Origin of the sequence: Streptomyces sp. NBC_01264, assembly GCF_026340675.1 — a bacterium.
In the GTDB taxonomy this organism is placed as follows: Bacteria; Actinomycetota; Actinomycetes; order Streptomycetales; family Streptomycetaceae; genus Streptomyces.
In genome coordinates, this window is sequence record NZ_JAPEOX010000001.1 from 345,470 (window position 1) to 575,376 (window position 229,907).

The 229,907-nt window shown below is 72.6% G+C and carries 195 protein-coding genes and 8 pseudogenes (1 of these 203 cut by a window edge); 106 read left to right on the forward strand and 97 right to left on the reverse strand.

Annotated features, from left to right (window positions below):
• The 9 genes from OG435_RS01620 to OG435_RS01660 all read left to right on the forward strand — a co-directional run.
• Positions 1-4,680: the 3' portion of a non-ribosomal peptide synthetase gene (locus OG435_RS01620; protein WP_266874881.1), read on the forward strand. Its footprint begins 2,448 nt before the window's first position; 4,680 of the gene's 7,128 nt are visible here — the last part of the coding sequence; its start codon lies off the left edge, out of view; it ends in the stop codon at positions 4,678-4,680.
• Entirely contained in the window at positions 4,677-4,883 is a 207-nt protein-coding gene (locus tag OG435_RS01625; protein ID WP_266874882.1) for an MbtH family protein, read from the forward strand. The genes OG435_RS01620 and OG435_RS01625 overlap by 4 nt, the downstream gene beginning before the upstream one ends.
• A gap of 167 nt (positions 4,884-5,050) precedes the next feature.
• Entirely contained in the window at positions 5,051-5,476 is a 426-nt protein-coding gene (locus OG435_RS01630; protein ID WP_266874883.1) for a cobalamin B12-binding domain-containing protein, read from the forward strand.
• Positions 5,473-6,915: a methylaspartate mutase gene (locus OG435_RS01635; protein WP_266874884.1), complete on the forward strand. Its 1,443-nt coding sequence runs from the start codon at positions 5,473-5,475 to the stop codon at positions 6,913-6,915. The genes OG435_RS01630 and OG435_RS01635 overlap by 4 nt, the downstream gene beginning before the upstream one ends.
• A gap of 97 nt (positions 6,916-7,012) precedes the next feature.
• The gene (locus OG435_RS01640; RefSeq protein WP_266874885.1) at positions 7,013-7,996 is read left to right on the forward strand and encodes an asparagine synthetase A; all 984 of its coding nucleotides are present in this window, start codon (positions 7,013-7,015) and stop codon (positions 7,994-7,996) included.
• Positions 7,993-9,294: a glutamate synthase-related protein gene (locus OG435_RS01645; RefSeq protein ID WP_266874886.1), complete on the forward strand. Its 1,302-nt coding sequence runs from the start codon at positions 7,993-7,995 to the stop codon at positions 9,292-9,294. Before OG435_RS01640 ends, OG435_RS01645 begins: the two co-directional genes overlap by 4 nt.
• A 179-nt stretch (positions 9,295-9,473) precedes the next feature.
• On the forward strand, positions 9,474-9,764 hold the full coding sequence (locus OG435_RS01650) for a hypothetical protein (RefSeq protein WP_266874887.1): 291 nt from the start codon (positions 9,474-9,476) through the stop codon (positions 9,762-9,764).
• 35 nt (positions 9,765-9,799) lie between these two features.
• Positions 9,800-11,068 (forward strand): MFS transporter, encoded by a 1,269-nt coding sequence (locus tag OG435_RS01655; protein ID WP_266874888.1) that lies wholly within the window; start codon positions 9,800-9,802, stop codon positions 11,066-11,068.
• 11 nt (positions 11,069-11,079) lie between these two features.
• Positions 11,080-11,790: a 4'-phosphopantetheinyl transferase family protein gene (locus OG435_RS01660; protein WP_266874889.1), complete on the forward strand. Its 711-nt coding sequence runs from the start codon at positions 11,080-11,082 to the stop codon at positions 11,788-11,790.
• A 27-nt stretch (positions 11,791-11,817) separates the two neighbouring features.
• Here the strand turns inward: OG435_RS01660 and OG435_RS01665 are convergent, their stop codons facing one another.
• A complete protein-coding gene (locus OG435_RS01665) occupies positions 11,818-13,341 on the reverse strand; it encodes an MFS transporter (RefSeq protein ID WP_266874890.1) in 1,524 nt (507 codons plus the stop codon).
• Positions 13,342-13,454: 113 nt separating this feature from the next.
• The gene (locus OG435_RS01670; protein WP_266874891.1) at positions 13,455-15,014 is read right to left on the reverse strand and encodes an MFS transporter; all 1,560 of its coding nucleotides are present in this window, start codon (positions 15,012-15,014) and stop codon (positions 13,455-13,457) included.
• A gap of 136 nt (positions 15,015-15,150) precedes the next feature.
• Between OG435_RS01670 and OG435_RS01675 the strand changes: the two genes are divergently transcribed.
• Both OG435_RS01675 and OG435_RS01680 read left to right on the forward strand, forming a co-directional pair.
• Entirely contained in the window at positions 15,151-16,164 is a 1,014-nt protein-coding gene (locus OG435_RS01675; protein ID WP_266874892.1) for an SPFH domain-containing protein, read from the forward strand.
• Positions 16,161-17,060, forward strand: coding sequence for a hypothetical protein (locus tag OG435_RS01680; protein ID WP_266874893.1), 900 nt, complete (start codon positions 16,161-16,163; stop codon positions 17,058-17,060). Before OG435_RS01675 ends, OG435_RS01680 begins: the two co-directional genes overlap by 4 nt.
• A 148-nt stretch (positions 17,061-17,208) precedes the next feature.
• On the opposite strand, the gene OG435_RS01685 is transcribed toward OG435_RS01680, so the two are convergent.
• A complete protein-coding gene (locus OG435_RS01685; protein WP_266874894.1) occupies positions 17,209-17,871 on the reverse strand; it encodes a response regulator in 663 nt (220 codons plus the stop codon).
• Entirely contained in the window at positions 17,846-19,018 is a 1,173-nt protein-coding gene (locus OG435_RS01690) for a sensor histidine kinase (RefSeq protein ID WP_266874895.1), read from the reverse strand. The genes OG435_RS01685 and OG435_RS01690 overlap by 26 nt, the downstream gene beginning before the upstream one ends.
• 175 nt (positions 19,019-19,193) lie before the next feature.
• Between OG435_RS01690 and OG435_RS01695 the strand changes: the two genes are divergently transcribed.
• The gene (locus OG435_RS01695) at positions 19,194-21,437 is read left to right on the forward strand and encodes an MMPL family transporter (protein ID WP_266874896.1); all 2,244 of its coding nucleotides are present in this window, start codon (positions 19,194-19,196) and stop codon (positions 21,435-21,437) included.
• 471 nt (positions 21,438-21,908) lie between these two features.
• Here OG435_RS01695 and OG435_RS01700 read toward each other — a convergent pair whose 3' ends face one another.
• On the reverse strand, positions 21,909-22,667 hold the full coding sequence (locus tag OG435_RS01700; RefSeq protein WP_266874897.1) for a dienelactone hydrolase family protein: 759 nt from the start codon (positions 22,665-22,667) through the stop codon (positions 21,909-21,911).
• A gap of 214 nt (positions 22,668-22,881) precedes the next feature.
• On the opposite strand from OG435_RS01700, the gene OG435_RS01705 reads away from it, so the two are divergent.
• Positions 22,882-24,492, forward strand: coding sequence for an alpha/beta hydrolase (locus OG435_RS01705; protein ID WP_266874898.1), 1,611 nt, complete (start codon positions 22,882-22,884; stop codon positions 24,490-24,492).
• 23 nt (positions 24,493-24,515) lie between these two features.
• Here OG435_RS01705 and OG435_RS01710 read toward each other — a convergent pair whose 3' ends face one another.
• The 10 genes from OG435_RS01710 to OG435_RS01755 all read right to left on the reverse strand — a co-directional run bounded on the left by OG435_RS01710 (position 24,516) and on the right by OG435_RS01755 (position 36,367).
• Positions 24,516-25,178: a response regulator transcription factor gene (locus OG435_RS01710; RefSeq protein WP_266874899.1), complete on the reverse strand. Its 663-nt coding sequence runs from the start codon at positions 25,176-25,178 to the stop codon at positions 24,516-24,518.
• On the reverse strand, positions 25,175-26,443 hold the full coding sequence (locus OG435_RS01715) for a sensor histidine kinase (protein ID WP_430625739.1): 1,269 nt from the start codon (positions 26,441-26,443) through the stop codon (positions 25,175-25,177). Before OG435_RS01715 ends, OG435_RS01710 begins: the two co-directional genes overlap by 4 nt.
• Positions 26,444-26,462: 19 nt before the next feature.
• Positions 26,463-28,532: an MMPL family transporter gene (locus OG435_RS01720; protein WP_266874900.1), complete on the reverse strand. Its 2,070-nt coding sequence runs from the start codon at positions 28,530-28,532 to the stop codon at positions 26,463-26,465.
• A 239-nt stretch (positions 28,533-28,771) separates the two neighbouring features.
• Positions 28,772-30,589: an FUSC family protein gene (locus tag OG435_RS01725; protein ID WP_266874901.1), complete on the reverse strand. Its 1,818-nt coding sequence runs from the start codon at positions 30,587-30,589 to the stop codon at positions 28,772-28,774.
• Positions 30,589-31,671: a tryptophan--tRNA ligase gene (gene trpS, locus OG435_RS01730; protein ID WP_266874902.1), complete on the reverse strand. Its 1,083-nt coding sequence runs from the start codon at positions 31,669-31,671 to the stop codon at positions 30,589-30,591. The genes OG435_RS01725 and trpS overlap by 1 nt, the downstream gene beginning before the upstream one ends.
• Before the next feature lie 255 nt (positions 31,672-31,926).
• On the reverse strand, positions 31,927-33,174 hold the full coding sequence (locus tag OG435_RS01735; protein WP_266874903.1) for an MFS transporter: 1,248 nt from the start codon (positions 33,172-33,174) through the stop codon (positions 31,927-31,929).
• Between the two features lie 302 nt (positions 33,175-33,476).
• The gene (trpM, locus tag OG435_RS01740) at positions 33,477-33,641 is read right to left on the reverse strand and encodes a tryptophan biosynthesis modulator TrpM (RefSeq protein WP_266874904.1); all 165 of its coding nucleotides are present in this window, start codon (positions 33,639-33,641) and stop codon (positions 33,477-33,479) included.
• A gap of 103 nt (positions 33,642-33,744) precedes the next feature.
• Complete coding sequence (locus OG435_RS01745) at positions 33,745-34,155, reverse strand: GNAT family N-acetyltransferase (RefSeq protein WP_266874905.1); 411 nt, start codon at positions 34,153-34,155, stop codon at positions 33,745-33,747.
• The gene (gene purB / locus OG435_RS01750; RefSeq protein ID WP_266874906.1) at positions 34,142-35,449 is read right to left on the reverse strand and encodes an adenylosuccinate lyase; all 1,308 of its coding nucleotides are present in this window, start codon (positions 35,447-35,449) and stop codon (positions 34,142-34,144) included. The genes OG435_RS01745 and purB overlap by 14 nt, the downstream gene beginning before the upstream one ends.
• A gap of 240 nt (positions 35,450-35,689) precedes the next feature.
• Positions 35,690-36,367: a pyridoxamine 5'-phosphate oxidase family protein gene (locus OG435_RS01755; protein WP_266874907.1), complete on the reverse strand. Its 678-nt coding sequence runs from the start codon at positions 36,365-36,367 to the stop codon at positions 35,690-35,692.
• 785 nt (positions 36,368-37,152) lie between these two features.
• Between OG435_RS01755 and OG435_RS01760 the strand changes: the two genes are divergently transcribed.
• From OG435_RS01760 to OG435_RS50325, 6 genes and pseudogenes are all read left to right on the forward strand, one after another.
• Positions 37,153-38,637, forward strand: coding sequence for an aldehyde dehydrogenase family protein (locus OG435_RS01760; RefSeq protein WP_266874908.1), 1,485 nt, complete (start codon positions 37,153-37,155; stop codon positions 38,635-38,637).
• 14 nt (positions 38,638-38,651) lie between these two features.
• On the forward strand, positions 38,652-40,253 hold the full coding sequence (locus OG435_RS01765) for a GMC family oxidoreductase (RefSeq protein WP_266874909.1): 1,602 nt from the start codon (positions 38,652-38,654) through the stop codon (positions 40,251-40,253).
• On the forward strand, positions 40,250-41,323 hold the full coding sequence (locus OG435_RS01770; RefSeq protein ID WP_266874910.1) for a quaternary amine ABC transporter ATP-binding protein: 1,074 nt from the start codon (positions 40,250-40,252) through the stop codon (positions 41,321-41,323). Before OG435_RS01765 ends, OG435_RS01770 begins: the two co-directional genes overlap by 4 nt.
• A gap of 52 nt (positions 41,324-41,375) precedes the next feature.
• Positions 41,376-43,445, forward strand: a complete 2,070-nt coding sequence (locus OG435_RS01775) for an ABC transporter permease subunit (RefSeq protein WP_266874911.1) — start codon at positions 41,376-41,378, stop codon at positions 43,443-43,445.
• A gap of 1 nt (position 43,446) precedes the next feature.
• Positions 43,447-44,436: an ABC transporter substrate-binding protein gene (locus OG435_RS01780; RefSeq protein ID WP_430625558.1), complete on the forward strand. Its 990-nt coding sequence runs from the start codon at positions 43,447-43,449 to the stop codon at positions 44,434-44,436.
• Positions 44,437-45,242: 806 nt separating this feature from the next.
• A pseudogene (locus tag OG435_RS50325) lies at positions 45,243-45,662 on the forward strand (barstar family protein); the annotation flags it as partial.
• A gap of 12 nt (positions 45,663-45,674) precedes the next feature.
• Here the strand turns inward: OG435_RS50325 and OG435_RS01785 are convergent.
• Positions 45,675-46,304 carry a response regulator gene (locus OG435_RS01785; RefSeq protein WP_430625740.1) on the reverse strand — a complete coding sequence of 210 codons (630 nt, stop codon included), beginning with the start codon at positions 46,302-46,304 and terminating at the stop codon, positions 45,675-45,677.
• A gap of 50 nt (positions 46,305-46,354) precedes the next feature.
• Complete coding sequence (locus OG435_RS01790; RefSeq protein WP_266874913.1) at positions 46,355-47,563, reverse strand: sensor histidine kinase; 1,209 nt, start codon at positions 47,561-47,563, stop codon at positions 46,355-46,357.
• Between OG435_RS01790 and OG435_RS50330 the strand changes: the two genes are divergently transcribed.
• Both OG435_RS50330 and OG435_RS50660 read left to right on the forward strand, forming a co-directional pair.
• Positions 47,460-47,786 (forward strand): AarF/UbiB family protein, encoded by a 327-nt coding sequence (locus tag OG435_RS50330; protein ID WP_353962769.1) that lies wholly within the window; start codon positions 47,460-47,462, stop codon positions 47,784-47,786. The two genes, OG435_RS01790 and OG435_RS50330, sit on opposite strands and share 104 nt — an antisense overlap.
• A 2-nt stretch (positions 47,787-47,788) precedes the next feature.
• A pseudogene (locus OG435_RS50660) lies at positions 47,789-48,106 on the forward strand (AarF/UbiB family protein); the annotation flags it as partial.
• 366 nt (positions 48,107-48,472) lie between these two features.
• Here the strand turns inward: OG435_RS50660 and OG435_RS50665 are convergent.
• The 6 genes from OG435_RS50665 to OG435_RS01820 all read right to left on the reverse strand — a co-directional run bounded on the left by OG435_RS50665 (position 48,473) and on the right by OG435_RS01820 (position 56,948).
• Positions 48,473-51,793: a hypothetical protein gene (locus tag OG435_RS50665; RefSeq protein WP_430625559.1), complete on the reverse strand. Its 3,321-nt coding sequence runs from the start codon at positions 51,791-51,793 to the stop codon at positions 48,473-48,475.
• Complete coding sequence (locus OG435_RS01800; RefSeq protein ID WP_266874915.1) at positions 51,794-53,644, reverse strand: HSP90 family protein; 1,851 nt, start codon at positions 53,642-53,644, stop codon at positions 51,794-51,796. It abuts the gene before it with no gap.
• Between the two features lie 280 nt (positions 53,645-53,924).
• Positions 53,925-54,902 carry a hypothetical protein gene (locus OG435_RS01805; protein ID WP_266874916.1) on the reverse strand — a complete coding sequence of 326 codons (978 nt, stop codon included), beginning with the start codon at positions 54,900-54,902 and terminating at the stop codon, positions 53,925-53,927.
• A gap of 127 nt (positions 54,903-55,029) precedes the next feature.
• Positions 55,030-56,139 carry a hypothetical protein gene (locus tag OG435_RS01810; RefSeq protein WP_266874917.1) on the reverse strand — a complete coding sequence of 370 codons (1,110 nt, stop codon included), beginning with the start codon at positions 56,137-56,139 and terminating at the stop codon, positions 55,030-55,032.
• Positions 56,140-56,442: 303 nt separating this feature from the next.
• Positions 56,443-56,712: a hypothetical protein gene (locus OG435_RS01815; RefSeq protein ID WP_266874918.1), complete on the reverse strand. Its 270-nt coding sequence runs from the start codon at positions 56,710-56,712 to the stop codon at positions 56,443-56,445.
• The gene (locus OG435_RS01820) at positions 56,712-56,948 is read right to left on the reverse strand and encodes a hypothetical protein (RefSeq protein ID WP_266874919.1); all 237 of its coding nucleotides are present in this window, start codon (positions 56,946-56,948) and stop codon (positions 56,712-56,714) included. The genes OG435_RS01815 and OG435_RS01820 overlap by 1 nt, the downstream gene beginning before the upstream one ends.
• Before the next feature lie 133 nt (positions 56,949-57,081).
• Here OG435_RS01820 and OG435_RS01825 point away from each other — a divergent pair, with 133 nt between their 5' ends.
• Positions 57,082-57,474 carry a DUF4232 domain-containing protein gene (locus tag OG435_RS01825; protein WP_266874920.1) on the forward strand — a complete coding sequence of 131 codons (393 nt, stop codon included), beginning with the start codon at positions 57,082-57,084 and terminating at the stop codon, positions 57,472-57,474.
• Between the two features lie 33 nt (positions 57,475-57,507).
• Here the strand turns inward: OG435_RS01825 and OG435_RS01830 are convergent, their stop codons facing one another.
• A complete protein-coding gene (locus OG435_RS01830) occupies positions 57,508-58,341 on the reverse strand; it encodes a DUF1206 domain-containing protein (protein WP_266874921.1) in 834 nt (277 codons plus the stop codon).
• 80 nt (positions 58,342-58,421) lie between these two features.
• Here OG435_RS01830 and OG435_RS01835 point away from each other — a divergent pair, with 80 nt between their 5' ends.
• Both OG435_RS01835 and OG435_RS01840 read left to right on the forward strand, forming a co-directional pair.
• Positions 58,422-59,525, forward strand: a complete 1,104-nt coding sequence (locus tag OG435_RS01835) for an AI-2E family transporter (RefSeq protein ID WP_266874922.1) — start codon at positions 58,422-58,424, stop codon at positions 59,523-59,525.
• 102 nt (positions 59,526-59,627) lie between these two features.
• Positions 59,628-61,142 (forward strand): annotated as a pseudogene (locus tag OG435_RS01840) (BCCT family transporter).
• On the opposite strand, the gene OG435_RS01845 reads toward OG435_RS01840, so the two are convergent.
• From OG435_RS01845 to OG435_RS01860, 4 genes are all read right to left on the reverse strand, one after another.
• On the reverse strand, positions 61,107-62,318 hold the full coding sequence (locus OG435_RS01845; RefSeq protein WP_266874923.1) for a PucR family transcriptional regulator: 1,212 nt from the start codon (positions 62,316-62,318) through the stop codon (positions 61,107-61,109). The pseudogene OG435_RS01840 and the gene OG435_RS01845 sit on opposite strands and share 36 nt — an antisense overlap.
• A 214-nt stretch (positions 62,319-62,532) precedes the next feature.
• On the reverse strand, positions 62,533-63,477 hold the full coding sequence (locus OG435_RS01850; RefSeq protein WP_266874924.1) for a hypothetical protein: 945 nt from the start codon (positions 63,475-63,477) through the stop codon (positions 62,533-62,535).
• Positions 63,478-63,551: 74 nt separating this feature from the next.
• Positions 63,552-65,183: a DUF6801 domain-containing protein gene (locus OG435_RS01855; RefSeq protein WP_266874925.1), complete on the reverse strand. Its 1,632-nt coding sequence runs from the start codon at positions 65,181-65,183 to the stop codon at positions 63,552-63,554.
• A gap of 202 nt (positions 65,184-65,385) precedes the next feature.
• Positions 65,386-66,021: a hypothetical protein gene (locus OG435_RS01860; RefSeq protein WP_266874926.1), complete on the reverse strand. Its 636-nt coding sequence runs from the start codon at positions 66,019-66,021 to the stop codon at positions 65,386-65,388.
• Positions 66,022-66,550: 529 nt separating this feature from the next.
• Here OG435_RS01860 and OG435_RS01865 point away from each other — a divergent pair.
• From OG435_RS01865 to OG435_RS01940, 16 genes are all read left to right on the forward strand, one after another.
• The gene (locus OG435_RS01865) at positions 66,551-67,561 is read left to right on the forward strand and encodes an ABC transporter ATP-binding protein (RefSeq protein WP_266874927.1); all 1,011 of its coding nucleotides are present in this window, start codon (positions 66,551-66,553) and stop codon (positions 67,559-67,561) included.
• Positions 67,558-68,322 carry an MlaE family ABC transporter permease gene (locus OG435_RS01870; protein WP_266874928.1) on the forward strand — a complete coding sequence of 255 codons (765 nt, stop codon included), beginning with the start codon at positions 67,558-67,560 and terminating at the stop codon, positions 68,320-68,322. The genes OG435_RS01865 and OG435_RS01870 overlap by 4 nt, the downstream gene beginning before the upstream one ends.
• Before the next feature lie 5 nt (positions 68,323-68,327).
• Positions 68,328-69,134, forward strand: coding sequence for an MlaE family ABC transporter permease (locus OG435_RS01875; protein ID WP_266874929.1), 807 nt, complete (start codon positions 68,328-68,330; stop codon positions 69,132-69,134).
• A 1-nt stretch (position 69,135) separates the two neighbouring features.
• Positions 69,136-70,389, forward strand: a complete 1,254-nt coding sequence (locus OG435_RS01880) for an MCE family protein (protein ID WP_266874930.1) — start codon at positions 69,136-69,138, stop codon at positions 70,387-70,389.
• Positions 70,386-71,441, forward strand: coding sequence for an MCE family protein (locus OG435_RS01885; protein WP_266874931.1), 1,056 nt, complete (start codon positions 70,386-70,388; stop codon positions 71,439-71,441). Before OG435_RS01880 ends, OG435_RS01885 begins: the two co-directional genes overlap by 4 nt.
• On the forward strand, positions 71,438-72,484 hold the full coding sequence (locus OG435_RS01890) for an MCE family protein (RefSeq protein WP_266874932.1): 1,047 nt from the start codon (positions 71,438-71,440) through the stop codon (positions 72,482-72,484). Before OG435_RS01885 ends, OG435_RS01890 begins: the two co-directional genes overlap by 4 nt.
• Positions 72,484-73,509 carry an MCE family protein gene (locus OG435_RS01895; protein WP_266881497.1) on the forward strand — a complete coding sequence of 342 codons (1,026 nt, stop codon included), beginning with the start codon at positions 72,484-72,486 and terminating at the stop codon, positions 73,507-73,509. The genes OG435_RS01890 and OG435_RS01895 overlap by 1 nt, the downstream gene beginning before the upstream one ends.
• Entirely contained in the window at positions 73,506-74,765 is a 1,260-nt protein-coding gene (locus OG435_RS01900) for an MCE family protein (RefSeq protein ID WP_266874933.1), read from the forward strand. The genes OG435_RS01895 and OG435_RS01900 overlap by 4 nt, the downstream gene beginning before the upstream one ends.
• The gene (locus tag OG435_RS01905; protein WP_266874934.1) at positions 74,762-76,036 is read left to right on the forward strand and encodes an MCE family protein; all 1,275 of its coding nucleotides are present in this window, start codon (positions 74,762-74,764) and stop codon (positions 76,034-76,036) included. Before OG435_RS01900 ends, OG435_RS01905 begins: the two co-directional genes overlap by 4 nt.
• On the forward strand, positions 76,033-76,581 hold the full coding sequence (locus OG435_RS01910) for a hypothetical protein (RefSeq protein ID WP_266874935.1): 549 nt from the start codon (positions 76,033-76,035) through the stop codon (positions 76,579-76,581). The genes OG435_RS01905 and OG435_RS01910 overlap by 4 nt, the downstream gene beginning before the upstream one ends.
• On the forward strand, positions 76,578-77,360 hold the full coding sequence (locus OG435_RS01915) for a hypothetical protein (protein ID WP_266874936.1): 783 nt from the start codon (positions 76,578-76,580) through the stop codon (positions 77,358-77,360). Before OG435_RS01910 ends, OG435_RS01915 begins: the two co-directional genes overlap by 4 nt.
• Before the next feature lie 27 nt (positions 77,361-77,387).
• Complete coding sequence (locus OG435_RS01920; RefSeq protein ID WP_266874937.1) at positions 77,388-77,930, forward strand: hypothetical protein; 543 nt, start codon at positions 77,388-77,390, stop codon at positions 77,928-77,930.
• Positions 77,931-77,980: 50 nt separating this feature from the next.
• A complete protein-coding gene (locus OG435_RS01925; protein ID WP_266874938.1) occupies positions 77,981-78,640 on the forward strand; it encodes a hypothetical protein in 660 nt (219 codons plus the stop codon).
• A 93-nt stretch (positions 78,641-78,733) separates the two neighbouring features.
• The gene (locus tag OG435_RS01930) at positions 78,734-80,011 is read left to right on the forward strand and encodes an Nramp family divalent metal transporter (protein ID WP_266874939.1); all 1,278 of its coding nucleotides are present in this window, start codon (positions 78,734-78,736) and stop codon (positions 80,009-80,011) included.
• Positions 80,012-80,207: 196 nt separating this feature from the next.
• The gene (locus tag OG435_RS01935; protein ID WP_266874940.1) at positions 80,208-81,050 is read left to right on the forward strand and encodes an alpha/beta hydrolase family protein; all 843 of its coding nucleotides are present in this window, start codon (positions 80,208-80,210) and stop codon (positions 81,048-81,050) included.
• Positions 81,047-82,450 carry a carboxylesterase/lipase family protein gene (locus tag OG435_RS01940; protein WP_266874942.1) on the forward strand — a complete coding sequence of 468 codons (1,404 nt, stop codon included), beginning with the start codon at positions 81,047-81,049 and terminating at the stop codon, positions 82,448-82,450. The genes OG435_RS01935 and OG435_RS01940 overlap by 4 nt, the downstream gene beginning before the upstream one ends.
• A 13-nt stretch (positions 82,451-82,463) precedes the next feature.
• Here the strand turns inward: OG435_RS01940 and OG435_RS01945 are convergent, their stop codons facing one another.
• Positions 82,464-83,612 (reverse strand): PucR family transcriptional regulator, encoded by a 1,149-nt coding sequence (locus OG435_RS01945; protein ID WP_266874943.1) that lies wholly within the window; start codon positions 83,610-83,612, stop codon positions 82,464-82,466.
• A gap of 36 nt (positions 83,613-83,648) precedes the next feature.
• Positions 83,649-84,505: pseudogene (locus OG435_RS01950) on the reverse strand (class I adenylate-forming enzyme family protein).
• 229 nt (positions 84,506-84,734) lie between these two features.
• Between OG435_RS01950 and OG435_RS01955 the strand changes: the two are divergent.
• Positions 84,735-85,913, forward strand: coding sequence for a PucR family transcriptional regulator (locus OG435_RS01955; protein ID WP_266874944.1), 1,179 nt, complete (start codon positions 84,735-84,737; stop codon positions 85,911-85,913).
• A gap of 31 nt (positions 85,914-85,944) precedes the next feature.
• On the opposite strand, the gene OG435_RS01960 is transcribed toward OG435_RS01955, so the two are convergent.
• The 5 genes from OG435_RS01960 to OG435_RS01980 form a co-directional block, all read right to left on the reverse strand.
• The gene (locus OG435_RS01960; protein WP_266874945.1) at positions 85,945-86,445 is read right to left on the reverse strand and encodes an SRPBCC family protein; all 501 of its coding nucleotides are present in this window, start codon (positions 86,443-86,445) and stop codon (positions 85,945-85,947) included.
• A gap of 150 nt (positions 86,446-86,595) precedes the next feature.
• Positions 86,596-87,666 (reverse strand): 2,3-diaminopropionate biosynthesis protein SbnB, encoded by a 1,071-nt coding sequence (gene sbnB / locus OG435_RS01965; RefSeq protein ID WP_266881498.1) that lies wholly within the window; start codon positions 87,664-87,666, stop codon positions 86,596-86,598.
• Positions 87,667-87,698: 32 nt separating this feature from the next.
• Positions 87,699-88,730, reverse strand: a complete 1,032-nt coding sequence (locus OG435_RS01970; protein ID WP_266881499.1) for a TauD/TfdA family dioxygenase — start codon at positions 88,728-88,730, stop codon at positions 87,699-87,701.
• A 65-nt stretch (positions 88,731-88,795) separates the two neighbouring features.
• The gene (locus tag OG435_RS01975) at positions 88,796-91,354 is read right to left on the reverse strand and encodes a non-ribosomal peptide synthetase (protein WP_266874946.1); all 2,559 of its coding nucleotides are present in this window, start codon (positions 91,352-91,354) and stop codon (positions 88,796-88,798) included.
• Positions 91,329-94,061, reverse strand: coding sequence for a Pls/PosA family non-ribosomal peptide synthetase (locus tag OG435_RS01980; RefSeq protein WP_266874947.1), 2,733 nt, complete (start codon positions 94,059-94,061; stop codon positions 91,329-91,331). The genes OG435_RS01975 and OG435_RS01980 overlap by 26 nt, the downstream gene beginning before the upstream one ends.
• 429 nt (positions 94,062-94,490) lie before the next feature.
• Here OG435_RS01980 and sbnA point away from each other — a divergent pair, with 429 nt between their 5' ends.
• The 3 genes from sbnA (at position 94,491) to OG435_RS01995 (ending at position 97,196) form a co-directional block, all read left to right on the forward strand.
• Entirely contained in the window at positions 94,491-95,474 is a 984-nt protein-coding gene (sbnA, locus tag OG435_RS01985) for a 2,3-diaminopropionate biosynthesis protein SbnA (RefSeq protein WP_266874948.1), read from the forward strand.
• A 599-nt stretch (positions 95,475-96,073) separates the two neighbouring features.
• The gene (locus tag OG435_RS01990; RefSeq protein WP_266874949.1) at positions 96,074-96,610 is read left to right on the forward strand and encodes an NUDIX hydrolase family protein; all 537 of its coding nucleotides are present in this window, start codon (positions 96,074-96,076) and stop codon (positions 96,608-96,610) included.
• A gap of 211 nt (positions 96,611-96,821) precedes the next feature.
• A complete protein-coding gene (locus OG435_RS01995; protein WP_266874950.1) occupies positions 96,822-97,196 on the forward strand; it encodes an STAS domain-containing protein in 375 nt (124 codons plus the stop codon).
• A gap of 9 nt (positions 97,197-97,205) precedes the next feature.
• On the opposite strand, the gene OG435_RS02000 is transcribed toward OG435_RS01995, so the two are convergent.
• Positions 97,206-97,430 carry a hypothetical protein gene (locus tag OG435_RS02000; protein ID WP_266874951.1) on the reverse strand — a complete coding sequence of 75 codons (225 nt, stop codon included), beginning with the start codon at positions 97,428-97,430 and terminating at the stop codon, positions 97,206-97,208.
• 188 nt (positions 97,431-97,618) lie between these two features.
• On the opposite strand from OG435_RS02000, the gene OG435_RS02005 reads away from it, so the two are divergent.
• Positions 97,619-100,636, forward strand: a complete 3,018-nt coding sequence (locus OG435_RS02005) for a hypothetical protein (protein ID WP_266874952.1) — start codon at positions 97,619-97,621, stop codon at positions 100,634-100,636.
• 81 nt (positions 100,637-100,717) lie between these two features.
• Positions 100,718-100,909, forward strand: coding sequence for a hypothetical protein (locus OG435_RS02010; protein ID WP_266874953.1), 192 nt, complete (start codon positions 100,718-100,720; stop codon positions 100,907-100,909).
• A 60-nt stretch (positions 100,910-100,969) separates the two neighbouring features.
• Here OG435_RS02010 and OG435_RS02015 read toward each other — a convergent pair whose 3' ends face one another.
• Entirely contained in the window at positions 100,970-101,665 is a 696-nt protein-coding gene (locus OG435_RS02015; protein ID WP_266874954.1) for a hypothetical protein, read from the reverse strand.
• Positions 101,666-101,874: 209 nt separating this feature from the next.
• Between OG435_RS02015 and OG435_RS02020 the strand changes: the two genes are divergently transcribed.
• Together OG435_RS02020 and OG435_RS02025 are read left to right on the forward strand one after the other, a co-directional pair.
• Complete coding sequence (locus tag OG435_RS02020) at positions 101,875-102,048, forward strand: hypothetical protein (protein ID WP_266874955.1); 174 nt, start codon at positions 101,875-101,877, stop codon at positions 102,046-102,048.
• Positions 102,049-102,237: 189 nt separating this feature from the next.
• The gene (locus OG435_RS02025; protein WP_266874956.1) at positions 102,238-105,606 is read left to right on the forward strand and encodes a S8 family peptidase; all 3,369 of its coding nucleotides are present in this window, start codon (positions 102,238-102,240) and stop codon (positions 105,604-105,606) included.
• Between the two features lie 99 nt (positions 105,607-105,705).
• Here OG435_RS02025 and OG435_RS02030 read toward each other — a convergent pair whose 3' ends face one another.
• Entirely contained in the window at positions 105,706-110,322 is a 4,617-nt protein-coding gene (locus OG435_RS02030) for a hypothetical protein (protein ID WP_266874957.1), read from the reverse strand.
• A gap of 86 nt (positions 110,323-110,408) precedes the next feature.
• On the opposite strand from OG435_RS02030, the gene OG435_RS02035 reads away from it, so the two are divergent.
• Positions 110,409-111,026 carry a nucleoside/nucleotide kinase family protein gene (locus tag OG435_RS02035; protein ID WP_266874958.1) on the forward strand — a complete coding sequence of 206 codons (618 nt, stop codon included), beginning with the start codon at positions 110,409-110,411 and terminating at the stop codon, positions 111,024-111,026.
• A gap of 13 nt (positions 111,027-111,039) precedes the next feature.
• Here OG435_RS02035 and OG435_RS02040 read toward each other — a convergent pair.
• A pseudogene (locus tag OG435_RS02040) lies at positions 111,040-112,068 on the reverse strand (EamA family transporter).
• Positions 112,069-112,148: 80 nt separating this feature from the next.
• Here OG435_RS02040 and OG435_RS02045 point away from each other — a divergent pair.
• Complete coding sequence (locus tag OG435_RS02045) at positions 112,149-113,015, forward strand: LysR family transcriptional regulator (RefSeq protein ID WP_266874959.1); 867 nt, start codon at positions 112,149-112,151, stop codon at positions 113,013-113,015.
• A 66-nt stretch (positions 113,016-113,081) separates the two neighbouring features.
• Here OG435_RS02045 and OG435_RS02050 read toward each other — a convergent pair whose 3' ends face one another.
• Complete coding sequence (locus OG435_RS02050; protein WP_266874960.1) at positions 113,082-113,843, reverse strand: isocitrate lyase/PEP mutase family protein; 762 nt, start codon at positions 113,841-113,843, stop codon at positions 113,082-113,084.
• A 207-nt stretch (positions 113,844-114,050) separates the two neighbouring features.
• Between OG435_RS02050 and OG435_RS02055 the strand changes: the two genes are divergently transcribed.
• Positions 114,051-116,036: a discoidin domain-containing protein gene (locus tag OG435_RS02055; protein ID WP_266874961.1), complete on the forward strand. Its 1,986-nt coding sequence runs from the start codon at positions 114,051-114,053 to the stop codon at positions 116,034-116,036.
• A gap of 107 nt (positions 116,037-116,143) precedes the next feature.
• The gene (locus OG435_RS02060) at positions 116,144-116,773 is read left to right on the forward strand and encodes a class I SAM-dependent methyltransferase (RefSeq protein ID WP_266874962.1); all 630 of its coding nucleotides are present in this window, start codon (positions 116,144-116,146) and stop codon (positions 116,771-116,773) included.
• Between the two features lie 116 nt (positions 116,774-116,889).
• Here OG435_RS02060 and OG435_RS02065 read toward each other — a convergent pair whose 3' ends face one another.
• Positions 116,890-119,367: an MFS transporter gene (locus OG435_RS02065; RefSeq protein WP_266874963.1), complete on the reverse strand. Its 2,478-nt coding sequence runs from the start codon at positions 119,365-119,367 to the stop codon at positions 116,890-116,892.
• Between the two features lie 403 nt (positions 119,368-119,770).
• Here OG435_RS02065 and OG435_RS02070 point away from each other — a divergent pair, with 403 nt between their 5' ends.
• The gene (locus tag OG435_RS02070) at positions 119,771-120,556 is read left to right on the forward strand and encodes an isocitrate lyase/PEP mutase family protein (protein ID WP_266874964.1); all 786 of its coding nucleotides are present in this window, start codon (positions 119,771-119,773) and stop codon (positions 120,554-120,556) included.
• Between the two features lie 65 nt (positions 120,557-120,621).
• On the opposite strand, the gene OG435_RS02075 is transcribed toward OG435_RS02070, so the two are convergent.
• The 3 genes from OG435_RS02075 to OG435_RS02085 all read right to left on the reverse strand — a co-directional run bounded on the left by OG435_RS02075 (position 120,622) and on the right by OG435_RS02085 (position 122,844).
• Positions 120,622-121,233, reverse strand: coding sequence for a hypothetical protein (locus OG435_RS02075; protein WP_266874965.1), 612 nt, complete (start codon positions 121,231-121,233; stop codon positions 120,622-120,624).
• A gap of 267 nt (positions 121,234-121,500) precedes the next feature.
• Positions 121,501-121,782 carry a hypothetical protein gene (locus tag OG435_RS02080; protein ID WP_266881500.1) on the reverse strand — a complete coding sequence of 94 codons (282 nt, stop codon included), beginning with the start codon at positions 121,780-121,782 and terminating at the stop codon, positions 121,501-121,503.
• Between the two features lie 159 nt (positions 121,783-121,941).
• Positions 121,942-122,844, reverse strand: coding sequence for a hypothetical protein (locus tag OG435_RS02085; RefSeq protein ID WP_266874966.1), 903 nt, complete (start codon positions 122,842-122,844; stop codon positions 121,942-121,944).
• A gap of 117 nt (positions 122,845-122,961) precedes the next feature.
• Between OG435_RS02085 and OG435_RS02090 the strand changes: the two genes are divergently transcribed.
• Positions 122,962-123,417, forward strand: a complete 456-nt coding sequence (locus OG435_RS02090) for an RpiB/LacA/LacB family sugar-phosphate isomerase (protein WP_266874967.1) — start codon at positions 122,962-122,964, stop codon at positions 123,415-123,417.
• 18 nt (positions 123,418-123,435) lie between these two features.
• Here the strand turns inward: OG435_RS02090 and OG435_RS02095 are convergent, their stop codons facing one another.
• On the reverse strand, positions 123,436-123,786 hold the full coding sequence (locus tag OG435_RS02095; RefSeq protein ID WP_266874968.1) for a zinc-binding dehydrogenase: 351 nt from the start codon (positions 123,784-123,786) through the stop codon (positions 123,436-123,438).
• Between the two features lie 11 nt (positions 123,787-123,797).
• Entirely contained in the window at positions 123,798-124,253 is a 456-nt protein-coding gene (locus tag OG435_RS02100) for an NADP-dependent oxidoreductase (protein ID WP_266874969.1), read from the reverse strand.
• Positions 124,254-124,525: 272 nt separating this feature from the next.
• Here OG435_RS02100 and OG435_RS02105 point away from each other — a divergent pair, with 272 nt between their 5' ends.
• Together OG435_RS02105 and OG435_RS02110 are read left to right on the forward strand one after the other, a co-directional pair.
• Entirely contained in the window at positions 124,526-126,133 is a 1,608-nt protein-coding gene (locus tag OG435_RS02105) for a phospholipase D-like domain-containing protein (RefSeq protein ID WP_266874970.1), read from the forward strand.
• A 152-nt stretch (positions 126,134-126,285) separates the two neighbouring features.
• Complete coding sequence (locus OG435_RS02110) at positions 126,286-126,831, forward strand: hypothetical protein (protein WP_266874971.1); 546 nt, start codon at positions 126,286-126,288, stop codon at positions 126,829-126,831.
• 5 nt (positions 126,832-126,836) lie between these two features.
• Here the strand turns inward: OG435_RS02110 and OG435_RS02115 are convergent, their stop codons facing one another.
• The gene (locus tag OG435_RS02115) at positions 126,837-127,991 is read right to left on the reverse strand and encodes a N(5)-(carboxyethyl)ornithine synthase (RefSeq protein WP_266874972.1); all 1,155 of its coding nucleotides are present in this window, start codon (positions 127,989-127,991) and stop codon (positions 126,837-126,839) included.
• 134 nt (positions 127,992-128,125) lie between these two features.
• On the opposite strand from OG435_RS02115, the gene OG435_RS02120 reads away from it, so the two are divergent.
• From OG435_RS02120 to OG435_RS02135, 4 genes are read left to right on the forward strand one after another with little or no spacing between them, the layout of a single operon-like run.
• Positions 128,126-129,091, forward strand: coding sequence for an ABC transporter ATP-binding protein (locus OG435_RS02120; RefSeq protein ID WP_266874973.1), 966 nt, complete (start codon positions 128,126-128,128; stop codon positions 129,089-129,091).
• 2 nt (positions 129,092-129,093) lie between these two features.
• Positions 129,094-129,810: an ABC transporter permease gene (locus OG435_RS02125; protein ID WP_266881501.1), complete on the forward strand. Its 717-nt coding sequence runs from the start codon at positions 129,094-129,096 to the stop codon at positions 129,808-129,810.
• Between the two features lie 51 nt (positions 129,811-129,861).
• On the forward strand, positions 129,862-131,079 hold the full coding sequence (locus tag OG435_RS02130) for a sensor histidine kinase (RefSeq protein WP_266874974.1): 1,218 nt from the start codon (positions 129,862-129,864) through the stop codon (positions 131,077-131,079).
• A complete protein-coding gene (locus OG435_RS02135) occupies positions 131,076-131,681 on the forward strand; it encodes a response regulator transcription factor (RefSeq protein ID WP_266874975.1) in 606 nt (201 codons plus the stop codon). The genes OG435_RS02130 and OG435_RS02135 overlap by 4 nt, the downstream gene beginning before the upstream one ends.
• Positions 131,682-131,713: 32 nt before the next feature.
• Here the strand turns inward: OG435_RS02135 and OG435_RS02140 are convergent, their stop codons facing one another.
• From OG435_RS02140 to OG435_RS02155, 4 genes are all read right to left on the reverse strand, one after another.
• A complete protein-coding gene (locus OG435_RS02140) occupies positions 131,714-133,150 on the reverse strand; it encodes a carotenoid oxygenase family protein (protein WP_266874976.1) in 1,437 nt (478 codons plus the stop codon).
• A 222-nt stretch (positions 133,151-133,372) separates the two neighbouring features.
• Positions 133,373-133,522 (reverse strand): hypothetical protein, encoded by a 150-nt coding sequence (locus tag OG435_RS02145; RefSeq protein WP_266874977.1) that lies wholly within the window; start codon positions 133,520-133,522, stop codon positions 133,373-133,375.
• A gap of 108 nt (positions 133,523-133,630) precedes the next feature.
• Positions 133,631-134,959, reverse strand: a complete 1,329-nt coding sequence (locus OG435_RS02150; RefSeq protein WP_266874978.1) for a ubiquinol-cytochrome c reductase iron-sulfur subunit — start codon at positions 134,957-134,959, stop codon at positions 133,631-133,633.
• 148 nt (positions 134,960-135,107) lie between these two features.
• Positions 135,108-135,710 carry a hypothetical protein gene (locus tag OG435_RS02155; protein ID WP_266874979.1) on the reverse strand — a complete coding sequence of 201 codons (603 nt, stop codon included), beginning with the start codon at positions 135,708-135,710 and terminating at the stop codon, positions 135,108-135,110.
• Positions 135,711-135,917: 207 nt separating this feature from the next.
• On the opposite strand from OG435_RS02155, the gene OG435_RS02160 reads away from it, so the two are divergent.
• From OG435_RS02160 to OG435_RS02170, 3 genes are read left to right on the forward strand one after another with little or no spacing between them, the layout of a single operon-like run.
• Positions 135,918-136,442: a hypothetical protein gene (locus OG435_RS02160; protein ID WP_266874980.1), complete on the forward strand. Its 525-nt coding sequence runs from the start codon at positions 135,918-135,920 to the stop codon at positions 136,440-136,442.
• Between the two features lie 20 nt (positions 136,443-136,462).
• A complete protein-coding gene (locus OG435_RS02165; RefSeq protein ID WP_266874981.1) occupies positions 136,463-137,653 on the forward strand; it encodes a sensor histidine kinase in 1,191 nt (396 codons plus the stop codon).
• Complete coding sequence (locus OG435_RS02170) at positions 137,650-138,327, forward strand: response regulator transcription factor (protein WP_266874982.1); 678 nt, start codon at positions 137,650-137,652, stop codon at positions 138,325-138,327. The genes OG435_RS02165 and OG435_RS02170 overlap by 4 nt, the downstream gene beginning before the upstream one ends.
• 65 nt (positions 138,328-138,392) lie before the next feature.
• On the opposite strand, the gene OG435_RS02175 is transcribed toward OG435_RS02170, so the two are convergent.
• The gene (locus OG435_RS02175; protein ID WP_323187770.1) at positions 138,393-138,728 is read right to left on the reverse strand and encodes a hypothetical protein; all 336 of its coding nucleotides are present in this window, start codon (positions 138,726-138,728) and stop codon (positions 138,393-138,395) included.
• 146 nt (positions 138,729-138,874) lie between these two features.
• Complete coding sequence (locus OG435_RS02180; RefSeq protein WP_266874983.1) at positions 138,875-139,708, reverse strand: polysaccharide deacetylase family protein; 834 nt, start codon at positions 139,706-139,708, stop codon at positions 138,875-138,877.
• Between the two features lie 373 nt (positions 139,709-140,081).
• Here OG435_RS02180 and OG435_RS02185 point away from each other — a divergent pair, with 373 nt between their 5' ends.
• The gene (locus tag OG435_RS02185; RefSeq protein ID WP_266874984.1) at positions 140,082-141,713 is read left to right on the forward strand and encodes a phosphodiester glycosidase family protein; all 1,632 of its coding nucleotides are present in this window, start codon (positions 140,082-140,084) and stop codon (positions 141,711-141,713) included.
• A gap of 74 nt (positions 141,714-141,787) precedes the next feature.
• On the opposite strand, the gene OG435_RS02190 is transcribed toward OG435_RS02185, so the two are convergent.
• The gene (locus tag OG435_RS02190; RefSeq protein ID WP_266874985.1) at positions 141,788-142,228 is read right to left on the reverse strand and encodes a VOC family protein; all 441 of its coding nucleotides are present in this window, start codon (positions 142,226-142,228) and stop codon (positions 141,788-141,790) included.
• 231 nt (positions 142,229-142,459) lie between these two features.
• Here OG435_RS02190 and OG435_RS02195 point away from each other — a divergent pair, with 231 nt between their 5' ends.
• Positions 142,460-143,128, forward strand: a complete 669-nt coding sequence (locus tag OG435_RS02195) for a helix-turn-helix transcriptional regulator (RefSeq protein WP_266874986.1) — start codon at positions 142,460-142,462, stop codon at positions 143,126-143,128.
• A gap of 57 nt (positions 143,129-143,185) precedes the next feature.
• A complete protein-coding gene (locus OG435_RS02200; RefSeq protein WP_266874987.1) occupies positions 143,186-143,536 on the forward strand; it encodes a GNAT family N-acetyltransferase in 351 nt (116 codons plus the stop codon).
• A 56-nt stretch (positions 143,537-143,592) separates the two neighbouring features.
• Here OG435_RS02200 and OG435_RS02205 read toward each other — a convergent pair whose 3' ends face one another.
• Genes OG435_RS02205 through OG435_RS02215 form a run of 3 tightly spaced genes read right to left on the reverse strand, consistent with a single transcriptional unit; the run spans position 143,593 to position 147,028 of the window.
• Entirely contained in the window at positions 143,593-144,306 is a 714-nt protein-coding gene (locus OG435_RS02205; protein WP_266874988.1) for an ABC transporter ATP-binding protein, read from the reverse strand.
• A 5-nt stretch (positions 144,307-144,311) separates the two neighbouring features.
• Positions 144,312-145,691 (reverse strand): ABC transporter permease, encoded by a 1,380-nt coding sequence (locus OG435_RS02210; RefSeq protein ID WP_266874989.1) that lies wholly within the window; start codon positions 145,689-145,691, stop codon positions 144,312-144,314.
• Positions 145,692-145,750: 59 nt separating this feature from the next.
• Positions 145,751-147,028, reverse strand: a complete 1,278-nt coding sequence (locus tag OG435_RS02215; RefSeq protein ID WP_266874990.1) for an ABC transporter permease — start codon at positions 147,026-147,028, stop codon at positions 145,751-145,753.
• A 134-nt stretch (positions 147,029-147,162) separates the two neighbouring features.
• On the opposite strand from OG435_RS02215, the gene OG435_RS02220 reads away from it, so the two are divergent.
• Positions 147,163-147,825, forward strand: a complete 663-nt coding sequence (locus OG435_RS02220; protein ID WP_266874991.1) for a response regulator transcription factor — start codon at positions 147,163-147,165, stop codon at positions 147,823-147,825.
• A complete protein-coding gene (locus OG435_RS02225; protein WP_266874992.1) occupies positions 147,816-149,174 on the forward strand; it encodes a sensor histidine kinase in 1,359 nt (452 codons plus the stop codon). Before OG435_RS02220 ends, OG435_RS02225 begins: the two co-directional genes overlap by 10 nt.
• Before the next feature lie 476 nt (positions 149,175-149,650).
• Here the strand turns inward: OG435_RS02225 and OG435_RS02230 are convergent, their stop codons facing one another.
• From OG435_RS02230 to OG435_RS02240, 3 genes and pseudogenes are all read right to left on the reverse strand, one after another.
• Positions 149,651-150,019, reverse strand: coding sequence for a protein kinase domain-containing protein (locus OG435_RS02230; RefSeq protein ID WP_266874993.1), 369 nt, complete (start codon positions 150,017-150,019; stop codon positions 149,651-149,653).
• A 92-nt stretch (positions 150,020-150,111) separates the two neighbouring features.
• Positions 150,112-150,269, reverse strand: a pseudogene (locus OG435_RS02235) (IS5/IS1182 family transposase); the annotation flags it as partial.
• Between the two features lie 129 nt (positions 150,270-150,398).
• On the reverse strand, positions 150,399-151,103 hold the full coding sequence (locus tag OG435_RS02240) for an NAD(P)-dependent oxidoreductase (protein ID WP_266874994.1): 705 nt from the start codon (positions 151,101-151,103) through the stop codon (positions 150,399-150,401).
• Positions 151,104-151,225: 122 nt separating this feature from the next.
• Here OG435_RS02240 and OG435_RS02245 point away from each other — a divergent pair, with 122 nt between their 5' ends.
• Positions 151,226-151,489, forward strand: coding sequence for a hypothetical protein (locus OG435_RS02245; RefSeq protein WP_266874995.1), 264 nt, complete (start codon positions 151,226-151,228; stop codon positions 151,487-151,489).
• Positions 151,490-151,574: 85 nt separating this feature from the next.
• Here the strand turns inward: OG435_RS02245 and OG435_RS02250 are convergent, their stop codons facing one another.
• Entirely contained in the window at positions 151,575-152,006 is a 432-nt protein-coding gene (locus OG435_RS02250; protein WP_266874996.1) for an OsmC family protein, read from the reverse strand.
• A 102-nt stretch (positions 152,007-152,108) separates the two neighbouring features.
• Between OG435_RS02250 and OG435_RS02255 the strand changes: the two genes are divergently transcribed.
• Positions 152,109-152,528 carry a hypothetical protein gene (locus tag OG435_RS02255; RefSeq protein ID WP_266874997.1) on the forward strand — a complete coding sequence of 140 codons (420 nt, stop codon included), beginning with the start codon at positions 152,109-152,111 and terminating at the stop codon, positions 152,526-152,528.
• A 129-nt stretch (positions 152,529-152,657) separates the two neighbouring features.
• Here OG435_RS02255 and OG435_RS02260 read toward each other — a convergent pair whose 3' ends face one another.
• Positions 152,658-153,062 (reverse strand): transglycosylase SLT domain-containing protein, encoded by a 405-nt coding sequence (locus OG435_RS02260; protein WP_266874998.1) that lies wholly within the window; start codon positions 153,060-153,062, stop codon positions 152,658-152,660.
• A gap of 545 nt (positions 153,063-153,607) precedes the next feature.
• On the opposite strand from OG435_RS02260, the gene bla reads away from it, so the two are divergent.
• Entirely contained in the window at positions 153,608-154,546 is a 939-nt protein-coding gene (gene bla / locus OG435_RS02265; RefSeq protein WP_266874999.1) for a class A beta-lactamase, read from the forward strand.
• 39 nt (positions 154,547-154,585) lie between these two features.
• Here the strand turns inward: bla and OG435_RS02270 are convergent, their stop codons facing one another.
• Together OG435_RS02270 and OG435_RS02275 are read right to left on the reverse strand one after the other, a co-directional pair.
• The gene (locus OG435_RS02270) at positions 154,586-155,491 is read right to left on the reverse strand and encodes a D-hexose-6-phosphate mutarotase (RefSeq protein WP_266875000.1); all 906 of its coding nucleotides are present in this window, start codon (positions 155,489-155,491) and stop codon (positions 154,586-154,588) included.
• A gap of 115 nt (positions 155,492-155,606) precedes the next feature.
• Entirely contained in the window at positions 155,607-156,074 is a 468-nt protein-coding gene (locus tag OG435_RS02275; RefSeq protein ID WP_266875001.1) for a hypothetical protein, read from the reverse strand.
• A gap of 110 nt (positions 156,075-156,184) precedes the next feature.
• Between OG435_RS02275 and OG435_RS02280 the strand changes: the two genes are divergently transcribed.
• From OG435_RS02280 to OG435_RS02290, 3 genes are all read left to right on the forward strand, one after another.
• Positions 156,185-159,439: a hypothetical protein gene (locus OG435_RS02280; protein ID WP_266875002.1), complete on the forward strand. Its 3,255-nt coding sequence runs from the start codon at positions 156,185-156,187 to the stop codon at positions 159,437-159,439.
• Positions 159,440-159,770: 331 nt separating this feature from the next.
• Positions 159,771-160,700 carry a hypothetical protein gene (locus tag OG435_RS02285; RefSeq protein ID WP_266875003.1) on the forward strand — a complete coding sequence of 310 codons (930 nt, stop codon included), beginning with the start codon at positions 159,771-159,773 and terminating at the stop codon, positions 160,698-160,700.
• Between the two features lie 54 nt (positions 160,701-160,754).
• Positions 160,755-161,441 carry a DUF4230 domain-containing protein gene (locus tag OG435_RS02290; RefSeq protein ID WP_266875004.1) on the forward strand — a complete coding sequence of 229 codons (687 nt, stop codon included), beginning with the start codon at positions 160,755-160,757 and terminating at the stop codon, positions 161,439-161,441.
• Between the two features lie 20 nt (positions 161,442-161,461).
• On the opposite strand, the gene OG435_RS02295 is transcribed toward OG435_RS02290, so the two are convergent.
• On the reverse strand, positions 161,462-162,199 hold the full coding sequence (locus tag OG435_RS02295) for an SAM-dependent methyltransferase (RefSeq protein WP_266875005.1): 738 nt from the start codon (positions 162,197-162,199) through the stop codon (positions 161,462-161,464).
• Positions 162,200-162,382: 183 nt separating this feature from the next.
• Here OG435_RS02295 and OG435_RS02300 point away from each other — a divergent pair, with 183 nt between their 5' ends.
• Positions 162,383-163,678: a 2-isopropylmalate synthase gene (locus tag OG435_RS02300; protein WP_266875006.1), complete on the forward strand. Its 1,296-nt coding sequence runs from the start codon at positions 162,383-162,385 to the stop codon at positions 163,676-163,678.
• Positions 163,679-163,691: 13 nt separating this feature from the next.
• The gene (locus tag OG435_RS02305) at positions 163,692-164,360 is read left to right on the forward strand and encodes a hypothetical protein (protein WP_266875007.1); all 669 of its coding nucleotides are present in this window, start codon (positions 163,692-163,694) and stop codon (positions 164,358-164,360) included.
• 40 nt (positions 164,361-164,400) lie between these two features.
• Here OG435_RS02305 and OG435_RS02310 read toward each other — a convergent pair.
• The 4 genes and pseudogenes from OG435_RS02310 to OG435_RS02325 all read right to left on the reverse strand — a co-directional run bounded on the left by OG435_RS02310 (position 164,401) and on the right by OG435_RS02325 (position 168,760).
• Positions 164,401-165,487, reverse strand: a pseudogene (locus OG435_RS02310) (WD40/YVTN/BNR-like repeat-containing protein).
• Between the two features lie 149 nt (positions 165,488-165,636).
• Positions 165,637-166,335, reverse strand: coding sequence for a beta-glucanase (locus OG435_RS02315; RefSeq protein WP_266875008.1), 699 nt, complete (start codon positions 166,333-166,335; stop codon positions 165,637-165,639).
• A 67-nt stretch (positions 166,336-166,402) separates the two neighbouring features.
• On the reverse strand, positions 166,403-168,013 hold the full coding sequence (locus OG435_RS02320; protein ID WP_266875009.1) for an MFS transporter: 1,611 nt from the start codon (positions 168,011-168,013) through the stop codon (positions 166,403-166,405).
• A gap of 111 nt (positions 168,014-168,124) precedes the next feature.
• The gene (locus OG435_RS02325) at positions 168,125-168,760 is read right to left on the reverse strand and encodes a TetR/AcrR family transcriptional regulator (protein WP_266875010.1); all 636 of its coding nucleotides are present in this window, start codon (positions 168,758-168,760) and stop codon (positions 168,125-168,127) included.
• A gap of 162 nt (positions 168,761-168,922) precedes the next feature.
• Between OG435_RS02325 and OG435_RS02330 the strand changes: the two genes are divergently transcribed.
• Positions 168,923-169,576 carry a GNAT family N-acetyltransferase gene (locus OG435_RS02330; RefSeq protein WP_266875011.1) on the forward strand — a complete coding sequence of 218 codons (654 nt, stop codon included), beginning with the start codon at positions 168,923-168,925 and terminating at the stop codon, positions 169,574-169,576.
• A gap of 31 nt (positions 169,577-169,607) precedes the next feature.
• Here OG435_RS02330 and OG435_RS02335 read toward each other — a convergent pair whose 3' ends face one another.
• From OG435_RS02335 to OG435_RS02350, 4 genes are all read right to left on the reverse strand, one after another.
• The gene (locus OG435_RS02335) at positions 169,608-170,312 is read right to left on the reverse strand and encodes an intradiol ring-cleavage dioxygenase (RefSeq protein ID WP_266875012.1); all 705 of its coding nucleotides are present in this window, start codon (positions 170,310-170,312) and stop codon (positions 169,608-169,610) included.
• 159 nt (positions 170,313-170,471) lie between these two features.
• On the reverse strand, positions 170,472-171,269 hold the full coding sequence (locus tag OG435_RS02340; RefSeq protein WP_266875013.1) for an N-formylglutamate amidohydrolase: 798 nt from the start codon (positions 171,267-171,269) through the stop codon (positions 170,472-170,474).
• Between the two features lie 93 nt (positions 171,270-171,362).
• The gene (locus OG435_RS02345; protein WP_266875014.1) at positions 171,363-173,891 is read right to left on the reverse strand and encodes a SpoIIE family protein phosphatase; all 2,529 of its coding nucleotides are present in this window, start codon (positions 173,889-173,891) and stop codon (positions 171,363-171,365) included.
• Complete coding sequence (locus OG435_RS02350) at positions 173,888-177,913, reverse strand: HAMP domain-containing protein (protein ID WP_266875015.1); 4,026 nt, start codon at positions 177,911-177,913, stop codon at positions 173,888-173,890. Before OG435_RS02350 ends, OG435_RS02345 begins: the two co-directional genes overlap by 4 nt.
• A 341-nt stretch (positions 177,914-178,254) precedes the next feature.
• Here OG435_RS02350 and OG435_RS02355 point away from each other — a divergent pair, with 341 nt between their 5' ends.
• Positions 178,255-178,755, forward strand: a complete 501-nt coding sequence (locus OG435_RS02355) for an ATP-binding protein (protein ID WP_266881503.1) — start codon at positions 178,255-178,257, stop codon at positions 178,753-178,755.
• Positions 178,756-178,785: 30 nt separating this feature from the next.
• On the opposite strand, the gene OG435_RS02360 is transcribed toward OG435_RS02355, so the two are convergent.
• Positions 178,786-179,130 carry an STAS domain-containing protein gene (locus tag OG435_RS02360; protein ID WP_266875016.1) on the reverse strand — a complete coding sequence of 115 codons (345 nt, stop codon included), beginning with the start codon at positions 179,128-179,130 and terminating at the stop codon, positions 178,786-178,788.
• 243 nt (positions 179,131-179,373) lie between these two features.
• On the opposite strand from OG435_RS02360, the gene OG435_RS02365 reads away from it, so the two are divergent.
• The 5 genes from OG435_RS02365 (at position 179,374) to OG435_RS02385 (ending at position 182,451) form a co-directional block, all read left to right on the forward strand.
• The gene (locus OG435_RS02365; protein WP_266875017.1) at positions 179,374-180,270 is read left to right on the forward strand and encodes a SigB/SigF/SigG family RNA polymerase sigma factor; all 897 of its coding nucleotides are present in this window, start codon (positions 179,374-179,376) and stop codon (positions 180,268-180,270) included.
• A gap of 9 nt (positions 180,271-180,279) precedes the next feature.
• Positions 180,280-180,678, forward strand: coding sequence for an STAS domain-containing protein (locus OG435_RS02370; RefSeq protein ID WP_266875018.1), 399 nt, complete (start codon positions 180,280-180,282; stop codon positions 180,676-180,678).
• Positions 180,675-181,631: a sensor histidine kinase gene (locus OG435_RS02375; RefSeq protein ID WP_266875019.1), complete on the forward strand. Its 957-nt coding sequence runs from the start codon at positions 180,675-180,677 to the stop codon at positions 181,629-181,631. Before OG435_RS02370 ends, OG435_RS02375 begins: the two co-directional genes overlap by 4 nt.
• 185 nt (positions 181,632-181,816) lie before the next feature.
• Entirely contained in the window at positions 181,817-182,248 is a 432-nt protein-coding gene (locus tag OG435_RS02380) for an ATP-binding protein (RefSeq protein WP_266875020.1), read from the forward strand.
• Between the two features lie 80 nt (positions 182,249-182,328).
• The gene (locus tag OG435_RS02385; protein ID WP_266875021.1) at positions 182,329-182,451 is read left to right on the forward strand and encodes a hypothetical protein; all 123 of its coding nucleotides are present in this window, start codon (positions 182,329-182,331) and stop codon (positions 182,449-182,451) included.
• 62 nt (positions 182,452-182,513) lie between these two features.
• Here OG435_RS02385 and OG435_RS02390 read toward each other — a convergent pair whose 3' ends face one another.
• Together OG435_RS02390 and OG435_RS02395 are read right to left on the reverse strand one after the other, a co-directional pair.
• Positions 182,514-183,581 (reverse strand): mechanosensitive ion channel family protein, encoded by a 1,068-nt coding sequence (locus tag OG435_RS02390; protein WP_266875022.1) that lies wholly within the window; start codon positions 183,579-183,581, stop codon positions 182,514-182,516.
• A 105-nt stretch (positions 183,582-183,686) separates the two neighbouring features.
• Positions 183,687-184,445, reverse strand: coding sequence for a VanZ family protein (locus OG435_RS02395; RefSeq protein ID WP_430625560.1), 759 nt, complete (start codon positions 184,443-184,445; stop codon positions 183,687-183,689).
• 221 nt (positions 184,446-184,666) lie between these two features.
• Here OG435_RS02395 and OG435_RS02400 point away from each other — a divergent pair, with 221 nt between their 5' ends.
• The gene (locus OG435_RS02400; protein WP_266875023.1) at positions 184,667-185,032 is read left to right on the forward strand and encodes a PRC-barrel domain-containing protein; all 366 of its coding nucleotides are present in this window, start codon (positions 184,667-184,669) and stop codon (positions 185,030-185,032) included.
• A 125-nt stretch (positions 185,033-185,157) separates the two neighbouring features.
• Here the strand turns inward: OG435_RS02400 and OG435_RS02405 are convergent, their stop codons facing one another.
• Complete coding sequence (locus OG435_RS02405) at positions 185,158-185,661, reverse strand: hemerythrin domain-containing protein (RefSeq protein WP_266875024.1); 504 nt, start codon at positions 185,659-185,661, stop codon at positions 185,158-185,160.
• Positions 185,662-185,918: 257 nt separating this feature from the next.
• Between OG435_RS02405 and OG435_RS02410 the strand changes: the two genes are divergently transcribed.
• Positions 185,919-186,251, forward strand: a complete 333-nt coding sequence (locus OG435_RS02410) for an SH3 domain-containing protein (RefSeq protein WP_266875025.1) — start codon at positions 185,919-185,921, stop codon at positions 186,249-186,251.
• Positions 186,252-186,330: 79 nt separating this feature from the next.
• Here OG435_RS02410 and OG435_RS02415 read toward each other — a convergent pair whose 3' ends face one another.
• The 4 genes from OG435_RS02415 to OG435_RS02430 all read right to left on the reverse strand — a co-directional run bounded on the left by OG435_RS02415 (position 186,331) and on the right by OG435_RS02430 (position 188,153).
• Positions 186,331-186,627 (reverse strand): WhiB family transcriptional regulator, encoded by a 297-nt coding sequence (locus OG435_RS02415; protein ID WP_323187775.1) that lies wholly within the window; start codon positions 186,625-186,627, stop codon positions 186,331-186,333.
• 113 nt (positions 186,628-186,740) lie between these two features.
• Positions 186,741-187,100: a hypothetical protein gene (locus tag OG435_RS02420; RefSeq protein ID WP_266875027.1), complete on the reverse strand. Its 360-nt coding sequence runs from the start codon at positions 187,098-187,100 to the stop codon at positions 186,741-186,743.
• A gap of 203 nt (positions 187,101-187,303) precedes the next feature.
• The gene (locus tag OG435_RS02425) at positions 187,304-187,459 is read right to left on the reverse strand and encodes a DUF6131 family protein (protein WP_266875028.1); all 156 of its coding nucleotides are present in this window, start codon (positions 187,457-187,459) and stop codon (positions 187,304-187,306) included.
• Between the two features lie 151 nt (positions 187,460-187,610).
• The gene (locus OG435_RS02430; protein ID WP_266875029.1) at positions 187,611-188,153 is read right to left on the reverse strand and encodes a GNAT family N-acetyltransferase; all 543 of its coding nucleotides are present in this window, start codon (positions 188,151-188,153) and stop codon (positions 187,611-187,613) included.
• A 95-nt stretch (positions 188,154-188,248) separates the two neighbouring features.
• Here OG435_RS02430 and OG435_RS02435 point away from each other — a divergent pair, with 95 nt between their 5' ends.
• On the forward strand, positions 188,249-189,388 hold the full coding sequence (locus OG435_RS02435) for an SRPBCC domain-containing protein (protein WP_266875030.1): 1,140 nt from the start codon (positions 188,249-188,251) through the stop codon (positions 189,386-189,388).
• 9 nt (positions 189,389-189,397) lie between these two features.
• Here OG435_RS02435 and OG435_RS02440 read toward each other — a convergent pair whose 3' ends face one another.
• Complete coding sequence (locus OG435_RS02440) at positions 189,398-190,861, reverse strand: MFS transporter (protein ID WP_266875031.1); 1,464 nt, start codon at positions 190,859-190,861, stop codon at positions 189,398-189,400.
• A gap of 116 nt (positions 190,862-190,977) precedes the next feature.
• Here OG435_RS02440 and OG435_RS02445 point away from each other — a divergent pair, with 116 nt between their 5' ends.
• On the forward strand, positions 190,978-191,595 hold the full coding sequence (locus OG435_RS02445; RefSeq protein WP_266875032.1) for a TetR/AcrR family transcriptional regulator: 618 nt from the start codon (positions 190,978-190,980) through the stop codon (positions 191,593-191,595).
• 19 nt (positions 191,596-191,614) lie between these two features.
• On the opposite strand, the gene OG435_RS02450 is transcribed toward OG435_RS02445, so the two are convergent.
• Both OG435_RS02450 and OG435_RS02455 read right to left on the reverse strand, forming a co-directional pair.
• On the reverse strand, positions 191,615-192,529 hold the full coding sequence (locus OG435_RS02450) for a class I SAM-dependent methyltransferase (protein WP_266875033.1): 915 nt from the start codon (positions 192,527-192,529) through the stop codon (positions 191,615-191,617).
• Between the two features lie 127 nt (positions 192,530-192,656).
• The gene (locus tag OG435_RS02455; protein ID WP_430625561.1) at positions 192,657-193,280 is read right to left on the reverse strand and encodes a helix-turn-helix domain-containing protein; all 624 of its coding nucleotides are present in this window, start codon (positions 193,278-193,280) and stop codon (positions 192,657-192,659) included.
• Between the two features lie 99 nt (positions 193,281-193,379).
• On the opposite strand from OG435_RS02455, the gene OG435_RS02460 reads away from it, so the two are divergent.
• From OG435_RS02460 to OG435_RS02480, 5 genes are all read left to right on the forward strand, one after another.
• The gene (locus OG435_RS02460; RefSeq protein WP_266875035.1) at positions 193,380-194,405 is read left to right on the forward strand and encodes an NAD(P)/FAD-dependent oxidoreductase; all 1,026 of its coding nucleotides are present in this window, start codon (positions 193,380-193,382) and stop codon (positions 194,403-194,405) included.
• Positions 194,406-194,514: 109 nt separating this feature from the next.
• Positions 194,515-196,140: an MFS transporter gene (locus OG435_RS02465; RefSeq protein ID WP_266875036.1), complete on the forward strand. Its 1,626-nt coding sequence runs from the start codon at positions 194,515-194,517 to the stop codon at positions 196,138-196,140.
• Between the two features lie 153 nt (positions 196,141-196,293).
• Positions 196,294-196,713 carry a GNAT family N-acetyltransferase gene (locus tag OG435_RS02470; protein WP_266875038.1) on the forward strand — a complete coding sequence of 140 codons (420 nt, stop codon included), beginning with the start codon at positions 196,294-196,296 and terminating at the stop codon, positions 196,711-196,713.
• A 190-nt stretch (positions 196,714-196,903) separates the two neighbouring features.
• The gene (locus OG435_RS02475) at positions 196,904-197,740 is read left to right on the forward strand and encodes an SDR family oxidoreductase (protein ID WP_266875039.1); all 837 of its coding nucleotides are present in this window, start codon (positions 196,904-196,906) and stop codon (positions 197,738-197,740) included.
• Between the two features lie 186 nt (positions 197,741-197,926).
• A complete protein-coding gene (locus OG435_RS02480; protein WP_266875040.1) occupies positions 197,927-199,066 on the forward strand; it encodes a glycosyltransferase in 1,140 nt (379 codons plus the stop codon).
• Between the two features lie 63 nt (positions 199,067-199,129).
• Here the strand turns inward: OG435_RS02480 and OG435_RS02485 are convergent, their stop codons facing one another.
• Positions 199,130-200,005, reverse strand: coding sequence for an NAD(P)H-binding protein (locus tag OG435_RS02485; RefSeq protein ID WP_266875041.1), 876 nt, complete (start codon positions 200,003-200,005; stop codon positions 199,130-199,132).
• A 98-nt stretch (positions 200,006-200,103) separates the two neighbouring features.
• On the opposite strand from OG435_RS02485, the gene OG435_RS02490 reads away from it, so the two are divergent.
• Positions 200,104-200,820, forward strand: a complete 717-nt coding sequence (locus tag OG435_RS02490) for a TetR/AcrR family transcriptional regulator (RefSeq protein WP_266875042.1) — start codon at positions 200,104-200,106, stop codon at positions 200,818-200,820.
• Positions 200,821-200,826: 6 nt separating this feature from the next.
• On the opposite strand, the gene OG435_RS02495 is transcribed toward OG435_RS02490, so the two are convergent.
• On the reverse strand, positions 200,827-202,572 hold the full coding sequence (locus tag OG435_RS02495; protein ID WP_266875043.1) for an acyl-CoA dehydrogenase family protein: 1,746 nt from the start codon (positions 202,570-202,572) through the stop codon (positions 200,827-200,829).
• 83 nt (positions 202,573-202,655) lie between these two features.
• Positions 202,656-203,216: a PadR family transcriptional regulator gene (locus OG435_RS02500; protein WP_266875044.1), complete on the reverse strand. Its 561-nt coding sequence runs from the start codon at positions 203,214-203,216 to the stop codon at positions 202,656-202,658.
• A gap of 138 nt (positions 203,217-203,354) precedes the next feature.
• On the opposite strand from OG435_RS02500, the gene nadE reads away from it, so the two are divergent.
• The 3 genes from nadE (at position 203,355) to OG435_RS02515 (ending at position 206,183) form a co-directional block, all read left to right on the forward strand.
• The gene (nadE, locus tag OG435_RS02505) at positions 203,355-204,185 is read left to right on the forward strand and encodes an ammonia-dependent NAD(+) synthetase (protein WP_266875045.1); all 831 of its coding nucleotides are present in this window, start codon (positions 203,355-203,357) and stop codon (positions 204,183-204,185) included.
• A 119-nt stretch (positions 204,186-204,304) separates the two neighbouring features.
• Positions 204,305-204,583, forward strand: coding sequence for a hypothetical protein (locus OG435_RS02510; protein WP_266875046.1), 279 nt, complete (start codon positions 204,305-204,307; stop codon positions 204,581-204,583).
• A gap of 61 nt (positions 204,584-204,644) precedes the next feature.
• The gene (locus OG435_RS02515; RefSeq protein ID WP_266881504.1) at positions 204,645-206,183 is read left to right on the forward strand and encodes an MFS transporter; all 1,539 of its coding nucleotides are present in this window, start codon (positions 204,645-204,647) and stop codon (positions 206,181-206,183) included.
• 16 nt (positions 206,184-206,199) lie between these two features.
• On the opposite strand, the gene OG435_RS02520 is transcribed toward OG435_RS02515, so the two are convergent.
• Positions 206,200-206,877: a TetR/AcrR family transcriptional regulator C-terminal domain-containing protein gene (locus OG435_RS02520; protein WP_266875047.1), complete on the reverse strand. Its 678-nt coding sequence runs from the start codon at positions 206,875-206,877 to the stop codon at positions 206,200-206,202.
• Positions 206,878-206,915: 38 nt separating this feature from the next.
• On the opposite strand from OG435_RS02520, the gene OG435_RS02525 reads away from it, so the two are divergent.
• Positions 206,916-208,355, forward strand: coding sequence for an FAD-dependent monooxygenase (locus OG435_RS02525; protein ID WP_266875048.1), 1,440 nt, complete (start codon positions 206,916-206,918; stop codon positions 208,353-208,355).
• Positions 208,356-208,369: 14 nt separating this feature from the next.
• Here the strand turns inward: OG435_RS02525 and OG435_RS02530 are convergent, their stop codons facing one another.
• Both OG435_RS02530 and OG435_RS02535 read right to left on the reverse strand, forming a co-directional pair.
• The gene (locus tag OG435_RS02530) at positions 208,370-209,983 is read right to left on the reverse strand and encodes an alpha/beta hydrolase (protein ID WP_266875049.1); all 1,614 of its coding nucleotides are present in this window, start codon (positions 209,981-209,983) and stop codon (positions 208,370-208,372) included.
• A 540-nt stretch (positions 209,984-210,523) separates the two neighbouring features.
• A pseudogene (locus tag OG435_RS02535) lies at positions 210,524-211,745 on the reverse strand (glycosyltransferase).
• Positions 211,746-212,237: 492 nt separating this feature from the next.
• Here OG435_RS02535 and OG435_RS02540 point away from each other — a divergent pair.
• Together OG435_RS02540 and OG435_RS02545 are read left to right on the forward strand one after the other, a co-directional pair.
• On the forward strand, positions 212,238-214,364 hold the full coding sequence (locus OG435_RS02540) for a PIG-L family deacetylase (RefSeq protein WP_266875050.1): 2,127 nt from the start codon (positions 212,238-212,240) through the stop codon (positions 214,362-214,364).
• Positions 214,365-214,574: 210 nt separating this feature from the next.
• Positions 214,575-215,009: a hypothetical protein gene (locus OG435_RS02545; RefSeq protein WP_266875051.1), complete on the forward strand. Its 435-nt coding sequence runs from the start codon at positions 214,575-214,577 to the stop codon at positions 215,007-215,009.
• Between the two features lie 173 nt (positions 215,010-215,182).
• Here OG435_RS02545 and OG435_RS02550 read toward each other — a convergent pair whose 3' ends face one another.
• Entirely contained in the window at positions 215,183-216,694 is a 1,512-nt protein-coding gene (locus OG435_RS02550; protein WP_266875052.1) for a hypothetical protein, read from the reverse strand.
• A gap of 267 nt (positions 216,695-216,961) precedes the next feature.
• Here OG435_RS02550 and OG435_RS02555 point away from each other — a divergent pair, with 267 nt between their 5' ends.
• Genes OG435_RS02555 through OG435_RS02565 form a run of 3 tightly spaced genes read left to right on the forward strand, consistent with a single transcriptional unit; the run spans position 216,962 to position 219,533 of the window.
• Entirely contained in the window at positions 216,962-218,554 is a 1,593-nt protein-coding gene (locus tag OG435_RS02555; protein WP_266875053.1) for a DUF6056 family protein, read from the forward strand.
• Positions 218,555-218,560: 6 nt separating this feature from the next.
• Positions 218,561-218,833 carry a hypothetical protein gene (locus OG435_RS02560; protein ID WP_266875054.1) on the forward strand — a complete coding sequence of 91 codons (273 nt, stop codon included), beginning with the start codon at positions 218,561-218,563 and terminating at the stop codon, positions 218,831-218,833.
• Positions 218,834-218,840: 7 nt separating this feature from the next.
• Positions 218,841-219,533: an aspartate/glutamate racemase family protein gene (locus tag OG435_RS02565; RefSeq protein WP_266875055.1), complete on the forward strand. Its 693-nt coding sequence runs from the start codon at positions 218,841-218,843 to the stop codon at positions 219,531-219,533.
• A gap of 34 nt (positions 219,534-219,567) precedes the next feature.
• On the opposite strand, the gene OG435_RS02570 is transcribed toward OG435_RS02565, so the two are convergent.
• The 3 genes from OG435_RS02570 to OG435_RS02580 form a co-directional block, all read right to left on the reverse strand.
• Complete coding sequence (locus tag OG435_RS02570) at positions 219,568-219,960, reverse strand: hypothetical protein (RefSeq protein WP_266875056.1); 393 nt, start codon at positions 219,958-219,960, stop codon at positions 219,568-219,570.
• Positions 219,961-220,051: 91 nt separating this feature from the next.
• Complete coding sequence (locus OG435_RS02575; protein WP_266875057.1) at positions 220,052-220,723, reverse strand: response regulator transcription factor; 672 nt, start codon at positions 220,721-220,723, stop codon at positions 220,052-220,054.
• Entirely contained in the window at positions 220,720-221,880 is a 1,161-nt protein-coding gene (locus OG435_RS02580) for a sensor histidine kinase (RefSeq protein WP_266875058.1), read from the reverse strand. Before OG435_RS02580 ends, OG435_RS02575 begins: the two co-directional genes overlap by 4 nt.
• A gap of 153 nt (positions 221,881-222,033) precedes the next feature.
• Between OG435_RS02580 and OG435_RS02585 the strand changes: the two genes are divergently transcribed.
• A complete protein-coding gene (locus OG435_RS02585) occupies positions 222,034-223,605 on the forward strand; it encodes a hypothetical protein (protein ID WP_266875059.1) in 1,572 nt (523 codons plus the stop codon).
• Positions 223,606-223,689: 84 nt separating this feature from the next.
• Here OG435_RS02585 and OG435_RS02590 read toward each other — a convergent pair whose 3' ends face one another.
• Positions 223,690-225,051, reverse strand: a complete 1,362-nt coding sequence (locus OG435_RS02590) for a M64 family metallopeptidase (protein WP_266875060.1) — start codon at positions 225,049-225,051, stop codon at positions 223,690-223,692.
• A 139-nt stretch (positions 225,052-225,190) separates the two neighbouring features.
• Between OG435_RS02590 and OG435_RS02595 the strand changes: the two genes are divergently transcribed.
• Positions 225,191-226,582 (forward strand): helix-turn-helix transcriptional regulator, encoded by a 1,392-nt coding sequence (locus tag OG435_RS02595; RefSeq protein WP_266875061.1) that lies wholly within the window; start codon positions 225,191-225,193, stop codon positions 226,580-226,582.
• A 12-nt stretch (positions 226,583-226,594) separates the two neighbouring features.
• Here the strand turns inward: OG435_RS02595 and OG435_RS02600 are convergent, their stop codons facing one another.
• Entirely contained in the window at positions 226,595-227,119 is a 525-nt protein-coding gene (locus OG435_RS02600) for a GNAT family N-acetyltransferase (RefSeq protein ID WP_266875062.1), read from the reverse strand.
• A gap of 128 nt (positions 227,120-227,247) precedes the next feature.
• On the opposite strand from OG435_RS02600, the gene OG435_RS02605 reads away from it, so the two are divergent.
• Positions 227,248-227,898: a helix-turn-helix transcriptional regulator gene (locus tag OG435_RS02605; protein WP_266875063.1), complete on the forward strand. Its 651-nt coding sequence runs from the start codon at positions 227,248-227,250 to the stop codon at positions 227,896-227,898.
• Between the two features lie 53 nt (positions 227,899-227,951).
• Here the strand turns inward: OG435_RS02605 and OG435_RS02610 are convergent, their stop codons facing one another.
• Positions 227,952-228,704, reverse strand: coding sequence for an SDR family NAD(P)-dependent oxidoreductase (locus OG435_RS02610; RefSeq protein WP_266875064.1), 753 nt, complete (start codon positions 228,702-228,704; stop codon positions 227,952-227,954).
• A 119-nt stretch (positions 228,705-228,823) separates the two neighbouring features.
• Here OG435_RS02610 and OG435_RS02615 point away from each other — a divergent pair, with 119 nt between their 5' ends.
• Positions 228,824-229,732, forward strand: a complete 909-nt coding sequence (locus tag OG435_RS02615) for a LysR family transcriptional regulator (protein ID WP_266875065.1) — start codon at positions 228,824-228,826, stop codon at positions 229,730-229,732.
• The last annotated feature ends 175 nt before the right edge of the window (positions 229,733-229,907 follow it).

The following is a 229,907-nucleotide window of genomic DNA, read 5'->3' on the forward strand; positions in this document are numbered from 1 at the left end:
CTACCCTTCGACCTGCTGGTGGAACACCTCGCCCCGGACCGCGCGCTCGCCGTCAACCCGTTCTTCCAGGTGATGCTGACGGCCCAGCAGCAGGGCGCCCAGGAGGCGCGGACCCAGGAGCCGGCCGGCGCGCTCACCGGCCGGTTCGTGGAACCGGGCCTGACGGCGGCCAAGTTCGACCTCAGCGCCGCCTGCGTCACCGCGCCGGACGGCACGCTGGAGGTGTGGTGGCAGTACGCGGCGGACCTCTTCGACGAGGAGACGGCCCGGCTGCTGCTGGACGTGTTCGTACGGGCCCTGGCCCGGGCCGCGGCCGACCCGTACGGGCCGCCCTCCGCGAACCCGCTGCTCGACGAGGCGGAGCTGCGCGGCCTCGCCGAGCGCCGGGCCCGCGTCGCCCTCGCCCGGGCCGCCGAGGCCGAGGCCGAGGCCCGGGCGATGCGTGCCGCGCAGGACCGGCCCGCCGGGGACTCCGCCCCGGAAGGGGTGCTCTGCGCACTGTTCGCCGAGGTCATAGGCATCGACCGGGTGGCCCCGGACGACAACTTCTTCTCGGTCGGCGGCCATTCCATGATGGGCGTACGGCTGGTGAACCGGATCCGTGCCGTACTCGGCCTGGAAGCCCGCATCCGCGACCTGTTCCTCGCTCCGACGCCGGCCGGGCTGGCGCTGCGCCTCACCCGGGACGGCGGCGCGGGCACCGGCCGGGCGCCCCTGGTCCCGGTGGCGGACGCCGACCGGCCGGAGCGGGTACCGCTCTCGTACGCCCAGCGCCGGCTGTGGTTCGTCGATCAGCTGGAGGGACCGAGCCGCTCCTACACCATCCCCTTCGCCCTGCTCCTGGACCGGCCGCTCGACGCGGCCGTGCTGGCCGAGGCCCTCGCCGACGTGGCCGGGCGGCACGAGGTACTGCGCACGGTGTACCCGGCGGTGGACGGGCAGCCGTACCAGCGGGTGCTGGACTCGGCGCGACCGGTGCTGGAGCAGGTCTCGGCTCCCCCCGGTGGTCTGGACGCGGCCGTCGACACGGCGGCCGGGCACGTCTTCGACCTGTCGGCCGACCTTCCCTTCCGGGCGACGCTGATCGACCCCGCGGACACGGACGAAGGCAGGGAGCCGGGCGGGAGCGGGCAGGTGCTGGTGCTGCTCGTCCACCACATCGCCGCCGACGGCTGGTCCACCGGCCCGCTGCTGGCCGATCTGGCCGCCGCGTACGCGGCCCGGCAGGACGGGCGGGCTCCCGGCTGGTCGCCGCTCCCCGTGCAGTACACGGACTACACCCTGTGGGAGCGGGCCGCCCTCGACGGCGAGGGCGCCGCCGGGCACATCGCGCACTGGAAGGAGGCCCTGGCCGGGGCTCCCCCGGTCCTCGAACTGACGGCGGCGACCACGCGGCCCGCGGAGGCCACCCACCGGGGCGCGGCGACCCCGCTCGCCCTGGACCGCACCACGCACGCCCTGCTGGAGCGCCTCGCCCTGGAGCACGGCGCCTCCGTGTTCATGGTGGTCCAGGCGGCCCTGGCGGCCACGCTGACCCGGCACGGCGCGGGCACCGATCTGCCGCTGGGCACGGTCGTGGCGGGACGCGACGACGAGGCGCTGAACGATCTGGTCGGCTTCTTCGTCAACACGCTGGTGCTGCGCTGCGACACCTCCGGCGACCCCCGGTTCGCGGACCTGCTGGAGCGGGTCAAGGAGACCGACCTCGCCGCGTACGCCCACCAGGACCTCCCCTTCGACCTGGTGGTGGAGCAGCTCAACCCGGCGCGCTCCACCGCCCACCACCCCCTGGTGCAGGTCATGGTGCAGGTCCATCCCGCGGAGGCGCCGGCTCCGGCGGACGCGGCCCTGGCCGGGACCCCGCTGGGGACGGCCTCCGGCTTCACGAAGTTCGACCTGACCGTGTCGCTGCGCGAGACCCGCGCGGAGGACGGGGCACCGGACGGGCTGGAGGGCGTACTGGAGTACGCGACGGACCTCTACGACGAGGGGACGGCGGCCCAGTTGGCGGCGCACCTGGCCCGCACGCTGCGGGCCGTCGCCGAGGACCCCCGGCAGCGCATCGGGGACATCCCCCTGCTCTCGGCCGAGGAGGAGTTCCGCCTGGTCACCGAGTACAACGACACGGCGACCCCGCGGGAGGCCTGCGGGCTGGTGCACGAGCGGTTCGCCGCCCAGGCCCGCCGCACCCCGGACCGGATCGCGGTCTCGTACGAGGAGGAGACCCTGACCTACGCGGCCCTCGACGCCCGCGCCAACGCCCTCGCGCACCGGATGCTGGCGGCCGGCGTGGGCCGGGACGGGGCGGTCGGCGTCCTGATGGACCGCACCCCGGACCTGCTGGTGGCGGCGCTCGCCGTGCTCAAGTGCGGGGCCGCCTACGTGCCGCTGGACCCGCGGCTGCCCGACGCACGGGTGCGCATGGTCATGGAGGACGTGGCGGGGCGGGTGATCCTGACGCAGGGATCGCACCTGGAGCGGCCCGCCGTGGTCCAGGAGGCGGCGGCCGGGGTCACGGTGCTGGCCGCGGACCTCGCAGCGGACCGTGACGGCGACGGATCCGATCCGGGGATCACCGTCGGCGAGGACGCGCTGATGTACGTGATGTTCACCTCGGGGTCCACCGGTCGTCCCAAGGGTGTCGGCGTCACCCACCGCAACGTGGTGGAACTGGTCACCGACCGCTGCTGGAACCGTGCCAACCACCGCCGGATGCTGGTCCATTCGGCGATCGGCTTCGACGCCTCCACCTACGAGCTGTGGGTGCCGCTGCTGAACGGCGGCCAGTTGGTCATCGCCCCCGGCGACGGCACCGACGTGGCGGAGCTCGACCACACGGTCCGTACCTACGGCGTCAGCGCGGCCTACTTCACCATGGGCCTCTTCCACATCATGGCCGACGAGGGCCTGGACACCCTCAAGCTCCTCGACGAGGTCTGGACCGGCGGTGACGTGGCCTCCCCGAGCGCCCTCCAGCGGGTCCTGGACCACTGCCCGGACACCGTGCTCGTCCACTCGTACGGCCCGACCGAGACGACCTTCGCCTCGCACCAGCAGCGGATCCCGGCGGGACGGCGCACGTTCCCCGGCGTGTTCCTGGGCGCGGCCCTGGACAACACCCGGGTCCACGTCCTCGACGAGCGGCTCCGCCCGGTCCCGATCGGGGTGGCCGGCGAGATGTACATCGCCGGAACCCAGGTGGCCCGCGGGTACCTCGGGCGGCCGGGGCTGACGGCCGAGCGGTTCGTCGCCGACCCGTTCGCCGCCGACGGCGGCCGGATGTACCGCACGGGCGACCTCGTGCACTGGACGCCCGAGGGCGAACTGCGGTTCGTGGGGCGGGCCGACGGCCAGATCAAACTGCGCGGCTTCCGCATCGAGCCCGGGGAGATCGAGGCGACGCTGGCCCGGCACCCCGGCGTCGGGCAGGTCGCGGTGGTCGTCTTCGAGGACGGCCCCGGCGGCAAGCGGCTCGTCGCGTACGCCGTGCCCCGCGCGGGCCACGGCCTGACGGACGAGGCGCTGCTGCGCTGGGCGGCGGACGAGCTCCCCGAGCACATGGTCCCTTCGGCGGCGGTGCTGCTCGACTCCATTCCGCTCACCGTCAACGGCAAGCCGGACCGCAAGGCCCTGCCGGCACCCGCCCTCGCCGCGCGCCCCGCCGGGCGGCCCCCGCGCAATCCGCGCGAGGAGGTGCTGTGCGCCCTGTTCGCCGAGGTGCTGGGCGTGGAGGGGGTCGGCATCGACGACAACTTCTTCGGCCTGGGCGGGCATTCACTGCTCGGGGTCCGGCTGGTGAGCCGGATGCGCACCGTGCTCGGGCTGGAGCGCGGGGTCCGGGACCTGTTCCGCACCCCCACCGTCGCGGGACTGCTGGGCGACGAGCCCAGCGGCTTCGACCCGATGGGCGTGGTGCTTCCGCTGAGCACCCGCGGGACGCGGCCGCCGCTGTTCTGCATCCACCCGGGAACCGGGGTCGGCTGGCCGTACGCCGGCCTCGCCCAGCACCTCGGGCCGGACCAGCCGCTGTACGCGATCCAGGCACGGGCGCTGAGCGAGCTGGGCCACTCCCCCGCCTCCGTGGAGGAGATGGTGGCGGACTACCTCCCGCTGATCCGGGAGGTCCAGCCGCAGGGCCCGTACCGCTTCCTGGGGTGGTCCTTCGGCGGCACGGTGGCCCACGCCCTCGCCGTACGCCTGGCCGAACTCGGGGAGCGCACCGAGCTGCTGGCGATGATGGACGTCCACCTGCTGCCCACCGAACCGGTGCGGCGCGCGATGACCCCGGCGCAGAAGCGGGACATGCTGGTCGGTGACGCCTCGGACGAGCCGGCCGACGCGCCGTTCGACGTGGACGCCCTGATCGGCCTCGTACGGCTCAAGGACCCGGTGCTCGGGGCCTTCTCGGACGGGGAGATCCGCTCCGTGATCGGAGCCTCCATCAACCACGCCGAAATCATGAACCTGTACGCCCCGCGCCCGGTCGCCACCGACATGCTGTTCCTGGCGGCCATCGAGGACGGGGAAACGGAAAACACTCTCGCGCAGCACTGGATTCCCTATGTGGAGGGCAGCGTCGAGAATCACATCATCGGGGTCCCGCACACCAGAATGGGTGAACCCGAACCGCTCGCCCTGATCGGCCGTATTCTTTCCGAGAAATTGAGGAGCCTGTCATGACCAATCCTTTCGACGACACCGAGGGCACGTTCCACGTCGTGGTCAACACCGAGGGGCAGCACGCCCTGTGGCCCGTCTTCGCCGACGTTCCCGCAGGCTGGGACGTGGTCTGGGGCGCCGGCACGCGAGCGGACGCCCTCGACTACGTGGAGCGTAACTGGACGGACATCCGCCCCAGGAGCCTGGTCGCGCAGTACGCCTGACCCCTGTGCGGGCGGCACCGTAAAACAGTTCCAGGAAAACCGTGTCCCGCATCGCGGGGCGCGGTTTTCCGCTTTTCCCGAACGCATCCCGAGCGATGCTTTCGATGCCGCTGAACTGCCGGTCCAACTTCCCCTCGGCAGGCCTGCAGCTTTCTATATTCATCCGTATGCGACGACGGAATGTGAACACCCTTCTCACGGGTACGGCCTCGGATTCCCACACGTGGAACCTGGTCTATCTGCAGCTGCTCCTGGAGGAGCTCGGGCACCCGGTCCGCAATCTGGGTCCCTGTGTGACGGACGAGCTGCTGACGGCGGCCTGCGCCGCCGAGGAGCCCGGCCTCGTGGTCATCAGCAGCGTCAACGGGCACGGATACCGGGACGGACTGAGCGCGGTACGTGCGCTCCGCCGGAGCGGCCTGACCCTTCCCGTCGTCATCGGCGGCAAGCTCGGCGTGGCCGGCACGGCCGACCCCGAGCAGCGTGCACGGCTCCTCGACGCGGGCTTCGACGCCGTCTTCGACGACGGCGACGTCGAAGCCCTGAAGTCCTTCCTCGCCTCCCTCGGGGCCACCTCGCTGGCCGTCGCATGACCGCCGCCACGCTCGCCGCACCGGACGTGGCCGCCACCGACCCGGTCGCACCGGACGCGACCGCCCCGGACACGCACCTCCCGTCCGCCTCTGCGGCCTCCGCGGCCTCCGCGGCCTCCTTCGGCGCGTTCGTCGCGGGAGCCGCCGCCTCCGGACAACTGGTCGTCCAGCCCCGGATGGGGTTCGGCGACCCGCGGCGCATGCGGGCCGGCCTGGAACGCACCAAAGCCGCCGTGGCCACCACCGTCGGCACCCTCACCATCGACAGCTACACCCGGGTCGGCGACCACGCCGCGGCGCGCGACGCCCTCGCGGAGGGCATCCCGCTCAACGGCTACCCGATCGCCACCCACTCCACCGAGCTCACCCGCGGACTCCTCGCCGGCGTGCTCGACGCCGGGTTCCCCGTCCAGGTACGGCACGGCTCATCGCGGCCGGAGGCGATCGTCCGGTCGCTGGCCGCCGCCGGGCTGGACGCCACCGAGGGAGGACCGGTCTCGTACTGCCTGCCCTACGGGCGGACCCCGCTCGCCGAGTCCGTGGAGAACTGGGCGCACTGCTGCGAACTGCTCGCCTCGCTCGTCCGGGCGCCGCGGGTGGCCCACGTCGAGAGTTTCGGCGGCTGCATGCTCGGCCAGCTCTGCCCGCCCGGGCTGCTGGTCGCCATCAGCCTGCTGGAGGCACTGTTCTTCACCCGGCACGGCATCCGCAGCGTGTCCCTCAGCTACGCGCAGCAGACCGACCCCGTGCAGGACGCGGAGGCGGTGCGGGCCCTGCACCGGCTCGCCGCGGAGTTCCTGCCCGCGGGGGTGGACCGGCACGTCGTCCTCTACACCTACATGGGCGTCTTCCCGCACACCGAGCGCGGTGCCACCCGACTGCTGGAGGCCTCGGCACGGCTGGCCGTGACCTCGGGGGCGCAGCGGCTGATCGTCAAGACGGCCGCCGAGGCGCACCGGATCCCCAGCGTGCTGGAGAACGTCCGCGCCCTGGAGACGGCCGCGGCGACGGCGGCGCTGACCGGGCCCCCGCGCGAGGCGGCCCGGCCGGCGGACAGCGAGGTCTACCGGGAGGCCCTGGCCTTCGTGGAGGCCGTCCTCGAACTGGGCGAAGACCTGGGGAGGGCCCTGCGGGCCGCCTTCGCGCGGGGGGTCCTGGACGTCCCGTACTGCCTCCACCCGGACAACGCCGGGCGCTCGCGCAGCTTCGTCGACGCGGGAGGGCGGCTGCGCTGGTCCGAGACGGGCGCGATGCCGGTCACCCCCCATCGCATGACGGGTGGTCATGTGCGGTCCTCCGTAACGTCGATGACCTCGGACGGACTGCTGGCGGCGCTGGGCCGGGTGGCCTCCCAGTACGACGGCCTGTCGGCGCCCATCGGCTCCGGGGGCGGTGGCGGAGCCCGGGCGGGTACCCGGGCGGCCCGGGCCCCCGCGTGAGCCGCTCCGGCCGGGGAACGCCCGGAGCCCTGCATCCGCACCCCGTTCACCACGAACAAGAACACGACCACGACCACGAACAGGAGCAGGACCCGACATGAGCCTCTCGACCCCTCCCCCGCTGGGTGAGCACCTGCGCTCGCCGCAGCTCCGCTCCGCGATGATCGTCCAGCAGGAAGCCCTGTACGCGGCGCGGCAGTTCCTGCGCGGCGAGGGCTTCGTGGAACTACTGCCGCCCCTGGTGGGCCCGGTCACCGACCCGGGCGGACGCGGCGCGAAGGCGCTGGACGTCGACTACTACGGGCAGCCGTACAAGCTGATGACGAGCGCGATCCTCTACAAGCAGGCCTCCCTGAAGGGTTTTCCGCGTCTCTTCTACATCGCCCCGAACGTCCGGGTGGAGCCCCCCGAGACCGCGGGCACGGGCCGCCACCTGGTGGAGTTCCACCAGATCGACGTGGAGATGGCCGGTGGCAGCCGGGCCGACGCCCAGGAGATCGCGGCCGGCCTGCTGACCAGCGTGGTCGATCACGTGTGGACGGCCGTCCCCGAGGTTCTGCGCGAACTGGGCCGGGAGGAGCTGGACTTCGCCGAACTGCGGTCGGGGAAGTTCGACTCCTGCACGCACGAGGAGGCGGTGGCCCGGCTGATCGGCCGGGGTCACCCGCAGAGCCCGGACGCGGAGATCGACTGGGAGGGCGAGAAGGTGCTCTCCCTGGAGGCCGACCGGCCGTTCTTCATCGACGACTACCCGAAGGGCTCGCGCGGCTTCTACGACCGTGAGGACCCCGAACGCCCGGGTGTGCTCCGCAACTTCGACCTCATCGCGCACGGCGGATTCGGCGAGCTGGTCAGCGGCAGCGAGCGGGAATCGCGCTACGCGGCGATCGTGACCCGGATGCGGGAGAGCGGCGAGAACCCGGCCAAGTACGCCTGGTACCTGGAACTGGCCCGTGAGGGCATCGAGCCCAGCGCCGGCTTCGGCATGGGGCTGCAGCGCCTCGTGCGGTTCCTGACCGGACTCGACGCCCTGTGGCAGGTCAGCGCCTACCCGAAGCTGCCGGGGGTGATCGCGCCGTGAGCTCCCTGGGTGCGCCGGGATTCCCGGAGCGGGCGGTCCGGGCCAGGGCCCGTACGGGCAGGGCCGAGGTCTTCCCGGCGGCGGACGGCTACGGGGCCGAGCTCTTCGGGGCCGCGTCCCCGGAGGGCGTCCCCGACGCGTTGGACGCGCTGCGGATCGTGCCGCCGGTGTTCATGCCGCGGCGGCTGGAGAAGCTGATCGACCTGGGCCGCGAGCCCTCGTACGAGGACGTGGACCTGGCCACCCCGATCGGCGGCTTCACCGCCCGACTGCCGCTGTACCTCTCGGCGTTCGGCTCCACCCGCGCCGGCAGCGGCGACCTCGGGGTGGCGGCCGGCCGGCAGGCGGCGCGGCTCGGGATCCCCATGGTGATCGGCGAGAACATGGTGCCGGTGCACGGCTACGCCCGCGGCGGTGGCGAGGGCGGCGCCACCCGCTCCGCCCTGCTGGAACGGATCGCCGCCTATGCCGAGTCCCTCCCGGACGGGGTCGGCGGGGTCGTCGTGCAGCAGTCCACCGAGGACGCCGACTCCGAGGTCTGGAACCTGCTCTACAGCGACCCGGGAACCCGGGTGCTGCGCGACTCGGGCCGGCTCGGCTTCGAACTCAAGGTGGGTCAGGGCGCCAAGCCCGGGCTCGGCGGAATGACCGTGGTGGGCGCGGCGGAAGCCGAGCGGCTGGCCGGGCGGTTCACCGTACGGGACCTCCTGGGCCAAGCCGATGGGGCCGACGGCAGGCGGCTGAGGTGTGCGACGCCCGGCACCTTCACCGAGGAGATCGTCCGCCAGCAACTGCGGTTCATGCGGAACAACTTCCCGCTGGCACGTACCTGGGTGAAGTTCCACCCGGGCCGGGACATCGCGGCGGCCACCGCCACCGCCTGGGCCGCGGGCGCCGACGCGGTGACGGTGGACGGCGCCGAGGGCGGCACCGGCTGGGCCCCGCGGGTCTTCCTCGACCAGGTGGGGCTGCCGCTCGGGGAGTGCCTGCGCCGGATCGGCCGGCCGGCCGGGGACCTGCTGGCCACGGGCCGGATCTGGGAGGGCGGCCGGGCGACACGGGCCCTGGCCCTGGGCGCCACCGCGGTGGGCCTGGGCCGGGCGGCGCTGCTGGCGGTGGACGAGGACCCGGAGGCAGGGCTGGTCCGGCTGGCCGAGGCCTTGGCGCTGGAGCTGCGGCTGCTGGTCAGCGCCCTCGGGAAGTACCGCGTCGCCGATCTGGACCCGACCGACCTGTGGTCCCCCGAAGCCCCGGTGACGGGGACCGTGGCGGCCGTCGCGCTCGGGAGCCTGTCATGAGGCCGGTCGGTCCGGTCCGGGCAGCCCTTCCCACCGTCGCCGGTCCGGCTTCCGGTCCGGCTTCCGGTCGGGGATCCGGTCGGGGATCCGGTCGGGGATCCGGTCCCGCATCCCGTCGGGCCGCCCTGCGGCCCGTCCCGGGCGGCCCGCTCACGGGGCCGTCCGGGCGGCGTCGGCGGGTGGCGTGCGTCCGGGCCCGTCTGTGGCTCTCGGAGGTACCAGGGGTCAGCGCGGCCGCGGTCCCCCCGGCGGGACCGGCCGCCACCGCCACCGCGGCCACGGCCGCGTACCGGGCGCTCGGAGCGGCCGGCCTCGGCCACCTCGGGGGCCGCCTGGAACTGCGTACGTACGGCGGCGTCCCCCGCGGCTTCGACCTGGCGAACGCCGCACGGCGCGCCGTGGCCGTCGCCCTGGCCGGGCAGCACCACCACGGCGATCAGCACCGAGATCAGTACGGCGAATACCGATGAACCACCCCACCCCTCCCACAGAGAACAGGTGCACCATGGACACCCCCGTAGAGCAGGCTCCCCGGCCCGGCCAACCGGTCCAGTGGGGCCGGGTCGGCTCCCTCGTCGGCGGCCAGGCTTCCGTGCAGCTCGGCAGCTTCGCCCTGCTCATCGCCATGAACTGGACCGCCGTCGAGCTGGGCGGGACCCGCGCGGTCACCTTGCTGATGCTCGCCGCCACCGTGCCCCGCGCCCTGATGCTGATCTTCGGCGGGGCGGTGGCCGACACCCTCGGGCCGCGCTTCATCCTGCTGCGCACCACGGCCGCCCGCGTCGTGCTGCTGGCCGCGGGCGCCGCCGTCACCGCGACGGCGCACCAGCTGTGGCCGCTGGTGCTGATCGCGCTGATCGAGGGGATCCTCCTGGGCCTCGCCGGGCCGGCGTCCGGCGTCCTGCTCCCGATGTTCGCCCGCGGCGACCAGCTGGCCCGCGCGAACTCCCTCTACTCGATGGTGCTGCGCGTCGCGCCCATCCTCGGATCGCCGGCCGGAGCGCTCCTGATCAGCGTCGGGGAGCTGTGGCTGGCGATGCTGGTCGGCGCCGTCACCGGGGCGATCTGGCTCGGCTGCCTGCTCCACGTCACCCACGGCTTCGTCCGCCCGAAGCCGGAGCCCGGCGTCTCCCTGGTCAAGCGCTCCGGTGACGGCTTCCGGCTGCTCGCCGCCCACCCCCGGCTGCGCTGGATGTTCGTCGCCGCCCTCTGCCTCGACCTGGCCTTCAGCTGGCCGGCGGAGGTGGCGCTGCCGCTGCTCGTCTCCGAACGCGGCTGGGGCGTGAGCGCGGTCGGCGTGGTCCTGGCCGCCTTCAGTGTGGGCGCCCTCGGCTCCAGCGCGGTGGGCGCCGCGATGGCGCACCGGATTCCGATGTTCGTACGCCTCGTCGTCACCGGCGCCGGGCTCGCCGCCGGAATCCTCGTGATGGCCCTGATGCCGTCCGTGGTCTCGCTCACCGCCGTCGCGGCCGGGGTGGGTCTGCTGTCCGGCCTCAACGGCCCCGCGATCGTCACCCTGTACCAGCAGTCGGCCCCCGAGGACCGGATGGGCGCGGCGATGTCCACCCTCGCCCTGGCCGGAATCGGCACCGCCCCCATCTCCATCGCCGTCTTCAGCTCGCTCTCCCTCGTCCTCGGCATCCAGACCACGTGGCTGCTGTGCGGTGCGATCGCCTTCGTCTCCCCGGTGGCGGCGGTACTGGCCCTGCGCCACCCCGCACGGGCCGAGGAGCCGGCGCCGGTGGAGCAGCTTCCCGTCCCCGCGGCCGCCTGAGGAGGTTCCCCATGTCCGTACTGACCCGGCAGCTCCTGCTCCCGGAAAGGCTGTCGGACCCCGGCCCGGCGCAGGCCGTCCTGGTGGCCGCGAGCCCGCAGCTGTGGCTCGTGGACACGACGGACTACCGCGTGCACGCCGCCCGGCACGCCCCCGGCACCCTGGACGCCCAGGAACTGGCCCGCGCGGCCGAGTTCGTCCAGGCCGCCGACCGCGACGCGTACGTCTGCGCGCACGTCGCGCTGCGGCGGCTGCTCGGTGCGTATCTGGGCATCGTCCCGCGCGAGGTCGTCGTCGAGCGCGCTCCGTGCGCGCACTGCGAAGAGCCGCACGGACGCCCCGTACTCCCGGGCGGGGCCCTGCACTTCTCGCTCTCCCACTGCACCGGCATCAGTCTGCTCGCGTTCGCGACGGCCCCGGTCGGAGTGGACGTCGAGGAGCTGGTGGCGCCCCGCACCATCCCGGAGCTGGCCGACGTCCTGCACCCGCGGGAGGCCGCCGAACTGGCGGCCCTCTCCCCCGGTGACCGCTCGGCGGCCTTCACCCGGGTCTGGACCCGCAAGGAGGCCTACCTCAAGGGCCTGGGGGTCGGCCTCTCGGAGAATCCGGCCGCGGACTACGTCGGTTCGGGCCCCGAACCGGCCCGTCTGCCGGGGTGGACTCTGAGCGACGTCCTGGTCCCGGCCGGCCACTGCGCGGCCCTCGCCCTGCGCACGCCGTGAACAGCCGCGCCGGCCCTCCCGGGGAGCTCACACGTGGACGACCGGGGTCGCACCCTCGTCGACGGGGTGGGGTCGGGGCGCGCCCCGCCGGTACAGGACGAAGGTGACGAGCAGGCCCACGGCGAAGAACCCGGCGGACCACCAGTAGGCGGTGGAGTAGCTGTGCAGTTGGGCCTGTGCCAGGGCGTCGGGGGTCGGCCTCCTGCCGGTCAGGTAGTGGGTCGCGGAGCTGGTGGCGAGGGTGTTGAGCAAGGCCGTTCCGATCGAGCCGCCGACCTGCTGGCTGGTGTTGACCATCGCGGACGCGACGCCCGCGTCCTGCGCCGCGACTCCGGAGGTGGCCAGGCTCATGCCCGGTGCGAAGATCAGGCCCAGGCCCAGGCCCATGACGAGCAGCGGGAACAGGACGTGCGGTACGTAGGAGCTGGTGAGGTCGAGCTGGGTCATCCAGACCATGCCGGCCGCCGCAAGTCCCATGCCGGTGGGCACGATGGGCTTGGCGCCGAACCGCGGCACCAGGATGTTGGTGGTGATCACCGAGGTGACGACCATCACCGCGACCATCGGGAGGAAGGCCAAGCCGGTCCTGACCGGCGTGTAGTGGAGGGACTGCTGGAGGTAGTAGGTCAGGAACAGGAAGACGCCGAACATGCCCGCGCCGGAGATGAACATCGCGAGGAACGAGGCTCCCCGGTCGCGGTCGAGGATCACGCGCAGGGGCAGCAAGGGGTGTTCGGCCCGGGGCTGCCACCAGGCGAACGCGGCGAGCAGGATCGCGCCGACGGCCAGGAAGCCCCAGGTCTGCACCGAACTCCAGCTGTGCGTTTCCGCGTTGGAGAATCCGTACACGACGCAGAACAGGCCCGCGGAGACCAGGACCGTGCCGGGGACGTCGAGTTTGGGCCGGTCGGCCGGTGCGCCGGGCTGGAGCAGCCGGACAGCGCCCGCGAAGGCGACGACGGCGATGATGAGGTTGACGTAGAGACACCAGCGCCAGTCCAGGTACTCGGTGAGCAGCCCGCCCAGGAGCAGACCCACCGCACCGCCCGCGCCGGCGATCGCACCGTAGATGCCGAAGGCCTTCGCCCGCTCCTTGGGGTCGGTGAAGGTGGTGGTCAGAAGCGACAGCGCGGCGGGCGCGAGCAGCGCGCCAAAGACGCCCTGCAGGGCGCGGGCCGCCACCAGCATGCCGAAGCTGGTGGCGGCGCCACCGAGCGCGGAGGCCAGGGCGAAGCCGACCAGGCCGATGAGGAAGACGCGCTTGCGCCCGACGAGGTCGGCGACGCGGCCCCCAAGGAGCAGGAGGGAGCCGAACGCCAGCGCGTAGGCGGTGACGATCCACTGCCGGTTGCCGTCGCTGAAACCGAGGTCGGCCTGGGCGGAGGGCAGCGCGATGTTCACGATCGTCGCGTCGAGGACCACCATGAGCTGCGCCAGCCCTATGACGCCCAGTACCCACCATCGGTGCGACGGATGATCGACGGACTCAGCACGCCGGCGGCGGGCGCCCGGCTCGTCGGTCTGTGCGGCGGGCTCACCGGTGACAGCCATGCAGGATCTCCTCGCATCGGCACGCTACCCCCGCATTACGCTAAACGGAGGATGTGACTCCTGCCATGCGGGGCGATCACGACTCGCCCGGACCGGCCGGCTGCCCGCCGCGTTCACATGAGGGGGCGTCCGGTTGACGGGTCCAGGAAGCGGTCGACGAGGAGGCGGCGAGGGCCGGCGCCGAGGTCGCCCAGGCGGTCGGTGGGGTTGGCGGCGGCGCACCGGTCCAGGGACAGGCAGCCGCAGCCGGTGCAGTCGTCGAGGAGTTCACGCAGGCGGGTGAGCTGCTCGATGCGGGCGGCGAGGGTGTAGCGCGCCGAGCGGAGCATGGAGGGGAAGCCCAGGTTGATCAGGGCGCCGGCAAGGGCCGAGCCGAAGGCGAACGCGAACTGGCCGATCGTGTTCAGGGCGGCGGACGCCTTCGTCGCCTCCTCGGGGTCGTCCACGGCGCCGAGGACGGAGGTCGACAGATGGAGCATGGCCATGCCGACCCCGGCGCCGGCCACGAGGTAGGCCGCGGCCCATACCAGGACCGTCCAGGTGCCCCCGTGCTCCCGCCGCGCGATCGCCGCCACGACCAGCCCACCGGTCAGCGCGAACGGGCCGACGCGGCAGAGGCGGGCCAGGGTCGAGGGCCGGGCTCCGGAGACGGCGACCTGAGTGCCGCACCAGCCCAGCGACAGCGTCGTCCCCAGGAAGCCGGCCGCCAGCGGGGACAGGCCGCCCAGCCGCTCGCCGAACAGGGAGATGAACGCCTCCAGAGCGGCTGCCGCGGTCATCAGGGCCCGGAGCAGGTACAGGCGCCGCAGCGGCGCTCCCGGCCGGTGCACGGCGGCCGGCAGCACCCGCGGCCCCCGGCCGCGCTTCTCCACCCGCAGGAAGACCACCACCAGGCCCAGGGCCACGACGATGGCCCCAGCGGTGACACGCGCATCGGAGAACACACCCGCCACACTGATCAGCGCAGCCGCGCCCGTCATCAAGGCCAGCGACACCACCGGCAGCGTTCCCGCACTCCCTCCGCCGCCCGCGCCGGTGCCGGTGCCGGTCGGCAGCGAGCGGGCGACCAGTACCACGAACGGCAGCGTCAGCACCGTGACCAGCAGGAACGCCGAGCGCCAGGCACCGAACTGGGCGAAGACCCCTCCGATGGCCGGACCGAGGAAGAACCCGACAGCCATCGCCGCCGAGACCAGGCTCGTACCCCGCGCCCACAAGTGCCGCGGCAAGGCCGTCCGTACCGTGACGAAGGCCAGTCCGTAGAGGAGACCGACACCGAAGCCCTGGACGAGCCGTCCGGCCAGCAGCACCTCCATCAACGGAGCCGCCGCCGCTGTCAGCATGCCCACAACGAACGCCCCGAGCCCCACCCAGTAGGCCCCGCGCCCGCCCCGCCGGGCCGAGACCGGCCCCACGAGCATCGCTCCCGCCACCGAAGCGACCATGAACACGGTCGTCGCCCACGCATAGAACCGCCGCCCACCGATGTCCTCCACCACGGTCGACAGGAGGCTGGTGGTCACCCACATGCTGGTGCCGTCCAGCAGCATCACACCTGCCACCAGCAGGGATGCCGCCCGATGCCGCCGCCCGAAGAGCTCACGCCAGGTACCCGTACCGGGCAGGTCATCGACAGCAACAGCGGGTTCCACGGAGTCGTCATGTATGTCCACCGGGCAACGGAACAACTTCAACCGCACATGAAGTCAAACGAGGCCACGAAAGTTCCTCGGCACTCCCCTTTTCGTCTTCTTGACGATATGATCGTCTCTCGTTATCGTCGTATTGACGAAATGAAGGGGGTTCTCCATGGCCGACATCACCCGGCGCTTCGGCTGGCGTCATCTGCGCTCCGCGCCCACCACTCACATCCGCCACCACAAGCGCGGCCGACTCGTCCACGACGGGCTGGGACTCAGTTTCTGGTACCGGTCGCTCTCGGCGGCGCTGTCCGAAGTCCCGGTCGACGACCGGGAGCTGGCCATGGCGTTCCACGCCCGTACGTCCGACTTCCAGGACGTCGCCGTGCAGGCCACCGTCACCTACCGGATCAGCGACCCGGCCGAAGCCGCGGCCCGACTCGACTTCTCCGTCGACCCGGACACCGGGAGCTGGCGCGGAGCCCCCTTGGAACAGATCGCCACGCTCCTCACCGAAACCGCGCAGCAGCACACGCTGGACGTACTGGCCCGGACTCCGCTGGCCGTCGCCCTGGTGGACGGCGTCGCCTCCGTACGGGCGAGCGTCACCGACGGTCTCGCCGCCGAGCCCAGACTCCCGGCCACCGGCATCGACGTAGTGGCCGTACGGGTCGTGGCGATCCGCCCCGAGGCCGAGGTGGAGCGCGCACTGCGCACCCCGGCCCGCGAGCAGATCCAGCAGGAGGCCGACCGGGCCACCTACGAAAGGCGGGCTGTCGCCGTCGAGCGCGAGCGGGCCATCGCCGAGAACGAGTTGGCCAGTCAGATCGAACTGGCCCGGCGCGAAGAACAGTTGATCGACCAGCGCGGCACCAATGCCCGCCGCGAGGCCGAGGAGAAGGCGGCGTCGGACGGCATCCGGACCGAGACCGAGGCGTCCCGCAAGGTCTGCCTGGCCCGTGCGGACGCCGAGGCGGCGCGCGAGACGGGCGCGGCGCACGCCGAGGTTCAGGCAGCCTGGCTGCGCGTGCACGACGAGGCCGGTCCGGGCACGCTGCACGCCCTGGCGGCGACCCGCCTGGCGGAGAACCTGCCGCGGATCGAGAGCATCACGCTCTCGCCCGACGTCCTCACCGGGCTCCTCGCCAAGCTCGGCCGGCCGGAAGGCGGCGCGGGCGCGTGAGCCTGGCCCCGAGGGCGGTGCTCGTGCACCGCAGAACCGAGTACGAGGAACTGCTCGCCCGGCACGGAACGCACGGGCAGGCCGCCTTCTTCCTTTCCAGCCGGGGCCGGTCGATCGACGAGGTGGTCCGCCGCCACGAACGCACGCGGCAGGCCCTGCGGGAGGTCGCGGCGGCGGTGCCTCTCACCTGGCGCAGCTCCCGGGTGGAGCGGGCGGACCTGGACCGCTTCCTGTTCGCCCCGGAGGACGTGGTGGTCGTGGTCGGCCAGGACGGCCTGGTCGCCAATACCGCCAAGTACCTGCGCGGACAGCCGGTGGTGGGCATCGACACCGACCCGGGGCGAAACCCGGGAGTCCTGGTCCGTCACCGCTGCGCCGACACGGCCGCGCTGCTGCGGGCGGCGATCGCCGGCGGAGGCCGGGCAGAGGAGCTGACCATGGTCGAGGCCGTCGCCGACGACACCCAGCGCCTTCTCGCCCTGAACGAGATCTACCTCGGCTCACACGGTCACCAGACGGCCCGCTACCGCCTGGGCTCCGAAGGTGACGACGGTCCGGGTGAGGCCCAGGCGTCCTCCGGCGTGCTGGTGGGTACGGGCACGGGCGCCACCGGCTGGCTGCGTTCCCTGTGGCTGGAGCGCGGCAGCTCGGCCGGGCTGCCCGCACCCTGCGAGCGGCGGCTCCTGTGGTTCGTGCGGGAGGCCTGGCCCTCTCCCGCAACCGGTACGACGAGGGTCGCCGGCGAGCTGGGGCGGGGTCAGGGATTGCGGCTGACCGTGGAGTCGGACCGGATCGTGGTGTTCGGCGACGGCATGGAGAGCGATGCGCTGGAGCTGACCTGGGGCCAGAGCGTACGGCTGGGCATCGCTGGAACATCGCTGCACCTGGTGACGTGAGCGCCCTGCCCTACGACCGACTGTGGCCACCGCCCGCTCGGCTTCGCACTCCGAAGAAGATCCGGACGCAGGCACACAGAACAGCAGCCACTTCGGAGCCGGCCTCGTAAGTCGTCAGGCTCTCATGGGACATCGCCCGGCAGCCGGCTCAGGTTCCGGGGAGGATGCGGCGCGTTTCGTAGGCCCACATCGCGATCTCGACCCGGTTTCGGGCCCCGAGTTTGGCCATCAGGCTGGCCAGATGGGTCTTCACCGTGCTGAGGCTGATGTGCAGCGCATCGGCGATCTCGGTGTTGGTCAGCCCGCGCGCGACGGTCAGGAGCACCTGCTCCTCGCGGGCGGTGACGGGAGAGAGCGGCTGGGCCAGGGGCCGGCCGGCGGGCAGGTCGGCGAAGGTCTGGAGCAGACGGACGGTGACGCTGGGGGCAATGAGCGCCTCACCGTCGGACGCCGACCGTACGGCCTGCGCCAGAAGGTCCGGTCCCGTGTCTTTGAGGAGGAATCCGCGGGCGCCCGCACGCAGCGCGCCGTAGACGTACTCGTCGAGGTCGAAGGTGGTGATGACCACCACGGCCAGCGGGTCGGCGACGCCCGGGCCGGCGACCAGCCGGGTGGCCTCGAGCCCGTCGATCACGGGCATGCGGATGTCGAACAGGCAGACGTCGGGGCGCAGTTCGCGGGCCAGGCGTACCGATTCCTGTCCGTCGGCGGCCTCGCCGATGACCTCGATGCCGGGCTGGGCGTTCAGCATGATCCGCAGCCCGGTGCGGATGATGGTCTGGTCGTCAGCGACGAGGACGCGTATGGGCACCGCTCTCGGTCCTCCCTCTCGGCAGTTCGGCTTCGACATGCCAGCCCTGGTCGGCGCCGGGACCGGCTCGTAGTTCGCCGCCGAGCAGGGTAGCGCGCTCGCGCAGTCCGGCAAGTCCGTATCCGGCACGGCCTCGGCCGGTGCATTGGCCGTTGTCGCGCACGCTCACCCGTACCGTGTGCCGTTCCGCGGCGACCCGGACGACGACCTCGGTCGCCTCGACCGCGTGGCGCATCGCGTTGGTCACCGACTCCTGCACGATCCGGTAGACGGCCGCGTCCACGGCCGGGGGCAGCGCGTCCAGTTCACCGTCGAGCCCCAGGACCACCCTGAGACGGCCGCCCGGGGCCCGCACCAGGCGCTCCAGATCCGCGACGCCGCCAGGCGGCGCCAGCTCGGCGCCGGCGCCGCGGTCCCGCAGGGTGGCGACCATGGCGCGCATCTCCTCCAGCGTGCGCGCCCCTTCCTCCTCGACCCCCTCCAGCGCCGCGACCGCGGCGGACGGGTCCGTGCCCGCGAGCACCCGGCCCGCCTGGGCCATGATCACCATGGCCGACACGTGGTGGGCCACCGTGTCGTGCAGTTCCCGGGCAAGCTGCTCGCGCTCGCGGGAGCGCACCTGGTCCAACTGCCTTTCGCGAGCGGTCACCCGGAACCGCACGGCGGCCCCGACCACGCCGTTGAGCAGCAAAAAGGCCAGGCCCGCGACCTTTTCGACGACCCGGGTGTCGTCCGTGACGGTCACCAGGGTGCAGGCCGCGAGGATCACCGCGCCGCCGAGCACGATCTCCCGTCCCGATCCCCACCGCGGCAGCGCGTACACGAGCACGAGCACGACCACGCCGGTGTCCAGGCCGACCGGCTCGCGCGGTGCGGCGACGAACGAGGCCACCTGAAGCAGGATCACCGAGCCGAACGCCAGCCTGACCATCGCCAGGGGGCGGGTCCGGCGCCACAAGAGCAGCAGGCACAGCCATACGGCGAACACCACCGCCACCGGCCGCCACACCACGTTCTCGCGCAGGGTGGCCTCCAGCACCACACCGCCCAGGCCCACGGCGAGCAACGCCCAGTCCCGCCACACCCGGGCGGGCGCGTCGGGCGGCCGGGGTTCGGTCCACAGGGTTCGCAGGTCGTCTCGTAGCACGGTCCTCAGCCTAGGTACCGCGGCGTGCCGCGCATCGGCCGAAAGGACGGGGCGTCACTCCGCCCCTGGGCCGATGGATCCGCGGCCCGCGGGCCGATGCCGCGGAGGGCCGTGCCGACGAGCCTTTGCATCGGCGGCCTTACACGGACGGCCGCCGAGGTGGTTGGAGGACCCGATGCTCTCGAAAACCCTGTTGCGCCTGGGCACAAGCGCCGCCCGCCGTCCCTGGCGGGTGATCGCGGCATGGCTGATCGCCGCCACGCTCGCCGTCCTCGCCGCGATCGCCTTCGGCGGGCGGACCGCGGACTCGATGACCGCTCCGGGGCTGGACTCCCAACGGGCCGCGGAACTGATCGAGCGGGCCGGCACCGGCCAGGAGGGGATGACCGCCCAAGTGGTCGTCACCCCCCTCGACGGCGGTGCGACGTTCTTCGACCACGGCGGCGCGCGCACCGCTCTCACGCGGCTGCAGTCCGAGGTCGAGCGGCTGCCGCACGTGCTCGGTACGAGCGACCCGGCGGGGGCACTCGACGCACGCGGGGACACCGCCGTGCGCGGCGGACTCGTCTCGGCCGACGGGCGGATCGCGGTCGTCCGCGTGCAGTATCCCGACCAGAGCCGGCTGTCGGCCAAGGACCTCGACGCCCTCGTCGCTCTCGGCGACCGGTTGCGCGCCGAGCTGCCCCTGCGCATCGAGATGGGCGGCAACCTCTTCTACGCCTTCTCCGACCCCGACGGCGGCGCGAGCGAGCTGATCGGCCTCCTCGCCGCGGCCGCGATCCTGTTCCTGGCGTTCGGTTCGCTCGTCGCCGCCGCGCTGCCGATCGGCATGGCGGTCTTCGGTCTGACCATCGGGGTCGCCACGATGACGGTACTGGCGGGGGTGACGGACGTCCCGACCTTCGCCCCCGTCCTGGGCAGCATGGTCGGGCTCGGAGTGGGCATCGACTACGCGCTGTTCGTGCTCGCCAGGCACCGGGAGTACCTCGCGCGCGGGCTCGATCCCCACGAGGCGGCGGGGCGAGCGGTGGCCACGGCGGGGAGGCCCGTGGTCTTCGCCGGCGGAGTCGTCGTCGTATCGATCCTCGGTCTGGCGGTCGCGAACGTGCCGTTCATGACGGTGGGCGGGCTCGCCGTCTCGATCGTCGTTCTGACCATGGTGGTCGCGTCGGTGACGCTTCTGCCGGCCTTCCTCGGCGCCGCCGGCCCACGCCTGGCCCGGGCCGGCCGGATCGGCCGGGCTCTGCGGACCTGGAAGCCGGGCCGACGCGCACGGCGGCGGGCCCCGGTGGCGGGCGCCGCTCCCGCCACCGGTTGGCGGCGCTGGATCGGCCACGTCAGGCGGCACCCGGTGCTGTACGCGATCGGTGCGGCGGGGCTGCTGCTGACCGCGACGCTGCCCGTGCTCGGCCTGCGCGTCGGCCTGCCCGACGACGGCTCACAACCCCACAGCCGCACTGAGCGTCGCGCCTACGACCTCGTCGCCAAGGGGTTCGGCCCGGGCACCAACGGTCCCCTCGTCATCGCCGCGGACCCCGCCGGTGATCCGGGAGTGCTGGGCCGGCTCGTCGGGGCGGTCGCGGCGGATCCGGGCATCGCCTCCGTCGCGCCGACGCACATCGATCGGGCCACTGGCATCGCGACCCTCGTGGTGTTCCCGACCACCAGCCCTCAGGACAAGGCCACGGCCGACACCATCGCCCGGCTGCGCACCGGCGTGTTGCCCACGGCCATCGGGCAGGGCCCGGCCAGGGCCCACGTCGGCGGCGCCACCGCGAGCCTGTCCGATGTGGGCCGACGCACCAGCCAACGCCTGCCGGTGCTCGTCGCCGCCGTGCTGGCGATGTCGTTCCTGCTGCTGATGCTGGTCTTCCGCTCGGTCGTCGTACCGCTCAAGGCGGTACTGCTGAACCTGCTGAGCATCGGCGCGGGCTACGGGGTCATGGTCGCGGTCTTCCAGTGGGGCTGGGGCGGTGCGCTCATCGGGCTGGAAGCGACGGTTCCGATCGTGTCGTTCATCCCGATGTTCCTCTTCGCCATCCTGTTCGGCCTGTCGATGGACTACGAGGTGTTCCTCCTCTCCCGCGTACGCGAGGAGTACCTGCGCACCGGCGACAACGCCACGGCGATCGTCGAGGGCATCTCGGGCACCGCCCGGATCATCACCTCGGCCGCCCTCATCATGGTGGCGGTCTTCCTGTCCTTCGCCGTCGCCGAGGACCCTTCCACCAAGATGTTCGGGCTCGGCCTGGCCACCGCGATCTTCATCGACGCCACTGTCGTACGCATGGTGCTGGTTCCGGCGACCATGACACTCCTCGGCCGGACCAACTGGTGGCTGCCGAGGTGGCTGGACCGGATGCTTCCCCGCGGCCCGGTCGGCACCGACGCGGAGGCGGACGCGGCATCCACTGGGTGAGACCCCTCATCCACGGCTGGTTGCCGAGGCAAGGCCCCCTCCACCTCCGGTGTTCAGCGAGACGCGCTACGGCGAGCGCTGGACCACGGGACAGGTCACCACGCCCGTGGCCGAATGCGGGGCCGGCCCCGAGGGGGCGGCGTGGTGGCGCGGACACGGTCTCCGACCAGCGGTTTTCGGCTACCGAAATGGTTCCGCCAGCAGGTGGTGCGCGGGGGGCCGGACGGAGGATTTCGGTCCGCCGTCCAGCGGTCAGTGCTGACCTGGCGCCAACGGCCAGTGGTGCGACGGCAACACCCGGGTCACGGGCACCGTCCACGACACCGACGCGGACGGCCGGTGAACCTCTACGCCCCCTGGGGTCTGACCATCACCTCGGTGTCGATGAGGTACATCACCTGCTGAGCCGAGCACAGGCCGGCACGCGTGCCCTCCCACCGCCTGCGGGCGGTGGGAGGGCAGGCCCCCGGGTCATGTCCCCGGATCCTCCGTCGGGGGCAGGCACTCGGCGAGCAGGTCGAGGACGTCGCGCCAGGCTCGTCGCGCGTGCTGGGGGTGGTAGCCGACGCCGGGGACCGTGGGGTGGTCGACCGGCGGGTGGTGGAAGGCGTGCAAGGCGCCGCCGTAGACCGTGAGGCGCCAGTCGACGCCTGCGGCCTGCATCTCGGCGGTGAACGCGTCCCGTTGCGCGGGCGGCATGATCGGGTCTTCCGACCCGACGCCGGCCCACACCGGGCAGCTGATGCGCGCCGCCTCGCCCGGTCGGCCCGTGGTGGTCGCGTTGACCGTCCCGATCGCGCGCAGGTTGACGCCGTCGCGCCCGAGTTCCAGCCCGACGGCGCCCCCGGTGCCGTAGCCGATGGCGGCGACCCGGTCGGGGTCGGCCCGCGGCTCGGTGCGCAGCACGTCGAGCGCCGCATGGCCGATGTCCCGCATCCGGTCGGGATCGGAGAGCAGCGGTAGGCAACGGGCCAGCATCTCCTCGGGGTCGCCCAGATAGCGCCCGCCGTGAAGGTCGAAGGCGAACGCCACGTATCCCAGCTCGGCGAGAGCATCGGCCCGGCGGCGCTCGACGACGCTGAGCCCCATGCCCTCCGGTCCGAGCAGCACCGCGGGCCGGCGGTCCGTACCGGCCGGGAGCGCGAGATGCCCGATCATCGTCAAACCGTCGGCCGGGTACTCGACCGTGCGCGTCGTGATCGTCGTAGTCGTAGTCGTAGTCGTAGTCATGAGACTGGACGGTAGTGAGCGTCCAGCCCAGTCCTGCCGGTGTTCTGCCGGCGGCGGAACACCGCGTGTCCTCGGCGCAGCCCCGTCGGCCGTCTCCTCCCGAAGGAGGAGGCCGGACCGGGCCGCAGGTCCCGGACCAGGGGTGGACACGGGACCGGGGTCCTCGTGCCCTTGGGCGATGTGCCGTACGGGGGCTGGTTCCTAGCCTCGGGGCATGCGATCACACGAAGCGGACGATGCTCGACGAGACCCCGCGACCACTGTCAGCCCCGCCGCACGACGCGCCTTGACCGTGGGGCTCGCCCTCGCCGCCTGCCTCACGTCCTCCCCCGTCCTGGCCACGGCCGCCGGGACCCCCGCCCGCGACAGCTCCGGGGCCGGACTGGACCGGTACTACCGCCAGCAGCTCGGCTGGGGCAGTTGCGTCAAGGGTCCCGACGACACCACGGGCCGCGATCTGGACCGGGCAGGTGTGCAGTGCGCGGACGTGACCGTGCCCCTGGACTACGCCGACCCCCGGGGCCGCACGATCACCGTGGCGGTCTCCCGGCTCAAGGCCACCGACACCCGCCACCGCATCGGCGCGATCCTCCTCAACAACGGCGGTCCGGGCGGTCCCGCTCTCCAGTCCCCGCCGCAGGCCCGCGCGTCGATGAAGGAGGTCGGCGCGCGCTACGACGTCGTCGGATTCGACCCGCGCTTCATCGGGCGCAGCACCCCGCTGGACTGCGGTTTGCCCGTCGGCATGACCTGGCTGTCCGCCGGCGCCGGCCGGGCGGGCTTCGACCGCCAGGTCGCCCTGCAGAAGAGCCTGGCCGACAAGTGCCGGGCCACCGACGCCGCGGTGCTCCCCCACATCACCACCCGCAACACGGCCCGCGACATGGACGTCATCCGGGGCGCGCTCGGCGAGCGGAAGATCTCCTTCCTGGGCTACTCGTACGGCACCTACCTGGGCACGGTCTACACGCAGATGTTTCCCGGCCGCCACGACCGGATGGTGCTGGACGGGGCGATCAACCCGAGCGACTACCGCCCCCGGCTGCTGCAGGGCACCGAGCGCGAGAACGAGAAGGCGCTCTCCGACTGGGCCGCCTGGGCCGCGGAGCACCACGGCACCTACGGCCTCGGCCGCAGCCGCGCCGAGGTACTCGCCGCCGTCGACCGCATCGTCGCGGCGGCCGCGCGCGGTCCGCTGACCATCGGCGCAGGCGCCGATGCCTTCCGGATCGACGACAGCCAGGTGCCGCTCCTCCTCTTCTCGGGCATCGCGGACGACACCGACCCGGCGCGGGCGTCGTTCGGCGAGCTGGTTTCCGTACTGGCCGAAGCCGCTGAGGGCCGGCCGACGAGGGTGCCGCCGATGCTCGTACCGGAGCTCCGGTACGTGCTGCGCGGCGAGGGCGAGCCCACCGGCGCGCAGTCCGCGGTCATCTGCGGGGACGTGGCCGCCCCGCGCGATCCCGAGCTCTACTGGCGGGACATCGAGCGCAACCGCACCGCGCACCCGCTGTTCGGCGCTCTGACCAACAACATCAACCCGTGCGCCTTCTGGGACTCGCCGCGCGAAGAGCCCACCCGGGTGCGGCGCGATGCCGCCGCACTGATCGTCGCCGCCACCGGTGACCCGCGTACGACGTACAAGGGAAGCGTCGAGCTGCACAGGCAACTGCCGAGCTCCAGGATGGTCACCCTCGAGGGCGCCAACCGGCACGCCCTCTTCGGGCGCTACGGGAACGCGTGCGTGGACGACCAGGTCAACCGGTACCTGGCCACCGGCAAGTTGCCGTCGCGGGACCGGATCTGCGTCAAGCAGGCGGGGTAGCGGCCCGCGGTTCACGCGCCGATTCACACCCCCGGACTCACCAGCCCCGACTCGTAGGCCACGATGACCAGTTGCGCCCGGTCCCGTGCCCCCAGCTTGCCCATGATGCGGCTGACGTGGGTCTTGGCGGTCAGTGGGCTGAGGCCGAGGGCCTCGCCGATCTCGGTGTTGTTGAGGCCGCACGCGACGAGGGTGAGGACCTCGCGCTCGCGGTCGGAGAGGCATTCGGGGCCGGTCCCGGGCGGCGCCGTCCTGGGGCTGCGCAGGAAGCGGGCGATGAGCCGGGAGGTCGGTCCGGGCGAGAGAAGGGCCTCGCCGCCGGCCACCGTGCGGATCGCCTCCAGGAGTTCGGCCGGACGCGTGTCCTTGACCAGAAAGCCGGAGGCCCCGGCGCGCAGCGCCTCGACGATGTTCTCGTCCGTGTCGTAGGTGGTGAGCACGAGCACCTTCACCCCGGCCAGATCCTCGTCCGCGGCGATCAGCCGGGTGGCCTCGATGCCGTCGAGGTCGGGCATGCGGATGTCCATCACCACCAGGTCGGCGCGTTCCTTGCGGGCCAGTTCGACGGCCTCCCGGCCGGTGCCGGCCTGGCCGACGACCGTCATGTCCGGGGACGAATCAAGGAGCATCGCGAACGCGGCCCGTACGAGCGCCTGGTCGTCGGCGAGCAGAACGCGGATGGTCACGGGTTGCCTCCCAGCGGCAGTACGGCACTGACCTCGAAACCCTTGCCGGGAAGTGGCCCGGCGTCCAGCGTTCCGCCCACACTGCGCGCCCGCTCGCGCATGCCGACGAGCCCGAACCCGGGCGTGCCCGCACCCGTACCGGTCCCGTCGTCGGTGACGGTGACCCACAGGGCGCCTTCTCCGGCGCGCACGCCCACCCGGATGCCGAGGTCCTGACGGCCGCCGTGCCGTACGGCGTTGGTGAGGGCCTCCTGCACGATCCGGTAGGCGGCCGCGCCGACGGCGGCGGGCGGCGCCTCGTCGGTGGCGACCTTCAGGTCCACCTCGGCACCGGAGACCCGGGCGGCCGCCACGAGGCCTGCCAGCCCGTGCAGGTCGGGCAGGGGGTCGCGGGCGTCGCCGCTGCCGTGCTCGCGCAACACCTCCAGGGTGGTGCGCAGTTCGCCGCGGGCGGCGCGGCAGGTGTCGGCTATGTCGTCGAGGGACTTGGCGACGGCCTGGCGGTCCAGGCGCTCGGGGTCCGCGTTCAGGACGTGCGCGGCGATGGAGGTCTGCACACCGATCAGGGTGATGCTGTGCGCGAGCAGGTCGTGCAGGTCCCGGGCGATGCGCAGCCGTTCCTCGGCGACCCGGCGGCGTACTTCCTGCTCACGTGTGCGTTCGGCGCGTTCGGCGCGCTCGACGACCGCGGCGACGTACTGCCGGTAGACGCGCAGGGCGATGCCGATGAAGACCACGGCGAGCACCCAGCCGGAGATCCGCAGCGCCTCGGCGGCCTGTTTCCTGTTGACGAACATCATGACGCTGAGGGCCAGGGCCATGGCCGTGCTGGTGGTGAGCAGGGTGTACAGGGGCCGGCAGGTGACGGCGAGGCTGTACAACACGACGACCGAGACCGGGAGCGGGGCGGTGTGGTTGTGGTCGAGGGCGTGGTACGGCAGGAGCAGGACGGCCTCGGCGGCCAGCGCGGGCAGCGGGTGGCGCCGCCGGCACAGGACCGGCAGCTGTGCCGCGAGCAGCAGGAGCCAGCCCAGCGCGTCCGGTCGCCGGGCCGGGTCGGTGACGAGGGCGAGGACCACTGCTAGGGCCGTGACGGCGAGCGCGAGCAGGACGTCCTTGCGGATGGCGTGCGGGGCGGTGCGCGGGTCGCGGTTGATCACCGCCATGATCCGCTCGCCGAGTTGGGGTCTGCGTTCTGGTTCGGGCACGGGCTCATCCTCCGTCACATGGGCGCCCCTCCCGCAAGGAGGGGCGCCCATGGGCATCACACGGGTGGGGAAGGTGTCAGACGCGCTCCGGCTCCCGGAGCGGGGCTTCGGGCTCGGGTGCCTTCGACATGCGGCCGGGCCACCACACCTTCCGGCCGAGGGCGACGCTGGCGCTGGTGACGAGGTAGGTGCGGACGAGGAAGGTGTCCAGGAGCACACCGATCGCGATGACGAAGCCGAGCTGGACCAGCGAGACGAGGCCCATGTTCATCAGCACCGCGAAGGTCGCGGCGAGGACGAGGCCCGCAGAGGCGATGACGCCGCCGGTGGTGCGCAGGGCGGTGAGCGCGGCCTCGGCGGGTTCGGCGCCGCCCAGGGATTCCTCCCGCATGCGGTGCATCAGGAAGATGCCGTAGTCGACGCCTAGGGCCACCAGGAACACGAAGGACAGGAGGCCGAGGGCCGGGTCGGTGCCCTGGAAGCCGAACAGCGGCTCGAACACGAGCCCGCCGATGCCGAGGGAGGCCCCCCAGACCGCGACCACGGCGGCGACCAGCATCAGCGGGGCGGTCAGGGAGCGCAGCAGTGCGATCAGGATGAGCAGGACGGCGAGGAGGACGATCGGTACGACGACCTTCTGGTCGCGGGCGTTGGTCTTCTCCAGGTCGATCTGCTGGGCGCTGGGTCCGCCGACGAGCGAGCCGTCCAGCTTGTCGCGCAGGCTCTCGATCGTGCGGGTCTCGGCGTCCGTCTGGGGCAGTGCGGAGGCGGTCACGGACACCTCGGTCCAGCCCTCTCCCGTCCGGCCGATACGGGCGGAGGCGACGCCCTCGGTGGAGGTGGCCGCCTCGACGGTGGCTTCGGCGCGGCCGGCCGGAGTCATGACGGTGATGGGCTGGCTGGAGCTGTCCGGGTAGGCGTCGGCCAGGGGCAGCATGGCGGAGACGGACTCCGGCCGGTCGACGAAGGCGTCCTCCAGTTTGAGGTCGCCGGGCAGGTTCAGGGCGCCGAGGGAGAGCGCCCCCAGCGCGAGGGCGCCGGTGACGAGGACGGTTACCGGGCGGCGTCCGGCGGAGCTGCCCATCGCGGAGAACAGCGAGCGGCGCTCCTTGGGGGCGCTGCCGAAGGCCGGAATGAGCGGCCAGAACACGCGGCGGCCGAGCAGGACCAGGATGGCGGGCAGCAGGCTGAGCATGGCGATCAGCGCGCACAGCACGCCGACGGTGCCGAGGGGGCCCATGGCGCGGTTGGAGTTGAGGTCTGCCGCGAGCAGACACAGCAGGCCGACGGCGACGGTGCCGGAGGAGGCGATCACGGCGGGCCCGCAGCCGCGCAGGGCGGCCTTCATGGCCTCGTACGGACGCTCGATGCGGCGCAGTTCCTCACGGTAGCGGGAGACGATGAGCAGGGCGTAGTCGGTGCCGGCGCCGAAGGCCAGGATGGTCATGATGCTGGTGCCCGCGCCCGAGATGGAGGTCCCGAAGGCCTGGTTGAGGCCGTAGGCGACGCCCATGGCCAGGTAGTCGGAGATGCCGGCGGCGATCAGCGGGATCAGCCAGAGCACGGGGCTGCGGTAGATGAGGATCAGCAGGAGGGCGACGACGGCGACGGTGGTATACAGCAGGGGGCCGGCGAGGGAGTCGTACACCTTCTTGGAGTCGCGGGTGACCGCGCCGGGGCCTCCGACCTCGACGGTGAGGCCGTTGGCGGAGCGGGCGGTCTCGCGGATGTCGTCGACGAACGCGTTGCGCCGTTCGTCGTCGTCACCGGGTTCGTTGCTGCTGAGCGGGTACATGAGCGTCGTGCCGTCCTGGGAGGGCACGCCCTGCGGGGTGTCGGTCAGCTCGTGTTCGTCGGCGATCTGCCCGATCTGCCGCTCGGCGGTCGCGCGGTCGGCGGGGGTGAGAGCCCCGTCGCGCTGGTAGACGAGGACGAGTTGGGTGCTCTCGCCGCCGGGCAGCCGCTCCTGGAGCTTGGCCACCTGGGTGGAGTCGGCGTTCGCGGGCAGGTAGTCGGTGACGCCGTCGCGCGTGACGTCGGCGAGTTTCCCGGCGAACGGCGCGGCGACCGCGAGCACGGCGACCCACAGCGCGAGCACCAGCCATGGCAGTGCTCGTCGCCGTCCCTGTGTAAGTCCGGCCCCCATGTTCGGGCCTCCCTCCGGTCCGGATGTCCTGGTGTCGTTCCAAGACTCCTGGCAGGCGAAGGCCGGATCGTCGCGCCTGAGACCGAGTTCGCGGGTACTGCCGGGGGTGGCCCGGGCGGGCTGATTACTCCCCCGGGAGTAACGGCCGGTGCGGCACCGCGGCGCCGGCCCCAGTAGCCCGCGCGGCCGTCCATCCCCCCTGACGGCGCCGCGCGGCGGTGGTGTCCTTGGGCGGGTCTTCAGCCGCCTGTCCTGCCGGGCCGGTGCTCACGCAGGTGCGCGGCCCGTCGGCGCAGGTGGGCGCCTAGGTTGACCGCTCCGTCCTGGGACGGTCCGCCCGGAGTTTCGCTGTGGCCGGTGATCGATGTGGTGGTGAGGCCGGCCATGACCCGTTCGGCGTGGGCGAGGTCGATCCGCCAGGTTTCCAGTGCGTCGTGGTGGCGCGGATCGGTGCGCAGGCGCGTCAGCTCGGTGTGTACGGCGGCCAGGTCGCCGTGGATGCGACGGCGCAGGGTGTGCAGGGCCCCGGCGTCGCCGGAGGCGGTGAGGGCGTGGTCGGCGTACTCGGCAATGGCCTCGTAGGCGCGGGCCAGTCGGTCGGGGACTCTGGCCCGGATGTCTTCCGGCCAGATCAGGTAGCCGCAGACGAGGGCGATGCCGCAGCCGGCCAGGGTGTCGAGCAGGCGGGCTGCGGGTACCGCTGAGCCCGCCAGGCCCAAGGGGTCGGCGAGCAGCAGCATGACCGGGGTCAGGAAGAGGGTCTGCAGGGCGTAGTTGCGGAGGGCGTAGGCCTGGAGCAGGGCGGTCAGGACGACCACGGCGGCGATGCGCCACCAGCCGGTGGGCAGGACCGTGACGGCGGCGAGTCCGATCAGGACCCCGGCCGTGGTGCCGATGGCGCGGGTCACCAGCCGGTCGGGCACGGTGCCGAGGCCGGGCCGTACGACGAGGGCGACGGTGAGTACCAGCCAGCCGGAGCGCGGCAGGCCGCTGAAGGAGGCGACCGCCTGGGCGACCGTCAGGCACAGGGCGAGGCGCAGGGCGTAGCGGCGGGCCGCCGGGTCGCGCGATCGGCCGGCGACGGCTCGGGAGAGACGGCGCGGGGGCGTGGGACGCGCCGGGAGCAGGCGGGGCCGGCCGGCCGCGGGCTCTTCGCCGGGGGTGGCGAGTGCGGCGACGGCGGCGCGCAGTGCGCGGCCGGCCCGGTCCTGCGGGGCGGGTGGCAGGGCGATCGGCCCGGGGGTCCGGGTCTCGACGGCGTCGGCCACGCGGCGTACCGCGTCGGAGTACTCCGCGGCGGACTCGCGGGCCGGGGCGGTGCGGACGGCGGGGGCCGAGGCGATCACTTCGATCAGCCGGTCGAGGTGGGCGGCCAGTTGGGCGGCGGTGCTGCTCGGGCGGGGTGGGGAAAGCCTGCGGATGACGACGGTGTCGTAGGCGGCGTCCATGGCTCCGGTCACCCGGTGGCGGCGCTCGGTCCAGGTGTTCTCGTCGGCGTCGAGGAGGTCGGCAACGGCGCGCAGGGCCCCTGCGACGGCCTGTCGTTCGGCCCGTCCGGGGTGGCGCAGTGCATCGGTCAGGGACAGCAGCATCAGGGGGACGCCGCCGAGGAGGAACAGCAGGGGGACGTGCCACCAGGGTTGGGCGGTGGGCAGTCCGAGGCCCATGGTGGTGGCGAGCAGCAGGACCAGGGCGGCCATGTCGCTGATCCGGCCGATGGTCGACAGCAGCCCGGAGACCAGGGCGACGGCGGCGACCAGCAGGATCTGTGCCCAGGCCTGGCCGCCGGTGAGCCGGCCCAGGGCGAGTCCGATCGCGCCGCCGAATTGCGGGAGGAGCAGGGTGAGGGCGCGGGTGCGCCAGGGCGCGGCGGTGTCGTCGACGGCAGCGCCGTACGCGCCGAGGCCGGCCGCGGCTCCCAGGTCGGGCCGCCCGGCCAGCTGCCCGACGGCGAGCGGCACCAGCATGCCCACGGCGCCGCGGGCGACGAGGGCGCGGTCGACGGGGACGGCCCGGATCTCGGCGGCGTGCCGCAACCACGCGGGGAAGCCGGGCATCAGTACGCCATGCCCATGGTGGCCCGGACCTCGGTGAGGGTGGTCTCGGCGACCGCGGCCGCCCGCTCGTTGCCGGCGCGCAGGATCTCGCGTACGTAGCCGCTGTCGGCCGCGAGTTCCGCGCGGCGGGCCCGCATGGGTGCAAGGCGTTCGTTGACGGCCTCGGTCACGGCCTTCTTCAGCTGGGCCGCGCCGCCGTCGCCGATCTCCTGCGCCACAGCGACGGGATCGCGTTCCTGGCACAGGGCGGCGAGCAGGACGAGGCTGGAGACCTCGGGGCGGGTGGCCGGGTCGTAGGTGATGCGGCGGGTGGCGTCGGTCTTGGCGCCCTTGATCAGGCGGGCGGTCTCGTCGGCGGTCGCGGACAAGGTGATGGCGTTCCCGCGGGACTTGCTCATCTTGGTGCCGTCGGTGCCGAGGAGCAGCGGTGCGGCGGAGAGCAGGGCGTCGGGTTCGGGGAAGACCGCGGCGCCTTGGCCGTAGCGGTCGTTGAAGCGGCGGGCGATGGTGCGGGTGACTTCCAGGTGCGGGAGCTGGTCCTGGCCGACCGGGACCAGGTTCGCCTTGCAGAAGAGGATGTCGGCTGCCTGGTGCACGGGGTAGGTGAACATCAGCCCGCTGACCGAGGCCTGCCGGGAGTGGGCGATCTCGTCCTTGACGGTGGGGTTGCGGCGCAGTTCGGCGACCGAGACGAGGGAGAGGAAGGGCAGCAGGAGCTGGTTGAGGGCGGGCAGCGAGCTGTGGGTGAAGATCGTGGAGCGTTCGGGGTCGATGCCGGCGGCCAGGTAGTCGAGGACCAGGTCCTCGACGTGCTCGACGAGGTGCTCGGCGATGTCCCGGTCGGTGAGGACCTGGTAGTCGGCCACGATGACGAAGGTGTCCACGCCCAGGTTCTGGAGTCTGACCCGGCCCTGGAGGGTGCCGAAGTAGTGCCCCAGGTGCAGCCGTCCGGTCGGCCGGTCGCCGGTCAGCACCCGAAACCGCCCCGGATCGGCGGCGATCAGGCCCTCCAGCTCGGCGCTGCGCCGCCGTGCCACCGGAAGGTCGGGGGCCGGGGGCGCCGCCGTGTCGTGGGTGCTCATGGAGTTCTCCTGGTTCGTCGTCGTGGGGGCGGGCGTCCCTCGGAACCGGACGCCCGCGTCAGAGGCAGATCAGCTGACTCCGGGCACATGCCTAGAAGTCATAATCTGCACCGTTATCAAGTGAATGGTGTTGATCGGCGCGAGGCTACCGATCGGCCGCACGCAGCCGCGTGAACAGCCGGGGCGGGGCGCCGCACCGGGGGATTTCTCCCTCGGGATCCGACGTGCGGGCGGGACCGGTGCGGTGTCCGGGCCTCATCCGCCGGTCAGCGGAGACGGGCCCGCTGTCCGTCCGGTGGGGAAGGCGTGTGCGCGTGCGGCTATCACGACCGCCAGCGCCAAGGCCAGGAGGGCCAGGGTGGTCCACGGGAAGGACGCGGGGCAGAAGTTGCCCAGCAGGACGCCGCCGATCGCGCCGCCTCCGGCAAGGGACGAATTGCATACGGTGACGAACAGGGCTTGTCCTCGCCCTCCGCCGGCATCGGTGACCGCGGTCTGGAGCAGGGTGGCGACCCCTCCCCAGCCCAGACCCCACAGCACCATCGCCGCGTAGACCGCGAAGAGGCTCCCAGTCGAGGTGATCAGCACGACGGACGCGGCGATGAACAGCGCCATGGCGGTGACGGTCAGGACCCGCAGTCGGCGGTCGACCAGAGCGCCGGTGACCAAGACGGCGGCCATGGAGGCGAGTCCGAAGACCAGCAGCACGCTCTCGCGGGAGTCGCTCAGACCGCGGACGTCGAGGAAGGCGGCGATGGAGGTGTAGAGGATGGTGTGGGCCAGCACGTAGGCGGCGGTCACCAGCAGGACGGCCGCCACGCCCGGAAGGCGCAGGGCCTTCCAGACGGGTTGGCTGCTTCCGGGGCGCTGCCCCGGGGCGTCGGGGACTACCACGCCGGTCCACCCCAGCAGGAGGAGGGCGACCAGGGTCACCAGGGCGAACGTCGGCCGCCAGCCGATCAGGCCTCCGAGGAGGGTGCCCAGGGGGATGCCGAGGGAGAGTGCGAGCGGGATGCCCGCCAGGGTGATGGCGATCGCCCGGCCCTGGAGGTGGGGTGGCGCCAGGCGGCGTGCGTAGCCGACCAGTTCGGCCCAGACCGCGGCGGCCGCGATGCCGGCGAGGACTCTGAACGCCAAGGTGAGGGGGTAGTTGGAGGAGATCGCCGTGACCGTGTTGGCAACGGCGAAGACTCCCACCGACAGGAGCAGCCTCTTGCGCCGCCAGGCCGCCGTCGCCTTGGCCAGGGGGATGGCCGCGAGGCCGGTGGCGATGGCGTAGACCGTGACGGCCTGGCCCATCGCGGGTTCGCCGACCGACAGGTCGCGGGCCATTTCCGGCAGGACGCCCGCGGGCAGCGCCTCGGTCAGCAGCGTGATGAACGCGGCCATGGACAGTGCCAGCAGCGGCGCGAGGGGCAGCCTCCCTCCGCTTGCCTCCGGCGCGAGCGCTTCGGCGGCGTCGGTGGTCGTGGTGAGGGTTGGCTGTGTGGGGGAAGGCGGCATGGGTGTGATCCCGGAACCTTCGGATCAGTGCGATCGCCGAGCGGGCTGGTCGCGAGGGAGGGTCAGCTACGGATCGGGCGTCGTAGCGCACCGTTTTCCCTCACAGCGCTGTCTGCGGGCCGGCGCGGGCCGGGCCGCGGCCATCGGCCATTGGCAATCAGCTATCGGCCACGTACGGGATGACCGCGGAGCGTGCGGGACGGCCGCGGGGCAGGGGCAGCAGTGAGCGGGCCGGACGCGGACGCGTGTCCGGCTGGTGCTCGGGTGAGGGGTGGAAGGAGACGGCGGGAGGGAGGATTCCCTCAGGCGCCCTGCACGGTGCGCGTAGCGCACAGCCATCGCATGCCGTTGACCTGGCCGCGCTCGGAGCCGATCACGTACCGCACCCGGCGGCCGTGCACATGCCGCGCGGGCGCCCTGCAGCCACGAGGGCGGCAGCCGGGAGCGAGGCGGGCGTGTAGAGGCATGACCACAGCCTAAACCCGCCCCACGACACCCGCCAGCGGACCAAGGGCCCGCATCCGCGGACACAAGACCCGGCCGGACGGCCTCCCGGTGGTGGTGGTTCGGTCAGCCTGTGGGTGCGGCCATGGTCCAGGCCGAGTTGTGGCGCTCGAAGCCGATGTGCGGGTAGTAGTCGACGGCGGCGGGGGCCGAGAGCAGGATGAGCTTGGCCCGCGGTGCGGCCTCACGGGTGGCGCGGACGAGGTCGCGGCCGACGCCCTTGCCCTGCCAGGCGGCATCGACGGCGAGGTCGCTGAGGTAGGTGGAGTAGGCGCCGTCGGTGAGGGAGCGGGCGATGCCGATCAGCCGGCCGTCGCAGTCCCGGGCGGTGACGACCAGGTTGGCGCCGGCCAGCATGCTCGTGAAGCGTCCGGTGTCCTCGACCGGGCGGCGCTCGGCGAGGGTGGAGGCCCGGTAGAGGGCCGCGACCTCGGCGACGTCGAGGCCGGCTCCGATGACCTGTTCACATGTCCACATGCTGCTGGTGCTCCTTCTTGAGGTTGTCGAGTCGGGACTTCAAGTGGTCGCGGTTGCCCAGGAACCGACGGGGTTCGAACCACGCGTCGGGGGCGTGCATTCCGCGGGCCGCGAGCGCCTCCGCCAGGGTGGAACCCGTCGCGTGCGCATCCTCGGCGGCGGCCTGTACGAGGCGGTAGGCGCTCTCGCGGTCGGTGCCGTCGGCGGTGAGGCCGAGGAAGACCTCGGAGGAGTGGACGAGCCCTCGCGTGGCGCCGAGGTTGCGGGCCATTCGCTCGGGATGGACCGTGAGGCCGGCGAGGAGCTCGGCGGCGGAGACGAGCTGGTAGTGGGCGACGGCGAGGCTGTCGGGGAGGACGACGCGTTCGACGGAGGAGTGCGCGAGGTCGCGCTCGTGCCACAGCGCGATGTTCTCGTACGCCGCTCCGGCGTTCGCGCGCAGGACACGGGCCAGGCCGCACAGCCGTTCGCTGGTGGTCGGGTTCCGTTTGTGGGGCATGGCGCTGGAGCCCTGGTAGGCGCCGCTGCGGGGTTCCTCGACCTCGCCGACCTCGGTGCGCTGCAGGAGGCGCATCTCCAGGACGAACTGCTCCACCACCGCGCCGAGGATCGCGAGCGCGCCGAGCAGCTCGGCGTGGCGGTCGCGCGCGACGACCTGGGTGGGGACGGGCTCTACGCCCAGGCCCAGCTCGCCGCAGACGTACTGCTCCACCTGCGGGGAGATGTGGGAGTAGGTGCCGACGGCTCCGGAGAGGGTGCCCACGGCGACGGCCCGGCGGGCGGCGGTGAGCCGGCCCGTGCAGCGGTGCAGTGCGTGGGCGTGGACGGCGAGCTTGTGGCCGAAGGTGGTCGGCTCGGCGTGGACCCCGTGGGTGCGGGCCACGCAGACCGTGTCCCAGTGCTCCAGGGCCCGGTCGATCAGCAGCCCGGTCAGCTTGTGGGCCGCGTCCAGCACGAGGTCGACGGAGTGGGCCAGCAGCAGGCCCTGGGCGGTGTCGACGAGGTCGTAGCTGGTCATGCCGTGGTGGACCCAGCGCGCCGAGTCGGCCGGCATGGTCTCGGTCCAGGCGGCGAGGAAGGCGAGGATCTCGTGGTCCCGCTCGGCCTCCAGCTCCCGGATCCGCGCGACGGCCGGCAGCGGGGCCCGCCGGATGTCGGCCAGGGCCGCCCCGGGTACGACTCCGAGGGACGCCTGCGCGGTACTGGCCAGCACCTCGACGCGCGCCCAGGCCGCGTACTTCGTCTCCTCGCTCCACAGCGCCGCCATCTCGGGGCGCGTGTACCGCTCGATCACTACACACCTCTCCTCCGGACGCCTGCGGGCCATGTCCGTACGGACAGGGGACGTGGCGCCGAAGGCAGCATACGGTAATAGTCAGAGTGCCTATTGGTCTATTACAAAAAGCGGTCGCGGGCGGGTGCGGGGACCACGAGGACCATCACCCGTAGCCGAGGCCCGGACACGGCGCGGAGCGGCTACGGGGGCACGCGAAGGGCCTCCGCGGGAGTGCGTGCAGACGCTCGGTGCCCGAGGTCAGTCCTGACGGAAGCGGTGAATGGTGGGGTCGTAGGCGGGGGCCGAGAAGCGGGTCCCGGTGATGGCGTCGGGAACGGCGGCACCGGGCGTGGTGGTCAGGGGGATGGTCCCTGCCCAGGCCGCGACCTCGTCGTCCTTGGGCTCGTCGCGGGCGAAGCCCGCGCGGACCTTGATGGAGAACTCGCTGATGGGCATCGTCATGATGGCCGTGTACTCGGCCTCCTCGACAGAGGGACGCCGGGCCGCGTTGGCCCCGCTCAGCCGGCCCGGAACGACGTTCTCGACGACACGGGCGAGCGCCTCGGCGCGTTCAGCGGCGTCCTCGACAGGAGTGGCCGTCCCGAACACCATGACCGAGCGGTACGCGGCCGAGTGATGGGAGGCGGCCCGCCCCAGGATCAGACCGTCGATGATGGTCGCGGTCACACAGACCGGCGCTCCCGAGGACACGGTCTTCACGAACCGTCCGTGGGCCGAGCCGTGCAGGATCAACCGGTCCCCCTCCCGCGCGTGCAAGGAAGGGATGACGAAGGGGCCCTCCTCAGTGGCGAAGCCCACGTGGACATGGAGGGCTTCATCGAGGATCGCGTAGGCATCCGCACGGTCGTAGGTGACGCGCTCGGGGTATCGGTACGCCGTGGTGCGCTCGGTCTGAACAGCCGGACGATCGTTCACAGGGTGCCTCCGGGATGGACAAAGGGCCAGGACGGATTGCGGGGACAGGCTCGCCGCCCAGGACTCCCTCCCTTCGCCCCCACCACTCCTCGACCGGCCCGTGGCCGGCCGCCGAGATCGCTCGGAAGAGCGATCAAGGACACCCGGGTGCCCAGATCAAGCCGTCAGGGCCCGGCACATGGACACGGGCAGCCGCGACCGGCTGTCGGACAGGCCCACAGCGGCTCGGCGCACGGATCACGGACCTCGTGCGGGCCCGCTGGCAGCCGCTGATCCGTGCGCCGCGCCGGCGGGCCGCCGCCGGGGCAGGCTGTGTGGTCGTCCATACCCGTGCCCCGTTCGGGTTCGAAGCCGTCGGCGACAGCTCCGACGATCCGCCGTTGTGGTCCCCGTCACTCTCGAGGGGGCGCGATGTTGCGGGCACGGTGACCGGCCTCGAGGATGCCCTCGGCCGGCACCAAGACTCCCCCGGGACCTACGCCTCCTCGAATACGGCCCCGGTCTCCGCCCCGGCGGGCCACCTCGCCGACCCGGCCCACCGCGTCCTGACCAGGGCGCAGTCTGCGCGCCACCCGCGTTCCCCGGTCGCGGCCGTACGCGACCTCCCACCCTCCGAGGACATCCCCTATGTCCGGATTCATCCCGCACCTCCCCGGAGTGACGGGGCGTGACTCCCGTCACTTCCAGTGACGGATGGGACATAGCTTCCACGGACCGGGGCACCCGGGAACGAGCAACACCACTGCGGGTGAGCCGCGGTGCCGAAATCGGAGGTACACCGAGTCGTGTCCGAGCAGACGACCATCCACATCGCGGGGACCTGGCGTTCCGCGGTATCAGGAGCCACCCGAGAGCTCCTCGACCCGGCGGACGCCACGGTCTTCGCCCTCGTCGCCGAGGGCGGCATCGTGGACACCGACGCGGCCGTCGACGCCGCCCGCGCGGCCTTCGACGGCGGGGAGTGGCCCCGGACCCCCGTCCTGGAGCGAGCCGCACTGCTGCGCCGCACCGCCGACCTGCTCCACCGCGACCGCGAACGCATCGGCCTGCTGGAGAGCCGCGACGCGGGCAAGACCCTGGAAGAGGGCCGCGTGGACGTGGACTGCGTCGCCGACGCCTTCCGCTACTTCGCCGACCTCGTCGCCGGGGAGAGCGCGGGCCGCGTGATCGACGCCGGCACCCCCGACGTCCACAGCGTCGTCGTCCACGAGCCCGTCGGGGTCTGCGCCCTGATCACTCCGTGGAACTACCCCCTGCTCCAGGCCTCCTGGAAGATCGCTCCCGCCCTCGCCGCGGGCAACACCTTCGTGCTCAAGCCCAGCGAGATCACCCCGCTGTCCACGGTCGCCCTCATCGGCCTGCTGGCGGAGGCCGGTCTCCCGGCCGGCGTCGCGAACCTGGTCACCGGCCCCGGCGACTCCGTGGGCGCGCGCCTCGCCGCCCACCCCGACGTCGACCTCGTCTCCTTCACCGGCGGTCTCACCAGCGGTACGAAGGTGATGCGCGCGGCCGCGGACTCCGTCAAGAAGGTCGCACTCGAACTCGGCGGCAAGAACCCCAACGTCGTCTTCGCCGACGCCTGCGCCACCGAGGAAGGCTTCGACACCGCCGTCGACCAGGCCCTCAACGCCGCCTTCATGCACAGCGGCCAGGTCTGCTCCGCCGGCTCTCGGCTCATCGTCGAGGAGAGCGTCGCCGAGCGCTTCGTCGCCGAACTCGCCCGCCGGGCCGACCGGATCCGCCTCGGCCGTGGCACCGACCCGGGCGTGGAATGCGGGCCGTTGGTGTCCGCTGCCCAGCGCGAACGCACCGAGGAGTACGTGGCCTCCGCCCTCGCCGAGGGAGCCGTACTCCGCTCCGGCGGCGAACGCCCCGACGGGCCCGGCTACTTCTACCGGCCGACGGTCCTGGACCGCTGCCACCGCGGGATGCGCGTCGTACGGGAGGAGGTCTTCGGGCCGGTCCTGACCGTCGAGACCTTCCGTACCGAGGCCGAGGCCGTCGCGCTCGCCAACGACACCGAATACGGCCTCGCCGGCGCGGTGTGGACCTCCGACCCGGGCCGCGGCCGCCGCGTGGCCGGCCGGCTGCGCCACGGCACCGTCTGGATCAACGACTTCCACCCCTACCTCCCGCAGGCGGAGTGGGGCGGCTTCGGCAAGTCCGGCATCGGGCGCGAACTGGGCCCGTCGGGCCTGGCCGAGTACCGCGAGACCAAGCACGTGTACCAGAACCTCGCCCCGCGCCCCGTGCGCTGGTTCGCGGGCTGAAGGAGGAGCAGAGCATGACCACCCCCAAGCACAGCCCCAAGCACAGCCCCAAGCACACTCCCGCGCACAGCCCCGCCCACTCCCCCACGGAGCAGGAGTACGACTACGTCGTCGTCGGCGGCGGCACCGCCGGCTCGGTGATCGCCTCCCGTCTCACGGAGGACCCGGATGTCACCGTCGCCGTCATCGAGGGCGGCCCCAGTGACGTCGACCGCCCCGAGGTGCTCACCCTGCGCCGCTGGATGGGCCTGCTCGGCGGCGAGCTCGACTACGACTACCCCACCACCGAGCAGCCCCGCGGCAATTCGCACATCCGCCACAGCCGCGCCCGCGTCCTCGGCGGCTGCTCCTCGCACAACACCCTGATCGCCTTCAAGCCGCTCCCGTCCGACTGGGACGAGTGGGCGCGGTCGGGGGCCGAGGGCTGGCACGCGGCCGCCATGGAGCCGTACTTCGACAGGCTCCTCAACAACATCGTCCCGGTCGCCGAGAAGGACCGCAACGCCATCGCGCGCGACTTCGTCGATTCCGCGCAGAGCGCCTTGGGCGTCCCGCGCGTCGAGGGCTTCAACCGCAAGCCCTTCCACGAGGGCGCCGGCTTCTTCGACCTCGCCTATCACCCCGAGGACAACAAGCGCTCCTCCGCGTCGGTGGCCTACCTCCACCCCGTCATGGACGAACGCCCCAACCTCCGGATCCTCCTGGAGACCTGGGCCCTGCGCCTGGAACTCGACGGCACCCGTGCGCGCGGAGTCCGCGTACGCGCCTCGGACGGTACGGAGTCCCTGGTCACCGCCCGCCGCGAGGTGCTGGTGTGCGCCGGCGCCGTGGACACCCCGCGACTGCTGCTGCACTCGGGCATCGGCCCGCGCGCGGACCTGGAAGCCCTCGGCATCCCGCCGGTGCACGACCTGCCCGGAGTCGGGGAGAACCTGCTCGACCACCCCGAGTCGGTGATCGTCTGGGAGACCGACGGCCCGATACCGGAGAACTCCGCGATGGACAGCGACGCGGGGCTGTTCGTCCGGCGCGATCCCGACTCCGCGGGGCCCGACCTGATGTTCCACTTCTACCAGGTCCCCTTCACCGACAACCCCGAGCGCATCGGCTACGAACGCCCTGCCCACGGCGTGTCGATGACCCCCAACATCCCCAAGCCGCGCAGCCGCGGCCGCCTCTACCTGACGAGCGCGGACCCCGAGGTGAAACCAGCCCTGGACTTCCGCTACTTCACGGACGAGGACGACTACGACGGCCGGACCCTGGTGGACGGCATCAAGCTCGCCCGGCAGATCGCCGCGACCCAGCCCCTGGCCGGCTGGCTCAAGCGAGAGGTCTGCCCCGGCCCGGAGATCACCGGCGACGAGGAGCTGAGCGCCTACGCCCGGTCCGTCGCGCACACCGTCTACCACCCGGCCGGCACCTGCCGGATGGGCGCCGACGACGACCCCGGGGCCGTCGTGGGCCCGGACCTGAAGATCCGCGGGCTCGAAGGCATTCGCATCGCGGACGCCTCCGTCTTCCCGACGATGCCCGCGGTCAACCCGATGATCGGAGTGCTCATGGTCGGCGAGAAGGCAGCCGAACTGCTGTCCCGGGAAGGCGGTACCCGATGAACACCACCACCCCCGCCGAGACCCCCGTCTTCTCCGTGGACGGCCTCTGGAAGGTCTTCGGGCCCGACAAGGCCGCCGCGAAGGTCCCCGGCTCCGCCGACGCCGATCTGTCCGCCACCGAACTGCGCGAGCGCACCGGGTGCACCGCGGCCGTCCGCGACGTCACCTTCGACGTCCGCAAGGGCGAGGTCTTCGTCGTGATGGGCCTGTCCGGCTCCGGCAAGTCCACCCTCGTTCGCTGCCTCACCCGACTCATCGAACCCACCGCCGGAAGCCTGTCCATCGACGGCGAGGACGTCCTCGCCATGGACGCCACCCAGCTGCGCGCCCTGCGCCGCCACCGCACGGCCATGGTCTTCCAGCACTTCGGCCTGCTCCCGCACCGCACCGTCCTCGACAACGTGGCGTACGGACTGGAGATCCAGGGCGTCGGACGCGGTGACCGCCGACGCAAGGCCGGCGAACTCGTCGCCAAGGTCGGCCTCGAAGGACTGGAGGACCGGCGCCCCGGCCAGCTCTCGGGCGGCCAGCAGCAGCGCGTCGGTCTCGCCCGCGCCCTCGCCGCCGACCCCGAAGTGCTCCTGTTCGACGAGCCGTTCAGCGCACTCGACCCCCTCATCCGCCGCGAGATGCAGGAGGAGGTCGCCCGGCTCCACCACGAAGAGGGCCGCACCATGGTCTTCATCACCCACGACCTCGCCGAGGCCCTGCGCCTGGGCGACCGGATCGCGCTGATGCGCGACGGCCGCATCGTGCAGCTCGGCACGCCCGAGGAGATCGTGGGCTCGCCGGCCGACGCGTACGTACGGGACTTCGTCCGCGACGTCCCCCGGGAACAGGTGCTCACCGTCCGCACCGCGATGCGCCCCGCCACTGCCGGCGAGGCCGAGCAGGGACCCGCGCTCCACCCCGCCACCACCGTGGTCGAGGCCATCCAGGCCGTGGCCCGCAGCGGTGGCCCGGCCCGCGTCGTCGACCGCGGCCGCTGCCTGGGCGTCGTGGACGACGCGGGGCTGCTCGCCGTCGTGGCCGGGCTCCCGGCCACCGCCGGACGGGGGGTGGCGGCATGACCTGCCCGGCCCGCCCCACGGCCCCCGTCCCCGATGCCCGGAGGTGGTGCGCATGACCGCGACCCCGACCCCGACCCATACCCCGCCCGGCAACCGCACCGCCGCCCCTTCGGAAGCCCCGCAGTCCTCCGAACGGCCCGCCGGACCGCGTCCTTCCGGCACCGGGTCCGCTCCTCAGGACCACCCCCGCGGGCCCCTGGCCGCCCTCGCCGCGCGCCGCGGAGCCCTCCTTCCGATGGGCCTCGCCGTCGCCCTGCTGATCCCGCTCGCCCTGGCCTTCCCGGGCGCCGGCAGCTGGCCCGCGGCCCTGGCGGTCGACCTGTCCGGCCCGCTCGGCCGCGCCGGTGACTGGATCATCGACCACCGCGACAGCCACCCGCTGTTCCTCTACTTCTTCGGCCACGTCAGCAACGCCGTCGTGGTGTCCGTCCGCGTCGTGTACGTGCTCCTGCTCGCCGCCGGCTGGACCGGGGTCACCGCCCTGGCCACCCTGGTCGCCTGGCGCCTCGCCGGCATCCGGCTCGCCCTGACCTGCGCCGCCGCCTTCGCCGCCTGCGGACTGCTCGGCATGTGGGTGCCGACCATGCAGACCCTCGCGCTGATGGTCGTCGCCGTCGCCGCCTCCGTCGTACTCGGCGCCCTGCTGGGCCTCGCCGCGGGGCTCTCCCCGCGCGCCGACCGCGTCCTGCGCCCCGTACTCGACACCATGCAGATCCTGCCCGCCTTCGCGTACCTGCTGCCGATGGTGCTGGTCTTCGGCATCGGCGTGCCCGCCGCCGTCCTCGCCACCGTCGTCTACGCCGCCCCGCCCATGGCCCGGCTCACCGCCCTCGGCCTGCGCGACGCCGACCCGGGCGTCCTGGAGGCCGCGGCCTCGCTCGGCGCCACCGGACGCCAACGCCTGCTGACCGCCCGGCTCCCGCTCGCGCGCCTGCAGCTCCTGCTCGGTGTCAACCAGGCCATCATGACGGGCCTGTCCATGGCCGTCATCGCCTCCGTGATCGGCGCGGGCGGCCTCGGCGACCGCGTCTACCAGGCCCTCGCCTCCGTGGACGTCGGCGCCGCCCTGACCGCCGGCATCCCGATCGTGCTGCTCGCCGTGGTGCTGGACCGCACCGCCGACGCCGCGGGCCGCCGGATCGGCGCCGATCCCGTGCGCGCCCACGAACAGCACCTGCTCCGCCGGGGGTTCTCCGGCTGGTCCGGCCGCCTGCTCGTCCTCCTCGCGGCGGTCGCCGCCGCCGTCGCCGGCCGCATCGCCGGCAGCTCCCTGTGGCCCGGGTCCTGGACCGTGTCCCTGGCCGATCCGGTGAACTCGGCCGTCGCCTGGATGACCGACCACCTCTACTCCGGCGTACCCGTGGTCGGCGGCACCGCCGACTGGGCCGCGCGCTTCACCGGCTGGGTCCTCGACCCGCTGCGCGGCGGGCTCCAGGCCGCTCCCTGGTGGCTGCTCCTGCTGGCGGCCTGCGCGCTCGCCCTGCTCGCGGGCACCTGGCGCACCGCGCTCACCGCGGTACTCGCCCTGGGCGCCGTCGGCGTGCTCGGCGTGTGGGAAGCCTCCCTGGACACGCTCGCCCAGGTCCTGGCCGCCGTGGCGGTCACGCTCGTACTGGGCTTCGCGATCGCCGTCGGAGCCGCCCGCAGTGCCCGCGCCGAACGACTGCTGCGGCCCGTCCTCGACGTGTGCCAGACCCTGCCGCAGTTCGTCTACCTCATCCCCGTGGTCGCGCTGTTCGGGGTCGGTCGCGCACCGGCCGCCGCGGCCGCCGTGGTCTACGCGCTCCCGGCCGTCGTCCGGATCACCGTCCAGGGCCTGCGGGAGGTGGACGCGACCGTCGTGGAATCCGCCCGCTCGCTCGGAGCCACCCGCTCACAGCTACTGCGTCAGGTCCAACTGCCTCTGGCCCGGCCCGCGTTGCTGCTGGCTGTCAATCAGGCCGTGGTACTGGTCCTCGCCGTCGTCATCATCGGCGGCCTGGTCGGCGGCGGCGCGCTCGGCTACGACGTCGTCCTCGGCCTCGCTCAGGGCGACCTGGCCACCGGCCTGGTCGCCGGCGCCGCGATCGTCTGCCTCGGCCTGCTCCTCGACCGCATCACCCAGCCCGTCAAGGAGGCCTGACATGCGCCACGCACACCACCGGGGCCGCAGCCTCGACCGCCGGCGCGCCGCGGCCGTACTCGCCGCCGCGACCGGACTCGCCGTCCTCACCGGCTGCGGGGCCGCCGACATGACCCGCCAGTCCTCCCCGTACGCCGCCGCACAGGGAACGAAGACCGTCACCCTCTCCGTCCAGTCGTGGGTCGGCGCCCAGGCGAACACCGCCGTCGCCTCCTACCTCCTCGAGCACGAGCTGGGCTACCGGGTGGACACGGTCCAGGTCGACGAGGTCCCCGCCTGGGACGCCCTCAGCCAGGGTCGCGTCGACGCGATCCTGGAGGACTGGGGCCACCCCGAGCAGGAGAAGCGGTACGTGGAGGACAAGCGGACCATCACCCCCGGCGGGGATCTGGGAGTGACGGGCCACATCGGCTGGTTCGTCCCCACGTACTTCGCCGAGGCCCATCCCGACGTCACCGACTGGAAGAACCTCGACGAGTACGCCGACCAGCTGCGCACCCCCGAGAGCCGCGGGAAGGGCCAGCTGATGGACGGCTCCCCGTCCTACATCACGAACGACAAGGCACTGGTGAAGAACCTGGGCCTGGACTTTGAAGTGGTCTTCGCCGGCTCCGAGGCGGCCCAGATCACCCAGATCAAGCAGTTCGCCAAGGAGCACAAGCCCTTCCTGACGTACTGGTACGAGCCGCAGTGGCTCTTCGAGCGTGTCCCGATGACCGAGGTGAAGCTCCCCGAGTACACCGAGGGCTGCGCGGACGATCCGCAGAAGGTGGCCTGCGCCTACCCCGACACACCGCTGCAGAAGTACCTGAACACGCGCTTCGCGGAGTCGGACGGAAAGGCGGCCGGATTCCTGAAGAAGTTCCGCTGGAGCAAGGAGCAGCAGAACGAGGTGTCCCTGATGATCGCCGAGGAGAAGCTGTCGCCGCAGCAGGCGGCGAAGAAGTGGGTGGAGCGCAACGAGAAGGTGTGGCAGCCCTGGGTGGAGTGACCGGCCCGCCCCGCCCGCTCCGGCAGCGCCTCACGCTCCGCCCGGTCCGCCGCCGGCCGGCGGGGAGCGTCATTGCGGGCACGCGATATTCGGAGGGCTTCGGCGTCAGCGAACCGTAGGGTTGGCGCGCCAAGACAGTCCGGTAACGATGGAGAAGCGTGCGGTCCGAGGAACACGTGGGGTGGGAGCGGGACTTCCCGGTCCGGTATCTGCTGGTGCGGGAGGACACCGACGGTGAGGAGGAGGGCGTGCTGTGGGGGCGGTGCGCCGAGGTCGAGGGCCTGTTCACGGACCCGCCTCCGCTGCCGCGAGAGGTCCTGACGCTGCGCGGCTGCGCGCGCGAGAGCCCGCTGGTCCGGGCCGTGGCGGACAGCGCCGAACCGGTGCGGCTGCTGGGCGACGGACTGCTCTCGATCGAGCCCGTGGATCCCTCGAACGGCGGGCCGGCCCGCTACTGGGACCTGGAGGACACGACTGTCCTGGCCCAATGGCCCACGCCGGGCGATCCCGGGCGCGTGGACATCGTCGTGGGCACCGGCGTCAGGGAGGACGACTGCTGGGGCGGCAAGCGGCCTCCTTCGAGTCCGCGGTTCGACCTGTGGTTCCCCTCGATCCCGGGGGACGACCTATCGGACGTTTGCCGTTCCATTGGCGGCCTGCTCACCCTGCGCCCCCGGCGACCCACCCCGCCCGTGCACCTGATCGGCTGCGAACCCGCCGCACCGCTTCTGGCCCTGCTGTGCCGTCCCCTTCCGAAGGGGGGCGACCGGATCACGCTCTGGCGCCTCGACCACCACGGCCGGACCATGGCCGGGTACCGCCTCGGCCCGGACACCGTCGAGGCACGCCCATCCGTCCTCGGCGGAGCCCTGATCGACGTCACCGTCACCGACCCCGGTGACGACCGCCCCACCCTGGCCGCCCGCGCGGTCTGGGAAATCTGGTCCGACGGTGTTCCCACGCGGCCCGACCAGTGGGCACGGTTCGGCGCCGAGGGCCGGACCGAGTGGCTGGCCCTCACCCACGTCGGCCCGTACGGGCTGCGGGGCCTCTCCGGCGGGACGTACCACTTGGACGGACAGCACGTCACCGACAGGAGCGGCTTGCTCCTGGCGCTCGGCGAAGCCCTGCTCGGCCCCGGCACCAACTACGGCAGGTGTCTGGACTCGGTGGAGGACTGCCTGTGCGGCGGGCCCTCCGTCGTCCCCCCGTTCACCCTCGTCTGGCACCACGCCGAGTTACGGGCCGTCCGGGCCGGGCGGGTTGGTGCGGGCGGTGACCAGGCCGGACTCGTAGGCGGCGATGACGAGCTGGGGCCGGTCCCGCGCCTGGAGCTTGGCCATGATCCGCGAGACGTGCTTCTTCGCGGTGAGGGGGCTGAGGTCGAGGCGTTCACCGATCTCGGTGTTGTTCATGCCCCGGCCGATGAGGGTGAGGACTTCGCGTTCCCGCCCGGAGAGCAGCTCCGTTACGGGGCCGGTCGGCGGTGCGGGCGGGGTGCTGAGGACTTGGGCGATGAGGCGGGAGGTCGCGCTCGGGGACAGGAGGGATTCCCCGGCGGAAACGGTTCGCATGGCGGCGAGGAGGTCGGCCGGAAGCGTGTCCTTGACGACGAAGCCGGCGGCGCCGGCGCGCAGGGCTTCGACGATGTTCTCGTCCGATTCGTAGGTGGTCAGGACGAGGATCTTCAGGCCGGTGAGGTGTTCGTCGGCCGCGATGAGGCGGGTGGCTTCGATGCCGTCCATCTCGGGCATGCGGATGTCCATGACGATGAGGTCGGCGGGTACGGTGCGGGCGGCGTCGACCGTTTCCTGGCCGGTGCCGGCCTCGGCGACCACTTCCATGTCCGCGGCCGATGTGACGAGCATGGCGAACGCTCCTCTGACCAGGTGCTGGTCGTCGGCCAGGATGACGCGGATCACGGGCGGTCCTCTCGTGCGGTGGCGGGGTGTGAGGTCAGGGGAAGGACGGCGTGCACGGCGAAGCCGCCGACGGAGCGGGGGCCTGCGGTCAGGGAGCCGCCGACGCTGCGGGCGCGCTCTTCCATGCCGATGAGGCCGAAGCGGGAGCCGGTGGTGCCGGCGGAGGGCCGGCCGTTGTCGGTGATGGTCAGGTACAGGCTCCCGTCGCGGGAGGTGAGGGTGATGTCCGCGCGGGCTTCGGGTCCGCCGTGCCGGGAGGTGTTGGTGAGGGCTTCCTGTGTGATGCGGTAGACGGCCGCCTGGACGGCCGGACGGATCCGAGCGCCTTCGGTGTGCCGGGTCAGGCGGGCGTCGGCCTGGCGGGCGAGTGCGGGCAGGGCGGCGATGTCCGGCAGCGGGCCCTCGCGCTGGGCGCTCTCTCCGTGGCGGAGGACCTCGAGGGTGGTGCGGACTTCGGCGCGTGCGGTGCGGCAGGTGTCGGCGATGTTGTCGAGGGCCTCGGCGATGGCGGCCCGGTCGAGCTGGTCGGGGGCCACGTTGAGGACGTGTGAGGCCACCGAGGTCTGGACGCCGATCAGGGTGATGGAGTGCGCGAGGAGGTCGTGCAGGTCGCGGGCGATGCGCAGGCGTTCCTCGGCGACCCGGCGGGCGGCGACCTCCTCCTGGGTGCGCTCGGCGCGCTCGGCGCGCTGGCGGTAGGCGCGGACGTAGACGCCGGCCATGCACACGGCCGCGATCCAGCCGGAGATCCGCAGGGTTGCCAGGGCGCCGCCGGCGTCCGAGATCCAGTTCGCGCCGACGGTCCCGGCGATGACGACGGCTCCGGCGATCAGGGCCCGTCGGGGCGGGCCGGTGACGGCGACGGTGTACAGCAGGGTCATCGAGCTGAGGGTGGGGGCCACGTGGTTGTAGCCCAGGGCGTGGTAGACACCGATGAACACCACCATGGCCACCAGCGCGGGCATGGTGTGGGTCCGGCGGAACGCGACGGTCGCCGTCCCCAGCACCAGCAGCACCCACCCGAGCGCGTCGAGGGGCTTTCCCTCGTGGTCGAGTACGGCGAACCCGGCGGCCAGCGCCATCAGGACGAGGGCCAGTACCGTGTCGCGGCGGCCGGCGTGTGGGACGGCGGGGTCCTGGTGGACGGCAGCGGTCGCCCAGGTCCACTGCGCCACGCTGCCCGACGGCCGCCGCGTCGTCGTCAAGATCCAGCGCCCCGGCATCGTCCGCAAGGTCGAACAGGACCTCGACATCGTCCGACGCGTTGCCCGCAGCCTTGACCGCCACTACGCCTGGGCCAGGGGCCATCAACTCCACCGCCCTCGCGGACGGCTTCGCCGAGGCCCTCACCGAGGAACTCGACTTCCGGATCGAGGCCCGCAACCTGAACGCGGTCCGGGGCCGCCGCCGGCGACCAGGCCCTGCTGACCCTGCCCGAGGTGCACGGCGAGCTCTCCACCGCCCGCGTCCTCGTCCTCGAACACCTCGACGGCATCTCCCCGGGCCGTGCCCGCAGCGCTCTCACCGACCGTGAAGTCGATGGCGATGCCCTGGCCCGGACCCTGCTGACCGCTCTGCTGCGGCAGGTCATGGTCGACGGCGTCTTTCACGCCGACCCGCACCCCGGCAACATCATGCTGATGCCCGACAACAGCCTGGCCCTCATCGACTTCGGCTCCGTCGGCCGCCTCGACACCCAGCTCCAGGGCTCCCTCCAACGCCTCCTGCTCGCCATCGACCAACGCGACCCCGCAGCCCTCCGCGACGCCTTCCTCGACGTCATGGACCGCTCCGACACCATCGACGGCGAGGCACTGGAACGGTCCCTCGGGCGCTTCATGGCCCGCCACCTCGGCCCCGGCCTCACCCCCGACGTCGAAATGTTCACCGACCTCTTCCGCATCGTCACCGCCCACGGCGTCGCCGTCCCGGGCGAAGTCGCCGCCGTCTTCCGCGCCCTGGCCACCCTCGAAGGGACCCTCGCCCACCTCGCCCCCGGCTTCGACATCGTCAACGAGTCCCGCGCCTTCGCGGCAGAGGAGATCGGCGAGCGGCTCCGCCCCGACAGCCTCCGTCAGACCCTGTCCGACGAGTTCACCGCGCTGCTACCCGTCCTACGGCGCATCCCCCGGCGAGCCGACCGCATCACCGCGGACATGGAGAGGGGGAAGCTCACCCTCAACGTCCGGCTGTTCTCCCACAAGGACGACGAGCAGGCCGTCGGCCGCCTCCTCCAACAGGCCCTGACGACCGTCCTCGCCGCCACCACGGGCATCATGTCCGCGCTCCTCCTGGCCAGCACCGGCGGACCCGCCGTGTCCGACACCCTCCGCCTCTACGAAGTCCTCGGATACAACCTCCTCGTCCTCAGCCTGGTCCTCATGCTCCGCGTCATGTTCAACAGCGCCCGACGCCGAACCTGAACGCCCCAACACGCCGTCCCGGCCGGCCCGCGGGGGCCGTGACCGGGACGGGCCCGACCCCTGAAGAGGTTCGTCGTCAGGTACGGCGGCGCAGGTAGTCCTGGCGGAGGGCTTCCAAGATCTCGGCGGCCTCCGGGTGACCGGCGTCGCGGCAGCGGGCAGCGGCGGTGGTGAGCCGGGCCGTCGCCTGCTGGACGAAGCCGAGGCCCTTGCGCCGATCAGGGCGGCCATACGGACCGCTTCGGCGCGCGGCACCTCGCCTTCCTCTCCGCCCTCCTCGTGGGCCGCGATGGCGGCCTCCGCCTCGGGCAGGGCCTCCTCGAAACGCTCGGTCTCCGCCAGCACACAGGCCCGGCGGTAGTGCACGGCGCCGCGCTCGTACCAGTGGGTGAAGTCCTCGGCGTCCTGCGGTACCGCGGCGCGTACGGCGTCCGCCCGCGCGAGGTGCGCCAGCGCCGCCTCCAGGCCTTCGGCCTCCTGCGCCTGGACCGTGAGGCGTGCGAACTGGCACATCATGCTGACGATCAGCGACGGATTCGGCCCCTCCGCGTGCGCGGCGACCGCCCGCTCGTAGGCGGTGTGCGCGGCCTCCCACCGGTCGGCCACGGCCAGTGTGACGGCAGCCTCCGCCGCCACCAGCGTCTGGACCAGCCGGTCGTCCTCCCACGCGGCGACGGTGTCGGCCAGGCGCAGGAACTCCTCCGCCGCGGGCAGGTACTCGCCGAGATCCCGCAGCCCGCGGGCCAGGGACAGGCGGGCCTGAGCGAAGGCGCGTTCGTTGTCCGGGGACTGGGCATCGTCCGCCAGCAGGGATTCCAGGACGGCGACCGCGTCCTCCGGCCGGCCACCCCGCCCCAGCACGTCCGCGAGCTGGAGGCGTACGCCGATGGCTTCGACGGGCTCCCCGTCCTGGTCGAACAGCGCGGCGGCCTCGGAGAGATGCCGTACGGCGGCGACCAGGTCCCCGGTGTGCGAGGCCGCGTGCCCCAGCAGGGAGTACACGGGGGCCTGTGCGAAGTCCGTGTCGTCGTACCGGGCCGCGTCGGCGAGTGCCCGGTGCAGGAGCTCCGCCGCTTCCTCCGGTTCGCCCTTGGCGAGGAGGAACTGCGCGAGCAGGGCCCGGGGGCGTGAACCGCGCCAGGGCCGCGCCGAGGCGTCCACGGCGTCCAGGGCCGCGCGCAGCAGTTCCTCGGCGGCTTCCGTGTCCCCTCCCCGGCCGGCCAGGTCCGCGGTGAGCTGCAGGGCGTTGGCCACGTGGTGCGGCGCGGAGAGCCGCTCCGCCTCGGCGCGCAGCGTACGGGCCCGCTCCTGGAACCGCTCCGCCGCGGTCCCCTCGGTCTCCGGAAGGTCCCGCAGCGCGTCCTGGTAGGCGGCGAAGGCGGCGGCGTACCGTAGGGCGAGGTACTCCGGCTCGGTCTCCGCCGTCAGGGGCGCACTGGTCCGCAGGCGCTCCGCCTCGGCCAGGACCGCGTCGAGGGCCGCGCGGTTCGCTTCGCGGTCGGCGTCCTCGGGGGCGGTCGGCCAGGCCAGTGCACGGGAGCGCGCGTTGACGGCGTGCCAGGGCATCCCCAGGCCCTCGTACAGCGCGGCTGCCCGCTTCAGCTCGGTGGCGCTCTCCTCGTCGCGGTCCTCCCGGGTGAGCCTGTAGGCACGCTGGTCGGCGAGCTCCGCCGCCAGGAGGTCCTGCGGGCCGAGCTCCTCGTCGTGGGCGACGCCGCCGTCGGCCAGGCGTTCTTCGATGCGGTCCCAGAGCCGGTTCTCCCCGGGGTGTCCGGCGGCGGCCAGCCGGCGTGCTTCACGGACCAGGGTGGCCAGGTCCTGGGAGAGGTCCGCTCCGGCGGTGGGCGTCACGGCGAGGGCCTGCGCCCCGGCAGCGGGCGCCGGCGCGGACGCGGCGGGGCGCGTGGCCTTCGTGCGCAGGCCGAGCGGCAGCGGTTCGTCGAGGAGCGGGCGCTGCGCGAGACGGGTGCGCCGCCGGTCCCCGACGGTGCCGGTGGCGTTGCGCGCGTCGAACGCGGCCGCGAGGCGGTCGGCTTCGGTGCGGGTGTGGGCCAGGAGCGTGCCGGCCGTCCAGTCGCGTCCGGGCGGCCCCGCGACGACGGTGCCGGCGTGTCCGTCCTCGACGAGGCGGGTGAGCAGCACCCCGGCTCCGGTGAGGAACTCGAGGTGCGCCAGGGGCGCGCCGGTGGCTTCGAACAGCGGGCGGTTCTCGGCGAGGATCTCCAGTCCCCGGCCCTCGTTGCGGGAGAGCGCGCAGAACTCCAGGTGGAGGCCCACGGCGTCCTGGGTTCCGGTGTTCCCCCGGACCTGGCGGTAGCCGCTGAGGTGGTGGGAACGTGCCTCGTCGGCCCGGCCCGCGCGCAGCAGCGGCAGGAGCGCGCGCGCCCGGCTCAGCTGCGGTTCCTCGGTGCAGCCCGTGTCGCCGCCGAGGACGGGACCCCAGGTCTCCAGGGCCCTCGCGTCATCGCCCGACGCCACCTGGTACTCGGCGAGGTGCCGGATCTCGCAGGCCTCGCAGTCGCTCAGGTCGGTACGTGTGCGGGTGGCCCAGAGGTCGTAGGCGTCGGCGCGGCCCGTGCCGGTGTGGTGCGCGACGTGGTAGCGCATCGCCGCGACCGGCTGCATGCCGTGGCCGGCGGCCGTGTAGCGGTCGCGCATCGTGTCGATCCAGCCGTTGACCGCGGCCAGCGGTACGTCCGGTACCTGCAGCAGGGAGGTGGCCACCCACTTGAAGCGCCAGAAGACCTGATGGGACTCCCACGGGCTGAAGGTGTCGGGGACGGTGTCCAACAGCTTGAGCAGCCGGGCGAAGACGACGGGTGACTTGCGGTGCTCGCCGGTGAACTCGTACGAGCTCATCAGCTCCAGCAGGGCCGTGACGAGGGTGCCGGGCTCGTCGAGGAGCTCGGCCGCGTCGACGATCTCCTCGGCGGTGACGGTGCGGTGCAGGCCGTGCGGGCGGTCATGGTTCTCGCGGAGCGCCTCGACCACGGCCTCGGGAGTGTCCAGCATCTACAGTTCCTTCCGGGGCTCGGAGCCGGGTGCGGTGGTACCGCTGTGGTGCATGGCGTGGGTGAGCAGGCCGATGAAGGCCCGGTTCAGCAGGGCGCTCTCACTGGCCCGGAGCGGGCGGCGGCTGAGCAGCAGCGCCTGACCGTAGAGGGCTTCGGCCGTCGTGACGGCGAGACCGCGCTCGGCGATCGTGATGGCCTGGCGCACCAACGGGTTCAGGTGGTTCAGGACGAGCTGGGCCCGCGGGGTCTCGCTGCGCAGGGACCCGAGGATGTCGGCCCACACGCCGTCGCTGTCCGCGGCCAGGCTCGACCTGGTCCGCTCGTGCCGGGCCTCGCGGTTGTCGAGGAACAGGGCGGAGGCCGTGACCGGCTGGAAGTCGCGCAGGACGACGTCGCAGTCGTGAACGGCGACGGTTTCCCGGGCGATCGCGAGGAACGCCGCCGCGCGCAGTTCGGCGGACCGGTCGACGTCGTCGAGATGGGCGGTGACCGTGGCCGGGTCCAGGTCTGTGACGGACGTCCCCGGCCGGATCTCCGGGAGCCGGAGCACGAGGTCCCGGTCGTACGTGTAGCCGCCGTTGACGACGCCGAGGCCGGCGGCCGCGGCGATGGGCGCGACCTGGCGGAACTCCTCGACGCTGCGCGTGATCAGGAGTGCCGGGTGGGTCCGCGCGAACTCCTCCAGCGTGACGTTGCCGTCGGTGGTTTCGAACGGCAGCCACGGCAGCACGATGCGCAGCAGCTCGTCGTCGTAGCGGGCCAGTGCCTTCACCGCGAGGTGGTGCGTTTCGATGAAGCGGTGCAGGAGGGAGGGGTCGCTGGCGGCGAGGCCGGTGAGCCAGTCGCGGATCCGGTCGCCCAGGGCGTCCCGTACGGCGGACAGGGTGCCGTCCTCGTACAGGGCCTCCCGCGAGGCGGTCGGGCGCAGGCTCGTGGTGTCGACGACACAGCGGACGAAGAACGCCCATTCCGGGAGGAGTTCGGGCGCCTGGTCCGTGAGCAGCATGCCCTTGAGGTGGACGCGGTGGCCGGCCCGCTGGGCCGGGCTCATGGCCGTGGGCAGGACGTACGCGACGCCGCGCAGCCCGGCGGCCGGCAGGTCGAGCTCGATGGTGTCGAGGGGCGTGAAGCCGAACAGGGTCCGGCAGTACGCGGTCATGGCTTCGCGGCGGGCCAGCGGGGAGCGGTGGGTCTGCTCCCAGGGGGGTGTCTCGTTGACCTGGTCGGTCTCGCCGCGCGGGCCCTCGACGGTGACTTCGTGCCGCAGGAGGCCGCCGTAGTGCCGGGCCAGTTCGGCGACCTTCCGCGGACTGGTCCACTCGGCGTTGTCGGCGCGCGGGGTGAGGCGCACGGTGGTGCCCGGTTCCGGCACGGCCGAGGCGGGCAGGGTGCGGATGGTGTAGCGGCCGTCGGAGTGGCCGGTCCATTCGACGGCGGGCGCCGCGGGGTCGGCCGCCGAGCGGCTGAGCACGGTGATCTCGTCGGCGACCACGAAGCAGGCGAGCAAGCCGATGCCGAACTGGCCGATGAAGTCCCCGCGGGCGGCGTCGAGCCCGGCGCCGTCCAGGGTCCGCTTGGAGCTGCGGCCGATGGTCGCGAGGAACCGGTGGACGTCGGCTTCGGTCAGGCCGATGCCGGTGTCCGTGACGGTGAGGGTCGCGCCGGTGCGCACCGTGATGGTGGCGGGTGACCCGGGTTCCAGGGCCTGGCGTGCGGTGATGGCGTCCACGGCGTTCTGCAGCAGCTCGCGCAGGTAGACGCGGGGGCTGGAGTAGAGGTGGTGGGAGAGCAGGTCGACCAGGCCGCGCAGGTCGACCTGGAAGGTGTGGGAGGTCTCGGATTCGGGCACCTTGCGGGCTCTTTCGGTGGGTCCGCCCGACGCCGTGGGCGGCGCGGACGGAGGCGGAGGGAGGCGTGTGCGGGCTACGGCGCACCGGGAGCGCCGTGCCGGAGCGGCCCGGGCGGGTGGAGCCCCCAGGGGGCGGTCCACCGACAGGCCGTGCGCTGCGCTGCCGCGGGCCGGGAGCGCGGCGGCCGGACCGGGCTCCGGTCCGGAGGCGACCGCGGCGACCGCTGCTCACGGTGGCCCGTGGCGGGTCGGCGGCCGCCGGGGTCGGCGGCCGGCGGAGTCAGCGACCGGTCGAAGCCCGCTGCTTGCGGTAGGCCGCGGCGGGGTCGGAGCCGTTGACGTAGTACCAGGGGAACTCGGTGACGCGGCCCCGGGTCGCCTCGAAGCATTCCCGTGCCGCCGCGCGGTCCCCCGCGAGGGAGAACGCCATGGCGAAGGTGTTCAGCAGTTGGGCCGCCCCGGCGCGACGCACGAAGTCCGGGTGCCGGAACGAGTGGTCGGCCGCCTCGTGCAGGGACGCGGCGACGTCCGGTCGGCGCATGTACGCGTCGTCCGGACCGGAGTCGAGGGAGAGCCACTGTTCGATGTGCGCGATGGCGACGAGCTGGCCCAGTTGTGTGCCGGCGGGGGCGCCGAACGCGGAGTCCCGGGCGAAGGCGTGCGCCTCCTCGTGCGAGCCTCCCCACTTCTCGCAGACCTGCTGCAACTGCTGCTGGTGCGCTCCCAGGTGGTGCGGATCGCGGCGCACGGCCGCCTCGAAGCGGCGGCGCGCGACGGTCGCCCCGACCTCTAGACCGCGGCCGGTGAGCTGGAGGCCGTACCAGGGGGAGGTCCACAGCGGTTCGCGTTCGGCCGCCTCGTAGAGCCACTCCTCGGCGCTCCGCAGTCGCGTGTGGAACACCTCGAACTGCTCGCGCGAGACGTTCGACGCCCTGGCGCCGGTCCGTGCCTCCCAGCCCCAGCTGATGTGGCGGACGCCCGCCACGAGCCTGGCCAGCGACGCGTCGGGGTCTGCTTCGAGGACCGGGACGATCCACCGCTCCACACCCGCCGTGTCGCCGGCCGCCCAGAGCAGTTCGGTCCGGTCCTCGCTCTCGGGACGCGCTTCGAGCACCTCGCGCACGCCGGTCCAGTCGCGGGCCGCGGCGGCCTCGCGCACCCGTCGCACGTCCGGATCGCCGGAGTCCTCCTGGACCCGCGCGGGAGGCCTGCCGCCCCACTTCCCCAGTGCGAGCCCCCACTGACGGAGCACCGCCATCTCCCCACCCCTTGCCTTGCCATGTCCTCGTGGGAAGGCGAGGAGCGCCTTCCGTGAGACAGGTGATGACCACGCGCGCCCGAGAGTCGCACGTTTGTTTCTGCGAAGATCCCGCACCCTGCCGGGCCTAACGCGCCATCCCGTGACCCTGAACCGTCGAGGTGGGCCGCGCCCTGGACAGCTTCACGGCCCTGCCACGGGCCGTTTCGAAGGCCATGACCGGGTTCCCCGCCTTGCGCCAGGGTTCGGCTCCGCACCACGGCCCGATCAGGCGGAACTGCTCCAGGGCAGGGCCGTACATCATCGACTGGAGCATGTAGTGCGCCAACAGATGACGCAGGAGCGGCAGTCGCTCGTCGTCGGGCGCCACCTGCTCGAAGGAAGCGGCGGTCCGCTTCAGCAGGCCCCTCGTCACGGGGGTGACCGGCACCGAGACGGCGGAGGACCGGGCGGAGAGTTCGCTCAGCGCGTGCAGGTAGATCCCGGCGAGCGGGCTGCCGGCCGGGGCCTTGCGGACCGCCTGGCGCGCGAACCGCATCATCCGCCGGTTGCTGCCGAACCACTTGGCGCACCAGTACTGGAGGGCCTGCCAATGCCCCTCGTAGTGGTGGGGCGCACGGGCGACGAGCCCCTCCCAGAGGGGCTTGAACTGTGCGTGGCCGTACTGGGCTCCGCGTGCCGCGGTGACCATGACGACCCAGGGCCCCGGGTCGGCGGGGTCGAGCAGGGCGGCCTGGCGGGCCTCCTCGATCGCGGCCGGGAGCATGGCGCGGAAGCGCTGCATGTCCGAGGCCTGGACCTCGTTGACGAAGCCACTGCCCCGGATCGCCCAGGCCCGGTGGACCGTGAGGCTCGCGTGCAGGGTGGCCGCGTCACAGCTGCCCGGCTCGGCGGCGCGCCAGGTGTCGAGCCAGGCGCTGTCCGTCCCGGCGACGTGCTGCAGCAGTTCCAGCCGGTCCCAGCGGGCGTCCCAGTCGTCACCCGCCTCCCGGACGTACCGGGCGGCGGGCTTCCAGTCGCCCTGCCACGCGGCATCGGCGACGGCCTGTCGCTCCCGCGCGCGGTGCTCCGGGGCCCGAGGGCCGGGGCGCTCGCTGTCGAGCGCCTCGCGGGGCGGAAGACCGTAGGAGGACGCCTCGAAGTTCTTTTCGATCCAGCGGTCGGCGCCGCCGAGGACGGTGGAGCGGAGGAGGACGACGAGAAGCACGACGAGTGCGACGGCGAGAAAGATGGTCACGGCGGGATCATCGCCGAAGTGATCACGCTCCGCAATAGTCTGGGCCAACGATAAGCCGAGGTCAGCGGGGTATGAAAGCCTCCCCCAGACACCGCACGGCCGGCCGGGAGGGAGCCGGGGCGCGCTCCCCGCGCGCGGCCTGGCGGCCCAATTCGCCGCGCGGCGGGGGCTTTTCAGCCCGGCTGCAACACCTTCCCGAGGTCGCGCGGGATCGCGGTGCGCGAAGGCCTGGCCGGACTCCGCGCGGGCCCACTCCCCCGGCCACTGCGAAGCCACGGCTCCGGACCTGTCGGGTTCGCGGGATCAGACCTCGATGTATGCCACGACCACCACGGTGCGCAGTGCGGTGACGAAGTACAGGACGCGGACGGCTTCGACCTCGTCGGTGTACTGGCGAAGCTGGGGGCCGGTGGTGTCGCCGGGGATCGGTTCGCCGATGCCCGGGTCGACGGAAATGACGACCAGGGCACGGTCCAGGGCGTGGATCTCCGCCTCTCGGGTGATGCTCTCCAGCTGCTTGGCGGCGGCGTCGGAGAAGGCGATCCGGGCCCGGCGGCGGCCGTGTCCCGGCATCAGGCGACGGCCGGGCGCTGGGCGGCGAGACGGGCCAGGTGGGCCTCGCGCAGCTCCTCCCAGGGCGTGCACCGCTCCGGGTCGGGAAGACCGTTGGTGGCGACGTCCTCCAGGACCGCGGCGAACTGGTCGGCCTGGGCGCGGGTCCTGGCCGCGTAAGCGCGCACCGCGTCGGCGGCCGCGGGCGCGAGTGGCTGCCGGGTGGCGGTGTCGGCGGGGGCCGGCTGTTCGCTCATCGAGGGCTCCATGGGCCGAACGGGCAAGTCCGACCACGGTATCGCCGGGCGCGCGGGCCCGGGACCACTCCGGGCAAAGCCGAAGCGTGCCGGTCCCGCCCCTGGGTGGTGACAGGCGTCCGGGACCCGCACCATGTGGGAGGCATCGGGAGTCGACAGCACCAACACCAGCGAGAAGCCGTGCAGGGTCTACCGCTACCCCCTCGTCCAGATCGCCGCCTGGCAGCGCCTGGCCACCGAGATCAAGGACGGTGCCCCGATACCCGGGACGCCGTACGAGACCGTCGCGCCGGGTGAGCAGCTGTACGCCGCCCTGTTCCATGGCGGCCCCATGGACGCGCTCCAGCCGGAGATGGAGAGGACGATCACCGTCCAGCTCCAGGACACCGGGCACGTGAGCAAGAAGGGCGAGCCGATCACGATCGACTTCCCCGGCACAACCTATGTGTACGACAGCGACTCTTCCCAGGTCACCCGCTGGATGACCGCTCCGGAGCCGGCTCTGCGCTTCATCGAGACACCCTGACGGTCCGGCCGTCCGTGCGCCCCGCCCGCATGGTCAGACCTTGCGCCAGCAGGCCATGGCCCAGGAGAACACCCCGAACAGCACGAGCCCGGCGGCGACCACCACGAGGAGCCACGGGCCCGCAGGGGTCTGGGTGAACGTGCGGAGGGTGCCGTCCATCCCCTTCGCCTTCGCCGGGTCGTAGCTCATGGCCGCGTGCACGGCGAAGGCTCCGGCCGCGGCGAAGACGGTGCCGCGCGCCAGACCGCCCGCGACCCCGAGGATCTCGACCGTGGTGCGGACCTGCTCGGGCTGTCGCCCCATCGCCAGGTGCTTGCGGAAGGTGCGCCGCGCCGCCTGTACCGCGATCACGACCCCGCCGATGGCGATCGCCACGCCCGCTGTCCCGACCCACCACGGCCCGCCCGGCACATCGAGCACCCGGGCCGTCACATCGCGCGACTGCTCGTCGCCGGACCGGCCTTCGCCACCGGTTCCGGCGGCGAAGGAGAGTACGGAGAACGCGACGACCCCGTAGAACACGGCCCGGGCCAAAGAGGCCAGTCGCTTGCCGGGCTTGTCCCCGTCGGGGCCGGCCGCACCCAGTGCCGCCTCCGAGAGCCGCCACAGCGTCATGCAGACCAGACCTATGCCGACGGCCCATACGAGGACGCCGCCGAAGGGCTTCTCCGCGAGCTCCTGCAGTGCGCCCGTCCGGTCCGCCTGCCCGCCGCCGCTCACACCGAAGGCGACGCGCACCGCGAGTACGCCGATGAGCACGTACAGCAGCCCGCGCGTCACCAGGCCGCACCGGGCCAGTACGCCCCGCGCCTTGCCGCCGCTCGAAGCGGTCTCCACACCCTCGCGTACCGCTCCGCCAGCTGTCATGCCCCGCGAATACCCTGCATTCCCCGCTCCATGCCCGGCCACCGGGGCCTCGGCATGCGGGGGTTCCATAGGGTGAGCCCATGTCTGACACGCTGAGTTCGAGAAGGACGGCGTCCGCGCTACGGGCGTCCGCGCGGGTTTCCGCCGAGTTGCTGCTGGTCTTCGTGATGGCTGCCGCGATGTTGTGGCTCCTGGGCCGGATGTGGTCGGTGGTCTGGCCACTGGTCGTGGCCCTGTTGCTCACCACGCTCACGTGGCCCCTGGTCGCCTTCCTGCGGCGGCGCGGGTGGCCTCCCGCCGTGGCCGCGTCGCTGGTGACCGTACTGTTCCTCGTGGTGGCCGCAGGTGTCGTGGCGCTGATCGCGGTGCCGGTGGCGTCGCAGGCCGGCGAGCTGGGTGACGGAGTGGTCAAGGGGATCCAGCAGCTGCGCGGGTGGGCTGCCGGCCCGCCGCTGAACATCGGCGATGCCCAGATCACGGCGGCGTTCGACACTGCGGTCGACCGGGTCCAGCACAGCGTCGGCGCCACGGTGTCCACGGTCGTCACCGGCGTGAGCACCGTCTTCAGCGGTCTGATCACCGCCGTCCTGGCACTCTTCCTGATGTTCTTCTTCCTCAAGGACGGCCCGCGGTTCCTGCCGTGGCTCACCCGGCAGCTCCCCGGTCGGCTCGCCACAGACGTCCCCGTGGTCGCCGAGCGCGGCTGGGAGACCCTCGGATCGTTCGTGCGCTCCCAGGCGTTCGTCGGTCTGCTCGACGCCGTCTTCATCGGGCTGGGGCTGTGGATCGTCGGCGTTCCCCTGGTGTTGCCGCTGGCGGTGCTGACCTTCGTCTCCGCGTTCGTTCCGATCGTGGGTGCCCTGTTCGCCGGCCTGGTCGCGGTGCTGATCGCGCTGGTCTCCAACGGTCTGACGGACGCGCTGATCGTGCTGGTGATCATCGTCGTGGTGCAGCAGCTGGAGGGCAACGTCTTCCAGCCGATGATCCAGAGTCGCGGTCTCGGACTCCACGCGGCGGTGATCCTGCTGGCGGTGACCCTGGGAGGCAGTCTGGCCGGAGTGGTCGGCAGCCTGCTGGCGGTTCCCGTCGCGGCGCTGCTCGCGGTGGTGTGGAAGTACCTGCGCGAGCAGCTCGTCGAACCCCCGGCCGCCGCCCCGGAGACCGACCCGGTCCCCGCCGGCTGACGGACGGGCCTGGGGCCTGGCGGCCCGATATCGGCTTGAATGGGAACAACATGACGTTTCATCACGACATGCGGTTCCCATCTCTCGGCGAAGGGGGCTTCGTTGGCTTCCGATCAACGTTCCCGCACGGACAGGGTGGTCTTCGGGGTCACCGCGCCTCACGCTCGCCTTCGTCCTGTGGGGCGCAGTGGCGACGGACTCGCTGGAGAGCGTGTCGAGCAGCCTGCTCGAAGGGCTCATCCACAACGGTGGCTGGGCCACCACTCTGTTCCACTGGACGCTCCACCCGTGGGCGATCTACGCGGTCGTCGGCCTCGCCATCGCCTACATCACGTTCCGCCGCGACCGCCGCCAGACGATCAGCGCGGTGTTCGAGCCGCTCATCGGCGCCCGGCACGCGCACGGCGGCATCGGCCGCGTCATCGACATCGTGGCGATCTTCGCCACACTCTTCGGCTCCGCGGCCTCGCTGGGCCTCGGGGCCCTCCAGATCGGCAGCGGCTTCCGTGAGCTGGGCTGGATGGAATCGGTCAGCACCGCGCTCCTCGTCGCCGTCATCGCCGTCCTGACCGTCGCCCTCGTCGCCTCCGCGGTCTCCGGCGTGGAGCGAGGCATCCAGTGGCTGTCGAACATCAACATGGTGCTGGCCCTGCTGCTCGTCGTGTTCGTGTTCATCGCCGGGCCGACCATCATCGTGCTCGACCTCCTGCCCACCTCCCTCGGCGCCTACCTCGGCGACCTGCCCCAGCTCATCGGCCGCACCGAGGCGACCGGCGCCGGTGAGGTCGCCGAATGGCTGGGCAGCTGGACGGTCTTCTACTGGGCCTGGTGGATCTCCTGGACCCCGTTCGTCGGCATGTTCATCGCCCGGATCAGCCGTGGACGCACCATCGGCAGTTCATCGGCGGCGTCATCCTCGTACCGAGCACGGTCAGCCTGCTGTGGTTCGCCGTCTTCGGCGGCACTGCCATGAAGCTCCGGGAGAGCGGCGGCCTCGGCAAGGAGAGCACCCCCGAGGGACAGCTCTTCGGGCTGCTCCAGCAGTTCCCCCTCGCCACCGCGATGAGCCTGCTGGTCATGGTCCTCGTGGCCATCTTCTTCGTCTCGGGCGCCGACGCCGCCTCCATCGTGATGGGCACGCTCTCGCAGAAGGGCGTCCTGGAACCGGCCAAGCCGGTGGTCGTCTTCTGGGGCGTGGTCACCGGCGCCGTCGCGGCCGTGATGCTGCTCATCGGCAACGGCAAGGGCGACGCGCTCGCCGGACTGCAGAACCTGACGATCCTCGTGGCGGCGCCGTTCACCCTGGTCATGATCGGGATGTGCGTGGCACTCGTACGGGACCTGCGTCAGGACCCGCTCATCATCCAGGGGGAACAGGGCGAGGAAGCCGTCGCCGTCGCGGTCGCCGCGGGCCACGAGGAGTACGGCGGCGACTTCGAGATCCGCATCGGCCCGGCCGGCGACCCGGAAACCGGCACCGCACCACCGCCTGCGGCGCCTTCGCCTCCGGACCAGCAGGACACCCGGTTGGCGCGCGGACCAGGCGGCCGGGTTCCGGGCGCACGCGGGCGGGCGTTCGGGTCATTCCGCGTAGTCGTTGCCCTGGAGGTGGAGTGAGCGCAGGGCCGCCTCGAGCGTGAAGCGGTGTTCCGGGTCCGTGATGCGGTCGCCCAGGTGTGCGTCCAGGTTGCGCAGGCGGTAGCGGACCGTCTGCGCGTGGACTCCGAGCAGCTCGGCCACCTGATCGGCGGGGCCCCGCGTGGAGATGTGGACGCGCAGCGTCTCGACCAGGCGCCCGCGCCTGGAGCCCGTGAGGCCGCTGAGCGGGGCCAGTTCGCGGGCCGCGATGCGGGTGACGAGCGCGGGGTCGGACAGGAGCCACAGTGTGGTCAGGTGGTCTTCGCAGTGCACGAGCGGCTGGTCGGGCACGATCCCGTCGTCGATGAGCTGCAGTACTCTCCTGGCCCACCGGATGGAGTCGGCGGCCTGCGGCGGAGGCACGGTCAGGCCTATGACGGCCGGCGCGCCCGCCAGGGCGGATTCGAGCATCGCCCGCCGCTCGGGGGTGAGCGGTCCGGGGATCAGCAGGTGTGGCTGGGGCATCCCGAGGTCGGCGAGGACGTCCCGGTCGAGGCACGTCCGTATGCGGTCGGGCGCCGGGGCCCGTAAGGCCACCAGCGTGCACTGGTCCGGGAGTTCCCAGGACGCCTGCTCGCACAGCTCGGCGATGGTCGCCTGCGGCAGGGGGGACCCGACGAGGATGAGGTGGAGCAGTTGCCTCCGTAACGCCGACACCTCGGAGGCCGCACGGGCCTGGACCTCCGCGTACCCTTCGCGCGCGATCGCCTCCAGCTCGTCGACGTACGCGAAGAGCGCGTCGGCGAAGGCGAGGATCAGGGAGGGCGACAGCTTGTACCGGCGGCCGAGGGTCTTGGCCCGGCGCAGTGCGATGCGCGCGCCGAGCCGGTAGGCCCCCTGGAGGGTGTCGAGGTCGCGGCCCTCGTACGCCTCGACCCGGCCGAACTTGCGCAGCAGCTCGTCGCGCAGGACCGAGCTCGTGTCGGGGTCCGCGACACGGTCCACGAACGTGGCCAGCGCCTGTTCGACGCCCTGGCGGATGGCGTCCGCGTTGGGGCCGTTGAGGAGGCGGGCGTACACCGGATAGGCGCGCTCCACCTCGACGCGGATCTCCTTGATGAGGCCCGGAACCTCGGGCCTCATCAAGGCGGCGAACTCCTTGGGGAGCGGGTCGAGCGGTTCACCGAGGTCCGGCGATGGTGCGGCTGAGGGCATGACGGACCCCTTGCTCTCCTGCGCGCCCGGTGGGGCGTGGCGTGGCAGTGCCCTGTCTGACCGGGAGGGCTCGGGCACCGCCGTAAGGTGCGTACCTTTGTGCGGTACTGACGCTAAGTCAAATTGCTTGTGCTGTACACAACTTGAGCACGAGCCGCGCAGGAGGAAGTGGCGGGGCGGGCGAGATAGGCCGGGAATCGGCGCTCGGTGACCGTTACTTGACGGCGGAGTGCCAGTTCCGGGCGAGCTGGGCACCCGCGTCGGGGGCCATCGTCCCCGGGGCGTAGAGCCCGCCCAGGTAGGTCTGGGTGTTGTTCAGGGTCAGGCTGTTCCTGCCCGCCGCCGACGGCAGACCGGTCTTGAGGTTGACCGCCGCGTCGATCAGGCCGAACAGACCCAGGCCGCAGCCGCTGGCGCCGGGGACGGCGAAGGTCGTGTCGTACTGGGTGGAGCCGAGGAGATTGAGGCGGCTCATGTCGCCCTCCTCGTTCGGGCTGCCGTCACCGTTGAACCGTTCCACGCCGAACTCCGGGTAGGTGCGGTTCTTGGGCTGCAGGACGATCGGGTTCTCCTTGGTGCCGATGTAGCAGTGGCTGCCCAGGAACGGGTTCTCCAGGTGGATGCGGACGGGGATCTTCACGATGGTCTGGTCGGTGACGACGCCCGCTATCTGGTCGAAGTCCGAGGGGGTGCCCACCGACTCCAGCGTTGCCGTGATCTTGTTGAGTTTGGCGTCCGAGAGCTGCTTGCAGATGGTGGTGATGCCCGGGATGTTGCTCGGACACATCAGCCCGAGGAGGCCGCCGGGCACCGTCGCGGAGTCGGCGATGATCGCCCCGGAGGCCGGCGCGACGACGGTGCTGGTGCCGTCGGAGTTCTGGACGACGCCCATCTGGAGGTTGCTGTTGGCGGTGACGACCGTCGTGTTGCCGAGCTTGATGGATCCGCTGGTGGAATAGGAGACGACGCACTGCGGCGTCCTGTCCAGACCGTCCGCCCCGAGCATCGTCGCCGAGTCGACGGGACAGCGCGTGAACGGACCCCACGACCCGTTGAGGGCCGGCGTGGCGGCGGTCGCCGTGCCGAGGGAAGCGAACGCGCCGAAGGCGGTCAGCGCCGAAACGGTGACGAGCCGGGTGCGGGCGGAGACGAGTGGCATGTCGGTGCCTTTCGATGACGGGGGACGTTCAGGGTCGTGGTGCGGGGGTCGGGGGTGCTGTGGTGTGGTGCGGATCAGCGCTCCGGTCGGGGGACCACGTACGGCTGGCGGTCCTCGGTGCACTGGCCGTCGGTCGGTACCTCGACCGCCACCGCGCAGGTCTGGCCCTGGATCTGCTTGATGTGGTTGCCGGGGCCGGAGATGGACGCGGTCAGCAGCCGGTCCAGGTCTTCGCCACCCGCGCCGCAGCCCGTGAAGGCGGGGATGGTCACCTCGCCGGTCAGCGGCCCGCCGGAGGTCAGGACGTAACCGGTGGCGTCCGTGCCGTTGATGAGCTGCCCCTTTCCGAGCATCACCAGGTGCGGGCCCGGGTACGTGGCCGGATCGGGCTCCGGGGAGCTGAGCGGGGTCTGCGTGCGGCACGACGGGCCGACGTCCAGGCGCGTGCCGTTGACCTCGACGTCCAGTACGCGCAGGACCAGCGGGGCCCGTACGTACGTCTCGGCGATGTTGTCCGGGAAGACGAGCAGGACGTCCGAGGCGACGGTCATGGGCCCCGCCTGCTCCAGGATCATGGTCGCCGTCGTCGGGGTGAACCCGAAGGTCAGGAAGGTGGCCTTGAACGGCGGGGTCTGTTTGCGGCCCTGGTAGTCGAGATAGGCGTCCGACTTCTGGAGGAGGTGGAGGGTCCCGTCCGGCGGGAAGGCGATCTCCGGGTCACCCTGCTCGATCTGCACGCACGACACCGGGATCAGGGAGGCACCGTTCAGTTTGCGGACGTTGGCGTAGCCCGTGATGTAGGCGTTGAGTGACTTGTCGGTCGGGTTCTTCTTGACACAGGGCGGCGCCGGCGGCCTCGCGGCCGAGGAGCCGGCGTTGCCGACCTTCGGCGCCGGGCCCGTTCGCCCCTTCGCCCCTTCCGTGGGAGTCCGGGGCGCCGACGGCCCCTTCGGGGAACCGGAGACCGTCGGGGACGCGGGGGCCGTCGGCCGCCCGGACCCCGGGGCCGCGGAGTCCGACGGGGAGGGCGAACCGCTCGGGGTCGGGCTCGGGGTGGGGACGGGGGTGGAGGTGGCCGGAACCACCGGCACGGTGGCGAGCAGGCCGTGGCCGTCCGCGTCCTTCGCGAGGGTGCAGCTGAGGGAGAGGGACGCGGGAGTGGCGGGCGCGCCGTCGGCCGTACCGAGGGCGAGGTCGACGCCCAGGTCCGTGGCCGTGAAGGTGAGGTCGCCGTTGGCGACCGCCGTCACGGCCGGGGCTTCCCCGGTCGTACCGAGCCTCAGTGAGCCTTCGGCGGGAACGGCGACGGGCTTGGCGGCGCCTGTGCCGCGCCAGAGGGCCTGCGCCTTCGCCCCGCGCTGGGCGACGTCGAGGGTCAGCCTGGTCTCGGGCACCACCGTGGTGGCCTTGAGGGCCGTCAGGTCGGCGACGGCCCCGGCCGGGAGCTCGACCGTCGTGGTGACCCCGGTGGGACGGATGGCCTTGCCGACCGTGGCCCGGCCGGGAAAGGTGGCCGTGACCCGCACCGCGACGCGCTGCGGTCCCGAGGACAGCGCGCAGTCGTAGGGCAGTTCCGCGCTGATCTCCTGCGGGCCGACCGCGGCGGCGGCTGATGGGATCAAGGGGGCGAGCGCCACGAAGGCGGCGATCGCCGCGCCGCGGGCACGGACGCGGGTTGTCCGCAGGGCGGGACGGTGGCCTCTCATGGCTTGCTCCACTCGGGGTCGTCCGGGAACACCGACGGTCGGCGTCGTGGATCGGTGTCGTGGGTCGGTGTCGTGAGCCGGTGTCGTGAGCCGGTGCGTCCGGTCGGTGCGTCCGGTCGGCGTCATGGGTCGGCGAACGCCCGGCCGGTCCCGCCGGTCGGGCGATCGGACCCGGGGAGTGCCGGCGACACTCCCGCACGCCTTACGGGTTGGAGCCGACGATGGTCGGGATGACCGCGGTGCCGGTCTTCTTGACCAGGTAGGCGCCGGTGAAGATCGGCTTGGCACCGACCGGTACGGCGCTGCCGCAGTTGGTCGACGAGACGACGTTGAGCTCACCGCTGACGCTGGAGACCGCGAGCTTGCCCGTCGAGTTGGTGTAGGTGCCGGACGCCTTGCCCGTCACTCGGAAGACGCAGGCACCGACGGTGACCTTGGCATCGACGTTGCCGATGTAGCCCTTGGTGACGCCGGTCGCCGCGGTGTAGTCCTGGGCCACCACGGTCCACGGGGTGGTCGCGACGGTGGTCACGTTCCCCAGGACACTGGTGCAAGGGAAGCCGGTGGCACCGAAGTTGATGGCGCTGATCGAGGCGACGGTGGCCGGATTGCCGGTGGCGCTGGCCATCGAGCCGGAGGCGCCCGACTTGGTACACGTCATGGCGATGCCGTTGACGCTGAGGACGATGTTCCCGCTGTTCGTCGCCGTGAAGGCCGCGGGGGACGGGTTGACGGTCCACACGGTGGACGGCACGGCCGATGCCGGGCCGGCCGCCAGGAGGAACGCGGCGGTGGCGGTGCCGGTGACGACGGCGACGTTTCTGATGGTCTTCTTCATGACTCCGGGACTCTCCTTGGGGATTGACCGGCAGAGGTGGGCCGCAGCTGTGCAATAGGGGGAGACACAGACGACCCGCGGCTCGGTGTTCCTCGGCCGCGACGCTGACGTTACTTGCGGGAAACTTGGCTGAACAATGGCGTAGTTCAAGATTCTTTGAAGAGCCTGAATTAACTGTTCGCCGGATGAGCGGTCCCCTGCAACGCATTAGCCCCCGGGTGCGCAATGTCGACAATTTCCGGCCGATCGCGCACCGCACCGAAAAAGCCGGAACCCGCGTATTGCCGTCGGATGTTACCCGGCCGTAGCGTTCCGGGTGCGCCGTCCACCCCTGGTCGGCGGCCACCGAAGGCACTGTGGGGCCCCACTATGTCTCTCCGGACACAAAGTGAGCATCCGGTTTTGTCCACGGGGTGACAAATTCCGGGGCGGCGGGCCGAATCGGTGTCACGCCTATTGTCCCGGTGATCGTGAACGACTTAACGTGCGGCCCGAGACGCACTCGCCGCGCACGCCTGCTGGAGGTGGTATGGGAATCGAAATAGCCGTTGAGGGTCTGACCATGTCCTTCGGCAAGCAGAACATCTGGCAGGACGTGACCTTGACGTTGCCCGCGGGAGAAGTGAGCGTCATGCTCGGCCCCTCCGGCACCGGGAAGACGGTGTTCCTCAAGTCGCTCATCGGCCTGCTGAAGCCGGAGCGGGGACGCGTCCTCGTAGCCGGCGTCGACATGGTGAACAGCCCCGAGCGCGACATATACGAGGCCCGCAAACTCTTCGGTCTCATGTTTCAGGACGGCGCCCTCTTCGGTTCCATGTCCCTCTTCGACAACATCGCCTTCCCGCTGCGCGAGCACACGCGGAAGAAGGAGTCGGAGATCCGCCGGATCGTCATGGAGCGCATCGACGTCGTCGGACTCCTCGGCTCCGAGGGCAAGCTCCCCGGCGAGATCAGCGGCGGCATGCGCAAGCGGGCGGGACTGGCCCGCGCGCTCGTGCTCGACCCGCAGATCGTGCTGTGCGACGAGCCGGACTCCGGCCTCGACCCCGTCCGCACCGCCAACCTCTCGCAGTTGCTGATCGACCTGAACGCACAGATCGACGCGACGATGCTCATCGTCACCCACAACCTCGACATCGCCGCGACCGTCCCCGACAACATGGGGATGCTCTTCCGGCGCAAGCTCGTCACCTTCGGCCCCCGCGAAGTGCTGCTCACCAGCGACGAGCCGGTCGTGGCGCAGTTCCTCGCGGGACGGCGCGAAGGCCCCATCGGAATGTCCGAGGAGAAGGACGAGGCCACGCTCGCGGCCGAGGCCGCCGTGCCCGCCGTCGCACCCGCCACGCCCCGGGTCATCGTCCCGCAACTGGAGCCCTCACCCGGACTGCCGCGGCGCCGGGCGGTCCTCAGGCGCCGCGAGCGCGTACTCGCCATGCTCGACACGCTGCCGCCCGCCGCCCGCGCCGCCATCGAGGACACGTACGCGCACGGGGCGCAGGCACCGACCCTGCGCCTTCCGGCCACCGGGAGCGGCTCGTGATCACGGGCGCGCTGCGGCAGACCGGCCGGCTCTTCGCCCTCGCGGCAGAGGTGGGCCGGTCCATCTTCCGACGGCCCTTCCAGTTCCGGGAGTTCGTCGAGCAGTTCTGGTTCATCGCCAGCATCACGATCCTGCCGGCCGCACTCGTCTCCATCCCGTTCGGCGCGGTGATCGCCCTCCAGGTCGGTTCGCTCACCCAGCAGTTGGGCGCGCAGTCGTTCACCGGGGGCGCCAGCGTCCTCGCCGTCATCCAGCAGGCGAGCCCGCTCATCGTCGCCCTGCTCATCGCCGGCGCCGGCGGCTCCGCCATCTGCGCCGACCTCGGCTCCCGCAAGATCCGCGAGGAGCTCGACGCGATGGAGGTGATGGGCGTCTCCCCCGTCCAGCGCCTGGTCGTGCCGCGGGTGCTGGCGACGATGGGCGTGGCCGTGCTCCTCAACGGCCTGGTGTCCGTCGTGGGCACGCTCGGCGGCTACTTCTTCAACGTCATCCTCCAGGGCGGCACCCCGGGTGCCTACCTGTCCAGCTTCTCCGCACTCGCCCAGCTGCCCGACCTGTACATCAGCGAGTTCAAGGCCCTGATCTTCGGGTTCATCGCGGGCATCGTCGCCGCCTACCGCGGTCTCAACCCGCGCGGCGGCCCCAAGGGGGTCGGCGACGCCGTCAACCAGTCCGTCGTCATCACGTTCATGCTGCTGTTCTTCGTGAACATGGTGCTGACGGCCGTCTACCTGCACATCGTCCCGCCGAAGGGAGGCTGAGGCAGATGGCCTCCCCGTTCGTCTGGCTCGACCGGTCCGGCGACCAGTTCCTGTTCTACGTCAAGGCGCTGGCCTGGATCCCGCGCACACTGCGCCGCTACCTCAAGGAGGTCCAGCGGCTGCTCGCCGAGGTGGCCTTCGGTTCCGGCGGCCTCGGTGTGATCGGCGGCACCATCGGCGTGATGATCGCGATGACCCTGTTCACGGGCACCGTCGTCGGCCTCCAGGGGTACGCCGCCCTCGATCAGATCGGCACCGCCGCGTTCACCGGGTTCATCTCCGCGTACTTCAACACCCGCGAGATCGCGCCCCTGGTCGCCGGGCTCGCCCTCTCCGCGACCGTGGGCGCCGGCTTCACCGCCCAGCTCGGCGCGATGCGGATCAACGAGGAGGTCGACGCCCTCGAAGGCATGGGCATCCGCTCGATCCCTTACCTGGTCACCACCCGCATCATCGCGGGCGTGGTCGCGATCATCCCGCTCTACGCGATCGGCCTCCTCTCCTCCTACCTCGCCTCCCGCTACGTGACCGTCCTGTTCAACGGCCAGTCCCAGGGGACGTACGACCACTACTTCAACCTGTTCCTCTCCCCCACCGACGTCCTGCTGTCGGTCCTCAAGGTGCTGATCTTCAGCGTCATGGTGATCCTCGCGCACTGCTACTACGGCTTCCGCGCCTCCGGCGGCCCGGCCGGGGTCGGCGTCGCGGTGGGCCGGTCCGTGCGCAATGCCATCGTCATCATCAGCGTCACCGACTTCTTCCTGTCGCTGGCCCTGTGGGGCGCGACCACGACCGTGAAGGTGGCGGGGTGAGATGAGCAGCCCACGGAGTGAGACCCTGCGTCGCCGGCTCGCCGGAGTCGTCTTCCTGCTGGTCCCGGCGCTCCTGGTCTGGCTGGCGATCGCCGTCTACGACAAACAGTTCACCGACGCCGCCCCGATCACCATCGAGACGGGCAGCGTCGGCAACGAGATGCACCCGGGCGCCGAGGTCAAGCTGCGCGGTGTCGTCATCGGCGAGGTCCGCTCCATCGACGCCACCGACTCGGGAGCCCGGCTCACCCTCGCGATGAATCCGGCCGCCCTCGCCGACGTCCCCTCCGACGTGCGCGCCCAGATGCTGCCGACGACCCTGTTCGGCGAACGGTTCGTGGCGCTCGTCCCGCCGCCGACGCCGTCGCCGAAGCCCATAGGCGCCGGGGCCGTGATCCCCGAGGACCGCTCCAGCAACGCCGTGGAACTCCAGCAGGTCCTGGACAACGTCCTGCCGATGCTCACGGCCGTCCAGCCGCAGAAGCTCTCCGCCACCCTGTCCGCCGTCTCCCGGGCCCTCGAGGGACGCGGCGACAAGCTCGGCGCCACGCTGGCCCAACTGGACTCCCACCTCGCCAAGTTCAACCCCGAACTGCCCACGCTCAACCGGGACCTCCGGGAACTCGTGAAGGTCGGCAACCTGTACGCGGACGTGGCGCCGGACATCGTCACCGCGCTCACCGACTTCACCACCACCAGCGGCACGCTCGCCGAGAAGGAGACCGCGCTGGCCGCCACCTTCGGGGCCACCACCCGCACCGCCCAGGACCTGACCGCCTTCCTGCGCCAGAACAAGGACAACATCATCCGGCTCAGCGCCACCGGCAGGCCGACCCTGGAGCTGCTGGCCGAGTACTCCTCGTCCTTCCCCTGCACCCTGCGCACCCTCGCCGAGTTCGTGCCCGCCATGGACAAGGCGCTCGGCAAGGGCACCGACCAGCCGGGCCTGCACGTCAACGTCGTCACCGTGCCCTCACGCGGCGCGTACGTACCCGGCCGCGACACCCCTTCGTACACCTCGGGCGGCGGTCCGCACTGCTACCCCGTGCCCTATCTCGGTGTCCCGGTGGCACCCGCCGCGCGGGCCTCGGCGGCGGCCGAACAGAACCTCGGGCCCGCCAACTCCCCGCAGGAGAACGAGTTCCTCAACGAGCTCCTCGCCCCCGCGGCCGACAAGCGGCCCGGCGACCTGCCCGACTGGAGCAGCATGCTGGCCGGACCCGCGTACCGCGGCACGGAGGTGATCCTCAAATGAGAGACGACCTCGCCCACACCCGACGGCGCCCCCTGACCGGCCCGCTGGTCAAGTCCCTGCTCTTCGTCCTGGTCACCGCCCTCGCCACGACCGTGCTCGCGCTCAGCATCGCCAACACCGGCGTGGGCTCCGGTACCCGTTCGTACAAGGCGCTGTTCACCGACGCCACCGGGCTCATCGACGGGGACAGCGTGCGCATCTCGGGCGTGAAGGTCGGGGAGGTGACCGACGTCCGGGTCGTGGACCGGCGCACCGCCCAGGTCAGCTTCAGCATCCGCGAGGACCGCACGCTCCCCGGCTCGGTGACCGCCTCGGTGAAGTACCTCAACATGGTCGGGCAGCGCTACGTGGCCCTCGACCGGGGCAGTGGTGACGTGGACGGCGTCCTGCCGCCCGGCTCCACCATCCCGCTGGACCGCACGAAACCCGCGCTCGACATGACGCTGCTCTTCAACGGGTTCAAGCCGCTCTTCGAGGGCCTGTCGCCCAGTGACGTCAACGACCTCGCCGGGTCGCTCGTCCAGGTCCTCCAGGGCGAGGGCGGCACGGTCGACAGCCTGATCCGGCACATCGGTTCGCTCACGCAGACCGTCGCCGCCAAGGACCAGGTGATCGGCCAGGTCGTCGCCAACCTGAACATCGTCCTGGACACGCTCAACACCCGCGAAACCGCCTTCGAGGACCTCGTCGTCACCCTCCAGAAGGTCGTCACGGGCTTCAACGAAGACCGTGAACCCCTCGGCAAGGCCGTCCAGGCGATGGGCGACCTGACCACCGTCACCGCGGGACTCCTCCAGGACGGGCGCGCCCCCCTGAAGCAGAGCATCGGCGAGCTGGGCCGCCTCTCGGACACCCTCGGTGACCACGCCCCGCAGATCGAGGACTTCCTCAACAGGACACCGGCCAAGATGACCGCCCTGGCCCGACTGTCCTCGTACGGATCCTGGTTCAACCTCTACCTCTGTGAGGCCCGCGTGAGCGGTGTGAGCACCTCCGACGGCTCCACGCCGCCGACCGGCATCCTCGTCACCGAATCGAGGTGCCGAGGATGAGCCGACCGCCCTGGTTCACCCCCGTCAAGGCCCGCAACCCCGTCGCCGTGGCCGTCGTCGGACTCGTCGCGCTCGCCCTGCTCGCCGTCCTCGCCTACCGCGTGGACCGCCTGCCGTTCGCCGGCGGGGGCACCGCCTACAGCGCCGACTTCACCGAGGCCGCCGGCCTCGGCACCGGCGACGAGGTGCGCATCGCCGGGGTCAAGGTCGGCTCGGTCACCGCGGTCGCCCTCGACGGACCCAAGGTGAAGGTGACGTTCGAGGTCGGTGACGCCTGGGTCGGCGACCGCTCCACCGCAGCCATCGCCATCAAGACCCTGCTCGGCGACAAGTACCTGGCTCTCGACCCGCTGGGCTCCCGCCGCCAGGACCCCGGCAGCCGCATCCCGCTGACGCGCACCACGTCCCCGTACGACGTGACGCAGGCGTTCCAGGACCTGAGCGGCACGGTCGACGCCATCGACACCAAGAAGCTCGCCGAGAGCTTCCAGACGATCTCCGACACCTTCAAGGACTCGCCGCCGAACGTGCGCAGCGCCGCCACCGGCCTGTCCGCACTGTCCAAGTCGGTCTCCAGCCGGGACGCCCAGCTGTCCCAGCTCCTCCAGGGGAGCCGGACGTTCACCAAGACGCTGGAGGGCAAGAAGTCCAGCTTCGAGACCCTCCTGGAGGACGGCGGCTCGCTGCTCGGCGAGCTGAAGGACCGGCGCGACGCCATCCACGCGCTGCTCACGGGCAGCCGGGACCTGGGTACGCAGCTCAGCGGCATCGTCGACGACAACGACCGCCAACTCGGCCCCACGCTCAAGGCCCTCAGCCGCGTCACCAAGGTCCTGGAGAAGAACAGCAGCCAGCTCGACAAGACCCTCGCGCTCGTCGGCCCGTACTACCGGCTCGTCGGCAACACCCTCGGCAGCGGTCACTGGTTCGACAGCTACCTGTGCGGAGTCGTACCCCGCAACTACCTGCCGGAGGCGTCGCAGCCCAAGACCGGATGCCGGCCGCCGCAGCAGAAGACGTCGGCGAAGGGGAGCGGTGAATGATGACCAGACCCAGAAGGCCCCTCGTGATCGGGCTCGCCATCGTGGTGCTCGCGGCCTGCGGCCTGGTCGCCGTGCGCTTCCTCGAGTCCGACGGCACCCGCGTCACCGCCTACTTCGACCGCGCCGTCGGCGTCTACGCCGGATCCGACCTGAGGATCCTCGGGGTGCGCGTCGGTGAGGTCGAGTCCGTGCGGCCCGAGGGCACCCGGGTACGCGTCCGGCTCCGCGTCGACGAGGGCGTACGCGTCGCGGCCGACGCACGTGCCGTCATCGTCGCCCCCAGCATCGTCGCGGACCGGTACGTCCAGCTCACCCCGGCGTATGATTCCGGCCCCGCCCTCACCGACGGCGCCGAGCTCGCGGCGTCCCGCAACCGCACCCCTGTCGAGATCGACCAGCTGTACGCCTCGATCACCGAACTCGGCGAGGCCCTGGGCCCCGACGGCGCCAACGCGACCGGCGCCCTGTCCGGCCTGCTGGACACCGGCGCCAAGAACCTCGAGGACAACGGCGACGCGATCGGGACGTCCATCCAGGAGTTCGGCAAGGCGGCCAAGACCCTCGACGGCAGCAGCGAGGACCTGTTCGCCACCCTCGGCCAGCTCCAGACGTTCACCACCATGCTCAAGGACAAGGACGGCGACGTCCGCACCGCGCAGGAGCGCCTCGACGACGTGGTGACCTTCTTCGCCGACAACAAGGACGACCTCGCGGGCGCCCTCACCGAACTCGGCAAGGCCCTCGCCCAGGTGAAGACCTTCATCCAGGACAACCGGGGCGAGCTGAAGCAGAACGTCGACCGGCTCGTCCCCCTCACCCAGACCCTCGTCGATCAGCGGGCCTCCCTCGCCGAGGCCCTCGACGTGGCCCCGCTCGCGGCGGACAACGTGGTGGGCGCGTACAACGAGAACACCCGCACCCTCGACGGCCGGGCCAACCTCAACGAGATCAGCATGGGCGGACCGCTGCTCCCGCTGCCCGTGGCCGGTGGCTCCTCGGCCACCCGTGGGAAGGGGGACCGGTGAAGCGCATCGGACCCTTCACCGGCAAGGCCGCCGGGGCCGGGATCGGCGGGGTCGTCGCCCTGGGCGTGGCCGTGGTCCTCACCGTGACCCTGCTCCCGAGGGACCTGCCCCGCTTCGACGGCATCGAGGACCTGCCGCTGCCCGGCGGCGCCGACCTCGGCTCCCACCCGTACACGGTCACCGCCGAACTCGCCGACGTCCTCAGCCTCGTCCCGCACTCCGCGGTCAAGGTCAACGACGTCGCCGTCGGCCGCGTCACCGAGATCCGCCTCGGAACCGGAGACTGGACGGCGCGCGTCACCATGCAGATCAACGGCGACATCCGGCTGCCGTCCGATGCGAGCGCCCGCCTCCAGCAGTCGAGCCTGCTCGGCGAGAAGTTCATCGAACTCACCGCACCCGCCAAGGACGCGGGCGGTGCGCGCCTCACCGACGGCAGCACGATCCCGCTCGCCCGCACCAGCCGCAACACCGAGGTCGAGGAGGTCTTCGGCGCCCTGTCCCTGCTGCTCAACGGCGGCGGGGTCAACCAGCTGAAGACCATCACCAAGGAGCTGAACTCCGCGCTCGGCGGACGCGAGCCCGAGGTCCGCTCCATGCTGGAGCGGGTCAACACCCTGGTGACCGACCTCGACGCGCACCGGGAGGACATCACGCAGGCGCTCGACGGGGTCAACCGGCTCTCCGCCACCCTCGCCGAGCGGAAGAAGGACGTGGGAACGGTCCTCACCAACCTCTCGCCTGGCCTCAAGACCCTGGAGAACCAAAGGGGTTCGCTCCTGACCATGCTGCGCGCCCTCGACACGCTGTCCGGTGTCGCCGTCTCCACCATCAACGCCGGCAAGGACGACATGGTCGCCGACCTCAAGGCCCTCGCGCCGACCCTGAAGGCACTCGCCGACGCTGGCGCCGACCTGCCCGACTCGCTCCAAGCGCTGCTGACGTACCCCTTCACCGACGAGGTGATGAGGGGCATCAAGGGCGACTACCTCAACACCTACCTCTCCATCGCCGCCGAACCCGGCACCCAGGTCATCCCGCCGCTCGTCCCGCAGACCACGCCCGGCCCGACGCAGACCCCCGCGCCCGGTCCGGGCACCACCGACCGCGAGGGCCAGTCCGGCAGCAGGGCCACGAAGCCTCCGTCCCCGCTGCCGCTGCCACCCGTCCGGAGCACCGGCCCGGCCGGGCCGGCATCCTCTCCGAGCGCACCGGGCACCGCCGGCGGAGCGCAGGACGGAGGAAAGACCCGGTGATCACCCTCGCCGTACGGCTGAAGAACCTCGCGTTCCTCGTCATCGCCGTCCTCGTCCTCGGCTTCCTCGGCATCCGCTACGCCGACCTCGGCCGCTACGTCGGCGTCGCCGACTACTACACCGTCAACGTCCACCTCGCCCGCACCGGTGGCCTGTTCCCGCACTCCGACGTCACCTACCGGGGCGTCTCCGTGGGACGTGTCGGCGCCATCGACCTCACCGCCGACGGGGTCGTCGCCCGGCTGCGCATCAAGAAGTCGGCCGCCCGCGTCCCCGCGGACGCGAAGGCCGTCGTCGCCGGACTCTCCGCCGTCGGCGAGCAGTACATCGACCTGCGGCCCGACGGCGACCAGGGCCCCTACCTCGCGGAGGGGGCCCGCATCGACCAGGCCGACACCGAGGTCCCCGCGCCCGTCACCGACCTCTTGACCAGCATGAACGATCTCGCCCGGTCCGTTCCGCTCGAATCGCTGCGCACGGTCGTCGACGAACTGGGCAAGGCGTTCGAGGGGCACGGCGACGATCTCCAGGCCCTGATCGACGGCGGCAGCGCGTTCGTGCAGGCCGCCGACCGCTCCTTGCCCGCGACCACCCGCCTCATCACCGACGGCGAGGTCGTCCTGCGCACCCAGGCCGAGGAGGGCCAGGCCATCCGCGACTTCGCCACCGGCGCACGCGAACTGGCCATCACCCTCAAGGGATCCGACGCCGACGTACGGCGCCTGCTCGCGGTCACCCCGGGCGCGGCCACGCAGATCAGCGGCCTTCTGCGCGACCTCGACCCCAGCCTCGGAGTGGTCCTCGCCAACCTCCTCACCACCTCGGAGGTCGCCGTCACCCGGCAGCGCGGCATGGAGGAGCTCCTCGTGAAGTTCCCCGCGGCCGTCTCCGCGGGCGCCACCACCGTCGACGGAGGACGGATGAACCTCGGCATGGCCGTCACCTTCTTCAAGCCCCTGCCCTGCACTTCCGGCTACGGCGGTACGCGCTACCGCAACGGCCTCGACCTCGGCACCTCACCCGCCCTCAACACCGGGGCCTCCTGCACCAGTCCGCCCTCGTCCGGGACGAACGTGCGCGGCTCCGCGAACGCCCCGAAGGGCGGTCCCGTCCCCGCTCCGGCCCACCCGGGCTCCCTGCCCTCGGGCAGCGCCGGCCCCGCCACGGGGCCCGGCGCACCGGCCCTGCCCGGCGCGCTCGCACTGCCGGGCCGGGACGGGCCCACCGACATGGCCGGGCTGCTCGGCCTCGGCGCCGGAAGTGGCCGGTGAGGCGGGCACGCGTCCTCGCGGGCGCCGCACTGGCGGTGGCGCTCGCCTTCTGCGGCACCGGCGCCTGGACGTACGCGCAGGCCCGTACCGACGACGGTCTCGCCTTCGGCCGGGAGCGGGACACCGTCCTCGCCCAGGGCCGCGACCGCATCGCGGTGCTCAACACCCTGGACGCGTCCACGCGTGACCGCGCGGAGGCCGGGATCAAGGCGTGGCAGGACGCCTCCACCGGGCCGCTGCACACCGAACTGGGCTCCACCCGGCCGGCGGCGGGCGCCTCGGCCCGCGCCACCGTCACCGAGGCGGCCGTCACCGCGCTGGACACCCGGGCGGGTACGGCGAAGCTCATCGCGACCTTGCGCGTCGACGTCACCCCCCAGGGGGGCTCGAAGGCCACGAGTGACCGCAAGCGGCTCGAAGCGGTCCTGGAGCGTACGGGCGGCTCCACGTGGAAGGTCAAGGCGCTGAGTGCCGTCGCGGGGGCGAGCCCGGACGCCGCCGGGTCCGGTGCCGGTACCGCTGCCGGGGGGAGCGAGGCGGAATGACACGACTGCAGCGGAAGACGACGGACAGGCGCACGGAGGCCCGGGCGCCGGAGGCGGCGCAGGACACCGAGGCGGGAACGGCCGGACCCGTCGGCGCGGCTGGGACGAGCACGCCCGCCGGAGGCGGGGACGAGGCCGGGGACCGTGCGGAGGCCGCGGGCGAGGGGGACGGCCACGGCGACGACCACGGCGAGGCGGATCTGCGCGCCTCCGACTCGGACTCCGGCTCCGGCTCCGGCTCCGACCCTGGATGCGACTCCCGCTCCGCCTCCCGCTTCGGCCGCCGGTGGCGCACGGCGGCCTTCGCGGCCGCCTTCGCCGCGCTGCTCCTGGGCGGAAGTGCCTTCTTCTACGGCGCGCACCACCTGCGCTCCGCCCCCTCCGCCCAGAACCGCGCCCTCACCGACACCGCGGCCACCGAGCGGGTGAGCGGCGAGGTCGGTGACGGCCTGGCCCGGATCTTCTCCTACACCCCCACCGGCGCCGACGCCACCGAGCGATCGGCGCGGTCGGTCCTCGCGGGGCGGGCCGCCAGGCAGTACGGCGACCTGTTCGCCCAGCTCCGCACGAACCTGGAGACCCAGAAGATCACCCTGATTACGCAGGCCGTCCGCACCGGGGTGATCGAGCTGGACGGGAACACCGCCCGGCTCCTGATCCTCCTCGACCAGACCTCACGGCGGGACGAGGGCGCCGCCACCTCGGCCGCGGCCCAGCTCACCGTCACCGCCCGGTTCCAGGGCGGCCGCTGGCAGATCGTCGACATCAAGGCCCGCTGAGAGATGAGCGGGAGAGAAGAGCACCCCATGACACGCACGGTCCGCGCCCGCACGGGCACCCGGCCGGTCCTGGCCGCCGCCCTCGGGCTCACCCTCCTCGCGGGCGGCTTCGCCGCGTGGTCGGCCCAGGACTGGTACGGGGCGAGCCATGACGCGTCAGCCGCGTACGCCGTCCAGCGCGACCGGGCGCTCGCGGCGGCGGAACAGGCCGTGCAGAACCTCAACACCCTCGACCACGCCGAGGTGGACCAGGGCCTCGACCTGTGGGAGTCGTCCACGACCGGCGACCTGCACGACCAACTCGTACAAGGACGAGCGGAGTTCAAGAATCAAGTCAAGGCGGCGAAGACCGTGACGACGGCCAGGGTGATGTCCGGCGCCGTCACCGAGCTGGACGACCGCGCGGGGCGGGCCCGGGTGCTGGTCGCCCTGCGCATCACGGTGAAGGCGGCCGACGACAAGACCAGCGACAAGGACAGCCGCATGCTCGGCGAACTGACCCGCACCGGGAGCCAGTGGAAGCTCAGCGCGCTGGGTCAGGCACCCGTGGGCGGCGCGGCGTCCGGCTGACCGGACCGCCGGTACCGCGAAAGCCGCCCGCACCCGAGAGGACACGCACGATGTCGACGACCCGCCACCTCATCAACCGCCAGCGCCGCCGTCAGGCCGTCGGCCACCGGACGGTCCCCGCGGCGCGCGCGACCGACGACGCCGGCCCGCAGGAGACCCCCGGCAACGCGTCCCGCACGCTCATCCCCCTCCTGACCCTCTGTGCGCTCACCGTCCTCCTCGGCGCCTTCGCCGGATTCGCCCACAGCCAGGCCTCCGTGCTGCGGAACGATCCGGTGCGCGCGAACACCGCGCTCACCGACCTCGCCCGTACCAGCGAGATCAAGGGACAGGCCACGAAGGCCGTCGCCTCTCTCTTCTCCTACGACCACGCGAAGCCCAGCGCCTTCGAGAGCGCGTCGAAGACCCTGCTCACGGGCAAGGCCGTCACCCAACACCGGGCGCTCTTCGGTGACGTCCTCGCCCAGGCCGAGAAGGAGAAGACGGTGATCACCACGGCCGTCACGGACAGCGCGGTCGAGCGGATCGACGGCGACCGGGCCCGGGTCCTGGTCTACGCCGACCAGAGCAGCGTGAGCACGGCGGGAACCGGGAAGCAGGCCCAGAACGCCCAGAACCAAGGCGTGTACGCGGGCGCGATGCTCGCCCTCGACCTGGTGGACCGCGACGGGCACTGGCTCGTCGAGGGGATCGACACCTTCGGCCGCTGAGCGCCCCAGGGGTACCACCGCCCTCTTGCGCGACCGCCACCGACCCGTTTTGGTGTTCCCGTCACTCACGGGGCGAACGGGAAGGCGGCCACAATGGCGGACATCACCCGGGCCAATGCGGTGGAGAGCGAGAACAACGCTCCGCGTAAGGCCAGTTGGCGATCCATCGGTCCCGGAATCGTCGTGGCGGCGACCGGCGTCGGGGCCGGCGACCTCGTTGCCACGCTCATCGCGGGCAGCAAGTTCGGTTACACCCTGATGTGGGCCGCGGTCATCGGTTGCCTCGTCAAGATCTCGCTCGCCGAGGCGGCCGGCCGCTGGCATCTCGCCACCGGCCGGACCCTCTTCGACGGCTGGCGCAGCCTCGGCTCGTGGACCACCGTCTACTTCGCGGGGTACGTCGTCGTCTGGGGCTTCGTCTACGGGGCCGCCGCGATGTCCTCCAGCGCGCTCCCGCTGGCCGCGCTCTTCCCGGACGCGATGGACCTGAAGCTCTGGGCCGTGCTGTGCGGTCTGGTCGGGCTGGTCTTCGTCTGGTTCAACCAGTACGCCGTCTTCGAGAAGGTCATGACGGTCCTGGTCGGCGTCATGTTCCTGATCACCGTGTACCTCGCGATCCGCGTCACACCCCGCCTCGACGCCGCTTTCGCCGGCCTGGTGCCTGTGCTGCCGGACGGTTCGCTGGTCTACACGCTCGGCCTGATCGGCGGGGTGGGCGGCACGATCACGCTGGCCGCGTACGGCTACTGGGTCAACGCGAAGGGCTGGACGAACACGAGTTGGATCAAGGTGATGCGGCTCGACAACCGCGTCGCCTACCTCACGACCGGCGTCTTCGTGGTGGCCATGCTCATCGTCGGAGCGGAGCTGCTGCACTCGTCCGGCGTGGCGCTGGCGAAGGGGGACAGGGGCCTGCTCGATCTGGGTGCCGTTCTCGAGGACCACTACGGGAAGGCGACCGCCAAGCTCTTCCTGGTCGGGTTCTTCGCCACGTCCTTCACCTCGCTGATCGGCGTGTGGCACGGAGTGAGCCTGATGTTCGCCGACTTCGCCACGAAGTTCCGCCCTTCCCTCGCCCCGGCCGGAACGGACCCGTCGAAGTCCCTGGCCTTCCGGGTCTATCTGCTCTGGCTCACCTTCCCGCCCATCAGCCTGCTCTTCCTGGACCAGCCCTTCGGGCTCGTCATCGTGTACGGAGTGATCGGCGCGCTCTTCATGCCCTTCCTGGCCCTCACGCTGCTGTGGCTTCTCAACTCCTCGCGCACACCGTCCCCTTGGCGCAACGGCCCGCTGAGCAACGTGATGCTGGGGGCCGCCGGTCTGTTGTTCGTGGTGCTGTGCGTCCAGCAACTGCGGGAGCTGCTCCGGTAGCGGCGTCACAGCGGCGGAACCGAGCATCGCACCCCCGACCCGTCGGCGCCTCTCGGCATGTTGCACGAACTCCGGCCCCGCCGCTTGCCCCGATTGCGCAGAGACGGGCTTCGAACCGTGCTTCAGGATGTGCGATCAAACAAGGTGTGAGCCGGATGAAACATCCGGCTCACCGTGCCGACATCGGGAGTCCGCCGTGTTCTGGAGAAGACTGCTCGTACCTGTGACCTCGCTCGTACTCGTGCTGACGGCTTCCGCCGGCGCGGGCGCGGCGGCAGCGCCCACCGGGGGCGGTGCCGAGGTGGCCGCGGCCGACTACGGCGCTCCCGGTCCCTACGCCACCGCGGTGGACGTCGGGGTCGTGACCACCCTCTACTACCCGCGCGACATCGCGACCAGCGGCCGCCGCCACCCCGTGATCGTGTGGGGAAACGGCACCTTCGCCTTCCCGGTCGTCTACCGGGACCTGCTGCTGCACTGGGCCAGTCAGGGCTTCATCGTCGCCGCCGCCAACACCCCCCAATCGAACCTCGGCGTCTCCATGCGCGCCGGCATCGACCTGCTCACCCTGCGCAACGCCGACCCCGGCAGCGCCTTCCACGACCGCGTCGACCTGGAACACGTCGGCGCGTCCGGTCACTCGCAGGGTGGGGCCGCCGCCATCGTCGGCGGCGCGGACCCGCGCATCGACACGATCCTGCCCATCCAGCCCGGGCCGCTCGCCGACATCGACCACGTGCGCGTACCCGCCCTCCTCCTGGCGGGGCAGAAGGACAGCATCGTCTTCCCCTTCCTGGTCAAGGCCTTCTACGACGACGCCGATCACATCCCGGCCGTCTACGGGGAACTCCGCGGCGCCGACCACTTCACCGTCGTGGGCGACCCCGGACCGTTCGCCGCACCCACCACGGCCTGGTTCAAGGCACACCTGATGGGTGACCAGGCCGCGCGCGCCCAGTACTTCGGGGCCGGCTGCGGGATCTGTACCGACAGCGGCACCTGGTCCGACGTCCGCCGCAACGGCCTCGCCACCCGGTGACCCGTCTCATCGCGACCACCGGGCAGGGCAGGGTCCGGGGCCGTTTCCACAACGGGATCGCCGCCTTCCTCGGCATCCCGTACGCGGCTGCGCCCTTCGGCCCCCACCGCTTCCGCGCTCCCGCCCCGGTCGAACCCTGGGAAGGGGTGCGGGACGCGCTGGAGTACGGGCACACCGCCCCCAAGCGCCCCTACCGTCCGCCCCTCGACCGGCTGATGCCCGGCCCCTGCATCGCCGGGGACGACTGTCTCAACCTCAACGTCTGTACGCCGTCCGTCGGCGAGGGCCGGCTGCCGGTCCTGGTCTGGATCCACGGTGGTTCCCTGCGCAACGGCTCCGCGAGCCTGCCGCTCTACGACGGGCGCGCGTTCGCGCGCGACGGTGTCGTCCTCGTCTCCGTCAACTACCGGCTCGGAGTGGAAGGGTTCGGGGTCTTTCCCGACGCGCCCGTCAACCGCGGTCTCCTCGACCAGATCGCAGCCCTGATCTGGGTCCGCGACAACATCGCCTCCTTCGGCGGAGACGCGTCGAACGTCACCGTGTGCGGCGAGTCCGCCGGGGCGATCAGCGTCGCGGCCCTCATGACCAGCCCCGCCGCGGCCGGGCTGCTGCGCCGGGCGATCCTGCAGAGCGGACCGCCGCACACGGTGTCGCGCCGCGAGGGCGCGAAGGCCGTGCGGTCGATGGCGAGGAGACTGCGGATCCCGGCCACCGCCGAGGCGTTCGCGGGCGTGGACCGGGACCTGCTGCTGGACACGCAGGCCTCGGTGGTGGGCCGGTCGGACCCCATCGGTGGCGGCCCCGGTTTCCACATCGTGGCCGACGGCGACGTGGTGCCCGCCGACCCGCCGCTTCCCGAGGCCGACCTGCTGCTGGGCTGCAACCGGGAGGAGTACCGGCTGTGGTTCGTACCCGGCGGAGCCGTGGACCGCGTCAGCCGGCTCACCCTGCGGCTGGCCTTGCTGAAGCTCCGTGTCCCCCAGCGGGTGGCTCGGCTGTACCGGGCCACCCGGCCGCACGCCACACCCGGTGAGATCCTGGGAGAGATGGCGACCGACCTGCTGCTGCGGGGGCCCCTCAACCGGCTCGCCGACTCCCGGCCCGCCCGCACCTTCCTCTACGAATTCGCCTGGCGCTCGCCCGTGATGGGGCTCGGTGCGTGCCATGCGCTGGAACTCGGCTTCGTCTTCGACAACCTGCGCGCCGCCGGGGACATGACCGGACCGGACGCGCCCCAGGCGCTGGCCGACGCCATGCACCGAGCCTGGGTCTCCTTCGCCGCCACGGGACATCCGGGCTGGCCGGGCTGGAACGCGGACCGGCCCGTCATGGTCTTCGACCACCCCGGCGTCGGCCCGGTCCTCGCGCCCCGGCACGAGGAACTCCGCGCCTGGCTCTGACCGATGACAGGTGTCATCCGGCGATGCCACGATGGTCCGCAGGCCCGGACAGGTCCCTGGCGACCAGCGCTGCCTGGAGCAGCCGCGCCTGCGCGGGAACCGCGAGGTCGAGGCCGGTCAGTGCGCTCACTCGCTGCAAACGGTAGTCCAGGGTGTTGCGGTGGACGCACAGCTCCGACGCTGTCCGGCGGCGGTTGAGCCCCCGCTCGACGAACACGCGCAGCGTCTCGAGCAGGAAGGGGTGCTCCTCCAGGGGGTCGAGTTTGGCCGCCAGGCGTACGAGGCCGTCCCCGGGGCGCGCGATCTGGTGCTCCAGCAGCACGTCGTCGAGGCGGTAGCACCCCGGTGGGCGTCCCAGGCGTCGTACGAGATCCAGCACGCGGCCGGCCTCCTGCGCCGCCGCCGGGACGGCCGCCGGCGCGTGGGAGCGGGCGGCGGCGGCCCACACGCCCTGCCCCATGTCCTTCTCCAGCCGAGCCACCAGGCCCGGGACGTCGGGCCTGCCCGGGAGCAGGGCGATCCAGGCGACGTGGTCCATCAGCACGGGAATCCCGGTGAAGGCGTCGAGCGAGGACTGCACCAGTCTCGTGGGCGGGTCGGACTCGAACGCGAAGGCCACCACCTCGTGCTCGCCCGCCACGGACACCCGCGCCGCGTCGGCCAGTTCCTCGTGGGGACGTCCCGCCAGCAGGGCTCCGAGCAGGGCCCGCCGGACCCGTTTGTCCTCGCTGTGGATGTCCTCCTGGGCGTTCTGGTGCGCGAGGACGACCGCGGGCAGAGCGGCGTGCAGGCAGCCGAGCAGCTTGCCGCCCGCTCCGGCCAGCCCACCGGGCTCCGCGACCTCGGTCAGAGTCTGCCACCACACCTCGGCGCCGATCAGGTACGCGGCGATCACCGCCTCGAGGGGAACGCGCTCCTCGGCCCGGCGCGCCGACCATTCGATGAGCCGGGTCAGGTCGCCCGGAGCCATCGGACTCCCGCCGCCCTCGCGCAGTGCCCTGAGCAGCAGCGCGTGCACCGCCGCGATGGAGCGCGCCACCTCTCCCTGGAGGGTGCGGCGGGGCAGGGCCCCGTAGAACGGCGCCTCCGCCGCGCAGCGCGCGACCACGACGGCGGTGAAGTCACCGGCCCGGGCGGTCATCCGGGCGTGCAGGTCCGTCATCGGCGCATCGTCACACCGGCCCGGCCGCGGCGTCAATCACGCGCCGGACCGGCGCAGCTCGCGCTTGAGCACCTTGCCGCTGGGCCCCAGGGGCAGCGCGGGAAGGAACCGTACGATCCGCGGGTACTTGTGCCGGCCCAGGCCCTCCCGGCTCCAGGCCACGAGCTCGTCCCCGGTGGCGTCGTGGCGCAGCACCACGACGGCGCAGATCTCCTCGCCCCGGGCCGGATCGGGCAGACCGACGACGGCGACCTCGGCGACGGCGGGGTGACGGGCGAGCACCTCTTCGACCTCGTGGGGGTAGACGTAGTAGCCGCCCCGGATGATGAGGTCCTTCTCGCGGTCGACGATGGTGAGGAAGCCGTCCTCGTCGCGCACAACCGGAGCGCCGCGGGGCGGCGGTCGTCGTCCGCTGCAGCCTCGGTGAGAGCGTGGTACATGGTCGGGACGCCCATGAACACGGTGACCCGCTCGTGGATCATGGCGTCCAGGGCGGTCGGTCCGCTGAAGCGGGGCAGCAGGACGAGGGTGGCACCGGCGCGCAGGGTGGCGTTCATCGCGCAGCTCTGACCGTAGCTGTGGAACAGCGGCAGACATCCCAGCACCGTGTCGCCGGGCGTCAGACCGAGCAGGTCCGGCCGCAGTGCCCCTCCGCTGACGAGCGCCTTCGCTCCGCTGTGCCGCATCACGTACTCCACCTCGTCGGCCACCAGCAGTGCGTGCACCGGGACCACGGTCGCGCCTGCCGCGAGCACCGCGTAGTAGGCGCGGAGGAAGTCCGCGGTGTTCGGCAGCAGCACCGCCACCCGGTCACCGTGTCCGATCCCGCGGGTCCGCAGGACGGCGGCGAAACCCAGGACCTCGTCCCAGAGCCGCGCGTAGGTGAGGCGCACCTCCCCCTCGACGACGGCGATGCGGTCCGGGTGGCGGTGGGCCGAGTCGGAGAGCAGGGTGGCGACGCTGAGCGGCACGGTGGCTCCTTCGTACGGGGGTAGCGGCAGGGCCAGAATCGGGGACGGGCCGATGGCGCGGCCATCTGCATCCGCACAGCGTTCGTACCGCAGCGTTGGGCACGGGCACCCGGGCTTCCGAGCGGACGGTGCATATGCCTAACCTGCGGCCATGAACGACGAGGAACGGGCGCTGCGCCGGCAGCTGGCGACAGCTCTGCTCGCGGACCTCGGCCGCCTTACCGACGCCCTGACGGCCGACATCCGCGCGCACAGCCCCTTCTACGCAGCCGGCCGGACCGTCTCCCACGCGGATCTGCGGACCACCTGCCGCCGCAACGTGGAGCTGGCCCTCAACGATTTCGGCGAGCTGCCGTCGAGCGGGCGCCACATCGAGGCCGCCGCCACCGAGACCGGACGGCTGCGCGCCGAGCAGGGTGTGCCGCTGGTCACCGTGCTCCATGCGTTCCGGCGCGGCGGCCGGGTCATCTGGCAGGCGCTGGCGGACCGGATGCGCGACCGGCCACCGGCACAGCAGCGGATGCTCGGCGACATCGCGGGCGCCCTGTGGGAAACCATCGACCGGTTCTCGTCCGCCATGGCGGACGCGTACGGGATCACCACCGTGGAGCTGCAGCACCGGGAGGACTCCCGGCGCGGCGCCCTCTTCGAGGCGTTGCTCGACGGGCGGGGCGGTGACCCGGCCGTGGCCGCCGCGGCGGCCACGGCCCTCGGGGTGCCGGCCCGCGACCTGTACGCCGTGGTCGTCATCGCCCAGGACCCGGCGTCGCCCGCCGAGCCGGGGCCCGCGCTGGAAGCCGCCGGGCTGTGGTCGTTCTGGCGGCCGCGCGCGGAGGTCCTCGCCGGCCTCGTACGGTTCGGCTCCGCCACACCCGAGGAGCTGACGCGGACCCTGCGCGGGGTGGTGCGCCGCGCGGCGGGGATCTCGCCGCCGTTCGAGGAACTGACCGGGGTCGACCGGGGGCTGCGGCTGGCGGGGCGTGCGCTCGCGACGCTCTCGCCGGGTGCCGGGGAGGTCGCGGCCCTCGACGACAGGTTGGCGCACGCCGCGCTCCGTGCCGACCCGGAGATCGCTCAACGCCTGGTGGGGCGCTATCTCGAGGGTGTCCTGCGCAGTGGTGCCGAACGGGCGGTGCTGCTGGACACGCTGCGGGTCTGGCTCGACGAGGGGTGTTCCGCCTCCCGTACCGCCGAGAGGCTCTACTGCCACCGCAATACGGTGCGGGGCCGGGTCGGACGAATCGCCGAACTCACCGGCTGGTCCGCGGAATCCGGCGAGGCCCGTCTCGGCTGGGCACTCGCCTTGCGGGCGCTGGGGGTATCGCCCTGAAGGCCGGGGCCGGGCACGGGCCCCGGACGCTTCAGCCGGTTTCCAGAGCCTTCTTGAGGTTGCGCAAGGTCGTGCCGATGTTCCTGCGCTGGAAATCGGCGAAGACGCTTCCGCCCGTCGCCACCCGGTCGAAGGCGTTCGCCACGAAGTCCGGCCACGACCGGCGGTCGTCGGTCCACGTCTCGGTCACCCGGGTCCCCTCCGGGACGGGCTCGAAGCGGTACTCCCACGTGGCGATGGGGCCCGGCAGCCGCGGCCGCGTGACACCGATGGCATGTACCCGGAACCGGAACAACCTGTCCGGCTCGAGTGCCGTCACGGTGCAGCGGGTGGTCCAGCGGAAGGCACCGCGTTTGTTCCGCCCGTCGAAGACCATCCCGACGCTCGGTTCCGGGGCACCCCCGTGCACGATGGCACCGAGGTTCTCCGGGCTCCAGTCCCCCATCCGCGCGGGATCGGATACGCGCCGGTAGACCTCTGCGGGACCGACATGGACGACGATGCTGTCGGACACCGTCAGCGTACGAGGCATGGTTCTCCTTTCAACAGGTCAGACGCTACCGCCCTGCCTCACCCCGTGGCTACCCCTCGGTAACTTCAAGACCTGAGGCACCGTTCGCCGGGAGTCCCGCACCGCCAGGACAGCGGCTTCGGACGCGAGGGTGAACATCAGGACGCCCGCCTACCCGTATCGGCGCAGTTCGTGGAAGAAGCCGTCGATGACGTTCAGTTGCCCGGTGCGGGCTGCCTCGTCGTAGACGTGTTTGCCGACGGCGAGGTCGAGTACGCCCAGGCCGAAGGGTGAGAACACCACCGGCCGGTCTTGCGGCAGTACCGCACGGCCGGTCGTGACGTCGTGCAGTGTGCCGGTGAGGAAGTCTCGGTTCCCCGTGAGCTGTTCGGCCAGGTGGGGCGAGGTGTCGGCCTTCAGGCAGTGCTCGATGTCGTCGACGACGTTGGCCGAGGCGAGCAGGATTTCGGGGGCGAGGTCGCGCAGTGACACGTGCAGGACCAGGGGGTTGTGGTCGAACCATGCCGGGTCGGTGACGTGTGGCCGGCTGGCGACGGTGGCGAAGACGAGCAGGTCGCTGGAGCGGATCAGCTGCTCGGGGCTGTCGTGCACCGTGATCCGGGTGGCCGCGGGGGTGTCTTGGAGGTAGCTGCGGAAGCCGGAGGCGCTGTCGGCGGAGACGTCGTACACGCCGATCTCGTCGAAGGACCAGCCGGTCGCGGTCAGGAAGGTATGGATGTAGCGGGCGATGAGGCCTGTTCCGAAGAATCCGACGCGGGCCGGTCGTGTCCGGCGGCCCTGGCTGAGCCTGCCGGCCGCTGATGCGGCCATCGCGGCCGTTCGGGTGGCGCTGATGATGGAGCTCTCCAGGCAGGCGAACGGGTAGCCGGTGTCGTGGTCGTTGAGGATCAGAACGGCCGATGCCCTGGGGATGCCGGCCTGCACGTTGTCGGGGAAGCTGGAGATCCACTTGAGGCCGTCCACCGGCGCCTGTCCGCCGATCGAAGCGGGCAGCGCGATGATGCGGGCGGTCGGGCGGTCCGGGAAGCGCAGGAAGTACGAGGGCGGGTTCACCGACTCCCCCACGGCGTGGAGATGGTAGGTGGCCTCGATCAGCTCCATGATCTGCTGTTCCTGACCCTGAAGGGTGTGCTGGACCTGGGCTCCTGGGATCACGGCGAACGGGGGCACCGTGATCGGGGGCACGGCGAGCGGCGCCGGCCCTGCGTTCGGTTCGGGCATCGGGGACTGCGCGGCAGCGGGACGGACCGTGGTCATCGGGTGCTCCCTTCGGGGGCCGCGGCGGGTGCGGGCGGGAAAGAGGCCGGGGGCCGTGGTGCGGCCATGGCGACGAGGACATCGCGCGGCGGCTCGAAGGGTTCCCTGCTGTGGGCGGTGCGGATGTTGTCGATGAGCATCAGGTCGCCCGACTGCCACGGCTCGCGGACGGTGTGCTCGTCGTAGACCGTGTTGATCAGGTGGACCACGTCCTCGCCGATCGGTTCGCCGTCTCCGAAGAAGGTGTTGAACGGCAGGGCTTCGGGGCCGTAGACGTCGACGAGGTACTCCCGTACCTCGGGTGCCAGCGTCCACTCGTTGAGGAACGCGATCTGGTTGAACCAGCGGCGCCTGCCGGTGGCCGGGTCGCGCACCACGGCCGGGCGGCGCTGGCGGGTGCGCAAGGCGCCGTCGGCTTGCCAGGCGAACTCGACGGCGTTGGCGCGGCAGTAGCTCTCGACGGCCGCCCGGTCGTCGGTGCCGAACGCCTCGGTCCAGGAGGCGCCGATGTCGTCGTTGTAGGTGCGGGTGAGCAGCCAGCCGTGCTGCTCGAACCGCTGGACGAGTTCCGGCGGCAGTGCCTCCAGGACGGTGGCGGAATCCGCGAGGGCGGTGGCTCCGCCCGTGGTGGGTGCCGTCAGACAGGCGAGCAGCAGCAGACCGGGAGGGCTGTGGGTGTAGCTGAGCTCGTGGTGCATGCACATGGGCTGGTTGGCCGGCCAGGCCGTGGAGGAGTACACGCCGGGGGCGTACGCCTGACGGGGGGCGAAGGCTTCGGTGTCGGTCATCAGGGCGGGGGTCAATCGGCCGAAGACGGAGGCGACCTGCCCCGTGTCGCACAGGGCGAGCCCCCGGACGAGTACGGCGCCGTGCTCGGTGACGAGGCCGTGCAGGGTGTGGCGGTGCTCGGCCGCCCAGGCCGGTAGACCGGCCTGGTCGGGGGTCGGAACACGCAGGATCGGGGGCTTGCCCGGGCACAGGTCCGCTCGGGGCACGGACGCGGAGGTGAGCACGGGGCCGGGGCTCATCGGGGCGGAGCTGGTGAATGACATGGTCTCTGTCCTTTCCGTGACGGTGAGGAGGACGCCGGCGATCAGGGGGAAGCCGGCTGTGCGACGGGGCGCTGGTGGGATGCGGTGTCCAGGAACCTGGCCAGATCGATGAGGACGGGGTGTCGTACGACGTCTGCCGGGGACACGGCGCGGTCCAGGGTGATGGCGAGTTTCACGGCCGACAGGGAGGTGCCGCCTCGGTCGAAGAAGTTGTCGCGCCGGTCGATCCGGCCCTGCGGAATGCCGAGCGCGCTCGCCCACGCGGCCGCCATCCGCTGTTCGGCGGGCGTACGAGGCGCCTGGACATCGTCCTCGGTGGCGTGAAGCCGCGCGGCCAGGGCCGTCAGGGCTTTCCGGTCGATCTTGCTGTTGGGGGTCAGCGGGAGGCTTTCCTGCCAGTGGATGGCCGAGGGGACCATGTACCCGGGCAGTGACGTGCCCAGCCGGTCCAGCAGGATGCTGGTTTCGAGCGGGTACGGGGCGGTGTAGAACGCCACCAGGTGGGTGCTGTGGTCGGGCCGTTCGGTGACCACGACGGCGCTGTCGCGGACCCCGGGTGCTCGTAGCAGGGTGTTTTCGATCTCGCCGGTCTCTATGCGGAAACCACGGATCTTGACCTGGTTGTCGCGGCGGCCCAGGAACTCCAGCTTGCCGTCGGGCCGCCAGCGGCCGACGTCGCCGCTGCGGTACAGCCGCTCGCCCTCACGGTGTGGATCGGCGAGGTACGTCGGCCGCGTGCGCTCGGCGTCGTTGACGTAGCCGCGGCCGACGCAGACCCCGGAGAAGGCGATCAGGCCGGGCGCGCCCAGGGGCACCGGGTTGAGGTGCTCGTCGACGACGTAGAGGCGCACGTTGTTGACGGGCCGGCCCAGCGGGACCCGGTCGGCGTCCGGTGCGCGGTCCATGACCTCGTGGTTGGTGTCGTCGCTGGTCTCGGTCAGGCCGTAGGCGTTGACGAGTTTGATGTGGGGCTGGGCGGTGAACCAGCGCTGGGCGAGTTCCTTCTTCAGTGCCTCGCCCGTGACCGACACGTACCGCAGGTGCGGCAGCGCCCGGGGGTGCTGCTCGAGATGGGACACGACGACGTCGAGGTAGGAGGGGACGACCTGCAACACGGTGACCTGGCCTCGGGCAACGGTGTCGACGAACCGTGCGGCATCGAGGATCGTTTCCTGCTCGATCAGCAGGGTCCGCCCGCCGGCCAGCAGCGGGGCGAGCAGTTGCCACAGCGAGATGTCGAAACACTGGGGCGCGGTCTGGGCCACCACCTGCCCTTCGCCGATCTCGAGGTCGTCGATCTTGGCGTAGAGGTGGTTGAGCATGCCCTGGTGTTCGCACATCGCACCCTTGGGCTCACCCGTCGAGCCGGAGGTGAAGTAGATGTAGGCCAGCTGGTCCGGTGTGACGTCGATACCGAGATCGGTCCCGGCATGCTCCTCGCCGTAAGCGGTGTCGACGAACAGCGTCCGGACCTCGGGCCGGGAGGCCAAGGCCGGCTGGAGGGTGGCGGTGGCGGCCGGTTCTGTGATCACGAGCCCGCATCCGGCACGGGCCAGCATGGCTTCGATGCGTTCGGCCGGCAGATGCGGCTCGATGGGCAGGTACGCACCGCCGGCTTTGAAGACGGCCAGGACGGCGGCCAGCCAGTCCAGGTTCCTCTCCATCGCCACGGCAACCACCCCTTCATGGCGGAGTCCTTGGGCCCGCAGGGCGCGGGCCAGCCGGTTGGCGCGGGTGTTGAGCTCCTGGTAGCTCCACCTCCGGTTGCCGTGCTGGGCCGCCACGGCGTCGGGATGCCGCCGTACACGCTGTTCGAACAGCTCGTGCACCCGGTATTCGGGCAGGTCCCGGCGCGGCCCGGCGAGGCCATGGAGCTGGAAACGGAGCTCTTCTGCCGACACCAGGCTCTGACCTGCGTGATCGGCATCCGGGTCAGCGGCCATCGAGGCGAGCGCGGTCAGGTGGTATCCGGCGATCCGGGCGGCGCAGTCCGCGTCGAGGACGTCGGTGCGGTAGCGCAGCCGCAGCGTCAGCCGTCCGTCGTCGTGGTGGGCGATGCCCGTCCACAGGGCCGTGCCGGCGGCCAGGGTGCTGCTGTCCGGGGCCGGGTCGGCGCCGGCCTCTGCGTCAGGGCGGTCGCCGCCGAGGCCGGTGGGGTCGAGTACGGTCTCGAAGGGTGGTTCGGTCAGGCCCGGTTCGCTCCTGAGGTCATCGACGGGGAAGTCCTGGTCGGCCAGGAATCGCGCGAGGGCGTGGTGGGTGTGCCGCAGCAGGGTCCGCCATGAGCCGGGGCCGGCCGTCAGTCCGCACGGCAGGGGGCGGCCACCGGAAGCGGCTACGTAACCGGTGGTGACCTCCTGCTCGCCGCTCAGCGCGGCCAGCACCTTCGCGTGCGCGGTCAGCAGCACACAGTCCAGCGACACCCCCAGGTCGTCTGCCAGCCGGCGCAATGCCGTCGCCCGGCCGGCCGGGACCTGCGCCTCGTACTCGGCCACGCCCGCGACCGGCGCCGGGGTCCAGCGCGGAAGGGGCGCGAAGCCGCTGCCGGCGGCCAGGACGCCGTGCCAGAACTCTCTACTGGTGGATGCGTTGAGCTCCATGAGGGGTCTCTCCTGTCTGGTAGCGATGTGGGTTGGCGTCAGACGCCACCGAGCGGGTTCGGGTGCGGGGCGCGGCGCCGGACGGCTGCGCCGGCGGCGGTGCGGGTGGCGGGGTGGGTGGCGGGGTGTAGTCCGGCAGCTGTCGGGCCGGGTTTCCCGCCCACCGGGCCCCCTGTGGGGCCTGCTCGCCTTTCATGAGGAAGGAATCGCAGGCGAGCTGGACACGGTCTGCCAACGTCACGCCGTAGTGGACGAGCGCGCCGACACCGAGGGTGCAGCCGTCACCGATCGTGGTGCGGTCGGACTTGAAGGCGCCGTCCTCCTGCGAGTGGCACTGGATCACCGTGCCCGCGTTCAACGTGCAGTCGTCCCCGATGGTGACGAGGCTCCGCTCGGGGAAGAAGCAGCCGTCGTCGAAGACCCGCTTGCCGATCCGCGCGCCCAGCAACCGCCAGACGAGGTTCTTGAACGGAGTCCCGTCGAAGAACTGGACGTAATCGACCGACGCCATCTTCCAGAAGCGCTCGTGCCGCCAGAACGACGGCTCGTAGATCGAGCAGTACAGAGGCTTCTGCGCCTTGAACCCGGTGACGGCCCGTTCGAGCAGCGCGAAGTAGACGACGCTGAACAGCAGCGTGAGGACACCGGCCAGCGCGAACGCCGACGCTCCTAGCGAGGGGTAGAGGGTGGTGGCGCCCAGGGCGAGAAGGGTCACGGCGAAGACGTGGATCCACCGCGCCATCAGGTACAGCCCCGCCGTGACGGCATTGTGCCGGTTCTTGGCAGCCAGGCGCCGACGCAGCTCGCCACCGCTCTCCAGCTCCTGGAACCGGGTGTCCCGCATCACCGTGCGCGGAATGGCGAAGGGGGGCGAGCCCAGCAGGCCCACGTTCTCCCGTACCTCTCCGTCGACCGGGACCATCACCTTCGTCGCCAGCAGACAGTTGTCACCGGTCCTGGCCCGCGAGGGGTAGGCAATGTGGTTGCCGAGGAAACTGCGGGCTCCGATCGAGACCCGGGACAGCCTGAATGACGTGTTGGAGAATTCGGCGTTGATGACGGACAGGCCGTCGGCGACCATCGTCCTGCTGCCCACCGAGGTCAAGAACGGGTTGTCGTGCTTCACTTCGCTACCGAAGTTCGAACCGGTCTGTGTGACACGGAACAGGTCGTAGCCGAGGTAGCGCAGGTAGTGGACGATCGCGGAGCTGTCGCCGAACAGTCCCGTGAAGAACTTCCTGTTGGTCAGCAGCGCGATGGCCCGCTGCAGACCGTAGTGGAAGCCGTAGAGCGGATAGACCGTGTCCGGCTTGACCGCCAGATGGAGCAGGCGCGGCACCACGCCCTGGATGACCAGCGCGGCGAAGGCGGCTCCGAAGAACAGCACGAAGGACGCGGCCAGCACACCCAGGTAGAACCTCCCGGTGGCGAACGCCGAAGTCCCGTCCTGAGACATTGTGTTCAGCTGTGACAGCGGGGCCAGCAGCACTGTGACACAGCCGGCGGCCAGCGGCAGATGCACCAGCATCAGGGCGAGCAGCTGTCCGACGGTGTAACGGAGCTTCCTGGCGGTGGAGCCGTCGACGGCACCGACCGTGCGGAAGTCCGTACCGGTGGGCTCGGCCGGTGACCCGTGCCAGCGCTCGCCCGCGGGGACGCTCTGACCGGCGTGCAGGCTGGAGGCGTGCCCGAGCTGGGCCCGGTCGCCCATCGAGGTGTTGATGTCGAGGACGGTCTGCTCACTGACGTGGACGTTGCGGCCGAGGGTGACGGGGCCGGTCTGGATGAGACCGTCGTGCGCCCGGTAGCAGGAGAGGAACGCATCCTTGCGGACCACGGTTCCGTCACCGATCGTGAGCAGATCGACGCAGACAGGGACATGCGTGGAGAAGATCGCGACATCGCGCCCGATCTTCGCGCCCAGCGCCCTGAGATACGCCGAATACAACGGCGACCCGGTGAACAGACGGACAGGACTCGTGCGGATCAAGGTTTTGACCAGCCACCAGCGTACGTAGCCGAGGGTCCAGACGGAAAACTCGCGGCTCGTGAAACGACCGATGAGGGTCCACTTCGCCACGATCGGCACCCCGCACAGGCCGGCAAAGCCGACACTGCCCAGCAGTACGGATCGCAGGTAGACATCGAGCACGCCGGAGCCGGCGCCGACCCACTCGAAGCCTCGGACCGTGGCCAGGGCGGCGAGGTAGGAGTAGCCGAGGAACACCAGGAACTGCAGCATTCCGCACAGCAGGTACTGCCCTGTGCCCGCCCGCGCCGCCATCCTGCGCACCGAAGCGGACACCGGCGTTGATGCCTGAGTTGATGCCTGGATTGATGCCGGTCCCGTGGTCACGGGCCCAGCGGATACGGGCGTCGAGGCTGCGGGCACGGTGTGAGTGGAAGCAGGGGCCTGGGGCGCGACGCGGGTGAGCGCCGAGGCCAGGCCGTTGGCCGTGGGATACCGGTAGACGTCCTTCATCGATACAGGCGGCAGGTCGGCCCGCTTCCTGACCCGGGCACAGAACCCGGCCATCACCAGCGAATCGGCACCCAGATCATCAAAGAAGTTGCTGTCACCCGGCACCTGCTCCACACCCACGGCCTCGGCAAGCACCTCCGCGAGGAGCCGCGCGGTCTCGGCCGCCGGGCTGCCGGCCGTGCCGGGCGGGCAGGACGTCCAGGCATCGGTGGATTCTTCTAGCATGGGCACTCCTCGACGATGTTCCGGGCGCCGCGGACCGCGGCGGTCGGCACCCGCCGGTCACGCGAGCGGATTCGTGATGCCGCCCCTCCAGTAGGCCCGGCAGGGGCATATCCGTCATGCCGCTGGATTTCGTAACTTGACGCCCCGTGCTTGCGGCGGTAGGCGGCCGCCGGTGCCGGTCTTCACCCCTTGCTTTTTCGCGCATGCCGGGCGCATCCGCCCTCACCGGCCTGGATCAAGCCCGCCCGGCCCCTATCCCTGATCGTGGCCGATGTCAAGCCACGACATCCGGTGGCATGACAGAGCCGCGCTCAGCCCGCGTACTGGAGGAGTCCCGAAGACGTGGCACCAGGCGACACCTTCCCCGAGCCGCCCCCACAGGAGCCGGCGGTACCAGACGGCGCCGTGGGCGCATGCGAGGAGGCAACCATGCCGGTCATATCCGCCCCCCAGGATTTCAACCAGGACGACCTCTACGTCGACCTCGAGGCCGTCACCGGGCACCGGCTGTTCCTCAAATGCGAAGGATTCAACTTCGCGGGGTCCATCAAGCTCAAAGCCGCAACCGCGATGGTCGAGGCCGCCGAAAGCGACGGCCTGCTCACCCCTGGATCCATTCTGGTGGAATCCTCCTCCGGCAACCTCGGAGTGGCGCTGAGCATGATCGCAGCGAGCAAGGGCTACCGGTTCGTATGCGTGACCGACTCCCGCTGCAACCTGGCGACCCGGCTGCTCCTGGAGACCCTCGGCAGCCAGGTCCACATCGTCACCGAGCCCTCCCCCACCGGCGGACTGCTCGGCGCCCGCATCGACCACGTCCGCGCCCTGTGCGCCTCCGACGACCGCTACGTATGGCTCAACCAGTACACCAACCCCAACAACCACAGCGCTCACTACCGGATCACCGCACCGGCCATCGCCCGCGCCTTCCCTGACCTCGATGTCCTCTTCATCGGGGCCGGCACCACCGGGACCCTGATGGGGTGCGCCCGCTACTTCCGCACCTGGCACCGCCCGGTACGCATCGTCGCGATCGATCCAGAGGGCTCCGCCACCTTTGGACACACGTCCGGTCGCCGCATGATCCCCGGCCTCGGCACCAGCATCCGCCCCCCGCTCCTCGACACCTCCTACGTGGACGAGGTGGTACACGTCAACGAAGCCGAGACGATTCGCACGTGCCACCAACTGGCCCGCCACGGCTTCGTCTTCGGCGGCTCAACCGGAACTGTCGTCAAGGGAGCCACCCAATGGCTGGCCCAGCGGGAACAGCAGGTGACCGCGGTCGCCATCGCCCCCGACCTCGGCGAGCGCTACCTCGACACCGTCTACCAGACCAGCTGGGTGCAGGACCTCTACGGCGAGGACGTGCTCCAGCCCCAGCCCGCCACCGCCGCCAGCCCGACGGGCTGACCCACCGAGCGCTCCCCGGCCACACACCCCGAGGCCCCGCGGCCACTCACAGCGAGGTACTGATTGAGCCGGCCGGCTGGGGCGTGTCGGCACCGACGGGCCGAGGCGGCCCGGCCGGCTCGGCCCGTGGTTCCGGGCATCACCCGGGACGAGCTCGTCGAGATCGTTCGCAGACTCCTGACGGCCTCTCCTGAGAGCGACTACTACCTGCGGCTCCTGGAAGCGAACGTGTCGCATCCCCGGGTGAGCGCCTGGTCTTCCACCCCTCGGGCAGCCTTCCGGGCGCGCCAGCGGAGCAGATTGTCGATGAGGCCCTGAAGTACCGGCCGATCGCGCTCTGAGTCGCGGGATCATCTGGCCGTGGCCTGCTGTTCGGCGCGGGCGCGGGTGGTGGTGAGGCGGTAGGAGTCGGCGGTGCACCGCACACTCCGAGCGTGCGCGGAGAAGGGCTCCGGAGGCGGTAGGGTCCCCGCCAAGCCCGCTGGAGCCGGTACGCCGCGCCACCCGGCGTCGTCGCGCGGCAGTCGGAATGAGGACCTGCGCGTGTGAACCGGCCTGTGGGTCCTTCGGCTACGGCACTCGGAAAGTATGATCGAGCAATGTCTGACATGATCGAAACCACGCCCGGCTGGCTGACCACGGACGAACTCGAAGTGGCCAGGGCCCAGATGCCGATCCTGTACGTGACAGCGGTTCCTGTGCGCGTGGACGAGAGCGGCGAAGTCACCAGCATCGGACTACTGCTGCGCATCGGCCCGGACGGAACGGTCAGCCGGACCCTCGTGTCCGGACGCGTCCTGCACCACGAGCGGGTCCGTGACGCGCTGTTGCGCCATCTGGAGAAGGACCTCGGGCCCGTGGCTCTGCCCCGTGTCCCCGCATCCCTCCAGCCCTTCACCGTCGCCGAGTACTTCCCCACCGCCGGCATCACCGCCTATCACGACCCCCGCCAGCACGCGGTGTCGCTGGCCTACGTCGTCCCGGTGGCCGGCGACTGCCGGCCCCGGCAGGACGCACTGAACCTGGTCTGGTTCAGCCCCCAGGAGGCCGCCGACCTCGCCGTCAACAACGAGATGCCCGGCGGCCACGGCGTACTGCTGAAGCAGGCACTCGCGCACACAGGACACACCTACTGAGAGCCTCGTAGATACCGCAGACGCAAAGCCTGCGCCGACCGGATCCCGACGGGGTCGCACACGTAGCCGGTGAAGATCGCTAGGGGCGCTCCGCCAGGAGCGCCCCTCCATGGCCCCGGCCCTGACGGACACCGGCACTGACACTCCGCTACGCCTTCTGACCCCGTCCGGCACCTTCTGGTGAAGGGCTGCCGTCGACTAGCGTGAAGTGGTGGACGATCTGCGCCTGTCTCACGAGCATCTGCCCGGCGACGTCACGCACGTGATCGCGGAGGGTGAACTGGACGTCTTCACCCACCCCCTGTTCCGTGAGTTCTCCACCGAACTCATCATCCTCGGACACGTGTGGCAGCTCGTCGACCTGACCGGGGTCGACTTCATGGACACGTCCGGCGTCGCCGTCCTCCACGGTGCGCACAAGCGGGCGTCCGCTCATGGCGGCGCGGTGGCGGTCGTCTGCCACGAGGACGGCCCGGGCAAGCCCCTCCGCGTCATCCGGTTGAGCCGATGGGGGCCCACCCACGAAACCGTGGAGCGCGCCTTGGAGGTGCTGGCCCGGGCACGCTCGGAATTCGAAGCCGGCTGACGAACCGCTTCACCGTGCGCCACGGAGCAGGGCGACGGTGAAGACCCGCAACTCGCGCAGCAGGCCCAGGACGTGCGTGTCACGGGACGGGCGGAAGGGAAGGACGAGCAGTGCGGGCAAGCACGCCACCGTCACCAGCAGGAGGACCGGCAGCAGCAGGACGGTCACGAGGACGGTGCGCAGCGTCGAGACGGTGGCTCGGGAGCCCAGGGACAGCAGCAGGGTGGTGAGCACGGTGACCTCCTGGTGGGTGCGGGGCGGCGGACGTCGGTGACGAGCCGTGAGACCCACCGTGCGGCCGGGCCTGAGGGCCGGGACGGGTGGCGATCGGTGGCGACGGGAGGGGCCCGCGGCCGCGCTGTCGGCAGGACGACGGCGAGGAGGTGCGATGGAAGGCGACGAGTGCCGAAAGGGTGAGGGACGTGGGAACCGGGAGCGGGGATCGGGGGACGGAGGGGCGCGACGGCCCGTCCGGAAGTGGTGACGGCCCCACCACGGCCGCCACCTCCGCCACCGCCGCCCGGTCGGCCGTACGCAGGCCGCGGCCGGTGCCCGTGCCGCGCTTGCCGCCGGGGCCGTTGCGCACCCTCAAGCTGCGGCTGCACACCCTCTACCGGGCCGCCGGTGCGCCCTCCGTCGTGGGGATCGCCGAGCGGGTCGCGCAGGACGACGAGTTGCCCGGCGCGCCGTCCAAGGACACGGTGCACCGGCTGCTCGGCAGTGCCCAGTTGGCCTCCCTGGAGGACACGGTCTCGGTGGCCGCGGTCCTCGCCTCCGCGGCCGGCGAGGACCGGGCGGCCGTGGACGCCGAGATCCGGGCCCTGTGGGTGCGGGCGGGGCTGGAGCGGGGGACGACGCTCCGTACCGCCGGCCGCTGGGACCCGCTGTGGCTCGGGGTGCATCCGGCACCGGACCCGGACGGCTCCGGTGACGGACCCCTGCCCGCGTACCTGGAACGCCCGCACGACGTGACGCTGCGCCGACGGCTGGGGCATGCCGCGCAGTCCGGAACCACGGTGTTCGTCCTGCTCGTCGGCCGGTCGGCGACGGGGAAGACCCGGGCCGCCTGGGAGGCCGTACGGGAAGTGCTGCCCGACTGGCCGGTGCTTTTCCCGTCCGACGCCCGGGAGTTGGCCGCGTGGACGGCGCAGAACGGCATCGACGGACGGACGGTGCTGTGGCTCGACGAGACCCAGCGCTACCTGTCGGGGGCGGACGGCGAGGAGGCTGCGCGCGCGGTGCTGCGGCTGATGGAGGAGGTCGCTCCGCTCGCGGTGGTGGGCACGATCTGGCCCGAGCACCTGCGGCGGCTGACCGAGGGAAGCCGGGACCGGTGGGGGCCCGGTCCTGAAACGGGGCCCGGGGCGGGGCCGGGTGCGGGGCACCACGTCCGCGCCCTGCTCAGCGGGCGGCACACGGTCGTCGACGTCCCGGACTCCTTGCCGGCGCGGCTTCCGGGGCTGACGGGTGCCGCGGCCCGGGATCCGCGGGTGGCCGCGGCCCTGCGGGCGGCCGGTTCCGGCGGTCGGATGCTGCAGCACCTCACTTCCGGCCCGGCTCTGGTGGGGCGGTGGGAGAGCGGGCCGGACCACTGGTTCAGTGCCGCCGAGTACGCCGTACTGACCGCGGCCCTGGACGCACGGCGGCTGGGGCACGCGAGCGCGGTTCCGGCCCGGTTCCTCAGTGAGGCGGCGGCCGGGTTCCTGGACGCGCGGGCCCGGGCCACGGCCGGCCCGGACTGGTTCGCGGCGGCGGTGGAATCGCTGACCACGGCGCACGGCGGCGTTCCCGCCGCGCTGATCGCCGAACGGCACCGCCCGGGGGTGGGCGCCCCGGACGGCTACCGGCCCGACGACTACCTCGATCAGCACGCCCGCAGGGTCCGGGCGCTCAGCGTGCCACCGGCCGGATTCTGGGAGGCGGCCCGCTGGGCGCGGACCGGAGACGACGCCCACGCCCTGGCCACGGCCGCGGCGGAGCGGCGGCGTTACGGCGTCGCGCTGTCCCTGTACGAGCGGGCGGCGGAGCTCGGTTCGGGGCGGGCCCGGGCAGCCTGGGCGGTACTGCGCGAGATCACCGACGGTCCCGGGGCGGCCGAGGCCGTCGCGGCCGGAGACCCGAGCGCGTGGGCGGCGCTGGCCGCGTCCCGTGAGGACGCGTCGGGACCGGCCGCCGCCGAAGCCGCGTACGCGCGGGCCGCCGGGCTCGGTGACGCGTGGAGCTGGGCGGCGCTGGCCAGGATCCGGGAATCCGGTGACGGAGCCGGTGACGCAGCCGGGGACGCGGTCGCCGAGGCGGCCACTGCCGCCGGTCACACGCTGGTCTGGCGTGTGCTCGGCCGGATCCGGGAGGTACGCGGCGACCTGCCCGGGGCACGGCGGGCCCTCGAACGGGCCGAGGCCCTGGGGGACGTCTGGGGAGCGATGGGCCTGGCCCGGATCATGGAACGCGATGGCGGCCGTGCCGAGGCGGTCCGCCACGCCGAGCGGGCCGCCGCGGCCGGGGTGACGGCCGCGCACCCGCTCCTCGTACGGCTCCACTGGAACGGCGACGACCGTCCGGCGGCGCGGGAGGCGGCACGCCTCGGAGCCGCCGCGGGGGACGCCGAGGGGTGGGCCGTCCTCGCCAGGCTGCGGGAGGCGGACGGCGACCCGGCCGGGGCGGCGGCCGCCTACCGTGCGGCCGCCGGCCTGGGGATGTCGTCCGCCTGGTCCCGGTTGGCCCTGATGGCCGAGCGGACGAAGGACCGGCCGGCGGCCGAGGAGTGGGCCGCCCTGGCGGCCCGAACCGGTGACGCCGACGCGTGGACGGCGCTCGCGGAGCTACGGCAGTCCCGGCGCGACCCGCCGGGTGCCGATCACGCGGCTCGGGAGGCGGCCCTCGCGGGCAGCGTGGAGGCCTGGACCGGCCTCGCCCGGGCGCGCGAGCTGGAGGGGGATCCGGACGCCGCGGAGGCGGCCGCCGACGGCGCCGCCGCGTACGGATCACCGCTGGCCTGGGGCGCTCTGTCGCGGATGCGTGAACGCGCCGGGGACCGTCCCGGCTCCGGACGGGCCGTGCGGCGCGCGGTGGACCTGGGCGCGATCGAGGCCTGGACGGCACTGGGCCGGGTGCGCGAGGACGGCGGCGACACGGCGGGTGCCGAGCGCTGCTACCTGCGCGGGGCGGCGGCCGGTGACACGGCCGCGCTCGCGGCGCTGGGACCGCTTCTGGCCGGCTCCGGACGCGTGGCCGAGGCGCGGGAGGCCTACCGGCACGCCGTCGACGCGGGTCGTCCCGAGGCATGGGAGGGCCTGTTGTCGGCACTCGCCACGCTCCCGCCGCGCCCGTCCGGCACCCGCCCGACGTCCCGGCTCCGCCGCGTCGGCCTGCCCGTCACGAGCCGTTTCCTGAGTCAGGAGCCCCCGTACGACCCTGCGGCGGGCCATGGGGTGCCGTGAGCGCGGTGCGGGCGCTGGTGGTCCGGCCGTGGTGATCGACCCGCAGGGTGACGTGTGAGCCCGTCGGGCGTTGTTCCTGGCATGGACGAGACCGTGGACCTCCTGGACGTGCTGCTCGACGGGGTGACCGAGCCGCGCCTGAAACTGATCAGCAAGGACGAGGCGCGCGCGTTGATGGTGCTCCTCGGGCTGCTCGAGGACACGGAGCCGCCCGAGGACGTACGCCGGGCGGTCGTCGAGATGCGGGTACGGATCGGATCCCGCCTCGGCTGACCGGCGCCCGCGCCGGCGTGTGCCGGAGCGGCGCCTACGGGGTGGGCCTACGGGGTGGGCCTACGATGTGGGCGGCTGGGTGAGGCGCAGCCAGGCGGTGAGCGCGGCCTGCAGTTCGAGCACGGCCGGCCGGTCGAGGGCTTCGGCGGTCCGGCCGACACGCAGGGTGACGGCCCGGGGTGTGACGCTCCAGCCCACGGCGAGGCGTTCGGGCGATGTGATCGCGGTGCCGTGGGCGAGGGTGCGCAGCATGGCTTCGATCCGGGGAGGGACGGGTGACCGGCGGGGCCGCCAGGTGACGTTCCGCGGCCGGACGGGCAGGCCGAGTGCGGTGCGGAAATCGTCGACGGCCGCGTCCAGGGACTGCTCCGTGTGGGGCGCGGTCCCGATGAAGGCGTCGGTCAGCTCGGGGTGGCGCCGGGCAGCTCGTGGGTTCTCCTTCAGGGGCAGGGGCTGCTCCTCCACGTCCAGGCGTACGCACGCCGGCGCGATGAGCACCTCCGTGTAGCCCCGCTCCGTGGCCGTGACGTGGTGGTCCCGAAGGCTGCTGATGGGGCCGGTCAGGATGTGTTCGCCCTTCCTCCAGGACAGGTCGGGGTGGAGATGTCGCAGCGGCAGTTTCGGCAGATCCAGCTTGGACGGCTGCCCGTACAGCCCGTGGGAGCGGTGCAGCACGCCGGACTCCGTGAGGAGAACGGTCACCTGCCTCCCGGTGACGGCACGGCCCAGCCGGAACCCCACCGCGATCATCGGCATCAGCCACCTCTCCGTCGCCACCGCCCACCGCTCGGAACGGCCTTACGACGGTAGCCGGGAAGCCCGCCGCGGTACCGGCGAATCCGGCAACGGAACACCCGCGCACGAGTGCGCACTCGCGCACGGCCCGAAGGGTGTGCGCTCGGCGAGCTGCCTGCGCCACTACGCTCGCGGGCTCAACCCGGCACCTGGATGGAGGCACCCCGCACATGAGCGTGACCCGGCACTCCTCGCGTCGGATCCTGCTCATCGGCGGAGGAGCCGGCTCAGGGAAGACCGCCCTGGCTAGCGCCCTCGCCGACCTGGTGCCCGACGCAGCGCCGGTCCACCTGGACTCCTGCCACCACAGCGACCCCGACCTGGCCACGTCACGCCGGAGCTGAACGACACATCGCTGAAGGTCACAGCAGCGACGGGTCCGGTTCCTGCGGGGCCTTGCCTGGCGGATTGACGCCCTCCGTCAACCGTTGCGAAACGGTCATGGACCGGTCATCGGCGCCCCCGCAATACTGCGAGCACACCGCGGTGTCTTCTTCCCGTCGGTGATCGCTTGTCTTTCAGGGGGAATTGACGTGCGTACACCTCGTATTCGGAGTTCGGGGGCGGCCGTTTCGGCGGCCGTCGCCGCCATCGCGCTCGCGGCGGGTCTCACCACACCCGTCGCCGCCGCACCCACGACCGGCAGTTCGGACGGACCGGTGGGTCAACAGCCCGCCGGGCAGGGGTTCACCCAACTGAACCTGATCACCGGGGACAAGGTCACCGTGGACCCCGAAGGCCGCCCCGTCGGCTTCGCCCCGGCCAAGGGCCGGGAGAAGATACCCGTGTCGGTCCGCCGGGACGAAGGCGGCAGCAGCCTCGTCCCGCTCGATGCCCGGCAGCTGATCGAGTCGGGCCGGCTCGATCCCCGCCTCTTCGACCTCACCGAACTCTCCCGCCCCGAATACCACAAGGCCCGAGGCGACCAACTGAAGCTCATCGTGCGCTACGACGGCTCCGCCCCGGCCGCCAAGTCCGCCCTGCGTTCCACCGACGGCGTGCGCGTGGATCGTACGTACGGCCTGCTCGACGCCGAGGCCGTGACCGCCTCCCCGGTGAGTGCCGCCGCGCTCTGGGTCGGGCTCACCGGCCGGCAGGGCGGCGCCGCCCGCCTGGCCGCCCCCTACGGCATCGCCTCCGTCTGGCTCGACGGCATCCGCACCGCCAGTCTGGACAGGAGCACGCGTCAGATCGGCGCCGACAAGGCCTGGGCCGCCGGCTACGACGGCACCGGCGTGAAGATAGCCGTCCTCGACACCGGCATCGACACGGGCCACCCCGACCTCGCCGGCCAGGTCGTCGCCGCCGCGGACTTCTCCGAATCGGGCAGCACCGCGGACCGGTACGGCCACGGCACCCACGTCGCCTCGATCGCCGCCGGTACGGGGGCCAAGTCGGGAGGGAAGTACAAGGGCGTCGCGCCGGGAGCCAAACTGCTCAACGGCAAGGTTCTGGGCGACGAAGGCTACGGCAGCGACTCCGGCATCCTGGCCGGCATCGAGTGGGCCGTCGCGCAGGGCGCCCAGGTGGTCAACCTGAGCCTCGGCGGGCCCGATGCCCCCGAGACCGACCCGGTCGAAGCCGCCGTGAACAAGCTCTCCGCCGACAAGGGCGTCCTCTTCGCCGTCGCCGCCGGCAACGACGGAAAGTCCGGACCGGGCACCATCGACTCCCCCGGCAGCGCCGACGCCGCCCTCACCGTGGGCGCCGTCGACAAGTCCGACCGCCTCGCCGACTTCTCCGGCACCGGCCCCCGCGCCGGTGACGGCGCCGTCAAACCCGACGTCACGGCCCCGGGCGTGGGCATCACCGCGGCCGCCGCCGTCGGCAGCGCCATCGAACAGCGCGTCGGCCAGAACCCGGTCGGCTACCTCCCCCTTTCCGGCACCTCCATGGCCGCGCCGCACGCGGCCGGCGCCGCCGCCCTGCTCAAGCAGCAGCACCCGAAGTGGACCGGCGCGCAGATCAAGGGCATCCTCACCGGCTCCGCCGAGCCCGGCCCCTACAACGCCTTCCAGCAAGGCACCGGCCGCATCTCGGTCGGCCAGGCCCTCGGCCAGTCCGTGGTCGCCGAACCCCTCGCACTGGCCTTCGCCAACGCACTGTGGCCGCACGAGGACGACGCCCCCGTCACCCGGAAGGTCACCTACCGCAACCTGGGCACCGCTCCGGTCACCCTGAAGCTGTCCGTCACCGCCACCGGCCCCGACGGGAAGCCCGCTCCGGCCGGCTTCCTCGCCTTCGCCCGGCCGAGCGTCACCGTCCCCGCCGGCAAGACCGCGTCGGTGGACCTCACCCTGAACACCCGGCTCGGCGGCTCCGTCAACGGCCGGTACACCGGGCACGCGGTGGCGACCGCGGCCGGGCAGAGCGTCCGTACGGCGATCGTCGCCGATCGCGAGGTCGAGTCGTACGCGCTGACCATCCGCCACATCGGCCGGGACGGCAAGCGGCCGGCCATCTACGCCAGCAACCTCCAGGGCGTGAGCGGGCTGGCCACCGGCAGGAGCTTCAGCAACCACGAGGGCTCCGGCTCCCAGACCATCCGCGTCCCCAAGGGCAGCTACATGCTCGACTCGCACCTCATGGCCGACCCGGAGATTGGCGAGGAGGCCCTCGACTGGATCTCCCAGCCCCGCCTCGACATCACCCGCGACACCACGGTCACGGTCGATGCCCGCACCACGAAGCCGGTGGACATCACGGTGCCCTCGGACACGGCCGTCACCGGGTTCATCACCCCCAGCTACGAGCTGCGCGTCGGCGACGTCGGCTACACCTTCGGATGGTGGCTCTGGTCCGGAATCCCGCTGCGCACCCACGGCCAGGGTCCCGAGCCGGCCACCGGAAACACTCTGACCCAGCGGTGGGACAAGCACGCGGTGTCCGAAACCGAGGAGTACCACACCACGCTCGGCGGCCCGGTGCGCACCCTGGCCACCGGCTACACCCGCCATCTGAAGGCCTCCGACCTGGCCACCGTCACCGTCGATCACGGCTCCTCGGCCCCTGACAAGGTGGGCATCGTACGGGCGGTCGGCCGGCTGCCGGGCAACGACGGCCCGAGCTCCATGTGGCAGCCGCGGCTCCTGCCGACCACGGTCACGCTGCACCTCTCCTCGGTCGACGGCGTGAAGTGGGCGCTGTCCGCCTCCCAGTTCGGCCTGGACGAGAACAGCAACGAGGTCGCGGAGACCTCGTACGCCGTCGAACGCGCCTACCCGGGCGGCCGCACCTACCAGGAACGCTTCAACACCGCTGCCGCCGGGCCCCTGGTGAACACCGCGGCGGGACTCGGGCTCTACCGCAAGGGCGACAAGATCTGGGGCACGCTGCCGCTGCTCGCGGACGGCGCCGGGCACGACGGGACCGGCTTCCACGCCAAGGGCAGGACCGTGCTCTACCGCAACGGGGTCGTCGTCGGCAACCAGGCATCCGAGCTCCGCGACGCCAAGCGCTTCTCGGTCGCCCCCGGCGAGGCCTCCTACAAGCTGGTGGCCTCTGCCACCCAGTCCGGGACCGTCAGCCGCACCTCGTCGAAGGTGACCGCTACCTGGTGGTTCCGCTCCGGCACGACCGCGACGGGCACCCCGGCCCAACTGCCCGCCTCCGTCGTCCGGTTCGCTCCCGCGACACGTCTGGACGGGACCGTCAACGGGGGCCACCCGTTCCGCGTCCCCGTCACCGTCCTGGGCCCGGCGGCCGGGAAGGGACTGAAGTCCCTGACCGTGTCCGTCTCCTACGACGACGGCTACACCTGGCAGACCCTGCCGGTCCAGGACGGGGCGGTCATCACGCAGACCCCGCCGTCCGGCGGCCACGCCTCCCTGCGCGGCACGGTGGTCGACACGGCGGGCAACAAATCCGAGGTCACGGTGCTGCGCGCGTACCTGACCGACTGACCTGTCCCCGTACGGCATGACGAACCCGGAGGCCTTCGCCTCCGGGTTTCGTCATGCGGCGTCAAGAAGGACGGCCAGGCTCCGGACGGCCGTACCCGGTCACGAGGCCACCCCTCGACGGGCCGCGTGCCAGGCATCCGCGAACAGTTCGTGCGGCGGGACCGGGGACAGCAGGCGCAGGAACGGCATCTCGGGCTCCGAACTTCCGGCGCGGGCTCCGTGGGGGCCGAGCTTGACGGTTTCGAGCGGCGGATGCGGGGCTTTGAGGTCGGTCCACGGGCCGGGGAGGAAGGCCGTCCGGCCGGCGCGGGCCCGTCGGCCGGACTCCACCGTGCCCGCGGCCACCAGCTCCGCCTGCGCCGCCTTGTGCCGGGCCGGGGTCCAGCCGTTCCAGCGGCGCACGTTCTGATCGGTGGGGCGGGCCAGCGCCAGGAGTTGGAGGTACAGGGCGGCTGCGTCGAGGCCCAGCCCGAGGACGGCTCCGGCCTCGGCCACCAGCTCCGGCACACTGAGCGCCGGGTTGAGCTCGTAGCCGCCGGGCGGGACCGGGCTTGCGGCGGCGCGGGCGAGCATCCGGTCCGGAGCCGCGCCGCGGACCGCCTGGATCCGGCGGACCGCCGCCAGCAGCTCGGGCAGGTCCAGGGTCGCGCACAGCCGCTCGGCCCGCTCGGCCCGGGCGGGTTCGGCGAGCGCGGCCGGCCGCAGGAACACGTCGCGGCCGGGCACCGACACCACGAACAGCCCGTCGTCGTGGGCCGTGGAGACCACGGTGTCCTCGCGGTACAGGGGCCGGGGGCAGGGCAGCACCGTGCCCTCGTACGGGGTGAAGGCGGGGTCTCCTGGCACGGCCCGGCCCAGGGCCTGGTGCCGGCCGAGCGGGATCAGGGTGCGCGGGTCGTCCATCCGGGCCCGCAGGGCGGTGTGCACCGAAGCGGCCGCGGCGGCGGCCGGATGGCCGGCCGGCAGTTCGGTCAGCGCCCAGGCGACGACGGACGCCGGAGCCGCGTGCAGGGGGTGCTGTACGAAGACCGGACGGCCGGCGCTGCCGTCGGCCTCGGCGTGGTGGAGGGAGAGTCCGCCGTTCGCGGCGCCGACCAGGACGCCGGGGGCCGCGGGCACGCACCGGCCGGCGGCTTCCGGGCCGCCGGTCAGGGCGAGGACCCAGCCGGCGCCCAGCCCGAGATCGGCCTCCAGTGCGGCGGCGAGGTCCTCGTCTACGTACTGCGTGGCGCCGAGGAGTCCCACCCATGCGCGGGCCATCCGCTCGGCGGCGGCGGTCGTCCCGCCCGGCTTCCACAGCTCGGAGGGGTCCTGCGGGACGCCCGCGGCGAGCACCGCCCGGCAGCCGCCGTCGCCGAGGCGGTGGCGCAGCTCGTCGTACTCCCGGGCCATCGCCTTGTTCGCCTTGTACGGGGCTGCCCGCAGGGCCTTGAGGTGTGCGTCGTGGTCCTTGTCGTGGGGCAGCCCACCGAGCACCAGAGCGGCGATGGCCCGCCGGGCGCCCGTGAGCCGTGCGAAGGCTTCCACCGCCTCGGGCGGCAGGGCGAGCGGGCCGCGCCGGGCCAGGAGGTCCAGGAGCATGGGCAGGCGCCCCGCGTCGTCCCGGTGGACGGTGCGGGCCACATCGTCCGCAGGGCTGTCGTTCCCCGGGGTGTCCGTCGCGTGGTCGGCGGGCCGCACGGCGGGGGCGCCGGTACACCCCGCGGACGGGGACCCGGCCCCGGTGCGCCAGCGCCCGCCGCGTGCGGCGAACGGCTGGTCGGCCCAGGTCTCCAGCAGGGCGGTGAGGGCCCCGCGGTCCTCGTCTGAGGTGGTGCGGACGGCGGCGCGCCACGCCACCGCGTCGATGGAGCCGATCAGCGCGGTCCATGGCGCCGGGGCCGCCGGCAGGGCCAGTTGCCTGGTCTCGTCGTCGATCTCGCCGCGAAGGTGGCGTCCCTCGGCCGCGACGGAGGTCAGGGTCGCGGGGTGCGCTCCGGGTACGTAGGAACCGTACGGACGGATCTGCGGCAGCAGTCCGCCCAGCGCGGGGGCGAGGGCGGTGTCCGGGACCGGGCGACGCAGTACGACCGCCGGGCCCGCGCGCACGATGCCGACGCGGCGGGAGAGCTCCTCGCGGCGGCGCAGGACGTCGGCGGCGAGCCGCGCGGCCCGTACGACGCCGTCCAGCACCCTCGGTTCGGACACCGCGGGCAGCAGCCGGGCGACGCGGTCCCGGAGGGGGCCGTCGTCCGGAGAGGCTTCGTGGCCGCCGGTACCGAGGGCGGCGTCCAGGAGGGCCCGTACGGTCTCGCTCCCGAGCGCGCGCAGGGCCGCGGAGGAGGCCGCGTGGCGCGGGGCGAGGAAGTGCCAGAAGGCGGGCGGCGGGAACGGGCCCACACCGTGGCTCGAGGGACGGCCCCGCCGCGCGGCGTCCGCGGCGGGGAAGCCACGGGCCTCCCAGAGCAGCGAGTTGTCCTCGGCGGCGTGGCAGCGGACCGCCGTCTCGCCCGCCAGGACGGCGTCCTCGCCTCCCTGCGGCATGCGGATGATGCCCCAGGGCCGGCGGCCCGGGCGTCCGCTGCGGTAGCGGGCGCGGCGCCCGTCGACGCCTTCGAGGAGGAACTCGGTCGGCGAGGGGCCCGCGTACGGGGTGCGGTGCAGCACCCGGCACCCGGTGAGGTCGCCGTCCTGGCCCAGGGGCGATGCGGGGGCGTCCGGCGGGAGGGCGGCGAGCGTCAGCTGGTCCCCGAAGAAGGCCGTGCCCGGGGGCAGATCGGCGGAGCCGTGGAAGGCGGGCAGGGTGTGATCAGCGGCTCGGTCCCCCGTCACGGGGTCCACGCGCGCCCAGCCCTTGAGCCCGGCGAAGACCTTGGAGCTCCAGACGCGGGCGCCGTCGCTCATCTGGAAGTCGTGGTGGTCGATGCCTTCCCGGCCTCCGGGGCGCAGGACGCGCTCCCCGTCGTGGCGGCCGCCGCCGTCCCGGGTCTCGAACTGGTAGCCCAGACCGCCCTGGATGCTGCCGCCGTAGGGTCGCAGGCCGTAACCCCGGGCGGGCACGAAGACGTCCTCGGGGCGGTCGGACCAGAAGGCCAGGGATCCGAAGGCGTGGGCGGGGTCGGTGGACCAGCTGACCAGGAACTGCCCTCCCGCGTAGTGCACGACGTGGTGCGCGGCGTCCGCGGGCAGGGTGAAACCGGTGGAGGCACGGACGGAGCCGGGTGCCACGGCCACGGCCTTCGAGCGGCCGTAGACGGTCAGAACGGGCCAGGTGCAGGTGACCCCGGCGACCTCCTCGGGCGCCAGCGCGGCGAGCGCCTCCTCCAGGGCGGGCCAGCCCAGTTCCTCGGGGAGGCCGGCGCGCAGCGCACGGGCGAGCGGGCCGGCCGGGTCGAGGGCCGCGAGGGCCTCCTCGATGCCGTCCAGGGCGGTGGCCGTGGGCCGGTCCAGCAGGCCGGCCAGCTCCTCCAAGGCCTTGTCGGCGGCGGCGAGGCCGCCGCCCGCCAGGGCTCCGAGGAGGTTCTCGACGCGGGCGTGCACCTCGGCGGCGATGCCCGGGTTCTCCGGGAGCCGGGTGATGGCGGTGCCGCCGCCGCGCAGGCCGGCGTGCACGGTGCCCTCCAGCCGGGGCCCGAACACCGGGTCCGCGGCCAGGGCCTTGAGGTCGCGGCGCGAGCCGTCGCCCCAGAAGGTCAGCCGGATGCTGTCGCCGGGATCGGCGACGGCGATGCCCTCGGCGAGGCACAGGTCGAGGAGGTCCGCGTCGAGCCCGGGCCAGCGGTAGCGGTCCTCGTGCAGGGTGACCGGGGTACCGGCGGCGCGCAGCCGGGGCGCGAACCGGGTGACCAGGTCGAACAGTTCCTCGGGCATGGGCTGTCGGGCCACGCCGCCGTAGGGCACCCGGTGGTGGGAGTACGCGCGGGTGTAGCGGGCCAGCCAGGCGTCGGGGCCGCCCTCCGGTGCGATGCGCCCGGCGGCGGCCGCGTCGGCGGCGCCGGAGCGCAGCAGGACGCGCAGCCAGGCGGCCGCGTCGTTCCTCGATTCGGGGAAGACGTCCAGGAGGGGGGCCAGGACGTCCTCGTCCTGCGGGTGGTCGGCGAGGAGGGCGGCGACCGCGTCGAGCAGCGCGTCCGGCAGCGCCTTCCCGCGCGCGGCGCCGACCGTGCGTGCCAGCACCCGGGCCTCCTCGGAGCCGTCCAGGCCCGCGGCGCGCGCCGAGGCGCGGATCCGGCGGGCCAGGTCGGCGGGGAGCTCCCCGGGCGAGGCCGCCCACGCGGCGAGCGCCCGTACGAACTCCTCGTGTGCGGCGGCCGGATCCAACTCGGTGGCCAGCCACTGCTGGTGTCCGCTCAGCTCCTTGACCGGGAGGCCGCCGAAGCGGGCGAGGAACAGGACGTTCCGCCGCCGCCACGCCGGGTCCACGGGCAGGTCGTGCTCCCGCTCGGCCGTGCGGGCCAGGGTGTAGGCCCGTCCCGCGGTGCGCGTGTCCCAGGAGGCGAACCGGTGGGCCACCGTGTCCCAGTACCAGGGCAGATGGGCCGGGGGGAGCGGGCGGGCGAGGCCGACCAGCCCGTCGAGTGCGCGCCCTGCCTTCGGGTACGCCCGGGAGATCCGGTCGCGGACTTCGGCGAGCAGGCCGCGCGCGGCGTCCTCGGAGCCCGGATCGTGCGCGCGGGCCCAGTCCGCGTAGGCCTCGGAGTGGCTGGGTTCCGACGGGAGCGGGACGGCAAGGTTCATGATCCGATCCTGACACGCGCCGCTGACACCCCGCCGCCGGCTCCGCGCGGTCCCGGCCGCCCCATGTGCTCGGGCAGGATGTCCGGGTGCAGACATCGGAGTTGATCGCGCGGGCGGACGGACTGGCCGGCCAGGGCGTCCGGCGGATCCTGGGCATCGCCGGGCCTCCCGGTGCGGGGAAGTCGACCGTGGCGGCGCTGATCGCGGACGCGCTGGGGCCGGAGCGTGCCGTGGTGGTGCCCATGGACGGGTTCCACCTCGCGCAGGTCGAGCTGGAGCGGCTCGGGCGGGCGGAGCGCAAGGGCGCCCCGGACACGTTCGACAGTGCCGGATACCTCTGCCTGCTCCGGAGGCTGCGGGCACCCGGCGAACGCACCGTCTACGCACCGGCCTTCGACCGCTCGCTCGAGGAGCCGATCGCGGGCAGCATCCCCGTCGACCCGGGCGTGCCCCTGGTGATCACCGAGGGGAACTACCTCCTGCACGACGCGCCGGAATGGGCACCCGTGAGACCGCTCCTGGACCAGGCCTGGTACTTGGCGCCGGACGAGGGCCTGCGTGTGCGGCGCCTCGTCGACCGGCACGTCCGCCACGGCAAGGACGCGGAGTCGGCCCGCGCCTGGGTCGCCCGCTCGGACGAACCCAACGCCCTCCTCGTCGCACGCGGCCGCCACCGCGCCGATCTCGTGGTCGACGCCGGCTGACGATCGCGGCACGTCACCCCGGCCGCGTGGCCGGCCGGGGCCCGATGGCCGGTCCGGTGCTCGCCTCCGGATCCCGCCCCCCTGGCTCCGGGCGGACGGCCCTAACGCGGCGGCCGCGGTCGGCCCGGGCTCAGCTGGCCCGCCACGAGCGCCGCCAGGGCGAGGCCGAAGCCGGCGAGTTGGCCCGCGGTGAAGGCCTCGCCGAGCAGCAGCGCGCCGATGACGGCCGCGACCAGCGGTGACAGCAGGACCAGCAGGGCCGTCGCGGTGACTGGAAGGCGCCCGAGACCGCGGAACCACAGCACATGGGCGATGAAGCCGCCCACGGTGCCGAGCCACAGGTAGCCGGCCACCGCGGACCCGTCGAGGTGCGGAGGGGCTCCTTCGAAGAGGGCGGCGAGCGGGAGCAGGACGAGTCCGCCGGCCGTGAGCTGCCAGCCGGCGAGCGTCGCCGGGCCCACTCCGTCGGGCCGCCCCCAGTGCTTGGTGAGTACGATCCCCAGCGCCATCGACCCTGCCCCCGCGAGGATCCCGACCCCGTCGAGCCGCGCGTTCGGTCCGATGATCACGAGCCCGACGCCGCCCACTCCCGCGACGCCCCAGCCGATCCGCCACGCCGAGGCCCGTTCCCGCAGCACCACCACCGCCAGCCCCGCGACCATGATCGGCTGCACGGCGGCGAGGGTCCCCGCGACGCCACCGGGCAGCAGCTCGGCGGCCACGAACAGGAACGCGTAGACGGCGCCGATGTTGAGGTGCCGAGGACGGCCGCCTTCCACCACCACACGCCGTGCGGCAGTACCCGGGCGACCAGCACGAGCAGCAGCCCGCCGGGCAGCGACCGCAGCAGAGCGGCGAACAACGGGTGGCCGGGCGGCAGGAGTTCGGTCGTCACCGCGTACGTGGTCCCCCAGGCGGCCGGCGCGAGCGCGGTGGCGGCGATCAGCGCGAGCGTGCCGCCGGCCCGGCGCCGGACGGCTGCGGAGCCCGAGGTGGGCAGGGGCGGCGGGATCTGGCGCTGCCGGGGCGGGGAAGTGGTCATGCGTGGAGTCTCGGCCCGCCGCGATCCATGCGTCCAACACATGATTGTCATCGGACTGATCGCAGGGGAAGATGGATCACGTGGAACTCCGACAGCTCCGGTACGTCGTGGCCGTCGCGGAGACCCGGAACTTCACCCGGGCCGCCGCGCGTTGTTTCGTCGCCCAATCGGCGTTGAGCCGTCAGATCGGGAACCTGGAGCGCGAGCTGGGGGCGAAGCTGTTCGCCCGGACCAGCCGGCGGGTGGAGCTCACACCGGCCGGCGAGGCCTTCCTCGTCGGCGCGCGGCAGTGTCTGGAGGCCGCCGAGCGGGCCGTGGCCGACGCGGCCGCGGCGGTGGGCGAGGTCAGGGGCCGGCTGCTGATCGGGACCGTCCCGACGGTGGTCGCGGTCGACATCGCCGAGGTACTCCAGCGGTTCCGCGAGCGGCATCCCCAGGTGCGGGTGGGCCTGCACGTGGGCGCCAGTGACGCCATGACGGCCGAGGTCGCCGCCGGTGACCTGGACGTGGCCTTCCTCGGCCTGCCGGCCGGCCAGGAGCCACAGGGCGTCGCCGCGCTGGAAATCGGCCGGGAACAGCTCGTCGCCGTGGTCTCACCCGTGCACGAGCTCGCGGACCGTGACCGGGTCGGCCTGTGCCAACTCGCCGCTTCTCCGTTCGCCGACTTCCCGGCCGGGTCCCCGGGCCGGGTGCAGAGCGACCGCGCCTTCGAAGCAGCGGAATCGGAGCGCGAGGTCGCCTACGAAATGATGTCCGTCGATCTGATGACGCGCATCGTGGGCCGCAACCTCGCCGTTGCCCTCCTCCCCGCCGCCATCGCCCGAGGCAACCCGTCCGTCCGCGCTCTCCCGCTCACCGACGGGCCGAGCCGCGTCGAGTACCCCGTCTGGAGCAGCTTCAACCCGACGCCCGCGACCAGGGCGTTCCTTTCCGCGTTCCGGCCGTGAACCCGCGGGGCATGGTGATCCGGACCGTACGGCCAACCCGTACGGTCCGGATCACCGGAGCTCAGTTCAGGGCGTCCACGGCCCGAGCATGTCCTTCATCGCATCCGTCATCGCGAGTTGCAGCAGCGGACCATAGGTGATCCGCCTGACCCCCAGGCGGCGAAAGCGCTCGATGTCGTGCTTGACGGGGTGGGCCGTGGAGTTCACGGGAACGGCGATCGCACCGGTCACCGCTTCGAGCAGCTCGTCGTCGTCCTGGATGCGCACCGGGTAGACGCTGTCGGCGCCGGCGTGCTCCAGCGCCCGCAGCCGCTCGATCGCCTCGTCCAGGACGGCTTTGGCGTCCTGCGCGTGCGCGAAGACGTCGGTGCGCCCGTTGATCCAGACCGGGATCCCGGCGGCGTCAGCGGCCGCCCGCAGGCCGGCGACGTAGCGGGCGTGCTCCTGCGCACTGCGCAGGCGTCCACCCTCCGAGTGGACGGTGTCCTCGATGTTGAGGCCGACGCCGCCGACCTCGATGAGTCCGGCGACGAGATCCGCGGGCTCCTGCCCGTACCCCGCCTCCAGGTCCACGGACACGGGGACGTCGACGCCCGCGATGATCGGCCGGACGGCGGCGAGCACCTCCTCGAAGGTCTGTCCCTCCTGGTCCTGTGCTCCCCGGGAGGCGGCGAGCGGATGGCTGCCCACCGTCAGTGCGGGGAATCCGGCGTCGGCCGCCGTCCTCGCGGACCAGACGTCCCAGACGGTCGGCAGCACGAGCGGCTTGTACTCCGCGTGCAGTTGCTTGAGGCGTCGAGCGCGCTCGACTTTAGTGCGAAAGTCCATGCCGAGAACGCTACTCCCGCACCGCCACGAACAGCGTGACTGCGGGGCCGTGGCCTGCGGAGCGCCGCCCTGGCGGCTTGTTGCGTGGTTCTTCTTCTTTTTTGCGGATCGATGCTTCTCTATTGCACCTCCGTGCGCAGCTCCCTACGCTCTCCCGCGTCAAGCCCCCGCGGCAGCGGATGCGATGAGCAGTCGGAGGAGATCCAGATGGTTGTCACGCGTCGTACGGTTCTGCAGGCCGTCACCGCCGCCGGGGTCACCGGAGCTGTGGGAGTCGTCGGAGCCTCCCGGACCGCGCTCGCCGACGGCGCACGCGCGGCGAGCGCGCCCGGCGACGTCGTCGGCAAGGTCACCGTGGGATACCAGGGCTGGTTCGCGTGCGCCGGCGACGGCGCCCCGATCAACGGCTGGTGGCACTGGGCCCAGAACTGGGGCCAGACACCGTCCACCTCGAACAGGGCCATCGTGGCGTGGCCCGATGTCCGCGACTATCCGACCACCTACCGCACGGCCTTCGGGAACCTGGGCAACGGACAGCCCGCCTCGCTGTTCTCCTCCTACGACCAGTCGACCGTCGATGTGCATTTCCGCTGGATGAAGGAGTACGGCATCGACACCGCCGCGCTCCAGCGCTTCAACCCCACCGGGGGTGAGGGGCCGACCCGCGACGCGATGGCGGCGAAGGTGCGCGGCGCGGCCCAGTCCCAGGGCGTCAAGTTCTACGTGATGTACGACGTTTCCGACTGGACCTCCATGCAGGCGGACATCAAGGCCGACTGGGTGAACAAGATGCGTGCCCACACCGGCTCGCCCGCGTACGCCCGGCAGAACGGCAAGCCCGTGGTGTGCATCTGGGGCTTCGGCTTCAACGACAACCAGCGCCCGTTCGCCCCGGATGCCTGCCTGGATGTCCTCAACTGGTTCAAACAGCAAGGCTGTTACGTCATCGGCGGCGTGCCGACCTGGTGGCGGACGGGAGACCGGGATTCGCGTCCCGGCTTCTCCGGGGTCTACCACGCCTTCGACATGCTCTCGCCGTGGATGGTCGGCCGGATCGGCAACGCCGGGGACGCCGACAACTTCTACAACGTCGCGACCGTGCCCGACCTCGCCGAATGCGCCGCGCACGGCATCGACTACCAGCCGTGCGTCCTGCCCGGCGGGGTGACCGAGCGGCAGCGCGCCCACGGCGACTTCATGTGGCGGCAGTTCTACAACATGGGCCGGGCCGGGGTCCCGAGTGCGTACATCTCCATGTTCGACGAGTACAACGAGGGCAACCAGATCGCCAAGACCGCTGAGTCCCAGCTGTGGGTGCCCACCGGATCGGGCCTCGCGGCCCTCGACGAGGACGGGACCGCCTGCTCGTCCGACTACTACCTGCGGCTGACGGGCGACGGCGCCCGGATGCTGAAGGGGCAGATCCCCCTCACCGCCGTCCGCCCGACCCCGCCGGTCGTCGGCGGGGACACGGCCCCGCCGACGCCCCCCGGCAACCTGCGCGCGACCGCCGTGACCGACACCACCGTGACGCTGGCCTGGACCGCGTCCACCGACGACATCGGCGTGACGGGCTACCGGATCCGCCGGATCACCGGCGCCGGCGCCACCCCGGTCGGCACGGCCCCCGGGAACACCACCACGTTCACGGTGACCGGGCTCACCGCCTCGACGTCCTACACCTTCGACGTGCAGGCCCTCGACGCGGCAGGCTCCGTCTCCCAGCCGTCCGGGCAGGTGACCCCGACCACCGCGGCCGACGGCTCCCCCACCGTCGACCTGGCCCTGAACCGGCCGACCGCCGAGAGCAGCCACACCCAGGTGTACGGATCGGGCAACGCCGTGGACGGGCAGGCGAACACGTACTGGGAGAGCACCAACAACGCCTTCCCCCAATGGCTCCAGGTGGACCTGGGCAACTCCGTCGGTGTCCGCCGCATCGTCCTCACCCTCCCTCCGGCCACCGCATGGGCCACCCGTACCCAGACCGTCGCCGTCCAGGGCAGCGCCGACGGCGCCTCCTTCAGCCAACTGCTCGGCCCCTCGGCCCGCACTTTCGACCCGTCCACCGGGAACACCGCCACCCTGGCCCTCCCCGCCGGCACGGCGGCCCGCCACCTGCGGCTCGTCTTCACGTCCAACACGGGCTGGCCCGCCGGCCAGGTCGCCGGGTTCCGGGTGTACGGCGCCTGATCACCGGGCGGTCCCCGGCGCCCCCGGCGGCAGGCACAAAAGGGGAGAGCGGGGGCGTCGGGCCGTGGTGGCCGGTAGCGTGACAACAGCCGACACGAGGAGGGGACATGACCCGACGCAGGAGCGCGGCCGAGGTGTTCGACGCGCTGGGTGAGCGGTACGAGGACCTGTTCGGCTCCGTGCCCGAGCAGTCGGAGGCCCTGGACTGGCTCGTGGGGCGGCTGCCCGCCGGGGCCCGGGTGCTGGACGTGGGCAGCGGCACGGGCCGGCCGACGGCCGAGGTGCTCGTCCGTGCCGGGCATGCCGTGACCGGGATCGATGTTTCGGCGGCCATGGTCGAGACGGCCCGTGTCCGGGTTCCGGGGGCGCGGTTCGAGCAGGCCGACGTGCGCACGTACGTACCCGAGGCGGTCGGCTTCGACGCCGTGTGCTCCTTCTTCCCGCTCCTGGTCATGGACCAGTCGGACATCTCGGCGGCCCTCGACCGGATGGCGTCCTGGATCGCGCCGGGCGGTTACCTCGTGCTGGCCACGGTCCCGGGAGACATCAGGGGGCTGGACATCGAGTGGATGGGCCATCCGGTGACCGTCAGCAGCCTGTCCGCGGACCAGCACCTGCGGCAGCTGACGGCGGCCGGCCTCGAAGTGCTCCACCACCACACGTCGTCCTTCGTACCCGCGGACCCCCTCGCGGGGCCCGAGGAGCACTTCTTCTGCTACGCGACACGACCCGCGTGACCGCCCCGGCGGCCCGGCGGCCCGGCACGACCTGGAGGCGTCATCCCGGGCCTACGTCTTCCGACAGGTGACCTCGGCCCCGCGGTACGGGAAGCGGCCCGCTTCCTGTCTGTTCGTCAGTCTTCGTGTCCGAGCCGTAGGTCCCGCTCGGTGCGCCCGCCGCCCGCGACCCGTAGGACCGTCGCCACCGGCGGATAGCCCGCCGCGATGACCGTGTACTCGCCCGACGGCAGGTCGATGAAGCGGAAGGTCCCGTCCGGACCGGTGGTCAGGGTGTCCACCACGTTGCCGGCCGCGTCGAGCAGGGTGACCCTGGCGTCCTCGACCGGCCTTCCCGCGCCGGCGCGCACGGTGCCGCGCAGGACCGCGCCACCCGCGAGTTCCACGTCCTGGCGGGTCTCGCGGGAGGCCTGCACGCTCACCGGCAGTGCGGCCGGCCGGAACGCCGGGGCGCTCGCGGCCAGGGTGTACTCCCCCGCCACCAGCTCCGAGATGACGTACGTGCCCTCCGGGCCGGTCCGGGTGGAGGCGACCACCTCGCCCCGGATGTCGGTGAGGGTGACGGCCGCGTCGCGGACCGGGGTGCCGTCGGGCGTGAGGACGGCGCCGGCCAGCCGCCCGGCCCCGCCGAGCACCACGTCGAGCTCGACCGGCCGCTCGCCCACGGTCACGCTGACGGCCTGCGGCTGATGGCCGGCGGCCGCCGCGATCAGGACGTACGAACCGGGGCCGCGCACGCTCAGGGCGTAGCGTCCGTCGGCTCCGCTGGCGCCCCGGCCGACTTGATGGCCGCTCACGTCGATCAGGGTCAGGGCGGCGCTGGGGACCGTACTGCCGTCGGGGTGCTGGACGGTTCCGCGGACCGGTAGTCCCCCCTGCTGGGAGGCGTCGGTCGAGGTCCGTGCGGCCGGGACCTCGCCGGGGAGCGGTTGCGGGAGGGCCTCGGAGAGCGGGGAATCGGCTGCGGGGGCGTTGTGGGACACCAGCGGTTTCTCCTTGAGGAAGCAGGCGATGAGCAGGCCGAGGACGAGCACCGGCACGAGGTAGAGGAAGATCCGCGGCATCGCCTCGGCGTAGGCCGCGATGTACGCGTCCCGGACGGCCGGCGGCAGGGAGTGCACCAGTTGCGGGGTGATGGCGGAGGGGTCCGGGAGCCCGGCGGCGACGGGCAGCCGGTCGGCGAGGGCGTCGGTCAGCCGGCCGGCGAAGACCGTGCCGAAGACGGCGGCGCCGATGCTGCCGCCCATCTGCCGGAAGTAGTTGTTGGCGCTGGTGGCGGTGCCGAGGTCGGTGGGGCGCACGGAGTTCTGCACGGCGAGGACCAGCACCGGCAGCACCAGCCCGATGCCGATGCCGAGGACGGCCATCCACAGGCTGTAGGTGAGCTGGGTGGTGCCGGTCTCCAGCCGGGACAGCAGCCACATGCCGAGGGTGGACAGCGCCCCGCCGAGGACCGGGTAGACCTTGTACCGGCCGGTCCTGCTGATCAGCTGGCCGGAGCCGATGGAGGCGACGACGACCCCGCCCATCATCGGGAGCATCAGAAGCCCGGACTCGGTGGCGGTGGCGCCCTCGACCATCTGGAGGTAGGTCGGCAGATAGCTGGCGGCGCCGAAGAGCGCGATGCCGACGACGGCCCCGACCAGACCGGTGACCGTGAAGACCGGGTCGCGGAACAGCCGCAGCGGAATGATCGGCTCGGCCGCGTGGTGCTCGGCGACCACGAAGAGCAGGGACGTTCCGGCAGCGCCGACGGCGAGCCCCAGGATCATCCGCGAGTCCCACGCGTACTCGGTGCCGCCCCAGCTGGTCAGCAGCACCAGGCAGGTCGAGGCCGCGGCGAGGAGTACGGCGCCGATCACGTCGAGCCGGGGCCTGACCGCGGGCTTGGGGAGCTTCAGCACGACGGCGATGACGGCCATGGTGATCAGCCCGAACGGGACGTTGATGTAGAAGCACCAGCGCCACGACGCGTGGTCGGTGAAGAAGCCGCCGAGCAGCGGTCCGGCGACGGACGCGAGGCCGAAGGCCGCGCCGATCAGCCCCATGAAGCGGCCGCGCTGCCGGGGCGGCACGATGTCCGCGATGATCGCCTGCACACCGATCATGAGCCCGCCGGCTCCGATGCCCTGGACCGCGCGGAAGGCGATGAGCTCGTTCATGGTGCGCGACCAGCCGGCCAGCGCGGAACCGATGATGAAGACCACGATGGCGAACTGGAAGACGCTCTTGCGTCCGAAGAGGTCGCCGAGCTTGCCGTAGAGCGGCAGCCCGATGGTGGAGGTGAGCAGATAGGCCGTGATGGCCCACGACATCCGGTCCAGGCCCTGGAGTTCCCCGACGATCTTCGGCAGCGCCGTGGCGACGATCATCTGTTCCAGCGCGGCGAGCATCAGCGCGAGCATCAGCCCGAAGAACACCAGCCGGACCCGGCGCGGGCTGAACTCCTCGGGCGCCGTGCCCACTGAGGCGGAGGACGGCGGCCCGCTCGCGACGTCCCGGCCTCCCTGCTCGGGACCGCTCCCCTTCTCGAAGCGGACCGGAGCCGGCCGCGTGGCGGCCTGTTCGTCCGTCACCAGAGTGATACCGCCCACGTACTGCTCCCCTCGTTGCCTCAGGCAATCTCGCCTGCGCCGCCCTTTTCTCGCATTCGGCAACAACTGTGGCAAACGCGCGGATTGACGTCCTGGACCCGCCCGACGGGCATACGTGCCGGTGGGACGGGGTGCCGCGAACGATCGGCCGGCACGGAGAACCACCCGATCCGGTGAGGGGCCGCACCGGCCCGCAGCCGCGGAGCCACGCCCGCGTCGACAGCCGGGAGCTGCCGGTGGATGAATTCGACTGGACGTCGCGGGCTGGTTGCAGGAGCCGGTCTCGCGGCAACTGCGGTGCGTGGGCGGCGTCGCAGGTGATAGGCCTTGGACCGTGGCCTCGCGGTCCTTCCACCCGGACCGTGCACGCGGTCGCCGCCGGTCCAGTTGAGGAGAAGGTCTGTTGAGTCCCTCGTTCCACGCTCTGCACCACACCGACCGACCGCTGCTGCTCCTGCCCAACGCCTGGGACTTCGCGTCGGGCGCGGCGCTCGCCGCCGCCGGTTTCGCCGCCGTGGGTACGACCAGCCTCGGCGTTGCCGCGGGCAACGGTCTTCCGGACGCCGCCGGACTGGCCCGTACGGAAACCCTCGCGCTGGCCGGACGGCTGGTCCGGCTGCCGTGTCCGGTCACCATCGACATCGAGGCCGGGTTCGCCTCCGACCCGGGAGCGGTGGGCGACCTCGTGTCCGAGCTGGCCGGCATGGGGGTGGCCGGGATCAACATCGAGGACGGGCGCGGCGACCGCCTCGCCGACCCCGGGACCCAGTCGGAGCTGATCCGGGCGGTGAAGCGTCGCGCGCCCGGAGTCTTCGTCAACGCCCGGACGGACCCGTACTGGTTGGGAGTCGACGCCCCGTTGTCCGCGACGCTCGAGCGCGCGAAGCGGTACGCGGACGCCGGCGCCGACGGGATCTTCGTACCCGGCATGGCCGAGGAGGAGCACATCGCCACGGTGACCGCTGCCCTGCCGCTCCCCGTCAACGTGTTGTACGAGCCTGCGCTGGGCCTTCGACGCCTCGCGGACCTGGGCGTGCGCCGCGTCAGCACCGGCTCCCTGCTGTTTCGCGCATCCCTGCATGCCGCCGTCGGCACGGCGCTCGCGATCCGCGACGGAGGCGACTTGCCGACCGGGATCCCCGGCTACGCGGAAGTCGACGCGCTCAGCCGCCCGCCGGAGCCCCACTGACCATTGCGCTGCTCCGTGCCGCACGACGCGTCGGCCCGGGCAGGCCGCCCGGTCGGCCGGCCTGGTCAGCGGTAAGGGCTCCAGCCCCCGAAGCGGGCCATGAGCTTCCGTGCAGCGTCCTCGTCGAGCCCGAGGGCGGCCGCGGCCTGACCGGTGTCGAGGTCGTTGGCGGTGCCCCGGGCCGCCCAGTAGCCGACCCGCCCCGCGGTGACCTCCAGCCGGCGGGCCGCCCGCACCGCCGCGACCGGGGAGGTCTTGGCCAGTTTGTCGATCTCCTCCTCCAGGCGCTCCAGCAACGTGGTGACCGTCTCCGGCAGAGGGACGGTGGTCGCCTCCACCTGCTCCGTGTGTTCGTCCCAGTCCTTGAGGCAGGCGTCCGCCTGGTCCTCCCCGCCGTCGTCCAGGTCCTGCTCGCCGATCGCCTCCCAGTCCAGACGGTGCTCGGGGCCGACCCAGCCGCAGGAACACACCGCGCGCAGCGCGGCCGCCCGCGGGACGTGCGTCCAGTGGCCGTCGTAGACGCTCCACTGGGAGACGGCCTGCCCTCCCGAGCCCGAGGCGCTGCCGAAGTGGACCGGGTCCGGAACAGTGCCGTCGGCCAGGAGCACTCCGACCGCTCCCGCATGGGAGGAGCCGAACTCTTCCGTGGTCCATGTCTCACGTCTGCCCTCGCCCATGGCACTCCTCCAGCTGGCTGTCCCACGATGCTCGGTGCCACCGGCCGGCGGCGCCCGTGTACGACGATGCCGCAGCCCTACCGGCGGCCGGTCCCGAATCCACGAACAACTCACGTACCCGGAGCCGGTGTGGTTCAGGTTCCCCAGCAGGAGTACGTCGGCACGCGGCTGCCGTGGCGCGCAGCTGCGGGGCGACGCCGGCGTCCGGTGATCTGCGCGGGTGGAGCTTCGCGACGGCCGGCCGCGGGGGTGGTGCGCCGGAAGCGGTCAGGGACGGGGGACTTCGGCAGCGCCGCCTGCCGTGACGGCGTCGAGGACGCGCTCGTGGAACGCGGCGAGACCACCGGGTGGGAGCGGGACCGGACTACCGGCGAGCGTGTACGACTCGTCCGCGCCGGTGTACTGGATGCGGACCTGAGCGGTGCCGTCCGGGCCGGCCTGGGTCGTCACGCTGACGTCGCCGGTGATGACACCGACCTCGTCCGTCATCGCTCCGCCGGGACCCGCCTTCACGTGAGAGGTCAGCCGATCCGACTGCTGGTTGGTCATGAGGGTCACGTCTCCAAGATTTCGATCAGCTTCGCCTTCTCCGCCAGGGCTTCCCGTACGCCCGCCCCCTGTACGTCGCCGGCGCGTGCCACCGGCCTCGGCGCCTGCGCCCCACTCAGTCTGCCCCTTCCCCTCGGCTCCCCCTCGGCTCCGCTCGGCTCAGGAGCTCGTGAGCCTCTCGACCTTCCGGGCCGCAGCCTTCACGCGCGTGCGCGCCTTCGCAGCCGCGCGTCCGGCCTCCCGCCGGCCGGCGACGGCATCCGCCTTCGCCGCACGTGCCGCCTCCAACTGCCTCGTCGCGGCCTGTACGCCTTCCTCGGCCGCTTCAACCGCCGCGCGTGCACGCTCCACCAGCTCCAGCGCGGCCGCCTGGCCCGCCTCCAGACGCTCCACCTCCGCCCGAGCCTCGGCCAACTCCCCCTCGGCCGCCTCCACACGCTCTCGGCGTGCCCGTGCAGTCGCCGCGTCCGCATCGGCATCCGCGTCCGGTGCCGGTGCCGGTGCCGGAGGGGGCCGGTGGCCCGTCGGGGATCCGGCGGGTGGCGGCTGCATCGATCGTGGCGGTGCGGCGCCCGGCTGCGGTTCGAGACCGGCGAACCCCGACTCCAGGTCCGGGGTCGTCGCGAGACGGCCCGCCTCCCACTGCGCGGCGACACCGGCATCGGCGAGCACCGCGTGGAGGATCTGCTCGACCTCACGCTGCACCGACTCGCTCACCGCCTGCCCCGCCTCGTCGGCCAGGGTGCGCGCCGTGCGCGCGAGCTCGCCGATCACCACGTGCTGATCGTGCGACAGCTTCCGCAGCTGTCCTGCGTCCAGCGTCCGGTGCGCCGTACGGAGCGCCTCGCCGAGCTGGACCAGCCCGTGCGCCTCCTCGGGCCGCCGACGGGCCAGGAGACCGGCTGTCCACGCCGCGACCGTCGGCCTGCGCAACGCGCCGATCGCCTTGGCGAGGCCCTTGTCGCCGGCCTTCCGCGCCTTCGCCACCCGCGCGTTCCGGGCCGCGGTGAACTCCGAGGGTCTGAGCCCGTACAACTCCGCTGCCACCGACTCCACGTCCATGACCGAAGTCTCCCGCTCACCCGGCAGCCCGTCCGGCACCTTGCCGGACACCGCGCGTCGGCGGGCGGTGCCGTCACCATCCGCGGTGCCTGTTCGTCGAGCGGCTAGTCTCGGGGCATGCGGATCTGCGTTTCCTCGGACATGGACGAGCCCGTGGCGCGCGCCCTCCTCAAGCAGCTGCGCGACCGCGGACATCATGTGGTGGCTTACGGGGCGCTGAGCCCCGGCGACGATCCACAGTGGGCCGTCTGCTCGCAGGTGGCGGCCCGCGAGGTCGCCGCCGGGAACGCCGATCAGGCCGTCGTGTGCTGCTGGACCGGTACGGGCGCGTCGATCGCCGCGAACAAGGTGCCCGGCGTACGCGCGGCCCTGTGCACCGACGCCTACACCGCGGACGGTGCGCGCCGCTGGAACGACGCCAACGTACTGGCCCTCAGCCTGCGCCTGACCTCCGAACCGCTCCTCAAGGAGATCCTCGACGCCTGGTTCGCCGCCGAGGCGAGCACGGACCCCGAGGACCGGGACAACGTGGCGCGCGTCGAGCGGCTCGACGACACCGGAACCGCATCCTGAGGAGAGGCGGGGCAAGGGCTACGGCACGAGGACGATCTCGCCCTGGACCCGGCCGGTTTCACTGAGCTCATGAGCCTTCGCCGCCTCGGCGAGCGGGAGCGTCTCGGAGAACGTGGGGCGTATGCCGTGGGTGTCGACGAGTTCGGCGAAGGCGGTGAGTACGGCGGGGGTGGGTTCCAGGAAGAACTCCACGCATCGCACCCCGAGTTCGGCGGCTCGGGTGGTCACCTCGGTACGGTCCACTCCGACGCCGACGACGTCGACCAGGATGCCGCCCGGGTTGATGGTGGGCAGGGAGCGCGGGCCGTAGTCGCTGCTGATGGTGTCCAGCACGGCGTCGATGCCGCGCAGGGCCGAGAAGTCTTCCACCGTGTAGTCGATCAGCTCGTCGGCGCCGAGTCCGCGCGCAGGTCGTCGTGCTTGGCGGCGCGGGCCGTTCCGATGACGTACGCACCCCGGGCCTTGGCGATCTGCACGGCGAGGTGGCCGACGCCGCCGGCCGCGCCGTGGATCAGCACCCGCTGGCCGGGCCGCACCTCGGAGAGGGTGAATAAGGCCTGGTAGGCGGTGAAGCCGGAGATCGGCAGCGCGGCGGAGCCGACGTGGTCGAGGGTGCGCGGCCTGGGCGCGATCCGGTCTTCGGTCACGACCACGTGGTCGCCGTGGCTGCCCCGCGGCGGGACGGTCCAGCCGTAGACCTCATCACCCGGGGCGACGCCGGTCACGCCCGCGCCGATGGCCTCCACGGTGCCGCTGAACTCGTGGCCGAGGACGAACGGCGTCGGGCCGAAGAAGTCCACCTTGCCGATGCGGACCTTCCAGTCCGCAGGGTTCATGCCGGTGGCGCGTACACGCACCAGGACCTCGCCGGGGCCCGGCGAAGGAAGGGGTGGTCCACCGCCCGCTTCCGGATGCGGCGGGGCACCGCTGCCTCGCACAGGCTGCGGGCGTGTTCCCGGTCCCCTGACTCCCGGTGGCCGGAACTCGCCCGAGGTCGAGGGACAGATGCGTACCAGCTGGTAACTTGCGCGAGTTGATCATGTTTGCGGCCGTGGCCGGCCGCGCTCCCGGCCCGAGCCACCCCACCCGTCTCGCTCAAGGAACCACATTGGCACGCATCGCCCGGACGACCTCCCTCGTCTCCACATCCGCCCTCGCACTCACCCTCTCCCTCCTCGCCACCGCCTCCCCCGCGTCCGCCGCGGACGCGCCCACACCACACCTGGACTCCGTCGAGCAGACCTTGCGTCAGGTCTCGCCGGGCCTGGAGGGCTCCATCTGGGAACGCACTTCCGGCAACCGGCTCGGCTCGTCCGAGCCCGGGGGCGCCGACTGGCTGCTCCAGACGCCCGGCTGCTGGGGCGACGCCACGTGCGCCGACCGGCCCGGATCGCGCCGTCTTCTGCAGAAGATGCGCCAGGACATCGCCGACGCCCGGCAGACGGTGGACATATCGACACTGGCGCCCTTCCCCAACGGGGGTTACCAGGAGGCGATCGTCGACGGCCTGAGGGAATCGGTCCGGAAGGGCAACCGGCTGAAGGTGCGCGTCCTGGTGGGCGCCGCACCCCTCTACCACTCCACCGTGATCCCGTCGTCCTACCGGGACGAACTGCTCGCGCGGCTGGGCCCCGCCGCCGCGAGCGGCATCACCCTCAACGTGGCCTCGATGACCACCTCGAAGACCGCCTTCTCCTGGAACCACTCCAAGCTCGTGGTGGTGGACGGCAGTTCGGTCATCACCGGTGGCATCAACAGCTGGAACGACGACTACCTGGACACCACCCACCCGGTGAATGACGTCGACCTCGCGCTCTCCGGGCCCGCGGCGGGCTCGGCCGGCCGCTACCTCGACTCCCTGTGGGACTGGACCTGCCGGAACAAGGCCAGCTGGAGCGCGGTCTGGTTCGCCGCCTCACCCGGCGCGGACTGCATGCCCTCCCTGCCCCGGCCCGCCTCGCCGCAGGGCGGGGGCGACGTGCCCGCGCTCGCCGTCGGCGGACTCGGCGTGGGCATCCGTCAGAAGGACCCCGCCTCCCCGTTCCGCCCGGTCCTGCCGACGGCCGGTGACACCAAGTGCGGTATCGGCCTGCACGACTACACCAACGCCGACCGGGACTACGACACCGTCAACCCGGAGGAGAGTGCCCTGCGCGCCCTGGTCTCCAGCGCGAACTCGCACATCGAGATCTCCCAGCAGGACGTGCACGCCACCTGCCCGCCGCTCCCCCGCTACGACGTACGCCTCTACGACGCCCTCGCCGCGAAGCTCGTCTCCGGCGTGAAGGTCCGCATCGTCGTGAGCGATCCGGCGAACCGCGGCACGATCGGCAGCGGCGGCTACTCACAGATCAAGTCCCTCTCCGAAGTGAGCGACGCCCTGCGCGGCCGGGTGACGGCCCTGACAGGTGACGGCGCCCGGGCACGGACAGCCCTGTGCGAGAACCTCCAGTTGGCCACGTTCCGGGCCTCCGACGCGCCGACCTGGGCCGACGGCAAGCCGTACGCCCAGCACCACAAGCTCGTCTCGGTCGACGACGCGGCCTTCTACATCGGCTCCAAGAACCTCTACCCCTCCTGGCTGCAGGACTTCGGCTACGTCATCGAGAGCCCGGCCGCGGCCGCGCAGCTCAAGAGCGACCTGCTGGACCCGCAGTGGCGCTACTCCCGGACCACCGCGACGTACGACCACACCCGCGGCCTCTGCCAGGACTGACTCCCCCCGTCCCACGGCGTGGCCGTCACCTTCGATGGTGACGGAGGAACCATCACCCCCACGGCAGGGCGTGTGCCCCGGCGAGGAGGAGAGCCCCTGCGCGTTATCCACGCCCCGTGCGGGGTATCGGGCAGCCGGGGAGAGGGGGAGGCGTGCGGACTGGCTTCGTGCGGGCCGCGGCCGGGCTCGGGGTTCTGGTGGTGCTGACGGTCGCCGGGTGGCTGGTGTGGGTGCTGCCCGGCCCGCAGCTGGGAGCCGTGCTCGGCGTCGGGCCGGTGGACGGGGTCGTCGTGGTCCAGGAATGCCACGAGGCCACCGATGAGGAGGGCTACGCAACCGGTACCGACTGCACCGGCCACTACACCCCGCGCCGCGCGGGCGAACCCGCCCGGGCGATGCTCCTCGACACGGCCGCCGAGGAGTACCGTCCCGGATCGGCCGTGCCGGTCCGGACGGCGAGGGGGCGCGCCTACGAGTTCTCCGGACTCGCCGTCTTCAACTACGGCACCGCCACCGGCCTGTTGCTCGTGCCCTTCCTCACTCTCACGGCTTATCTAGCCGCCTGCGTACGCCGCCGCAACGGCCACCCGCCCGAGCCTGACGGCTATCTGTTCGCCGGTCTGGCCGGGCTGGTGGTCGTCATCGTGCTGGGTGCAGGGATCGGTTTCCTCGTCTCGATCGGCCGGGCAATCCTCTGAGCGGATCAGAGCAGCGCGTGCGGGTACTCCGCGGCTCGCTGCTGGAAGGCCAGGACCGCGGGGTTCTGGACGGTGCCGCCGCGGATCTCGATCGCTCGGCGAATGGTGTGGTCGTCGTCCCAGCCGGCCGGCCCTTCCAGGACCGACCGCAGGAAGGGAATCAGCGCCTCGCTGTTCTCCCAGGTGGCCGCGTCCCACAGGTAGGAGGGGCTGTGATCCACGGCGTAGTAGTGGACCTGGTCACCGACGGTGAACATCGGCGCGGTGAAGGTGGTGGGCCGGGCCCAGGCGAAACCCATGCCCTCGTCGCAGGAGACGTCGATGACGAGGGTGCCGGGCAGGAGCTTCGACAGGTCCTCCTCTATCAGGAACATCAGCGGCGCCGCCGTGTCCTGCAGCACGCAGTTGACGATGATGTCGTGCCCGGCGAGGAAGTCGGCCAGCGGCTCCGGGCCGTCCTCCGTGACCACGATGCTGCGCCGCGGGTCGAGGGTGTCGTCGGCGACGTCGTGGTCGAAGTGCACGATCCGTGCCGAGTGGATCGGTGAGCTGACGGCGGCGATGCCGCGCGCGGTCAGCACGTCCACATCGTGAACGCCCAGCGCGCTGAGCGCGGTTACCGCGCCGCGGGCGGTGGCGCCGAAGCCGATCACCACCGCACGCCGGCGCCGCCCGTAGTCACCGGTCGCCCCGGTCAGCTGCATGGCGTGGAGCACCGACGAGTAGCCGGCCAGTTCGTTGTTCTTGTGGAAGACGTGCAGGCTGAATCCGCCGTCCCGGGTCCAGTGGTTCATCGCCTCGAAGGCGATCACCGTGAGCTTGCGGTCGATGGCGGCCTGCGTGACCTTCTCGTCCTGCACGCAGTGCGGCCACCCCCACAGCACCTGCCCGTCCCGCAGGTCCGCGAGGTCTTCGTGCAGCGGTTTGGCCAGCAGGATGACGTCGCACTCCGTGATCAGGTCCTCGCGCGAGCGGAAACCGGCGACCCATGGAGCGAGCTGTTCGTCCGAGACACCGAAGTGTTCGCCGTAGCCGGTCTGCAGGTAGATGCTGGGCTGGAGGTCGGCATCGATGCGTTCGAAGTGTGCTGGGTGGATCGGCAGACGGTACTCGTTCTCTTTGCGTGTCTGCGACATGATTCCGAGCTTGAGCTGCTGCAAAATGCCCCTTTGATTGTTACCTGTCTAACACACGCCGGAGCCGAGGGGATCTCGCCGGCGGTGACATTTGTACGGTCCGGGTCCGTACACGCGGCTCTTCCGCCTGCCCCGGGTCCCTCCGTAGCGTTTTGGACATGACGCAGACGACGCTCAAGACGGCGGGGGCAGGGCAGGGGGAAGAGGCGACGGCCGCGGTGCGGTTCCGGCACGTAGCCAAGTCCTTCGGGACCGTACGGGCCGTGGCCGAGCTCGACCTCGACATCCGGCGCGGCGAGACCGTCGCCCTGCTCGGCCGCAACGGCGCCGGGAAGTCCACCGCCATCAGCCTGCTGCTCGGGCTGAACGAGCCCGACGCGGGCGGCGTGCGCCTCTTCGGGGACCGTCCCGAGCGGGCTGTACGGGCCGGCCGGGTCGGCGCGATGCTCCAGGAGGGGCGCCCCGTGCCACGGCTCACCGTGCGGGAGCTCGTCGGCTTCGTCGCCCGGACCTATCCCGCCCCGATGCCCGTCGCCGAGGCCCTCGGCCTGGCCGGGCTCACGGAGGTCGCCGGCCGCCGCGCCGACCGGCTCTCCGGCGGTCAGGCCCAGCGGGTCCGCTTCGCCGTCGCCCTCGCGGGCAACCCCGAGCTGCTCGTCCTCGACGAGCCGACCGCCGCCCTCGACGTCGAGGCCCGGCGCGCCTTCTGGGAGTCCATGCGGGCCTACGCCCGGCGCGGCAACACCGTCCTGTTCTCCACGCACTACCTGGAGGAGGCCGACGCCCACGCCGACCGCATCCTGGTCCTGGACCGGGGCCGCCTGGTCGCCGACGACACCGGTGACGGGCTCCGGCGCGCCGCCGGCGGCTCCGTGGTCGCCCTCGACCTGGCCGGCCGCTCCACCGGGGAGCTGGCCGGGCTGCCGGGGGTGATCGCCGTAGAGGTGCGCGGGGAGCGCGCGAGGCTGCGTACGAGCGACCCTGACGCCACCGTCGTCGCCCTCGTGCACCGGGGCGACGTTCGTGGACTGGAGGTCACCGGCGCCTCCCTCGAAGACGCCTTCCTCGCCCTGACCAGCTGCGAGGCCGACGCCGAAGCCACCCCCGCGGAGCGTGTCCGATGATCGTGACGGCGTACGTCCGCCTCGAAGTCCGCCGCGCCCTGCGCGACACCGGATTCGTCGTCTTCGGCATCGGCATGCCGGTGGTGATGTACCTCCTCTTCACCAACCTCGGGACCGACGCCGCCGAGTGGAAGACCGCCTCCATGGTCGCCATGGCTGCCTACGGGGCCCTGGGCGCGGCCCTGTCGACCGGCACGGGCATCGCGGAGGACAAGGGCGCCGGCTGGCTGCGCCAGCTGCGGGTCACCCCGATGACCCCGCGCCAGGTGGTGGCTGGCCGGGCGCTGACCGGTTCGGTGGTCGTGCTGCCCGCCATCGCCGCCGTGCTCGCGGCGGGCGCGCTCGTCAACGGGGTCCGTCTGGACGCCTGGCAGTGGGCGGCCGTCGCCCTCGCGCTCTGGCTCGGTGCCTTGCCGTTCACCCTGCTCGGCATGGGCAACGGCTACCGCCTCACCGCCCAGACCACCGGCCTCGCCAACGTGGCCTGCAACCTGCTGCTGTCCATCGTCGGCGGCCTCTGGTTCCCGGTCGAGCTGTTCCCGCACTGGCTGCGCTCCCTCTCCGCCCTCACCCCCACCCACCGCTTCGCGGAGATCGGGCAGTCCCTCGCCGCCGGCGCGGCTCCCGCCGCCGCGGCGGTGGCGGTGATCGCGGCCTGGGCGCTGCTGTTCGGTTCCTACGCGGTCCTCTCGTACCGTCGGTCCGCGAGGACGGTGTAGGCGATGGGCGCGGTCCGCGGAGCGGAACGGTGCACGGAACGGGGCACGGAGATGGGGAACAAGCGCGAGCGGCGCGGGTCCGGACCGATCGGGGTGTCCGGCGGGCTCACCCTGCTGCCCTGGCTCCTGCTGGGCATGGGGGCCTTCTCCAACATCCTGCAGGGCAGGACGCCGAACCCGGTGATCGGCGGCGCCGGCCTGCTGATCTTCAACTCCCTGTACATCAGCGTGGTGTTCCGCGCCTTCCACAAGCGGTCGCGGGAGGCCGCGAGCACCCGTTGGTGCCTGGTCGTCATGGGTCTGGTCACCTGCGGACTCGCCCTCGGCTACGGCGGCAGCTGGCTCACCTTCTTCCCCCTGCTGGGCCTCGCCACCGGAGCCGTGCTCCGGGGCCGGACGCTCGGGGTGGCCGTCATCGGACTCAGCGCCGTGGGCGGGGCGATCGCCGTGTACCACGACGGCTGGGGAGCGGTCGGCGTCGTTTACGGGACCTTCCTGTCCGGCATGGTCACCGCGGCCATCCTCGCCCTGTCGGAGACCGTACGGGAACTGCGCGAGACCCGGCAGGAGCTGGCCCGGGCGGCGGTGGAACAGGAGCGGCTGCGCTTCTCCCGGGACCTGCACGATCTGCTCGGCCACACCCTGTCGGTGATCGTCGTGAAGTCGGAGGCGGCCCGCCGGCTCGCGCCCCGCGACCTTGACGCTGCCCTCGCCCAGGTCGCGGACATCGAGTCCGTCGGGCGCCAGGCCCTGGTCGAGATCCGGGAGGCCGTCACCGGCTACCGCGAGGCGAGCCTGGCCGGCGAGCTCGACCGGGCCCGGGGCGTACTGACCGCCGCCGGAATCGAGCCCGTCGTACGGCAGTCGGGACCGCCGCTGCCCGCGCGGACGGCGGCGCTGCTCGGGTGGGTGGTGCGCGAGTCCGTGACCAACGCGATCCGGCACAGCGGTGCGACCCGCTGCGAGATCGAGGTGCGGGGCGCGGCGGAGCGGGTCCGGCTGGTGATCACGGACGACGGGGGCGCAGGCGTAGGCTCGGACCCGCCGGACGATGGTCCGAAGAGTGGTGATCCGAAGAGTGGTGGTCCGCCCGGCGGTGGTCCGGCGGGCAGCGGTCTGAAAGGACTCGCCGAACGGCTCGCCGCGGCCGGCGGCACCCTGGGCAGCGGCCCGGCCCCGGGCGGCCGGGGCTTCCGGGTCACCGCCGAACTCCCGGTGGACGAGGACTCCGTACGACCGGTGGCCGAACTGGAAGGGGAGGGCCGATGATCAGGCTCCTGCTGGCCGAGGACCAGGGCATGATGCGCGGCGCCCTGGCCCTGCTGCTCGGGCTGGAGGAGGACATCGAGGTCGTGGCGCAGGTCGGAGCCGGGGACGAGATCGTGCCCGCCGCCCTGGCGACCCGGCCCGACGTGGCCCTGCTCGACATCGAACTCCCGGGCCGCAGCGGGCTCGACGCGGCGGCGGACCTGCGCCGCGAGTGCCCCGGCTGCCGGGTGCTGATCCTGACCACCTTCGGCCGGCCCGGCTATCTGCGCCGGGCGATGGACGCGGGGGCGGCCGGCTTCCTGGTGAAGGACGGGCCGGTCGAGGAACTGGCCGAGGCGGTACGCCGCGTGCTCGCCGGGGAGACCGTGATCGACCCCGCGCTCGCGGCCGCGGCCCTCAGCGCGGGCCCGAACCCACTGACCCCGCGAGAGGTGGACGTGCTCAGCGCCTCCGTGGACGGTGCCACCGTCGCCGACATCGCGGCGAGGATCCACCTGTCGGAGTCGACCGTACGCAACTACCTGTCCTCGGCGATCGGCAAGACCGGAACCCGCAACCGCATGGAGGCCGTCCGCGCCGCGCGCCGCCAGGGCTGGCTCTAGGGCCTGTCGTCAAGCTCCGGCCTGTGGCGGCTTCAGCCACCGGCCGTCGGGAGCCAGCAGCCGTGCAGGCCGAGCGGGACCCGGACGGGAATGGGGGCGCGGGCCACGGGGCCCGAGGCGGGGTCCTGGGCCGGGACGACCAGGAACCACGCGGACCCGTCGGTGCGGTCGGTGGCGAACGTCAGCCAGTAGCCCTCCTCCTCGGAGTCCCGCCCCGGCACCGGTGCGAAGACCGGCTCCCCGACGGACAGGTCCCCGGCATCCCAGACGCGGGCGGTACCGGTCTCGGTGTCGTGGAACCGCACGGCGTCGTACTCGCCGGGCAGCAGGTCCGTCCGGCCGGTCTCGGTGGCCAGTGCGGCGTAGCGGTGGCGCCGGCCGATGCGCCGGTCGTCGATGCGGGGGAACTCGACCCGGGCGTCGTCCAGCAGGGTCCGGACCATGGTGCCCGCCACCGGGTCGATGCGTGCCCGTACGAGTCCGCCGCTCGCGGGGGTCGCACCGGGCTCCGGTTCTGAGCCGACGGTCAGCCGGCTCCACTGCACGTAGTCCAGGACCACCGGGGCATCCGGGCCGGGCCCGTCGTCGTACGCGTTCACGGTGTGCCAGAGCCAGAACGCCTCGTCGGCGGCCCAGCGCGGCGGCCCGCCGTCGCGCGGGACGAGGACCACGCGGGTCCCGCGCTCGGGCCGCCAGGCGAGGAACGAGCCGCCCGCCATGGCGGCGGGGAGGTCGAAGAAGGCGGGCGCGAGGACGATGACCGCGTAGCGCTCGGTCAGGGCCATGTCGTGGATCATCATCGGCTCGTCCACTCCGCCGACCGGTGTGGGACCGCGCGTGACCGCGCCGTCGCGGCCGATGACCGACCAGGTCAGGTACGGCGCCTCCAGGCCGTAACAGAAGACGACCATCTCGCCGGTGACCGGATCGATCTTGGGGTGGGCCGTGATGCCCACCGGCAGGGCGCCACCGAAGTCTTCCCGGCCGAGCGTCTCCAGGCCGGCGCCGATCCGGTACGGGCACGCGGACTCGGCGAGGGCCAGGAGCCGGCCGCCGTGCCGTACGACGTTGATATCGGGCATGTCCCTGAAAGTGCCCGCCAGTTCGGGCCCGACCTGGTCGGCGTCCGGCATGATCATCGACTCCAGGCCGCCCCACAGGGCCCGGCCGGCCCGTTCCTCGGCCAGGAGCGCGTGGGTGCGTACGAAGCGGTTGCGGTAGCGGGCGCGCCCCTGCGAGAGCCAGACCCCGTGGAGCATGCCGTCCCCGTCGATGGGGTATAGGTACGAGCCGATCGGGGTGAAACGCGGATTGGGGCCGTTGCGCAGGTACAGCCCGTCCAGCGCCGACGGGATCTCACCGGTCACTTCGAGGTCGGCGACGTCCACCTCCTCGCTGACCGGCGCGAATGCGCCCAGCAGGTGGGGAACCCGGGTGGGGTCGAAGCGCGGCGGCGTGTGCGTGTTCACGTGACCTCCCGGGGCGTACTGGCCGACTTCGGTCTTACCGGTACTTCCCAGTGAAACGCGGTGGCCGGTCCGGTGCCAGCCGTCCGGCCCCCGGCCGGCCGGGGGCCGGACCGTAGGGACCGAGTCGGCGGCCGGGCTGAGTCAACCGCCTCGGCAGCCGCAACGCCGCGGAGGCCGGGCCGGAGCGTGTTCTCCCGCTCCGGCCCGGGCCGGGAGGGCTGATCAGCCGCTGACGAGTTCCGCCTTGTTCATCGCGACCACGGTCGTCGAGGACTGCGCCGTGCCGGAGGAGCCGAGGTACGCGGCGGATCCGGCGAGGATGCCGACCGCGGCAAGTGCGAGCAGGACCAGGGAGATGCGTCGGTTGCGCATGTGTTTCGCTCCAGGGATGCGGGTGCGGGCCCCCGGCAGGGCGGCCCCGCTCGACGGTACGTCGAGCCCCGTGCCGGACGATACGGCTCCGGGTGCGAACGGCCCGGCTCAGTCCGTGGGATCCTCGCCCGGCTGCAGGCGCAACTGGTCACCGGTGCGGGTGATGCCGAACCGGGCCAGGGCCTGGGTGGCCGGACCCTGCAGGACGGCGCCGGTGGCGGCGTCGAAGGAGGAGTTGTGGCAGGGGCAGAGGAAGCGGCCGTCCTTGGGCGGGTTCACGGTGCAGCCCGAGTGGGTGCAGAGCCCGGACAGGGCGGTGTACTCCCCCGGTTTCGGCTGCTGCACGTAGACCGGGTCTCCGCTCCCCGGCGCGGAGACCCGTAGCGCACCGCCCACCGGAACCGACGCGGCGGCGAACCCGGGGCCCGAGGGCCCGGCGGAGGCCGAGGGCGCGGGGGCGGGAGCGGGGGCGTCTGTCGGCGCCGCGCTGGTGCGCGGGCGGCTGCGGGCCGCCGCCGCTCCGGTCAGCAGGGTCGCTCCGGCGACGGCCAGGGTGGCGATGGCACCGTCCAGCAGGAGGTGGCGGCGGACGTGGAGACGGGCGCCCGCGGCGCCGGCCGTCGGGCGGCCGCGGCGGGCCGTCAGCGCGTCCAGGGAGAGGTGGGGCGTCCCTACGAGCATCAGCGGCAGCCAGGCCACCAGGTAGATCAGGTCATTGCCCAGGGGCTCGTCGGCCAGCTTGTCGACCGGGAGCTTGGCCAGAGCGGTGGGGTCGCCCTCGTCCGGCTCGAACAGCTGCATGAAGATGCCCTCGGAGCACGCCGTCACCTGGTAGGCCTTGGGGAAGCGGTCGCACATCTTCTCGGCGGCCGCGACGTCCAGGTGCGACACGAACATCGTGCCGTGGCCTACGCCATGGATGCAGGACCTGGTCTGCTCGGGGCCGCACAGGGTGGTGACGGCAGTGACCGGATTCGGCATCTCCTGCAGTTTCTCCTCCACCACCCCGTGCAGGTAGCCGGAGCCGCAGACGTCGTTGAGGAAGTTCACCGCCTTGGTGAAGTCTCCGTGGTACTTCGTCAGCGCGGAGCGTCCGAGGTCGTGGGCGATGGGGTGACAGAAGGCGTTCGCATAGGGGGACTTGACGGTGATCCGTTCCAGGTCGGCGAGTGCGACTCCCGGATCCTTCTCGATGGCCTCGGCGACCAGGTAGTTGCGCAGGGTGCTCCGTGTCCATACCGCCGGAACGGTGGGGGCAGTTGAAGGCGACGTGGTGGAAGGTGCGGCGCCCGACCGGGTCGGCGGCCCGGGCGTCACCAAGGCCGCCGCCGACGACGGAGCCGGACCGGCGCCGCCCGACCAGGGAGTGGTGGCCACGGCACAGACTCCCGCCACGCACAGGTAGAACGCCAGGAGCAGAGCGAGCGGTCGGTACATCGGCAGGCCCCCGGGCGACGGTGTGCAGCTGCGGTACGGGGCACACGCCCCGTCCTCTGTCCGGGCAACGCCCGGACCGACCATCCTGCGTTCACACCGGCCGGAGCGTCTTGGATAAATCGGAGGCCGATTGCGGGGCGGCGGATGGTCAGCGCCCCGGCGGCCCCTCCTGCGGGGCGGGCCGGCGACGGGCCAGGGCCCCTGAGCCGCCCAGCAAGCCCAGCGCGAGCAGCAGCGGTGCCCACGGCGTCCCGGATCTCCGCACTTGCGGTGAGACCCTGCGGCCCGGGTCGTAGGCGACCTGGATCCGTCCGCCCTGGGGTGCCAGGCGACGGTCGTCCTTGAGCTCGTCCGGGTAGCCGTCGGGGCAGCTCAGTACGTGGCGGTAGACCGTCCTGGGCGGAGGGCCGCCCTCCCCCGAGGAACTCTGAGTCTTCTCGTGGACCTCGGAGACCACGCAGTCGGCGACCGCCCCGCGCACCGCCGTCCGATCCGCCAGCGCCACCAGCGTCAGCAGTCCCAGGACCAGGAAGATCGCCCCGAAGACACCGGCACTGCCCCCGACCAGCTTGAGATACCCGACCCAGGCGGCCACGAGCATGACCGCGCCAACGGCGACGGCGACCGTCATCGACGGCGCGGACGCTCCCGCCAGGCACCACCAGGCCCAGCCGTACACCACGGACGCCGCGATCACCACGAACACCGCACCGGCAGTGCGCGAGCCGGTCCGGGCTTCCGTCCCCTCCATCCCCACCACCCCCGGTAGTGGGACGCCGCGGACCCCGCGCCCGGTTGCCGAACCGGCCCCGGGACCCTTCGTGGCGGATTCCCCGGGTGGGCCCGGGTGCCAGGGCTCCCCCCCCCCGGGGAGGAGAGAGGGGAGCCTTCGAACTCCACCCTCCTCTCCACCCCTGGGTCCAGGCGTCGCGAGCCGCCGCGCAGCAGGCTTGAGGGCATGACAACGACCGAGTGGATCACCGACATCGCCCTCCTCCTCATCGTCTTCCGGCAGCTTCGGGAAGGCCGCCTCGACCTCAGGTCCTTCCTGATCCCGCTGGGCATCGTGGCCTTCGTGGCCTACTCCTACCTGGACACCATCCCCACCGCCGGCAATGACCTGGTGCTGATCGCGGTCCTGGTCTCCGTGGGCGCCGCGCTCGGCATCGCGGGTGGCGTCTACACCCGGGTCCGTACCGTCGGGGAGCACGTCCTGATCAAGGCCGGTGCGGTGGCGGCGGTCCTGTGGGTCGTGGGCATGGGAGCGCGGATGGGCTTCCAGCTGTGGGTCGAGCACGGTGGCGGCGCCGCCGATGTCGCCCGGTTCAGCGCCGCGCACCAGATCACCAGTGACAAGGCCTGGGTGGCGGCGTTCGTACTGATGGCCCTCACCGAAGTGGTCACGCGGCTGGCGACGATCTTCATCCGGAGCCGCAGCCTCGCCGTGGCCCGCCCCGCGCCCGTGCTCAACCGTACGGTGTGACCGTGCAGTATGTTCTGCGCATGCCCCCGACGAAGACCCCTCCGCCTCCGGGAACGGCACCGTCCCCGGAGGCGGAGGCGCGTCCGGTTCCCGGACAGGACCCCAGGGTCCGGTGGGCACTGACCTTGGCGGTCGTGGTCGTCGGAGCCGTGACGATCCGGCCCATGGGCTTCAGCGGCCGGGGGCTGGCCGTCGCCGTACTCTTCGTGGTCAGCGCGGCCGCCCTGTTGGGCCGGGGTCTGCCCGAGAACGCGGCGACCCGGCGGTTCGCCCCCGTCTGGCTGACCGGCGGTGTCATCGCCGCGGCCGCCCTGATCGGCCTCAGCAGCAGCGGTTCGGGCTATCTCTTCGCGTTCTTCCTTTCCGGTCACATCGGATACCGGCTGGAGACCAAGTGGGCCCTGGCGCTCGCGGGACTCTGCAGCGTGCTCTGCGCCGGCGCCATCTCTCTCGATCTCGGGGGGCATCAGCCGTTGCCGTGGCTGCTCGGCCTGGCCACCGGCGCCCCGGTCCTGGTCGGCATCCTCAACCGCAGCCAGCGTCAGGCGGTCCTGGCGGTGATCGCGGCGTCCGAGTCCGCCGAACGCGCCGCCCGGGCCGAGGCGCGGACGGCCGTGCTCAGCGAACGGGGCCGGATCGCCCGGGACGTGCACGACGTACTGGCGCACTCGCTGGCCGGGATCAACATGCAGCTGGAACTGACCGACGCGTTGATCGACACCGGTGACCTGGAGAAGGTCCGGGAAGCCAACGCCAAAGCCCACGCCCTGGTCCAGGAGAGCCTCAAGCAGGCGCAGTGGACCGTACACGCGCTGCGCGAGGACGCGTTGCCGCTCGTGGAGAGCTTGACCGCGATGGTCGAATCCTCGGGCCGCCACGCCCGCCTCACCGTCACCGGTACGGCCCGTGAACTCCCCACCCGAGTGACCCAGAACCTGCTGCGGATCGACCAGGAGGCGCTGACCAACGCGGCCCGGCACGCGCCGGGGGGCGCCGTCGGTGTGGATCTGGGGTTCGCCGCCGCATCGACGACGCTGAGGATCCACAACGGCCCCGGCACCCGCCCCGCGACCGCGGGGCCCGGCAGCGGGATGGGCCTGATCGGAATGCGCGAACGCGTCGCCCTACTGAATGGAACCGTCACCGCGGGCCCGGTCACCGAAGGGCCGGACCGGGGCGGATGGCACGTGGAGGCAGTGATCCCGGGATGAGCGAACCGACCGAGGAACGTCACAGGCTGAGGGTGATCGTCGCCGACGACCAGGCCGCCGTCCGGGAGCCGCTCGCCGCGGTACTGGGCCTGGCCGAGGACATCGACGTCGTGGCGGCCGCCGCGGACGGGACGGAGGTGCTCGCGGCCGTCGCCGCCGGGCCGGTGGACGTCGTACTGATGGACCTGAGGATGCCCGTCATGGACGGGATCGAGACGACCCGGCGGCTGTGCGAGGAGTACCCGCAGGTGGCGGTGGTCGTGCTCACCACGTTCGCCGATGACGACTCGATCCTGGGCGCACTGGGCGCGGGAGCCCGCGGGTACCTGACGAAGAACGCGGGACGCAAGGACATCACCCGCGCCATCCGGGCCGCCGCCGGTCAGTCCGTACTCGACCGCGAAGTACAGGACCGGCTGCTGGCCACTGTCAGGAACACGGCCGCGCCCACGCATGCCCCCGTGCCGGGATCGGCCCTGCCCGAGGACCTGACACGCCGCGAACGCGAAGTCCTCGCGCTGATCGGCCAGGGCCTGCCCAACCGGGGAATCGCCGAGAGGCTCTTCATCAGCGAGGCCACGGTGAAGACCCACATCAACAACCTCTTCGCCAAGGCCGGCATCCAGGACCGGGCGGCGGCCGTCCGGCGGGCCATCGAAGCGGGGCTGGCCTGACACGGGGCCGGTCTGACACTGGGCGGTCTGACACTGGGCGGTCTGACGCGGGGACATGCCTGATGTCAGGGACTGGACTTGGGTACTTCGGCCGCTCCCCCGGCCTTGACCACGTCGACGACGCGTTCGTGGAACGCGGCGAGGCCGTGCGGTGGGAGGGGGGCGGGGCTACCGGTCAGGGTGTACCACTCCTCCGCCCCGGTGTACCGGACCCGGACCCGGACGGTGTCGTACGGGCCGACCTCGGTCGTCACGGTGAGATCGCCCGTGACCACGCCGACCTCGTCGGTCATCGCCCCGCCGGGACCCGCCTTCAGGTGCGCGGTCAACACGACCGAGCTCCACTCCGGGCCGCCGCCGTGGCCGGGGGACGGACGCTCTGCCGACAGGTGGGTGGTCATGAGGGGCGATCCTCCGATAGGGGTCGGACGGCCGGGTGCGGGCCGGGGTTCGGATCGTCTGCCCCCGTTCCGCGGGCTCAATCACAGACCGCTCATGGTTCCCGACAGCCGAAGCCCCGGGCCCGACAAGATCCGAAAGAGACGGCCTAGGGGGTGGTGAGGTTCGGGAAGGTGAAGGTGTAACCCCGCGCCTTGAGCCACGGCAGGTACTCCTTGAGCGCCGCGACCGTCTCGCTGCGGTCGCCGCCCCCGTCGTGGAAGAGGACCGTCGGCCGGGCGGGCAGCTGTCCCTCCACGGTGGCGACGATGGCGGGCAGCCCCGGCCTGCTCCAGTCCTTGGGGTCCACGCTCCAGCCCAGGGGCCGCATCCCGTTCGCGGCGGCTATCGCACGGCTGTCGGGGGTGAAGGCGCCGCCCGGAGCACGGTAGTAGCGGACGGCGACCCCCGGCCCGGCCTCCTCGATCATCGCCTTGCCGTCGAGGATCTGTTGCTGCTGGTACGCGACGGGCTTGTGGTCCATGGTCACGTCGTGGTCGACGGAGTGGTCGCACAGCCGGTGCCCCTCGGCCGCGACCGCACGCACCAGGTCCGGGTGCTGCTGGGCGCTGGTTCCGATCATGCAGAAGGTGGCCTTGACATGGTTCTCCCGCAGCACCTTGAGGACTTCCGGCGTCCAGCGCGGGTCCGGACCGTCGTCGATGGTGATGGCGATGGCGTGGCCCGGGCCCGCCGCCAGCCGGGAGATCCCGACCGGGACCCGGGCGGGGCCGTAGGCGCTCGCAGCCGAGGAGCGGGCCGCCGAGGACCCTTCGGCCGAGCGGTCGGACGAGCCGGCCGCACCCGCCGAGTCGGCGGAGCCCGCCGGGCCGTTCGGAGCGGCGAGGGCCGGTGCGCCGCCGGCCGCCAGAACGGCGAGGGTGGCGGCCGCGATGGCGGATCCCGCCCGAAGACGGCGTACGGAACTACGGGTGATGCCCATGGAAGCGCTTTTCCTTCGTGCTCGGCCCCCCCGGTCTCACACTGCTGCCCGTCCAGGCTAGGTCCTCCGCCGGGGCGCCGTCCTCGCCCGATCGGCCCATCGGGCGAGCTCCCGGGAGGCACCGTGCGGGCGGGCGGGGCGCCCCGGGCCCGTACTGCCCCGTAACGGATGAATGGGGTGATATCCCTCACAGTCGCACGTCGCACCCGAGCTCAGCGCTGTGCGTCGACCGGGGCACGGCGCCCGCGTCCTGGCACAGGGCGTCGGTGATGCGCATCAGGAATTCATGCGAACGGCGAACTGCGTTGCGCCATCCGCCACATGGCGCTCCTGCACTGGACGGACGCACCATCTCACCTTCAGGGAGAGCCGTATGCGTCAGCCACCGCACCTCGCCGTGACGTCCGTCGCCGTCCTCGCCGTCTGCGCGCTCGCCGCTCTCGGTGCGGCGCCGGCGACCGGAGCGGCCGAACGGCCGGCCGTGACCCCGAGCCCGGTGGAGGCCGCCGCTCCCGGGCCCAGCACGCTCCCGTTACCCGAGTCCCGGCAGTCCACCGTGATCGCCCCCGGGGTCACCCAGACCTCGATCGTCCTCGGCCGGACCGATGCCGACGACGTCTGGACCGTCCACGTGAACCAGCCCTTGACCGCCGACGGCCCGTACAGCCGGGCCACCGCGGCCCTCGGCCCCAAGGAGCGAGCCGACCGGCTGGCCGCGGCCCTGCGGGCCAAGGGCCTCGAACCCCGGGTGGAACGGGTCCTGATCCCCGCCTTCGCCGACCGCCCGGTCGGCACCCTGGGCTGGACCGTGCGGATCGGCCGGTACGCCGACCAGGGCGCGGCGACGGCCGCGCTCGCACAGGTCCGGGCGGCAGGGTTCGCCGGGGACACCCGGTACACGGCGCAGGACGGTACGGACGCGGACGCCCTCCAGCGGGTGTTCGTGCTGCGGGTGGACTTCAAGCGGTTCACCGGCAGTCTGACCAGTGACTTCGGGCCAAGCATCGACGTCCACGAGAAGCTGCCCGATCTGGCGGCCGCCGCCGGGGCCCTCGCGGGCATCAACGCCCAGTGGTTCGCGGCCGGCGCGTCGCTCGGCCTGTACGTCAAGGACGGCCGGCTGCTGAGCGGGGCGACTCAGGGCCGCGGAGGCTTCAGGATCACGAACGGCGGGCGGCAACTGGACGTCGACACGTACACCACGCGGATCACGGTCAGGGCGGGCGGCTCCACGAGGGAGATCGACGGCGTCAACCGGATCCCCGGTGAGATCTGGAACTGCGGGGGCGTCGGCGGGGACCAGCCCACCCAGCACCCGCAGCACGACTTCAAGTGCACCGACGAGAGCGAGCTCGTCCGCTTCACCCCCGAGTGGAGCACCCCGCCGACCGGGGCGGGAGCCGAGGTGGTCCTGGACCGCGACGACCGGGTGACGGCGGTGCACCGCACGCGCGGGGCCAAGCCGCCCGCGGGAGGCTCCACCCTCCAGGCCATCGGGGAGAGCGCCACATGGCTGCTGGCCCACGCACGCCCCGGAGCCCGGCTGGGAATCGCCCAGCGCGTCCTGGACGGCGCCGGTCACGATGTCCCGCTCACCCCGGACACCACGATCCTCCAGATCGGCCCGACACTGGTCCGGGACGGGCGGATCGCGGTGAACGCCCTCGCCGACGGCATCATCCGCGAAGGAGACGACCAGACCTTCACCTACAACTGGCTGGTCCGCGGCAACCCGCGCTCGATGATCGGCGTCGACGCCCAGAGGCGGCTGCTGCTGGTCGTCGTGGACGGGCGCCGGGCCGGGTGGAGCGAGGGCCTGGGCGTCGCCGCGGCCGCGAAACTGATGAAGTCCTTGGGCGCCCGGGAGGCACTGAACCTCGACGGCGGAGGATCCAGCGTGATGGTCACCGCGGCGTCGGGCATCGTCAACCGCCCCTCGGACCCCACGGGTCCGCGCTCGCTCGGCAACGTCCTGCTGCTGCACAGCGCGTCGCCCGGCCGCTGACACCGGGGCCACGGTCCGGGGCGCCCCGTCGCGGACCGTGCGGACCCCGCACTCGCGCGCCTCCGGGCTCCGTCTCAGCCCAGCTGCTCGGCCAGGCCGATGATGACGCCCTCCGGTCCGCGGACGTAGCAGAGCAGGTAGCTGTCCTCGAACCGGGCGATCTCGCCCACGAGTTCGGCGCCATGAGGGCGCAGGCGAGCAACGGTGTCCTCGAGGTCGTCGACGGCGAACATGACGCGGTGCGTGCCCAGAATGTTGTGCGGCCGATTGCGCACTCCGTCCCTGACCGCTACGGGGCTGCGGTACTTCGCCAGTTCGAGGCGGCTGTGGCCGTCCGGGGTACGGACCATCGCGATGTCACAGTGGACGCCGTCGAGTCCGGTGCACTGGTCGGCGACGAGGCCCTTGACCTCCGCCCTGCCCTCCAGCTCCATACCGAGCTCCACGAAGAACGCGATGGCGGCGTCCATGTCTTCGACGACGATGCCCACATTGTCCATCCGCTGAATCGCCATGCCGGTTTCTCCCTCTTCCTCGTGCGGCCCGTGGTGGCCGCTGATGTCCCTGGGACGGAGCCGACGGCGTGTTCTCGACATCCTCCGACTGCCGGACACCGAGCATTCTGGATCGCGCACCGGCACCACCACGGCTTCGGCGCGGCGGGGGCTCCGGCGCGTCCGCCCAGACGCATCCGATAGAATCGATGTCTAAATCGAGATAAAAAGTTGAGATGCTGTGGGGTGCTCATGGACGGTGGGGCGGATGGAGCGGCGCAGCGTACGCATGCCGGCACCGAGGCGGACGAGCACCTCATCCGCGAGGTCGAGAAGATCGTCGTCGGCCTCGGCCGGATGTTTCCGGGACTGTGCGAGGTGGTGCTGCACGACCTGCGCGACCCGCAGAACGCCGTCCGGGCGATCGAGAACAACCTTTCCGGCCGGGCGGTCGGGGATTCCGCCACGGAGCTGGGGCTGCGCCGCATCAGCGACCCGCAGTACCCGACCGTGATCCAGAACTACGCCAACCGCTTCCCCGACGGCCGCCCGGCGAAGAGCACCTCGATCGGCATCAAGAACGCCGCGGGCGAGTACATCGCGGCGCTCTGCCTGAACCTCGATGTGTCCGTCCTGTCCCCGGTGACGCTGACGCTGTCGAACCTCATCGCGACGGACGGCACGCACGGGGAGCAGCCCGTGGAATCGCTGCGGGACCGCAACGCCCAGGAGCTGCGCCACGTGGTCGAAGCACTGTCGGCGGAGCGCGGCAGCACCCCCCGGTCCCTCAGCCGCACGGACAAGCGGGCCCTGGTCCGGAGACTGCGCGAGGACGGCTACTTCGACTCGCGTGACGCCGCGCAGGCCATGGCGGACCTGCTCGGGGTGTCCCGGGCAACCGTTTACAACTATGCCAAGTGAGGGCTCCCACCGGCCCGTGCGCGCCGTCGCCTGAGCGCACCCAGAGAGAGGAAACCCGTGTTCGTCACCTTCGCCCAGGTCGAGGAGAGCGGCGAACTCGCCGCCTGCGCCACCTTCAGCACCGAACCCCTGCCCAACATCCCCGCCCTGGCCCCCTTCGCGGCCGAGGGGGTGTGGCGGCTGCGCAAGATGGCCAGCGATCCACTCGTCCGCGGGCAGGGTTTCGGCGGGGCCGTACTGCGCGCCGGCCTGGAAGCGTGCACGGCGCGCGGCGGCCAGCTCGTCTGGTGCAGTGGCCGCCTCGCCGCAGCCGGCTTCTATCGGCACCAGGGCTTCACCGCGGTCGGCGACCAGTACACCGTCCCGGGCATCGGGCAGCACTACCACTTCGTCCGCGAACTCCCCTGAGCCGACCGGCCGTCACGTGCTCCTGCTTCCGGCCTCAGCTCGTACTCATCGGGCATTCACCTGCCCTGCTCCGTGAGCTTGCCCTTGCGCAGGTTGAGGATGCGGTCGGACTGCGCGGCCAGTTGCTGGGAATGGGTGACGACGACCACGCACTTGTCCTGGTGGTGGGCGAGGTCGCGGAAGGTGTCGATGATGCCCTGGGCGGTGTCCTCGTCGAGGTTTCCGGTGGGTTCGTCGGCGAAGAGGATGTCGACGTCGCAGGCCAGGGCCCGGGCGATGGCGACGCGCTGTTGCTGGCCACCGGAGAGCCTCATGACGTTGCGGGTGGCCATCTCCTTGTCGAGGCCGATGTTCTCGAGGAGTCGCAGGGCGCGGGCCTTGCGGCTGCCGGTGGCGGGTTTCGCGCCGGTGATCTCCATGGCGGTGGTGACGTTCTGGAGGGCGGTCATGTAGGTGAGGAGGTTGTACTGCTGGAAGATCGTGGCGGCGTGCTTGTTGCGGTAGCGGCCGAGGCCGAGTTCGGTGAGGTTCCGTCCGTCGAAGCTGACGGTGCCCTGGGTGGGGGTGTCGAGGCCGCTGGCGAGGGACAGCAGGGTGGTCTTGCCGCTGCCGGAGGGGCCCAGGATGGTGTAGAAGGTGCCGCGTTCGAAGGCGTAGTCGACGTCCCTCAGGACCGTGGTCCTGCGGCGCCCGCCGGAGTAGGTGTGGCTGACGCCGGCGAGGCGCAGGACGGGCGGGGCCGTAGTGGCGGTGGTCGCGGTCGTGGTCATGGCGGTCACTTGCCCTTCGTGAGGATGGTGCGGGGACTCAGCCGCAGTACGGACGCGGCCGGGAGGGCCGTGGCGAGGAGGCCGATGCCGAGGCCGACGCCGCCGACCGTGGCGAGGTCCGCCGGGTCGAGTGCCACCGTGATCCTGTCGATGGGGTCGGCGTTCTCGACGGGCCTGCCGTTCGGGTCGATGCCCTGGTCGAGCCCGGTGCTGCCGGGGGCCGGGGGTTTCCAGGAGTCGAGCTTCCGCTCGGCGGCGGAGGCTTCCCTGCCGAGCAGTGCCTGGCCGGCGCTCTGGGTCAGCTTCGGGGCGACAAGGGAACCCACGCCGATGGCGATGACGGCGACGATCGCGATCTCCAGGGCCTGCTGGGCGATGAGCCTGGTCTTCTTCTCCCCCATCGCCAGCAGGACGCCGTACTCGCTACGGCGCTGCTTGACGGCCAGGTTGACCAGGAGCGCCAGGACCGCCGCGCCCGCGAGGCCCATCAGCCACATGGCGACGGTGGCCGTGGAGCGGATGCTCTTGAGGGGGCCCGTCATCTGCTGGACGGCCTTGTCGTTGGCGTCCAGCTTGAAGCCGGCCAGCGCCGGGCCCGCGATCCGCTTCGCCTCGCGCTTGAACGCGCCCTGTACGTCCGCGTCCTGCAGGAGGAACGTCGCCTTGCCGACCTTCTGCGGCCCGTTGCCTTCGGGACTCAGCGCGGAGAGGCCGCCCACCGTTCCGTAGAGCATGTTGGCCGGGCTGACGCCGTACTCGGCGTCGGCCTCGGCGGTGGGGCGGGCGTCGCGGTAGATGCCGCCGACGGTGAACTCGGCCGTCGTCTTCTCGTCGTTCCCGGTCAGGGTGATCCTGTCGCCGACCTCGAGGCCGTTCTGCCGGGCCAGCCGCTCCTCGATCAGCAGCTGCTTCTCGCTCTTGTCGGCGGCCGTGATGTGGGCGCCGGACACGAGGGTGGACTTGCCGCTGCGGAAGTCAGGCAGCAGCGAGGAGTCGAGGACGCCCGTAGCGACGGTTCCGCCGGGGCCCATCGGGTCCTTCGGGCCGCCGTCGACCAGCTTGTTCCTGCCCGTGAGGAGGGCGCGGTCCCACACCGAGTACGTGTACTTCTGCACCTGGGGCAGGGCTCCGAGCCTGTCGACGGTCGAGGCCTCGATGCTCGGTGCCTGGAGCTGTGCCGTTCTGCCCATCTGGCTCATGTCCACGTCGAGGTTGACCTCGGCGCCCACGGAGCGTTTGGCGTCCTGTTCGGCCCGGGCCGTCGCACCGTTGATCAGGACGCCGACGAGCACCATCACGGAGATGACGAGGAAGGTGGCGAGGTGGATCAGGGTGCGGCCCTTGCGGGCCCACAGGCTGAGCCCTGCGCGTTTGACGAAGTTCAAGGGGATCTGCTGCTCTCTCGGTCCGTGCGGATGGGTGGCTGTTCGGGGAGGTCAGGCGGCTAATCGCCGTCCGTGAGGATGGAGCGGGGGTGCAGGCGCAGGATCCCGATGCCCGGCATGACGGTGGAGACCAGGGAGATCCCGAGAGCGATGCCGGCGACCTTGCCGACATCGGCCGGCCCGACCCGTACCGCGGGCGGAGCGATCCCGGTTCCCGGGGCGCGGGCGGCCACGACCGGCCCGGCGTCCTGGTGGCCGAGGAACGCCTCGCCGGCGGGCTGTCCGGCCAGTGAGCCGGCCAGGGCGGCGAGCGCGACCGCGGGCAGGGCCACGGCCACCACCTCGACGGCGTGCTGGCCGATGAGCTTCCACTTCTTCTCGCCCATCGCGAGCAGCACGCCGAGCTCCGTGCGCCGTTCGCGGATCTGCAGCGTCACGATGAGGCCGAGGATCAGCGCTCCGGCCAGGGCGATCACCCAGACGATCAGTCCCGCGAACGTACCGACGCGCTGGATGGGGAGGACCTGGTCCTTGTACGCCTTGTCGTTGACGCGGAACTCGAAGCCGCCCTTGCCCAGGAGCCTCTCGGCTTCGGCGTGCAGCTGCCGGGCGCCGTCCGGCGAGCCGATCTTGAACACCGCCTCGCTGACGGTCACCGCGCCGGCAGCGAACTTCTGTGCGGTCGCCGTGGGTACGTACACCGTGTTGCCGGGCAGTTCGTGCGGAGGCGTCCACATGGTCGGATCCCGTGTCGGGTCCTGGAAGATGCCGACGACCGTCACGGACGTCGTCGTGCGCGCGCCGTCCGCCGACCGCACCCGTACGGTGTCGCCCACCTTCAGGTGGTTCTCGTCGGCCAGGCGCTGCTCGATCACCGCGACGTCGCCGCCCGCGTCCTCAGGGGTGATGCCGCGGCCCGCCACGATCTTCGTCGAGCCGTACGAGAAGGGGAGCAGCATGTCCGAGTCACGCACGCCGTTGAAGGCCAGCGCGCCCGTCGTCCGCTGCCCGGCCGCGGCGCCGCCCGGCTCCGGAACCTTCGGCGTCAGCGGCGCGAACCCCTGCGCGTCGGCCCGTACCCGGATCTCCACGTTGTAGCGGTGCACCGGGCCGGCGCCGCCGAGTCGGTCGGCCAGGGCCTGGGTGAGCCCCTCCTTCCTGACGGTCACGTCGACACCGATGGAGCGCTGCGCGTCGGCTTCCTGGCGGGCTGCGGCGGCCTGCAGCAGGAAGCCGCCGAGGAGCAGGGTGCAGATGACGAGGAAGATCGCGAGCAGGGCCGCGGTCTTGGATCTTCTGGCACCCAGGCTCGTAGCGGCACGCTTGGCGAAGTTCATGACCGAGACCAAAGCAGTCTGCTGCTTGCTGCGGGATAAGGGTGTTACAGCGGTATAAGGACCTGCCTCACGGGTCTCCCCCTGTTCCTCGCGCCTTTATCCGGCTGCAATCGTGATCTTGGTTTCCTGTAGTCATGAGAGTCCTGGTAGCAGAGGATCACCGCGTTCTCGCCCGTACCATCGCCACCGGTCTGCGCCGCCAGACGATGGCCGTCGACATCGCCTCCACGGGCGCGGAGGCCGAGCGGATGTGCCTGCTCACCTCCTACGACGTACTGATCCTCGACCGCGACCTGCCGGTCATGAGCGGCGACGAGGTCTGCAGACGGTTGCGCGAGCTCACCGACCCACCACGGATCCTGATGCTGACCGCGGCGGGCGAGCTCACGGACAGGGTCTACGGCCTCACCGAGCTCGGCGCCGACGACTACCTGGCCAAGCCGTTCGACTTCACCGAACTCGTCGCCCGGGTACGGACACTGAGCCGGCGCACCCCGAAGCCGCACCACACGGTGCTGAGCTTCGGCAACATCACCCTCGACGACACGCGTCGCGAAGTGTCCGTGGACGGAGTCCCGCTGGAACTCTCCCCGAAGGAGACCGCGGTCCTGCGCCTGCTGATGCGAGCCGGCGGAGCACCCGTGGCCCACGACGACATCGTCCGCGCCGTCTGGGACGAACACCTCGACACGCGCACCGGCGTCGTCCGCACCACGGTGAGCCGCCTGCGCGGCAAACTCGGTGACTCCTGCCTGATCCTCACCGACAAGGGAGAGGGATACCGGCTGTGCGACTGAACCTCCGGGCGCTGCTGCATCCCCGGGCCCTGCTGAATCCTCGGGCCCTGCTGAGGGGACTGCCTTTCCGCATCCGCCTGGCCATGGCCTTCTCCGGCCTCTTCCTCCTCGCCGGCATCCTCCTACTCACCTTCGTCGTGCTGCTCGCACGCTACGGAACGGCCCAGCAGGTCCAGGGAATCTCGGTCACCTACGCCGACATGCCGGACGGTCGGACCACCCCCAGGGAGCCCGGTGAGCCCAGTGGGCCCAGCGAGCTCAGGGAATCGGCGGGGCCCGCGAACCCCGCCGAACCCGTGCACCCCACCCGGCCGGACGGCAGCGCCGAGCCCCCGAGCGATGTCGCCATGATCCAGAAGATCGACCGAACCGTGCGGGCCGTCCAGGACACCGCGCTGCGCCAAATGGTCCTCTGGTCCGCCGTCGGCCTGCTCGTCATGGCACTCATGGCCGGGCTCCTCGGCCGGTGGCTGGCCGGACGGGCACTGCGTCCCGTCGTCTCCGTGACCGATGCCGCCCGCCGCATCAGCGAACAGAACCTGCACCAGCGCCTCGCACTCACCGGCCCCGACGACGAGCTCCACCGCCTCGCCGACACCTTCGACAGCATGCTGGACCGGCTGGAGAAGTCCTTCGAGGGCCAGCGCCGCTTCATCGCGAACGCCTCCCACGAACTCAAGACTCCCCTCGCGGTGCAGCGCACCACCCTCCAGGTCGGCCTCGCCGATCCCCTGCCCGACGGCCTCACCGAGGTCCGCGAGGACCTCCTCACCGCCAATCGGGAAGCGGAACAGCTCATCAACGCGCTCCTGCTGCTCGCCCGCAGCGACCGCGGGCTGGAGGAGACCGAACCCGTGGACCTCAGGGTCACCGCCCGGCTCGTGATCGCGGAGTTCGCTCCACTCGCGGCCGAGGCCGGCCTGCGCATCGACGCGGACACCGACACCGGGACGCCCCTGGTGGTTGCGGGTGACCCCGTCCTGCTGCGGCACCTGCTGGCGAACCTGATCAGCAACGCGGTCCAGTACAACCACCCCGGCGGCCACGTCCTCGTACGGCTCGACGCCTCCTCCGTGACGGTGACCAACACCGGCCCCCGCGTCCCCGCCGACCGCGTCCCCGACCTGTTCGAGCCCTTCCGGCGCCTCGACGGAGACCGCACCGCCAGTACCGGTCACGGCCTGGGCCTGTCGATCGCGGCCTCCATCGCCAGAGCCCACCACGCCACCTTGACCGCACACCCCGGCGGCCCGGAGGGCGGACTCACCCTCACCCTCCACTTCCCCGACGACCGCCAAGAGCTCGCGTCACTCACACCCCTGGACGACCGGAGCGGACGGCCACACTGAGAACCCCTCACGGAATGACCGCACAGCAGACCCGCTTGATGGTGCATGGCTCAGAGGCAGAGGTCCCAGATACGGACATCGCCCTTGCCGTCGGCCGGTGTCCCAGATCTCGACACGTGTGCCGTGGGCTGTGGCGAGGGACTTGCCGTCAGGGCTGAGCGCCGTGGGAGCAAGAATGCTGGTGCGTTTCGCGGGCAGGGTGGACAACGGGCGGCTCACATTCGACAGGTCCCACACGAGGGTCTGTTCGTACCCTGTGTGGAACAGCGACCCGTCCGGTCCGAATGCCAGCGTCCCCCGCGCGGGACCTGTGAGTGCTGGACGTTCTGTTGCACTCACCGTGAGCGGGCGTGGATGATCGGCGCCACCAGACGCCTTCGGTGGTGGAGGCGGTGCCTGTGTCGGCGTTCGACTCAGCCGCCGCAGGCGCTCTTGGACCTCCCGGGCTGAGGCCGGCCGCCCTGCGGGGTCGCGCCTTACAGTTCGTCGACGAGGTGCGCCACCTCGGCCGGCAGATCGGGCCGGAACACACCCAGACGCGGTGCATCCTCGACTTGCTTGCGCTGCATGATGATCAAGGCACTGTCTGCGGTGAAGGGAGCCTGCCCCGCGAGCATGGTGAAGAGCACAGCCCCCAGCGCGTACAGGTCCGAACGACTGTCTCCTTGGAGGGAGTGGAACTGCTCGGGAGCACCGAAAGCGGGAGTGCCGGCCGGCCTGAGCTGCGACGTCTCCGCCCCACCGATCGTGTTGCTCAGCACGCGCGCGATACCGAAGTCGACAACCTTCACTTGGCCGCTCGAAGTCAGCGGCAAGCGCGGCCGCCCCAGGCGTCGTCCGGACATCGTGGTCGGTGACCGCGGCTACGACCACGACAAGTACCGGCGCCTGACGTAGCGGTTCCGGGGGCGCGATTCGCACGGGGGTGTTCGTATGGTGTTCCGCGTATCGGCGGGACGGTCTCGAGCAGCGGGATGAGCTGGGTGACGTCCTTGCGGTGCCGCCGGTCAGGGTGGCGGCGAGTGGGATGCCGGTCGCATCAGTGATCAGGTGGTGCTTGCTACCGGTCCTGCCCCGGTCCACGGGGCGTCGCCCACGGTTCCGGACTGGGCAGGGTCCGCTGGGTGGTCGAGCGCACGAGACCCCCGTATCCGATGACTCGCGGCAGCTGACGGGCAGTCGGCCGCTGTGCGGTGGTGGGCCTTGTCGCGCTGGTGGTGACCGTTACGCGGTCACCACGGGTACGCCGTCCGGGCGGTCGGCGAGCAGGGCCGCGATGTGGTCCGCGCAGCGAAGGGCCGCAGTGGCCATGGCGTTCCTGGTCATCCCGGCGACATGCGGGGTCAGCAGGGCGTTCGGCAGACCGAAGAGCGGGGACGCGAAGGCGGCGTGCTCGTGCTCAAAGGTGTCGACGGCGGCTGCCGCGAGAGGATGTACGGGGTCGCGCAGCGCATCCGCCAGCGCCTGCTCATCGACGATCCCGCCCCGGGCGGTGTTCAGCAGTATCGACCCCTGCCGCATCAGCGCCAGCTCCGCCCGACCGATCATCCCTCGGGTCCGCGGTGTGAGCGGAAGGTGCAGGGAGACCACGTCACTGGTCGTCAGCAGCGTGGTGAGAGAGCGTGCCAGGGGCACCGAGCCCCCGGCCGGGTTCCGGGAGAAGCCCTGAACACCCATGCCCAGAGCGGCCGCCCGGCCGGCCAGGGTCAGGCCGATCCGGCCCAGGCCGACGATGCCCAGGGTCAGCTCCGACAGCTCCACCGTCGGCGCGGCCGGTGAAGGCCAACGACCCTGGTGCGAGGCCTCGTTGTGCACCTCGAGATCTCGAGTCAGGGCGAGCCGCTGGGCAAGGGCGAACTCGGCGACCGCGTTCGCGTTGGACCCCGGGGTATGGGTGACCGCGACGCCGTGGCGAGCGGCGGCAGGCAACTCGACGTGGTCGGTACCTGCCCGGCCCGGCCGATGACGCGGAGACGGTTGGGCAGCGCGGCACCGGTGACCGCCGCGAGGAACGCGGCGCGCAGCGGTACACCGGCACGGGACTTGATCGCGTGGTATCCGAGTCCGCCCCGGAGCATCTCGGTGAGCAGCGCGGACTCGTCGAAGGCGTCGAAGTCAGTGAAGTCCACCCGGCCGCCCCAGGCAGCACGTGTCCCAGTGTGATCGTCCACCCGCCGAAGATTCAGCGTGACGGCCAGCCCATGGCCGAGCAGACGCTCCAGCTCCCGGCCGAGCAAGTCGCCGGGAGCGGCGTCCAGCAGCAGGACTCGGGCCCGCTCCAAGTGGACCCCCTCCTCTGCGTGACCTCTGCATGATCTCTGCCTGAACCCTACTGAGGTCCAGGAACTGGTCACCGAGAGCCTGCGGGAATCAGCGTCCTCCCCGGGCCAGGACCGCTGGTCAGTTCGTGTCGACGACCTTGACCGCGACCGGGGTCCCGGCCTCCACCGTGCGGCTGACCGTGCAGAGCTTGTCGTGGGACGTCTTCACCGCGCGAGGCAGGATCGTACGGGCCCGGTCGCCGGCCTCGCCCGTGGGGAAGCGGACGGTGAAGGCGGCTTCCAGGTCCGTCATGCGGTTGCCGTCGGCGTCCTCGACCTTGTGCCCGTGGACGTCGACGGAGAACTCGGTGGGTTCGGCGTGCCGACTGGTGGCAACGTCCACGTCGGCGGCGGAGCAGCCGCCGATCGCGGCGAGGAAGAGCTCGACGGGGGTGAAGCCCCCGCCCGATCCGGTGCCGAAGCTGATCGTGTCACCGCGGGAGTTGGTCGCGGTGAACATGCCAGGACCGGTCCGCTCGACGGTGACGGAGCGCAGGGAGTCAGGTGTCATGGCATTGACGTTAGCCTCGCGGCCCCGTACCCACCGCGCCGCGCTCGGCCACTCGCCCCACCCCCCTCTACCAAAATTGTAGATTTTGTGAAGAATGGGGCCATGATGACCGTTCTGGTGACGGGTGTGTCGGACGGCGCCGAGCTGGAAGCCCTCCGTACGTGCATACACACGGGGCCGCACTTCCGCATCGTCGCCCACACGCACGACGCCGACGTCGCCCTGGCGCAGGCCCGCGTACTGCTTCCGGACATCGCCGTGGTCAGCCTCCACCGCCCCGACGCCCAAGGAGAAATCGAGCGCCGGACCCTCGTCCTCGCCCTTCGGTCCTTCGACCCTCCCACCGGGATCATCCTGCGCCGCGACCCGCACGAGGCGGCCGCGCCGATCGGCTCGGGACTCGAGCCGGTCGAAGGGGCGATCCACGAGGTCCGACGCGCCGATCTCGACGCCCTCCACCACGCCCTGCTCGCCATCGGGCGCCGCCGGGCCAGCTGCAACATCGACCCCGCAGCACACTGACCCTGACCCTAATGGTGAGGGTCAGAGATGGGTTGGGCGGCAGACTCCCTGGGGGCCGTGCACGCATGCGAAAACGCTCGGCCGGAGTGTCCGGTCGAGCGTTTCGTGGTGCCGTGATCCGCTGGTGGTTTAGTACCAGTGGTGGTTCTGCCAGAAGGTCCAGGCGCCCTCGGGGCTGCCGTAGCGGGAGTTCATGTAGTCCAGGCCCCACTTGATCTGGGTGGCCGGGTTGGTCTTCCAGTCCGAGCCAGCCGAGGACATCTTCGAGGCCGGCAGGGCCTGGACCAGGCCGTAGGCGCCCGAGGAGGAGTTCGTGGCGGTGTGGTCCCAGCCACTCTCACGGGACACGATGTTGTTGAAGGCCGCGAACTGCGCCGGGTCCTTGATCATCTGCTGGGCGATCGCCTTGGCACTCAGCGGGGCGGCCTGCGCGGGAACCGCGGCCAGCATGGAACCGGCGACGCCCAGGGCGAGGACGGTACCCGCGAGGGTCTTCTTCGAAGCGGCGATGCGGCGGATGACAGTGGTGGACACGGACGGACCTTCCGAAGGGGACAAGGGCAGTCGCAGGCATGGATGAGCCACTCACGTGAAGAAGAGGGGTTCGTCAGCGGGAGCGGGGATCCGGGGGACCTCCGTCCGCCCTGCGACTCATCCAGTTCTACGGGGGTAGAGCCCGCCTGGCAACGACCCCTCTTACTAGTGGTCCTCGCAGCCCGGGTGCAACGACCCCCTTTGGGCCGGGACGACATCACCGCTGGTGGGGAGTGGTGCGTGGGGGTGGGTGCGGGACGCCTAAGGACTACTATCCCGCTTCGTATGTGACCTAGGTCCTGTGGGGCGGGTCACCGCCGGGGGGCCCGGATCTCACCCTCCGTGGCTACCCGTACCCCTCTCGAGAGAAGGTTTCGGGGCGTTCGCGGCCCCCGGATCGAAGGCCACGGGCGCATCGAACGCCGCTTTCCTCGTCGCCCGCCGTTCGGCGAAACCGCGTTTGGAACCAGCACCGCCGGTCATGCGTGGGGGAAAGTCGGGATCTTGATCCGGAGACGAAGAGGAAGAAGAGGAAGAGGACGACCGTGAACACCACAGGGAAGACCCCGTCCCGGCGCACCCTGCTCGCCCTCGGGGCCGGAGCGGCGCTGGCGGCCTCGCTGCCGGTCGGCGGGACCGCCTCCGCCGCGACCGCCTCCGCCTCCCCCTCCGGCAGCGGTGCGGTAGCGCGCCGGCTGGCGGAGCTGGAGCGGGAGCACGCCGCCCGCCTGGGCGTCTACGCCCACGACACCGCCACCGGCCGTACGGTGCGCTACCGGGCCCAGGAGCGCTTCCCGCTCTGTTCGGTCTTCAAGACCCTGGCCGTGGCCGCCGTACTGCGCGATCTCGATCGGGACGGGGAGTTCCTCTCCAAGCGGGTCCGCTACACCGCTCAGGAGGCAGCCGCCTCCGGGCACGCCCCGATCACCGGCCGGCCGGAGAACGTCGCGCGCGGGATGACGGTCGCGGAGCTGAGCGACGCCGCGATCCGCTTCAGCGACAACGCCGCCGCCAACCTCCTGCTGCGCGAGCTGGGCGGCCCCGCCGCCGTCACCCGCTTCGCCCGCTCGACCGGGGACCCGACCACCCGTCTGGACCGGTGGGAGCCGGACCTGAACAGTGCCGAACCCTGGCGGGTCACCGACACCACCACCCCGTACGCCATTGGGCGGACCTACGAGCACCTCGTCCTCGGCGCCGCCCTCGAGGCGTCGGACCGGCGGCTGCTCACCGGCTGGCTGCTGGGCAACACCACGGGCGGCGAGCGGCTGCGGGCCGGTCTGCCGGCGGGCTGGACCGTGGCGGACAAGACCGGCGCGGGCGAATACGGGACCGACAACGACGTGGCCATCGCCTGGCCGCCCGGCCGGGCGCCCGTCGTCATCGCCGTCCTGACGACCAAGCCCGATCCCGACGCCGCTCCCGACGATCCCCTCATCGCCCGGACTGCCGCGCTCCTCGCCACGGCGCTGGCCGGGAGCTGACCCGTACCCGAGCCGCTCGCGGAGCGGGATACCCCGCTCTCAGTGCTCCGTCATCCGGAGCTCCACCGCGAGCCGACCCGGCCGCCCCTCTTCCGCCACCAGCGGCCGCCCCACCCGGGCGGTCTCCGCGCACAGGAAGTGCAGGTGCTCCTGCGGCGCGAGGTCGGCCATGCCCCGGGCGAGCTCCGCGCCCGGGTTCCAGACCACCACGTCGCTGTGGTCGTGGTGGGCGAGGGTGACGATCCGTCCCAGCACCTCGTCGCGCACCGTGGTGACGGGCGCCGGCGCCGTCTGGAACCGCTCGACGTGGTCCACGGGGGTCAGCGTGCCGTCCTCGTCCTCATAGCGGCGCCGGGTGAGCCCGTCGGTGTGCTCGGGGCCGAGGCCCGCGAGGTGGGCCCGGCCGAGGTCGCCGATGCGTACGTAGGTGTGGAGGGCGGCGGTGGCGGTGTGGTCGCCGCGGTCCTCGATCTCGATGAGGCAGGTGTCGGTCAGGGTGTACCGGGCCACGAGGACGAACTCCTCGGGCCACAGTTCGCGGGTCGCCCGCGAAGGCAGCAGCGTGCATTCCACGACGACCCGGTCCTCGTGCTCCTCCCACGCCGTCAGCTCCCAGTCGCTGGTCCGCGCGAATCCGTGCGAGGGCGAGCCGGCTGGGCCGGACGGGCCGAACCACGGCCAGCACAGCGGGACGCCGCCGCGCACCGCCGTTCCGCGCCGCCACAGGTCCGGGTCGGCGGACCACAGCACGCCGGGGTCGTCGGGGCGGGCGGCGGCAGGGCGCCAGGTGACCAGCTGTCCGCCCTGGATGCTCACACACGCCTGCCCGACGCGCGGGTGGTCCACGACGAGGACGGGGAAGTCCGCGTACCTGCGGCGGGTGAGGGCCGGGGAGAGCTGCTCCTCGACGGGCAGGGCACGGAACTTCTCGAAGATCTGGTCCATGCCCCGACCTTGCGGCACGGCACAGAGCGGGTCAAATCATCTCGGGCGGCCAGGGGGTTCCTCGTCGAGGTGGTTGCGGCCGTGCCCTTCAAGTGCCTCGCTCAAGTGCCTCGCTTCAATTGCCTCGCTCCTCATCCACCCCTTGTTGCACGATGGCCGCATGAGCACCTCCCAGCAGCCCCCGCACCACTCCGTCCGGCCCGGTCGGGAAGCCGCGGCCCGGCTCCTCGCCTCGCTCGCTCCGCTCGCCCACCGCGAGCGGATCCACGGAGCCGTCGCCCAGGTGCGCGCGCTGCCCCCGGCCGAGGTGCCCGACCTGCTCGCGGAGCTCGCCGACCCCGACCGGCACGTCCCGGACACCCGGGCCACGGCCCTGATCTGCGCCCGCGCCGTTCCCCGCGACCCGGCTCACAGTGAGCGCCTCGCGGATCTGCTCGTCGCGGGGCTCACCGATCCGCACGGGGCCGTACGAGCCCAGGCCCTGTCGGCGCTCCGCACCGGCCGCATACGTCCGACCGCCGATGCCCTCGTGACCGACCGGGTCACGGCCGCGGCCCGGGAGCAACTCCTCGTCGCCCTTCACCGCACCCCGAGTCCCCTGCCCGATGCTCTGATCGACTCCGTCCGTGCGACCTGGGGCGACCGCGAGGCGGCCCGGCTGTTGCCCGCCTGCTCCCCGGGACCGTGCGGCGGGTGCTGCCCGAGCTCCTGCACGCCCTGCATTCCTGGCTGCCGTTGGCGCGCCGGGTGCCCGAGGTCGTGTACGAGACCGTGGTCCGGGAGGCCGAGTCGCAGGCACCCGCCGCCCGGAAGACCTGGTGGCTGGAGACGGCCCACGGCCCGCTGAGCGCGCTGGCGCAGGTCGACCCGGGCGCGACGCTGGACCTGTTCGAGCGGGTCGGCCCCGAGCGGCTCACGGCCGGGCTCGTCCCGTACCTGCCCGGGTTCGTCGCCCACCGGCCCCGGCTCGCGGCGCGGTTGTGGGGGCAGGGACGTCTCGTACTCGATGCGAGGAGCCTGTCCGGCAAGGGTGCGCGCCGGTTCGCCGCCGCCGTCCCCGAGGACGAACTCGTCGCGGCCGTGCGCGCGGCGACCGCCCCCGCGCCGGTGCTCACGGCGCTCCTGCCCGCGCTCCCGCCGGGACGGCGCGGGGCGGTGCTCGACGCGGTCCGGACCGAGGAGGGCACGGAGCCCGCCCTTCTTGCCGGCTCCGAGACCGCGGTGCTCCCGCCCGAGCTGATGCGCGTACTGCCCGCCCGGGACGCTGCGCCCTTCGCCCGCCACACCCTCGAACGGGCGCGGGCCCGGGGCGCCGAGCCGGCCGAGCTGCTGGCGCTGCGGGCCTTCCTGCCGTACGAGGCCGAGGCCGGGGCGCTACGGGAGGACACCCGCCGGGCCGACTCCGCCGAGCGCGCGGCGGCCTGGCGGGCGCTGGTGCACGCGGCGGGCCGGGCACGGCGCCCGGAGGCGACCACCGAGGTCCGGACAGAACTGTCCCGGCTGCGCTCCGAGCAGGATCCGGTGCGCCAGGCCGCCGTGGTCGCTCTGGGCGCTCTGGGCGCTCTTCCGACGCGCACGTTCACGGCGGCGGCGGTGTCGGCGCTGGAGCGGATCGCCTCGGACGCGTTCGCCGCGCGGGACCTCTCGTACGGCACCCTCGTGGCCCTCACCGGTCTCGCGGGCCGCCTGCTGCGTGCGGGCACTGGTGGCATGCACCCCGCTGCGGAGCCTTCGGGCACCGAGGACACCGATGCCGCCGCGCTGCCGGCGCTCGCCGCGTGGGCGGTCCGTACGCTGGTCCGCGCGGACGGTCCCGACGTGCCCTGCGGCGGGTTCGGCAGGTTCCTGACGCAGTCCCTTCGTACGGCGCCGCCGGCCGCCGCGGCCCGGGCGCTGCTCGATGCCGTACGCCCGGTGGTCACCGAGTCCATGGACGCGGGCGATCCCGTCCCCGCGCTCTCCCTCGCCGAGTCCCTTTCCGCGCGGCCGCGTTGGGAACGGGCCGAGCCCTGGCTCGCGGGGCTCGTGGAGCGGATCGCGCTGACCGGCGAGCGCGGGCCGGCGGAACGCGCCTGTGCGCTGTGGCTGGCCTCGGCCGGTCCCCGTGCCGAGCGGGTCCGTACCCTGCTCGCCGCGTACCCGTCCGCCGTCCTGCTGCCCGGTGTGGTGGCGCTCGTGGCGCGCCAGGCCGATGACCTGCTGCCGGTTCTCACCTCCACGCCCCTGGACTCGCCTCCCCGCGGCCGCTTCCACCCTGCGGACCGGGCCGCGGGCGGGGCCCCGTGGCGGGCCCTGCCCCCGGTACGGGGGTACCCACACCGGTGGAGCGACGCGACGTGCGCGGCCGTGACCGACTGGCTCGCGGCCGGACTGCGGGCCCGGGCGCATCCGGAGCGGTCCCCCGGTGACCAACTCCTGCGGGAGCTCGCGGCGGTGCCGGGCGGCGGCGGGCTTCCGGCGGTGCGGGAGGCCGCGGACTCGGCGCACGTACCGACGGCCGAGGCGGCCCTGGCGGCGCTGCCGGGCGCCGACCGGCCCGCTCTGGTCCTGCCCGATCTGCTCGCGCGGGCCGACGGCGACCGGGCGCGGGTCGCCGTGTACGGCATCGGACGGATCTGCGCGCACGTGCCGCCGGGGGAACTCGCGGAACGGTTCCGGCCCGTGCTGGAGCGGGCCGCGGGCACGAAGGTGACGAGCCGCAAGGAGATCGTCCGGCTGGCGGCGGACCGGCTGCCGGCCGCGCTCGCGGGCGAGTTGCTGGTCGCGGCGTTCTCGGCGCCGGGTCAGCACCGGGACGTACGGGCCGCGGCGGTGACGCGGGCGGTGCGGCTCGTCACGCTGGAGCCGGTGGAGGCGTGCCTGCGCACGGCGGTGCGGGAGGGTTCGAGGGCGGAGCGGGAGGCGCTGCTGCGCGTGCACCCGCTCGACCTCCCGGCGGCGGCGCGGGAGCCGTACGGGGAGCTGGTGGCCGAGGTGTGCGCGGGGTTCCTCACGGAGACACCCGTGCGCGGGGCCGCCCTCGCCGGCGGTGGCGGGGGCCCGGACGGGGCACCTGGCGGGACACCTGACGAGGCGCTCGACGCGCGGACGGTTGCCGAGGCCTGCCGGGTGCTGCGCCGTTGGGCCCTCGCGGTGCCGACCGTCGTGGACCCGGTCCTGCTGCCGCGTCTGGCGATCGAGCCACGGAGCCACGAGCTCGTGTGGCGGGCGGCCGTGGAGGCGGTCGTGGACGCGGCACGTATCGATCCCGATGGATACGGTCCGGGGCTGGGGGCGCTCACGGCGGCGCTGCTGGGCCGGCACGTGCGGGAGGCCAGGACGGAGGACCGGGCGCGCAGGCGCGGTGCACGGGCCGAACCTGCGGAACGGGACCCGCGCGATGCCCTGCACCGGATCGCCGCCCTGGCCGGGTGCCTGGAACGGACGGCCGGGCAGGGCCTGCCCGAGGCCTGCCGGCCCGTCTGGCGGGACGCGATCGCGCTGATCGCCGAGCAGGACGCGAGCTTGCGGTGGGCGGTCGCCGCCCGGACGGCGCTGTGGGACCCGGCCGCGCCGGCGGCCGAACGGGCCCGGGAGCTGCGGGCTCAGGCCCGGGCGGTACGCGACCGGCCGCTGCTCGCGGCCCGTACGGCGACGGCGATGGCCCGCCGCTCCCCCCGGGTCTCCCCGGCCGAGCTGGCGCGGGCGCGCGACGCGGCGCTGGCCGGCGGGGCCCCGGGAACCCGGTGGTTCGCCCGGCGGCGCCCGGGCGGCACGCTCCCGCCGCGTGACGGGCTGTTCACGGGCCTGTACGCGGTGGGCCTGGCGGCGGACCACGCGAGCCGGGCCGCATCGACCGGCGGCGGACTCGGCCCGGCACTGCGGGTGTTGCGGGACCTCCGGGCACACCCCGTCCCGGAGGTCCGCGACGCAGCGGACCAGGCGCTCACGACGTGGGAGCGCAGCTGACGGGCTGCGCTCCCGCCTGACGGCGGCGCCCACCGCGGCCCGGGGACCGTGCCCGTCACCCCCACGACGGGGCGCGCGACCGGATCCCCGCCGGGTCCGTGGAGCCAGGGTCCGTGGAGCCAGGGTCCGTGGAGCCAGGGTCCGTGGAGCCAGAGCCCGTGGAGGCAGAGCCCGTGGAGGCAGAGCCCGTAGGGCCGGAGTCCCTAGGGCCAGGCCCCGACGTGGCCCCGGGACGTACGGCAGTGAGGGACCACGGCGGGGGCGAAGGACCCGCCCCGGAGGGACCATCGGCGGGGCGGGGGCGGGGGTCCTCGTGGCTAGGGTCGTAGCCATGACGACTCAGCGAATCCTCGACCTCGACCGCGACGCGCTCTCCACCCTGCGCGGCCGCGATCTGACCCGGGCGGTGGCCGCCGCCGAGGGCCGCACCATGGTGGCCGAGGTCTTCGCCGAGCGCGCCGCGCTCTCCCCGCACCCCGACGGGCGCGGCGTGCACAACGCCGAGCTGGTGGCCGCCTTCGGCGCCGACATCGTCATCCTCAACCTCATCGAGCGGGCCTGGGACGGGGAGCGGCTCGTCATGCCCGGTCTCGGGACCTTCACGTCGTTCACCGACCTCGCCCGACTGATCGGCCGCCCCGTGGGCGTGAACCTCGAGCCCGGCGACGTCCCGGAGATCCGCCGGGCCACCTCCGAGCACGCCCGGCGCCTCGTCGACATGGGCGCCGCGCTGCTGTGCATCACCGCCAACCCCGGAACGGGCGGCACCTACGACGGCATGGCCCGGGTCACCGAGGAACTGCGCAAGGGGCTCGGCGACGAGGCGGCCCTGTGGTCGGGCAAGATGCACCACGCGGGCTGCCCCGAGCGCGTCACCCCCGCGCGGCTGACCGCCCTCGTGGACGCCGGGGCGGACGGGGTCGTCGCTCCGCTGCCGGGCACCCTGCCCGGCATGACCCGCGAGCTGGCCGCGACGGCCGTGGCCGCGGTCCAGGACGCGGGCGCGATCGTCATGGGCGCCATCGGCACGAGCCAGGAGGGTTCCCACGCGAACGTGGTGCCGCAGCTGGCCCTCAACGCCAAGGAAGCCGGCTTCGACGCCCACCACTTCGGCGACTCCTACCTTCCGGGCATGTGCGACCCGGAGGTCATGTACGCCTACTCGGTGGCCATCCGGGGCCGCCGCCACACCTGGAACCGCATGTCCTTCTCCCCCGGCCGCTCCGCCCACATCGAAGCCGGTCCGGGCGCCAACTGGTAGCCCCGATAGGATCGTTCGGAGAGTGGGGCCGTTCAGGGCGGGCATCCGCAAGGCATGGACAACTCATCGGACGACGCGGAGCGCGAACCCGCACCGCGAAGAGAGCCGCGGCGGCTGCCGCGATGGGGACGGGCCGTCGGCGGACTGGCCGTGCTGGCGGTGGTCCTGATCCTGGCCGGGCGTTTCAGTCTGCTGCCCGGTTTCGGCGACCTGTTCCGGCAGGACACCGTGGACCGTTCGGGGCCGGTCCTGCTCAAGTCCATCCAGGACATGCACCGTTACGAAGGGGCCGCCGGCAACTTCCAGGTCGTGGTCGACCTGGAGAAGGACGCGGCCTTCCTGCCGGACTCCATCCGGGGGACCCGCACCCTCTACGTCGGAGCCGGTTCGGTGAGCGGGTACGTGGATCTGGGCGGGCTCGGCGAGCAGGCCGTCACCGTGAACGAGGATCGCACCAAGGTTGCGCTCCGGCTGCCCCACGCCGTCCTCGGGACGGCCGCACTGGACCTGGACCGCTCGTACGCCGTGTCCAAGCAGCGGGGGCTCCTCGACCGGCTGGGCGACCTGTTCACCGACAATCCGGCCGGTGAACAGGCCGTACAGCGCCTGGCCGTTCAGCACATCACGGAGGCCGCTCGCGACAGCGGCCTCGTGGAGCGCACGGAGAAGAACACCACCACGATGCTGGAGGGCCTGCTCCGCTCCCTGGGCTTCCAGGAGGTCACGGTCGGATACGCGTGACGCCGCCGGACGTGACCCCTTCAGCCCGCCGTCCGGCGCAGGACCAGGGAGACGAAGCCCCAGGTGTCCCGGTAGGTGCGCAGCCATTCGGTGCGGCGGGCGGTGGCCGTGGCCAGTACGTGCCCGCTGTCCGGATCGGCGGGGTGGTCCAGGGCCCAGGAGGCCAGTGACCCCCAGCAGGCCCATTCGTAGTCGTCCAGTTCTCGGCGCGTGCTGACGTGCCCGTGGACGGGGGTCCACCCGTCGGCGACGACTTGGTCCACGGTGGTCGCCAGATCGGCCTGCTCCCCGAACAGTTCGACCGCCTCGGGGGACGGGGGTCGGTCCCAGAACCCTTCGCCGATCAGGACCCGGCCACCCGGACCCAGGTGCCCGGCGGCGCCGGCGAGGGTGGGCAGCAGGCCGCCGAAGGCGTGTGTGGACCCGACGCCGAGCACGAGGCCGAACGGCTCCGGGGAGACGAACTCCGCGGCCTCCTGGTGGTGGAGGACCAGCCGGTCCCGGACACCGAGGCGGACCGCCGCCTCGTGGGCCTGCGCCAGGGCGTCCTCGGAGAGGTCCACTCCCTCGGCGTGCAGGTCCGGGTGGGCGGCCAGGGCTCGCAGGAGCCATTCCGCGGTGCCGCAACCGAGATCCAGCACGCGTTCGTCGCCGCGCGGGAGGCCCCGTTCCAGGAGGCCGCGTACCGAGTCGTCGCCGAGTGGAGATTTTATCGGGTGATCGGCATGGGCGATCCTGGAGATCTGTTCGCGGTTCACCGGCCCAGCCTGCCATCCCGCAAAAGCCGTGCGCATCTCGATTTCGATCACGGATCCGAACATCCGTGTACGGCACATCCGCGGATGCCGAGCCCCGTACGATCCCACTCAGTGGATCTCCACAGTGCGCGCGGCCGCTCAAGTACCGCGTTCAAGTACCGCGTTGGAAAGGGAGCTTGGACGTTGTCAGAGGTAGGCGTCGACGTGGTGCGGGAGTCGGCCGGGGCCGGACGGGTCGTGCTCTTCGAGGAGTCGGCACGGGACGGCGCACAGGCGAAGACCTTGATGAGTGCCGACTTCCGCGTGCGGCTCGCCCGCGAGCAGGGGGCGATGTTCGGGGCCGACGGTCCCCGGCACCTGGTCTTCGCCGCGGGATTCCCCTCCGTGTGCGGTCAGGAATTCGAGGCGACCCGGCAAGTGGCCCTGGAGGCACAGGAGTCGGTGAGTCCGTCCGCGATCTGCCGGGGCACGGTGGAGGACGTGCGACTGGCGCTGAGCGCGGTACGCGGTGCGGCGCACGGGCGGATCATGGTGATCGTGGCCGCCTCGGAGGCCACGGCCCGCGCCCTGGTGCACAGTGACGCCCGCACGGCCCTGGACCGGGGCCTGGACGTGGTCAAGGAGGCCGTGGACCGCGCCGGCGGCACGGCGGTGGACGTGTGCCTGGTGGACGCGCCGCGCGCGGACCACGCCCTGGTGGCCGAGTATGCGGGCCGGATGACGGCGCAGGGGGCGGCCACGATCGTACTGGCCGACACCGTCGGCGACCTGCTGCCCGGCCGGACCCGGGACCTGTTCCGGCGGGTCGCCGCCGGCGCCGGGCAGGACACGGTCCTGGTCTCGCACCTCCACAACGATCTCGGCCTCGGCCTGGCCAATACACTGGCCGCCCTCGAAGGCGGGGCCCGCGTCGCGGCCTGTTCCTGGCTGGGCATGGCCGAGCGCAGCGGCATGGTCGCCACCGAACAACTGCTCTTCCTCCTCGCGCACGACCCGGCCAAGGCCGAGTACGTCCTGGGGCCCGGCTGCGAGCCGTGGTGGACCGCGCCGGACCTGAGGCGGCTGCCCGACATCGCCCGGATGGTGTCCGCGGAGACGGGCGTACCGCTCACCGTCACCACTCCGATCGTGGGCACGGGGGTCGCCACCATCTCCACCGGGACCCCCTTCACGCACCCGGGCACCTTCCAGCCCTACGACCCCGAGCAGCACCTGGGTCTCGCGCCGACCGTGGTACTGACCCACCTCGCCAGCCGGCGCGTACTGCGCGCGGTCGCCGGGCGCCTGGGCCACGACCTGGACCCGGACCAGACCGGCGAGGCCCTGGCCTGGGTCAAGGACCGCGCCTACCGGCTGAATCAGGCCCAGGTCCCCGACGCGGACTTCGCCGCGTACCTCGAGGACCTCACCGGCGCCGCGCCCAGGCCCAGCCCCGCGCCCATGCCCGCACCCGCACCCGCACCCGCACCCGCACCCTGAACGGACGCATCTCATGTCGGACACCCGCCTTCCGGACACCGGCGCCGCCGCCGCCGCCGCCTTGCGGGCCGGAGGGGCCGTCATCCTGCCCAACCCCAGCCCGCTCACCTACGTCGTCGCCGCCACCGCGCCCGGGGCCGTCAACGACGCGAAGGGCCGCCCCACCGGCCAGGAAGTCGCCCTGTGGGTCCACGACGACGCCGTCTGGAGCGACCTCGGCCCGCAACTGGCCCTGGCACCGGCCGCGCTCCGTACGGCGTTCGCCCTGCTGCGCGAGGAAAGGGTCACGCTGCTGGTGCCCGTACGCCCGGACGCGCGGCCGTCGCCCTGGACCGGCCCCGCCCTCCGGGACGGCCACCTCCTGCTGTTCGGCGCGCACTGGTCGCCGCTGTCGGCGCTGCTGACGGACTTTCCGCACCTCTACGTCAGCAGCGCCAACCGGACCGGTCAGCCACCGGCGGACACCGCGGCCCGGGCGACGGCGATGTTCGGCCCCGGCATCCCGGTCGTCGACGCCGACGCACTGCGCCACCCCGGCACCCCCCACGCGGCCACCACCATGCTCCGCATCGGCTCCGGCGGAGAGCTGGCACACGTCCGGCGAGGAGCCCAGGACCGGGCGCACGGCCCCGACCCCGAGGTCTACCTGGCGCACCTGCGGGCGGCGCACGGAGGCGGATGACGCACGGCTGCGGGGTACCCCCGGCCACGGGTGCCGCCGGTCAGCCCCTGCGCACCCCCTCCAGACGGCCGACCCGTCCCTTCTCCCCCGCCGCCCAGCAGCCGCCGTCCGCCGTGCAGGCGACCGTGTCGAACGAACCCGGGTCGAGCGTCCGCCAGGTGCGGCCGCCGTCCCGGGTCACGTCCGTGCCCGTCGGGCCCACCGCCAGGGCGGTGCCGGCGCCGTACGGGAACCAGGCCGCGCCCGAACGGGTAGGCGGGCGGCGGGGTCGACGCCCGGCTCCAGGTGCGGCCCGCGTCCGAGGACACCGCCGCGGCCTGCGGGGAGGCCTGGCCGGTGCGGTAGTCGCCGCCGACCGCCAGGCCCCTCGTACGGTCCCTGAAAGCGAGGGCGAAGACCCCGCGCGCCGGGTCACCCGCGGGGAGGGTGGAGTCGGCGACCTGCCAGGTCAGGCCGCGGTCCGCAGAGTGCAGAACCCGCGCGACCGGGCCCCCGCCGGTGGCCAGCCACACGTCGCGCGGCCCGGCGGACACCAGGCACTGGCCGCTCGCCGCGAAGCCCGCCTCGCCCGGCAGCGCGTCCGGCATTCCGGCATTCGGCAGGACGCGCCAGCTCCGGCCGCCGTCATCCGTGGACAGGATGCGGAACCTGCCGTCCACCGGGTCGCTCATCGCCAGCCCGTGGCGGGAGTCGAAGAAGGTGAGGCAGTCGTAGAAGGCCCGCGGGTCGGGGTTGCGGAAGGTCTCCGTCCAGGTGGCGCCGCCGTCCTCGGTGCGCAGCACCCTGGAGGCCTCCCCCTCACCGATGGACAGGGCCACGGCGCGCCGCCCGTCGAAGGCCTCGATGTCCCGGAGTTCGAGTCCCTCCGCGACCGCCCCGGGCGGTGAGACGTCGCGCCAGCTGCGACCGCCGTCCGAGGTGCGCAGCACGGTCCCCTTCGATCCGGCCACCCAGGCCGTGGACCGGCTCACGGCGGCCAGTCCCCGGAACCGGGCGTCCTTGCCGGTCTCCTTCAGCGCCCAGCGGGCACCGCGCAGGTCCCGTGCCCCGTCCGCGGCCTGCGCCGGGGCGGCCACCACCCCCAGCAGCAGAGCCGCGGCGCACATGCCAACTCCCAGAAGTCTCATGGCGCCGGAAGCTAACGCACCCCGGATTCACCGTCCAGGGCGCTTCCCGGCCACCGGCCGCCCCGGGAACCGCTGCGGATGCCGCGTCGCCCGCGGCCGGGAGACGTAGGCGCGGGAGACGTAGGCGCGGGGGCCGTCGCGCTGTCGGTTCAGAGCAGTCCTCGGCGGGTGCGGTGGACCCGCAACCGGGAGACCTCGTAGGACAGTTCGGTGACCCCTGGCTCCGGCGCCGGGTGGTACCTGCCCGCGCAGACGGAGAGGTTGACGATGAGGTGGGCGGACCAACTGCGCCCGACTCCCCTGCCGTCGCTGAAGACGCGGTCGCCGTTGACCCACCAGACGACCGAACTCCTCCCGAACTCGACCTTCAGGTCGATCCAGGCTCCGGGCCGGACCGCCGGGTCGCGGTGGTAACGGTGTGCCTCCCGGACATGGTTGGAGAGTTCGAGGAGGTCCGGGTTGTCGGGGTGGTACTCGAAGACGTCGATTTCCTGGCCTCCGTCGCGCCAGGTCCAGATGGCGGGCCAGGCCCCGATCTCCACCGGCAGCTTCACCCGGGCCTCCAGCACGTCTCCGGTGCGCACCTCGAAGCCCTCGTCACTGCCCTCGGTGGTGAGCAGCCCGCTGTCCCAGTTCCCGTCGGGACGCGGTGTCGCCCGGAAGGTCCCGGCGCGGCTGTAGGAGGGGTCTTCGGTGAGGTGGTCCAGTTTGTTGTCGCCCGGGTTGACCGGGCCGCCGTCGGGATACGCCCACGAGCGGCCGGCGATCCACTGGGCAGGAGAGGTGAAGTCAGCGGTGAAGACGGGGGTGCGGCGCGGGCGCGGCAGGTTCCGCAGCCGCTCGATCATGTCCGAGAGCATGGCGGATATCTGCCCGCCAGGAGTCCCCGCACACCCGGATCGTCACTTATGGCTACTAAGTCGACACTCTCCGTTCCGGCGTGTCCTGTACGGGGTCTGCCGCAGCGTCCTCTCCCTTCAGCGTCCCCTCCTCCGGCCCCGCGCTGCTCCGCGGGCGGGCCGGGGCGAAGACCAGGCAGGCGACGGCGGCCACGGCCAGGATCACGGCCACGACGCTCATGGCGCCGGTGAAACCGCCCATGAAGGCGTCGCGCACCCCGTCGGCGAGCCCCAGCCCGCGCTCGCCGAGGCGGGAGGCGACCTCGAGCCCTCCGGCGGCGGAGTGGCGCACCGTTTCGGCGGCCTCGGCGGGGAGTTGGCGGAGGGTGTCGGGGAGTGCGGAGCGGTAGCGGGAGGAGAAGACCGAGCCCATGATGGCTATGCCGACGGCGGAGCCGACCTCGCGGGCGGTGTCGTTCATGGCGGAGGCCACGCCCTGGCGGTCGGGACCGAGGGCGTCGACGATCGAGCTGGTACCGGCGGAGCCGATCAGGCCGATGCCGGCGCCCGCGACGACGAGGGCGACGAGGAAGGCGGAGTAGCCGCTGTCGGCGTCCAGGAGGGTCAGCCAGAACATGCCGCCGGCCAGGCACAGCAGCCCCGCGGGCAGTACGGCCTTGTAGCCGAGCCGCTGGACCAGCCGGGGCGTGATCTGCGAGGCGGGCAGGACCACGGCCGCGACCGGGACGAGGGCGACGGCGCTCCTGAGGGGGCTGTAGCCGAGGACGAGCTGGAGGAACTGCAGGCCGACGAAGAAGAACCCGAAGACGGCCATGAACTGGGTCGTGATCGCGATCGTGCCGGCGCGGAAACCGCGCAGGAGGAACAGGCGCGGGTCGAGGATCGGGTGGCGGTTGCGCAGCCCGAGGGCGATGTAGCCGGCCAGGGCGAGCGCCGAGACACCGAAGGCGATGAGGGTTTCGGGCCGCGTCCAGCCGCGGTCGCTGCCCTCGATGATCCCGTAGACGAGGGTTCCCACCATGAGCGCGGTGGTGAGGGAGCCGCCCCGGTCGAAGGGCTCGGGCCGGGAGCTCCTGGTCTCCGGCGCCAGGAACAGTGCCGCCAGGGCGCAGACCAGCGAGGTGGCGGCACTGACGACGAAGATCGACTTCCAGGTCCACTGCTCCAGGAGGGCGCCGGCGACCAGCATGCCGATGATGGCGCCGGCGGCGGCGAACCCCGACCAGGTGGCCACGCCGCGGTCCTTCTTGTCGGCGGGGAAGACAGAGGTGATCGTGGCCAGGGTGCCGGGCATGATCATGGCCGCGCCGACGCCCATCAGGACACGCCAGACGATCAGGTGGGTGGTGGAGTCGGCGAAGGCGGCGCACAGGGCCGCCGCCCCGAACACCAGGTTGCCGAGGATCAGCATCCTGCGGCGGCCGAACAGGTCACCGAGCGCCCCCAGGGGCAGGACCAGAGCGGCCAGGGCGACGGTGTAACCGTCGGCTATCCAGGTCAGTGAGGAGTTCGAGGCGTCGAGGTCCACGGCGAGGTCCGGCAGGGCCAGATTGAGCGCGGAGACCGACGCGACGACCAGGACCAGCGACAGGCACATGGCGAAGAGAACGCCACGGGGGCCGGCGCGGCCCACTCGGAGGGGGGTGTCCCCGGTTGCGGGCTTCATGGGATTCATCGTAACTGAGGATTTCATCAGTCACGATTCATCCATCACATCGGGGAGCGAAAGGAGCGGGTGGAGACCGCCCCACCCGCTCGACGTACCGACCGGTCTCGGCTACTCCCCCAGGTCCGGCAGGGGCCGGGTCGACAGTTCGCGGGCCTCGTCGGCGGGCACGCCGAGCATGCGCAGGATCATCTCGGCGGTCTGCTCCCCCGCCGCCTCGTCGAGGTCGGTGGTGGCCCCCAGCTGGACCATCCCGAGCAGGGCCCCGCCGACGGCGCTGAGCGCGACCTGCGCGTCGGCGACGCTGAACCGGCCGGACGCCCTGCCGACCTCCAGGTCCCGCAGGGCGCGCGGGGCGAAGCCCGTCCCGCCGTGCACGTGCTGCAGGCCCCGGAAGCGGAGGACGCCGGTCATCTCCGGATGGCTCGCCGCCAGCCGCAGGGCGAGCCGGACGCTGGTCGCGAAGGTCTCGGCGGGATCGTCGATCGACCCCGTAGCGGCGTCCAGCAGCTGCCCGTACTCCTCCAGCGCGTCGGCGACCGCCGCGTCGAAGAGGGCGTCCTTGGTCTCGAAGTGGTTGTAGAAGGAGCCGAAGCCCACATCCGCGCGTTCGGCGATGACCTGGATGCTCACCTCGGTGTTGCCCCGCTCGGCGAGGATGGCGCGGGCGGCCCCGATGAGGGCACTACGGGTCTGGGCCCGGCGGCGTTCGAAGCGGTTGGCGGGCTCAGGAGACGACGGCTGCATGCGTCGACTCTAGTCGCTACCACATTTGATGGAAGCATCAGGAGTCCACTCGGTGGGGGGACGGTGCGCGGCGAATGCCTGCCCCCCTGGCGAATCCCCACCCCTCCTTTGTAAGGTTCATTCTCAACAAGCACCTATTACTCAACAGGAGGACGCGCGGCAATGCCGGACACCAGGATCAACGAGCTCGTACGGATGTGGATCAACGGTTGGATCGTCTCCCGCGGCAGCTCGGACCCGATCGACGAGCCGTGGGGGTGGACGATCGACGTGGGGCAGGCCAAGCACGTGGCCCGGCACGTGCTGCCGGAGCCCTGCGAGGCCGATGTGCGCAAGATCGTCGCCGCGACGAGTGCGCCGGGGACCTGGCTGAAGGTGTTCGCCGAGGAGGAGGTGGTCCTGCCCTGGGTCGGACCGGGCTGGCGGAACGATGTCGCCGGATTCCTGATGACCTGTCCTCTCGCGGCGGCGCGCCCCGAGGTGCCGGCCGGCTACACGCTCACCCACTGGACCCGGGGCGGTGTCAGCCGTGTGCTGGTCCGCACGCCCGAGGGACACTTCGCCGCCCGTGGACAGATCGCCCATGCCGGTTCGTACGCCGTCGTCGACCAGGTCGAGACCGCCGTCGAGCACCGCCGCAAGGGCCTCGGCGGCCTGGTGATGCGCACGTTGCAGAGCATCGCGTACGAGACGGGCGCGCGGACCGGCCTCCTGGTCGGCACGCCCGAGGGTCAGGCGCTCTACGACTCGCTGGGCTGGATCACGCACGCTCCGATGACGAGCCTCTGGTACGAGCCCTCGGACTCGGCCGCCTGAGCCGACCCGGCGAGCTCGCGGGAACGAGGGGTCAGGCGATGCCCACGGTGTACGCCGCCCTGTGGCCGGCCGCGTCCGGTACGGGCGCCAGGGTCATCGCGGCGCCCGAGTCCCGGTAGCGGCCGTCGCGGGTGTTGGGGTGGTCCGGGGCCTTGCGGCGGGCGTAGGGCTGGAGCGCGTACACGCGCACCAGGAGTTCCTCGGGGAAGAAGAACTGCGAGGTCGTCTCGGTGTGCCGGTCGGGGCGGACCTTGAAGTGGATGTGCGGCGCCAACCCCCGGTACCAGCCCGGCACGATGGTGCGGAAGGTGCACCGCCCGGCGGCGTCCGTCAGCTGGGTGCCGCGCAGGAAGGTGTCCTTGCCGGTGGAGTAGGTGCCCGAGGGATCCGCGTGCCAGATGTCCACCGCGGCCCCGGGGACCGGACGGCAGCCGGCCGAGACCCGGAGCACCGTCAGGTCCAGACGGAACGGCACGCCGGCCCGTCCTTCCGCGATGTCGGACCGGACCCGGTCCAGGTCGAGGTAGTACGGTCCCTCGCCCGCCTTCGTGGTCAGCACGCACGCCGGGGCGGACGGTCCCGTCGGGGCCGGGGACGCGGGGTCCTGGGGCCGGCCCGCCGCGCCCCGGGTGGAGGCCTGTCCCGAGCAGCCCGCCGCCAGTGCGGCGGCTCCGGCCGATCCGGCGGCCAGCAGGAGTGTGCGGCGGCTGGTCCGGGAGCTGCCGTTCTCCGTCATACGGCCCCCTTCGCGCGCCGGTGCGGCCGTCATGGCCGGTGCCCACCGGCCGCGCCCACCGTGCCTGACGGCATGGGCCCGGGCCCGGGACCGACACGCTTCGGGGCCCCGCGATCCCCCTCCCGGCCCGCTTCCCACCGCACGCGCGGCGGGTCCGCGTCACGGGAGCAGATCGTCCACGAGTTCCGTCAGGGCCGCCGCCAGCGCGGCGAGGCCCGGGCCGGCGGAGCCGCCGGGCTCCGCCATGTAGGTGTCCCGGCGGATCTCCACCATCAGCGCGCCGACCCGGTCGTCCTTGCCGTAGTACTTCAGAGGCACGTACGTCCCGGCGAAGGGGCTGTCGAGCCCGGTGCCTCCGAAGCCCGCGAACGCCCTCTCGGCGGCGGCCAGGAGGGCGGCCGGGGTGTGGAAGGCGTCCGTACCCAGGCAGATCGGCGGCCGGTGGCCGGCGCCGTGGAGTTCGTACGGGAGGGGCTCCGTCGGGTACGAGTGCACGTCGATGATCACGGCTCGTCCGGCGGCCTCCAGCCGGTCCTCCACGGCCCGCGTCATCGCGTCCGCGTACGGGTGGAAGTAGCGGTCGAGCAACGGCCGGACGTCGAAGCCCTCGGGGCGCAGGCGCTCCCGGTGGGTGGAGTGCGTGTACACCGCCCCCATGCCCACGGCGGTCATCTCCTCGCGCTCGTCGGGGAACCGCTCGGGGTCGACGACCAGCCGGGACAGACCGTTCACGAACCGCCACGGCGTGACGGCGCAGGCGGCCGAGGCCGCCGCGGCGATCTCGGCGGTGTGCGCGTCGGTGATGTGGTCGAGTTCCCGGTCGAGCTCCGGATCCGACAGGTGGATCCCCTCGCGGGCGGACTCCGGTACGACGCGCGAGGAGTGCGGCACGTGCAGGATCACCGGCGACGCACCGGCGCCGGGGAGGATCTCGAAGGACTCGGATCGGTCGTTCACGTGCGCCTCCTCGGTCGATGGGTCGGCCGGCAGGCCGGTTGGCTGGTCGGTCGGTCGGTCGGTCGGGTCGATCGACCGCACGGGCCGGGGCCGTCAGCCGACCCGGATGCCGATCACGCACGTGTCGTCGTCCGTGTCGGAGCGGCTCTCGGCCAGGAGCCGGTCCAGTTGGCCGTCCAGGTCCCCGGCGGCGGTGGCCGCCGCGTGCACGAGGTGGCCGAGCGACTCCTGTACCGAGGAGTCCCGGCGCTCCACCAGCCCGTCCGTGTACATCAGGAGCGTGTCGTCCGGTTCGAGCTGCACCTCCCGCTCGACGTAGGTGACGTCGGGCAGGGCACCGAGGAGCAGCCCCTCGATGAGCGGGAAGGCCTCCGCCTCCCCGCCGCGGACGAGTACGGGGGGCAGGTGGCCCGCGCGGGCCCAGCGCATCACCCGCGTGCGCGGGTCGAAGAGGCCGCAGACGGCGGTGGCCGTCACGTGCTTGGCCAGGTTGTGGGTGACTGTGTTGAGCCAGGACAGCAACTGCGCGGGGCCCGCCCCGGTGACGGCGAGGCCGCGCAGGGCGTTGCGCAGGACGACCATGCCGGTGGCCGCCTCGATGCCGTGCCCCGCGACGTCGCCCACTGACAGCATGATCAGCCCGGAGGGCAGGACGACGGTGTCGTACCAGTCTCCGCCGACGAGCGCCTCGATCTCCGCGGGCCGGTAGCGGACCGCGACGCGCAGGCCCGGGGCCTCGATGGCCGGCGGGGTGGGGGGCATGATGGCGTGCTGGAGCTGGAGGGCCAGCCGAGTCCGCTCGGCGGACTCGGCCTCGGTGTGGGCGAGTTGGTCCCTGGTCGCGGCCAGGGCGACCTCGGTCCAGTGCTGGGCGGAGATGTCCTGGTAGGCACCGCGCACGGTGTGCAGCCGCTGGTCCGCGTCGAGGACCGGCTCGGCGACGACCCGGATGTGCCGGGTGATTCCGTCGGGTCTGCGCAGGCGGAAGTTGACGGAGGCGGAGCGGCGCAGGCGCAGGACCGCGCGCAGGAAGCGTCCGACGGCCGCGGAGTCGTCGGGGTGCGTGTAGCCGGGGAGTTCCCGCAGCGGGACCGGGGGCGCCGTGGGCGGGAGTCCGTGGAGGTCGTAGAGCTGGGCGTTCCAGGTGGTCTCGCCGGTAACGAGGTTCTCCTCGAAACCTCCGATCCGGCCCAGTCGCTGGGCGTGCTGGAGGAGGTTGGCCAGGCGGGCCGTCTCGTCCTGGATCCGCCAGATCAGCAGGACGGCCGAGCCGTGGCGGCTGACGCTGATGTTCGCGACCGAGGTGAGCGGGATCTGGTCGACGAGCGCGGTCAGGCTCATGCGTTCGGCGCGGAAGGGCTCGCCCGTCGCGTGGACGCGCTCGATGATGTCGAAGAGCCCGCTCTCGCCGGCGGCCAGGGGGTAGGCCTCCAGCAGCAGGGCGCCGTTGACGTCGCCGCGCGGGCGTCCCACCGGGTCGACGAAACGGCTGCCGGTGTGCCGGATCCGGAAGTCGGCGAGCCGGCCGTCGGAGTCGAGGACGGGGGTGAGGACCACGGCCGGGTCCTGGAGCCCCTCGGCGAGGTCGATGAGCTCGGCGACGTCGGGGAGGACCGCGTCGGCGGCCGCGGGGTCGTGCGGGGGCGCGGCGTCCATCGTGCGGGCACACAGCTCGGCGAGGGCCTCGACCTGGCGTTCGATCTGGGGTGCCTGCGGCTCCAGGGGCTGCGGCCAGCAGATCTCCAGGACGCCCTGGATCCGTCCGCCCGTTCCCGTGGGCACCGCGATGCGCCCGCCGTCGGGCCACTCGGCGCGGCCCACGGAGGGGAGCCCCTCCCAGTCCATGTCGGTGAGGGTGACCAGCCGGCGTTCCCCCAGGGCGAGGCGGGCGACGGTGGAGACGCCCGGGGGGACGTGCCGCCAGCGGGCCGCCTCCCTGGGCGGGAACCCTGCGTGGCCGGCGAGGGCCAGCGAACCGTCGGGCTCGGCGGCCCACACGGCCACCGCCACCGCTCCCAGGGGGCCCAGGGCGTTCGTCAGGAGGGACTCGGCGACCGCCTGGGTGTCGGCGGCGACGGCGAGCACCCCGCTCTCGGCGGTGCGCAGGCGCACCGCCACCGTGGACGGCCGATCGGCCGGGTCGCCGCCGCGCACCGCTGGGCCCGCGCTCGTACCCGTACCCGAGCCGGAGCCCGTGCCCGCGCCCGTGCGTTCGACGAACTCGGCGGCGATCTCGCTGACGTTGTCGCGGGAGGCCTGGTTGACGATGTCGGCGGCGAGTTCGAGGGGGGACATCCCGCTCTCACGGCACAGCACGTCGAGCTGGCGGGCCGCCGCGGCCGGGGTGCAGTGCAGCTGCCCGATCAGGATGCCCTTGGCCAGTTCGACCAGGGCCCGCCCGTCGGCGGCCGCTTGTGCCTCCAGCACCTCGCGGCGCAGCCGTTCCACGGTGGCGACGAGGCGGCCCAAGGGCGTCGGGGCCTGGTGCGGGACGGCAGCCGCGGAACGGTCGCCGGCCGGTGGTCCCGGCCGGCGCGCGTCGTCGTACCGGTGCGCGTCGTCTCCCCGGCGTGCGTCGTCGTGCCGCCGGGCGTCGTCGTGCCGGCGCGTGTCGCCGGTCATCGGGTGAGCCGGCGCCGGATGCGGGCGATGAGGTCGTCGGCGTCCACCGGCTTGGTCACGTAGTCGCTGGAACCCGCGGCGAGGCTCTTCTCCCGGTCCCCGGGCATGGCCTTGGCCGTGACCGCGATGATGGGCAGGTCCGCGTACTGCGGCATCCGCCGGATCTCGGCGGTCGCGGCGTAGCCGTCCAGTTCGGGCATCATCACGTCCATCAGGACGATGTCCACGTCGGCGTTGCGGACGAGCGCGTCGATGCCCTTGCGGCCGTCCTCGGCGTGGAGCACGCGCATGCCGTGCAGTTCCAGGACCCCGCTGAGCGCGAAGAGGTTGCGGGCGTCGTCGTCGACGACGAGGACGGTGCGTCCGGCCAGGTCGCTCCCGGGTACGTGATCGGCGTGACGGTGCCGCGCGTCGCCGTGCACCAGGGGCAGGACGTCCCCGGGCTGTTCGGCGGACAGGTGGAGCGCGATGCGTTCGCGCAGCTCGTCTAGGCTGGAGAGCAGTTCCAAGCGGCGTGACGCGGGCCGCCGGCGCAGGGCCTCCTCCTGGCCGGTCCGCACCCGCGGGTTGTTGTGGGCGAGGACGGGGAGGGAGGCGAGGGCCGGGTCCCCGTCGAGGGCGTCGAGGAAGCGGAGCGCTTCGCCGTTGGGCAGGTCCAGTTCCATGACGACGCAGTGGAAGGAGTGCGCCGCCAGGGCGGCGGCGGCCTCGCGCGAACTCGTGGCGTTGACCACGTGAATGCCGCCCCGCTCCCCCGCCGACAGGTGGTCGGGGGCGAAGTCCCGTTCGGCGCTCTCGGCGACGAGGGACAGCAGGCCGTTGGTCCGCTCCTCGATCACCAGCAGGCGCCGGGGCCGCCGCTGGTCCGGGAGTACGGGCTGGCCCGTACGGCCGCCCTGGCCCGCGGCCGTACGGTGCGAGGTCCCGGGCGGGAGCGCCAGGGGGGTCTCGGCGTAGGACGCGGACTCGTAGTCCGCACGGCTGACCGGCAGGTAGAGGGTGAAGGTGCTGCCCTGGCCGGGGGCGCTCTCCGCGGTGACGGCGCCGCCGAGGAGCTGGGCGATCTCGCGGCTGATGGAGAGCCCGAGGCCGGTGCCGCCGTACTTGCGGCTCGTGGTGCCGTCGGCCTGCTGGAAGGCCCCGAAGACCGACTCCAGTTGCTGTTCGGGGATGCCGATGCCCGTGTCGCGCACCCGGAAGGCCAGCATCGGACCGCGCCGGGTGAGGCCCGAGGGGATTTCGGGGGCCGCGGCCGGCTCGATGCGGAGCTCGACGCCTCCGCGCTCGGTGAACTTCACGGCGTTCGACAGGAGGTTCCGCAAGATCTGGCGCAGGCGCGAGTCGTCGGTGAGCAGGTCGTCGGGGGCGCCGGGCGCCGTGGTGACGGTGAAGTCGAGGCTCTTCTGCGTGGTCATCGGCCGGAAGGTGGCGTCGACGTACTCCAGGAGCTGGGGCAGGTGCACCCGCTCGGGGTTGATGTCCATCTTCCCGGCCTCGACCTTCGACAGGTCGAGGATGTCGTTGATCAGCTGGAGGAGGTCCGAGCCGGCCGAGTGGATGATGCCGGCGTACTCGACCTGCTTGGGGGTGAGGTTGCGCGCGGGGTTCTGGGCGAGCAACTGGGCCAGGATCAGGAGGCTGTTGAGCGGGGTGCGCAGCTCGTGGCTCATGTTGGCCAGGAACTCGGACTTGTAGGTGGAGGCCAGGGACAGCTGCTGCGCGCGGGTCTCCAGTTCCTGCCGGGCCTGCTCGATCTCCAGGTTCTTGGCCTCGATGTCGCTGTTCTGGCTGGCGAGGAGGGCGGCCTTCTCCTCCAGCTCCGCGTTGGAGCGCTGGAGTTCCTCCTGCTGGACCTGGAGTTCCTCCGAGCGGGCCTGGAGCTCTCCTGTGAGGCGCTGGGACTCGCCGAGGAGCTCGTCGGTGCGGGCGTTGGCCACGATCGTGTTGACGTTGGCGCCGATGGCCTCCATCAGCTGGGCCAGGAAGTCGCGGTGCACGGGGTTGAAGGCGGAGAAGGAGGCCAGCTCGATCACGCCGAGGATCTGGTCGTCCACCACGATCGGCAGGATGATCAGGCTGCCCGGGGTGGTGTGGCCCAGCCCGGAGGAAATGACGTAGCCGCCGGGGACCTGGTCGGTGGCGATGATCCGGCGGCTGCGGGCCGCCTGGCCGACGAGGGACTCCCCGAGGGCGAAGGTGGCGGCCTCCTGCGCGGCGGCGGAGCGCCCGTAGGAGCCGACGAGGGTGAGCACGGTGCCGCCGGGGCGGTCCTCGGCGAGGTAGAAGGCTCCGTACTGGGCGGCGACCAGGGGTGTCAGCTCATCCATGACGAGTTCGGCGACCGCGGCCAGGTCCCGGTGGCCCTGCATCAGGCCGGAGATGCGGGCCAGGTTCGATTTGAGCCAGTCCTGCTCCTGGTTGGCCCGGGTGCTCTCGCGGAGCGAGCCGACCATGGAGTTGATGTTGTCCTTGAGTTCGGCGACCTCGCCCGAGGCGTCGACCGTGATCGAGCGGGTCAGGTCACCCTCGGCGACCGCGCTGGCCACCTCGGCGATGGCCCGGACCTGGCGGGTCAGGTTGCCGGCCAGTTCGTTGACGTTCTCCGTCAGGCGCTTCCAGGTGCCGGAGACGCCCTCGACCTCGGCCTGGCCGCCGAGCCGGCCCTCGCTGCCCACCTCGCGGGCCACGCGGGTGACCTCGGCGGCGAAGGCGGACAGCTGGTCGACCATCGTGTTGATGGTGGTCTTCAGCTCCAGGATCTCGCCGCGGGCGTCCACGTCGATCTTCTTGGACAGGTCGCCGTTGGCGACGGCCGTCGTGACGAGGGCGATGTTGCGGACCTGGCCGGTGAGGTTGTTGGCCATGGAGTTGACGTTGTCCGTGAGGTCCTTCCAGGTGCCCGCCACGTTGGGCACCTGCGCCTGGCCGCCGAGCCGGCCCTCCGTGCCCACTTCGCGGGCCACCCGGGTCACCTCGTCGGCGAAGGCAGACAGGGTGTCGACCATCGTGTTGATGACCCCGGCCAGCGCGGCGACCTCGCCCTTGGCCTCCACCATGATCTTCTGCGAGAGGTCGCCGCGGGCCACGGCGGTGGCCACCTGGGCGATGGAACGCACCTGGCCGGTCAGGTTGTAGGCCATGACGTTGACGTTGTCGGTGAGGTCCTTCCAGGTGCCGGAGACGCCCCGGACCGTAGCCTGACCGCCCAGGTTGCCCTCGGTCCCGACCTCGCGGGCCACGCGGGTGACCTCGTCGGCGAACGCGGAGAGCTGGTCGACCATCGTGTTGATGGTCTCCTTCAGCTCCAGGATCTCCCCGCGCGCGTCCACCCGGATCTTCTGGGTCAGGTCGCCCTGGGCCACGGCGGTGGTGACCTCGGCGATGGAGCGCACCTGGGCGGTCAGGTTGTCGGCCATGACGTTGACCGACTCCGTCAGGTCCTTCCACGTGCCGGAGACGCCCTGGACGTCCGCCTGGCCGCCGAGCCTGCCCTCGGTTCCGACCTCGCGGGCCACGCGGGTGACCTCGCCGGCGAATCCGGAGAGCTGGTCGACCATCGTGTTGATGGTCTCCTTCAGCTCCAGGATCTCGCCGCGCGCGGTGACGGTGATCTTCTGTGAGAGGTCGCCCTTGGCCACCGCGGTCGCGACCTGGGCGATGGACCGCACCTGGGCGGTCAGGTTTCCGGCCATGAAGTTGACCGAATCCGTCAGGTCCAGCCAGGCTCCGCCGACTCCCGGCACGTCGGCCTGGCCGCCGAGGGTCCCCTCGGTGCCCACCTCGCGGGCCACCCTGGTCACCTCGGAGGTGAACAGGGACAGCTGGTTGACCATCCCGTTGAAGACGGTGGCGATCTCCCCGAGCAGCCCGTCCGCCGCATCGGGCAGCCGGGTACGGAAGTCCCCGTCGCGTACGGCGGTCAGCCCGGCGAGCAGCCTGCGCAGCTCCGCCTCGCTGATCCCGCCTTCACCCGGGAGCGGGGGCACCCCGCCCGCCGAACCCGTGCCAGCCCGCTCGGCCATCCGCCCCAACCTCACACTCGAAACCGACACTCCGGCGAACGGAACGAGGGACCCCCGGTCCCGGGGGCGCACCGATGCGCCCCGCTCCGCGGGGTTCCGTCTGCGCCGCACCACCGGTCGGGTGAAGGCTAGCGCCGCCGAAGGGACGATAAGGCACGGTCGATCACACCGGGGACAGCGCATCCCGCCTGCGGGAAGGGGAGGCGGGCGGGATCCCTTCCACGCAGCGCCCGAACGCGCCCTGGGGCACAGCGGTTTGGATGGATCCGGGGTGAGACGGCAGGTTCCGGGTAGGCGAAACGGTGACACTCGCGCACATCGGAGGAAACGGGGTGAAGCGGATGGCGGTCAAGGCCGTGGGCTGGGCCCGGTCGTTCCCCGTCTCGGAGGGCGTCCGGGCGGCGCGGGAGTGGACTGCGGGCCACCTGGCGTCGCTGCCGTGGAGCGGTTCGGTGGCCGACACCGAGTACTCCGTGCTGATCTGCGTCTCCGAACTCGTCACCAACGCGCACCTGCACGCGGCCGGCACCGCGCACCTCGTCCTGACCTGGGACGGCCGCTGCCTGCACGTGAGCGTCGCGGACGCCGATCCTCGGCTGCCCCCGCACCGTGAGCCCGACGCGGGCGCGGAATCCACCTCGGGGCGCGGGCTCGGGATCGTCACGACATTGGCCGATTCCCTGGACATCCACGCGTCCCACGGCGGGAAGGCGATCACCGCGTGCTTCCGGCCCGGCGGCGGACCGGACCCGCACGGGCAGGAGCCACACCCGCAGGAGCCGGGCGCGCGGCAACCGTCACCGCGGCGTCATCCCGTTTCCGGGGATCCGGAGACGGGATGACCGGCGGGGCGCCCGGGCGGCCGGCCGGGTTCACGCACTGACGGCGGCGTCCACGCTCGCGTGCAGGGACAGGACCGTATCGGCCCCGGTCACGGCGAACAGCCGGCGCAACTGCTCGCCGGGAGCCGCGATGCGCAGGGTCGTCAGGCGGTGCAGCCGCAGGAGCAGGTTCAGGAAGGAGGAGTCCCCGAAGGTGACGGAACCGGCGTCCAGAACCACCAGCGGATGCAGACCCGCGGCCTCGACAAGGGCCTCCTCCAAGGGAACCAGGGTGTCCTGGTCCAGCTCTCCCCGGGCCACCACCACCCAGCCGGCCCCGGCCGGATAGCCGTCCCCGACCACGCCCTGCCCGTATCCGTCCCCTGCTCCGGTCATGTCCGCCTCCCCGGATCGTCTGCCGTACGTCTTTCCCAGGGAGTATGCCTGCTCATCGCTCCGGCGCCGCCTCCCCCCGGGTGTCGGCGCCCTTCACCCCGGCCGCCGCGCGCCTCGGGGCGGAACTCCTGTGCCCTCGAGGTGTGTAGACCCGCGAAGACGGGGCAGAAGCGCTCCCGGCAGCCGTCAGTCAATCGGGAGGGAGCGGCCACCATGAACCGCTCGGCCACCGTTGTAGGCCCCATGCGCGCAACAGACGCGTCCGTACCGTCATGTGACGAGGAGTCCGCGGGAGCGCCCGCGCAGGACGCGGACCTGTTCCAGGTCGAGAACGCACGGGAGATGGCACCCGCGGACGCCCGGGAACTCTCACGGCTCTTCTTCGCCAGGCTGCGCACCCTGGAAGAGGGGACGCGCGAGTACCAGTACACGCGCAACACCCTCATCGAAATGAACCTGTCCCTCGTCCAGTTCGCCGCACGCCGCTTCCGCGCCCGCGTGGCCGGCGGCGGCCTCGACATGGACGACATCATCCAGGTCGGAACCATCGGCCTGATCAAAGCCATCGACCGCTACGACACCGAACGCGAAGTCGAATTCTCCACCCTCGCCCTGCCCTACATCACCGGCGAGATCAAACGCCACTTCCGCGACACCACCTGGGCCGTCCACGTACCGCGCCGCCTCCAGGAACTGCGCACCGAACTCGCCAAGACCCAGGACGCCCTCAGCGACGAACTCGGCAGGGCGCCCACCGTCAAGGAAGTCGCCCACCACCTCGAACTGACCGAGGACGAGGTCATCGAAGGACTCGTGGCCGCCAACGGCTACACCAGCAGCTCCCTCGACGCCACCACCACCGACGGCGACACCTCCCCCACCACCGGCCGCACCGCCCGCCCCATGGCCGAACGCCACGGCGCCCTGGACCCCGGCATGGAACTCTTCGAGGACTTCCACACCCTGGCCCCCCTCCTCGAACAACTCGACGAACGCGAACGACTCGTCCTGCAACTGCGCTTCGGACAGGAAAAGACCCAAGCCGAGATCGGCGCCGCACTCGGCGTCTCCCAGATGCAGGTCTCCCGCATACTCACCCGAACCCTCGCACGGCTGCGCACCGGCATGCTGGCCGTGTAGGAAAGTACCGTGAACTCCTCATCCGGCGCGGAAGCGCGTGCCGACGCGTCGGCGTCAGCGGGCCCGTCAGCGGCCTCGGAGGCGGCAGCGGGCGCGTCGGCGCCGCTGACCGCCCGGCCGTGGCAGGACCGTCCGGGCGCGCGCCTGAGCGGCAGCTGCGACCTCGACAGCAGGCAGTGCCTGTCCGCCGCCCTCGGTGTCGTGACCGCGATTCCCGGCCCCGTCGTCCACCTCGACCTGTCCGCCGTGATCTTCCTGGACGCGGCCGCGGTCGCCGCCCTCGTACGGGCGTCGGCCGCTCTCGGCGGTCAGGGGCGGCGTCTGCTGCTCCACGACCCGCCGTACTCTCTCCGCAAGGTCGTGGAGATGTTCCCGGACGAATGCGCCGCGCTGGAGGTCGCAGCATGATCACTGTTCCTGAGCCCGCCGGGCCCGGGGCCTTCGTCCATCCCGCCCTCTTCTACCAGGACTTCGACGGGTACGTGGCCGGCGTGGGCGACTTCGTACGCGCCGCCGTGTCGGCCGGTGAACCGGTCCTGGTCGCCGTACCGGGCCCGCGCCTGGACGCCCTGCGCGAGAGCCTCGGCGGGAGCGCCGACGGCGTCACGTGGACGGACATGACGGAGCTGGGCCGCAACCCCGGCCGCATCCTGGCCGCCCTGCAGGATTTCGCGGACCTGCACGTGAGCCGGCCGGCCCGGATCGTCGGAGAGCCGATCTGGCCCGGCCGCTCCCCCGCCGAGGTCCTGGAGGCCACCCGGCACGAGGCCCTGATCAACACGGCCTTCGCCGGCCGGCCCGCCACGGTCCTGTGCCCGTACGACGTACGGGGGCTGGCGCCCGAGGTGCTGTCCGACGCCCGGCGCACGCACCCCACCCTCATCGAGGGCGGCAGGGAGCTGCCGAGCCCGGCGTACACCGACGCCGCACGGGTCTCGGCGGACTGCGACCTGCCGCTGCCCGAGCCCGAGGGCGGGGCGGTCCGGTTCGTGTACTCCCACGGTGGACTGGCCGAGGTGCGCGAGCACGCCGAAGCCTGGGCCCGCGGGACCGCCCTGACCCCGGCGCGGCGCGGCGACCTGGTCCTGGCCATCAGCGAGGCCTCGGCCAACTCCCTGTCCCACGGGGGAGGCAAGGGCACGCTGCGCCTGTGGACCACCGGCGGGCCCGGTGCGGGCGTCGTCGCCGAGATCCACGACGCGGGCCGCCTGGCCGACCCCCTCGCGGGGCGCCGCCGGCCCTCTCTGGCCTCGGCCGACGGGGGCCGCGGACTGTGGATGATCCACCAGCTCTGCGATCTGGTCGAGGTCCGGGCCACAGCCGACGGCTTCACGCTGCGGCTCCACATGGCAACGCCCTGACAGGGGAGGTCACCTACACTCGGGGACGGGTCCGGGTGTTCCCGGACCGCTCGGGGGCATACGGACAGTCCCGGACACCGACCACGATCTCGGCGGGCGGTCTCCCGGGAACAGCGAGCAGAGCAGCGTCGGCACGGGGGTGCGAGAGCACGGTGGAGACCATCGGACCGGAAACGGGAGATCCAGTGAGCGCCGGCCTTCCCGGCGGAGGCCAGCGGCGTCGCCTCGCCCTGACGGGCGTCGGGGGCGCGGTGGCCAAGGGGCGCGACTTCACGCGCCGGGCGCTGCGGGACTGGGGCTGGGACGGGACGGAGACAGCCGAGGACGCCCTGCTCCTCGTGTCCGAGCTGCTGACCAACGCCTCCCTCCACGCGGACGGCTGCCGGGAACTCGTCCTGACCGCCGGGGAAACCCTGCGCATCGAAGTGCGCGACGGCACGACGGACCTGCCCCTCCTCCATCCGGCCCCGCGGCGCGGCATGCCGGGCGGCCACGGTCTGCACATCGTGGAGCGGCTGTCCGACCGCTGGGGCACGCACCCACAGGAGCACGGCAAGTCCGTCTGGGCCGAGATCGAGGCCGAGCGCCTGGTGTCCGGCAGGCCCGCGGCGCGCTGACCGGACGACCCCCGGGTCCGCTCTTCGGCTCTCCCGCCGCGGGAGCGCGTCGATCCGGCCGCCGGGGGCAGGAGCGCCACATGACCTCTCATCAGCTCACCTCCCTGTCCCTGGCCCCCGCGATCGGGCCCTCGTGGGTGCACCTGCTCGTCATCGCCTTCGCGCTGATCGTGCTCGTGCGCACCCTCTCCCGGCACCGCTAGGAGCGCCCGGACCGCCCCGGGCGAGGCCGCCCCGTACGGGCGCCGCCCGGCGGGGAACTCCGTCAGCGGGGGCGCCCGTCGGTCGCGCCGTGCGCGGTCGGGGCCGGGTCCACCAGGACGCGGGGCAGGGCCCCGGGATGCTTCTCCGCCAGCCAGGCGATCAGCTGCTCGCGTACGGTGCAGCGCACCGTCCACACGTCGTCGGCGTCCTTGGCCGTGACGAGGGCCCGCACCACGATGGTGGAGGGCGTCGTCTCGGTGACGGCGAGGTCCCAGCCGCGGCCGTCCCACTGCGGGCAGTCGAGCAGGATCTCGTGGACCTTGTCCCGCATGAGGTCCACGGGCGCGCCGTGGTCGCAGTGGAGGAAGACCGTGCCGGTCATCTGGACGCCGCCGCGCGACCAGTTCTCGAACGGCCTGGTGGTGAAGTACGAAACGGGCATGGTAATGCGGCGCTCGTCCCAGGTGCGTACGGCGAGGAAGGTGAGGGTGATGTCCTCGACCTCCCCCCACTCCCCGGCGACCACGACCGTGTCTCCGATGCGCACCAGGTCACCGAAGGCGATCTGGAAGCCCGCGAAGAGGTTCCCGAGGGTGGACTGGGCCGCCACGCCGGCCACGATGCCGATGATCCCGGCGGAGGCGAGCAAGGAGGTGCCGAGCGCGCGGAAGCTCGGGAAGGTGAGGAGCATGGCGGCGCCGGCGATCACGGCGACGACGACCGTCACGACCCTCGTGATCAGCGTCACCTGGGTACGGACCCGGCGTACCCGGGCGGGGTCGCGGGTGCCGGTGGCATAGCGGGCGTACCCCGATTCGACCACGGCGGAGGCAACGGCCACGATCAGCCAGGCGCCCGCGCCGATCAGGGCGAGGACGAGGATCCGGCCGGTGGCGGCCGCGTGGTCCCGCAGCGGCGGCCATGCCGATTGCCGGCAGACGGCCTTGAGCAGTGCGGCGAGCAGGACGATCTGCAGGGCGTGGCGGCAGCGGCGCAGCAGGTTCCACAAGGGCGTTTCGGGGTGTCGTGCGCCGGCGCGGCGGAGCAGTCGGTCGACGGCCCAGCCGGCCGCGGCGGTGAGCAGGATCGAACCCGCCAGGAGGGTCAGGAGGCGAAGGGCGCTGTTCATGTCTCCCCAGTGGGTGGAAGCGGCACGGACGTTCCCGCGCCTGCCCCATGGCGGGGACCTGACACGGGAAGCCGCCCGGCGCGGGGAGGTCCGATCGGGAGCGGGTCACTCGCCGCGCCGGAAGGCCTTCCGCCAACCCGCGCGGCCCGGCTTCGTTGCCGACTTCGTTGCCGACTTCACGGTCGGCTGCGCGGTCGGCTTCGGCCTCGCGGTCGGCTTCGTTGCCGGCTTCGCCACCCGCTGCGCGATCCGCTTCGGTTCCGGCTGCGCGATCTGCTCGGGTACCGGCCCCGTCGCGGCCGCCGGTTGGTCGGGCCGGGGCCGGCGGTGCCACCAGTGCCTGCGGCGCGGGTGCACGGCCCGGCCCAGGCGGCGGCCGATCAGCAGGTAGCCGAGGAGGGCTCCGGTCGTGTTGAGGATGACGTCGTCGATGTCGAAGACGCGTCCCGTGACGAGGGCGCCCTGGATCAGCTCCACCAGCGTCATCAGACACACCGTCACCAGGGCGACCCGCAGCAGTCCCCGGGCCGGGGGCATGAGGACGGGCAGGAGCACCCCGAACGGCAGGCCCAGCAGCAGGTTCCCGCCCAGCTGGCGCACCGCCTCGGCGGTGGACGCGCCGTCCAGGTAGGCGTTGATCGAATGGCCGGGCCGTGTGTTGCTGTGCACCAGGGCCACCGAGGCGGCGGAGGGTTCCAGCGTGAGCCGTGCCAGCACCACGCTGAACAGGACGGTCCCGATGAAGGCGGCCACCATGGCCAGTGCCCGGACGGCCGGGTGCACAGGGCGGCGTCGTTGCCAGGCGGCCGCCGGGGAACCGCTGTCGGGGCTCTCACCGCGCCGCAGCGCGTGTCTCCATGTCATGGCGGCTCGTCTGCCCTGCCAACGGGCCGGTACGCCCCGGCCGGAGGGCCGGATCCGGGCCCGCGTGCGGTCGCGACCTCCGTGCCCCGGGGCGAATGAAGGGCCGGAGCCGGGGCAGGCGAGTTCGGGCGGGGCGCCGACGGCGCCGCGTACGACATCGAAAGAGAGGGACGGCCGGCACCGCGTCGCCGCCCCCTGTCTGGCGAAGGAGTTGTTTTCGCGTGACTGAGCATGTGTGGAGCTACAGGTCGACCGCGGGCCACCTGACCGGCACCGATCTGATCGGGTACACGGTCGAGGCGACCGACGGCAGCATCGGCAAGGTCGACAAGCACTCCGACGAGGCCGGTGACGCCTACCTGGTCGTGGACACGGGCATCTGGATCTTCGGCAAGGAGGTCCTGCTGCCGGCGAGCGCCGTGATCATCGTCGATGTGAACGAAGAGAAGATCTACGTCGAGGGCACCAAGGAGCAGATCAAGAACGCTCCCGAGTTCCACCGTGAGAAGCACCTCGACGACGTCGGGTACCGCGCGGAGATCGGGACCTACTACGGCATCGGCGGCTTCGGCGGCCGCATCATCTGACCCGGAGGCAGCTGCCCCGGAGGTGCGACCGGGCCCGGACTCGTCGAGTCCGGGCCCGCGCCCTTGCCCTGCCCTCGCACCTGCCCCTGCACCTGTGCGCAGCACGGACCCGGCGGCATTCGCCGTCAGCCCCGTACGACCGCGCGCACGTACTCGACGCTGCCGCAGTCGGCGGCGAGGCGGCGCTCCCGCTCCCGCAGGAAGGCCGCCCCGAGCTCGGCCCTCCGCTCCTCCGGAACGTTCTCCCGGGCTCCGTTGAGGATGGTGCGCTCCTCCTCGTCGAGGTGGTGGGAGACCGCCTTGACCAGGTCTTCCAGGCGCCCGTCCCAGTCGTCGGACCCCACTTCGGACACCTCAAGCAGCGCCAGCAGCGCCTCGTTGCCCTCGGCGTGCTCCTCGGTGCCGTGCTCGACCTCGGCGTTGTCGACGTCCTTGAACCGCTTGAGCGCGCCGTACACCTCGCTCTCCTCCGCCTCGCCGTGCGCCACGAGGAGCGCGGACAGCTTCGCGAGCGCGTCCGCCCGGTCGGCCTCCACGCTGCGCATCCGGCGGAAGAGGTCCTCCATCCTGCGGTGGTCCTTGAGGATCAAGGCGACGACGTCCTGGTTCTCCTGTGCGTCCGCGGCCATGCCACGTTCCTCCTCTGTCTTCGCGTTCCGTTCGGTTTCGCAGGGGCGCCTGCTCGATACCGGCCGGTTCAAACCTCGACGCGTCGCGGTACGGAACGGTGGCCGGGGCGAACGGCTCTGGGCCATCCGGAGCAATGGGGGCGTGTTCCCTCCCGGCCGCCGACGATCCGCCGTACGGGCGGTGGATAGTCGGTCGGGGCGGTCGGCCGCACGGGCTGCCGGCCCCGCGCCCAGGCGACACAGGGAGAGTGGTTCCGATGGTGAAGAAGGCATTGCTGACGTACGCCTTGGCGGCCGGAGTACTGATCGGGCCGCTGAGTACGGCCGGCTGGGCGGCCGGCGGGTACGTTCAGGGCGCATCCGGCCCCATGGGCGTGGTCGAGACCCGCGCACCGCTCAACGTCCGCGAGAGGCCGACCGTGTACTCGGACGTGGTGAAGAAGCTGCATCCGCAGCAGCGGGTGCTCCTCGTGTGCCAGACGCGCGGGGGCTGGGTGGACGGCAACCCGGTGTGGTACCGCCTGCACGGCTCGAAGGGCTGGGTCTCGGCCCGCTACGTCCACAACCTCCAGCCGGTCCGTCCCTGCTGAGAGCGCGCTGCGGGCGGTGAACAGCGGTGAAGGGAGTGGCCCCGGTGTTCGGGGTCGCTCCCTTCACGGATGGCGGGGCTCACACGGTGGAGGGCACCGCGCGCCTCATGCCGCCCGCCCTACGGAGCTCACGCCTCTCGTGCGCGGTGAGCCCGCCCCAGACGCCGAAGGGCTCTCCCACCTCCAGCGCGTGCCGCAGGCAGGCGCGCTGCACCGGGCACAGCGCGCACACGTCCTTCGCCGCCGCGTTCCGCGCCTCGCGCTCCGCGCGCTCCTCGCCGGTGGGGTGGAAGAAGAGGCGCGAGCCCAGTTCCCGGCAGGCGGCCTCCCCCTGCCACAACCAGTGGTGCTCGGCACGGCCCGGCAGGCGCGACACATTTCCCACCTCGGAACCTCCATCGGGGACGGCCCGGATCCGGACGGGTGCCGATCGGATGCGGACCTGGTGCGGATGCGTGGTCGACTCCCGTCTGACCCGGAACGGCCGGCTCAAACGGCTCGGACGGCCCGTCCTCGTCGTGCCCTGCGGCTCCGCCGGGCCAGCAGGGCCGCGGCCAGTACGCCGACGGCCGTGACCAGCGCGGTCGGGTGGCTCCGCACCGTGGTCGCGGCCCGCACCGCCCTGCCCCGCGCGGAGTCGAGCTTCCTGTCCTCCACGAGGCGGCCGACCTGCGAAGCGGCCGTCCTCCTCAGCCGGCCGGCGGTCTCCTGAACCCGCTCGGAGGAGCCCGCCCTGGAGACCAGCGCTTCGACCGTGCGGCCGAGTTCCTTCCCGGTCCGGACGGCCTGCCGGCGGAGCGCCCGTGCGCCGGGGAGCGTCTTGTTTCCGTGCAATTCGGTCGTCGTCATCGCGGTTCCCTTCCTTCGAGTCCTCCGCCTGCCCGCGGGCCGGCCGGGTGTCGTTCGCCCCGCTGCGGCTACCTGCGGGGGTGTTGCGCGGTTACCCGGCAACGGGCCTATGAAACAGCCGAGTTGCTCCTGAAATGGGATGGCGGCCCGCCCCGGTCGGGGCGGGCCGCCATGCCTGCCGTGTTGCGGCGGCGCCTCCACGGCTACCAGTAGTGACGTCGGCCGCCGACCGCGTGTCCGACCGAGCCCAGGATCCACAGCACCGCCCCCACCACCAGCAGGATCACGCCGATGGTCCACAGGACGGAGATTCCGGTCAGGAATCCGATGAGCAGGAGGATGAGTCCGGCGAAAAGCATGATGTCCTCACTCGCGCGTCGGGGAGCGGCGGAGCGGTGGCTCCGCCGCGGTGCCTCGGCACGCGTCTGCCCCCGGGCGCCCGCCCTATCCGTGTCCGTTCCGTCGATCTCGGGCCGGAGCCGCGGTAACGCAGGGAAGGTGGGGCGCCGTTCAGGGGGACAGGTCGAGCTCGTAGACCTGTCCGATCAGATCGGCGCCGAAGCTGTGGTGCGGCTCCTCCTCCACGAGCCGGAAGCCGGCGGCGAGGTAGATCCCGCGTGCGGCCGCCAGGGTGTCGTTCGTCCACAGCCGGATCCGCGCGTACCCCGCTTCACGGGCGAAGTCCACGCATCGTGCGACCAGGCGCGAGCCCAGGCGGTGGCCGCGTGCGGCGGGGTCCACGAGGAGGATCCGCAGTTTGGCGGTGCCCGCCTCCCTGCCCTCGCCCTCTTCCCCCTCCTCGGCCTCCGCGGGCTCCCTGTCGGCCACGCAGAACACGCTGCCGACCCGGCGGCCGTCCAGCTCGGCGATCCAGGCCGCCTCGCGGGAGGGATCGTGGTCGGCCGCGTAGTCCGCGACGATCCGCGCGACCAGGGCCTCGAAGCTGGTGTCCCAGCCGAATTCCTTCGCGTACTGCTCGCCGTGGGCCATCACCACCCAGCCGAGATCGCCCGGCTCCCCCAGCCGCCGGATCACCGCACGGACCTCGTTCATGGGGACTCCCTCTCCGATCGGCCGGACCCGCCGAACCCGACCTGCCACACCACCGAACCACTGAAACGACTGTTTCAGTAAAGCATAATGTCCGGATGACCCCTTCCGCCCGCGCCGATTCCGCCCGCGCCGATTCCGCCCGCAAGCAGCAGCTCCTGGAGCTGGCCTACGCCCACGTGCTCGACCACGGGCTGGCGGACATGTCCCTGCGGCCCCTGGCCGAGGCGATCGGCAGCAGCCCGCGCGTCCTCCTCTTCCTGTTCGGCAGCAAGGACGCGCTGGTGCAGGCGCTGCTCGCGCGGGCCCGGCAGGACGAGACGGGAATGCTCGAAGCCGTGCACCGGGCCCGGCCGGAGCAGGGGCTCGCCCGCACGGGCGAGCTGGTGTGGAGCTGGCTGGCCGACCCGGGACACCGCAAGGTGCTCACGCTCTGGGTCGAGGGCTACTCGCGTTCGCTGAGCGGCGGCGACGGGCCCTGGGCGGGATTCGCGGAGCGGACGATCGCCGACTGGCTGGAGCTCTTCGCCGCCGCCCAGCCGCCGGCCCGCCGCGACACGCCCGAGGGGCTCACCGAGCGCAGCCTGCTGCTGTCGGTCCTGCGCGGGGCACTGCTGGACCTCCTCGCGAGCGGCGACGAGCCGCGCACCACGGCGGCCGTGACGGCCCACCTGCGCACTCTCGAGACTGCCGCCGGCAGTGCGCCGGCGCGCCCGGACCGGACCGGGAACGGCTCCCCCGGCAGGACCGACCGCGGCGCCCGGACGGTCGCGGCGCCGCCGGGGGCCGTGTACGCCGCCCTCCTCGACCGCGAGTCCCTCGAATCCTGGCTCCCGCCGGACGGGATGAGCGGGCGGATCGAGCACTGGGACCCGCGTCCCGGGGGCGGGTTCCGGATGGTCCTCACCTACCTCGATCCCGCCGGGAGCCCCGGCAAGACGTCCGGCGCGACCGATGTGGCCGACGTACGGTTCACCGGTCTGGTGCCGGCGGAGCGCGTGGTGCAGCAGGCCGTGTTCGAGTCCGAGGACCCGTCGTACGCCGGCACCATGACGATGACCTGGCAGCTCGCCGCTTCCGGTGAGGGCACCGAGGTGACCGTCACCGCCACGGACGTGCCGCCGGGCATCGACCAGGCGGACCACGAGGCGGGCATCGCCTCCTCGCTGGCCCACCTGGCGTCGTACGTCGAGGCGACCCGCCGACCCGGACCGCCCGGGACGACCCGGACGACCTGAGCGGTGTCCCTACTTGCTCACCGAGGTGGGGGCCGTTTCGGCCGCCGGGCCGGCCTGGTCCCGCAGTTCGAGCTGCTGCGGCCGCAGGGCCGGGATCAGGGCGGCGACGGCACCGGACAGCAGGGCGAAGCCGCCGCCCATCAGCAGGCCGGTGCGGAAGCCCGCCTCGGAGGTGAAGGTGAGTCCACCCGCCGTGGTGGTCATCTGTGCCAGGACGACACCGACGACGGCGGCGCCGACGGAGGTGCCCAGGGAGCGCATGAGGGCGTTGAAGCCGTTGGCGGCTCCGGTCTCCGTCAGCGGGACCGCGCTCATGATCAGAGCGGGCATGGCCCCGTAGGCGAGGGCAACACCGCAGTTGATGACCATGACGGCGGCCATCAGCCCGACGGCCGTCGCGGAGAAGAGGAGTGCGACGCCGTAGCCCGCGGCCAGGACGAGCGCTCCGCAGACGAGGGTGACCTTCGGGCCGTGGAGGTTGGTGAGCTTGCCGCCGAGGGGGGACACGGCCATCATCATCAGCCCGCCGGGGAGCATCCACAGGCCGGCCGCCAGCATGGACTGGCCCAGGCCGTAGCCGGTCGCGGCGGGGAACTGCAGCAGCTGCGGGATGACGAGCATGCTCGCGTACATGCCGAAGCCGATGGAGACCGAGGCGAGGTTGGTCAGCAGGACGCGCGGGCGGACCGTGGTGCGCAGGTCGACCAGCGGGTCGGTGGTGCGCCATTCGAACCAGCCCCAGGCCGCCAGGATCACGACGGCGGCGGCGATCAGGCCGAGGGTGGTGGCGGAGCCCCAGCCCCAGTCGGCCCCCTTGGACACGAACAGCAGCAGGGACACCAGGCCCGCCGCGAGGCCCAGCGCGCCGACCACGTCGAAGCGCTGGCCCTTGGCGGCGGCCGGGACCTCCGGTACGAAGGCCACGATCATGACGGCGACGCAGCCGGCCAGCGCGGCGGACCCCCAGAACAGGAAGCGCCAGCTCGTGTACTGCGCGACGGCCGCCGAGACCGGCAGGCCGATGCCGCCGCCGATGCCCATGGAGGCGCTCACGAGGGCGATGGAGGAACTGAGCTTCTCGGCGGGGACGATGTCGCGGAGCAGGGCGATGCCCAGCGGGATCATGCCCATGCCGATGCCCTGGAGGCCCCGCCCGACGATCATCTGGACGACGCCGCCCGCCAGCGCGCACACCACCGATCCGGCGATCAGCGGTACGCAACAGGCCAGGAGCATCCGGCGCTTGCCGAGCATGTCGCCCAGACGCCCGCTGATGGGTACGCACACGCCCGCGACCAGCAGGGTGGCGGTGACCACCCAGGCGGAGTTGGAGTGCGAGGTGTGGAGGATGGTCGGCAGGTCGGCCAGCAGCGGCGTGACCAGCGTCTGCATGACGGCGGCGGCGATGCCCGCGAGTGCGAGGGTCGCGATCACCTTGCCGGTGCGCGGGGCGGCCATGGGCGGCTGTTGCATGAAGGGTCCTAGGAGCGAGGTCGGCGCAGACCATATTCAGTAGTCAACTATCACTTCGTGGCGCACGAGGTGTCAACCGGATCCGATCGTCGACTATCGGTTGTATGGTCGGCAGCGTGCCGACCGACAACCCCAGACCCCTGCGCGCCGACGCCCTGCGCAACGTCGAGAAGATCGTCAGAGCGGCACGCGACGTGTACGCCGAGCTGGGACCCGATGCGCCGCTCGACGAGATCGCACGGCGGGCCGGCGTGGGGATCGCCACGCTCTTCCGCCGCTTCCCCGACAAGGCCACCCTGCTCCGAGCCGTACTCGACCAGCAGTTCACCCAGGACGTGCTCCCGGCCATCGACCGCGGGCTGACCGACGAGGACCCCCGCCGCGGCCTCACCGCCGTACTCGAAGCCGCACTGGCTTCGGCGGCCGACGAGCACCACGTGTTGACGGCCGCCCGGAACGCCGGCGTCCTCTCCGCGGAGGTCAGCGCCCGCTTCTTCGAGGCACTCGACCCACTGGTGACGCGGGGTCAGCGGGCCGGGGTGATCCGGGCGGACCTCGTGCCCGACGACCTGAAGAGGGTCATGAGCATGCTCGTCAGCGTGCTGTGGACCATGGACCCCGCCGAGGAGGGCTGGCGCCGCTACGTGGCCCTGGTCATGGACGGCCTGAGCCCGGCGGCGGCGAGCCCCCTGCCCCACCCGGCTCCCCCGCTGCTGCGCCGGCCTCAGGAGTGACCTCGGGCTCGGGCACGGATCAGCTCTCGCGGCGTGCGGCCCAGACGGTGCGCTCGGTCCGCACGGCGAGGTCCTCGCGGCGCAGAATGCTCCCGGGGCCGTCGGTGTCGAGCAGCTGGTCGAGGGCGGCGAGGTCCCCGGGCTCCAGGGTGTCGACGATGCTGCGGCGAAGGCGCTGCAGGCTGCCGAGGGCGTACGCGCCGACCGCCTCGCTGCGCGAGCCTTCGATGTTCACGTCGATCGTGCGGTCGCCCTCGAGGGCGAATCCGGCCCCGGCGAGCTTCGGGCCCCAGTCGGCGCCGCGGTGGGGCACGTGCTCGGCGTGGTAGCTCTCGCTCGCGGTGTGGCAGCGGTCCTCCAGGCCGGGCCGGCCCTCGGGGGCGTCCCCGGGCAGGAAGCGGGGGAATCCCGCCAGCTCGACGACGGCGAACAGTCCACCGGGGGCGAGCAGTTCGCGGACCGTGCGCAGGGCCCGGTCCGGGTCGGCCATGTGGTGCATCGAGGCCGAGGCCCACACCAGGTCCGGCTCGCCGAGGTCGGGCCACTCGGTCGCGTCGAGGTCGGCCTGCACGGTGCGGACGCGGTCCTCGACGCCCCGGGCGCACGCCTTCTCCCGCAGGCGCTGGAGGTGCGCCGCCGAGGAGTCGACGGCCGTGACCTGCGCGTCGGGGAACTGTTCGAGCAGGGCGAAGGTGCCGGCTCCCGTGCCGCAGCCCAGGTCCACGATGTGGCGAGGGGGCTCGTTCAGGGGCAGCCACGTGGTGATGTCGGTGATGTGCCCGGCCAGGACCTCCGCGTCCAGGTCGAGGATCTCCGCCTGGCTGTCGGCCTCGGTGTGGTGATGGGCGTGGCCGTGCTCGTGGCCGTGCTGCGCCTGGCCGTGGTGAGCTGCGCCGTTGTCGCCGTGCTGGGGTGTGTGCTGTGCGTGGGTCATGGCTCCACCGTAGGACGCCCATGCGCTTACCGCATCAACTCTTGCCAGTAACGCAAGAAGATGGCCTCATGACCCCCCGGACACGCAAGATGTCCGCGCCGGACACTCCGCGTCCCCACCCCTGGCCCTACCCCTGAGCAGCACCTTCGTCGCCCGCGTCGCCCACCCCGCCACCGCCGCCGTTGTCCCGCTGGTGGCCCCGGCGGGCGTCCCGGTCGAAGATGCCCAGGATCTCGCACGGTCCCCCCTCGGCGCCGATCGCGTGCGGCATCATCGTCGGGAACTCCGCGGCCTGGTTCGCCTCGATGCGCAGGCGGCGGTTGCCCAGCAGGAGGATCGCGGTGCCGGACAGCACCACGAGCCATTCGCGCCCGGGGTGCGCGCGCATGCGGGAGGGGCTGTCGGGCGGCGGCTCGGTCATGCGCTGGCGGATGACGGTCATCCCGGGCTCGCCCTTGATCGGCCAGCGCATCTGCCCGCGGGCGGCGTCGATCATCGGGCTGATGACGACATCGTCGGTCGCGGTCTCCACGAGCTGGTCCAAGGTGGTGTCCAGCGCGCGGGCGAGCGTGACGAGACTGTCCAGCGCCAGGCGGCGCTGACCGTTCTCGATGCGGCTGAGCGTGGACTGGCTGAGCCGGGCCCGGACGGCCAGTTCCTCCAGGGACCACCCCTGCGCCACCCGCAGCGCGCGGATGCGTTTGCGTACGAGGCTGTCCAGGTCACCGCCTTCTTGCGTCATAGGCAACATTGTATGCCCATGCTGCAAATCGCGGTTAGCGTCGTGTGCAGACGGCCCCGGACCACCGGGCCGCTATGCAGGAGAACACCCAGGAAGGAAACCGATGACATGTCCGCGATGACTACCGCATACGCGTCCGACGCACTGCCGGACGGGACCGTCGACGCCGTGGTGATCGGCGGCGGCGCCGCCGGTCTGAGCGGTGCGCTGATGCTCGCCCGCTCCCGCCGTTCGGTCGTCGTGATCGACAGCGGCACCCCCCGCAACGCACCCGCCGAAGGAGTGCACGGCCTGCTCGGCCTCGACGGCACCCCGCCGGCTGAACTGTACGGGCGGGGCCGTGAGGAAGTACGCAGCTACGGCGGCCTGATCGTCTCCGGCGAGGTCACCGCCGCCGAGCACGCCGCCCCGTCCGCCGACGGCGATCTGCGTTTCACCGTCACCCTGGCCGACGGCCGCACGCTGACGGCGCGCCGCCTGCTGGTGGCCACCGGTCTGCGCGATGTACTGCCCGGGCTGCCCGGGCTGGCGGAGCACTGGGGCGGGAGCGTGGTCCACTGCCCGTACTGCCACGGCTGGGAGGTGCGCGACGAGCCGATCGGCGTCCTCGCCACCGGCCCGGCGTCGATCCACCACGCCCTGCTGTTCCGTCAGCTCACGGACGACCTCGTCTACTTCACGCACGGCACGGAGCTCGACGACAAGACCCGTACGCGCTTCGCCGCGCGCGGCATCCGGATCGTCGACACCCCGGTCGCGGAGGTCGTAGGGGACCGCGACAGCGGGATCAGCGGTGTCCGCCTGGCCGACGGCCGGGTCGTCGCCCGCCGCGTCCTCGCGGTGGCGACCACGCTCGTGGCCCGCACCGAGGGCCTGGCGGGCCTGGGCCTGCCGATGGAGGACGTGCCCGGCGGCGGGCACCGCTTCGTCTCCGGCGCGGCGGGCGCCACCGACGTACCGGGGGTGTGGGTGGCCGGCAACGTCACCGACCCGATGGCCCAGGTCGGGGCCTCCGCCGCGGCCGGGGCGCTGGCCGGCGCGTTCATCAACGCCGTCCTCGCCGTCGCCGACACCGACGCGGCCGTCGCGGCCCTCGTTCCGGCAGCGAACTCCGCGGCCGCCACCACCGCCTGACGCGGGGCGGGCGCGCGCGAGCGCCCGCCCCCCAGCCCCCTTTTTCTCCCCGGCAGCGCCGGACCCGGTCCGGCGCTGCCTTCCGCATGCCCTTTTCCGAGAGGAACCCATGAGTACGCACGGGCCCGCAGAGGCCGCAGCCCCAGAAGTACCCGGACCCGCCCACCGCGACGACGGTCCGGACGCGCGTCGGCTGCGCATCGTTCTGATCACCGTGTGCATCGCGCTGATGGCCGTCATCGCCTCGGTTTCCGGGCTGAACGTCGCTCAGCCCGATCTGGCCGTCGAGTTCGGCGCCTCGCAGGGCACCGTCCTGTGGATCATCAACGTCTACACCCTCACCCTGGCCGCGCTCCTGCTCCCGCTCGGGGCGCTCGGCGACCGGCTGGGCCGCAAGCCCACGCTGATCGCCGGCCTGGCCGTCTTCGGCATCGCGAGCGCCCTCGCGGGTCTCGCACCGTCGGTGGAGGTCATACTCGCCGCCCGCCTGCTCAGCGGCGTGGGCGCCGCCATGATCATGCCCATCACCCTCGCCGTGATCACCTCCACCTTCCCCGAGGAACAGCGCGGCCGGGCCATCGGCGTGTGGACCGGGGTCGCCGGAGGCGGTGGCATCCTCGGCATGTTCCTCTCCGCCGCGCTCGTCGACGTGGCGAACTGGCGCTACCTCTTCGTCCTGCCCGTCGCCCTGGTCCTCGTGGCCCTCGTCATGTCGCTGCGCGCCGTCCCCGACTCCCGCGAGACCCCGGTCCACCCCTTCGACACCATCGGCGCGCTGACCTCCGTCGTCGCCGCGGCCGGCCTCATCTTCGCCCTCCAGGAGGGCCCGGAGCGCGGCTGGTCCGATCCCGCCACCCTGACCGGCCTCGTCGCCGGGCTGCTCGGCGCCGTCGCCTTCGTGGCCCGGGAGCTGCGGCTCCGGGACGCCGCGCTGCTCGACCTGCGGCTGTTCCGCGAGCGCGGACTGGCGGGCGGTTCGCTGACCCTCCTGATGCTCTTCGGCGTGCAGGCGGGGATCTTCGTGGTGCTCTTCCCCTTCCTCCAGGCCGTTCTGGGCTGGTCGGGCCTCAGGTCGACGCTCGCGCTGATGCCCATGGCCGTGGCCATGATGGCGGCCTCCGGCCTGGCTCCCCGGCTGACCCCGCGGATCGGTGCGCGCGTGACCATGGCGACCGGCGTCCTGCTGGCGGGCGCCGGGCTCGCCCTCATGGCGGGCATCGTCTCCGTCGACGGCGGCTACCTGTCCGTCCTTCCGGGCATGCTCGCCATGGGCATCGGGATGGGCCTGGCGATGACGCCCTCCACCGAGGCCATCACCGGCTCCCTGCCCCGGGAGCGCCAGGGCGTGGCCTCCGCGCTCAACGACGTCACCCGCGAGTTCGGCACCGCGCTGGGCGTGGCCCTGCTCGGACCGCTCCTGTCGGCCGGGTACCGAAGCTCCATCGACGGGCGGCTCGACGGCGTTCCCCGGGGCACGGCCGACGCCGCGCGGGAGGGTGTCGCCAACGCCGTCGGGGCCGCGGAGGGCGCGGGACCCGGGGCCCGGGCCCTCCTCGACGCCGCCCGGGAGTCCTTCGTCGAGGGCTGGCAGCAGGCCATGTGGGCGGGAGTGGCCGTCATGGGCGTCCTGTTCGTCCACGTCCTCGCGCGCGGCCCGAAGAGCCCGGCCCCGGCGCCCGCCGGGGATCCGGCGGCGGACCGTACGGCGGACCCCGAGGTCCTCTCCGCGAGATGACGGGGAGATTTATCCCGCTATGCCATCATCCATTTCATGAGTGAAGTGGAGATCCTCCCGCTGCGACTGCCCCACCTCGATGCCGTTCTCAATCTCGGCTACCGGTCCTTCGACGTGAAGGCGATGCCCTACACCTCCTAGTCCCTGTCCTCGGTGGCCGCGCACTGGGACGCCCAGCCGGACGCCTGCTGGATCGCCCGCGACGAGGAGGGGCTGCTCGGATTCGTCCTCGGGTCGCTGTCCTACGACGAACGGGAGGACTGGGGCTACCTGGAGTGGATCGCGCTGGAGGAACGCGCCCGGGGCCGGGGGGTGGCGAGCGCCCTGGTCGAGCACTGCTGCACCGCGCTCTTCGCGGCGGGGGCGTCCCGGATCATCACCGACGTGGAGAGCGGCAACGCGGCCTCCGCCGCGATGATGCGGCGCAACGGGTTCGCCGAGAAGGTCACCGTCACCCTCTTCGTCCGCCCGAACCCGCGGGAGCGGACCGGCACGGCCTCGCACTCCCCCCAGGACCCGGCCCGCTCCCGGCTGCGCCGCGCCGCCCGGGCGAGCGGCGGCCCGGCCACGTAGACGGCGGTCATGTAGGCGGCGGTCATGCAGGCGGCGGTCACATCGGCCTCCGGTCCGGCGCGTGCGCGCGCCCCGATGTGCGCCCGCGCGCCTCCGCGCGCCCCCGCAGCGGGGATGACCCCGGACCGGAGCCGCCCCGAACATGAACTGCCGCCACCGACAGGGGCAACTCGGCCATCACGGGGGAATCATGGGACGACGCTGGCTGGTCACGGGATGCTCCTCGGGGCTCGGACACGCACTGGCCACCGCGGCGGCCCGGGCCGGGGACGAACTGGCCGTCACCGCCCGCAAGACCGCCGACCTGGAGGACCTCGCTGCCGCCTGGCCCGGCCGCATCGTCCCGATCCCGCTCGAACTGCGCGACGACGCCTCCTGCGAGGAGGCGGTCCGCGTCGCGGTGCAGCGCCTCGGCGGCATCGACATCCTCGTCAACAACGCCGCCGTCGGGCTGTTCGGCGCGGTCGAGGAGGTCTCGGACTCCGAACTCCGCGACCAGTTGGAGACCCTGGTCGTCGGCCCCTGGCGGCTCGCACGCCTCGTCCTGCCACTGATGCGCGCCCAGGGGCACGGCCACATCCTCAACGTCTCCTCCGTGGTCGGCCGGATGGCCTTCCCGGGACTCGCCGCCTACACCGCCGGGAAGCACGCCCTCGAAGGCATGAGCCGGACCCTCGCCATGGAGGCTGCTCCCCACAACATCCGCGTCACCGTCATCGAACCGGGCATGTTCGCGACGCGCTACGGCACCTCCATGGCCGAAGCCGCGCATCGGGTCCCCGCGTACGACGCCACCAACCGCGAGATGCTCGAAGGGGCCCGGGGCCTCGCGGACAGCCCCGAGACCGGACGCCCGGAGTACTTCGCCGAGCGGGTCCTGGACATCGTCGGCGTCGAGGGCCCGACCCCCCTGCGGATCCCCGTCGGCGACGACGCCTTCGGCTACATCGACGCGGCGGAGGAGGTGGACCGCGCCGACCACGCCGCGGCCCGCCTGCTCGTACAGGGGCCGCCCCCGCAGGCCTGACCCTCGATCCACACCTTGGGATGCTCAACGCCCCTCCCCGGAAGATCTGTTGCGCGCCAGAATCGGCCGAAATTCGATCATCTCCGTGGAAACCGGGGTGGGAGTGGGTTAGTTCGAACATGTGTCAGAACCCTCAAGGAGCCCTGACCATGCGGTGATTCGGGGCTCCACCCAAGGAGCAACAGCGTGCGCATCCTCTTCACAGGCCCCGCTTCGGTGGGCCATCTGTTCCCGATGGTGCCGACGGCCCAGGCCCTCCGGGCCGCCGGGCACCAGGTGCTGTTCGCGGTCTCGGCCCCGTACGAACAGCTGCGGCGGGCCGGTCTGCCCACCGTCGAGATCGGCGACGGCTCGACGCTGCTGGACGCCTTCAAGCGCGCCTCGAACGGCTCGGACCTCAAGTTCGTCACCGACGGCAACAGCCTCGAGGACACCGAGCGGCAGGCCGCGGCCGGGTTCGCCGAACACGGGCGGGTCACCATCGACGACCTCCTCGCCCTCGCCACCGCCTGGCGGCCGGACGCCATCGTCCACGCCGCCTTCCAGGCCGCCGCACCCCTGGTCTCCGCGGCCCTCGGCATACCGGCCGTGGTCCACAACTTCGGCGTGATGTCCGGCTTCGGCATGGTCGGCCGGCTCGCCGGCCTGCTGGCGGACGAGTACACGGCCCGTGGGGTCGAAGGCCCGGCCACCCACACCGTCCTCGACGTCATACCCGCCTCCCTGGGCGGGGACGGCACCGGCTGGCGCGTCCGCTACGCCCCGTTCAACGGCGGCGGCTCCGTTCCGCGCGATCTCCTGGCCCGCGGCTCCCGGCCCCGGATCGCCATCACCCTCGGGACCGTGGTGACCGCCTTCGCGGGCGTCAACCCGGTCGCCCGGGTCGTCTCCGAGGCAGCGTCCGTCGACGCGGAGTTCCTGCTCGCGGTCGGCGACACCGATCTGGGCCCGCTCGGCACGCTGCCCGGCAACGTCCGGGCCCTGCCCTGGGTGCCGCTGGCACAGCTCCTGGAGACCGCGGACGCGATCGTGCACCACGGAGGCTCCGGCACCATGCTCACCGCCGCCGCTCTGGGCGTCCCGCAGCTGATCCTCCCGCAGGGCGCCGACCACTTCATCAACGCCGACGCCGCCACCGGCCTGGGCTTCGCCCTCCGGGCGACCGGCGACGAGGTGGACGCGGGCCTGATCGACCGCCTGCTCGGCGACGAAGCCCTGCGCAAGGGAGCCGCCGCCACCCGGGCGGAGATCTCCGCGCTCCCCTCCCCGGCCGACCTCGTCGCCTCCTTCGAGGCCATCGGACAGCCCGGAAGGTCTGAGGCCTGAGGCCACCTGAGGCCTGGGGCCTGAGGTCTGGGACCTGAGGCCCGAGGTCTGGGGCCTGAGGCCTCAGGCCGTGACCGCGGGCTTGAGGACCTCGAGGCACCACTGGCGGAAGGTCGTGGGCGCGGGCCGGCCCTGGTTCGCGTGGTCGGCGTCGTAGATGCCGTCGTTCTGGGCCGCGGCCATCTCCGCCAGGCCATCGGCCCAGGCATCGCTCATCCCGTAGCCGGCCATCGTCGTCCGGTACATGCCGAGGTCGGTCTGGAGTGCCCGGACCGGCCGCTCCAGGACCTCGGACATGGTCCGCGCCATGTCCTCGGGGGTCAGGGAGTCGCCGCTGATCAGCGGGACCTCGTCCTGGCCGCTCCAGGAGCCGTCGAGCAGCAGGCCGGCGGCGGCCTCGGCGATGTCGCGGGTGGCGACGGTCGCGAGGGGGCGGTGGACGGCGTTCGCCGTGAAGAAGGTGCCCTCCGCGATCGACGCGGCCTGGCCGAGGAGGTTCTCCATGAAGAAGGGCATGGCCAGGGCCCGGTAGTCGACTCCGGTGCCCTCGATCATCCGGTCCATGGCGAACGCGGGCGACAGCAGTCCGGCGGGCTTGCCGTAGGCGCGGCCGAGGCTGGTGATGGCGACCACCCGCTCGACGCCCGAGGTCTTGAAGGCCTCGCAGGCCGGGCGGGTGAAGTCGAGGTAGTGGGCGAGGACGTCCTCGGCCCGGGAGTCCGGCGGGACCAGCCACAGGACGCTGTCGGCGCCCTCGAACGCCTCGGCGAGCACCTCGGGGTCGCTGTGCGAGCCCCGGACGACGGCGACGCGCTCGCGGACGGCGGGATCCAGCCGGGAGGGGTCGCGCGCGATCACCCGGAGGGGGTGATCGCCCTGGGCCAGCGTGCCGAGGACCCGGTGGCCGATCCGGCCCGTGGGTGCGGTGATGACGATCATGAGGGACCTCCTGCGGGCGACGATGTTTCCACTGATAACAGAAACACGTTAGCGCGAGCGAAGCAAATCGCTAACGTCGTGCTGTTATCGTTGGAAACATGGAGAGCACCGACCGATCCGCCTCCGCGGAGAGCAATCGCGAGCGGATCCTCGCCGCCACCGCCGCACTTCTCGCGGAAGGCGGCCGGGAGGCCGTGTCGACCCGCGCGGTGAGCACCGCCGCGGGGGTCCAGGCCCCGACCATCTACCGGCTCTTCGGCGACAAGCAGGGGCTCCTCGACGCGGTGGCGGCCCACGGCTTCGCGGTCCATCTCGGCCAGAAGGCCGTACTGGAACCCAGTGGCGACCCGGTCGAGGACCTGCGGACCGGCTGGGAGCTCAACCTGTCCTTCGGGCTCGCCAACCCGGCCCTCTACGCCCTCATGTACGGCGAGCCCCGACCCGGGGAGCTGCCCCCGGCGGCCCTGGCCGCGCTGGAGATCCTCGGCGCCCACATCCACCGGATCGCCGAGGCCGGGCGGCTCCGCATCGACGAGGAGCGGGCCACCCGGCTGGTGTACGCGGTGGGCGGCGGCGCCACGCTCGCGCTCATCGCCACCCCGGAGGACCGCCGGGACCTGAGCGTCTCCCGGCTGGCGAGAGAGGCCGTCATCGCCGCGATCACGACCGACGCACCCTCGGCGACGGCCCCCGGTCCCGCCGGTGCGGCGATCGCCCTGCAGGCCCTGCTTCCGCAGACCACCGGGCTGACGCCGGGCGAGCAGCTCCTCCTCGGCGAGCTGCTCGCCCGCATCGCCGGCCCGGCCTGCGCCTGAAACGCCTCAGGCCTTCATCTCGTACGCCCCCGCCAGAGCCTCCACCCGGGCCCACACGCGCGCCGACCGGTCCGCGTCCACGGCCGGGCGGCGGACCGCGCCCAGGGCCCAGGCCTGCTGGTCCGCGGTGGCGGAGTCCTTGCCGTGCAGTTCGACGGCGTGCGCGGAGAAGTCCCGTACGAGGACGCCGAACAGCTCGTCAAGCACGTCCTCGTCCAGGCCCGTCAGGCGGGCCTGCTCCAGGACGAGCTGCCCGTGCACGACCAGGGCGAAGAGCTGGCCGACCGCCAGGAGGAGGTCGAGGTCGCGGCTCTGCCGCTCGTCGGGGGCCGCGGTCTCGACGAACGCGCAGAGGGCGTCGGCCTGTTCGCGCAGCCGGGCGACGTTGGGCACGGCGGCGTACGCCTCGTAGGCCGGGCGCCAGTCGTGGAACCGTACGGATCCGAGGCCGCGGGCCGGTCCCTGGCGGAAGAGGAAGCCGTCGTCGGCCGCGTCGAGTCGGGTGGGAACGGGGGCGTAGTTTGCCGGTTCCAGCAGGTGGTTGCGCATGAACTTGAGGATGAGCGCCAGGTTGACGTGGACCGTGCCCTCCAGCTTGGGCAGGCCGCGGATCTCGACGGCCGCCTGGGCGAAGTAGGTGTCCTTCTCGAAGCCCTTGGCCGCGATGACGTCCCACATCAGGTCGATGACCTTCTCGCCCTCCGTGGTCACCTTCATCTTCGTCATCGGGTTGAAGAGCAGGTAGCGGCGGTCGTCCGGGCCCGCGGAGCGGAAGTAGTCGACGGCGCGGTCGCTGAACAGCTTCATTCCGACGAGGCGGACGTACGCGTCGGTCAGCTCGCGGCGCACGTGCGGGAAGGCGGTGACGGGGCGGCCGTAGAGGATGCGGCCCTGCGCGTGGGTGACGGCCTCGTACATCGCGTGCTCGCAGATGCCGATAGAGGCGGTGCAGAGGTTGAACTTGCCGACGTTGACGGTGTTGAGGGCGGCGTCGAAGGCGGCGCGGCCGGTGTGCAGGACGTCCTCGGCGCGGACCGGGTAGTCCGTGAGGCGGAACTCGCTGACGTACTTGGAGGAGTCGACGACGTTCTTCACCACCTCGTACGCGGGGTGGCGGCTGTCGGCCGCGAAGAAGACGTAGCCGTCCGGGCCCTCGATGTCGGTGCGGCGGCCGAAGACGGAGACGAGTCCGGCGGCGTTGCCGTTGCCGATGTAGTACTTCGACCCGGTCGCCCGGAAGCCGCCGCCGTCACCGTCACCGCCTCCGTCGGCAACCGGCTCCAGCAGCATGTCGGTGTGGTAGAGGTCCGCGCCGTGGGTCTTCTCGGACAGGCCGAACGCGAACACCTCCCCCGCGTCGAGGAGTCGCGCGGCCCGCTCACGGGCGGCCGCGTTGTCGCTCTGCCAGACGGGGCCGAGCCCGAGGATGGTGACCTGCCACGCGTACCAGTAGTCGAGGCCGTAGAACCCGAGGATCTCGTTGAGGGCGGCGATGCGCGCGGTGTCCCAGCGCTTGTCGGGCCCGTGCTGGCCGGCGGCCGGCTCCGGGGTCAGGAAGGTCGCGAAGAGCCCCTCCTTCGCGGAGAAGGCGAGGAAGTCCCCCAGCCAGGCACGGGTGCGGTAGTCCTCGATCAGCCGGCGCTTGCCGCGCTCCTCGAACCAGTCGACGGTCGCGCGCAGCAGCCGGCGGGTCTCGGGGTCGAAGTGCGCCGGGTCGTAGGTGCGCGGGTTGAACAGCAGCTGGTCGCTCATGGGCGTCCGCCTTCCGGTCTGAGGATGAGGGGTTCGGAAAAGTACGGAGAAGCAGGGGGGTGGAAGCGCTCGGCGGCGCCGGGTCAGGGAGCCGCCAGGCGGTGGAGCGTGGCCAGTACGTCTTCCAGCCAGGCGAGTTGCATGCGCTCGTAGGCGATGCCGCCGCGGAGCACGACGTGCTGGAGTTCCCGCCCGGCGTCGGCCGGATCCGGGGCCGGAGCCTCGGGTCCGGTGAAATCACGGAGCTCCCCCGCCAGGTAGTGCGTGAGCCGGTCGGCGTGCGTCCGGTGGTGCCGCTCGACCTCGCGGATCAGGCCGGCCGGATCGTCGAAGGCCGCACCGCGGATCTTCACGGCGAGCTCGTGGCGGACGGTGTCGGCCTGGATGGGCTCGTGGAGCCAGGCCGACAGGGCTGAGCGGCCGGCCGCGGTGACGGTGTACTCCTTCTTGTCCGGCCGGGTGCGCTGCGGCACTTCGCGGACGTGGAGCCGCCCGTCGACCTCCATGCGACTCAGCACGCGATAGATCTGCTGGTGGGTCGCGGTCCAGAAATAGCCGATGGACCGGTCGAACCGGCGGGCCAGTTCGTATCCGGATCCCGGCTGCTCCAGCAGGGAGACGAGGATCGCGTGCTCGAGTGCCATGCCCCCGATCTTTCTATGCAACTCGTTGCATAGACAAGCGCCGCCACACGGGTGAGACGCGGCTCACCCGCGCGCTCGGTTAGGGTCGGCGGGACAGCGCATCGTTTCCGAACCGACGAACCATCATGAGGAGCAGCCGTGAGCCAGCCGGCGTCCACCGCCCTGCAGCAGGAGATCGCCCGGGAGCTCCTCGTGGCCGAGAGCTTCGACGCCCGGCGCGAGATCGAGCGCCGGGTGGCGTTCCTCGCCGAGCGGCTCACCTCCACCGGCCTGCGCTCCCTGGTGCTCGGGATCAGCGGCGGGGTGGACTCCACCACGGCCGGCAGGCTCTGCCAACTCGCCGTGGAGCGGGCCCGCGCGGCCGGACACGAGGCGACGTTCTACGCCATGCGGCTGCCGTACGGGGTCCAGGCCGACGAGCGGGACGCCCAGCTCGCCCTCGGTTTCATCGACGCGGACCGGGTGCTGACCGTGGACGTGAAGCCCGCGAGCGACGCGGCCCTGGCCGCTTCCCTGGCCGGCGGGACCCTCTTCCGGGACGCCCACCACCAGGACTTCGTGCAGGGCAACATCAAGGCCCGTCAGCGCATGATCGCCCAGTACGCGGTGGCCGGCGCGCACGACGGCCTGGTCGTCGGCACCGACCACGCCGCCGAGGCGGTCTCCGGCTTCTTCACCAAGTTCGGCGACGGCGCGGCCGACGTGGTGCCGCTGACCGGGCTGACCAAGCGCCGGGTGCGGGCCTGCGCGGACGCCCTGGGCGCACCGGCCGAGCTGGTCTGGAAGACGCCCACGGCGGACCTGGAGACCCTCGATCCCGGCAAGGCCGACGAGGACGCGCTGGGCGTCACGTACGACGAGATCGACGACTTCCTGGAGGGCAAGCCGGTCGGGGAGCGTGCCTTCGACACGATCGTCCGCCGCTACCGCCTGACCGAGCACAAGCGGCAGCTGCCGATCGCGCCATAGTGGCGCCCGCGTCGGGGCGGCGGGCGTAAGGTCCGCCTCCTCCGGGTACTGGTCGGTCACGGCGAGCACCACCTTGCCCCGCCCGCCCCGGCGGTGCCGTTCCCACCCGAGGAGTCCCCGTGGCCGTCCTCAGTACGATCCTCGTGATCCTGGTGGCCTGGTGCGCCGCCAGCGTGATCACCGCCGCCCTGTACGTGGCCCTGCGCCACCACCACGTCCGCCTGCAGCGGGCGGCGCTGGCCGTGCCGGGCGCCAGGACGGGTCGCCCCGGCCACCTCCACCGGCCGCGCCGACCGCACCGGCACCACCTGCACCTCCGGCGACACCGGCCCGGTCACCCGTCCGGCCGGTCCGGCTGGGGCCGCCGGGTCCCCCCACAGGATCTCCAGGCGGGCTGAACCTCACGATCCGTGTTTGGCTGACCGCATGACGTCAGCCAGCGGAACCCCCTCCGGCTCGATGCCCGACGCCGCGTCCCGGCCCGTCGGCGGCGCGCCGGCGGGTCCGCCCGATCCCCGGCGCTGGTGGGCGCTCGCCGTCATCGGCCTGGCCCAGCTGATGGTCGTCCTCGACGCGACGATCGTGAACATCGCGCTCCCCTCTGCCCAGCGCGACCTGGGGATGTCGGACGGCAACCGGCAGTGGGTGATCACCGCCTACTCGCTGGCGTTCGGCGGGCTGCTCCTGCTGGGCGGACGCATCGCGGACCTCATCGGCCGCAGACGGGCGTTCGTCATCGGCCTGAGCGGATTCGCCCTGGCCTCCGCCCTGGGCGGCGCCGCGAGCGGACCGGGGATGCTCTTCGCGGCGCGGGCGCTGCAGGGCGTCTTCGCGGCGCTCCTCGCGCCGTGCGCCCTGTCGCTGCTGGCCACCACCTTCGACACCCCGAGGGAACGCGCCAAGGCCTTCGGCGTGTTCGCCGCGATCGCGAGCGGCGGCGGGGCCGTCGGCCTGATCGCCGGGGGCCTGCTCACCGAGTACCTGGACTGGCGCTGGTGCCTCTACGTCAACGTGGCCATCGCCGCGATCGCGGTCATCGGCGCCTTCGCCGTCCTGCGCGGCTCCGGACGTACGGGGGCCAGGCTCGACGTGCCGGGCGCGGTCCTCGGGTGCGGCGGACTCCTGGCCGTCGTCTACGGGCTGAGCGAGGCCGAACCGCGCGGCTGGTCCGACGCCCTGGTCATCGGACTCCTCGTCGGCGGGAGCGTCCTGCTCGCCGCCTTCGCCTGGTGGCAGACGCGGGCGAGCGACCCCATGCTCCCCCCGCACATCATCAGGGACCGGACGCGCGCCGGGTGCCTCGTCACCATGGCGCTGGCCGCCATCGGCCTGTTCGCCCTGTTCCTGTTCATGACCTACTACTTCCAGCTCGTCCTCGACTACTCCCCTGTCAGGACCGGGCTGGCCTTCCTCCCCATGACCCTGGCGATCACCACCGGAGCGACCCAGGTCTCGGCGCGCTTCCTCGACCGGCTCGCCCCCCGCGCGCTGATCGTCCCCGGGCTGCTGCTGGCCACCCTGGCCCTGGTCCTCCTCACGCGGCTGCGGGTCGACTCCTCGTACGCGACCCACGTGCTCCCGGCCATGCTGGTCCTCGGGTTCGGCATGGGACTGGTCTTCATGCCCGTGATGTCGACGGCCACCCAGGGCGTGGCGCGGAAGGACTCCGGGGTCACCTCGGCCACGCTCAACACGGCCCAGCAGGTGGGCGGGGCGATCGGCACGGCCCTCCTCAACACCATCGCCAGCACGGCCGCGACGGCCTACGTCGCCTCGCACCTCGCCGGACCGGCGCAGGCCGCCCCCGGCGTCCCCGCATCCGCGGCGCAGCGGCTGATCGAGGCCCAGGGCGTGGTCCACGGCTTCGGGATCGCGCTCTGGTGGGCGGCCGGCATCATGCTCCTCGGCGCCGCCACGGCCGCCGTCATGGTCACCGCGCCGGCGCCCGCACCCCGGCGCGAGGTGCGGGGCGCGGCGGTCGCGGCCCCGACGCCCTGACACCCTGACGGGGGGCCTACTTGGCAGGCGGGAGCAGGGTCACGGCGATGCCCGCGAGCACGGCCGCGAGGCCCGCTTCGAAGCCGGCGTCCTGATCGCGGAACATCTCCGGGCCCGCTTCGGCCGTCAGCGGGTAACCGGCGAGCCGTTCGGCGCGTGCCTCCAGGTCGTAGCCCTCGGCGTCCGAGCCGGGCAGCGGACCCATCGACTGCTCCTCGATCACGTACCCGATGGTGTAGCTGTACACGGTGAACCAAGCCCGGGCCGCACCCGCTGCCGTGAAGCCGCCCGCGACGAGCGTCCGCAGATGGGCCTCCATCGGAGCCGCGTAGCTCATGTCGGTGAAGTGCGTACCGCTGTAGACCTTGGCCCCGTCCCGGTAGCGCAGCAGGTGTTCCCTGAGCCCCCGCATCGCGGCCTCCAGCGCCTGGGACCAGTCGCCGGGCGGCCGGGCCGCGTCCAGGTCCGCCGCCATCCGGCGGAACATCTCGGTGGCCATCTCGTCGAGCAGCGCCTGCTTGTCCTTGAAGTGCCAGTACAGGGCGGGCGCCTTGACGTCCAGCTCCTTGGCGATGGCCCGCAGGGTCAGCCCGTCCAGGCCGACGTCTCCGAGCAGCCGCAGGGCCGTGGCGGCCACCGTCGCCCGGTCGAGGCGGGGCCTTTCGGGTTTTGCTTCTCGTTCTTCTCTCACCACCTTGACAACTTAACAGCGTTAAGCGGATTCTCGTACCCATGACCGAACTTAACAGCGTTAAGGAAATCGGGGCTCCCGACGTGCTCGTCGTCGGCGCCGGCCCCACGGGACTGGCCCTCGCCCTGGACCTCACCCGCCGCGGCGTCCGCGCCCTGGTCGTCGAGCGGGCCGACGCCCTCTTCCCCGGCTCGCGGGGCAAGGGCCTTCAGCCGAGGACCCTGGAGGTCTTCGACGACTTCGGCGTCGGGGACGCGGTGCGGGAGGCGAGCGATCACGCGCCCATCGGGCTGATCTGGCAGGACGGCCGGCCCGTGGGCGAGCACGACATGCTCGGCGACGCCGGCGTCGGCGGCCCCACGGAGACCGAGCCCCATCCGCGCGCCCGGCTGCTGCCCCAGTGGCGCACCCAGGAGATCCTGTTCGAGCGCCTCACCGGGCTCGGGGGCCGGGTCCGCTTCGGCGTCGCCCTGACCGGCTTCGACCAGGACACCGACGGGGTCGGCGCACATCTCTCGGACGGCAGCACGCTGCGCGTCGCCTACCTCGTCGCCGCCGACGGCGGCCGCTCCACCGTCCGCAGGGCCCTGGGCATCGGCATGACCGGCGAGACGGTGGATCCCGCCCCGATGGTCGTCGCCGACGTCCGGCTGCGCGCCGGGGCCTTGGACCGCGACCACTGGCACCTGTTCCCGGGGCCGGACGGCGGCTTCGCCGCCCTGTGTCCGCTGCCCGGCACCGACGAGCACCAGTTCGTCGCGCGGACGGACGATCTCGACATCCCCGCCGCGGTCGCCGCCCTGACCCACCTCGGCGCCGAGGACGTCACCGAGGTCCGGTGGGCCTCCGACTTCAGGCCGCGCGCCGCCATTGCCGACCGGTTCCGCGACGGCCGGGTGCTGCTCGCGGGCGACGCCGCGCACGTGCACTCCCCCGCCGGCGGCCAGGGGCTCAACACCAGCGTGCAGGACGCCTACAACCTCGGCTGGAAGCTCGGACAGGTACTGCGCCACGGTGCGGATCCGGCCCTCCTGGACAGCTACGAGGAGGAACGCCAGCCCGTCGCCGCGCACGTACTGGGCCTGTCCACGCGGATCCACCGCGGCCAGGCGGAGCGCGGCGACGCCACCCGCCAGCTCGGCCTCGGCTACCGGGGCGGCCCCCTCTCCGAAGGGACGGCGGGCGCCCTGGAAGCCGGGGACCGCGCCCCCGACGGGCCGCTGCCGGACGGGCGCAGGCTCTTCGACCTGTTCCGGGGACCGCACTTCACCCTGCTGGCCGTCGGCACGGACGCGGAACTGCCTCCCGTGAGATCGGAGTTCCTCCACGTCCACCGGATCGGACCCTACGAGCCGTACGGCAAGGGCCTCTTCCTGGTCCGGCCCGACGGGTACGTCGGCTGGGCGGGCGAGGACGCGACCGGACTGGCCCGCTACCTCGCCCGCCTGGCTCGTTCTGTTTCACCCACGACGGCGAGCTGAGGCGGATCCCCCGGTCACCGCAGGGTGGGGATCACGTCGTTCGTCTCGTCGACCGGCGCGGGAGCGGTGGTGCGCCGGCCGAGCGCCTCCGGGGGCGTCTCGTCCGCGCAGACCGTGCCCCGCGCGGGCAGGGCCAGGGTGGCCAGGTAGTCGTTGACGAGTGCGCTGACGCACGCGCTCCGGTTGTAGGCGGTGTGCCCCTCGGCCTCGAAGGTCAGGAGCCGGCCGGCGTCCAGCGTCCCGGCCAGGGCCACGGCGTCCTGGTACGGGGTGTCCGGGTCCCCGGTCGTGCCGAGGACCAGGATCGGGGCGGAACCGGCCGCCCGGTACGAGCCCTCGTAGCGGCTGGGACGTTCCAGCTGCCACTGCGCGCAGGCGGGCGCGTGGTTGTGGTCGTAGGTGGGCGGTCCCAGGCCGATGGGCGGCCCGAGCAGCGGCGCCGAGGCGGCCTCCGCGCTGACGAGCGCGCCCAGGAGGAGCCGGCTGCTCGGGTAGACGCGGTCGGCGCACTCGACGGCCAGGTTGACGTTCAGGAAGTCGAAGGAGCCGGGTGAGGGGGGTGAGAGGAGGAAGGAGGTCTTGTGGGCCTGGGCCAGGGCCAGTGCCTCTCCCAGGTAGGGCCAGATCTCCTTGCCCGAGTTGATGTTGAACATCAGGCGGTAGGCGAGGGTGTAGCCGGTGGCCGGGCGTCCGCTCGGGGTGATGACGGGATCGGCGTCCAGGTCCCGCTTGAGCTGTTCGAAGGCCTGCCGGGGGTTGCCCCCTCCGAATCCGCAGGCGGTGGCGTTCTGGGCGCACCAGTCGAGGAACCGGCCGACCGCCGTGTCCAGGGCGGTGAACTGCGCGGCGTCGTAGGCGTAGGGCACCTCCGCGTAGCGGCGCGGATCGTAGGCCCCGTCCAGGACCATGGCGCGCACGCGCCGGGGGAACTGGGCGGCGTAGACGGTGCCGACGTAGCTGCCGAAGGAACGGCCGTAGAAGGTGAGGGTCTCCTCGCCGAGGGCCTGGCGCAGCAGGTCGAGGTCCTTGGCGTTCGACCCGGTGCCGATGAACGGCACGAACCCGCCGGCGCGTTCGCGGCAGGCGGCGGCGAACTCCCGGCCCTGCCGGACGGCGGTCTGCAGGGCTCCCGGGCCGGGAACTCCGCGCGCGGCGTCGACGGCGGCCGAGTACTCCGCGTCGTTCCAGCACTCCACCTGGCCGCTGCGTGCCACGCCGCGCATGTCGTACCCGACGACGTCGAAGCCGTCGCGGAGGGCGGCGGGCAGTGCGTCGTAGCTGTTGCGGGCGAAGTTCACGCCGGAGTTGCCGGGTCCGCCGGGGTGCAGCACCAGGACGCCGGTGCGGCGGGCGGGGTCGGCGGCGAGCCGCCGGGTGACGGCGATCGGGATCGTGCTTCCGGTGGGCCGCCGGTAGTCGAGCGGCACCTGGGCGGTCGCGCACTCGAAGCCGTCGCCCGGGTCGTCGGCGCAGGGCCCCCAGGCCAGGACGGGTACGGGCGGGGCGGGCAGCGCGATGGCCTTGTCGGCCCCGGGCCCGGCTCCGAGGAGCGTGGTGACGGCGATCAGGACGAGGGCTATCCCCCACACCACTCGCCGGTGCGCGTCATCGGCTGAACGGGTCTGCATGCGGTGAACTCCCCTGCTGGAAGGTCGGCTGCAAGGGCGCACACGAATTCGGGGGTGAGCGGGCGCCCGCGCTCGGCTGAGCGGCAGCCTCAGGTTCCCATCCGCGGGGCGGACCGGGATAGACGGCGGGCCCCACGGGATCCGGAACGCACGGCCCCGGCCTGCGAGTTCGGCCCGACGGGCCGGCGGGCGGGGTGGGCCGACCGGATGACGACCGGCGCATCCGGCGGGTCCGCCGGGCCGCAGGTCTGCCGGTCCGCCGTACGCGTTCGCCTCGGTCGTGCGGCCAGGCGCGCGCGTGCTGCCGGGGCGCTCGCGTACGGGCGTACGTGGCCGCCCCGGCCGTGCGGCCAGACGCGGTGCCAGGCGTCGCGGGCCCGGCAAGATCCGGAAGAGACGGCCTGGTGCCCGATCTGCGTCGGCTCCGGGATCGGGGTCCATGGGGCCCACGGGGTCCGGCCTTCGGCCGCTGCCGACGGGTGGCGGCCGACGGGTGGCGGCCGACGGGGGGCGGCGGGAGGACCTCGATCCGAGTTGAGGTCAAGCGGTCCGGCCGGTCCCTTCGAGCAGCAGCCGCGCGGCCACCGTCGTCCCGTCGGTGCGGACCGCAGCGGCCACCTCGGCCGCCCGGGCTCGGGTCCCGGGGGCCAGGGCCGTCGCCAGCGCGGCCGACAGGGAGTCGGCGGCCGGGGCCGCGCCCTCGTGGGCCGCGCCGATGCCCAGGTCCTCGACCCGGCTGGCCCAGTAGGGCTGGTCCGCTCCCTGGGCCACCACCACCTGCGGCACACCGGCCAGGGTGGCGGTCGTCGTGGTGCCGGCGCTGCCGTGGTGCACGACGGCGGCCACCCGGCGGAAGAGCGCCCGGTGGTTGACCTCGTCGACGAGGAGGCAGTCGCCCCGGCCGTCGGTCAGGGCCAGTTCGGCCCAGCCCCGGGAGACGAGGGCGCCGGCGGCCCTGCGCACGGATCGCCTCGACGGCCGCCCGGGCGACCTCGCCCGGGGCGCCCAGCGGGGTGCTGCCGAAGCCCACGTAGACCGGCGGTGGGCCGTCGTCCAGGAACTCCACCAGGTCGGCGGGGAGCGGGCGTTCGTCCGGCGCGCACCACGCTCCGGTCTGCACGACACCGAGACCCGTCGGCTGCCACGGGGAGAGCAGCGGGTCCGTGGCCAGCCAGGGCCGGTCGGTGAAGGCGTAGTCCCGGACGGAGTCCACGGGCGGCAGGCCGGCGGCCGCCCGCAGGGTGTTGAGCGTCTCGCCGAACATGGAGTGCGCGAGGCCGGCGTCCAGGTCCCACAGCGCTTGGTTGTCGGCGTCCGGCGGCAGGGTCCGGCCCCGCCGCGCGGGCGGTCGCCGGTGGGGCGACGGCAGGCTGACCGGCTGGTGGCTCGCGTGCACGTAGCGCAGGCCCAGCTTCTCGGCGACCGACCGCGCGCCGGCGGTGACCGGCAGGGGGCCGGTCGCGACCAGCGCGTCCGCGCCCTCGGCCACCGCGGCGACCGTGTCGAACTGCGCGGCCATCAGATCCGCCGCCCGCCGCGCCAGGCCCTCCGCCGATCCGGGCGTCACCGAGGTCACCAGCGGGCGCACCGGGCCGCCGGCCGGCACCGGCTCGATGCCGAGTCCCGCCAGCCGTACCGCGAACTCCTCGTCGGGCGGTGCGCACATCCGCACCTCCGCGCCGAGCTCCCGCAGCCGTACGGCCAGCCCGGCCGTCGGCTCCACGGCTCCGCGCGACCCGTACGTCGACACCACCACACGCATGCGGCGACTCTCTTTCCGTAAAGGCGGGGCGCCTTGGATTCCAGCGCCGGTCGACGATTCCTCGCCGTCGCCCGGGCCTTGCGGCAAGCCCCCTCGAGCGCTGTATGTTGATCATGACCTGTATGTGGATCATGGCGGGAAGGCCCCTTCCCCAACAACTCCCGTTTCGACCCGCAACGTGTGGATCCGCTCACACGGGAGGCACTCCCCTCGCGCCGCCACCCCGGAGGATTCGGCACCAACTGCCCGGACCGAGGCGATGCGGGACGAGATTCCCTTCCCCTCCCATAGGGGCATATTGTGTCAATTCGGGTGATTCACGCAAATGCCCCAATATGCGTTGATAGCCGACTCGACGGTGTGTCAGGCGCACGCGCCCAAGGCATAATCGGGCCCGGTCGTCTCCGGCAAGCGGTGGGACCGACGGGGCACCGACCCTCCCCGCACAGCCCAGTTCCGTACCCGTCCGACCGAATCCCCGAGGCACTTCAGATGTCCCTGGCCAGCCGCACCCGCCTCGCGGGCATGCTCGCCGCGCTCACCGTCGGCGCCGTCGGAGTGACCACCTGGGCCTACGGGTACGGAACCACGCCCGAGCCGGCGGCCCCCGGGGCGTCACTCCGCCCGGGTGTGACCGAGGGCACGGTCCTTCAGGTCGTCGCGCATCCCGACGACGACCTGTTCTTCATGAACCCCGACCTGAGCCGCTCCATATCGACGGGCATCAAGGTCGCCACCGTCTACCTCACCTCCGGCGAGGCCGACGGCCGCAACGAGGCCCACAGCCCGCACATGCAGGACCCCACGGGTCCGGCCGACCGCGCCGCTTACGCGGAAGCCCGGCAGAACGGCATACGCGCGGCCTACGCGCAGATGGCCACCGGCGACCGCACCAGCGCCTGGCAGCGCCGCTCCATACCCACCGTCGGCGACGGGAGCGCCGAGGTGGACGTCCTCGTCGCGCGGCCCGAGGTCAACCTGGTCTGGATGCAGCTGCGCGAGGCGCGCAGCATCTCCGGGGACAATCCGGACAGTTTGCGCGGGCTGTGGGACGGCCGGGTCCCCGCCCTGGGGTCCCAGCTCACGTCGGGGACACCGGTCAAGACCGCGTTCTCGTACGACAAGGACCAGGTCGTCGAGGCCATCGCGGCGATCTTCGCGCGGTACCGGCCGACCACCATACGGACGCAGGACCCGACGCCCGGCCGGTCGCGCGGCGGTGGCGCCTTCCTCGACCACCAGGACCACATGTACGGGGCCCGCTTCGTGCAGGCCGCCACCGAGCGCTACGCGAAGTCCTCGGACCGGCCGCACTTCTCGGTCCAGAACTACGTGAGCTACCCCAACAGCGCCCTGCCTCCGGTCCTCGACCCGCAGGCCGCCGAGGAGAAGCTCGGCTACCTCAAGACCTATGCCTGGTCCGACCACCAGGACTGGTGCGGCAGCCCCGCCGGCTGCGGCGACCGCAAGACGGCGACCCGGCCCGCGGGCGCCGGCTGGAGCCGGACCATCCGCTACGGCCGGAGCGACATCACCTCCTGGATCACCGAGGGCACGCCCGGCCGGCTGTGGGCCTTCGCCGTGCTGGACGGACGGATGGCCTCCTGGTCGCGCAGCGGGGACAAGGCTCCTTGGCAGGGGCCCGAGTTCCTCGACGGGTCCGGGATGGACGCGGGTGCGACGGCGATGCGGCTTCCCGACGGCAGGGTCGCGGTCTTCGGCACCCGGACCACGCTGGGCGCCACGCCCCAGGAGTACCGGCGCGAGCTCGTGTACCGCGTCCAGGCGGCGCCCGACGGCGCCTTCGGCCCCTGGGTGTCGCTGGGCACGCCGGACACGGAGGACGTGTCGGGTACCTCGGCGATCAGCGCACCGGCCGTCGCAGTGGACCGTACCGGCCGGATGACCGTCTACGTACGCGATTCCGGGCGCACCCTGCGTGCCAGCGCCCAGTCGGCCCCCGACGGCGCCTTCGGCTCGTGGGAATCCCTGGGCGGCTCCGACCTGCGGGGCGACCCGGTCACCGCGACGGACGCGGCCGGGCGGCGCCACGTGTACGCGGCCACGGCCCAGAGCGTGCTGGCCTGGATCCAGCCGGCCCCGGACGCCCCCTTCGGCGCCCCCGTCCCGACCGGGCTGCCGGCGGTCACCGGGCCGCTCTCGGCGAGCCCGCGGGGAGACGGGGTCTCCCTGTACTTCCGCCGCCCCGGTACGGGCGCCGTCGGCACGAGCCTGGTCACCGCGGGCGGGACCGCACCGCAGTTCTCCCCGGTCACCGAGGCGGGCGGCGAGGGCGGCTACGGCTCCGTCGGCGTCGCGGGGGACCTGCTCACCGGCCGCGCCGGCGCGGGCACGATCGGCGTCTCGAACACGGACGGCGGACCGGCCTGGTACGAGTCCCAGATGCACTACACGGGCGCCCCCTCGGCCTTGACCGCCCAGGACGGTACGGTGCTCGGCGTCGTTCTCGGCCTGGACGCCGCACTGCACGTCACGACGGCTCCCCCGGCGGACTCCGAGCCGCTCGGCGACCGTCCGCCCTCCTCCCCCTGGTACCCCGCCGTCCCGCCCCCGGACGACGCGGCGGACGACCGCGCGGGCTCCGGGTGGCAGCGCTGAGCGCTGCGGGCGACGATGGCGGCGGATCGCGCCCCGTCCCGGCCGGCCCGGGCCCGGGCCTGGACCCGCGGCCCGTTCCCGACTCCGTCCCACCCCACTCGACCTGCGATCGGGGCTCCCATGACCTCGTGCTCCCCCGTGCGGAGGGACCCCGCGGCCCCTGATCCCCGCGGCGCGCGCCTGCGTCGGGGGCCGGGGCCGGTGCGTGCCGTGACCTCGGTCGCCGTGCTGGTGCTCCTCGCCACCGGATGCAGGAACGACACCGCTCCGGCCTGGGGATACCCCGAGCTCGGGACGACCCTGGGATCGCTGTCCCGGTTCCTGGACGAAGGGTGCGCGGGGGTGACCCCCGAACGCTGCTCCGAGGAATTCGACCGGCTCGACGCCCTGCTGGAGCGGGCCTTCGCCCAGGTCCTCGACCACCGGCTCGTTGACGCCGCGTACGCGGACGCCCGGACCGAGGTGGACCGTACGAGGGAGCTCCGCCGGGCCGCCGCGGTCCGGGCGCGCGCGCTCCGTGACCCGTACCACCCTCCGCTCTACCGGGCGCTGGCGGCCGAACGGCTCGCCTGCCGCACGCTCCTGGCCGCGCTGGAACACGTACGCGCCGTGCCGCCGCCGGGTGAGGGGACACGGCCCGTCTGATCTCACGGCCTAGGCCGTCTCTTCCGGATCTTGTGGGCCCGCGGCGCCCGGCACCGCGCTTGGCCGCACTGCCGGGGCGACCACGTACGGCCCAGTACGCGAGCGCCCGACAGCAAGCCCAGGCACGGCACCGGACGCCGCGGACTCGGCCGACAAGATCCGAAAGAGACGACCTAGGCACGAGGCGGCGTCGGGAGCCCCGGGCCCTCCAGCGCGACGAGGGCCAGGACGGCGATGGAGCCCGTCCACGCGAGGGGGGCGACCGAGCAGGGCCGGCCCTTGCCGTCCACCTTCTCCGGCAGTTCGCCGAGCGCGTTGCGCTTCGAGAGGACCCAGTCCAGGACCCGTCCGGCCTCCTCGGGCCGGCCCGTGCCCGCCCAGGCGAGCGCGAAGAAGGCCGTACTGGGGGTCCACGCGTACGCGCCCCAGCGCGCCCCGGGGTCGTTCCCGGGGGTCAGCCCGCCGTTGGGCAGCAGCAGTTCCCGGTAGGTGGTGGCCAGTGCCCCGGCCAGGGCTGCGGGGGCTTCGTTGAAGGGGGGCGCCATGAAGGCGACCGCGCTGTCGTGCCCGTGGCGACCGTCGACGGTCCGCTGGTACCCCAGGGGGAGGAAGCGTGCGGAGATCCCGGCGGACAGCCGCCGCGCGGCCCGGGCCCAGCGGGCCGCGTCCTCGGGCCGGTTCGCCTCCCGGGCGAGGTCGGCGGAGGCGTTGAGCCCGGCGAGGAGCGGTGCGGCCGTACCGATGTTCGCGGTGGCCGTCGTCAGCTCCCAGTAGTCGGGGGAGGCCGGGGGCAGCCCGTCCGCCCGCAGGGAGCCCGCCGCGTGGTCGGCGGCCTTGCGGATCATCGGGTAGAGGGCGGCCAGCCGGGCCCCGCGGGTGGCCACGGGGGCCGTCCGGTACCACTGCCAGGTGGCCCAGGGCACCCAGCCGTTGGCGTCGAGCTGCCGGGCCCGGGCGTCGGGCGGCCCGGATCCGTCCAGCTTCGTACGCGCCTCCCAGCCCCCGTCCGCACGCTGGGTCGCGGCGCTGTAGCGCAGGATCCGGTAGGCCTCGGCGTCGTGCCCGGTGTGCGCGAAGGCCGCGGAGGCGAAGCTGGAGTCGCGCGGCCAGGAGTACTTCCAGCCGTGACTCCAGCCCGCCGCCACGGCGCCGTTGGGCCGGATCAGGGCGCGCATGGCCAGCAGGGCCCGCTCCGCCGCCTCGCGCCGTGCGGGCGTGGCGCCGGGGACCCGGCCGGAGGCCAGCCAGGCGCGGCTGGCCTCGATCTGCCGCTGGGCCGGCGGATGGCCGGGGGCGACCACGGCCGCGGCCGTCCTGGCGTCGGGAAGGTACATCCACCGGCCCGAGGCCAGCCGCAGGACGTGGCTGCCCCGGACGTAGCGCGCGTCCGCGGCGAGAGCGGGCGGCACGCCTTCGGCCGCGGTCGTGTTGGACAGGAGGCCCGCGGTGGGGGCCTCGAGGGCCGTCAGGCGTGCGTGCCCGGGCTCCGCCGTGCCCCGGCCGCGGTGGCTCGTGAGCACGGCGAACGACGCCTGGCCGCCGTCACGGGCGGGGTGGCCGACGGCGTACCGGGTGGGGTGCCCGGGGTGCCGGGCGATGGGCTGGCCCGAGGTGCAGACGGGTACGGCGACGCTCGCCAAGGCCGCCGTGACGACCGCCCAACGACCGGTCCGGACACCAGGCATCGCCGCTCCCTCCGCCGGGCCCGCGTGCGTGCGGACCCTGGGACCCCATCCTGGGCGAGCCGTGCGGAGGCCGCCACGGAGCACGCGCCGCGCGGGTGACCGGGGACCTCCGAGGGGCCGGCGGCTCCGTAACCGGCCTGGCGGTCCCGGGATGCCGGGGGCCCCGGGCCGTGCGCATCATGGGTGTCCGCGGGCCGGTCGGTCACCGCGCGGGGCGGGTGCGTCGGCCGCCCCTCCCGGCCGGGTTCCGCTGCGAAGGGCGGGTACATGAGCACTGCTGCGGGAGAAGGCGCAGGCGCACGCGACCCGCACGCGGGCGGCGGGCCGGAAGGCGGCCCCACCGGGCCGGAGAACGCCCGCCACGAGGGCGGTCGCCCCCGTCCCCTCCTGCGCGGGGTGCTCCCGGCGGCCGGTGCGGTGCTCGTCGCCGCGGCCGGCGGGCTGATCGCCGTGGGCTGCTTCCTCGGCCTGTACGTCCGGCCCACGTCCGACGACTGGTGCGCCGGGTGGAAGGCCCGCGACATGGGGGTCCTCGGCATCACCTCCGACTTCTACATGACGCAGAACGGCCGGATCACCAACGCCTTCCTGAGCGGTCTCATCTACGGCGACGGACTGGTCGGGGCCCAGATCCTGCCGACGGTCATCGCCGTCTGCTTCACCGTCGGACTGGTCCTGCTGGGGCGCGAGTTCGTCCGCTTCCTCGGCGGCCGGCCCCGGGTGCTGGTCCTGACCGCCTGCGCCCTGGTCGTCCAGGCCCTGGTCTACTTCGCGGGACCCCGCAGTTATCAGGTGCTGCTGTGGGCGCCCGCCACGGTCTCCCACACCGTGCCGAGCGTCGTGGGCGTGTGGATGCTGCTGCTGGCCCTGCGGACCGCCGGCCATCCCCGTACCGCCGTCCGTGTGGCCGGCCTGGCCGTCGCCTTCCTCGTCGGCTTCGCGATGGGCACGCTGAGCGAGCCGTTCACGCTCGTCAGCGGTCTCCTCGCGGCGCTCGTCGGGCTGCTCTGCCTCCCCCGGCTCGGACTGGCGCGGGACTGGCGGCCGTTCACCTGGTGCCTCGTGTGGTGCTCGGGCCTGGCCTGCGGTCTGGTCGTGCTCTACACCTCCCCGGGGGCCCGGTGGCGCCGGGCGCAGCAGCCGGCCAAGGAGTCGATGCTGTCCTCGGGCGAGCTCCGGGGCGCCTTCGCGGACTGGCAGCACATGTGGGGCTCCGTGGCCGGCCGGCCGGCCTTCCTCGGAGCCGCGGCCGTCGGCGTCCTGCTGGGGCTGGCGACGGTCCTGGGGAGGGGCCGGCGGTGCGAGCCCGTGCCGGGGAAGCGGGAGTCGCGGCGGACCGTACCCCGCGGAACGCTCATCGCCCTCCTGCTGCTCCCGGTGCCGGTGGTGCTGCTCGGCTCGTTCGCGGTGGTGGCGGGCCTGCGCAGCGGCTACGGACCGGCCGGATGGACGTACGCCCGTACCTGGACGAGCTTCCTGGTCCCGATGGAGCTGGCCCTCTGCGGCTACGGCGCCCTGCTGGGGGCACGGTTCGGGCGGCGGTTCCGGGCCCGGCGGACCGACGGCCCGGCGCTCGTGGCCGGCGCCGTGGTGGCGGCCTGCCTGACGCTGGCCTCGGTGGCCGTACTGGTCCCCGAGCTCCGGCGGCTCACGACCACGACGGTCTCCCGCTCGGTCGCCTGGGACGCGCAGGACGCGCGCATCCGGGCCGAGGCCGAGCGGGGCGCCACGGACGTGGCGTACCGGCCCCTGTACATCGGGGGTCTCGCCGAGCCCTTCTACACGCAGACCTACGAGCGGGACTGGGTCGCCGCCTGCGTGTCGAAGTGGTACGGCGTCGACCGGATCCACCGCGGCTGAGCAGGGATGACCGATCTCGCCGACACCCCGGCGCAGCCGGCCGGACGGGCCCGCCGGGCCCGGGAGCTCCTGCGCACCGAGGGTCCCGCCTCCGCCCGCACCGTCATCACGGTGGCCGTGGCCTGGCCGCCCTGCGGCACGAACAACATCCAGGTCGCGCTGTCCTCGCTGCTGGTCTTCGCCCACACCTCCCCCGACTCCTACACACCGGAACTCCCGCCCACAGCAACCCAAAGGCCACCTTATGAATGGGCGAGCATGACGAGCCTTCCCTTATGATCAACGCATGAAGACGATCGGGTTGATCGGCGGTATGAGCTGGGAATCGACGGCGGAGTACTACCGGATCCTCAACGAGCGGACCCGCGAGCGCCTCGGCGGACTCCACTCCGCCCGCTGCGTGCTCTACTCCGTGGATTTCGCGGAGATCGAGCGCCTGCAGGTCCAGGGCCGCTGGGAGGAAGCCGGCGCGGTACTGGCCGATGCCGCCCGGTCGCTGGAGGCGGCGGGCGCCGAGCTGCTGCTGATCTGCACCAACACCATGCACAAGGTCGCGGACCCGGTCCAGGCCGCCGTGTCCGTCCCGCTGCTGCACCTGGCGGACACCACGGCCGCCGCGGTCCGCGGGGCCGGACTGCGGCGGGTGGGGCTCCTGGGCACCGCGTTCACGATGGAACAGGACTTCTACCGGGGCCGCCTGGCCGCGGGCGGCCTCGACGTCCTCGTCCCGAACCCCGAGGGGCGTGCGCTCGTACACCGGGTGATCTACGAGGAGCTGTGCCTCGGCGTCGTCCGGGAGGAATCGCGGGCCGCGTACCGCCGGGTCATCGAGGACCTCGTCGCCGGGGGCGCCGAGGGAATCGTCCTGGGGTGCACGGAGATCGAGCTGCTCATCGGCCCCGCGGACAGCCCCGTACCGCTCTTCCCCACCGCCCGCCTGCACGCCGAGGCGGCGGTGGACGCGGCCCTGGCACCCTGAGGGCCGTGACCTGAGGGACGTGACCTGAGGGCCGTCAGGCGGGGTCGAAGACGTCCTCGTGTGCGTCGTCGAGGATGAATCCGTTGTCGAAGCGCACCCGGACCGTCACCCGGAGCGGCTCGGCACGGTAGGCGGTCCACGCGTGCTCCAAGCCGGCGACCTTCTCCTCCAGCTGCTTCTTGCTCTCCGCCGGCATGCCCGCGCCGTAGGAGTCGAGGAGCGACTTGAGCCTCTCGTACTCGCGGGACTCCTCGGTCTGCCGGTCGTGCTCGACCACCCGCACGACGGTGCCCTCGGTGCCCGCCGCCAGGGACAGCGAACCGGCGACGGCTCCCGCCCGGCCCGAAGGGTCCTCCGTCATCGCGACCCAGTCGGTCAGCCGGGTGTCGGCCGCGAGCCTCACCCGCCGGCCCTCTTTCAGCGTCATCGTCTCTTCAACTCTCCGCTCGGTACGTGCGGTGCCATTATCCGTCCCGGTCCGCACCGGCTCGACGGCGCCGCCCGCCCCGGGCCCTCTCCTAGCCGGATACGGCAGCGGCGATGCGGTAGCCCACGCCGGGGGTCGTCGTGACGATCTGGGGGGTGCCCAGTTTGCGGCGCAGGCGGCCCACGGTGACCGCGACCGTGCTGGTGAACGGGTCGGCGTTCTCGTCCCAGACCTGTTCGAGCAGGTCCTCGGCGCTCAGGAAGCCCGGACTCGCCCGGAGCAGGGCCTCCAAGACGGCGAACTCCTTGACGGCGAGCTCGAGGCGGACGCCCTCCCGCAGGGCGGTGCGGTGCACCGGGTCGAGTTCGATTCCGGCGGCGCGCAGGGTACGGGGCCGGGCCGCGGGCCTGCGGCGGGCCAGGGAGCGGATGCGCAGGATCAGTTCGGGGAAGTGGAAGGGTTTGGCGAGGTAGTCGTCGGCGCCCAGGGTGAGGCCGCTGACCCGGTCGCCGGGCGATCCGGCGGCGGTCAGCATCAGCACCATCGCGCGGTCCTCCCGCTCCGTGATCATCCGGCAGAGCGTGTCCCCGTGGATGCCGGGCAGGTCCCGGTCGAGGACCACCACGTCGTACGCGTTGACGTCGAGCTTGGCGGCGGCCGACAGCCCGTCGTACGCGAGGTCGACGGCCATTCCCTGGTCGCGCAGTCCTTCGGCGACGACCTCCGCGAGCGAGCGCGCGTCCTCGACGACCAGGATCCTCATGCCGTCCCCCCGTACGAACCGTGCGAACCGCGCGGACGGTCCGAGGCGTCCGCCGGCGGCATCGCGGCCGTCACCTTCAGCCCGCCCTCCTGCCGGACGCGGAGGTCGAGGCTGCCGCCGTGCGCGGACACGATCGCGGCGACGATCGAGAGCCCCAGTCCGGAACTCTCCTGCGAGCCGGTCCGGTCGGCGCCGAGCCGCTCGAACGGCTGGGTGAGCCGGTCCACCTGGTCCTGGTCGAGGACGTTCCCGCCGGTCTCGACGACGAGACGGGACCGGGGAGCCTCCTCCGCGCCGGCGCCGTCCTGCGTGGCGAGGCGGATCCAGCCGCCCTCGTGGTTGTGCACGATCGCGTTGTCGATCACGTTCTGCACCAGTCGCGACAGCAGCGCCGGGCTGCCCCGTGTCCACGCCTTCGACGTCAGCTCGCCCTCCACGGCCAGGTTCTTCCCGGCGATGGCGTCGGCCCGGGCGGCCAGCGCCTCCCCCGCCAGCTCGGCGAGCGATACGGGGACCCGGTCGGGGAGGACGCCGTGCTGCGCCCGGGCGAGCACGAGGAAGCCCTCCAAGAGGCGGTCCACCCGGTCCAGTTCGGTGCGCACCCGGCCGGCGAGCGCGACGGTCTGCGCCGCGGGCTGCGGTTTGGCCACGGCCACGTCCAGCGAGGCCCGGATCGTCGTCAGCGGGGTGCGCAGTTCGTGCGAGGCGTTGGCCACGAAGCGCCGTTGCGCGGCGAACGAGGCCTCCAGTCGCGCCAGGAGGCCGTCGACCGTGTCCGCGAGCTCCTTGACCTCGTCGGCGGGCCCGGCCACGGCGAGCCGCTGGTCCAGGTTGTCCGCGGAGATCCGCCGCGTGGCCGCGGTGATCAGGCGCAGTGGGCGCAGGACGTGGCCGGCGAGGATCCGGCCGAGCAGGAGCGAGACGGCCGCCATCACCACGATCGCGATCAGCGAGCCGAACAGGAGCTGCCTGGACTGCTGTGCGTGCACCTCGGCGAGCTGTCGTTCGAGGTCGAGGACGTGCTGTGCGACGCCCGTGGCCGGCTCGCCGGGCGGCGGCTCACCCGGAACGGAACGGGTCATGTCGGAGCGGGAGAACAAGTAGATCAGGCCGATCAGCCCGATCCCGGACGCCAGGAACACCGTCGCGTAGAGCATCGTGAACCGCCTTCCGACGGTCCTGTGCCTCAATCCGGCCATGGCTTCTCTCCCCGTCCCGTCCGATGGCGTCCAGCATGCCCGCCGTCACCTAACAGCGTCATGACAGCGACGGTTCGGACCGCGTTACGGGCGGCTGCGTAGAACCGAAGCATGCTCACACACAACGAACTGCTCCGGCAGGAGTGGACCCGCTTCCTGCGTCCGGCCCGGCTGATCGCCCTGGTCACCGCGGCCCTGATGGTCCTCGCCCTCGGCCTGCTCTACGCCTTCGGCAACCACGCGTCCTGCGCCGGCACCTGCCCGGCCGACCCCACGGGTCCGGACGGCACCGCGGTCAGCGACCAGTTCGCCTTCATGCACCGGGATCTGGGTCGCGAGGGAAGCATCACGGTCCGGATGACGTCCATGACGGGCACGATCACCTATCCCCCGCCCCACCACGACCAGATCGTCCCGGGCCTGGTGCCGTGGGCGAAGGCCGGGATCATCGTCAAGGACGGGCTCGGCCAGGGATCCTCGTACGCGGCCCTGATGGTCACCGGCGAGCACGGCGTGCGGATGCAGTACGACTACGGCCACGACATCGCCGGGAGCCCCGTCAACGGCGCCGCGGTCTCGGAGCGGTCACCGGTGTGGCTGCGGCTGACGCGGGCGGGCGACACCGTCACGGGCTACGAGTCCTCCGACGGCGAGCGGTGGGTGAAGGTGGCCGCCGTGAAGCTCGCCGGGCTGTCGGACACCGCGCAGGTCGGCATGTTCGCCACGTCCCCCGGCGACCTCACGCTGCGTCCGGCCGGTCTCGGCGGGGCCACGGAGCAGGTGCGCTTCACCCAGGCCGCCGGTTCCTTCGACGACATCGGCCTGGAGGGCGCTCCCGCGGACGGGGGCTGGCGGGCCGGGCTGGTCGGCGAGATGAACACGACCGACTGGGAGAAGGGCCGGCCGGCCGGGGCCGTGGAGAAGGACGGCACGGTCACCGTCACAGGTGCCGGCGACATCTCGCCCGCGGCGACCTCGGGCGGCCGTCCCGTGGAGGGGATGCTGACCGGTCTGAGCCTCGCCCTGCTCATCGTGCTGGTGGTGGCGGTGCGGTTCGCCGGCGGCGGGAACCGGGGCGCCGGCGGGTCCGGCCGACGGCAGCCGGTGGACGGCGCACCGCTCACCCGTGCGGTGCTCGGGGCGAGGGCCGTCGTCGTGGGGGCCGTGACGTTCGTGACCGGCCTGCTCGCCGTGGGCATCGTACTGCCGGTCGGACTCGCGGTACTGAAGTCCAACGGGGTTCCCGTCGTGGGACTTTCGGCACTGACCGGAGCCCGGGTCGTCATCGGCGTCTCCGCCGCGCTCGCCCTGACGGCCGTGCTCGCCCTGTCCCTCGGCACGGCGCTCCGGCGGCGGTGGCTCGCGGTGCTCGTGGCCGTCTCGGTGGTCGTGGTCCCGTACGCCGTGAGCACCGTCCCCCTGCTGAGCGACGCGCTCGCGCAGTGGTTGCTGAGGGTGACTCCGGCCGCCGGGTTCGCCGTCCAGCAGACGCTGGTGGAGCACCCGCAGGTCACCGCGCAGTACGCGCCTTCCGCCGGGTACTTCCCGCTGCCCTGGTGGGCCGGGATGGCGGTGCTGTGCGCGTACGTGGCGGCGGCCATGGCCCTAGCGCTGCGCCGGCTGCCGCGGAGCGGTGAGGGGGCCGGCACCCCGGCCGGCGTTCCCGTGGGCGAGGCGGTATAGGCCTCCGGGGAGGCGGGGGGCGGCGGCGCGGGAGCGGTGGGCTCCCGCGCCGCCGCCGTGCGCGGCGCCCGTCCCGGCCACTGCCTACCGGCGGACGTTCCACCCGACGGTGGAACGGAGGGTGCGGACGATCTCCGGGTCGCGGACCGAGGGGGTCCGGTCCTCGGCGGTCACCGACAGGGTGTGGGTGCGCAGGTCGGGGAGCCGCAGCTCCGCGACCGTCACGTCGGTCCGGCCGGCCAGCCGCCCGAGCTCCCGGCCGTCGAGGTACCAGCGGACCCGCAGTTGCCGGCCGTCGGCGCCGGTGAGCCGGGGTACGGCCACCTTCGCGGTGTGCCGGGTCCGCAGGGTGCGGTCCGTCGGGGTGAGCGCGGTGACGGTGCTCGCGTGCTGGTGGAAGCCGGCGATCATCGCCTCGACTCCGGGCAGGTTGAAGGGTTTGCCCAGGACCCGCATCAGCGAGTTGTCGGTGGGCCGGTGGAGCCCGGTGACGAAGTAGCCGCCGCCCTCGTAGGCGCCGACGGTGCCCCCGTCCGGGGAGGGCTCGCCCAGCCAGCGGTACCATTTGGCGCGCCGGGCGGCCATCCGGTCGGCGGACAGCGTGGAGCTGTTGGACTCGGCGGGCTCGGGCCCGGTGTACTTCTCGTAGTCGGGGACACCGGGGTAGAAGTACTCGTCGGCGAGTTTGCCGAGGGAGTGGCCCGTCTCGTGGATGGCCACCTGGCCGGACTTGGCGTTGTCCGCCGAGGCGGTGGAGATGCCCTCGTAGCCGAGGGTGGCACTGGGCTCGTTGTAGCCGGCGCCGCCGTACTTGGCGCTGTTGGCCAGGACGATGACCAGGTCGGCCTCGGGTGCCTTGGCCACGTAGGAGTCCACCTTGGGCTGGTCTACGCACAGGAGCCGCTCGATCTCCTCGCACCAGAAGTACGCGCCGAGGGCCGTGTCGCGGACGGCCGCCCGGTCGGGGTCGCCGGTGACGCCCGACTCCCGGGACACGGCGTCGGCCGTCCAGACGTTGAAAAGGTTCCGGTAGGTGGCGTACGGCTCCACCGCCGTCACCTCGGCCCACTTGGCCTGCGCGTCGGTGTGGAACTTCGCCAGCTGGTCCGCCGTGTAGCCGTCGCCGATGACGACCACGTCCAGCCGGTCGGCGGTGGGGCCGTTGTCGACCAGCTTGACCACCTCGCCGTCCGCCGCGCGCTCCGCCTCGGAGAGCCGGGCGCCCGCTTCGGCCGGCCGGTCGGCCCGGGCGGGCACGCGGGTGTGGCCCGATCCGGCGTCACCACCCTGCTCCGGACCCGGGATCTCCACCACCAGCCGGGGCGTGACCGGGGCGCCGGCCGCGCGGACGGGTCCGGCGGCCAGCAGCGCGGCGGTCGCGCAGGCAGCCGCGACTACTGCCCGCAGGGCCACCCGGGCGGCGGCCGGGCGTCTGTCGTGGTGCATGAAGTCCTCCTGCGGTGAAGGGAGTTAAGGAGAGATGTAAGTGCACTGAATCGGTTGCTTAAATTAGGCGGCGCACGACGGGTGCGCAATGGCCTGCTCCCCCTGAATACTGGGCAGTTCGAGCAACCAGGGGGATCCCATGGACGAACCGGCCGAGATCGGCCGCAGGGTTCAGCGCATGCGCACCGAACTCGGCCTGACACAGCGCAAGTTGGCGGAGCCCTCGTACACCCCCGCCTATGTCTCCACGCTGGAGTCGGGCAAGGTGCGCCCCTCCGAGGCCGCGCTGCGCTTCCTGGCCGGACGGCTCGGCACCACCTACGAGGAACTGGCCACCGGACGCCCCGCCGCTCTGGCCACCGAACTGCGCCTGGCCCTCACCGACACCCAGCAGCTCCTGGCCTCCGGCGCGGCCGTCGAGGCCGCCGTCCACTACCGGCGGCTGCTCACCGAAGCGGAGGACCTCGGGCTCACCGACGAGCGGGTCGGGGCGCTGCTCGGACTCGGCGACTGCGCCCTGGAGACGGGCGAACTCCCCGCCGCCATCAGCCACTTCGAGTCGGCCGAACGCCTCCTGGCCGACGAACCGCTCCCCCGCCGCGCCCGCCCGATCCGGGGCCGCGCCGTGGCGCACCTGCTGTCCGGGGAGCTGCGCTACGCCTGCTACCTGCTCGAATCGACCATCGACGAGCTGGGGGCGAGCGGACTGGCCGATCCCGAGGCACTGGTACTGCTCTACGCCGCGGTCATCGGGCCGTACATCGACATGGGCGCCCACGCCCGGGCCGCCCACGCCGCCGAACTCGCCCTGTCACTGGCCCCCCAGGTCACCGATCCGGCCCTGGTGGCGGGGATGCACCGGCAGGTCGCGCGGACCTTCCTGACGGAGGGGCGGGTGGCCGATGCCGACGCCTCCCTGGCCAAGGCCCAGGCGATCTACGGGCAGCTACAGCTGCGGACCGACCTGGCGCACTGCCACTGGATGCGCGGCTACGTACAGGCCCAGAACGGGGACCTCGCCTCCGCCGAGCGGGAACTGCGCACGGCCCGGGAGATGCTCTCGGCCGGGCGGGCGGCCCTGTACACCGCGCAGGTCGAGGTCGAGCTGGCCGACGTACTGCGCCGGCTCGGCCGGTACGAGGAAGCCGCCGGGCTCCTCTCGGCCCTGCTGGCGCTCGGAGACAGCCACGGCGCCGTCCACGCGGGCGGCGCGCACCGGCTCCTCGGCCTGATGGCGGAGGAGCGGGGCGAGCCCGATGCCGCCGAGGAGCACTACGTGCAGGCCCTGGCGCTGCTGGAGCGCAGCGGGGCGACGGGTGACCTCGCGGACCTGTGCCGGCTCCTGGGCGACCTGCTGCGCCGGGCCGGCCGCACCGAAGCGGCCCTGGACGCCTACCGCACGGGCCTGGGCCACCGGGCGGCCCCGGGCACCACCACCCTGGGCCCGGCACCCAGGGCTCCGTCGCTCCCGCCCCACCCGCGGCATCCCTCACCGCGGCATCCCTCACCGGGACAGGCGTCGTCGCGGTGAGGGGCCAACGGACTACAGGTCGATCCAGTAGCGCCGCTTGGGGCCGATGAGCGTCTCGCGGACGTCCTCCAGGATGCCGCCGTTGCCCTCGATCGTGCGGATCGAGGCCTGGTTCCCGGGGTCGCAGGTGAGCAGGACCCGGTCGATCCCCAGCAGCCGGGCCTCGTACACGACCTCGCCCAGGGCCCAGGTGGCCAGGCCGCGGCGGCGGGCCGAGGGGCGCACGCTGTAGCCGATGTGGCCTCCCGCGTCGAGCAGGAACCCGTTCAGGTAGTGCCGCAGGTCGATCGCACCCAGGTACTCGTCCCCTTCGGCGATCCACCAGTACGTGGCGTGGACGCGTCCGCCCAGGAGCGGCACCGCGCGGTCCCCGTAGCTCCACAGCCGCTCCGTCCAGGCGGTGAAGCCCTCGAGGGTGTCCACGTCGTCGTCGGAGCCGAGCCCGGCGCCGTCCATGTGGGCGTCGGGCCCCCATTCCTCCTGCGCGGCGAGCCAGGAGGCGTACAGACGGGGGGTGGGGGTGATCAGCTCGGGCATGAACGGACGATAACGGTCCGCGGAAACCGCCCCGGGACGTGCCCTGGTCCCCCTTTTGGCCAACCTGATCCCCCCTTTGGTCAACCTGGTCCCCCTTTTAGTCAATGGGTATCGATTATATTGGGGTCATGACCGAAATGCCCCGTGGTGTGGATGCCCAGCGTGTCCACCACGCCCTGGCCGTACCGTCACGTCAGCGTCTGATGACCCTGCTGCGGGAGGCGGACGGCCTGCTGGGCGTGGATGACTTGGCCGCTGCCACGGGGCTTTCGGTCGCCACCGTCCGGCACCACCTGGCCACCCTGGCCGAGGCGGGCCTGGTCGCGGCCACCGCCTCGGCCGGGCCTGGCCGGGGCCGTCCGAGACTGCGGTACGCCGCCACCCGGCCCGACCCCCAGGAAGAACCGGCCGACGCCCCCTTCCGGGAACTCGCCCAGGCCCTGGCCGACGCGGTCGGGGGTGGCCCGGGCGCCTGCCGCGAGGCCGGCCTCGGCTGGGGGCGCCGGCTGACCGGGAGCGGACCCGCGACGGAGCGGGTGTTCGCCGCCGCCGCCCGGATGGGCTTCGCACCGCAGGACGCACCGGGGCCCGACCCCGACACCCGACGGGTCCTGCTGCACGCGTGCCCGTACCGGGAACTGGCCCGGACCCGGCCCGAGGTCGTGTGCGCCGTCCATCAAGGCGTCCTGGACGGCCTGCTGGAGGCCGACGGGGCCACAGTGCGGCTGCTTCCCTTCATCGGCCCGGACCTGTGCGCGGCGGACCTGCGCAGCACCTGAGCCGGTGCCGGGAGCCGGTCGCGGTCGCGGTCCCGGTCCCGCTTGCGGCGGCGTCAGATGCGGCGGCCGGTGACGTGGCCGCCGTCCACCCGCAGGGCGTGGCCGGTCACGAACCCGGCGCCCGCGAGGTAGAGCACGGCGTCGGAGATCTCGGCGACCTCGCCGACCCGGTCCTGGAGGGCGAGACCGCCGAAGGCGTCCACGTCGGAAGCCCCGTGCAGAGGAGTGCGGATGATGCCCGGCGCGACCAGGTTGACGCTGATCCCGTCGGCGGCGAGCTCGGCCGCGAGGCTCGTCGTCAACGCGTGCACACCGGCCTTGCTGACCACGGGCGCGGTGGCCGGGAAGCCGGCCAGCGCGTGGTCCACGAGCACGGTGCCGATGTTGACGATGCTGCCGCCCCGCCCCTGGGCGCGCAGGGCCCGTACGACCGCCTGCGTGGTGAGGTAGGTGCCCTTGAGGTTCCCCGTCAGATAGCCGTCGAGCTCGTCCTCCGTCACCTCGGTGAACGGCTTCGGCTCGAAGGTGCCGGCGTTGTTGACGAGGACGTCGATCCGCCCGAACCGATCGAGTGCCGCGCGGACGAGCGCTTCACCGGTCTCCCGGTCGGCGGTGGTGCCCGCGACGCACGCGGTGCGCCCGGGGTGACCGAGGCCGGCGGCGGCCTTGGCGAGGCGGTCGGCGTCCCTGCCGTTGAGTACGACGTTCGCGCCGGCCGCCAGGAAGGCGCGGGCGATGTCGAGGCCCATGCCGCTGGAGGATCCGGTGACGATGGCCGTGGTCGCGTGGATCTGGGTGTCCGTCATGTGGCTCGTGCCTTTCGTGGGTGGCGGCCCGGGAGGTCCCCGCGGCCGACACCGGAAAGCTATGGGCCCTCAATCCATAACACCACGATGGAAATTGAAGCATGTGATAATCCCCCGTTATGGATGTGGACCTGCGTGACCTGGAACTCCTGGACGCCACCGCGGAAGCGGGCTCCCTGACCGCCGCCGCCGAGCGGCTCTACGTCAGCCAGCCGGCACTGAGCCAGCGGCTCACCCGGCTGGAGGCCCGTCTGGGCATGCAGCTCTTCGAGCGCAAGGGCCGACGCCTGATCCCCAACGCCGCCGGCCGCCGGCTCCTGGTGGCCGCCCGCCACGTCCTCGGCGAACTCGCTTCGGCCTCACGGGACCTGCGGGAACTCCGCGACGGGCGGGACCGGCGCGTGCGGTTCACCGCACAGTGCAGCACCACCTTCCCGTGGCTGCCGCCGGTCCTGCGCGCCTTCCGCGTGCGCGAGCCGGACACCGAGGTCCGGATCGAGACCGTCGCCGACGATGCGCCGATCCCGGCGCTGCTCGCCGATCTGGTCGACGTGGCGCTGGTCACGAAGCCGGACCTGCAGATGGACCGGGTCTCCCTGACCAGGCTGTTCGACGACGAGATGATGGCGGTGGTGCCCGCCGGGCACCGGTGGGCGTCCCGCGCACACCTGACCGCACGCGACTTCGACGGCGCGGACCTGGTCCTCTACGACTTCTACGATCAGAAGCGCATCCCGTCGATGCCCCTGCCGATCCCCACCGGCGCCCGTCCCGCCCGCATCACCACCATGCCGGTGGTGACCGATCTGGTGGTCGAGATGGTGGCGGGCGGCCAGGGTGTGACGGTGCTGCCGAACTGGGTCGCCGCCCCGTACGTCGCTTCGCACGGTCTCGCCCTGGTCCGCATCGGCGCGACGCCGCTGACCCGGACCTGGTTCTGTGCGACACGGACCGGCCCGCGTCCGCCTCACGTGGAGGCGTTCGTCGAGGAACTCATCGCCCACCTCGGAACTCCCCGCGTGGACTGAGGGATCACGGCGCCGGACCGGCACGGTCATGGTTCTCCTTTCGGCTCGGGAACGAGGGCGTACGGGGAGGGCGGGCACAAGCCCTGAACCAGTGGGAGCGCTCCCACTGTGCAGACGGGACTCAACGCCGTCAAGGTCCGCGAAGAGTCGAAGCCATTCTCAGGGGAAATTCCTC

Coding starts and splice junctions, on each gene's coding strand:
- OG435_RS02540 (WP_266875050.1), top strand. CDS start 212,238: ATGTCCCTGGCCAGCCGCACCCGCCTCGCGGGCATGCTCGCCGCGCTC.
- OG435_RS02390 (WP_266875022.1), bottom strand. CDS start 183,581: ATGAACAGCGCCCTTCGCCTCCTGACCCTCCTGGCGGGTTCGATCCTG.
- OG435_RS02080 (WP_266881500.1), bottom strand. CDS start 121,782: ATGACCAACCAGCAGTCGGATCGGCTGACCTCTCACGTGAAGGCGGGT.
- OG435_RS01945 (WP_266874943.1), bottom strand. CDS start 83,612: ATGACGGACCTGCACGCCCGGATGACCGCCCGGGCCGGTGACTTCACC.
- OG435_RS01775 (WP_266874911.1), top strand. CDS start 41,376: ATGACCGCGACCCCGACCCCGACCCATACCCCGCCCGGCAACCGCACC.
- OG435_RS01930 (WP_266874939.1), top strand. CDS start 78,734: ATGGCGGACATCACCCGGGCCAATGCGGTGGAGAGCGAGAACAACGCT.
- OG435_RS02325 (WP_266875010.1), bottom strand. CDS start 168,760: ATGCAGCCGTCGTCTCCTGAGCCCGCCAACCGCTTCGAACGCCGCCGG.
- OG435_RS01665 (WP_266874890.1), bottom strand. CDS start 13,341: ATGGCTGTCACCGGTGAGCCCGCCGCACAGACCGACGAGCCGGGCGCC.
- OG435_RS01660 (WP_266874889.1), top strand. CDS start 11,080: ATGTCCGTACTGACCCGGCAGCTCCTGCTCCCGGAAAGGCTGTCGGAC.
- OG435_RS02255 (WP_266874997.1), top strand. CDS start 152,109: ATGATGACCGTTCTGGTGACGGGTGTGTCGGACGGCGCCGAGCTGGAA.
- OG435_RS02375 (WP_266875019.1), top strand. CDS start 180,675: ATGATCACTGTTCCTGAGCCCGCCGGGCCCGGGGCCTTCGTCCATCCC.
- OG435_RS01625 (WP_266874882.1), top strand. CDS start 4,677: ATGACCAATCCTTTCGACGACACCGAGGGCACGTTCCACGTCGTGGTC.
- OG435_RS01880 (WP_266874930.1), top strand. CDS start 69,136: ATGAGCAGCCCACGGAGTGAGACCCTGCGTCGCCGGCTCGCCGGAGTC.
- OG435_RS02135 (WP_266874975.1), top strand. CDS start 131,076: ATGATCAGGCTCCTGCTGGCCGAGGACCAGGGCATGATGCGCGGCGCC.
- sbnB (WP_266881498.1), bottom strand. CDS start 87,666: ATGCCCGAACCGAACGCAGGGCCGGCGCCGCTCGCCGTGCCCCCGATC.
- OG435_RS01875 (WP_266874929.1), top strand. CDS start 68,328: ATGGCCTCCCCGTTCGTCTGGCTCGACCGGTCCGGCGACCAGTTCCTG.
- OG435_RS02350 (WP_266875015.1), bottom strand. CDS start 177,913: ATGGCCGAGCGGGCTGGCACGGGTTCGGCGGGCGGGGTGCCCCCGCTC.
- OG435_RS02050 (WP_266874960.1), bottom strand. CDS start 113,843: ATGGACTTTCGCACTAAAGTCGAGCGCGCTCGACGCCTCAAGCAACTG.
- OG435_RS02440 (WP_266875031.1), bottom strand. CDS start 190,861: ATGCAACAGCCGCCCATGGCCGCCCCGCGCACCGGCAAGGTGATCGCG.
- OG435_RS02170 (WP_266874982.1), top strand. CDS start 137,650: ATGAGCGAACCGACCGAGGAACGTCACAGGCTGAGGGTGATCGTCGCC.
- OG435_RS02205 (WP_266874988.1), bottom strand. CDS start 144,306: ATGACCACGACCGCGACCACCGCCACTACGGCCCCGCCCGTCCTGCGC.
- OG435_RS01990 (WP_266874949.1), top strand. CDS start 96,074: ATGTCTGACATGATCGAAACCACGCCCGGCTGGCTGACCACGGACGAA.
- OG435_RS02220 (WP_266874991.1), top strand. CDS start 147,163: ATGAGAGTCCTGGTAGCAGAGGATCACCGCGTTCTCGCCCGTACCATC.
- OG435_RS02230 (WP_266874993.1), bottom strand. CDS start 150,019: ATGTCCGGACGACGCCTGGGGCGGCCGCGCTTGCCGCTGACTTCGAGC.
- OG435_RS01825 (WP_266874920.1), top strand. CDS start 57,082: ATGTGGGAGGCATCGGGAGTCGACAGCACCAACACCAGCGAGAAGCCG.
- OG435_RS02605 (WP_266875063.1), top strand. CDS start 227,248: ATGACCGAAATGCCCCGTGGTGTGGATGCCCAGCGTGTCCACCACGCC.
- OG435_RS02160 (WP_266874980.1), top strand. CDS start 135,918: ATGACAACGACCGAGTGGATCACCGACATCGCCCTCCTCCTCATCGTC.
- OG435_RS02385 (WP_266875021.1), top strand. CDS start 182,329: ATGACCTCTCATCAGCTCACCTCCCTGTCCCTGGCCCCCGCGATCGGG.
- OG435_RS01720 (WP_266874900.1), bottom strand. CDS start 28,532: ATGGGGGCCGGACTTACACAGGGACGGCGACGAGCACTGCCATGGCTG.
- OG435_RS02195 (WP_266874986.1), top strand. CDS start 142,460: ATGGACGGTGGGGCGGATGGAGCGGCGCAGCGTACGCATGCCGGCACC.
- OG435_RS02185 (WP_266874984.1), top strand. CDS start 140,082: ATGCGTCAGCCACCGCACCTCGCCGTGACGTCCGTCGCCGTCCTCGCC.
- OG435_RS02060 (WP_266874962.1), top strand. CDS start 116,144: ATGACCCGACGCAGGAGCGCGGCCGAGGTGTTCGACGCGCTGGGTGAG.
- OG435_RS01695 (WP_266874896.1), top strand. CDS start 19,194: ATGCTCTCGAAAACCCTGTTGCGCCTGGGCACAAGCGCCGCCCGCCGT.
- OG435_RS01815 (WP_266874918.1), bottom strand. CDS start 56,712: ATGCCGGGACACGGCCGCCGCCGGGCCCGGATCGCCTTCTCCGACGCC.
- OG435_RS02130 (WP_266874974.1), top strand. CDS start 129,862: ATGGGGAACAAGCGCGAGCGGCGCGGGTCCGGACCGATCGGGGTGTCC.
- OG435_RS01655 (WP_266874888.1), top strand. CDS start 9,800: ATGGACACCCCCGTAGAGCAGGCTCCCCGGCCCGGCCAACCGGTCCAG.
- OG435_RS02020 (WP_266874955.1), top strand. CDS start 101,875: ATGAGCGTGACCCGGCACTCCTCGCGTCGGATCCTGCTCATCGGCGGA.
- OG435_RS02495 (WP_266875043.1), bottom strand. CDS start 202,572: ATGAGCGACCAGCTGCTGTTCAACCCGCGCACCTACGACCCGGCGCAC.
- OG435_RS01765 (WP_266874909.1), top strand. CDS start 38,652: ATGACCACCCCCAAGCACAGCCCCAAGCACAGCCCCAAGCACACTCCC.
- OG435_RS01865 (WP_266874927.1), top strand. CDS start 66,551: ATGGGAATCGAAATAGCCGTTGAGGGTCTGACCATGTCCTTCGGCAAG.
- OG435_RS02560 (WP_266875054.1), top strand. CDS start 218,561: ATGACCGATCTCGCCGACACCCCGGCGCAGCCGGCCGGACGGGCCCGC.
- OG435_RS02575 (WP_266875057.1), bottom strand. CDS start 220,723: ATGAGGATCCTGGTCGTCGAGGACGCGCGCTCGCTCGCGGAGGTCGTC.
- OG435_RS02330 (WP_266875011.1), top strand. CDS start 168,923: ATGCCGGACACCAGGATCAACGAGCTCGTACGGATGTGGATCAACGGT.
- OG435_RS01970 (WP_266881499.1), bottom strand. CDS start 88,730: ATGAGCCCCGGCCCCGTGCTCACCTCCGCGTCCGTGCCCCGAGCGGAC.
- OG435_RS01640 (WP_266874885.1), top strand. CDS start 7,013: ATGAGCCTCTCGACCCCTCCCCCGCTGGGTGAGCACCTGCGCTCGCCG.
- OG435_RS02365 (WP_266875017.1), top strand. CDS start 179,374: ATGCGCGCAACAGACGCGTCCGTACCGTCATGTGACGAGGAGTCCGCG.
- OG435_RS02215 (WP_266874990.1), bottom strand. CDS start 147,028: ATGAACTTCGCCAAGCGTGCCGCTACGAGCCTGGGTGCCAGAAGATCC.
- OG435_RS01770 (WP_266874910.1), top strand. CDS start 40,250: ATGAACACCACCACCCCCGCCGAGACCCCCGTCTTCTCCGTGGACGGC.
- OG435_RS02420 (WP_266875027.1), bottom strand. CDS start 187,100: ATGACGACGACCGAATTGCACGGAAACAAGACGCTCCCCGGCGCACGG.
- OG435_RS02145 (WP_266874977.1), bottom strand. CDS start 133,522: ATGCGCAACCGACGCATCTCCCTGGTCCTGCTCGCACTTGCCGCGGTC.
- OG435_RS02395 (WP_430625560.1), bottom strand. CDS start 184,445: ATGACATGGAGACACGCGCTGCGGCGCGGTGAGAGCCCCGACAGCGGT.
- OG435_RS02180 (WP_266874983.1), bottom strand. CDS start 139,708: ATGGGCATCACCCGTAGTTCCGTACGCCGTCTTCGGGCGGGATCCGCC.
- OG435_RS02515 (WP_266881504.1), top strand. CDS start 204,645: ATGCCCGACGCCGCGTCCCGGCCCGTCGGCGGCGCGCCGGCGGGTCCG.
- OG435_RS02335 (WP_266875012.1), bottom strand. CDS start 170,312: ATGACGGAGAACGGCAGCTCCCGGACCAGCCGCCGCACACTCCTGCTG.
- OG435_RS02410 (WP_266875025.1), top strand. CDS start 185,919: ATGGTGAAGAAGGCATTGCTGACGTACGCCTTGGCGGCCGGAGTACTG.
- OG435_RS02450 (WP_266875033.1), bottom strand. CDS start 192,529: ATGACCCACGCACAGCACACACCCCAGCACGGCGACAACGGCGCAGCT.
- OG435_RS01630 (WP_266874883.1), top strand. CDS start 5,051: ATGCGACGACGGAATGTGAACACCCTTCTCACGGGTACGGCCTCGGAT.
- OG435_RS02615 (WP_266875065.1), top strand. CDS start 228,824: ATGGATGTGGACCTGCGTGACCTGGAACTCCTGGACGCCACCGCGGAA.
- OG435_RS01735 (WP_266874903.1), bottom strand. CDS start 33,174: ATGCCGCCTTCCCCCACACAGCCAACCCTCACCACGACCACCGACGCC.
- OG435_RS02550 (WP_266875052.1), bottom strand. CDS start 216,694: ATGCCTGGTGTCCGGACCGGTCGTTGGGCGGTCGTCACGGCGGCCTTG.
- OG435_RS01860 (WP_266874926.1), bottom strand. CDS start 66,021: ATGAAGAAGACCATCAGAAACGTCGCCGTCGTCACCGGCACCGCCACC.
- OG435_RS01855 (WP_266874925.1), bottom strand. CDS start 65,183: ATGAGAGGCCACCGTCCCGCCCTGCGGACAACCCGCGTCCGTGCCCGC.
- OG435_RS02270 (WP_266875000.1), bottom strand. CDS start 155,491: ATGGACCAGATCTTCGAGAAGTTCCGTGCCCTGCCCGTCGAGGAGCAG.
- sbnA (WP_266874948.1), top strand. CDS start 94,491: ATGCCGGTCATATCCGCCCCCCAGGATTTCAACCAGGACGACCTCTAC.
- OG435_RS02455 (WP_430625561.1), bottom strand. CDS start 193,280: ATGTTGCCTATGACGCAAGAAGGCGGTGACCTGGACAGCCTCGTACGC.
- OG435_RS02405 (WP_266875024.1), bottom strand. CDS start 185,661: ATGGCCGCGGACGCACAGGAGAACCAGGACGTCGTCGCCTTGATCCTC.
- OG435_RS01915 (WP_266874936.1), top strand. CDS start 76,578: ATGACACGACTGCAGCGGAAGACGACGGACAGGCGCACGGAGGCCCGG.
- OG435_RS02345 (WP_266875014.1), bottom strand. CDS start 173,891: ATGACCGGCGACACGCGCCGGCACGACGACGCCCGGCGGCACGACGAC.
- OG435_RS02570 (WP_266875056.1), bottom strand. CDS start 219,960: ATGACGCTGAAAGAGGGCCGGCGGGTGAGGCTCGCGGCCGACACCCGG.
- OG435_RS02355 (WP_266881503.1), top strand. CDS start 178,255: ATGGCGGTCAAGGCCGTGGGCTGGGCCCGGTCGTTCCCCGTCTCGGAG.
- OG435_RS02010 (WP_266874953.1), top strand. CDS start 100,718: ATGGACGAGACCGTGGACCTCCTGGACGTGCTGCTCGACGGGGTGACC.
- OG435_RS01700 (WP_266874897.1), bottom strand. CDS start 22,667: ATGACTACGACTACGACTACGACTACGACGATCACGACGCGCACGGTC.
- OG435_RS02595 (WP_266875061.1), top strand. CDS start 225,191: ATGGACGAACCGGCCGAGATCGGCCGCAGGGTTCAGCGCATGCGCACC.
- OG435_RS02465 (WP_266875036.1), top strand. CDS start 194,515: ATGAGTACGCACGGGCCCGCAGAGGCCGCAGCCCCAGAAGTACCCGGA.
- OG435_RS01885 (WP_266874931.1), top strand. CDS start 70,386: ATGAGAGACGACCTCGCCCACACCCGACGGCGCCCCCTGACCGGCCCG.
- OG435_RS01780 (WP_430625558.1), top strand. CDS start 43,447: ATGCGCCACGCACACCACCGGGGCCGCAGCCTCGACCGCCGGCGCGCC.
- OG435_RS02555 (WP_266875053.1), top strand. CDS start 216,962: ATGAGCACTGCTGCGGGAGAAGGCGCAGGCGCACGCGACCCGCACGCG.
- OG435_RS01920 (WP_266874937.1), top strand. CDS start 77,388: ATGACACGCACGGTCCGCGCCCGCACGGGCACCCGGCCGGTCCTGGCC.
- OG435_RS02305 (WP_266875007.1), top strand. CDS start 163,692: ATGTCGGACACCCGCCTTCCGGACACCGGCGCCGCCGCCGCCGCCGCC.
- trpS (WP_266874902.1), bottom strand. CDS start 31,671: ATGAGCACCCACGACACGGCGGCGCCCCCGGCCCCCGACCTTCCGGTG.
- OG435_RS02610 (WP_266875064.1), bottom strand. CDS start 228,704: ATGACGGACACCCAGATCCACGCGACCACGGCCATCGTCACCGGATCC.
- OG435_RS02490 (WP_266875042.1), top strand. CDS start 200,104: ATGGAGAGCACCGACCGATCCGCCTCCGCGGAGAGCAATCGCGAGCGG.
- OG435_RS02530 (WP_266875049.1), bottom strand. CDS start 209,983: ATGCAGACCCGTTCAGCCGATGACGCGCACCGGCGAGTGGTGTGGGGG.
- OG435_RS01715 (WP_430625739.1), bottom strand. CDS start 26,443: ATGCCCATGGGCGCCCCTCCTTGCGGGAGGGGCGCCCATGTGACGGAG.
- OG435_RS01830 (WP_266874921.1), bottom strand. CDS start 58,341: ATGACAGCTGGCGGAGCGGTACGCGAGGGTGTGGAGACCGCTTCGAGC.
- OG435_RS02155 (WP_266874979.1), bottom strand. CDS start 135,710: ATGGAGGGGACGGAAGCCCGGACCGGCTCGCGCACTGCCGGTGCGGTG.
- OG435_RS02590 (WP_266875060.1), bottom strand. CDS start 225,051: ATGCACCACGACAGACGCCCGGCCGCCGCCCGGGTGGCCCTGCGGGCA.
- OG435_RS02430 (WP_266875029.1), bottom strand. CDS start 188,153: ATGAACGAGGTCCGTGCGGTGATCCGGCGGCTGGGGGAGCCGGGCGAT.
- OG435_RS02085 (WP_266874966.1), bottom strand. CDS start 122,844: ATGGACGTGGAGTCGGTGGCAGCGGAGTTGTACGGGCTCAGACCCTCG.
- OG435_RS01675 (WP_266874892.1), top strand. CDS start 15,151: ATGGCCGACATCACCCGGCGCTTCGGCTGGCGTCATCTGCGCTCCGCG.
- OG435_RS02500 (WP_266875044.1), bottom strand. CDS start 203,216: ATGGCACTCGAGCACGCGATCCTCGTCTCCCTGCTGGAGCAGCCGGGA.
- OG435_RS02015 (WP_266874954.1), bottom strand. CDS start 101,665: ATGCCGATGATCGCGGTGGGGTTCCGGCTGGGCCGTGCCGTCACCGGG.
- OG435_RS01785 (WP_430625740.1), bottom strand. CDS start 46,304: ATGCTCGTCACATCGGCCGCGGACATGGAAGTGGTCGCCGAGGCCGGC.
- OG435_RS01705 (WP_266874898.1), top strand. CDS start 22,882: ATGCGATCACACGAAGCGGACGATGCTCGACGAGACCCCGCGACCACT.
- trpM (WP_266874904.1), bottom strand. CDS start 33,641: ATGCCTCTACACGCCCGCCTCGCTCCCGGCTGCCGCCCTCGTGGCTGC.
- OG435_RS01635 (WP_266874884.1), top strand. CDS start 5,473: ATGACCGCCGCCACGCTCGCCGCACCGGACGTGGCCGCCACCGACCCG.
- OG435_RS01895 (WP_266881497.1), top strand. CDS start 72,484: ATGACCAGACCCAGAAGGCCCCTCGTGATCGGGCTCGCCATCGTGGTG.
- OG435_RS02315 (WP_266875008.1), bottom strand. CDS start 166,335: ATGATCGAGCGGCTGCGGAACCTGCCGCGCCCGCGCCGCACCCCCGTC.
- OG435_RS02360 (WP_266875016.1), bottom strand. CDS start 179,130: ATGACCGGAGCAGGGGACGGATACGGGCAGGGCGTGGTCGGGGACGGC.
- OG435_RS02580 (WP_266875058.1), bottom strand. CDS start 221,880: ATGCTCTACGCGACGGTGTTCCTGGCGTCCGGGATCGGGCTGATCGGC.
- OG435_RS02485 (WP_266875041.1), bottom strand. CDS start 200,005: ATGATCGTCATCACCGCACCCACGGGCCGGATCGGCCACCGGGTCCTC.
- OG435_RS02055 (WP_266874961.1), top strand. CDS start 114,051: ATGGTTGTCACGCGTCGTACGGTTCTGCAGGCCGTCACCGCCGCCGGG.
- OG435_RS01975 (WP_266874946.1), bottom strand. CDS start 91,354: ATGGAGCTCAACGCATCCACCAGTAGAGAGTTCTGGCACGGCGTCCTG.
- OG435_RS02175 (WP_323187770.1), bottom strand. CDS start 138,728: ATGACCACCCACCTGTCGGCAGAGCGTCCGTCCCCCGGCCACGGCGGC.
- OG435_RS02285 (WP_266875003.1), top strand. CDS start 159,771: ATGACGACTCAGCGAATCCTCGACCTCGACCGCGACGCGCTCTCCACC.
- OG435_RS02030 (WP_266874957.1), bottom strand. CDS start 110,322: ATGAACCTTGCCGTCCCGCTCCCGTCGGAACCCAGCCACTCCGAGGCC.
- OG435_RS02250 (WP_266874996.1), bottom strand. CDS start 152,006: ATGACACCTGACTCCCTGCGCTCCGTCACCGTCGAGCGGACCGGTCCT.
- OG435_RS01890 (WP_266874932.1), top strand. CDS start 71,438: ATGAGCCGACCGCCCTGGTTCACCCCCGTCAAGGCCCGCAACCCCGTC.
- OG435_RS01955 (WP_266874944.1), top strand. CDS start 84,735: ATGAACGACGAGGAACGGGCGCTGCGCCGGCAGCTGGCGACAGCTCTG.
- OG435_RS02600 (WP_266875062.1), bottom strand. CDS start 227,119: ATGCCCGAGCTGATCACCCCCACCCCCCGTCTGTACGCCTCCTGGCTC.
- OG435_RS02435 (WP_266875030.1), top strand. CDS start 188,249: ATGACCCCTTCCGCCCGCGCCGATTCCGCCCGCGCCGATTCCGCCCGC.
- OG435_RS01835 (WP_266874922.1), top strand. CDS start 58,422: ATGTCTGACACGCTGAGTTCGAGAAGGACGGCGTCCGCGCTACGGGCG.
- OG435_RS01845 (WP_266874923.1), bottom strand. CDS start 62,318: ATGCCCTCAGCCGCACCATCGCCGGACCTCGGTGAACCGCTCGACCCG.
- OG435_RS01745 (WP_266874905.1), bottom strand. CDS start 34,155: ATGTGGACATGTGAACAGGTCATCGGAGCCGGCCTCGACGTCGCCGAG.
- OG435_RS01980 (WP_266874947.1), bottom strand. CDS start 94,061: ATGCTAGAAGAATCCACCGATGCCTGGACGTCCTGCCCGCCCGGCACG.
- OG435_RS02460 (WP_266875035.1), top strand. CDS start 193,380: ATGTCCGCGATGACTACCGCATACGCGTCCGACGCACTGCCGGACGGG.
- OG435_RS02290 (WP_266875004.1), top strand. CDS start 160,755: ATGGACAACTCATCGGACGACGCGGAGCGCGAACCCGCACCGCGAAGA.
- OG435_RS02165 (WP_266874981.1), top strand. CDS start 136,463: ATGCCCCCGACGAAGACCCCTCCGCCTCCGGGAACGGCACCGTCCCCG.
- OG435_RS01820 (WP_266874919.1), bottom strand. CDS start 56,948: ATGAGCGAACAGCCGGCCCCCGCCGACACCGCCACCCGGCAGCCACTC.
- OG435_RS01960 (WP_266874945.1), bottom strand. CDS start 86,445: ATGCCTCGTACGCTGACGGTGTCCGACAGCATCGTCGTCCATGTCGGT.
- OG435_RS02150 (WP_266874978.1), bottom strand. CDS start 134,959: ATGTACCGACCGCTCGCTCTGCTCCTGGCGTTCTACCTGTGCGTGGCG.
- OG435_RS02075 (WP_266874965.1), bottom strand. CDS start 121,233: ATGGGCGAGGGCAGACGTGAGACATGGACCACGGAAGAGTTCGGCTCC.
- OG435_RS50665 (WP_430625559.1), bottom strand. CDS start 51,793: ATGCTGGACACTCCCGAGGCCGTGGTCGAGGCGCTCCGCGAGAACCAT.
- OG435_RS01725 (WP_266874901.1), bottom strand. CDS start 30,589: ATGCCCGGCTTCCCCGCGTGGTTGCGGCACGCCGCCGAGATCCGGGCC.
- OG435_RS02190 (WP_266874985.1), bottom strand. CDS start 142,228: ATGGCGATTCAGCGGATGGACAATGTGGGCATCGTCGTCGAAGACATG.
- OG435_RS02120 (WP_266874973.1), top strand. CDS start 128,126: ATGACGCAGACGACGCTCAAGACGGCGGGGGCAGGGCAGGGGGAAGAG.
- OG435_RS01925 (WP_266874938.1), top strand. CDS start 77,981: ATGTCGACGACCCGCCACCTCATCAACCGCCAGCGCCGCCGTCAGGCC.
- OG435_RS02090 (WP_266874967.1), top strand. CDS start 122,962: ATGCGGATCTGCGTTTCCTCGGACATGGACGAGCCCGTGGCGCGCGCC.
- OG435_RS02565 (WP_266875055.1), top strand. CDS start 218,841: ATGAAGACGATCGGGTTGATCGGCGGTATGAGCTGGGAATCGACGGCG.
- OG435_RS02475 (WP_266875039.1), top strand. CDS start 196,904: ATGGGACGACGCTGGCTGGTCACGGGATGCTCCTCGGGGCTCGGACAC.
- OG435_RS02585 (WP_266875059.1), top strand. CDS start 222,034: ATGCTCACACACAACGAACTGCTCCGGCAGGAGTGGACCCGCTTCCTG.
- OG435_RS01850 (WP_266874924.1), bottom strand. CDS start 63,477: ATGCCACTCGTCTCCGCCCGCACCCGGCTCGTCACCGTTTCGGCGCTG.
- OG435_RS02525 (WP_266875048.1), top strand. CDS start 206,916: ATGACCGAACTTAACAGCGTTAAGGAAATCGGGGCTCCCGACGTGCTC.
- OG435_RS02425 (WP_266875028.1), bottom strand. CDS start 187,459: ATGCTTTTCGCCGGACTCATCCTCCTGCTCATCGGATTCCTGACCGGA.
- OG435_RS02100 (WP_266874969.1), bottom strand. CDS start 124,253: ATGAACCCTGCGGACTGGAAGGTCCGCATCGGCAAGGTGGACTTCTTC.
- OG435_RS01805 (WP_266874916.1), bottom strand. CDS start 54,902: ATGGCGGTGCTCCGTCAGTGGGGGCTCGCACTGGGGAAGTGGGGCGGC.
- OG435_RS02320 (WP_266875009.1), bottom strand. CDS start 168,013: ATGAAGCCCGCAACCGGGGACACCCCCCTCCGAGTGGGCCGCGCCGGC.